At 70.7% G+C, this 175,141-nt stretch carries 166 protein-coding genes, 1 tRNA gene and 1 pseudogene; 67 read left to right on the top strand and 101 right to left on the bottom strand.

Going from position 1 to position 175,141, the window contains the following annotated elements:
• A partial coding sequence (locus ACO1X9_RS04470) for a glycine--tRNA ligase (RefSeq protein ID WP_486349630.1) occupies positions 1–778 on the bottom strand: 778 nt, incomplete at its 3' end.
• Between the two features lie 802 nt (positions 779–1,580).
• On the opposite strand from ACO1X9_RS04470, the gene ACO1X9_RS04465 reads away from it, so the two are divergent.
• The gene (locus ACO1X9_RS04465) at positions 1,581–2,393 is read left to right on the top strand and encodes a hypothetical protein (RefSeq protein ID WP_486349629.1); all 813 of its coding nucleotides are present in this window, start codon (positions 1,581–1,583) and stop codon (positions 2,391–2,393) included.
• On the opposite strand, the gene ACO1X9_RS04460 is transcribed toward ACO1X9_RS04465, so the two are convergent.
• The 4 genes from ACO1X9_RS04460 to recO form a co-directional block, all read right to left on the bottom strand.
• Positions 2,344–3,717 carry a glycosyltransferase gene (locus tag ACO1X9_RS04460; protein WP_486349628.1) on the bottom strand — a complete coding sequence of 458 codons (1,374 nt, stop codon included), beginning with the start codon at positions 3,715–3,717 and terminating at the stop codon, positions 2,344–2,346. The genes ACO1X9_RS04465 and ACO1X9_RS04460 overlap by 50 nt on opposite strands.
• 39 nt (positions 3,718–3,756) lie before the next feature.
• Positions 3,757–4,806: an aminotransferase class V-fold PLP-dependent enzyme gene (locus ACO1X9_RS04455; RefSeq protein ID WP_486349627.1), complete on the bottom strand. Its 1,050-nt coding sequence runs from the start codon at positions 4,804–4,806 to the stop codon at positions 3,757–3,759.
• Positions 4,807–4,858: 52 nt separating this feature from the next.
• Positions 4,859–5,659, bottom strand: a complete 801-nt coding sequence (locus ACO1X9_RS04450; RefSeq protein ID WP_486349626.1) for an isoprenyl transferase — start codon at positions 5,657–5,659, stop codon at positions 4,859–4,861.
• Positions 5,660–5,738: 79 nt separating this feature from the next.
• Entirely contained in the window at positions 5,739–6,467 is a 729-nt protein-coding gene (gene recO, locus ACO1X9_RS04445) for a DNA repair protein RecO (RefSeq protein WP_486349625.1), read from the bottom strand.
• A 49-nt stretch (positions 6,468–6,516) separates the two neighbouring features.
• On the opposite strand from recO, the gene ACO1X9_RS04440 reads away from it, so the two are divergent.
• Genes ACO1X9_RS04440 through ACO1X9_RS04420 form a run of 5 tightly spaced genes read left to right on the top strand, consistent with a single transcriptional unit; the run spans position 6,517 to position 9,925 of the window.
• Positions 6,517–7,386, top strand: a complete 870-nt coding sequence (locus ACO1X9_RS04440) for an RNA polymerase sigma-70 factor (RefSeq protein ID WP_486349624.1) — start codon at positions 6,517–6,519, stop codon at positions 7,384–7,386.
• Between the two features lie 25 nt (positions 7,387–7,411).
• Positions 7,412–8,146, top strand: a complete 735-nt coding sequence (locus ACO1X9_RS04435) for an SDR family oxidoreductase (RefSeq protein WP_486349623.1) — start codon at positions 7,412–7,414, stop codon at positions 8,144–8,146.
• Positions 8,143–8,568, top strand: a complete 426-nt coding sequence (locus ACO1X9_RS04430) for a hypothetical protein (protein ID WP_486349622.1) — start codon at positions 8,143–8,145, stop codon at positions 8,566–8,568. The genes ACO1X9_RS04435 and ACO1X9_RS04430 overlap by 4 nt, the downstream gene beginning before the upstream one ends.
• Positions 8,565–9,218 carry a trimeric intracellular cation channel family protein gene (locus tag ACO1X9_RS04425; RefSeq protein ID WP_486349621.1) on the top strand — a complete coding sequence of 218 codons (654 nt, stop codon included), beginning with the start codon at positions 8,565–8,567 and terminating at the stop codon, positions 9,216–9,218. Before ACO1X9_RS04430 ends, ACO1X9_RS04425 begins: the two co-directional genes overlap by 4 nt.
• The gene (locus tag ACO1X9_RS04420; RefSeq protein ID WP_486349620.1) at positions 9,215–9,925 is read left to right on the top strand and encodes a N5-glutamine methyltransferase family protein; all 711 of its coding nucleotides are present in this window, start codon (positions 9,215–9,217) and stop codon (positions 9,923–9,925) included. The genes ACO1X9_RS04425 and ACO1X9_RS04420 overlap by 4 nt, the downstream gene beginning before the upstream one ends.
• 134 nt (positions 9,926–10,059) lie before the next feature.
• Here the strand turns inward: ACO1X9_RS04420 and leuA are convergent, their stop codons facing one another.
• A complete protein-coding gene (gene leuA, locus ACO1X9_RS04415) occupies positions 10,060–11,820 on the bottom strand; it encodes a 2-isopropylmalate synthase (RefSeq protein ID WP_486349619.1) in 1,761 nt (586 codons plus the stop codon).
• A 269-nt stretch (positions 11,821–12,089) separates the two neighbouring features.
• Between leuA and ACO1X9_RS04410 the strand changes: the two genes are divergently transcribed.
• Positions 12,090–12,791 carry a hypothetical protein gene (locus tag ACO1X9_RS04410; RefSeq protein WP_486349618.1) on the top strand — a complete coding sequence of 234 codons (702 nt, stop codon included), beginning with the start codon at positions 12,090–12,092 and terminating at the stop codon, positions 12,789–12,791.
• 61 nt (positions 12,792–12,852) lie between these two features.
• On the opposite strand, the gene ACO1X9_RS04405 is transcribed toward ACO1X9_RS04410, so the two are convergent.
• Positions 12,853–14,244, bottom strand: a complete 1,392-nt coding sequence (locus ACO1X9_RS04405) for an ABC transporter permease (RefSeq protein ID WP_486349617.1) — start codon at positions 14,242–14,244, stop codon at positions 12,853–12,855.
• Positions 14,241–14,990 carry an ABC transporter ATP-binding protein gene (locus tag ACO1X9_RS04400; RefSeq protein WP_486349616.1) on the bottom strand — a complete coding sequence of 250 codons (750 nt, stop codon included), beginning with the start codon at positions 14,988–14,990 and terminating at the stop codon, positions 14,241–14,243. Before ACO1X9_RS04400 ends, ACO1X9_RS04405 begins: the two co-directional genes overlap by 4 nt.
• Positions 14,991–15,141: 151 nt before the next feature.
• Here ACO1X9_RS04400 and ACO1X9_RS04395 point away from each other — a divergent pair, with 151 nt between their 5' ends.
• Positions 15,142–15,783: a hypothetical protein gene (locus tag ACO1X9_RS04395; protein ID WP_486349615.1), complete on the top strand. Its 642-nt coding sequence runs from the start codon at positions 15,142–15,144 to the stop codon at positions 15,781–15,783.
• A 4-nt stretch (positions 15,784–15,787) separates the two neighbouring features.
• Here ACO1X9_RS04395 and ACO1X9_RS04390 read toward each other — a convergent pair whose 3' ends face one another.
• The 12 genes from ACO1X9_RS04390 to hrcA all read right to left on the bottom strand — a co-directional run bounded on the left by ACO1X9_RS04390 (position 15,788) and on the right by hrcA (position 26,606).
• A complete protein-coding gene (locus ACO1X9_RS04390) occupies positions 15,788–16,450 on the bottom strand; it encodes a response regulator (protein WP_486349614.1) in 663 nt (220 codons plus the stop codon).
• On the bottom strand, positions 16,447–17,658 hold the full coding sequence (locus tag ACO1X9_RS04385) for a sensor histidine kinase (protein ID WP_486349613.1): 1,212 nt from the start codon (positions 17,656–17,658) through the stop codon (positions 16,447–16,449). The genes ACO1X9_RS04390 and ACO1X9_RS04385 overlap by 4 nt, the downstream gene beginning before the upstream one ends.
• 137 nt (positions 17,659–17,795) lie before the next feature.
• Positions 17,796–18,692: a hypothetical protein gene (locus ACO1X9_RS04380; protein ID WP_486349612.1), complete on the bottom strand. Its 897-nt coding sequence runs from the start codon at positions 18,690–18,692 to the stop codon at positions 17,796–17,798.
• A 162-nt stretch (positions 18,693–18,854) separates the two neighbouring features.
• A complete protein-coding gene (gene era, locus ACO1X9_RS04375; protein WP_486349611.1) occupies positions 18,855–19,748 on the bottom strand; it encodes a GTPase Era in 894 nt (297 codons plus the stop codon).
• The gene (locus ACO1X9_RS04370; RefSeq protein WP_486349610.1) at positions 19,745–21,052 is read right to left on the bottom strand and encodes a hemolysin family protein; all 1,308 of its coding nucleotides are present in this window, start codon (positions 21,050–21,052) and stop codon (positions 19,745–19,747) included. The genes era and ACO1X9_RS04370 overlap by 4 nt, the downstream gene beginning before the upstream one ends.
• Positions 21,049–21,510, bottom strand: coding sequence for an rRNA maturation RNase YbeY (ybeY, locus tag ACO1X9_RS04365; RefSeq protein WP_486349609.1), 462 nt, complete (start codon positions 21,508–21,510; stop codon positions 21,049–21,051). The genes ACO1X9_RS04370 and ybeY overlap by 4 nt, the downstream gene beginning before the upstream one ends.
• Before the next feature lie 2 nt (positions 21,511–21,512).
• On the bottom strand, positions 21,513–22,565 hold the full coding sequence (locus ACO1X9_RS04360) for a PhoH family protein (protein ID WP_486349632.1): 1,053 nt from the start codon (positions 22,563–22,565) through the stop codon (positions 21,513–21,515).
• 56 nt (positions 22,566–22,621) lie between these two features.
• Positions 22,622–22,963, bottom strand: coding sequence for an HIT domain-containing protein (locus tag ACO1X9_RS04355; RefSeq protein WP_486349608.1), 342 nt, complete (start codon positions 22,961–22,963; stop codon positions 22,622–22,624).
• Positions 22,964–22,973: 10 nt separating this feature from the next.
• Positions 22,974–23,660, bottom strand: a complete 687-nt coding sequence (locus ACO1X9_RS04350; protein ID WP_486349607.1) for a phosphotransferase — start codon at positions 23,658–23,660, stop codon at positions 22,974–22,976.
• On the bottom strand, positions 23,654–24,382 hold the full coding sequence (locus tag ACO1X9_RS04345; protein WP_486349606.1) for a 16S rRNA (uracil(1498)-N(3))-methyltransferase: 729 nt from the start codon (positions 24,380–24,382) through the stop codon (positions 23,654–23,656). The genes ACO1X9_RS04350 and ACO1X9_RS04345 overlap by 7 nt, the downstream gene beginning before the upstream one ends.
• A gap of 88 nt (positions 24,383–24,470) precedes the next feature.
• Positions 24,471–25,577, bottom strand: a complete 1,107-nt coding sequence (gene dnaJ, locus ACO1X9_RS04340) for a molecular chaperone DnaJ (RefSeq protein WP_486349605.1) — start codon at positions 25,575–25,577, stop codon at positions 24,471–24,473.
• Positions 25,578–26,606, bottom strand: coding sequence for a heat-inducible transcriptional repressor HrcA (gene hrcA, locus ACO1X9_RS04335; RefSeq protein ID WP_486349604.1), 1,029 nt, complete (start codon positions 26,604–26,606; stop codon positions 25,578–25,580).
• Between the two features lie 153 nt (positions 26,607–26,759).
• Between hrcA and ACO1X9_RS04330 the strand changes: the two genes are divergently transcribed.
• On the top strand, positions 26,760–27,278 hold the full coding sequence (locus ACO1X9_RS04330) for a DUF4870 domain-containing protein (RefSeq protein ID WP_486349603.1): 519 nt from the start codon (positions 26,760–26,762) through the stop codon (positions 27,276–27,278).
• A gap of 26 nt (positions 27,279–27,304) precedes the next feature.
• On the top strand, positions 27,305–27,679 hold the full coding sequence (locus ACO1X9_RS04325; RefSeq protein WP_486349602.1) for a DUF4870 domain-containing protein: 375 nt from the start codon (positions 27,305–27,307) through the stop codon (positions 27,677–27,679).
• Positions 27,680–27,737: 58 nt separating this feature from the next.
• Here ACO1X9_RS04325 and hemW read toward each other — a convergent pair whose 3' ends face one another.
• Positions 27,738–28,961 carry a radical SAM family heme chaperone HemW gene (gene hemW / locus ACO1X9_RS04320; RefSeq protein WP_486349601.1) on the bottom strand — a complete coding sequence of 408 codons (1,224 nt, stop codon included), beginning with the start codon at positions 28,959–28,961 and terminating at the stop codon, positions 27,738–27,740.
• A 67-nt stretch (positions 28,962–29,028) separates the two neighbouring features.
• On the opposite strand from hemW, the gene ACO1X9_RS04315 reads away from it, so the two are divergent.
• Complete coding sequence (locus ACO1X9_RS04315) at positions 29,029–29,715, top strand: HAD family hydrolase (protein WP_486349600.1); 687 nt, start codon at positions 29,029–29,031, stop codon at positions 29,713–29,715.
• Here ACO1X9_RS04315 and ACO1X9_RS04310 read toward each other — a convergent pair.
• From ACO1X9_RS04310 to ACO1X9_RS04285, 6 genes are all read right to left on the bottom strand, one after another.
• Positions 29,699–30,205, bottom strand: a complete 507-nt coding sequence (locus tag ACO1X9_RS04310; protein ID WP_486349599.1) for a DUF1990 domain-containing protein — start codon at positions 30,203–30,205, stop codon at positions 29,699–29,701. The genes ACO1X9_RS04315 and ACO1X9_RS04310 overlap by 17 nt on opposite strands.
• Positions 30,206–30,212: 7 nt before the next feature.
• Complete coding sequence (locus ACO1X9_RS04305; protein ID WP_486349598.1) at positions 30,213–30,872, bottom strand: DUF1990 domain-containing protein; 660 nt, start codon at positions 30,870–30,872, stop codon at positions 30,213–30,215.
• Between the two features lie 73 nt (positions 30,873–30,945).
• Positions 30,946–31,344: an MmcQ/YjbR family DNA-binding protein gene (locus tag ACO1X9_RS04300; protein ID WP_486349597.1), complete on the bottom strand. Its 399-nt coding sequence runs from the start codon at positions 31,342–31,344 to the stop codon at positions 30,946–30,948.
• Positions 31,341–32,033: a GNAT family N-acetyltransferase gene (locus tag ACO1X9_RS04295; RefSeq protein WP_486349596.1), complete on the bottom strand. Its 693-nt coding sequence runs from the start codon at positions 32,031–32,033 to the stop codon at positions 31,341–31,343. The genes ACO1X9_RS04300 and ACO1X9_RS04295 overlap by 4 nt, the downstream gene beginning before the upstream one ends.
• Positions 32,034–32,038: 5 nt before the next feature.
• Positions 32,039–33,886, bottom strand: coding sequence for a translation elongation factor 4 (lepA, locus tag ACO1X9_RS04290; protein ID WP_486349595.1), 1,848 nt, complete (start codon positions 33,884–33,886; stop codon positions 32,039–32,041).
• 100 nt (positions 33,887–33,986) lie between these two features.
• A complete protein-coding gene (locus ACO1X9_RS04285; protein WP_486349594.1) occupies positions 33,987–34,304 on the bottom strand; it encodes a hypothetical protein in 318 nt (105 codons plus the stop codon).
• 234 nt (positions 34,305–34,538) lie between these two features.
• Here ACO1X9_RS04285 and rpsT point away from each other — a divergent pair.
• Positions 34,539–34,796, top strand: a pseudogene (gene rpsT, locus ACO1X9_RS04280) (30S ribosomal protein S20); the annotation flags it as partial.
• Positions 34,797–35,007: 211 nt separating this feature from the next.
• Here rpsT and holA read toward each other — a convergent pair.
• The 5 genes from holA to ACO1X9_RS04255 all read right to left on the bottom strand — a co-directional run bounded on the left by holA (position 35,008) and on the right by ACO1X9_RS04255 (position 43,114).
• Positions 35,008–36,048 (bottom strand): DNA polymerase III subunit delta, encoded by a 1,041-nt coding sequence (holA, locus tag ACO1X9_RS04275; RefSeq protein WP_486349593.1) that lies wholly within the window; start codon positions 36,046–36,048, stop codon positions 35,008–35,010.
• Positions 36,049–36,058: 10 nt separating this feature from the next.
• Complete coding sequence (locus tag ACO1X9_RS04270; protein ID WP_486349592.1) at positions 36,059–38,302, bottom strand: ComEC/Rec2 family competence protein; 2,244 nt, start codon at positions 38,300–38,302, stop codon at positions 36,059–36,061.
• Positions 38,299–38,892, bottom strand: coding sequence for a ComEA family DNA-binding protein (locus ACO1X9_RS04265; RefSeq protein ID WP_486349591.1), 594 nt, complete (start codon positions 38,890–38,892; stop codon positions 38,299–38,301). The genes ACO1X9_RS04270 and ACO1X9_RS04265 overlap by 4 nt, the downstream gene beginning before the upstream one ends.
• 148 nt (positions 38,893–39,040) lie before the next feature.
• The gene (leuS, locus tag ACO1X9_RS04260) at positions 39,041–41,602 is read right to left on the bottom strand and encodes a leucine--tRNA ligase (protein WP_486349590.1); all 2,562 of its coding nucleotides are present in this window, start codon (positions 41,600–41,602) and stop codon (positions 39,041–39,043) included.
• Between the two features lie 186 nt (positions 41,603–41,788).
• Positions 41,789–43,114 (bottom strand): anthranilate synthase component I family protein, encoded by a 1,326-nt coding sequence (locus tag ACO1X9_RS04255; RefSeq protein ID WP_486349589.1) that lies wholly within the window; start codon positions 43,112–43,114, stop codon positions 41,789–41,791.
• Positions 43,115–43,125: 11 nt separating this feature from the next.
• Between ACO1X9_RS04255 and ACO1X9_RS04250 the strand changes: the two genes are divergently transcribed.
• Both ACO1X9_RS04250 and ACO1X9_RS04245 read left to right on the top strand, forming a co-directional pair.
• Entirely contained in the window at positions 43,126–43,926 is an 801-nt protein-coding gene (locus ACO1X9_RS04250; protein ID WP_486349588.1) for an aminotransferase class IV, read from the top strand.
• An 8-nt stretch (positions 43,927–43,934) separates the two neighbouring features.
• Positions 43,935–44,606 carry a DedA family protein gene (locus ACO1X9_RS04245; RefSeq protein ID WP_486349631.1) on the top strand — a complete coding sequence of 224 codons (672 nt, stop codon included), beginning with the start codon at positions 43,935–43,937 and terminating at the stop codon, positions 44,604–44,606.
• A gap of 96 nt (positions 44,607–44,702) precedes the next feature.
• Here ACO1X9_RS04245 and ACO1X9_RS04240 read toward each other — a convergent pair whose 3' ends face one another.
• The gene (locus ACO1X9_RS04240; RefSeq protein ID WP_486349587.1) at positions 44,703–45,344 is read right to left on the bottom strand and encodes a TetR/AcrR family transcriptional regulator; all 642 of its coding nucleotides are present in this window, start codon (positions 45,342–45,344) and stop codon (positions 44,703–44,705) included.
• An 88-nt stretch (positions 45,345–45,432) separates the two neighbouring features.
• On the opposite strand from ACO1X9_RS04240, the gene ACO1X9_RS04235 reads away from it, so the two are divergent.
• The 3 genes from ACO1X9_RS04235 (at position 45,433) to ACO1X9_RS04225 (ending at position 48,106) form a co-directional block, all read left to right on the top strand.
• Positions 45,433–46,428, top strand: a complete 996-nt coding sequence (locus ACO1X9_RS04235) for an App1 family protein phosphatidate phosphatase (protein ID WP_486349586.1) — start codon at positions 45,433–45,435, stop codon at positions 46,426–46,428.
• Positions 46,429–46,653: 225 nt separating this feature from the next.
• Positions 46,654–46,980, top strand: a complete 327-nt coding sequence (locus tag ACO1X9_RS04230) for a hypothetical protein (protein WP_486349585.1) — start codon at positions 46,654–46,656, stop codon at positions 46,978–46,980.
• 40 nt (positions 46,981–47,020) lie between these two features.
• Complete coding sequence (locus ACO1X9_RS04225; protein WP_486349584.1) at positions 47,021–48,106, top strand: winged helix DNA-binding domain-containing protein; 1,086 nt, start codon at positions 47,021–47,023, stop codon at positions 48,104–48,106.
• Between the two features lie 8 nt (positions 48,107–48,114).
• Here ACO1X9_RS04225 and ACO1X9_RS04220 read toward each other — a convergent pair whose 3' ends face one another.
• Entirely contained in the window at positions 48,115–49,290 is a 1,176-nt protein-coding gene (locus tag ACO1X9_RS04220) for a glycoside hydrolase family 3 N-terminal domain-containing protein (RefSeq protein ID WP_486349583.1), read from the bottom strand.
• Positions 49,291–49,344: 54 nt separating this feature from the next.
• Between ACO1X9_RS04220 and ACO1X9_RS04215 the strand changes: the two genes are divergently transcribed.
• On the top strand, positions 49,345–50,163 hold the full coding sequence (locus ACO1X9_RS04215; RefSeq protein ID WP_486349582.1) for a UbiA family prenyltransferase: 819 nt from the start codon (positions 49,345–49,347) through the stop codon (positions 50,161–50,163).
• 12 nt (positions 50,164–50,175) lie between these two features.
• On the opposite strand, the gene ACO1X9_RS04210 is transcribed toward ACO1X9_RS04215, so the two are convergent.
• The 3 genes from ACO1X9_RS04210 to ACO1X9_RS04200 are packed head-to-tail and all read right to left on the bottom strand — an operon-like array spanning position 50,176 to position 52,825.
• Positions 50,176–50,853: an esterase/lipase family protein gene (locus tag ACO1X9_RS04210; RefSeq protein WP_486349581.1), complete on the bottom strand. Its 678-nt coding sequence runs from the start codon at positions 50,851–50,853 to the stop codon at positions 50,176–50,178.
• Positions 50,850–51,710, bottom strand: coding sequence for an alpha/beta fold hydrolase (locus tag ACO1X9_RS04205; RefSeq protein WP_486349580.1), 861 nt, complete (start codon positions 51,708–51,710; stop codon positions 50,850–50,852). The genes ACO1X9_RS04210 and ACO1X9_RS04205 overlap by 4 nt, the downstream gene beginning before the upstream one ends.
• 29 nt (positions 51,711–51,739) lie before the next feature.
• A complete protein-coding gene (locus tag ACO1X9_RS04200; protein ID WP_486349579.1) occupies positions 51,740–52,825 on the bottom strand; it encodes an LLM class flavin-dependent oxidoreductase in 1,086 nt (361 codons plus the stop codon).
• A 104-nt stretch (positions 52,826–52,929) separates the two neighbouring features.
• On the opposite strand from ACO1X9_RS04200, the gene ACO1X9_RS04195 reads away from it, so the two are divergent.
• From ACO1X9_RS04195 to ACO1X9_RS04180, 4 genes are all read left to right on the top strand, one after another.
• Complete coding sequence (locus ACO1X9_RS04195) at positions 52,930–53,538, top strand: hypothetical protein (protein WP_486349578.1); 609 nt, start codon at positions 52,930–52,932, stop codon at positions 53,536–53,538.
• A gap of 88 nt (positions 53,539–53,626) precedes the next feature.
• Positions 53,627–54,655, top strand: coding sequence for a 1-phosphofructokinase family hexose kinase (locus ACO1X9_RS04190; protein WP_486349577.1), 1,029 nt, complete (start codon positions 53,627–53,629; stop codon positions 54,653–54,655).
• Positions 54,652–55,488 (top strand): 5'/3'-nucleotidase SurE, encoded by an 837-nt coding sequence (gene surE / locus ACO1X9_RS04185; protein ID WP_486349576.1) that lies wholly within the window; start codon positions 54,652–54,654, stop codon positions 55,486–55,488. Before ACO1X9_RS04190 ends, surE begins: the two co-directional genes overlap by 4 nt.
• Positions 55,489–55,495: 7 nt before the next feature.
• Positions 55,496–55,954, top strand: coding sequence for an NUDIX hydrolase (locus ACO1X9_RS04180; protein ID WP_486349575.1), 459 nt, complete (start codon positions 55,496–55,498; stop codon positions 55,952–55,954).
• A gap of 45 nt (positions 55,955–55,999) precedes the next feature.
• On the opposite strand, the gene cydC is transcribed toward ACO1X9_RS04180, so the two are convergent.
• The 3 genes from cydC to ACO1X9_RS04165 are packed head-to-tail and all read right to left on the bottom strand — an operon-like array spanning position 56,000 to position 61,911.
• Positions 56,000–59,203, bottom strand: a complete 3,204-nt coding sequence (gene cydC / locus ACO1X9_RS04175; RefSeq protein ID WP_486349574.1) for a thiol reductant ABC exporter subunit CydC — start codon at positions 59,201–59,203, stop codon at positions 56,000–56,002.
• 59 nt (positions 59,204–59,262) lie between these two features.
• Complete coding sequence (gene cydB / locus ACO1X9_RS04170; protein WP_486349573.1) at positions 59,263–60,300, bottom strand: cytochrome d ubiquinol oxidase subunit II; 1,038 nt, start codon at positions 60,298–60,300, stop codon at positions 59,263–59,265.
• A 21-nt stretch (positions 60,301–60,321) separates the two neighbouring features.
• A complete protein-coding gene (locus tag ACO1X9_RS04165; protein ID WP_486349572.1) occupies positions 60,322–61,911 on the bottom strand; it encodes a cytochrome ubiquinol oxidase subunit I in 1,590 nt (529 codons plus the stop codon).
• Positions 61,912–62,066: 155 nt separating this feature from the next.
• On the opposite strand from ACO1X9_RS04165, the gene ACO1X9_RS04160 reads away from it, so the two are divergent.
• From ACO1X9_RS04160 to ACO1X9_RS04150, 3 genes are all read left to right on the top strand, one after another.
• Positions 62,067–62,426, top strand: coding sequence for a BlaI/MecI/CopY family transcriptional regulator (locus ACO1X9_RS04160; RefSeq protein WP_486349571.1), 360 nt, complete (start codon positions 62,067–62,069; stop codon positions 62,424–62,426).
• Positions 62,427–62,454: 28 nt separating this feature from the next.
• Positions 62,455–63,243, top strand: coding sequence for a M56 family metallopeptidase (locus ACO1X9_RS04155; RefSeq protein WP_486349570.1), 789 nt, complete (start codon positions 62,455–62,457; stop codon positions 63,241–63,243).
• Between the two features lie 202 nt (positions 63,244–63,445).
• Positions 63,446–64,243 carry a hypothetical protein gene (locus tag ACO1X9_RS04150; RefSeq protein WP_486349569.1) on the top strand — a complete coding sequence of 266 codons (798 nt, stop codon included), beginning with the start codon at positions 63,446–63,448 and terminating at the stop codon, positions 64,241–64,243.
• A gap of 37 nt (positions 64,244–64,280) precedes the next feature.
• On the opposite strand, the gene ACO1X9_RS04145 is transcribed toward ACO1X9_RS04150, so the two are convergent.
• The gene (locus ACO1X9_RS04145) at positions 64,281–65,654 is read right to left on the bottom strand and encodes an aminomethyl transferase family protein (protein WP_486349568.1); all 1,374 of its coding nucleotides are present in this window, start codon (positions 65,652–65,654) and stop codon (positions 64,281–64,283) included.
• Positions 65,655–65,790: 136 nt separating this feature from the next.
• On the opposite strand from ACO1X9_RS04145, the gene ACO1X9_RS04140 reads away from it, so the two are divergent.
• Positions 65,791–66,651, top strand: coding sequence for an IclR family transcriptional regulator (locus ACO1X9_RS04140; protein WP_486349567.1), 861 nt, complete (start codon positions 65,791–65,793; stop codon positions 66,649–66,651).
• Between the two features lie 4 nt (positions 66,652–66,655).
• Here ACO1X9_RS04140 and ACO1X9_RS04135 read toward each other — a convergent pair whose 3' ends face one another.
• The 7 genes from ACO1X9_RS04135 to ACO1X9_RS04105 all read right to left on the bottom strand — a co-directional run bounded on the left by ACO1X9_RS04135 (position 66,656) and on the right by ACO1X9_RS04105 (position 76,827).
• On the bottom strand, positions 66,656–69,292 hold the full coding sequence (locus ACO1X9_RS04135) for a family 78 glycoside hydrolase catalytic domain (RefSeq protein ID WP_486349566.1): 2,637 nt from the start codon (positions 69,290–69,292) through the stop codon (positions 66,656–66,658).
• Positions 69,289–70,236, bottom strand: coding sequence for an alpha/beta hydrolase (locus tag ACO1X9_RS04130; protein WP_486349565.1), 948 nt, complete (start codon positions 70,234–70,236; stop codon positions 69,289–69,291). Before ACO1X9_RS04130 ends, ACO1X9_RS04135 begins: the two co-directional genes overlap by 4 nt.
• 12 nt (positions 70,237–70,248) lie before the next feature.
• Complete coding sequence (locus tag ACO1X9_RS04125) at positions 70,249–71,136, bottom strand: ATP-binding cassette domain-containing protein (protein WP_486349564.1); 888 nt, start codon at positions 71,134–71,136, stop codon at positions 70,249–70,251.
• Entirely contained in the window at positions 71,133–73,121 is a 1,989-nt protein-coding gene (locus ACO1X9_RS04120; RefSeq protein ID WP_486349563.1) for a dipeptide/oligopeptide/nickel ABC transporter permease/ATP-binding protein, read from the bottom strand. Before ACO1X9_RS04120 ends, ACO1X9_RS04125 begins: the two co-directional genes overlap by 4 nt.
• Positions 73,118–74,059, bottom strand: a complete 942-nt coding sequence (locus ACO1X9_RS04115; RefSeq protein ID WP_486349562.1) for an ABC transporter permease — start codon at positions 74,057–74,059, stop codon at positions 73,118–73,120. Before ACO1X9_RS04115 ends, ACO1X9_RS04120 begins: the two co-directional genes overlap by 4 nt.
• 64 nt (positions 74,060–74,123) lie before the next feature.
• The gene (locus ACO1X9_RS04110) at positions 74,124–75,674 is read right to left on the bottom strand and encodes an ABC transporter substrate-binding protein (RefSeq protein WP_486349561.1); all 1,551 of its coding nucleotides are present in this window, start codon (positions 75,672–75,674) and stop codon (positions 74,124–74,126) included.
• A gap of 196 nt (positions 75,675–75,870) precedes the next feature.
• Entirely contained in the window at positions 75,871–76,827 is a 957-nt protein-coding gene (locus tag ACO1X9_RS04105) for a LysR family transcriptional regulator (RefSeq protein ID WP_486349560.1), read from the bottom strand.
• Positions 76,828–76,915: 88 nt separating this feature from the next.
• Between ACO1X9_RS04105 and ACO1X9_RS04100 the strand changes: the two genes are divergently transcribed.
• From ACO1X9_RS04100 to ACO1X9_RS04090, 3 genes are read left to right on the top strand one after another with little or no spacing between them, the layout of a single operon-like run.
• Positions 76,916–77,464 (top strand): quercetin 2,3-dioxygenase, encoded by a 549-nt coding sequence (locus ACO1X9_RS04100; RefSeq protein ID WP_486349559.1) that lies wholly within the window; start codon positions 76,916–76,918, stop codon positions 77,462–77,464.
• Positions 77,461–78,252 (top strand): alpha/beta hydrolase fold domain-containing protein, encoded by a 792-nt coding sequence (locus ACO1X9_RS04095; RefSeq protein ID WP_486349558.1) that lies wholly within the window; start codon positions 77,461–77,463, stop codon positions 78,250–78,252. The genes ACO1X9_RS04100 and ACO1X9_RS04095 overlap by 4 nt, the downstream gene beginning before the upstream one ends.
• Complete coding sequence (locus tag ACO1X9_RS04090; protein ID WP_486349557.1) at positions 78,249–79,064, top strand: nucleoside hydrolase; 816 nt, start codon at positions 78,249–78,251, stop codon at positions 79,062–79,064. Before ACO1X9_RS04095 ends, ACO1X9_RS04090 begins: the two co-directional genes overlap by 4 nt.
• Before the next feature lie 7 nt (positions 79,065–79,071).
• Here the strand turns inward: ACO1X9_RS04090 and ACO1X9_RS04085 are convergent, their stop codons facing one another.
• Genes ACO1X9_RS04085 through ACO1X9_RS04060 form a run of 6 tightly spaced genes read right to left on the bottom strand, consistent with a single transcriptional unit; the run spans position 79,072 to position 84,608 of the window.
• Complete coding sequence (locus tag ACO1X9_RS04085) at positions 79,072–80,049, bottom strand: Gfo/Idh/MocA family protein (protein ID WP_486349556.1); 978 nt, start codon at positions 80,047–80,049, stop codon at positions 79,072–79,074.
• On the bottom strand, positions 80,046–80,852 hold the full coding sequence (locus ACO1X9_RS04080) for a fumarylacetoacetate hydrolase family protein (RefSeq protein WP_486349555.1): 807 nt from the start codon (positions 80,850–80,852) through the stop codon (positions 80,046–80,048). Before ACO1X9_RS04080 ends, ACO1X9_RS04085 begins: the two co-directional genes overlap by 4 nt.
• Before the next feature lie 52 nt (positions 80,853–80,904).
• The gene (locus ACO1X9_RS04075; RefSeq protein WP_486349554.1) at positions 80,905–81,780 is read right to left on the bottom strand and encodes a fumarylacetoacetate hydrolase family protein; all 876 of its coding nucleotides are present in this window, start codon (positions 81,778–81,780) and stop codon (positions 80,905–80,907) included.
• Between the two features lie 22 nt (positions 81,781–81,802).
• Positions 81,803–82,606: an SDR family NAD(P)-dependent oxidoreductase gene (locus ACO1X9_RS04070; RefSeq protein WP_486349553.1), complete on the bottom strand. Its 804-nt coding sequence runs from the start codon at positions 82,604–82,606 to the stop codon at positions 81,803–81,805.
• Positions 82,606–83,361, bottom strand: a complete 756-nt coding sequence (locus ACO1X9_RS04065; protein WP_486349552.1) for an SDR family NAD(P)-dependent oxidoreductase — start codon at positions 83,359–83,361, stop codon at positions 82,606–82,608. Before ACO1X9_RS04065 ends, ACO1X9_RS04070 begins: the two co-directional genes overlap by 1 nt.
• Positions 83,358–84,608, bottom strand: coding sequence for a glycoside hydrolase family 1 protein (locus ACO1X9_RS04060; RefSeq protein WP_486349551.1), 1,251 nt, complete (start codon positions 84,606–84,608; stop codon positions 83,358–83,360). The genes ACO1X9_RS04065 and ACO1X9_RS04060 overlap by 4 nt, the downstream gene beginning before the upstream one ends.
• A 65-nt stretch (positions 84,609–84,673) precedes the next feature.
• On the opposite strand from ACO1X9_RS04060, the gene ACO1X9_RS04055 reads away from it, so the two are divergent.
• Genes ACO1X9_RS04055 through ACO1X9_RS04040 form a run of 4 tightly spaced genes read left to right on the top strand, consistent with a single transcriptional unit; the run spans position 84,674 to position 89,227 of the window.
• Positions 84,674–85,450, top strand: a complete 777-nt coding sequence (locus ACO1X9_RS04055) for an IclR family transcriptional regulator (RefSeq protein ID WP_486349550.1) — start codon at positions 84,674–84,676, stop codon at positions 85,448–85,450.
• On the top strand, positions 85,447–86,001 hold the full coding sequence (locus ACO1X9_RS04050) for a carboxymuconolactone decarboxylase family protein (protein WP_486349549.1): 555 nt from the start codon (positions 85,447–85,449) through the stop codon (positions 85,999–86,001). The genes ACO1X9_RS04055 and ACO1X9_RS04050 overlap by 4 nt, the downstream gene beginning before the upstream one ends.
• Before the next feature lie 17 nt (positions 86,002–86,018).
• Positions 86,019–88,298 carry an alpha-L-rhamnosidase gene (locus ACO1X9_RS04045; RefSeq protein ID WP_486349548.1) on the top strand — a complete coding sequence of 760 codons (2,280 nt, stop codon included), beginning with the start codon at positions 86,019–86,021 and terminating at the stop codon, positions 88,296–88,298.
• Positions 88,295–89,227 carry an alpha/beta fold hydrolase gene (locus ACO1X9_RS04040; RefSeq protein ID WP_486349547.1) on the top strand — a complete coding sequence of 311 codons (933 nt, stop codon included), beginning with the start codon at positions 88,295–88,297 and terminating at the stop codon, positions 89,225–89,227. The genes ACO1X9_RS04045 and ACO1X9_RS04040 overlap by 4 nt, the downstream gene beginning before the upstream one ends.
• Here the strand turns inward: ACO1X9_RS04040 and ACO1X9_RS04035 are convergent.
• The 4 genes from ACO1X9_RS04035 to ACO1X9_RS04020 form a co-directional block, all read right to left on the bottom strand.
• Positions 89,224–90,228 (bottom strand): amidohydrolase family protein, encoded by a 1,005-nt coding sequence (locus tag ACO1X9_RS04035; protein WP_486349546.1) that lies wholly within the window; start codon positions 90,226–90,228, stop codon positions 89,224–89,226. The two genes, ACO1X9_RS04040 and ACO1X9_RS04035, sit on opposite strands and share 4 nt — an antisense overlap.
• Before the next feature lie 187 nt (positions 90,229–90,415).
• Positions 90,416–91,591 (bottom strand): acetyl-CoA C-acyltransferase, encoded by a 1,176-nt coding sequence (locus ACO1X9_RS04030; RefSeq protein ID WP_486349545.1) that lies wholly within the window; start codon positions 91,589–91,591, stop codon positions 90,416–90,418.
• Positions 91,591–92,250 carry a CoA transferase subunit B gene (locus ACO1X9_RS04025; RefSeq protein ID WP_486349544.1) on the bottom strand — a complete coding sequence of 220 codons (660 nt, stop codon included), beginning with the start codon at positions 92,248–92,250 and terminating at the stop codon, positions 91,591–91,593. The genes ACO1X9_RS04030 and ACO1X9_RS04025 overlap by 1 nt, the downstream gene beginning before the upstream one ends.
• 1 nt (position 92,251) lies before the next feature.
• Positions 92,252–92,956: a CoA transferase subunit A gene (locus tag ACO1X9_RS04020; protein ID WP_486349543.1), complete on the bottom strand. Its 705-nt coding sequence runs from the start codon at positions 92,954–92,956 to the stop codon at positions 92,252–92,254.
• 123 nt (positions 92,957–93,079) lie between these two features.
• Here ACO1X9_RS04020 and ACO1X9_RS04015 point away from each other — a divergent pair, with 123 nt between their 5' ends.
• The 3 genes from ACO1X9_RS04015 to ACO1X9_RS04005 all read left to right on the top strand — a co-directional run bounded on the left by ACO1X9_RS04015 (position 93,080) and on the right by ACO1X9_RS04005 (position 96,696).
• Positions 93,080–93,847, top strand: a complete 768-nt coding sequence (locus tag ACO1X9_RS04015; protein ID WP_486349542.1) for an IclR family transcriptional regulator — start codon at positions 93,080–93,082, stop codon at positions 93,845–93,847.
• 136 nt (positions 93,848–93,983) lie between these two features.
• The gene (locus tag ACO1X9_RS04010) at positions 93,984–95,654 is read left to right on the top strand and encodes a thiamine pyrophosphate-binding protein (protein WP_486349541.1); all 1,671 of its coding nucleotides are present in this window, start codon (positions 93,984–93,986) and stop codon (positions 95,652–95,654) included.
• Positions 95,655–95,727: 73 nt separating this feature from the next.
• On the top strand, positions 95,728–96,696 hold the full coding sequence (locus tag ACO1X9_RS04005) for an AraC-like ligand-binding domain-containing protein (protein WP_486349540.1): 969 nt from the start codon (positions 95,728–95,730) through the stop codon (positions 96,694–96,696).
• Between the two features lie 50 nt (positions 96,697–96,746).
• Here the strand turns inward: ACO1X9_RS04005 and ACO1X9_RS04000 are convergent, their stop codons facing one another.
• Positions 96,747–98,156 carry an aldehyde dehydrogenase family protein gene (locus ACO1X9_RS04000; RefSeq protein WP_486349539.1) on the bottom strand — a complete coding sequence of 470 codons (1,410 nt, stop codon included), beginning with the start codon at positions 98,154–98,156 and terminating at the stop codon, positions 96,747–96,749.
• Between the two features lie 166 nt (positions 98,157–98,322).
• Here ACO1X9_RS04000 and ACO1X9_RS03995 point away from each other — a divergent pair, with 166 nt between their 5' ends.
• Both ACO1X9_RS03995 and ACO1X9_RS03990 read left to right on the top strand, forming a co-directional pair.
• On the top strand, positions 98,323–98,913 hold the full coding sequence (locus ACO1X9_RS03995; protein ID WP_486349538.1) for a TetR/AcrR family transcriptional regulator: 591 nt from the start codon (positions 98,323–98,325) through the stop codon (positions 98,911–98,913).
• A gap of 43 nt (positions 98,914–98,956) precedes the next feature.
• Complete coding sequence (locus ACO1X9_RS03990) at positions 98,957–100,930, top strand: primary-amine oxidase (protein WP_486349537.1); 1,974 nt, start codon at positions 98,957–98,959, stop codon at positions 100,928–100,930.
• 19 nt (positions 100,931–100,949) lie between these two features.
• Here the strand turns inward: ACO1X9_RS03990 and ACO1X9_RS03985 are convergent, their stop codons facing one another.
• The 7 genes from ACO1X9_RS03985 to ACO1X9_RS03955 all read right to left on the bottom strand — a co-directional run bounded on the left by ACO1X9_RS03985 (position 100,950) and on the right by ACO1X9_RS03955 (position 110,206).
• Positions 100,950–101,393, bottom strand: a complete 444-nt coding sequence (locus ACO1X9_RS03985; RefSeq protein ID WP_486349536.1) for a DUF3237 domain-containing protein — start codon at positions 101,391–101,393, stop codon at positions 100,950–100,952.
• Positions 101,394–101,421: 28 nt separating this feature from the next.
• Positions 101,422–102,435, bottom strand: a complete 1,014-nt coding sequence (locus ACO1X9_RS03980) for an ABC transporter permease (RefSeq protein ID WP_486349535.1) — start codon at positions 102,433–102,435, stop codon at positions 101,422–101,424.
• Positions 102,436–102,451: 16 nt separating this feature from the next.
• Positions 102,452–103,948, bottom strand: coding sequence for a sugar ABC transporter ATP-binding protein (locus ACO1X9_RS03975; RefSeq protein ID WP_486349534.1), 1,497 nt, complete (start codon positions 103,946–103,948; stop codon positions 102,452–102,454).
• A gap of 58 nt (positions 103,949–104,006) precedes the next feature.
• Positions 104,007–105,002 (bottom strand): sugar ABC transporter substrate-binding protein, encoded by a 996-nt coding sequence (locus ACO1X9_RS03970; RefSeq protein ID WP_486349533.1) that lies wholly within the window; start codon positions 105,000–105,002, stop codon positions 104,007–104,009.
• A gap of 32 nt (positions 105,003–105,034) precedes the next feature.
• On the bottom strand, positions 105,035–106,678 hold the full coding sequence (locus ACO1X9_RS03965; RefSeq protein ID WP_486349532.1) for an amidohydrolase: 1,644 nt from the start codon (positions 106,676–106,678) through the stop codon (positions 105,035–105,037).
• Between the two features lie 142 nt (positions 106,679–106,820).
• Positions 106,821–108,290 carry an NAD-dependent succinate-semialdehyde dehydrogenase gene (locus ACO1X9_RS03960; protein WP_486349531.1) on the bottom strand — a complete coding sequence of 490 codons (1,470 nt, stop codon included), beginning with the start codon at positions 108,288–108,290 and terminating at the stop codon, positions 106,821–106,823.
• Entirely contained in the window at positions 108,287–110,206 is a 1,920-nt protein-coding gene (locus tag ACO1X9_RS03955; RefSeq protein ID WP_486349530.1) for an FAD-dependent monooxygenase, read from the bottom strand. Before ACO1X9_RS03955 ends, ACO1X9_RS03960 begins: the two co-directional genes overlap by 4 nt.
• 109 nt (positions 110,207–110,315) lie before the next feature.
• Here ACO1X9_RS03955 and ACO1X9_RS03950 point away from each other — a divergent pair, with 109 nt between their 5' ends.
• The 9 genes from ACO1X9_RS03950 to ACO1X9_RS03910 all read left to right on the top strand — a co-directional run bounded on the left by ACO1X9_RS03950 (position 110,316) and on the right by ACO1X9_RS03910 (position 118,363).
• Positions 110,316–111,818: a fumarylacetoacetate hydrolase family protein gene (locus tag ACO1X9_RS03950; RefSeq protein ID WP_486349529.1), complete on the top strand. Its 1,503-nt coding sequence runs from the start codon at positions 110,316–110,318 to the stop codon at positions 111,816–111,818.
• Positions 111,800–112,504 carry a GntR family transcriptional regulator gene (locus tag ACO1X9_RS03945; RefSeq protein ID WP_486349528.1) on the top strand — a complete coding sequence of 235 codons (705 nt, stop codon included), beginning with the start codon at positions 111,800–111,802 and terminating at the stop codon, positions 112,502–112,504. Before ACO1X9_RS03950 ends, ACO1X9_RS03945 begins: the two co-directional genes overlap by 19 nt.
• Positions 112,505–112,518: 14 nt before the next feature.
• Positions 112,519–114,036 (top strand): 5-carboxymethyl-2-hydroxymuconate semialdehyde dehydrogenase, encoded by a 1,518-nt coding sequence (hpaE, locus tag ACO1X9_RS03940; protein ID WP_486349527.1) that lies wholly within the window; start codon positions 112,519–112,521, stop codon positions 114,034–114,036.
• A gap of 9 nt (positions 114,037–114,045) precedes the next feature.
• The gene (gene hpaD / locus ACO1X9_RS03935; RefSeq protein ID WP_486349526.1) at positions 114,046–115,203 is read left to right on the top strand and encodes a 3,4-dihydroxyphenylacetate 2,3-dioxygenase; all 1,158 of its coding nucleotides are present in this window, start codon (positions 114,046–114,048) and stop codon (positions 115,201–115,203) included.
• Positions 115,204–115,216: 13 nt separating this feature from the next.
• Positions 115,217–116,002 carry a fumarylacetoacetate hydrolase family protein gene (locus tag ACO1X9_RS03930; RefSeq protein ID WP_486349525.1) on the top strand — a complete coding sequence of 262 codons (786 nt, stop codon included), beginning with the start codon at positions 115,217–115,219 and terminating at the stop codon, positions 116,000–116,002.
• Positions 115,987–116,793, top strand: coding sequence for an HpcH/HpaI aldolase family protein (locus ACO1X9_RS03925; protein WP_486349524.1), 807 nt, complete (start codon positions 115,987–115,989; stop codon positions 116,791–116,793). Before ACO1X9_RS03930 ends, ACO1X9_RS03925 begins: the two co-directional genes overlap by 16 nt.
• Positions 116,794–117,048: 255 nt before the next feature.
• The gene (locus ACO1X9_RS03920; RefSeq protein WP_486349523.1) at positions 117,049–117,252 is read left to right on the top strand and encodes a cold-shock protein; all 204 of its coding nucleotides are present in this window, start codon (positions 117,049–117,051) and stop codon (positions 117,250–117,252) included.
• A gap of 111 nt (positions 117,253–117,363) precedes the next feature.
• A complete protein-coding gene (locus ACO1X9_RS03915; RefSeq protein ID WP_486349522.1) occupies positions 117,364–118,158 on the top strand; it encodes a transglutaminase-like domain-containing protein in 795 nt (264 codons plus the stop codon).
• A gap of 46 nt (positions 118,159–118,204) precedes the next feature.
• Positions 118,205–118,363: a hypothetical protein gene (locus tag ACO1X9_RS03910; protein ID WP_486349521.1), complete on the top strand. Its 159-nt coding sequence runs from the start codon at positions 118,205–118,207 to the stop codon at positions 118,361–118,363.
• Positions 118,364–118,387: 24 nt separating this feature from the next.
• Here the strand turns inward: ACO1X9_RS03910 and ACO1X9_RS03905 are convergent, their stop codons facing one another.
• The 9 genes from ACO1X9_RS03905 to ACO1X9_RS03865 all read right to left on the bottom strand — a co-directional run bounded on the left by ACO1X9_RS03905 (position 118,388) and on the right by ACO1X9_RS03865 (position 125,625).
• A complete protein-coding gene (locus ACO1X9_RS03905) occupies positions 118,388–119,821 on the bottom strand; it encodes an MFS transporter (protein ID WP_486349520.1) in 1,434 nt (477 codons plus the stop codon).
• A 39-nt stretch (positions 119,822–119,860) separates the two neighbouring features.
• Positions 119,861–119,933, bottom strand: a tRNA-Ala gene (locus ACO1X9_RS03900).
• A gap of 64 nt (positions 119,934–119,997) precedes the next feature.
• On the bottom strand, positions 119,998–120,381 hold the full coding sequence (rsfS, locus tag ACO1X9_RS03895) for a ribosome silencing factor (RefSeq protein WP_486349519.1): 384 nt from the start codon (positions 120,379–120,381) through the stop codon (positions 119,998–120,000).
• Between the two features lie 21 nt (positions 120,382–120,402).
• The gene (locus tag ACO1X9_RS03890) at positions 120,403–121,905 is read right to left on the bottom strand and encodes a hypothetical protein (protein WP_486349518.1); all 1,503 of its coding nucleotides are present in this window, start codon (positions 121,903–121,905) and stop codon (positions 120,403–120,405) included.
• The gene (nadD, locus tag ACO1X9_RS03885) at positions 121,902–122,519 is read right to left on the bottom strand and encodes a nicotinate-nucleotide adenylyltransferase (protein ID WP_486349517.1); all 618 of its coding nucleotides are present in this window, start codon (positions 122,517–122,519) and stop codon (positions 121,902–121,904) included. Before nadD ends, ACO1X9_RS03890 begins: the two co-directional genes overlap by 4 nt.
• A 10-nt stretch (positions 122,520–122,529) precedes the next feature.
• Positions 122,530–122,727, bottom strand: coding sequence for a hypothetical protein (locus ACO1X9_RS03880; protein ID WP_486349516.1), 198 nt, complete (start codon positions 122,725–122,727; stop codon positions 122,530–122,532).
• Between the two features lie 10 nt (positions 122,728–122,737).
• Complete coding sequence (locus ACO1X9_RS03875; protein WP_486349515.1) at positions 122,738–124,003, bottom strand: glutamate-5-semialdehyde dehydrogenase; 1,266 nt, start codon at positions 124,001–124,003, stop codon at positions 122,738–122,740.
• A gap of 28 nt (positions 124,004–124,031) precedes the next feature.
• Positions 124,032–125,093: a hypothetical protein gene (locus tag ACO1X9_RS03870; RefSeq protein WP_486349514.1), complete on the bottom strand. Its 1,062-nt coding sequence runs from the start codon at positions 125,091–125,093 to the stop codon at positions 124,032–124,034.
• Positions 125,083–125,625: an RNA polymerase sigma factor gene (locus tag ACO1X9_RS03865; RefSeq protein ID WP_486349513.1), complete on the bottom strand. Its 543-nt coding sequence runs from the start codon at positions 125,623–125,625 to the stop codon at positions 125,083–125,085. The genes ACO1X9_RS03870 and ACO1X9_RS03865 overlap by 11 nt, the downstream gene beginning before the upstream one ends.
• A gap of 62 nt (positions 125,626–125,687) precedes the next feature.
• On the opposite strand from ACO1X9_RS03865, the gene ACO1X9_RS03860 reads away from it, so the two are divergent.
• Positions 125,688–126,881 carry an MFS transporter gene (locus ACO1X9_RS03860; protein WP_486349512.1) on the top strand — a complete coding sequence of 398 codons (1,194 nt, stop codon included), beginning with the start codon at positions 125,688–125,690 and terminating at the stop codon, positions 126,879–126,881.
• 85 nt (positions 126,882–126,966) lie between these two features.
• Here the strand turns inward: ACO1X9_RS03860 and proB are convergent, their stop codons facing one another.
• The 5 genes from proB to ACO1X9_RS03835 form a co-directional block, all read right to left on the bottom strand.
• Entirely contained in the window at positions 126,967–127,737 is a 771-nt protein-coding gene (gene proB / locus ACO1X9_RS03855) for a glutamate 5-kinase (protein ID WP_486349511.1), read from the bottom strand.
• Positions 127,737–129,245, bottom strand: coding sequence for a GTPase ObgE (obgE, locus tag ACO1X9_RS03850; protein WP_486349510.1), 1,509 nt, complete (start codon positions 129,243–129,245; stop codon positions 127,737–127,739). Before obgE ends, proB begins: the two co-directional genes overlap by 1 nt.
• Positions 129,246–129,356: 111 nt before the next feature.
• On the bottom strand, positions 129,357–129,611 hold the full coding sequence (rpmA, locus tag ACO1X9_RS03845) for a 50S ribosomal protein L27 (RefSeq protein ID WP_486349509.1): 255 nt from the start codon (positions 129,609–129,611) through the stop codon (positions 129,357–129,359).
• Between the two features lie 12 nt (positions 129,612–129,623).
• Positions 129,624–129,932, bottom strand: coding sequence for a 50S ribosomal protein L21 (gene rplU, locus ACO1X9_RS03840; RefSeq protein ID WP_486349508.1), 309 nt, complete (start codon positions 129,930–129,932; stop codon positions 129,624–129,626).
• Between the two features lie 109 nt (positions 129,933–130,041).
• Positions 130,042–130,614 carry a hypothetical protein gene (locus ACO1X9_RS03835; RefSeq protein WP_486349507.1) on the bottom strand — a complete coding sequence of 191 codons (573 nt, stop codon included), beginning with the start codon at positions 130,612–130,614 and terminating at the stop codon, positions 130,042–130,044.
• Between the two features lie 18 nt (positions 130,615–130,632).
• Here ACO1X9_RS03835 and ACO1X9_RS03830 point away from each other — a divergent pair, with 18 nt between their 5' ends.
• The gene (locus tag ACO1X9_RS03830; RefSeq protein WP_486349506.1) at positions 130,633–130,920 is read left to right on the top strand and encodes a DUF4031 domain-containing protein; all 288 of its coding nucleotides are present in this window, start codon (positions 130,633–130,635) and stop codon (positions 130,918–130,920) included.
• On the opposite strand, the gene ACO1X9_RS03825 is transcribed toward ACO1X9_RS03830, so the two are convergent.
• Both ACO1X9_RS03825 and ACO1X9_RS03820 read right to left on the bottom strand, forming a co-directional pair.
• Complete coding sequence (locus ACO1X9_RS03825) at positions 130,910–131,560, bottom strand: hypothetical protein (RefSeq protein ID WP_486349505.1); 651 nt, start codon at positions 131,558–131,560, stop codon at positions 130,910–130,912. The genes ACO1X9_RS03830 and ACO1X9_RS03825 overlap by 11 nt on opposite strands.
• A 19-nt stretch (positions 131,561–131,579) precedes the next feature.
• Entirely contained in the window at positions 131,580–133,919 is a 2,340-nt protein-coding gene (locus ACO1X9_RS03820; RefSeq protein ID WP_486349504.1) for an Rne/Rng family ribonuclease, read from the bottom strand.
• 342 nt (positions 133,920–134,261) lie between these two features.
• Here ACO1X9_RS03820 and ACO1X9_RS03815 point away from each other — a divergent pair, with 342 nt between their 5' ends.
• The 3 genes from ACO1X9_RS03815 to ACO1X9_RS03805 all read left to right on the top strand — a co-directional run bounded on the left by ACO1X9_RS03815 (position 134,262) and on the right by ACO1X9_RS03805 (position 136,872).
• Entirely contained in the window at positions 134,262–134,870 is a 609-nt protein-coding gene (locus tag ACO1X9_RS03815; protein ID WP_486349503.1) for a vitamin K epoxide reductase family protein, read from the top strand.
• Positions 134,871–134,925: 55 nt separating this feature from the next.
• Complete coding sequence (locus ACO1X9_RS03810; RefSeq protein WP_486349502.1) at positions 134,926–135,837, top strand: DsbA family protein; 912 nt, start codon at positions 134,926–134,928, stop codon at positions 135,835–135,837.
• 258 nt (positions 135,838–136,095) lie between these two features.
• Entirely contained in the window at positions 136,096–136,872 is a 777-nt protein-coding gene (locus tag ACO1X9_RS03805; protein WP_486349501.1) for a hypothetical protein, read from the top strand.
• A 59-nt stretch (positions 136,873–136,931) separates the two neighbouring features.
• Here ACO1X9_RS03805 and ndk read toward each other — a convergent pair whose 3' ends face one another.
• From ndk to ileS, 4 genes are read right to left on the bottom strand one after another with little or no spacing between them, the layout of a single operon-like run.
• Positions 136,932–137,357 carry a nucleoside-diphosphate kinase gene (gene ndk, locus ACO1X9_RS03800; protein ID WP_486349500.1) on the bottom strand — a complete coding sequence of 142 codons (426 nt, stop codon included), beginning with the start codon at positions 137,355–137,357 and terminating at the stop codon, positions 136,932–136,934.
• Entirely contained in the window at positions 137,354–137,764 is a 411-nt protein-coding gene (locus ACO1X9_RS03795; protein ID WP_486349499.1) for a DUF4233 domain-containing protein, read from the bottom strand. Before ACO1X9_RS03795 ends, ndk begins: the two co-directional genes overlap by 4 nt.
• Positions 137,761–139,176 carry a bifunctional folylpolyglutamate synthase/dihydrofolate synthase gene (locus ACO1X9_RS03790; RefSeq protein ID WP_486349498.1) on the bottom strand — a complete coding sequence of 472 codons (1,416 nt, stop codon included), beginning with the start codon at positions 139,174–139,176 and terminating at the stop codon, positions 137,761–137,763. The genes ACO1X9_RS03795 and ACO1X9_RS03790 overlap by 4 nt, the downstream gene beginning before the upstream one ends.
• Positions 139,173–142,343 carry an isoleucine--tRNA ligase gene (ileS, locus tag ACO1X9_RS03785; RefSeq protein ID WP_486349497.1) on the bottom strand — a complete coding sequence of 1,057 codons (3,171 nt, stop codon included), beginning with the start codon at positions 142,341–142,343 and terminating at the stop codon, positions 139,173–139,175. Before ileS ends, ACO1X9_RS03790 begins: the two co-directional genes overlap by 4 nt.
• A gap of 330 nt (positions 142,344–142,673) precedes the next feature.
• Here ileS and ACO1X9_RS03780 point away from each other — a divergent pair, with 330 nt between their 5' ends.
• Together ACO1X9_RS03780 and ACO1X9_RS03775 are read left to right on the top strand one after the other, a co-directional pair.
• Complete coding sequence (locus tag ACO1X9_RS03780; protein WP_486349496.1) at positions 142,674–143,603, top strand: hypothetical protein; 930 nt, start codon at positions 142,674–142,676, stop codon at positions 143,601–143,603.
• Positions 143,604–143,734: 131 nt separating this feature from the next.
• Positions 143,735–144,775 (top strand): BTAD domain-containing putative transcriptional regulator, encoded by a 1,041-nt coding sequence (locus ACO1X9_RS03775; protein ID WP_486349495.1) that lies wholly within the window; start codon positions 143,735–143,737, stop codon positions 144,773–144,775.
• 29 nt (positions 144,776–144,804) lie between these two features.
• Here ACO1X9_RS03775 and ACO1X9_RS03770 read toward each other — a convergent pair whose 3' ends face one another.
• Positions 144,805–145,344 (bottom strand): TetR/AcrR family transcriptional regulator, encoded by a 540-nt coding sequence (locus ACO1X9_RS03770; protein WP_486349494.1) that lies wholly within the window; start codon positions 145,342–145,344, stop codon positions 144,805–144,807.
• Between the two features lie 69 nt (positions 145,345–145,413).
• On the opposite strand from ACO1X9_RS03770, the gene ACO1X9_RS03765 reads away from it, so the two are divergent.
• Positions 145,414–146,721, top strand: a complete 1,308-nt coding sequence (locus tag ACO1X9_RS03765) for an MFS transporter (RefSeq protein WP_486349493.1) — start codon at positions 145,414–145,416, stop codon at positions 146,719–146,721.
• Here ACO1X9_RS03765 and ACO1X9_RS03760 read toward each other — a convergent pair.
• Both ACO1X9_RS03760 and ACO1X9_RS03755 read right to left on the bottom strand, forming a co-directional pair.
• A complete protein-coding gene (locus tag ACO1X9_RS03760) occupies positions 146,718–147,719 on the bottom strand; it encodes an SdpI family protein (protein WP_486349492.1) in 1,002 nt (333 codons plus the stop codon). The genes ACO1X9_RS03765 and ACO1X9_RS03760 overlap by 4 nt on opposite strands.
• Entirely contained in the window at positions 147,716–148,069 is a 354-nt protein-coding gene (locus ACO1X9_RS03755) for a GntR family transcriptional regulator (protein ID WP_486349491.1), read from the bottom strand. Before ACO1X9_RS03755 ends, ACO1X9_RS03760 begins: the two co-directional genes overlap by 4 nt.
• A 116-nt stretch (positions 148,070–148,185) precedes the next feature.
• Between ACO1X9_RS03755 and ACO1X9_RS03750 the strand changes: the two genes are divergently transcribed.
• From ACO1X9_RS03750 to ACO1X9_RS03720, 7 genes are all read left to right on the top strand, one after another.
• Positions 148,186–148,848, top strand: a complete 663-nt coding sequence (locus tag ACO1X9_RS03750) for a hypothetical protein (protein ID WP_486349490.1) — start codon at positions 148,186–148,188, stop codon at positions 148,846–148,848.
• Positions 148,849–148,866: 18 nt separating this feature from the next.
• Positions 148,867–149,463: a hypothetical protein gene (locus ACO1X9_RS03745; RefSeq protein ID WP_486349489.1), complete on the top strand. Its 597-nt coding sequence runs from the start codon at positions 148,867–148,869 to the stop codon at positions 149,461–149,463.
• A gap of 28 nt (positions 149,464–149,491) precedes the next feature.
• Complete coding sequence (locus ACO1X9_RS03740; RefSeq protein ID WP_486349488.1) at positions 149,492–150,532, top strand: hypothetical protein; 1,041 nt, start codon at positions 149,492–149,494, stop codon at positions 150,530–150,532.
• Between the two features lie 81 nt (positions 150,533–150,613).
• A complete protein-coding gene (gene valS / locus ACO1X9_RS03735; RefSeq protein ID WP_486349487.1) occupies positions 150,614–153,178 on the top strand; it encodes a valine--tRNA ligase in 2,565 nt (854 codons plus the stop codon).
• Positions 153,175–153,618 (top strand): GNAT family N-acetyltransferase, encoded by a 444-nt coding sequence (locus tag ACO1X9_RS03730; RefSeq protein ID WP_486349486.1) that lies wholly within the window; start codon positions 153,175–153,177, stop codon positions 153,616–153,618. The genes valS and ACO1X9_RS03730 overlap by 4 nt, the downstream gene beginning before the upstream one ends.
• Entirely contained in the window at positions 153,619–154,128 is a 510-nt protein-coding gene (locus tag ACO1X9_RS03725; protein ID WP_486349485.1) for a hypothetical protein, read from the top strand.
• A 119-nt stretch (positions 154,129–154,247) separates the two neighbouring features.
• A complete protein-coding gene (locus tag ACO1X9_RS03720; protein ID WP_486349484.1) occupies positions 154,248–154,481 on the top strand; it encodes a hypothetical protein in 234 nt (77 codons plus the stop codon).
• Positions 154,482–154,505: 24 nt separating this feature from the next.
• Here ACO1X9_RS03720 and ACO1X9_RS03715 read toward each other — a convergent pair whose 3' ends face one another.
• The gene (locus ACO1X9_RS03715) at positions 154,506–154,712 is read right to left on the bottom strand and encodes a hypothetical protein (RefSeq protein WP_486349483.1); all 207 of its coding nucleotides are present in this window, start codon (positions 154,710–154,712) and stop codon (positions 154,506–154,508) included.
• Between the two features lie 20 nt (positions 154,713–154,732).
• Entirely contained in the window at positions 154,733–155,368 is a 636-nt protein-coding gene (locus ACO1X9_RS03710; protein WP_486349482.1) for a helix-turn-helix domain-containing protein, read from the bottom strand.
• Between the two features lie 92 nt (positions 155,369–155,460).
• Here ACO1X9_RS03710 and ACO1X9_RS03705 point away from each other — a divergent pair, with 92 nt between their 5' ends.
• Positions 155,461–157,503, top strand: a complete 2,043-nt coding sequence (locus tag ACO1X9_RS03705; protein ID WP_486349481.1) for a M3 family metallopeptidase — start codon at positions 155,461–155,463, stop codon at positions 157,501–157,503.
• A gap of 3 nt (positions 157,504–157,506) precedes the next feature.
• Here ACO1X9_RS03705 and ACO1X9_RS03700 read toward each other — a convergent pair whose 3' ends face one another.
• The 9 genes from ACO1X9_RS03700 to ACO1X9_RS03660 are packed head-to-tail and all read right to left on the bottom strand — an operon-like array spanning position 157,507 to position 166,841.
• Positions 157,507–157,875: a type II toxin-antitoxin system death-on-curing family toxin gene (locus ACO1X9_RS03700; RefSeq protein WP_486349480.1), complete on the bottom strand. Its 369-nt coding sequence runs from the start codon at positions 157,873–157,875 to the stop codon at positions 157,507–157,509.
• Complete coding sequence (locus ACO1X9_RS03695; RefSeq protein WP_486349479.1) at positions 157,872–158,078, bottom strand: ribbon-helix-helix protein, CopG family; 207 nt, start codon at positions 158,076–158,078, stop codon at positions 157,872–157,874. The genes ACO1X9_RS03700 and ACO1X9_RS03695 overlap by 4 nt, the downstream gene beginning before the upstream one ends.
• A gap of 27 nt (positions 158,079–158,105) precedes the next feature.
• Complete coding sequence (locus ACO1X9_RS03690) at positions 158,106–159,302, bottom strand: benzoate/H(+) symporter BenE family transporter (protein WP_486349478.1); 1,197 nt, start codon at positions 159,300–159,302, stop codon at positions 158,106–158,108.
• A 19-nt stretch (positions 159,303–159,321) separates the two neighbouring features.
• Entirely contained in the window at positions 159,322–161,535 is a 2,214-nt protein-coding gene (locus ACO1X9_RS03685) for a glycoside hydrolase family 31 protein (protein WP_486349477.1), read from the bottom strand.
• Positions 161,532–162,644 carry a glycoside hydrolase family 15 protein gene (locus ACO1X9_RS03680; protein ID WP_486349476.1) on the bottom strand — a complete coding sequence of 371 codons (1,113 nt, stop codon included), beginning with the start codon at positions 162,642–162,644 and terminating at the stop codon, positions 161,532–161,534. Before ACO1X9_RS03680 ends, ACO1X9_RS03685 begins: the two co-directional genes overlap by 4 nt.
• Positions 162,644–163,906: an ABC transporter substrate-binding protein gene (locus ACO1X9_RS03675; protein WP_486349475.1), complete on the bottom strand. Its 1,263-nt coding sequence runs from the start codon at positions 163,904–163,906 to the stop codon at positions 162,644–162,646. The genes ACO1X9_RS03680 and ACO1X9_RS03675 overlap by 1 nt, the downstream gene beginning before the upstream one ends.
• A gap of 23 nt (positions 163,907–163,929) precedes the next feature.
• Positions 163,930–164,760: a carbohydrate ABC transporter permease gene (locus ACO1X9_RS03670; RefSeq protein ID WP_486349474.1), complete on the bottom strand. Its 831-nt coding sequence runs from the start codon at positions 164,758–164,760 to the stop codon at positions 163,930–163,932.
• Entirely contained in the window at positions 164,750–165,634 is an 885-nt protein-coding gene (locus tag ACO1X9_RS03665) for a carbohydrate ABC transporter permease (protein ID WP_486349473.1), read from the bottom strand. Before ACO1X9_RS03665 ends, ACO1X9_RS03670 begins: the two co-directional genes overlap by 11 nt.
• Entirely contained in the window at positions 165,624–166,841 is a 1,218-nt protein-coding gene (locus ACO1X9_RS03660) for an ROK family protein (protein ID WP_486349472.1), read from the bottom strand. Before ACO1X9_RS03660 ends, ACO1X9_RS03665 begins: the two co-directional genes overlap by 11 nt.
• Before the next feature lie 179 nt (positions 166,842–167,020).
• Here ACO1X9_RS03660 and ACO1X9_RS03655 point away from each other — a divergent pair, with 179 nt between their 5' ends.
• The 4 genes from ACO1X9_RS03655 to ACO1X9_RS03640 are packed head-to-tail and all read left to right on the top strand — an operon-like array spanning position 167,021 to position 174,366.
• Complete coding sequence (locus ACO1X9_RS03655; RefSeq protein WP_486349471.1) at positions 167,021–170,122, top strand: FtsX-like permease family protein; 3,102 nt, start codon at positions 167,021–167,023, stop codon at positions 170,120–170,122.
• Positions 170,119–172,785, top strand: coding sequence for an FtsX-like permease family protein (locus ACO1X9_RS03650; RefSeq protein WP_486349470.1), 2,667 nt, complete (start codon positions 170,119–170,121; stop codon positions 172,783–172,785). Before ACO1X9_RS03655 ends, ACO1X9_RS03650 begins: the two co-directional genes overlap by 4 nt.
• 10 nt (positions 172,786–172,795) lie before the next feature.
• Complete coding sequence (locus tag ACO1X9_RS03645; protein ID WP_486349469.1) at positions 172,796–173,671, top strand: ABC transporter ATP-binding protein; 876 nt, start codon at positions 172,796–172,798, stop codon at positions 173,669–173,671.
• Positions 173,668–174,366: an ABC transporter ATP-binding protein gene (locus tag ACO1X9_RS03640; RefSeq protein ID WP_486349468.1), complete on the top strand. Its 699-nt coding sequence runs from the start codon at positions 173,668–173,670 to the stop codon at positions 174,364–174,366. Before ACO1X9_RS03645 ends, ACO1X9_RS03640 begins: the two co-directional genes overlap by 4 nt.
• A gap of 21 nt (positions 174,367–174,387) precedes the next feature.
• Here ACO1X9_RS03640 and clpX read toward each other — a convergent pair.
• Positions 174,388–175,141, bottom strand: a 754-nt coding sequence (clpX, locus tag ACO1X9_RS03635) for an ATP-dependent Clp protease ATP-binding subunit ClpX (protein ID WP_486349467.1), incomplete at its 5' end; no start/stop codon positions are given.

Genomic DNA, 175,141 nt, shown 5'->3' with positions numbered 1-175,141 from the left:
GCGAGAGCTTCTCCTGCGGGTGCTCGTAGCGCCGCAGATTCTGCGGGTCGATGCCGAGGCCGAGGAACCACTGCTCGCACTGGTCGATCCAGTAGGTGAACCACTCGTCATCGGTGCCGGGCTTGACGAAGAACTCCATCTCCATCTGTTCGAACTCGCGCGTGCGGAAGATGAAGTTGCCGGGGGTGATCTCGTTGCGGAACGACTTGCCCACCTGGGCGATGCCGAACGGCGGCTTCATACGCGCACTCGCGAGCACGTTGGCGAAGTTGACGAAGATGCCCTGCGCGGTCTCCGGCCGCAGGTAGTGGAGACCCGCCTCGTCGTCGACGGGGCCGAGATACGTCTTCAGCAGGCCGCTGAACTCACGGGGCTCGGTCCACTGACCGCGCGTGCCGCAGTTCTCGCAGACGATGTCGCCCATGCCGTTCTCGGGAACGCGGCCCTTCTTCTCCTCGAACGCCTCGAGCAGGTGGTCTTGCCGATAACGCTTGTGACAGCTCAGACACTCGACGAGCGGGTCCGAGAACACCGCGACGTGACCCGAGGCCTCCCAGACGCGCTTCGGAAGGATGACCGAGGAGTCGATGCCGACGATGTCGTCGCGCGTCTGCACCATGAACTTCCACCACTCGCGCTTGATGTTCTCCTTGAGCGCGGTGCCGAGGGGGCCGTAGTCCCACGCGGAACGGGAACCCCCGTAGATCTCCCCGGACTGGAAGACGAAGCCGCGACGCTTCGCGAGCGAGATGATCGAGTCGAGTGCAGAGGCGGCCATAACCACGCCAGCCTACCGAGCCCGGGAACTCGCGAGCGTCGCCCGTACGACTCAGAACTGAGCGCTGCTAGCCTTCCGCTACCTCGACCCGCCCCGGAGGCATCGTGCGCCGTCTCCTGCTCCCCCTCCTCGCGCTCCTTCTCATCCCGCTCGGCGGCACCGCACCCGCGTACGCCGTCGCCGACGACCCGAACGTCGGCGAGTTGCGATATGAGGGCACGCGCTACGAGACGCTCGAGAACGGCTTCGTGCGGGAGCGGGAGATGGACCTCGACTTCCAGTGCACAGGCGGGGTCTGCGCCGACGACGGGTTCTTCGGCGAGTTCCTCGACGGGGTGATGGTGGTCGACCTCCCGGCGACCGGAACCGGCTGTGACCTCGAGAACGACATGCGTGCTCGTCAGGGACGTGTCGAACTCACGCCGACCGCGGTCACGGGGAACATCGAGTTCCTCGCCCGCGATCTCTCCGGGTGCGGCGACGGGCTCATCCGCACCGAGGGAACGAGCATCCGCTACGACCTCGCCTTCGACCGCGGCGACGTCTGCCTCATCGACGCGACCTGCCTCGGCGCTCCGGTAGAGGAGCCCGCCCCTGTCGACGACTGCTGCGCCCCTCCGGGAGCCCCGCGCCCGTTCGCCGAGCCCACGGTGTACAGCGGACTCGACACCGTCGCGACCGCCGCGACCTCCGGCAACCTGCTCTGGGCGGCGATCGGCACCGTCATCCTCGCGCTGCTCGTCGCGATCCCCACCCACTTCTTCAACTCCGCCGCCGAGACGCTGTCCGACCGGGTCGGCGCGTGGTGGCGTCGGATGCGCACGCGGCCGGAAGCAGGGGAGGCGAAGCGCGGCGGGGGTGGCCGCTCGCAGCGGGCGGTGTCGCCGTCGCCGCCGTCATCGCCGCGTTCGCCGATCCCGAGTTCGGGTTCGACGCCGCCGGCCTGCGCGTGCTCCTGTCGATCCTCGCGGCGTTCGCGGTCGAGGTCGTACTCGGCTGGGTCGCGGTCATCCTCCTCGTGCGGCGCACGCATCCCACCGCCTCCGCCACGTTCAGATTCGCACCGCTCACGCTGCTGGTGGTCGCGGGGGCGGTGCTGCTCACGCGGCTCACCGGCTTCGAGCCTCCCATCGTGTTCGGGCTCGTCGCCGGCGTCGCCTTCGGCGGGCTGCTCGGCACCGCCGAGAAGGCCCGCGTCGCGCTCATCGGGCTCGGCTGGGCCTTCGGCATCGGGATGCTCGCCTGGATCGGGTACAGCGTCCTCGTCGCCGCGGGCGTCGAGGGTGCGGGTGGGGTGTTCGCGCGCGAGCTGCTGTCGGCCGCCGCCATCGCCGGCCTCTCGGCGCTGCCGATCGCTCTCCTCCCCCTGCGCGGGCTCGCGGGTCGCACGGTGTGGGAGGCAAGCCGGCGGGTCTGGATCGCCGCCTACGCGATCGGCCTCTTCGCCTTCCTGCTCGTGCTGCTGCCGTTCCCCGCCTCGTGGGCCGAGGTCGGCTTCGGCCTCTGGGCGTGGATCGGGCTCTACCTGATCTACGCCCTCGCCGCGCTGGGCATCTGGCTCGTGGTCACACGTCCGTGGCGAGCCGCGTCAGCAGACGAGCCCAGCGCCGCGTGATCACCTCGTCGCGATAGCGCGAGGCCGAGCGCCGTGCGGAGATGCGCATGAGCGCGAGGCGCCACGCGGGCATCGTCATCGCCTCACGCACCGCACGGTCGAGCGCCCCCTGATCGCCGGGCGGGACGAGCCAGCCGTCGACCCCGTGGCGGATGACGTCGCGCGGGCCGTAGCGCACGTCCACCGCGATCGGCAGGCATCCCGCGCCCATCGCCTCCTGGAGCACGAGCGGTGAACCCTCGAAGCGACTCGTCAGCAGCAGAACGGACGCTTCCGCGAGCCGCGCACGCGCCTCGGGACGGTGCCCGTGGAAGATCACCGAACCGTGCGGTCGGGTCGACGCGACACTCTCGAGGAACTCCCGCCGGTCGCCCTCGCCGTAGACATCGAGTCGAGAACCCCGGACGCGCCCCGTCGCTCGGATCGCCCGCTGCACCTTCTTGCGTCCTGTGAGCGACGCCACGACGACCGCGTGACGCGGGTCACGTCGCAACGCCCCGCGCGACGGCAGGTCCCGCCCATTGGGGATCACGTGCAGGTTCGGCAGCGGTCCGAGGCGCGCGTCGAGCTCGACCCGCTGCCGCTCGGTGAGCACGACGACCGCATCGAAGGCGTCGAGCTGTGCGAGCACGGGTCGCCGGCGGGGCCGCAGCTCTCCGCCCGGGTCGTCGGGGTCGGCGAGGTGGGAGTTGTGCAGCACGTGCACGAGTGTCGAGCCCCGGCGGCGGTAGCCGAGGAGGTTCGCCGCGCTGACGGTGCTGTCGATGAGGAGATGCGCCGGCCCGTCGCCCGCGAGGACGTCGAGCCATGCCGCGTACAGCGACCGGATCCGCCGCCAGCCGCGCACCGGCATCCCGCGGTCGTCGCAGAGCACGACCGATCGGCCGCCGCCCACGAGGTCGCGGCGGTCGCTCAGCAGGAGCGTGCCGTCGAGGCGGTAGTGGTCGCGTTGCAGCACCGTCTCGCCGTCGGCGGCGTACCGCGTACGCGACATCGGGATGCCGTCCCGCTCCATCGCGACACCGTCGGTGAGCGGGGTCAGCGGCGTCCGGACGGGGTCGAAGCGCCCTCCCGGAAGCGGATGCCCGCGCAGCCACTCGTAGAGGTTGACGAGCCCGACGCCGTCGGTGAGCTCGCCGGCATCCCGCAGCCGTCGTTCGAGGTCGGGGTAGTCGGGTCGCGCGTCGAAGGTGAGCACGTCGACCTCGACGCCGCCGAGCCGCACGAATGCGCGTGATCGGTGCAGGAGCGCGCTCGTCATCCCGCCGTAGCCGTCGGGGATGTGCCAGGCGATCGCGAAGTGCCGACCGGCGGGAAGCTGCATGCGCCGATGGTCTCCGGCGCGGGTCGCCCCGACAAGGGGCTAGCGCACGACGCGCGCGACCGCCTCGACGTCGGACAGGTCGTTCCAGAGGTGGAACGACGCCCGCAGCCGTCCGGCGCGCCCCGAGATCCGGATGCCGGCGTCGAGCAGGCGCCGCAGGTCGTCGCCCGAGGAGTCGGGCCAGGTGATGATCGCCTGGTGCTGCTGCGGGATGCCGACCGCATCGCAGAGGGCGTCGCCGAGGGAACTCGTGAACGACCAGACCTCGGCGATGTCGAGGCCGGCGAACAGCTCGATCGCCGGCTCCGCGCCGACCCAGGCCTGCCAGGCGGGTGAGACGTCGAAGCGTCGGGCGTCGGGGGCGAGGCTCATCGCGGGGCCGTACACGTTCGTCCACGGGTCGTCTCCCGCATACCAGCCCGCCTGCAGCGGCGTGAGCAGCGGGTCGAACCGCGGGCTCAGCGTGAGGAACGCGACGCCGCGCGGCGAGCACAGCCACTTGTAGGTGTGGCACACGGTCACGTCGAACCGGCTCGCGTCGACCGGCGCGACGCCCGCCGCCTGCGTCACGTCGCAGAAGGTGAAGGCCCCGACGCGGGCCGCCGCCTCGAGGATCGCGTCGAGGTCGGCGACCGCACCCGTCGCCGACTGCACGTGCGAGAACGCGACGAGCCAGGTCTGCTCGGTGATCGACTCGGCGAGCGCGGCGAGCGGCACGGCGCGCATCCGGATGCCGGGTCGGGTGAGGAACGGGAACTCGATCGACGAGAAATCGCCCTCCGGGACGAGCACCTCAGCCCCCTCGGGCACCGCGGCGGCGACGAGGGAGGTGAGCACCGAGGTCTGCGACCCGATCGCGATGCGGTCGACCGGCACGTTCACGAGCCGCGCGTACGACGCACGCGTGCGGGCGATGACGGCGTCGTAACCCTGAGGGTCGCGGTCGGCGGCCTCCCACGCGGCGAGATCGGTCCGCAGCGCGGCGACGGCGCTCGACGGGGGGATGCCGATCGAGGCGACGGCGACGTAGCCCCTCGGATCGCGGAACTCGGCGATGGCCGACTGGAGCGCGGCGCTGTGCCCGGTCATGTCCCGAGCCTCCCCCGTCGCGGCGCGCACGGCAAGAGGCCACCCCGCCGGTTCAGGCCTGAGGGGCGTCGACCGCTCCCCCGAACCGGCGCGCCCGCGAGGTGTAGAGGTCGATCGCGTGCCACAGGTCGGTGCGGCGGAAGTCGGGCCACAGGGTGTCGAGGAACACCATCTCGGCGTAGGCCGACTGCCAGAGCATGAAGTTGCTCGTGCGCTGCTCCCCCGACGACCGCACGAACAGGTCGACGTCGGGCAGGTCGGGCACGTAGAGGTGCTTCTGCAGCGTCTTCTCCGAGATGCGGTCCGGCTTCACCCTGCCGGACGCGACGTCCTCCGCGATCTCGCGCACGGCATCCACGAGTTCGACGCGTCCGCCGTAGTTGACGCACATCGTGAGGGTGAGCCCCGTGTTGTGCTTCGTGAGCTCTTCGGCGACCTGCAGCTCGTCGATGACACTGCGCCAGAGCCGGGGACGACGACCCGCCCACTTCACGCGGACGCCCCACTCGTGCAGTTGGTCGCGGCGGCGGCGGATGACGTCGCGGTTGAAGCCCATGAGGAAGCGCACCTCGTCGGGACTGCGCGACCAGTTCTCGGTCGAGAAGGCGTACGCGGAGAGGTGCGTCACCCCGATCTGGATCGCGCCGGCGACGACGTCGAGCAGGCTCGCCTCCCCCGCCTTGTGACCCTCGACCCGCGAGAGCCCGCGCGCGTTCGCCCACCGCCCGTTGCCGTCCATGACGACAGCGACGTGCTTCGGCACCGCACTCGCCGGGAGCTTCGGCGGGTACAGCCCCGTCCAGTCGACGGGCAGTCCGGTGCCGCTGCCGCCGTACTCGTCGGGATGCGTCATGCGGAGCCCCAGTTCATCGATTCGCGTCGAGCGCACGGGATCGCGCACGTGCTCCCGACGCGAATCGATGTACTCGAGCTCATGCGGGGGTCCGATCGACGTGCGGGAGCGACCGCAGGCCGCGCTCGAGGTGGAACTGCGTGTACGCGGCGACGACACCCGACGCCTGCGCCCGCGTGCGCTCGTCGGCGCCCTCCGCCGTGACCCAGTCGCCGGCGAGGAGCGCGGCGAGGGTGCCGAGGGTCGCCGGGTCGAGCCGCGGTGCCCCGGGCGGGGCGACGGCATCCGACACCACGCCGCCGAGCTGCACGACGAAGACGGTGTGGGGCCCGGTCTCGCCCGTGACGGCGCAGTCGACGAACGACGGCGCCCACCCCGCGATCGAGAGCGCCCGCAGCAGGTAGGAGTCGAGGGTGAGTCCCGCGGGATGCTCTCCCTTCGAGAGCGACCGCAGTGCACCGACGAGCAACAGGTAGTGCTGCAGCCCCGCCTCGTGCTCGGTGAGCCGGTCGGCCGCCTCGACCATCGCGGTCGCCGCGGTGAAGCGCGGGTAGTCGCCCGCGATGTCGGCGCCGTACGAGCCGATCGATTCCGCCTGCTGGATGATGTCGAGGCTGCGGCCCTTGTAGAGCTGCAGGTCGGCGACCATGAACGGTTCGAGCCGTGCGCCGAACCGTGACGCCGTGCGGCGCACACCCTTCGCGACGGCGCGGATCTTGCCGTGCTGCCGGCTCAGCATCGTCACGATGCGGTCGGCCTCGCCGAGCTTGTGGGTGCGCAGCACGACGGCTTCGTCGCGATACGTCATCCCGGGCATGTGGGTAAGTCTGCTCCCGTTTGGCTGGGAAGATGTGGACGTGGGAGCGGATGTCTTCGAGGCGGTGCGGCCGCGGCTGTTCGGCATCGCGTACCGGATGCTGGGCGAGGTGGCCCTGTCGGAAGACATCCTGCAAGAGGCCTGGCTGCGCTGGGACAAGACCGATCAGGATGCCGTCGCCGAGCCTGGCGCGTATCTCGCGACGGTCGTGACCCGGCTGGCGATCGCGGAGCTGACGAGTGCACGTTCTCGCCGCGAGCTCTACGTCGGACCCTGGCTGCCCGAGCCGATCGACACGTCAGCCGACCCGCTTCTCGGCGCCGAGCGGGCGGAGGCGCTGTCGCTCGCGGTGCTGCTGCTGCTCGAGCGGCTGTCGCCGGCAGAACGGGCGGCGTTCGTGCTGCACGCGGCATTCGACTACCCGCACTCCCGCGTCGCGGAGGTGCTCGAGACGAGCGAGGCGAACGCGCGGCAGCTGTACTCGCGCGCCCGGAAGCACCTCGACGCCGACCGCGCACGCGACGTCGCCCCCGCGGAGCGGGCCCGGCTGCTCACGGCGTTCCTGGCGGCGGCCGAGGCGGGCGACCTCGAGTCGCTCGAAGGGGGGCTCGCGCGCGACGTCGTGTCGATCTCCGACGGCGGCGGCAAGGTGCTCGCGGCGCGCAAGATCATCGACGGCGCCGAGCGCGTCGCGCACTTCCTGCTCGGCGTGCTCGAGAAGTTCGGGCAGGGGGTGGCCGCGGTGCCGGTCGTCGTCAACGGCGAACCGGCCGTGCTCGGGGTGCGCCCCGACGGCTCGCCGCTCGCGCTCTGGACGGTCGATGCGGGCGACGACGGCATCCGCGGGGTCTACATCGTGCTCAACCCCGACAAGCTGTCACGTTTCGGGAGCGCATCCGCTCTCAGCTAGAGAACCCTCTAGTAAGGAGAGACGGATGACCACCATCCTCGTCACCGGCGGCACCTCCGGCCCCGGGCGACCCACCGTCGAGCGGCTGCGCGCCGCCGGGCACGACGTGCGCGTGCTGAGCCGCACACCCGGCGACGGCCACCTCGTCGGCGACCTGTCGACCGGCGCCGGACTCGAGGCCGCGCTCGCCGGCGTCGAGACGGTCGTGCACCTCGCGACGAATCGGCGAAAGGACCTGCCCGACACCGAACGCCTGCTCGCCGCCGCGCGCCGGGCCGGTGTCACCCACCTCGTCTTCCTCTCGATCGTCGGCGTCGACCGCATCCCCTACGGCTACTACGTCGACAAGGTCGCGAGCGAGAACGCGATCGCAGCGTCGGGCATCCCGTTCACGATCCTGCGGGCGACCCAGTTCCACTCGTTCCCGGGCGAGATCCTGGGGATGTTCGGCAACCGGCTCTTCCTGAAGGGGGTGAGCATCCAGCCCGTGGGGGTCGTGGATGTCGCCGACCGGCTCGTCGAGCTCGCGACCGGCTCCCCTGCGGGACGTGTCGCCGACGTCGGCGGTCCGGAGATCCTCGACGCGACCGACATCCTGCGTCGCCTCCAGGCCGCGGGCCGCGCCCCGCGTCGCGTGCTGTCGATCAAGCTGCCGGGCAAGGCCTTCGCCGCGTTCGCCGCCGGGCACCACCTCGCCGGGCTGCCGGGCGCGGGAACCCAGACCTTCGACGAGTGGCTCGCGTCGGGAGCCGAGAAGTGACCGTCGTGCTGCGGGGCGGGCTCGCGCTGCTCGCCGCCGCCGCCTGGATGATCGGCATCTGGAATCAGTTCTTCCCCGAGCACTTCTACGAGAACTTCCCGGGCGTCGCCCTGACCCCGCCGTTCGCCGAGCATTACGCCCGCGACTTCGGCGGTGCGACGCTCGGGCTCGCGATCGTGCTCTCCGCCGCCGTGATCCTGCCGCGCTCGGTGCTCGTCATCCCGGCACTGCTCGGGATGCTCGCGTTCGCGATCCCGCACGCGTGGTTCCACCTGCACCACCTCGAGCACGCCACGCCCGAGGTCGCGGTGGTGACGCTGCTCATGACGGTCGGCCAGCCGGTCGCGACGCTCGCGCTCCTCGTGCTCGCGCTCGTCCGCTGGCGCCGCGAACGGGTGCCGAGGCCCACAATGGAGGCGTGAACGCCTTCACCATCCCGCTCTGGGCGGACCTGCTCGCCGTCGGGATCGGGTCGCTCCAGGGCGCGACGTTCGCGGCGCAGTTCCGGGATCGCCGCCTCGACCTGCTCGGGGTGGCGATCATCGGCATCGCGACGGGGTTCGGTGGCGGGCTCATCCGCGACCTCCTGCTCGGCGAGGTGCCGCGTGCTCTCGAGAGCAACGCCTACCTCCCGGTCGCGACCGCGGCGGCGCTGCTCGGGATGCTGCTGAACGGCCTCTTCGCGCGACTCTCCGCGGTCATCACCGCCCTCGACGCGCTGACGATCGGGCTGTTCGGGGCGATCGGCACGACGGCCGCCCTCGCCGCGGGACTTCCCGAGGTCCCCGCGATCTTCGTCGGGGTGATCAGCGCCGTCGGCGGCTCGATCCTGCGCGACCTCCTGCTCAACCTGCCGATCGCGCTCATGCACGTGGGCTCGCTCTACGCCGTCGCCGCGCTCGCCGGCGGCATCGTCATCGTCGTGCTCACTCGGGTCGACGTCGATGTCTCCGTCGCGGCGATCGTGGGCGTCGTCGTCACGTTCGTCGTCCGCATCCTCGCGGTGGCGTTCCGCTGGAGCCTCCCCGAGCAGCGCTCCCTGCGTCGACGCCCTCGACCGGGCACGGAGTGACCGACGCGCTCGTCGCGCGCCTGCGCGCCGTCGGCTGCGTCTTCGCCGAGGAGGAGGCCTCCGAGGTCCGGCGCGTGGGTGGCGACCCGGACGCGATCGTCGCGGCTCGTGCTGCGGGGGTGCCGCTCGAACAGGCGCTCGGCGTCGCGGTCTTCGCCGGACTCGACATCGCCGTCGGCCCGGGCGTCTTCGTTCCGCGGCGTCGCGCGGAGGTGCTCGTCGACGCGGCCCTCGACGCCCGCCCCGCCGCCCGTGTCGTCGTCGACCTCGGCTGCGGGTCGGGCGCGATCGCCGCGGCCCTCGCCACCCGTCTACCCGGCGCCGATGCTTACGCCGTAGACATCGATCGGGATGCTCTCGCTTACGCCGTACGCAACGGGGCGCGTTACGGGTTCACCGTGCACGAGGGTGACTGGTGGGATGCCCTCCCCCGCGAACCGCTCGGACACGTCGACCTCGCCGTCGCCTACCTCCCCCATGTGCCGATATCTCGGCTCGATGAGATCCCCGACGACTTCCGCCGCCACGAGCCCGAGCACACCGTCGCCGGCGGTCCCGACGGTCTCGACCCTCTCCGCGCTGTCCTCCGCGACCTCGATGTCGGGCTCTCCCCCGACGGCCTCCTCGTCACCCTCGTCGCCCGCGAGCAACTCCCCGTCGCCCGCGCGCTCGTCGACGGGCGACGTGTCCTCCTCGTCGAGGGTTGAGGAGCGCCGCGCAGAGCGCGACGCGTCTCGAAACCGGGTGCGTCCAACGTGGGGTTTCGAGACGCGTGCCGCTGCGCGGCCCGCTCCTCAACCCGCGAGGGACGCGAACCGTGCCCGGCCCCGCGACCCCCGAGTTACACCGACGTGAGCTCGCGAGACGAAGAGTCAGCGCGCACCGAGCGGTTGACCGCCGACACGACCGCCTTGAGGGATGCCGTCGAGATGTCGCCGTCGATCCCCACCCCCCACAACCGCTTCCCGTCGACCTGCAGTTCGACGTAGGCCGCGGCCTGCGCGTCGCCGCCGGCGGAGAGGGTGTGCTCGACGTAGTCGTACAGCTTGATGTCGTGGCCTTGGGCTTGGAGGATGCCGAGGAATGCCGCGACGGGTCCGTTGCCCTTGCCGGTCTGCGGCTGCACGTCGTCGTCGACGCGGAGGCGCACGTCGAGGTCGACGTCGCCATCCATGTCACTGGCCGTGCGGGTGCCGAGCAGCTCGTAGCGGCCCCACTTGGCGTCGTCGGCCGCGGCGGGCAGGTACTCGTCCTGGAAGATCTCCCAGATCTGCTCGCTCGTCACCTCACCGCCTTCGGAGTCGGTCTTCGCCTGCACGACGGAGCTGAACTCGATCTGCAGGCGACGCGGCAGGTCGAGCGACCGGTCGGCCTTGAGCAGGTAGGCGACGCCGCCCTTGCCCGACTGCGAGTTGACGCGCACGACGGCTTCGTATCCGCGCCCGACGTCTTTCGGGTCGATCGGCAGGTAGGGCACCGACCACTCGATCTCGGAGACGGGGATGCCGGCCGCGGCCGCCTTCGCGTCGAGGGCTTCGAAGCCCTTCTTGATCGCGTCTTGGTGCGAGCGCGCGAAGGCGGTGTAGACGAGGTCGCCCGCCCACGGTGAGCGCTCGTGCACCTTGAGCTGGTTGCAGTACTCGGCGGTGCGCCGGATCTCGTCGAGGTCGCTGAAGTCGATCTCCGGGTCGATGCCCTGCGTGAACAGGTTGAGCCCGAGCGCGACGAGGTCCACATTGCCGGTGCGCTCGCCGTTGCCGAAGAGGCAGCCTTCGATGCGGTCGGCGCCGGCCTGGTAGCCGAGCTCGGCGGCGGCGATCGCGGTGCCCCGGTCGTTGTGCGGATGCAGCGACAGGATGACGTTCTCGCGGTGCACGAGGTGGCGCGACATCCACTCGATCGAGTCGGCGTAAACGTTCGGCGTCGCCATCTCGACGGTCGACGGCAGGTTGACGATGATCTTGCGGTCGGGCGTCGGCTGGAAGTATTCGATCACCGCGTTGCAGATCTCGAGCGCGACGGGCAGCTCGGTGCCGGTGTACGACTCGGGGCTGTACTCGTAGTAGACGGTCGTGCCCGGCACGGTGGCCTCGTACTGTCTGCACCACGCGGCACCCTGCAGCGCGATCTGCTTGACGCCCTCGACGTCGGTGCGGAACACGACGTCGCGCTGCAGCACGCTCGTCGAGTTGTACAGGTGCACGATCGCCTGCTTCGCGCCCTTGATCGACTCGAAGGTGCGGGCGATGAGCTCTTCGCGGGCCTGGGTCAGCACCTGGATGACCACGTCGTCGGGGATGAGCCCGTCCTCGATGAGCAGCCGCACGAAGTCGAAATCGGTCTGGCTGGCCGACGGGAAGCCGACCTCGATCTGCTTGTAGCCCATGCGCACGAGCAGCTCGAACATCTTGCGCTTGCGTTCGGGGCTCATGGGGTCGATGAGCGCCTGGTTGCCGTCGCGGAGGTCGACGGCGCACCACATGGGTGCGCGCTCGATGACCTTCGCGGGCCACGTGCGGTCGGGGAGATCGGTCGCGAAGTCCGACGCGTAGGGGCGGTAGCGGTGGAACGGCATCCCCGAGGGACGCTGCGTGTTCTTCATGGTCTGGCTTCCTGGTCTGGTTCGGTTTCGGGTCGAGCCGACGACGAACTCCGCGACGAGGGAGGCTCTGGGCTAGACCTCGTCGCGGCGGCTAAGAAGGAGCAGGCCGGGACGCACGGTTTCAGGGTAGCACCGGTGTGCGGCGGGGCGATGAGGGCACGTATTGCAACAGCATTGCAACGGCTTCCCGGCCGCCGTTGCGCGGCCCCCGCCCGCCACTATTGTGATCACGTTCTTCTCCGAACCATCAGAGAGCCTTGGAGGCACCAGTGTCCCGTTCCACCCTGCTTCGCGCGGCGCTCGTCGCCGGCACCGCAGCCGCGCTGCTCGCCGGCTGCGTCGCACCGCCGGTCGTCGTCGTCGAGACCGCGAAGCCGGAAGATCCCGACTTCGGCACGATCGGGGGCGGGGAGTCGCCCGTGCCGATCGAGACGGGCGAACCGATCGAGCCGACCGATCCGAGCACCGCGGGCTACACCGCGCTGCTCGACGACCTCGGCGTCGTCACCGTCACGGTGCCGAGCGACTGGGACGACGTCGACGGCGCCCCGTTCACGACCGACGCCGGCCAGGAGTGGGCGTCGATCTTCGCCGCGCCCGACATCCAGGAGTACCAGCAGACGTGGGACGTCTCGGGTATCGAGATCGCGGCGACGGCGGCCCCCGGCGTGACCGACGAGCAGCTGCTCGGGCTGCTCGAGAGCATCTCGAGCCCCTACGGCTCGTGCGAGACGGTCGTCCAGGAGGCGACGCCGTACGACGACGGCTTCTACGTCGGCTTCGAGTCGGCCTGGGAGGGCTGCGGCACCGACACCTCGGCGTTCGCGATCACGGTCGTGAGCAACGCGGGCGATCAGGCCCTGTTCCTTCGTGCGCAGGTCACGGGCGACTACGACGCCAACGAGGTGTACACGCAGATCGTCAACTCGTTCGACACCAAGGTCGGCCGTTCGCAGGTGCGCGGCAACTGACTCGCGGACGCGACGCGGAAGGCCGGTCCCCTCGGGGGCCGGCCTTCCGTCATCTCGGGGCTCAGTCGACGGCGAGCGCCTCCACGGGAGACACCCGCACCGCCATCCGGGCGGGCGCCCACGACGCCGCCGCGGTGAGCGCCGCCCCCGCGAGCACGACGATGCCGAGCACGAGGAACGGCGGTACGGGCACGATGAGACCCGACGCCGAACCCAGCAGCGACTGCGCGCCGATCCAGCCGTACACGGCTCCGAGCACGAGGCCGAGCATCACGGCAGCGAAGGTGAGCTGCGCGCTCTCGGCGAGGATCATCCGACGTACCTGGGGAGCGGTGAAGCCGAGCGCCCGCAGCAGGCCGATCTCACGGCGTCGCTGCAGCACGCTGAGCGACAGGTTGTTGACGAGCCCGACGGCGGCGATGAGCCCGCTGAATCCGACGAGCACCGAGAAGATCGCGGTCGTCGCGGCGAGCATCGTGTCGGTCCCCCCGTACACCTCGGGGTTCTGCTCCTGCGCGGCACGGATCGACGCCTCGAATCCGGCCATCGCGACGGCGAACATCGTCACGAGGGTCACGCCGATGACGAGGCCGATCGTGGCGCGCGACGAGCGCTGTGGATGCCGGATCGCGTTCTCCGCGGCGAGGCGAGCGGGCGCGCTGCGGCCGAGCAGCCGCCCGGTGAGGCGCAGCACAGGCGGCATGACGACATCCGCGCCGAGCACGACACCCGTGAAGGACAGCACGCCGCCGGGCAGTGCGATGAGCATCCCGAGCGGGCTCACCAGCCCGGCGACGAGACCGAGTCCGAGCAGCGCGATGCCGAGGATGACGAGCACGAGCGCGGCGCGGTTGCGCCAGGGACGCGCCTGCGTCTCTTCGCGGCTGAGTTCCTCCGAACGGCCGAGCGCCTCGAGCGGAGTCACGGTCGTGACGCGGCGAGAGCCGACCCATGATGCCGCCCAGGTCGTGAAGACCACGGCGACCACGGGGATGAGCACGACCGGGTCGAGGTACGTGTATCCCGACTCGGGGACGACGTCGGTCGCGACCCCGAGTCGCTCGATCGCCCACGCGGCGGCGGTTCCGACGAGCGCGCCGATGACGGCGCCGATGAGCCCGACGCGGAGTCCCTCGCGGGCGATACGGCCACGCTCGCGGCGGGCCGAGGAGCCGAGCAGCCGCAGCAGGGCGATCTCGCGCACCCGACCCGCGACGATCGTCGAGAAGGTGTTCGCGGTGACCACCGACGCCGTGTAGACGGCGATGACGATGAACACGAACGCGAGGATGCGCAGCATGAGGGCGACCGTGTTGCTCGACCCGGTGACGTCGTCGGCCGCGATGACGGCGGCGAGCGCGCCTGTCACCTGCAGGAGTGCGACACCGAACGCGGCCCCGAGCGCGGCGACGAGGATGCTCGCCCCGCGTCCCGCGCGCCTGGTCGCCGTCACGACGTCACCTCGAGCGAGAGCATGAACGCCGAGATCTCCTCCGCGGTCGAGCGCGGGCGGTCGGCGACGATGCGCCCGTCGCCCAGCACCACGACGCGGTCGGCGTGGCTTGCGGCGATCGGGTCGTGCGTCACCATGACGATCGTCTGCCCGTGACGCTCGCTCGCCTGACGCAGGAGCGCGAGCACATCGCGTCCGGTCTTCGAGTCGAGGTTGCCCGTCGGCTCGTCGGCGAAGACGACCTCGGGTCGCGTGGCGAGGGCGCGCGCGATCGCGACGCGCTGCTGCTGTCCGCCGGACAGCTCGTGCGGACGGTGGGTGAGCCGGTCGCCGAGCCCGAGCGACGAGATGAGTTCGTCGATGAAGCCCTGCTCCTTGATGTCGGGGCGACGCCCGTCGAGCTCGAACGGCAGCAGCAGGTTGCCCCGCACGTCGAGCGTCGGCACGAGATTGAACGACTGGAACACGAAGCCCACCCGTCGACGCCGCACGAGCGTGAGCTGGGCGTCCGGCATCCGCCCGATCTCGAGCGGGCCGAGCCACACCTCGCCGGTGGTCGGGGCGTCGAGCCCCGCGAGGAGGTGCATGAGCGTCGACTTGCCCGAGCCCGACGGGCCCATGATCGCGGTGAACTGCCCGCGGTGGATGTCGAGGTTCACGTCGCGCAGGGCGTGCACCTCGGCTCCCGCGTGGCCGTAGGTCTTCGTGAGGGCGCGCGCGCGGGCGGCCGGGGATTGCGTGTCCATGCCTCCGACGTTACGGAGGCAAGGATGCGCCGGCGTCGGGCCATCGGATGAGCCGCCTCCCCCGCGCGGATGATCGCCTCGCCACCCTGACGAACGACACGCGCGAAACGTTGGATGGTGCGCGCCCGCGCGGCTCGCGACACTGGAGCACATGAGACTTTCGCGCGCCCTCGCGGCCGTGGCCGCCCCGGCCCTGCTGCTCACCGCCTGCGCCACTCCGCTCACTCCGGGTGACGGCGGCGACATCGTCCCCGACGGCCCCGGCGAGCCCACCTCGATCGCCGCCCCCGGCGAGGTCGTCGGTCAGGGCACCGTATTGCAGAAGGACGGTGAAGAGGCCCGGTTCTGCCTCGGCCCGATCATGGAGTCGTACCCGCCCCAGTGCTCCGGACCCGTCATCGTCGGCTGGGAGTGGCCCGACGACGGGATGTACGAGAGCGCGTCGGGCGTCACGTGGGGCACCTACGCCGTGAGCGGCACGTGGGACGGCGTCGAGTTCACCCGCGGCGAGATGGTCATCCCGCTCGCGCTCTACGACCCCATGAAGCAGGACCCCGACCCGCGGTCGCTCCCCGAGAACGCGGCCGACAACTCCGAGGAGCTGCTCACGCGTGTGCAGGACGAGTTGAGCGCGTGGACCGAGGTGCCCGTGCTCATGTCGTACCCCGAGAACGGCTACGTGTGGGCGACGGTCTACTACGACGACGGCACCATCCAGTCCTACCTCGACGAGATCTACGGGCCCGACGTCGTCGCCGTCGTCTCGGCTCTCCGCGACGTGCCGACGACGTGACCGGCTACGCCAGGCGGTTCTCGAAGGCGTAGACGACGAGCTGCACCCGGTCGCGCAGGCCGAGCTTCGCGAGTACGCGCGAGATGTGCGTCTTCACCGTCGCCTCGCTGACGAACTCGGCCTTCGCGATCTCGGAGTTGGAGAGGCCCCGCGCAGCGAGGTGGAAGATCTCCCGCTCCCGGGCACTCAGGTCGCGCAAGAGCACCTCGGGGTCGCCTGCGGTCGGTCCGCGCTCCCCGAAGTGCTGGAAGAGCTCGGTCGTCGCGGACGGTGCGATCACCGCGGTGCCGGAGTGCACCGTGCGGATCGCGGCGAGCAGGAACTCGGGCTCGGCGTCTTTGAGCACGAAACCGCTCGCCCCCGCGCGGATCGCCTTCGCGGCGTTCTCGTCGAGATCGAAGGTCGTGAGCACGAGGATGCGCGGGCCCTCCGCCGCCGAGTCCGCCACGATCCACTCGGTCGCCTGGATGCCATCGGCACGCGGCATCCGGATGTCCATCAGCACGACGTCGGGCTTCGACGTCCGCACCATGTCGCGCGCCTCCACCCCGTCGCCCGCCTCGCCGACGACCTCGAGGTCATCCTGGGAGTCGATGAGCATCCGCAGGCCGCCGCGGAACAGCGGCTGATCGTCGACGAGCGCGACCCGGATGCCGGCGCGGCTCACGCGTTCACCGCCGCGGCATCCCGCGTGAACGGGATGGTCGCGCGCACGCGGAAGCGGCCGTTGGTGCCGTCGCTCGCCTCGAGCTCGCCGCCCGCGAGCGTCGCGCGCTCGCGCATGCCCGGGATGCCGTGGCCGGCCGTGTTGGCGGGCACCGCCGTGCCGCTCGGCAGGCCGTTGGTGACGATGACGGCGAGGCTCGTCGTGCCCCAATCGAAGACGAGCTCGACCGGAGCGGTGCGCTCCCCGTGGCGGAGGGCGTTCGTGAGGGCCTCCTGCACGATGCGGTAGACCGCGAGCGCGGGAGCTTCGGAGAGCTGCGCCGCCGTGCCGTAGCTGTGCCACTCGATCTTCAAGCCGGAGTCGCGGAAGCCGCGCACGAGCGCGTCGAGGTCGTCCATCCCCGGCTGCGGTCCGGCCTCCTGGTTGTGTCGCAGCTCGCCGAGCAGCACCCGCACGTCGGTGAGCGCGGCGCGCGACGTGGCGGCGATGTTCTCGAGCGCCTCGACGACCGGAGCGGGGATCGACTTCGCCGAATAGCGGGCGCCGTCGGCCTGCGCGATGACGACCGCGAGCGAGTGGGCGACGATGTCGTGCACGTCACGCGCGACGCGGTTGCGCTCCTGCTCGAGGGTCACCACCTGCTTCACTTCGCCGAGCTGCACGGTCGCCTGCAACTCTCCCGTCAGTGCGGCGCGACGGCTGCGGTTGACCTGCACGAGCATCCCGGCCACCCAGGCGAGCACGAGCAGCGCGAGCACGAACCAGAAGAGCACGAACGCATAGAGCGACTGCACGTTGATGAACGCGCTCGTCGCGATGCCGAGGGTCGCGATCGGCGTGCCCGCGAGCCCCAACCAGCGCGTCGCGGGGCGACCGTAGGCGGAGGTGCCGAAGAAGACCGCGAGGAGCGGCAGGAAGATGAAGACGGTCGTGCCCCCCGACCAGAAGACTCCGCTGCCCATGATGCCGAGGGTGCCGACGGCCGCGATCGAGAGCGCGATGAGCGGCTGTTGGCGGTAGAGCACGAGCGTCGCCGACAGGATGAGATGCGACAGGATGGCGAGCACGCCGCCGTTGTAGGCGACGCCGCCGACCCCGATCACGAACCACAGGCCCGCCGCGATGCCTTCGAACACCAGGCGGTTCCGGATGAGGCTCTCGCGCGAGAACCACCCCACGAACCGGGTGAGCGCATCGTCGACTGTCATGTCCCCACGGTACGTCGCCCGACCCCACCCGGCATCCGTCGCGGGAGTGATCGCGATCATCCTGCGGAGTGGCTCGCGACGTGCCCGAATTTGCGCACGTCGAGGTTCGCGACAGGGAGAAAGTGGCACGTCGGGCGTCAGGGACGCCAGCCTGCGGCGGACAGCGCGGCGCGCACCCGGCGTGCGGCATCGTGCGCGGAGTGCTCCTTCGCGATCCGCACCACGCGCCACCCGTTCGGGAGGACCTGTTCGAACCTGTCGATGTCGGCGAGATAGACCTCGCGCGACGTCTGATGATGGATGCCCTCGTACTCGACGACGACCTTCCACTCCGGATAGACGAGATCGCCGTAGCGAACAGGTTCACCCGGCAAGGAGATCACCTCGTTGACCCGCGGCTCGGGCAGCCCCGCCGCGATGAGCACGAGGCGAAGCCACGTCTCACGCGCAGAATCTGTGCCCGCCCGAAGCTGGTCGAACGCAGCTCGCAGCTTCGCATTGCCGCGCCTCCCGGCGTTGCGTGCCACTGCGCGCCGGAGTTGCGCCTCGGTCGCGTGCGGACGCGTGCGGCAGAGGAGCCCGTCGCCCGCCACGACGAGCTCCGTCACGGTCAGTGAACCGGCGAGCATGCGCCAGGTCTCGGGCGGCGTGGGGATCCGGAATCCGCGGTACTCGTCCAGTTCGTGCTCCGGACGCTCGACGTGATGACCGATGATCCCGCGCGTGCGCGGAGTACGGGCCGGACGCACGGTGGTCACGTGGAGGTCACGCGCCCGCTCCACCCCGAGCGGCAGCCGGAATCCCCAGAGGATGGCGGCTGTGGCGTGACTGAAGTACCGGTGGTGACCGAGGCGGGTCGCGTACGCGCGACACCGTGTCTCGAAATCATCCACGTCGAAGACGGACGTGCGCACGCCGTGGAAGTCTGCGCGCAGGTCGACCCGCCGCAGACGAGCGGGGGCGACGCCGCCTCGGAGCGCCTCGGCGACGCTGAACGGACCCGACTCGAGGTCTCGTGGAAGCGATCCAGACATCCGAGGATGATGCCCGCCGTCGTGCACCCGAGCGGCCGGTCGCCTTCGGTCCGCGGAGATCTGCGCGACTCATCCCCTGTGGAGGAGGTGCGACGTGCCATTTCTGACGGGTCGCAAGGCCCGACGTGCGCAGATATGGGCACGTCGCGAGCCGAGCGGCGCTCAGAAGCCGAGGCGCCCGAGCTGCTTCGGGTCGCGCTGCCACTCCTTCGCGACCTTCACCCGCAGTGACAGGAAGACCTGCTTGCCGACGAGGGGTTCGATCTGTGCCCGGGCGCGCGCGCCGACATCCTGGAGTCGTTCGCCGCCGTGGCCGATCACGATGCCCTTCTGGCTGTCGCGCTCGACCCAGAGGTTCGCGTAGATCTCGACGAGCTCCTTGTCGTCGCGATCGACCATGTCGTCGATCGTCACCGCGAGCGAGTGCGGCAGCTCGTCGCTGACGCCTTCGAGGGCGGCCTCCCGGATCAGCTCGGAGATGCGCGCCTCGAGTGTCTCGTCGGTGCGCTGCTCGTCGGGATAGAGCGGCGGCGAGACCGGCAGCAACTGAACGAGCTCCTTGAGCAGCACGTCCAACTGGATGCGGCTGGTCGCCGACACCGGCACGATCGCCGCCCAGTCGCGCAGCCCGCTCACCGCGAGCAGCTGCTCGGCCACCGCGGTCTTGCCGGCGGCGTCGATCTTGGTCACGATCGCGACCTTCTTCGCCCGCGGGAATCCGTCGAGGGAGTCGTTGATGAACCGGTCGCCGGGTCCGATCTTCTCGTTCGCCGGGAAGCACATGCCGATGACGTCGACGTCACCGAGGGTCGCCGTCACGACGTCGTTGAGACGCTGCCCGAGCAGCGTGCGGGGGCGATGGATGCCGGGGGTGTCGACGATGATCAGCTGGCCGTCGGCGCCGTGCACGATGCCACGGATGGCGCGGCGCGTGGTCTGCGGCTTCGACGAGGTGATCGCGACCTTCTCGCCGACGAGGGCGTTCGTGAGGGTCGACTTGCCGACATTCGGGCGTCCGACGAAGGACGCGAATCCTGCGCGATGCTGACCGGTCATCCTGCGGCCTCCCGGCGATCGGTGTCGAACGCCGCGGTGGCGTCGAGCAGCGCTTGGTCGGCTTCGACGACGATCGTACGCAGCAGGCGTCGGCGACCCTCGACGCGTTCCGCCCGCAACTTGAGCCCGGAGACCTCGACCACCGACCCGCTCTGCGGCAGGCGTCCGAGTGCCTTGGAGAGCAGCCCGCCCGCGGTGTCGACGTCGTCGTCCTCGAGTTCGATGCCGAACAGGTCGCCGAGCTCGTCGAGTGGCAGCCGCGCACTCACCCGGAACACGCCGCCGCCGAGGTGTGAGACGTCGGGCGTCTCGGTGTCGTACTCGTCGGAGATGTCGCCGACGAGCTCCTCGATGAGGTCCTCGAGCGTCACGAGCCCGGCGATGCCGCCGTACTCGTCGATCACGAGGGCGAGGTCTGTCGCCTCCATCTGCATCTGGCGCAGCGTGTCGTCGGCCTTCTTCGACTCCGGCACGAACACCGCGGGACGCGCGAGATCGCGCGCGTTCGCCGACGCGTCGAGCTGCTCGAAGACGTGCCGGGCGACGTCGCGCAGGTAGAGCACGCCGACGACCTCGTCGGCGTCTTTGCCGATGACCGGGATGCGCGAGTGGCCCGTGCGCAGGAACTCGTGCATCGCCTCGTCGAGTCCCGCGTCGTCGTCGAGCGTGTTCATGTCGGTGCGCGGCACCATGACCTCGCGCACGACCGTGTCGCCCCATTCGAAGATCGAGTGGATGAGCTCGCGGTCGTCCTGTTCGAGCACCTCGAGCTCGGCCGCCTCGTCGACCATGCTGAGCAACTGCTCCTCGCTCGAGAAGGTGACGGCGGCCGGTCGGCCCGGTGTGACGCGGTTGCCGAGGGCGACGAGGGCGTCGGCGAGCGGCCCCAGCATGACGCGCACGAATCGCACGAGGGGCGCGGCGAACGAGATGATCGGGCGCGCGTGGGCGCGTCCGACGCTGCGCGGCGACGAGCCGACGAGCACGAACGTCGCGCCTGTCATCACGAGCACGGCGGCGATGAGCACCCACCACCAGTCGGTGAGGAGACTCGCGAAGATGAGGGTCACGAGCACCGCCGCGGTCGTCTCCGAGAGGATGCGCATGAAGTTGAGCGCGTTGATGTGCGCCCCGGTGTCGGCGGCGATCGCGAGCAGCGACTTCTTCGCACGTCGATGCGTCGCGAGGTCGGCGAGGTCGGTGCGACTGAGCACTCCGAGCGCCGCGTCGGCGGCGGCGAGCAGCCCGCCGAACGCCACGAGCAGGGCCGCGGCGACGACGAACACGCCGATGAGCGCGGTCATCGTTTCCGTTCGGCGAGGGTGAAGCCGACGAGGATCTCGCGTTGGATGCCGAACATCTCGCGCTCCTCGTCCGGCTCGGCGTGGTCGTAGCCGAGCAGGTGCAGGATCCCGTGCGCCGTGAGCAGCTGCATCTCGTCGGACGCCGAGTGGCCGGCATCCGCCGCCTGTGCGATCGCCACCTGCGGGCAGATCACGAGGTCGCCGAGCAGCCCGGGCGGCGTGATCTCGTCTTCGTTGCCGGGACGCAGCTCATCCATCGGGAACGACAGGACGTCGGTCGGCCCGGGCTCGTCCATCCACTGCACGTGCAGCTGCTCCATCGCCGCCTCGTCGACGAGCAGGATGGCGAGCTCGGCATCCCGGTGCACGTGCAGGTGGTCGAGGGCGAAGGTCGCGAGCCGCTGGAGCGCCGACTCGTCGACCTCGACGCCCGACTCGTTGTTGATCTCGATGCTCACGTTCAGCCGTTCCGTCGAGGGCGCTGCGGACGCTGCGCGGGACCGGGCTGCTTGCGGTCTTGGGGCACGTGCCCGCGGCGTTCGGCGCGGTTCGCCCCGCCGGGGTTGACCTCCGCGGGATTCTCGCGCGCGTAACGCCGGGCCTGCTGCTGCGCGTCGTACTCGGTGTAGCGGTCGACGATCTTGCCGACGAGCGAGTGGCGCACGACATCCTCGCTCGTGAGCGTGGCGAAGTGGATGTCGTCCATCTCGTCGAGGATGCGGGACACGAGCTGGAGCCCCGACGCCCCGGTCGGCAGATCGACCTGGGTGATGTCGCCCGTGACGACCATCCTCGTGCCGAAGCCGAGCCGGGTGAGGAACATCTTCATCTGCTCGGGCGTCGTGTTCTGCGCCTCGTCGAGCACGACGAACGCGTTGTTGAGCGTACGGCCGCGCATGTACGCGAGCGGCGCGACCTCGACGGTGCCGGCGGCGAGCAGCTTGGGCACGAGCTCGGGATCCATCATCTCGTTGAGCGCGTCGTAGAGCGGCCGCAGGTACGGGTCGATCTTGTCGTTGAGCGTGCCGGGTAGGAAGCCGAGCCGCTCGCCCGCCTCGATCGCCGGACGGCTCAGGATGATGCGGTCGACCTCCTTGCGCTGGAGGGCCTGCACGGCCTTCGCCATCGCGAGGTAGGTCTTGCCGGTGCCGGCGGGGCCGATGCCGAAGACGATCGTGTGATGGTCGATCGCGTCGACGTAGGCCTTCTGCCCCAGCGTCTTGGGTCGGATGCTCTTGCCGCGGCTGGTCAGGATCGCCTGGCTCAGCACCTCGGCCGGGCTGCCCTGACCGCGCTCGAGGATGCTCGCACCCGCGGTGACATCGGTCTCGCCGAGGTCGACCCCGTTCTTCACCATCGCGATGAGCTCCTGCACGAGCTGCTCGGCCGCGCGCACGTCGGAGTCCGGCCCCTCCAGGGTCACCTGATTACCGCGCACGAGCACGGTGAGGTCGGGGAAGCGCTTCTCGAGCGTCGACAGCAGGCGGTCTTGCGGGCCGAGCAGGCGGACCATGGCGACACCGTCGACCTCGAGCTCCGCCTTGTGCGAGCGAGCCGAGCCGGGATCGGTCACAGGGTGTCCTCCGAGAGCCCGCCGCCGAGCACGTGCGCGTGCACGTGGAACACCGTCTGGCCCGCCTCGGGCCCGGTGTTGAAGACGAGACGGTACTGGCCGCCGACGTGCTCGTCGGCGAGGTGCTGCGCCGCCGCGACGAGCTCGGCGAGCAGACCGGGGTCGCCCGCGGCGAGTTCGGTGACGTTCGCGTACTCGGCGGTCTTCGGGAAGAGCAGCAGGTGCACAGGCGCCTTCGGCGCGATGTCCTGAATGCCGAGCAGCCGCTCGCTCTCGAAGACCTTCGTCGACGGGATGTCTCCCGCGACGATGCGCTCGAAGATGGTGGGCTCGGCCATGTCACCCAGCTTAGGAGAACGCCTCCCAGGTCGCCCGGTAGTAGCTCAGCCGCTCCTCGTCACGCGCGACGCCGTAGGCCGCGAAGAACTCGGGCTCCCATCCCGGGCCGTAGTTCCACTCGAGGCTGAGCGAAGCGATCGCGAGGTCTGCCCAGCGGTCTCCGACGCCGAGGTCGCCGAGGTCGACGTGGCCCGCGAATCGCCCGTGGTCGTCGATCAGGGTGTTGGGCGCACACGCGTCGCCATGCACGACGACGGGTCCGCCGTCGAACGGCGGATGATCCTCGGGTACCCACGGCACGCGAAACGGGCATGCCGCCGCCGGGATGCGGTCGTGAAGGGAGCGGTAGCCCTCGGCGATGGCGCGCACGGCGTCGGCGGGGCGGTCGGGCCACTCGCCGAGGGCCGCGCCGGTTCCGGGCAGCGCGCGGGTCACGAGCAGCTGGCCGCCATCGTCGCGCGCGAGGTCGAGCACCTCGGGGACGCGGTGCCCGACGGCCCGTGCCCACGCGAGCCGGGTGCGTTCGTGCTCGAGGTCGACGCCGTTCCCCGTCGGGTTCCACTTGAGGAACCGGTCGCCCTGGCGGAAGGTGAAGCCGCCGATCTCGTTCTGCCACACGACATCGTCGACCCGCTCCGCAAACGCCCGCACGAGGTCGGGGATGTCGACGGGCCCGGTCGGGGCTCCGGCTACCACCGGCCGAGCCTCGCGTTGAGCACGGCGAGCGCGGCCGGGCCGGCGGTCGAGGTGCGCAGCACCTCGGCGCCGAGCCGCACGAGCGTCGCGCCCGCGTCGCGGAAGAGGTCGAGCTCGCGTGGCGACGTGCCCCCCTCGGGGCCGACGACGAGCGTCACCCGGTCGGCGTCGAGTTCGACCGCGGTGAGCGCCACGGGAGCTTCGGGCACGAGCACGAGCAGCTGTCCGGAGAGTTTCGTGAGCTCTTTCGTCGTGGCGACGGACTCGACGGCCGGCACGAACGGCCGGATCGATTGCTTCGTCGCCTCGCGCACGATGGATGCCCAGCGTTCGCGACCCTTCGCGGCCTTCGGACCCTCCCAGCGGGACACCGAGCGCTCGGCGGCCCACGGGATCACACCCGACACCCCGAGCTCGGTCGCCGCCTGCACGGCGAGCTCGTCGCGGTCTCCCTTCGCGAGCGCTTGGGCGAGCCAGAGCTCCGGCCGGGGTGCTTCGACTCGCACGACGGTCTCCACGGCGAGCGTGAGGTGGTCGCGCTGCACCTCAAGCACCGTGCCGCTCGCCCCCACGCCTGCACCGTCGCCGATCGACAGTCTCTCGCCGATGCGCACCCGGGCGACCGCGATCGCGTGCCGCCCCTCGTCGCCGCCGAGCGTCACGACCGACCCGGCCACGACATCCTGCGCCGTGAGGTCGGCGTCGAGGTACAGCGACGCCATCAGCGGCGACCGCCCCGTCGGACCCCGTCGCGTGTGGTCGGACCCGACTCGTGCTGGGTCCAGGCGCACCTGGCTGGAGCCAAGCGCATCACATACCGCCGAGGAAGCGATCCCGGAGCTTCGCGAACAGCCCCTGCTGGAACTTCGAGAACTCGGGGCGGACCGGGCGACGGCTCGCCGCGAACTGCTCCATGAGCTTCTGCTCGGTGCTGTTGAGCCGCACGGGAGTGACCACCTGGATGCCGACCCGCAGGTCGCCACGGCCCTGACCCCGGCGGTTGGTGATGCCGCGGTCCTTGACGGTGACGACGTCGGCCGACTGCGTGCCGGGCTTGATCTCGATCGTGACGTCGCCGTCGAGCGACGGGAGCGTCACCTCGGTGCCGAGCACCGCATCCACCATCTGCACCTCGAGCGTCGCGAGGAGGTCGTCGGCGTTGCGGCTGAAGACGTCGTGGTGCTTGACCTTGAACTCGAAGACGACGTCGCCGTTCGGGCCGCCCGCGGGTCCCGCCTGACCGCGGCCCTTGAGCTGGAGGCGGTCGCCCGTGTCGACTCCGGCTGGGATGTCGAACGAGAGCGTGCGCTTGGCCCGCACCCGGCCCTGACCCATGCAGGTCGGGCACGGGTTCGGGATGACCGTGCCGTAGCCCTGGCAGGTGCCGCACGGGCTCGACGTCATGACGTTGCCGAGGAGCGAGCGCACGGCGCGCTGGATGTGGCCGCTGCCGCCGCAGATGTCGCACGTGACGACCGTGGTTCCCGGTGCGCAGCACGACCCGGCACACGTCTCGCACGTGATCGCGGTGTCGACCTCGAGGTCGCGGTGCGCGCCGAACACGACGTCGTCGAGCTGGATCTCGAGCCGCACGAGCGAGTCGTCGCCGCGCGCCTTGCGCTGCCGCGGGCCGGAGCGGCCCTGCGAGGCACCGAAGAACGTCTCGAAGATGTCGCCGAAGCCGAAGCCCTGGGCACCACCGCCGAACCCCGCCTGGGGTCCGAGGTCGTAGCGCTGCCGCTGGTCGGGGTCGCTCAGCACGTCGTAGGCGTGCGTGACCGACTTGAAGCGGTCCGCCGCGTCGGCGCTCGGGTTGACGTCGGGATGGAGCTCACGCGCGAGCTTCCGGTACGCCTTCTTGATCTCCTCCGGGCTCGCGTTCTTGTCGACCCCGAGGACCTCGTAATGATCCGCCACTTACCGTTCGTCCTCACCGAGCAGCCGCGTCAGGTACCGCGCCACCGCGCGGACGGCTGCCATGTTGTTCGAGTAGTCCATGCGCGTCGGTCCGAGCACCCCGAGGTGCGCGATCCCGCCGCCGGCCGCCGTGTAACCCGAGGCCACGACGCTCGCCTCTCCGAGACCGGGTGCCTCGTGCTCGCGCCCGATGCTCGTGCGCACACCGTCGATCTCGATCTCCATCTCGCTGAACAGCTTCAGCATGGTGACCTGCTCTTCGAGCGCTTCGAGCACGGGATGGATGCTGCCGCTGAAGTCGCGCTCCGTGCGGGCGAGGTTGGCCGCACCGGCGACCACGATCCTGTCCTGCCGGTTGGCGGCCACCTGGTCGCCGAGGCTCGCGACGATGGCGCCGACGAGGTCGGCCCGCTCGCGCGGGAACGCCGCGGGCAGACCGCTCAGCTTGGCGGCCGCGTCGCCGAGCGCGAGTCCGCCGAGGTCGGCGTTGATGCGACCGCGCACCTCGGCGAGGGTGTCGTCGTCGAGGGTGTGCGGGACGTCGAGCAGGCGCTGGTCGACGCGGCCGGTGTCGGTGATGAGCACCGTCATGAGGCGCGTCGGTCCGAGCGCGACGAGTTCGATGTGGCGGATGCGCGCGCTGCCGAAGGACGGGTACTGAGCGACGGCGACCTGGCTCGTGAACTGCGACAGCAGACGCACCGTGCGGGCGAGCACGTCGTCGAGGTCGACCGACTCGCCGAGGAAGGTCTCGATGGCCTGGCGCTGTCCCGAGCTGAGCGGACGCAGCTCGGTGAGGCGGTCGACGAAGACGCGGTAGCCCTTGTCGGTGGGCACCCGACCGGACGAGGTGTGCGGGGCCGCGATGAGCCCCTCCTCTTCGAGGAGCGCCATGTCGTTGCGGATCGTGGCGGCCGAGACGCCGAACGCGTGGCGCTCGACGATCGCCTTCGATCCGACCGGCTCACGGGAGGCGACGTAGTCCTGCACGACGACGCGGAGCACCTCGAGGCTGCGCTCGGAGACCATCGAAGCCTCCTCTCCACGGGTTAGCACTCGGTTCGATCGACTGCCAATACTAGCGCGACACGCCGTTACCAAGCCGTTGCATCGCGGAATCAGCAAGCGCTAGCTTGTGGGATGCCGGTTCTCGGCATCCGCTCACCGAAAGGCAGTGCCTCCATGACCGACCCCGCCGCTTCGCAGCCCGTTCCGCCGCCGGCCGGTGGTCCCGCGGTTCCGCCGCCCGCCGCCGCTCCGGCTCCCGCCGCCCCGCTCACCGAGGCGGAAGACAAGCAGTGGGCCTCGTTCGCCCACTTCGGCGGCGCGGTCATCGTGCTCGCGCTCGCGTGGCAGTGGCTCGGCCTCCTCGCCATCGTCCCCGCGCTCGTGATCTTCCTCGTGTTCGGCAAGCGCGGCGCGAAGACGCTCGTCGAGTCGAAGGAGGCGCTCAACTTCATGATCACCGCCGTCGCGGCCCTGATCATCTGGGTGATCATCTCGTCGATCATCGGTTACGCGATCGGCTCGTCGCTCGCGTTCGGCTTCAACCTCTCGGCGTACTACATCGTCGGCTTCGTGCTCGCGCTGCCCTCGTGGGCGATCATCATCGCCACGATCATCTTCTCGATCATCGGCGGCGTGAAGGTCAACGGCGGCGGGTCGTACCGCTACCCGTTCGCCCTGCGTCTCATCAAGTAACACCTACCCCTTAGGAGAATCCACACATGACCACGCCTCCTCCCGCGGCCCCGCCGCCCGCCTACCAGCCCCAGCCGGTCTCGCCCTCGGACGAGAAGACCTGGTCGGTCCTCTCGCACGTCGGCGGCATCATCCTCAACTGGGTGGGTCCGCTCATCGTGTTCCTCATCTACAAGGACCGCTCGCAGGTGATCCGCGCGCACTCGGTGGCCGCGCTGAACTTCCAGCTGACGATCCTCATCGGCTACATCGTGGGCGCGATCACGTCGCTGCTCATCATCGGCTTCCTGATCCTGGCCGCGGCGTCGATCCTGTCGATCATCTTCGGCATCATGGCCGCGCTCGCTGCGAACGAGGGTCGCCCCTACAAGTACCCGATCGCGATCAACTTCGTGAAGTAAGTCTCGCGACGCACAGAGCCGGGCCCACGTGGCCCGGCTCTGTGCGTTAACCGCCGACCTACTCGAGCAGCCGGCGCACGACGGCGTCGGCGAGCAGCCGCCCCGGGCGCGTCAGCACGACGCGACCGCGCAGGGCCGCCGCGCCCTCGACGAGCCCGTCGGCGATGAGCCCCGCCACAGCGCGGCGACCGTCGGAAGTGAGCAACTCGATCGGCAGCCCCTCGACGATGCGCGACCGCAGCAGCACGGCCTCGGTGCGGCGGGTCTCCGCCGACAGCGTCTCGCGGCCGGCGGCGGGCGACACCCCGGCGGCGAGCCGGTCGGCGTAGGCCGCGGGGTGCTTGACGTTCCACCAGCGCACGCCGCCGACGTGGCTGTGCGCCCCGGGACCGACGCCCCACCAGTCCTGCCCCGTCCAGTAGGCGAGGTTGTGACGCGACCGGTGGGCGGCATCCGTGGCCCAGTTGCTGACCTCGTACCAGCCGTAGCCGGCCGCGCTCAGGGTCTCGTCGGCGAGGTCGTACATGTCGGCCTCAAGGTCGTCGTCGGGCTGCCCGACGTCGCCGCGAGCGATCTGACGGGCGAGCTTCGTGCCGTCCTCGACGATGAGGGCGTACGCCGACAGGTGATCCGGATGCTGCGCGAGCGCGAGGTCGAGGGAGGTGGCCCAGTCGTCGAGCGACTCGCCCGGGGTGCCGTAGATGAGGTCGAGACTCACCTGGAGCCCCGCGGCGCGGGCCCATTCGACGACGAGGGGGATGCGGGCAGGGTGGTGCGTGCGCTCGAGCACGCTCAGCACGTGCGGCACGGCCGACTGCATCCCGAAGCTCACGCGCGTGAAGCCCGCCTCGGCGAGTGCCGCGAGCGACGCCTCGTCGACGGAGTCGGGGTTCGCCTCGGTCGTCACCTCGGCGCCCGGGGCCACTCCCCACGTGTCGCGCACGGCGGCGAGCATCCCGGCCAGATCGGCGACCGGCAGCAGCGTCGGGGTGCCGCCGCCGAAGAAGACGGTGGATGCCGGCCGGCCCGCCGCACCGGCGGCCTCGAGCACCCGCGCCGCCAGGTCGACCTCGGCGATCGCCTGCGCGGCGTAGTCCGACTGCTTCACGCCGCGGATCTCGGAAGCCGTGTAGGTGTTGAAGTCGCAGTACCCGCACCGCACGCGGCAGAACGGCACATGCACGTAGACCCCGAAGTCGCGCTCCCCCGCACCCTCGGCGACCGAGGCCGGCAGGAGGCCGTCGGCGGGCGCCGGGTCGGCGAGCGGAAGGGCGGAGGGCATCCTGCGATTGTCCCACCCCGCGGGTCGCGAGCGCCGACCCGCGGGGTGGGCTGAGGCACGATGGATCGTGGCCACCTATCTGCTCTGGGACATCGACGGCACGCTCATCGTCAACGACTTCACGGGAGTGAGCATCTACGCGCGCGCCTTCGAGCGCACGACCGGTGCGCCGCCCACCGAGCGTCCGGCGAACCCGCACGGGATGACCGAGGGTCAGCTGCTGCGCGAGCTGCTCGCGATCCACGGTCACGACGTCGGTCTGCACGACACCCTCCGCACCCACCTCGACGAGCTGTCGGTCGAGGAGCACGAGGTCGGACTCGCGCGTGAGCAGTGCCCCGGGGCCGCCGACGCGCTCGCGCGGTTCGCCGAGCAGGGCTGGCACAACGGGCTGCTCACCGGCAACGCCCCGGAGCGCGCGCGGTTCAAGATGCTGCAGGCCGGCTACGGCGAGGAGCCGTTCGACTGGGACCACTCGTACTTCGGCCACCTCTCCGCAGATCGGCACCACCTCACGAGCCTCGCCGCGAACGCGCTCGCGGGCCACCGTGTGGTCATCATCGGCGACACTCCGATGGACGGCGCGGCGGCCGCGTCCGCGGGCTTCCCGTTCCTCGGCGTCGGCACCGGCTCGTTCACGCCCGATGAGTTGCTCGAGGCGGGCGCCTTCGTCGCCGTCGAGTCGTTCGCGACCGGTCTCGTCGCCGCCTCGGCCGCGATCGCCGGCCTGCCGGAGGTCAGCTCCGCCGGATGAGCGCCCGCTCGTAGCGACGCGTGTAGGCCTCCTGGAAGGCCCTCAGCACGGGATACCCGATCCACAGCAGCGGATGCGCGGGTCTCGAGAACGCACGGATCCGCAGCCACACCGAGCCGTCCTCCCGGCGCTCGATCAGGAACGCCTCCTCGCCGCTCTCCGGATGCCCGCGCAGCGTGCCGTAGGCGAAGCCGCGCCGCTGGTGCTCGTCGACGACGTCGACGACTTCGATCGGGATGCGCAGCGGTCCCAGCCGCAGGATCGCGCGCTCACCGACGCTCACCGGGCCCGCCGGGTCGCGCCGGACGGGTCGGAGGCCGGAGCGTCGTTGGATGCCGAGCGCGAGCGTCTCGGCGACGGCCCACTCCCACAACCGGTCGCCCTCGCCGAGCCGCACGACGCGTTCGAGCGGGCGGAACCCCGCGGGCGGGCGGCTCACCAGGTCGTCGCGGCGGGTGGCGCCGACATCCCGATAGGTGAGCCCGTTCATGCCGTGCTCAGCTCAGCGGCTTCGTGAGGGCGTGCTCGTAGCGCGAGAGGAACCACAGCTGCGCGAGCCGCAGCACCGGCAGCACCACCCACCAGATCACGGCGGCGGGCCGCGAGATGGACCGGATGGTGAGCCAGACCGAGTCGTCGTCGCGCCGCTCGACCACGAACGACTCCTCGCCGCTCAGCGGGTGACCGGGCAACGTGCCGTACGAGAACCCGCGCCGGTTCGGTTCGTCGATGACGCTCACGACGCGCACGGGCTCCCGGATGCTGAGCACGCCCCAGCCGAGCAGCAGCACCGCGCTGTCCCCGGCCCGCACGAGACGGGCACCCGTGTCGGCGTACACGTCGTCGGCGTGCAGCGAGGCCGGTTGGACGGGTTCGCCCGTGGCCTCGTCGAACGTGACGGGCGTGTAGGTGTTGGCGACGACCTCGGCGGGCGACTCGATGCGCTTCACCCGGAACCCCGACCGCTCCTTGATGCCCCAGCTCAGCGTCTCGGTCCAGGCGTGGTGCCACCGGTCCTCACCGTGTCCGATGCGCACGCGACGTTCGATCGCACGGAAGCCCTTCGGCGGGTAGCGCGTGAAGTCGTCGTCCTGGGTCGCCCCGATCGCGGCGTACGTCACCGCACGACGCCAGATCGGCTGAGGGTTCCCGGACATCCTTCTATTCTCTCCGATGCGCGCACGTTCGAGTTCGCGGCCCGGGGAGCGGAGCGCCGGGGGTGCCGAGTCGCTACTCGAGGCCGCGGTCCGCGAGGAAGTCGGCGGCGAGTCGCTTCGGGGCGCGGGCGATCCACGCGTCCGTCACGACTTCGCGCAGCCGCTCGGGATCGACGTGGTCCAGCGCGACGAGGATCGCCGGGAACCCGTCGAAGTGCGACGTCGTGAAGAAGGCGCGCGGATCCTCGTCGAGCAGCGCGAGCTTCTCCCCGACGTCGGCGGTCGAGGCGCCGACGATGTCGCCGCGAGGAGCGGCGTCGCCGAGCTCGGCGAGATCTCGCGCACGCAGTGGCCGCACCCAGACGAAGACGTTCTTGCCGACCTTCCACGTCGCGTCGCCGAATCGCACTCCCGGCTCGGCCTGGGGAAGCTCACGCGCGATCGCGCTCACGTCATCCCAGGTCGCACTCACGAGCGTTTCCCGGTGGTGACGATCGCGACGATCTCGACCTCGCGGCGCAGGGTGAAGCCCATCCGCTCGTAGAGCCGGATCGCACCGGCATTCCCCGAGGCGACGTGGAGGAACGGCGTCTCGCCGCGCGCGACGACCCCGGCGGCGATCGTGCGGACGAGCCGCTCGGCGTAGCCGCGCCCCCGGAAGTCGGGGTCGGTGCACACGGCGCTCACCTCGGTGTAGCCGGGCGGGCGCATCCGCTCCCCCGCCATCGCGACGAGTCGGCCGTCGACCCGGAGGCCGACGAAGCGCCCCAACTCGTGGGTTCTCGCCTCGAACGGACCGGGTTCGGTGCGCTTCGCGAGGTCGCGCATCTCGGCCGCGTCGGCGGCGCCGAGTTCGAGCGCCTCCGCATCGGAGACTCCGCTCCAGCCCTCGGCGACGAGTTGCAGCGCGGCGCCGCGGAAGGCGACCCGCACCCCGTCGGGCACGGGCGCGGGCGAGCCCGGCAGCACGGCGCGGCTGCGCTCACCGAGCAGGGCGAGGAGATCGTCCCAGTCCTGGGCGGTATCGCCCTCGGTGCCGGCGAACGGCGACATGTCGGTCGGGTAGGTCGCCGCCGAGCCGAGGCGGCGGGCGATCGCCGCATGCGTCGTCGTCAGCGAGTGCCAGACCGGCCGATCGAGAACATGCCCGGCGGTCGACATCGGCGCTACTTCTTGTCCTTCTTCTCGACGTCGCCCGACAGCGCGGCGATGAACGCCTCCTGGGGGACCTCGACGCGACCGACCATCTTCATGCGCTTCTTGCCCTCCTTCTGCTTCTCGAGCAGCTTGCGCTTGCGGGTGATGTCGCCGCCGTAGCACTTGGCGAGCACGTCTTTGCGCATCGCGCGGATCGACTCGCGCGCGATGATGCGGGCGCCGATGGCCGCCTGGATCGGCACCTCGAACTGCTGGCGCGGGATGAGCTCGCGCAGGCGACCCGTCATGAGCACGCCGTAGGCGTAGGCCTTGTCCTTGTGCACGATCGCGCTGAAGGCATCCACCTGCTCGCCCTGGAGCAGGATGTCGACCTTCACGAGGTCGGCCTCCTGCTCGCCTGCGGGCTCGTAATCGAGCGACGCGTAGCCCTGCGTGCGCGACTTCAGCTGGTCGAAGAAGTCGAACACGATCTCGCCGAGCGGCATCGTGTAGTGCAGCTCGACGCGGTCGGTGCCGATGTAGTCCATGCCGCCGAGGGTGCCGCGACGGGTCTGGCAGAGTTCCATGATCGTGCCGACGTAGTCCTTCGGCGCGAGGATCGACGCCTTCACGATCGGCTCGCGCACGTTCATGATCTTGCCCGTGGGGTACTCGCTCGGGTTGGTCACGGTGACGGTCTTCTTGTCTTCGGTCGTGACCTCGTAGATCACCGAGGGCGCCGTCGTGATGAGGTCGAGGCCGAACTCGCGCTCGAGCCGCTCGGTGACGATCTCGAGGTGCAGCAGCCCGAGAAACCCGCAGCGGAAGCCGAAGCCGAGCGCGACCGAGGTCTCCGGCTCGTAGTTGAGCGCGGCATCCGAGAGCTTCAACTTGTCGAGGGCGTCGCGCAGGTCGGGGTAGTCGCTGCCGTCGATCGGGTAGATGCCGGAGAACACCATCGGCAGCGGTTCGGTGTAGCCGGGCAGCGCCTGGGTCGCGGGCTTCTGCGCCGTCGTGACGGTGTCGCCGACCTTCGACTGCCGCACGTCTTTGACGCCCGTGATGAGGTAGCCGACCTCGCCGACGCCGAGCCCCTGCGACGGGGTCGGCTCGGGGCTCGAGACGCCGATCTCGAGGATCTCGTGCGTCGCCCGCGTCGACATCATCTGGATGCGCTCGCGCGGCTTGAGCGAGCCGTCGACCATGCGGATATAGGTGACCACTCCGCGGTAGGAGTCGTAGACCGAGTCGAAGATCGCTGCGCGCGCCGGGGCGGTGGGATCACCGACGGGAGCGGGCACGCGCTGCACGACGCGGTCGAGCAGGTCTTCGACACCCATGCCGGTCTTGCCGCTCACTCGCATGACCTCGTCGGGGCTGCCGCCGATGAGACCCGCGATCTCGGCCGCGTACTTCTCCGGATCGGCCGCGGGGAGGTCGATCTTGTTGAGCACCGGGATGATCTCGAGGTCGTTGTCGAGCGCGAGGTAGAGGTTGGCGAGGGTCTGCGCCTCGATGCCCTGCGCGGCGTCGACGAGCAGGATCGCGCCCTCGCACGCCGCGAGGCTGCGCGAGACCTCGTAGGTGAAGTCGACGTGCCCGGGGGTGTCGATCATGTTGAGGGCGTACGTCGTGCCGTCGACCTGCCACGGCATCCGCACCGCCTGGCTCTTGATCGTGATGCCGCGCTCGCGCTCGATGTCCATGCGGTCGAGGTACTGCGCGCGCATGTCGCGATCGGCGACGACGCCGGTGATCCCGAGCATGCGGTCGGCGAGCGTCGACTTGCCGTGATCGATGTGCGCGATGATGCAGAAGTTCCGGAGAAGCGACGGGTCGGTCGCGGCCGGCTGCAGGGGCGAAGTGGCGCGGGGCATTTGGGGTCAATTGTCGCAGACCACGCGGCACCGCTCGCGCCGCACGACGAAGACCCCGCGAGCCGTGCCCGCGGGGTCGTCAGTCAGGGATGCCGGACGCTCAGAACCAGCCGAACGCCCAGGCGCCGTAGACGAACGGGAGGGCGAAGCCTGCGGCGACGAGGCCCACCACCATCCAGCCGAACAGCGACACGAAGCCCAGGACGATCGCCCAGATCGACGTGGTGCGCGCGGACGGCTCGTCGCGGTGGCCGATGAAGCCGAGGACGATGCCGACGATCGCGAGCGGCGTCATCGCGAGGATGATCGAGAGGATCGAGAGCACGAGCGCGATGACGCTGAACGTGTTGGTGCGCGCGCCCGCGGTCGCGGGGACAGCCGTCGACTCGACGGGCGGGGTGAGGGTTTCCGTGGTCATGACTCGAAACTACGGAGCGACGGTGCCTCAGACAGTGGGGCGAACCCCCGGATCGTGCCTCCGGCCCGCCGCCCCGATTCGGGCGCGTTGCCCGGGCGTCCGCGATCCGGTAACGTAGACCCTTGGTTTCCGCGTGGTCTTTCCTCCCACGCGATTCACCGGAAGCGCCCCTCTACCGCTCCGGATCTGCCACCAGGTAGAAGAGCAACCTTCCGTTCGAACGAAAGCACAGGCATGGCCAACATCAAGTCGCAGATCAAGCGCATCGGCACCAACAAGAAGGCGCAGGAGCGCAACAAGGCCGTCAAGAGCGAGCTCAAGACCGCCATCCGCTCCACGCGCGAGGCGATCGCCGCGGGCGACACCGCCAAGGCGCAGGCGGCCCTCGCAGTCGCCACCAAGAAGCTCGACAAGGCGACGAGCAAGGGCGTCATCCACGCCAACAACGCCGCCAACCGCAAGTCGGCGATCGCCAAGCAGGTCGCGGCGCTTCCCGCCGGCGGCACGGCGAAGGCCGCCGCCCCGGCGAAGGCCGCTCCGGCCAAGGCCAAGGCCGCGCCTGCCAAGGCCGCCGCCAAGTAACACGCGTCGCACGAAGGCCCTCGTCCTGCGGGACGGGGGCCTTCGTCGTTGCGCGCGACATGCCGAAATCTGCGGGCACGCGCGCGCGACGTGCACAGAAATGGGCACGTCGCGCGTCGAGCTACCGGCGGGCGCGGTCGCTGAGCTGCTCGACGAGGCGCTCGAGGGCGTAGACCGGGTCGCGTCCGCCACCCTTGACCTGCGTGTCGGCCTCGGCGAGGGCTTCGATCGCACGGCCGAGCCCCGCATCCGTCCAGCCCTGAAGGTCGCGCTTCGCGCGGTCGACCTGCCACGGGACGAGTCCGAACCGAGAGGCGAGATCGTTCGACGAGCCGCGCTGCCCGGCCAGCTTCGCCATCGTGCGGATCTTGCTTGCGAACGCCGCCACGATCGGCACCGGGTCGGCGCCCGACGCGAGCGCGTGCCGCAGCAGGCCGAGCGCTTCGCCGTGGTGACCGGCGATGGCCGAGTCGGCGACCGCGAAGGCCGTCGTCTCGACCCGCCCGCCGTAGTACGTCGCGACGATCTCGTCGGAGATGTCGTCGTTCGTGTCGGCGAGCAGCTGCTGACACGCGGCGGCGAGTTCGGCGAGGTCGTCGCTGAACGCGCTCACGAGGGCGCGCAGAGCGCCACCGGTGATCTTGCGGTTCGCGGCCCGGAACTCGGCGGCGACGAAGTCTTGCTTGTCGCTGTCGCGCTTGAGCTCGGCGCAGACGACCTCGATGCCCTCGCCCGTGCCCGCACGGATCGCGTCGAGTAGCTTCTTGCCGCGCGTGCCGCTCGGGTAGCGCAGCACGACATAGGTCTCGTCGGCCGGGGACGCGAGGTAGGCCATCGCCTCGTCGAGGAAGGCATCCGTCATCTTGTCGACGTTCTCGACGCGGATGAGGCGAGGCTCGGCGAACAGACTCGGGCTCGCGAGTGTGAGCAACTCGCCCGGCGCATACGCACCGGCGTCGATGTCGGACACCTCGAGGCTCGGGTCTTCGGCACGGAGGATGTCGCGCAGCAGCCGGATGGCGCGATCGGCGAGCACGGTCTCGGTGCCGGTCACGAGCACGACGGGCGCGGGACGCACCTGATCCCACGGGAGCTGCGGGATCACCGACTTGGAACCCGCGCGGGCTGCGGGAGCGGCGCGGCCGCGGGAAGGAGTCGCCATCCCGCTCAGGTTACCGCGCGGTCCAGACGTCGACCTCGCCGGGCCGCGCACCCGGGGCGAGCAGGATGAGCCCGTGCTCGTCGGTGCGCAGCGGGATGGTGCCGCTCGCCGCGAGCACCCCGAGCAGCGACTCGGTGGGATGACCGTAGTCGTTGTCGGCGCCGACACCGATGAGTCCCACGCCTGCACTCAGCCTCGCGTAGAGATCGGGAGACTGGTCGGCGGAGCCGTGGTGCGACACCTTCACGACGTCGACGGCGGCGATCGGGGTCGCCCCGACGAGCCGCGCCTGCGCCTCCTGCCCGAGGTCGCCGAGCATCACGGCGCTCAGGCACGGGTCGGAGGTCGGGCACGACCAGCGCAGGGCAACGCTCGCCTCGTTGCCGGGTTCCGCGCCGCGGGGAGGAGGCCAGAGCACCTCCCAACCGAGCACGCCGAGCGTTCCGCGGTCTCCGCGGTCGACGTGATCGACGGCCGCTCCCGCCGCCGCGAACGTCGCGAGCAGCAGCTCGTCGGCCTCCTCCGCGGGCGGGCCGGTGAGCACGCGGTCGGCGCGCCCGAGCACGGCGTCCGCGCCGCCGACGTGGTCGAGGTCGAAGTGGGTGAGCACCACGAGATCGAGCCGCGCGATGCCGAGCTCCTCGAGACACGCCCGGAGCGGTGCCGGTTCCGCACCGAGGTCGACCAGGGCCACCGCTCCCGCGCTGCGGACGAGCGTCGCGTCGCCCTGGCCGACGTCGCACATCGCGTACTGCCAGTCGGGCGGACGCGACAGCCGCGTGACGAGCGCGCCGCCGAGCGCCGACATCGCGTAGGCGACGAGGGTGATCGCGCACACCACCCGCGCGACGCGGCGAGAGCGGCCCGCCCCGAGGAGCGCGACGAGCAGCGCGACCTCCACGAGGACGAGCAACGCGACACCGGCGACGCCGACCGGCCACGCCCCGCGCGCACCGGGCAACCCCGCGAACAGCGTCGCGACCGACGCGATCCACGACGACGGCAGCCACGCGACCCACGCCAGCGCGACGCCGAGCGGAGGGGCGGGAGCTCCCACGAGGCAGGCGAGCAGACCGATCACCGTGGCGACGGGCGCCGCCGGGGCGGCGAGCAGGTTGGCGGGCACGCCGTAGAGCGCGAGCGACGGGTCGAGCAGCAGGATCACGGGCTGGCACGCGAGCTGTGCGGCGAGGGGCACGCTCAACACCGCCGCGAGCCCGTCGGGGAGCACGCGCCCCAGTGCGGCCGCGAGCGGCCCCGAGAGCAGCAGCAGTCCGGCGGTCGCGAGCGCCGAGAGTGCGAAGCCGTAGGAACGCGACAGCCAGGGGTCGGCGATCAGCAGCGCGATGACGGCGGCGGCCAGGACGGGCACGCCGAGCGACGGGCGACCCAGGGCGACGGCGCCGAGTGCGAGACCCGCCATCACCGCGGCGCGCAGCACGCTCGGCTCGGGGGTGACGAGTACGACGAAGCCGAGCAGCGCGACGACGGCGACCCCGACCCGCGCTCCCCGGCTCGCCCCGAGGAGCGCCGAGATCGCGAGGGCCGCGCCGACGACGATCGCGCAGTTCGCACCCGACACGGCCGTGAGGTGGCTGAGCGACGACGCCTTCATCGCCGCGTCGAGCGTCTCGGGCACGCGCGTCGTGTCGCCGATCGCGAGCCCCGGCAGCAGCCCGCCGCCCGGTTCGGGTAGCCCGCGCGACGCGTCGAGGAACGACGAACGGATGCCGTGCGCCCACGCGAGCAGTGTTGGCGGCTCCGCGACCAGCTCGATGTCGCCCCGGGGGAAGACGAGGAACGCGACATCCTCCCCCGCAGCAGTCGCCTCGAGTTCGCCGCGGAGTGCGACGGTCGCACCGATGGGCGGTCCCGGTCCGTCACCGAAGACGAGAACGGGAGCGCCCCCGGCCGAGCCGTCGAACCGGCCGTCCACCGTGCGGCCGGTCACGACGACCGCGAGCTCGACCGACCGCCCCTGCGCCGCTGCCTCGGCGAGGAACTCGGGGGTGCGGCCTGGTGACGCGAGGGCGACGGAGCCGGCGACGAGCGTCGCGACCCCGGCCGCGAGCGCCGCCGGCACGAGAACACGCACCCGCAGTGCGGCGATCGTGAGGACGCCCGCCACTGCCGCAGCCAGCCCAGCCGACGCGGGGGCAGCATCCGGAGCACCGATGAGGAACGCGGCGACCAGCCATCCGACGACGACCGCGGGGAGGAGACGCCAGGATGCCGGAATCCGCGACGGCGTCACACCGTCACCAAGTCGCGGAGCGCGTCGAGCTTCGCCTCGCCGATGCCGCCGACGTCGAGAAGGCCTTCGATCGACTCGAAGCGCCCGTGACGCTCGCGCCAGGCGAGGATCTTCGCCGCCGTCGCCGGACCGACGCCGGGGAGGGTGTCGAGCGCCGCCGCGTCGGCCGTGTTGAGGTTCACGCGACCATCCGCGGCCATCCCGGGCAACGTCGAGGTGGGCGCTCCGACCGCGGGGACGACGATCTGTTCGCCGTCGCTCACGAATCGTGCGAGGTTGAGCCCCGCGGCGTCGGCGACAGGGGTGAAGCCGCCCGCCGCGGCGACGGCATCCACCGCCCTGTCACCCTCACGCAACTCGTAGAGCCCCGGCCGGGCGACCTCCCCCAGGATGTGCACGTAGATCGCGGTCGTCGCGACCGGTGCGCCCGTTTCGCCGATTCCGGGCGCGACGACGGTCGAGGCGCCGCGCGGCGTGATCGCCGTCACGAACACCGCGATACCGAGCCCTGTCAGGGCGACGACGAGCGCGACCCCCGCAACCCGTCTCACGCGGGCGCGGCGCGGATCGGGTCCGGGGGTCGCGCTCACGCGACGACGCTACGAATCCCGCCCCCACAGTGTCGTGACCGCACCGAGGATCGTGGACATCCCGAGATACCAGGCGGCGGGGGGGAGCGCGGAAGTCAATCGGGGTAGGGGTCCCCGCTCTTGACTTCCGCGCTCCTCCCCGCTGCCGTCAGGAACGTGTAGCTATGTTCACGATCTTCGGCGCGCGCACGATGACATTCACGATCTCGCGATCGCCGATCGAGCGCTGCACGTTCTCCGACGCGCGAGCGAGCGCCTCGAGATCGCCGGAGTCGATCGTGGGCGCCACCTCGAGCCGGTCGCGCACCTTGCCGTCGACCTGCACGATCGCCGTGACGACGTCTTCGACGAGGAGCGTCGGGTCGGCCTTCCGCAGTCCGGCGAACGCGACGCTTCCCTCGTAGCCGAGGCGCTCCCACATGTCTTCCGCCGTGTAGGGAGCGAAGAGCGACAGGATCACCGCGACCGCTTCGATCGCCTCGCGCACGGCCGGATCGCCGGCACCAGGACCTGAGTCGATCGTCTTGCGGATGACGTTGACGAGCTCCATGAGGCGCGCGACGACGACGTTGAACTTGAACGCCTCGAGCAGCCCGGGGGCGTCGGCCAGCAGGTGGTGGGTCGCGCGTCGCAGCGCCTTGTCGCCACCCTTCCACTCGACGTCCGGGGCGGAGGTGACCTCGCCCGAGATGCGCCAGGCGCGTGCGAGGAACTTCGACGAACCGGTGGGCGAGACGTCGGCCCAGTCGATGTCATCCTCCGGGGGGCCGGCGAACGCCATCGTGAGCCGCAGCGCGTCGGCGCCGTAGGCGCTCAGCTCGCTCGCGAACTCGACGAGGTTGCCCTTCGACTTCGACATCTTGGCGCCATCCATGAGCACCATGCCCTGGTTGAGCACGGCGCTGAACGGCTCGGTGAAGTCGAGGTAGCCCATGTCGAACAGCACCTTGGTGATGAAGCGCGCGTAGAGCAGATGCAGGATGGCGTGTTCGACGCCGCCGACGTACTGGTCGACCGGCGCCCACTTGGCGGCCTCCGCCTGGTCGAACGCCTTGGTCGGGTCGTTCGGGTCGAGGAAGCGCAGGAAGTACCACGACGAGTCGACGAAGGTGTCCATCGTGTCGGGGTCGCGGCGCGCGGGTCGCCCGTCGGGCAGCGTGGTCTCGACCCAGTCCGTCGCGGCGCCGAGCGGCGACGTGCCCTTCGGCGTGAGGTCGAGTCCGTCGGTCGGCGGCAGCACGATCGGCAGCTGGTCCTCCGGCACGGGATGCAGCGAACCGTCGTCGGCGTGCAGGATCGGGATGGGGGTGCCCCAGAAGCGCTGGCGCGAGATGAGCCAGTCGCGCAGGCGGTAGGTCTTGGCCGCCCGGCCGGCTCCGAGTCGCTCGAGCAGTTCGACGGCCTTGCCCTTCGCGTTCGACACGCTCAGCCCGTCGAGTGCGCCGGAGTTGATCAGTCGGCCGTCGCCGTGCAGCGCCGCGCCGGTGGACTTCGGGTCGAGCGCCGGGATCTCGCCCGCCTCGAGCATCTCCGGGGTGATGACCGGGATGGCGCCCGTGACGGGGGCGTTCGTGTCGATGACGACGCGCACCGGCAGGTCGAACTTGATCGCGAAGTCGAGGTCGCGCTGGTCGTGCGCGGGCACGGCCATGATCGCGCCGTGCCCGTAATCGGCGAGCACGTAGTCGGCCGCCCAGATCGGCAGGCGCTCCCCGTTGACCGGGTTGATCGCGAACCGGTCGAGGAAGACGCCGGTCTTCTCGCGGTCGGCATCCTGTCGTTCGATCTCCGTCGCGCGCTGCGCCTGCTCGAGGTAGTCCTGGAACCGCATCCGCACCTCGGCGCTCGAACCCGACGCCAGTTCCGCGGCGAGGTCGGAGTCGGGCGCCACCACCATGTAGGTCGCGCCGAAGATCGTGTCGGGGCGGGTCGTGAAGACCGGCACCTTCTCGGAGCGCCCCTCGACCTCGAACTCGATCTCGGCACCCGTGGAGCGCCCGATCCAGTTGCGCTGCATCGCGATGACCTTGCTCGGCCACGAACCCTCGAGTTGGTTCAGGTCGTCGAGCAGCCGGTCGGCGTAGTCGGTGATCTTGAAGTACCACTGCGTGAGCTTCTTCTTCACGACCATCGCGCCGGAGCGCTCCGACGTGCCGTCCGGCAGCACCTGCTCGTTGGCGAGCACGGTCTGGTCGACCGGGTCCCAGTTGACGTACGACGCCTTGCGGTAGGCGAGGCCCTTCTCGTACAGCTTCAGGAACAGCCACTGGTTCCAGTGGTAGTACTCGGGGTCGCTCGTGTGGAGCTCGCGGCTCCAGTCGAACGACGCGCCGTACTTCACGAACGACGCCTTCTGCTGGGCGATGTTCGCGTAGGTCCACTCGCGCGGGTCGACACCGCGCTTGATCGCGGCGTTCTCGGCGGGGAGGCCGAACGAGTCCCAGCCGATCGGGTGCAGCACGTTGAAGCCCTGCTGCCGCCAGTAGCGCGCGACGATGTCGCCGAACGCGAAGGCCTCGGCGTGACCCATGTGGAGGTCGCCCGAGGGGTACGGGAACATGTCGAGCACGTACTTGCGCGGCTTGGTGTCGGAGACGCCGGCCGTCTCGAACGGCTTCGTCTCCTCCCAGCGGGCGATCCACTTCGCCTGGATGACGGCGAAGTCGTAGTCGTTCTCGTCGCGCTCGTCGCGCGGCTGGGCGTCAGGCATGGCGTTCCCTGCAGTCGGGGTCATGATCGTGCGGCTTCCTCGTCGGGTGGGGACCGGGCGTGCTGTCGGACAGCACAGGAGCGGCTCCGCGACGAGGGGTCCGGCTGGCTAGGCCTCGTCGCGGCGGCGAAGGAGGAGCAGGGATGCGCGCACGGGTTCAGGGTAGCACCGGGCCAGGCGGCCGGGTCAGCCCCGCATCCGCAGCGCGGCGAGGGGCGCACGCGCCTTGAGCCGCATCTCCTCGTACTCCTCCTCGGGGTTCGAGAGCGTCGTGATGCCGCCGCCCGCGCCGACCGACGCACCGGTGGCATCCATCACGATCGTGCGGATGACCATCGCGAGGTCGGCCTGACCGTCGTAGCCGAAGAAGCCGAAGGTACCCGCGTAGGGGCCGCGCGGCCCCGACTCGAGCGTGTCGAGGAGCTGCGTCGCGCGGATCTTCGGCGCTCCCGTCATCGACCCCGCGGGGAAGCACGCGCCGAGGGCGTCGACGGCGGTGAGCCACGGCTTGAGGCGACCCTCGACCTCCGAGACGAGCTGGTGCACCGCGGGGTAGCTCTCCACGGCGAGGAGGCTGGTCACCGCGACCGAGCCGAGCTCGCACACGCGCGACAGGTCGTTGCGCATGAGGTCGACGATCATGACGTTCTCGGCGCGCTCCTTCTCGCTCTCCCACAGTTCGTTGGCGAGCTCCTCGTCGACGATGTGCACGCTCGCCCGGGGTCGGGTGCCCTTGATCGGACGCGTGCGTACGAGCCCCTCGGCATCCACCTCGAGGAAGCGCTCGGGGCTCGCCGACAGCAGGCTCGTGCCGGCGATGCGGAGGAACCCGCCGTGGTGGCTCGAGGAACTCGCGCGCAGGGCGAGGTAGCTGGCGATGTCGTCGAAGGCGCCGTCGACCTCGGCCTGCGTGGTGAGACAGATCTGGTAGGTCTCGCCCTCGCGGATGGCGTCGAGGCAGGCCCGCACGTGCGCGAGGTAGGTGCTCTCGTCGTCGCGCCAGCGCACCGCGGCCTCGCTCGGCACGCCGGGCGCCGGAGGCGGCGGATCGGCCAGCCGCGCCACGAGGTCGTCACGCCAGGCGGCGAGCTCTCCCGTCCACTCGTCGCCGAGCGCGAGGAGGTCGGCGGTGCCCGCTTCGACGTCGATCGCCAGGGCGCGGTCGACCCGCAGGAACGCCGCCTCGGGATGCCGGGAACGGCGCGTGACGGGCACCTGCGTGGTCTCCTCCCGCACCTCGTAGCCGACCCAGCCGACGAGTCCGAGGCGGAAGCCGTCGAACCCCGGGTAGGAGCGGTACAGCTCGATCGGCTCCCGGTCGAGCTCGTCGCGGAGGGTGTCGAGCACCTGCCCGCGTTCGGGCAGGATGCGTGTGCCGGAGCCGAGGACGTGCACGCCGTGCGCCCCGCTGTCGAGCCAGAACAGGTCGTCGTGCGTCGCCGCGAGCGCACGGAACGCCGCCTCGGGATCGAGACCCTGCGCGAGGGAGTGGCGCAGCAGCCGACGACGCATAGCCTGATCCTATGAGCGCGGCGGCCACGACCTTCCGGTGGGAGGGTGGCGTGCTCGAGGCGCGCGACGACTGCGATGTGATGCCGGCGTCGATCGAGGCAGCCGACTCGTGGCTCGTGGCCGACGGCACCGTGCTCGCCCTCGACCTGCACCGTACGCGGTTCCTGACCTCCATCCCACGGGGACTCCTCCCCCGCCTCGAGCCGGACGCGTTCTTCGACGCCGCGATCGCCGCCATTCCGCGCGAGGGCGCCTGGTTCCCTCGCGTGGAGCTGCGCACGCAGCTGCTGAGCCCGCAGCTCCTGTTCCGCCTGCGACCCGCCCCGGAGCTCTCCCGGTCGATCGTGCTCGCGACGCACACCGGCCGCGACCCGCGCACGGAGCCGCGGTTCAAGGGGCCCGACCTCGAGGCGATGACCCGATTGCGCACGTCGGTGCAGTCGAAAGGAGCCGGGGATGCCGTCATCCTCACCCCCGAGGGCTGGGTCGCGGACGGCTCCACGACGTGTCTCGCCTGGTGGCGGGGCGACGCTCTCGCCATCCCCTCAGACGAGATCGCGAGGATCGACAGCGTGACCCTGCGCAGCGTGCTCGCCCTCGCCACGGCGACCGGCGTCGACGTGCTGCGCGAGGAGGCGCGTCCGGAGGATCTCGAAGGGTGTGAGGTGTGGGCGCTCAACGCCCTCCACGGCATCCGCATCGTCACCTCGTGGGTCGACGGCCCCGCGACCGCCGAGCAGCCCGGGCGGCTCGACAGCTGGCGGCGACGATTGGATGCCCTCCGCCGCCCGCTTCCGGAGGTCGCGGCGTGAACGAGTGGATCAACGACGCCCTGATCTGGGTGCTCGACCTCGTGCGCAGCGTCGACCCGATCGCCCGCACCCTCCTCGCCGGGTTCGGCATCTTCCTCGAGACGTCGATCCTCATCGGCCTCGTCGTGCCGGGTGACACGATCGTGCTCGTCGCGGCGACGGCGGTGCAGAACCCCGTGCAGTACATCGGGCTGCTCGTCGCGGTCGTCGTCGGCGCGCTCGGCGGCGAGAGCGTCGGCTTCGCGCTCGGACGCTTCTTCGGGCCGCGCATCCGCGACTCGCGTCTCGGTCGGCGCATCGGGGTCAAGAACTGGGAACGTGCCGCCAACTACGTCGATCGGCGCGGGGGGATCGCCGTGTTCGTGTCGCGCTTCCTGCCGGTACTGCACTCGCTCGTGCCCGTCACCGTCGGCATGAGCAACATGCCGTACCGGCGGTTCATCGCGTGGACGGCTCCCGCGTGCGTGCTCTGGGCGCTGCTCTACGTCACCTTCGGCTCGGTGGCGGCCGTGTCGTATCGCGAGCTCGCGAGCACCGTGCACTTCGCGGGCTACCTCTTCGTGGGCGCGATCGTGCTCTTCGTCGTCGGCATCGTCGTCGTGAAGAAGCTGCTCGAGCGTTCCGAGGCGCGGCACTGGGACCGCCCCGGCGACGGCGACGCCACCACCACGGAGGATTGACCCCTCATCGGTCGTCGAGTAGCGCCGCAAGGCGCGTGTCGAGACGCACGCCGGGTCTCGCCACGCCGCTGCGCGGCTACTCGACCACCGAGATGGTCAGCCCCAATAGGGCTGGAGGAGGGCGGCGGTCGCGGCGCGGCCCGCCGCGAGGAAGCGCTCGTCGCCCGCCGGGTCGAGGCGGAACGCGCGAGCACACAGCGCATCCGACGCGACGACGGAGGCCGCGAAGGCCGCACGGGCCTCGGCGGAGGAGTCGAGGTCGAAGCGCGCGACGAGGGCGTCGAACAGCGCATCCGCGAACGCCTGCAGCGCGGGGGTGCCGCTCGCGGGCCGCAGGTCGATGGCATCCCCGTAGCGGAGTGACGCGAAGCCCGGCTCATCGCGGAACGCGATCATCACGTGGTGGAACGCCGCCGACAGCGCGGTCAGCCAGTCGCGGTGCGCGGAGTTGGAGAGCTCGGCGAGGGCGAGCCCGCTCGTGCGCTCCGCGTTGCGCGCCGCGAGGCTCTGGAGCACGGCGATGCGATCGGGGAAGTAGCGGTAGACGGTGCCGATCGAGGCTCCGGCGCGATCGGCGACCATCGCGGTGGTGAGCCGCTCGTAGCCGATCTCGTGCACGACGTGCGCGGCGGCGTCGAGCAGTGCCGTGAGCCGGGCAGCGCTGCGGGCCTGCACCGGTTCGTTGCGGATGACCGCGGTCCCCTCGACCCGCGGAGCTTCCAGATGCGTCTGTACCATCGGGGTCTCCTCAGCCTGATCCGTCCGTGAGTCTAGACCCGCGAGTGTCGAGGATTCCCTGAAATGTCGTCATGACACACTGGGAGGCATGGCGGGTCCGGTGCTGCGATTCACGCTCCGCATCGGCGACGCGCTGCATCGACTCCGGTCCGGGTGGGCCCGCCGCGCGGGTCGGGTGCCGACCGTCGTGCCCTTCGTCGGCTACGGCGGTGACGGGTGGGTGCGCGTGCTCGGACGCGTCGTGCTCCGCAAGCCCGGGGTCGACCGCTTCACGAGCATCCGCGGCTGGCGCAGCTTCACCTCGGTCCCCGTGCGGGATGCCGAGGTCGCGGTCACCGCCGGCGCGGTGGAGAGCACGGTGCGCACCGATCGCGGGGGTGTGATCGACGCGCGCGTCGAGTCCGACGTCGCCCCCGGCTGGTCGACCGTCCGCCTCTCCTTCCCCGGTCGGGACGCCGTCGACGCGCCCGTGTACGTGGTCGACGAGTCGGCCGAGTTCGGCCTCGTCTCCGACATCGACGACACCGTCATGGTGACCGCCCTCCCGCGCCCGTTCCTGGCCGCCTGGAACACCTTCGTGCTCGACGAGCACGCTCGCACCGCCGTCGCCGGCATGGCGGTGCTCTACGAGCGCATCACGCGCGCGCATCCCGGTGCGCCCGTCGTGTACCTCTCGACGGGGGCCTGGAACGTCGTGCCGACCCTCACGCGCTTCCTCACCCGCAACCTCTACCCGCGCGGACCTCTGCTGCTCACCGACTGGGGACCGGCGCCCGAGCACTGGTTCCGCAGCGGTCGTGTGCACAAGCGGCGGAGCCTCGAACGGCTCGCCGAGGAGTTCCCCCGCATCCGCTGGCTCCTCGTCGGCGACGACGGCCAACACGACGAGAGCATCTACGGCGACTTCGCGACGACGCATCCCGGTCACGTGCGCGCGGTCGCGATCCGACGACTCACCCCCGGAGAGGCGGTGCTCGCGGGAGGACGCTCCACCGAGGGCGACCCGGGTGCGGCGGTGCCCTGGGTGGCGCCCGCCGACGGGGCGGGCCTCAGCGAGAGCCTCACCGCCCTCGGCGTGCTCTGACCCCCGAGGTCGTGTGCCTCGGTCGGGTTGCCCCCGAAGACGGGGGAACGACATCCTTGACCCTCCGCGCCGCGGACGGGTAGTTTCGTCTTCGGTTGCGAGTCCCCCTTTGTGCGGACACGCCGCCACCCGCCTCACCCCCCAGGCTTCACCCGCGCCCGGCTCCCCCGCCGGGCAGGTCCCCCAGACCCGCGGTTCCCTTTCCCCCGAGAGGAACAGCAAGGCATGTCCGCCGCGCTCTTCACCACCGCCGCCGCTTCGGCCGCGCCCGACTCCGGGCTGTTCGCCGCTGTCATCGTCGCCGCCGGCGCCACCGCGCTCGCCGCGCTCGGCATGATGCTCTTCGGGATGCACCGCAGCTCGCGTCTCACGGTACTGCGAGGCCTCGCCACCGCCGGTCTCGGCCTCGGCGTCGTCACGATCGCCGTCGGCGGCGTGCTCGCCGTCTCGCCCGCCTCGGCGCAGGCCACGCCCGACCAGTCCGGCCCCACCTACGTCGTCACCTCCGACGACGACCCCGACATCCAGCTGCCGACCCTCCCCCTCGACTGAGGTTCGCCTCCGCGTCGCACCTCCGCCCGATACTGGACGGGTGACCCGTCCGTTCGACGCCGACCGCCGCCGCCTCACCGCGCTGCGTCTCACCGCGCTCGGGATCGCGGGCGGCCCCGACCTCTCGCCTGCCGCGACGGTGCGTCGACTCCTCGCTCTGCAGGGCCAGGACTACACCGGCGCGCTCTGGTCGATCGGGCTGCGCTCCGCGACGACGGCGGCGACCGTCGAGGCGGCGTTCGCGGCGGGCGAGCTCGTGCGCTCCTGGCCGTTCCGTTCGACCCTGCACGTCGTGGCCGCCGACGACGTCGGCTGGATGATCGCGCTCACCGCGGAACGCGAGCACCGCGCCACCGCCGGGCGCCACCGGCAACTGGGCCTCGACGCGCCGGACTTCGCGCGGGCCGAGAGGATCGCCCGGGAGCGGCTCGCGGGCGCCGGGCGACTCGAACGGCGGGAGCTGCTCGCGGCCTTCGACGCCGACGGGCTCGACGTGTCGGGTCAGCGCGGGGCGCATCTCCTCGTGCGACTCGCGCAGAGCGGCGTCGCCGTGATCGCCGGCAAAGACACCTGGACGCTCCTCGACGATCACGTGCGCGAGCCCCGGCGGCTCGATCGCGACGCCGCGCTCCGCGAGATCGCGCGCCGCTACCTGTACGCCCGCGGCCCGGCCACCGATCGCGACCTCGCGTGGTGGACCGGCCTCACCCTCGGCGACGTCCGGGAGGGGCTCGCCGCGGTCGACGACGAGTTCGAGCGGCTCGAGCTCGACGGGGTCGTCTACCGGATGGCCCCGGGGCTCGCCGAAGCCGTCGCAGGCGTGCACGCGCTCCCGGGGTTCGACGAGTACCTGCTCGGCTACACCGACCGCAGCGCCCCGCTCGCCGGACGACCGCTCTCCGACGTGCTGCCGGGCGGCAACGGCATGTTCCTCCCGACGATCGTCGCGAACGGCGAGATCGTCGGCACCTGGAAGCGCACGGTGCGTGCCGCCGGCGTGGACGTCGCGGTCGCGCCCCTCCGCATCCTCTCCGCCGTCGTGCGACGGGGAGCAGAACGCGCCCTCGAGCGCTACGCCGCCCACCTCGGGTTGCCGCTGCGGTCGATCAGCGGCCTCGCGGGTTGAGAGCCGGCTCAGGAGACGAGGTCGCGGCACTCCGCACCGCAGTAGACGTACGGGCCGGTCTGCGTCGACATCCCGCGGCGTAGTTCGAGCAGCCGCCGCGCGGCGTCGTCGATCGTCGCCACGGGGATGCGCCCGTCGCGCACCGCGGCGGCGATGGCTCCGACGGCACTCGGCACGTCGACGGGTCCGACGTAGAGGAGGAGGGTCGCACCGGCACCGATCGAGGCGACGGCGTTCGCCGCCTGGTCGGCGTAGGCGTCCTCGCCCGAGTTCTGCAGCATCACCATGTCGTCGGTCACGATGATGCCGTCGAAGCCCAACTCGTCGCGGAGGATGCCGACCCACGTCGGGGACAGCGATGCGGGCGCCGAGTCCACGGCGGCGTACCGCAGGTGCCCGAGCATCACGAGTTCCGCCCCCGCGTCGATGCCCGCCGCGAACGGCGGAGCCTGGGTCGCCCGCCACTCGTCGAGACCCATGCCCGTGGTCGGGACACTGGAATGCGAGTCGCCGGGCGCTGCACCGTGACCGGGGAAGTGCTTGAGCGTCGAGAGCGTGAGTCCCTCTTCGCCGGCGACCGCGGCGGCGACGTGGCCGGCCGCGGCACCGGGATCGGGGCCGTAGGTGCGCGCGAAGATGAACGAGCTGCGGTCGGCGGTGACGTCGGCGACGATCCCGAAGTTCATGGTGACGCCGGCGGACGCGACGAGGGCGCCGCGCTGGGCGAACGCCGCCTGGGTGACCGACGGATCCTGTCCCCGCAACGCCCCGGCACCGGGACCGGAGTCGGGGAGCCGACGCACCGTGCCGCCCTCCTGGTCGATGCCGGTGAGCACGGGCAGCCCCGGGTCGGTGCTCAAACCGCTCGTGAGCGCGGCCACCTGCTCGACCGAGACGACGTTGTCGCCCATGAGGATCACGCCGGCGACACCCCACGCCTCGATCACCTGTCGGATCGGCCCCGGCTCGTGCCCCGCGACGTGCACCATGAAGAGGCCGGCGATCTTCTGCTCGAGCGTCATCGCCTCGAGTCGCGTCTCGACGTACTGCGTGAGCGGGTCGATCTCGGTGGTGGTCGCCACGTCCCACGGCTCGGGGGGTGCCGAGTGCGTCGGCTGCGTGGTCGCGCAGCCGGAGAGCGCGAGCACGGCCACGACGGCGACGAGCGCACGACGTCGGGCCATGACGGGATGCTAGAGCACGGTGGTCGCGCGCCGATACGCCCGTACGCTGGGGCGATGCGCACCCCGGCGGCGATCCTCGGCTCGTCCCACCCGGTGCCGGCGACGGGCGTCACACTCATCGTCGTGCTGCTCGGCGTGGCTGTCGGGCTCGAACCCGCGCGACTCGTGCTGCTCGGGCTCGTGCTCGCACTCAACCAGCTCTCGGTCGGACTCTCCAACGACTGGCTCGACGCCGAACGCGATCGCGCGGCCGGGCGCCGCGACAAACCGGTCGCCCGCGGCGACGTCCGTGTCGGCGTCGTGCGGGGCGCGGCCCTCGCGGCGGCGCTCCTCGCGATCGCCCTCTCGCCGCTGCTCGGCATCCCGTTCGCCCTCGTGCATCTCGTCGCGCTCGCGGGCGGCTGGGCCTACAACGCGTGGTTCAAACACGGGATGCTCTCGCCGCTGCCGTACCTCGTGAGCTTCGGCCTGCTGCCGGCGCTCGCGACCACGGCCCTGCCGCAGCCATCGGCTCCGGCGTGGTGGGCGGTCGTCGCGGGGGCGCTGCTCGGCCTCGCCGCGCATGTCGCGAACGTGCTGCCCGACCTCGCCGACGACGCCGCCACCGGGGTGCGCGGGCTCCCCCACCGGATCGGCGCGCGAGCGTCGACCGTGCTCGCGGGCGCGGCGCTCGCGGGCGCGGCGGGTGCGCTCGCCGTCGGGCTCGGCCCCGGCGTCCTCACCGTCGTCGGCCTCGTGCTCTCGCTCGGCGCCTCGGCGGCCGCCGTCGTGCTCGGCCTGCGCGGCAGCCGGTGGGCATTCCGCCTCGTGATCCTCGCCGCGCTCGTCGATGTCGCCCTGCTCGTGCTCGCGGGACCTTCGCTGGTCGAGTAGCCCGCGCAGCCGCTACTCGACCACCGAGTCCTTCTCGACGGCGGCGACCACGGCGTCGAGCGCGGCGGGATCCTCGAGCACCCGGAAGTGCCCGACGACGTCGAGCCGTACGTTGATGGCGCCTTCGAGCACGCTTCCTTCGGGGATGTGCGGGTCGAAGGCGGGGAAGATCGACGTGATGCGGGTGTTGACCTCGCGCTCGGCGACGAGCCGGCGGATGACGGGATTCCGCGGCCGGAACACCCGGAGCGCCGGCACGACCATGAGGTCGGCCATCCGCGAACCGGAGAACGGCGTGGCCACGGCGACCAGCCTGTCGATGCGGCCCCCGGCGTCCTCGAGCATCGCGGCCTTGCCGATGAGGCCGCCCTTGCTGTGGGCGACGAGCGCGACGCCCCGGAGGTCGTGGCGCGTGAGGAAGGCGAGCAGTCGTTCGGCGGTGCGCGGGATGGCGCGGGCGTTGACGCCGAGCTCCGGGACGATGTGCACGGGGTGCCCGGCTTCGGCGAGACTGTCGGCGACGGGCCGCAGGAAGTGCCAGCGCTCGTACACGCCGGGTACGAGTACGACGGGCCGCGCCGTCCCCGCCCCGTACGCGGAGGGCACCCGTGCCGCGAAGCCGAGCCCGCGCATCCGGATCGCGTTCGGGTAGTCGCCGAGCGCGATCCTGGCCTGCCGCACGACGTTCACGGCGCACCGTCCGTGACGAAGGCCGTGATGTGGCGCGCGATCAGCTCGGGCCGGGTGTGCATGATCACGTGCGGTCCGTTCACCTCCCGGAACTCGCCGTCGGGATGCGCGTCGGCGAGGTCCCGCGCCCACCCGGAGCCCACGATCGGGTCGCGGTCGCCGTTGACGACGAGCGTGCGCGCCCGGTGCTCCCCGACACGGTCCTCGGGCCGGTCGGCGATCATGTGCGGCATCTGCCGCAGCAGGTACCGCAGGCCGCAGCGCACGAGGTAGTCGGTCGCGGCGATCCAGAACACCGCGGGAGGCTCGCGCGTCGCATCGTGCAGCAGGCGGGCGATCGCCCGCCACGGGGTGCGGGCGATCGGCTCGAGGGTCGGCGAGAGCAGCACGACCGTGCGCGGCACGTCGGGATGCCGCTCGGCGAGCATCGAGACCACCTGCGCACCCCAGGAGTGGCCGACGATGACGGGATCGGGCACCTCGAGCTGCCGCAGGAAGGCCGCGAGCACCTCGGCGTGGTCGGCGAGCGTCACATCCCGCTTCGGATCCGGAGACTCGCCGTAGCCGGGCAGGTCGACGAGGAAGACCCGTCCGGTGCGCGCGAGCTCGGCCGCGAGCGGGTGGAAGTAGCGCGACGAGACTCCGATCCCGTGCACGAGGACGTAGGTGCGGGCAGTCGGTCCGCCCGAGCCGGGGAAGCGCTCGACGAAGATCGTCAGCTTCTCGTGCTCCTGGCGGCTCGTGTAGTAGATCGCACCTCGCACCCGGCGCTCGCGGTACTCGTCTTCATCCGCGGCTCCGCGCAAGCCGAGCCCCAGTCGCATCCGGAGCCCGGCGAAGCGACTCGGTCGGGACATCCTCCGAGCTTAGGAGCCCCCCTCGACGGTCAGGAGCGCTTCTGACCGGTGAGAGCCTCGATCGGATCCTGCGCGAGCAGCTCGCGCACGCGCGGGATGACGACCTGACCGTAGAGCTCGACCGCGTGCAGCGCGTGCTCGTGCGGCACCGTGCCGGCCGTGTACTTGAGGTCGAAGCGCTGGATGCCGAGGGTGCGCACGGTGTCGGCGATCTTGCGGGCGACCGTCTCGGGCGACCCGGTGTGCTGGGCGCCGTGCGCGATCTCCTCCTCGAAGTGGTCGCGCGTCATCGGACCCCAGCCCCGCTCCTTGCCGATGCGGTCGAACATCTCCTTCTGGTGCGGCCAGAGGAGGTCGGCGGCCTCCTCGTCGGTGTCGGCGATGAAGCCCGGAGAGTGCACCGCGACGGGCAGGTCAGGCGTGCCGAGCTGTGCGAGCGCGCGGTGGTAGAGGTCGACGTAGGGCGCGAAGCGCGCGGGCGCGCCGCCGATGATCGCGAGGGTGAGCGGGAAGCCGTACCGCGCGGCGCGCACGACCGACTCCGGGGAGCCGCCGACGCCGACCCACGCCTTGATGCGACCCGACTCGGTCTTCGGGTAGACGTGCTGGTTGTTCAGTGCGGCCCGCGTCTCGCCCTCCCACGTGACCGGACCCTCCTCGAGCAGCGCGTGGAGCAGGTCGAGCTTCTCCTCGAAGAGCTTCTCGTAGTCGGTGAGCGGGTAGCCGAAGAGCGGGAACGACTCGGTGAACGAGCCGCGGCCGAGGATGATCTCGCCGCGGCCCTTCGAGATGCCGTCGAGCGTCGCGAAGCGCTCGAAGACGCGCACCGGGTCGTCGGAGGAGAGCACCGTGACGGCGGTGCCGAGCTTGATGCGCTCAGTACGCGCGGCGATCGCGGCGAGCACGAGCTCGGGACTCGAGATCGCGAAGTCGTCGCGGTGGTGCTCGCCGACGCCGAAGAAGTCGACGCCGAGCTCGTCGGCGCGCACGCCCTGCTCGACGACGTCGCGGATGACCTGGCCGTACGGCACGCGGTTGCCCGCGAGGTCGACGGTGACGTCGCCGAAGGTGTCGAGGCCGAGTTCGACGGGAGCGGACTCTCCAGAAGTTGTCATGTCAACATCCAACCGGTTCGGGGTGGGGAAGATTCCCAGTCTGGCGCGTGTCGCCCCGTGTCAAGTGGTCCGCGCGTCTCTGAGTTTTTCTCTACGCTCGAGGCATGACTCGTCGTCTCGTCTCCCTGTCCGCTCTCGCCGGCGCCGCCGCGCTCGCCCTCACCCTCGCCGGCTGCGGCGTCGTCGCCCCGCCCACCGGTACCGACACCGGCACCGACACCGGCACCGAGACCGAGAACGGGGCCCCCGAGATCTCGGCGGAGGCCGCGACCGGTGTGCTCATCGAGGGCGACGGGTACAGCTACCACGTCCCCGAGGGCTGGGACGTGCCCGAGAGCTCCGCCGGGTTCGACCCCGACACCCTCGCGGCCGACCTCACCGACACCGACGGCTTCTCCGACAACGTCAACGTGCTGCTCTCCCCGGCCGGGGAGATCAGCCCCGACCAGGTCGAGGAGATCGGCGTGCCGGAGCTCGAGGGTGCGGGAGCGACCGACGTCACCGTGCAGCCGCGCGTCTCGATCGCCGGCTCCGAGTCGGCGCACATCACCGCCAAGTTCACCTCCGAGGGCGTGCTGTACTGGGTCGAGCAGTACTACCCGACCAACGCCGGCCAGACCTACGTCGTGACCTTCTCGTTCAGCGAGTCGCTTGCCGAAGGCGACCGGATCGCGGTCTCCGAGTCGATCCTCGCGAGCTGGCAGTGGGCGTGACCCCGTCCCGCCCCTGAGGCCCTAGCACCCGCCGCGGTGCGGAGAAACCCCCCTGATCCGTCAGGGGGGTTCTCTTTACCCTGGGGCGATGAGCGACGTCGTCATCTTCGCCCCGTCGCCCGTGCTCGAGATCACGGTCGAAGAGCACGACGACGACGGGGACGTCCACGTCCACGCCGGCGGGCAGGGCGTCTGGCAGGCCCGGATGCTGCAGTCGCTCGGCTGCGACGTGAAGCTCTGCTCGGCGCTGTCGGGTGAGACCGGCCGGGTGCTGGGGTTCCTGCTGCAGGAGGAGGGCATCCCGATCGTCGGCTTCCCGCGTCAGGCACGCGGCGGGGTGTTCGTGCACGACCGCCGCACCGCGGGCGAGAAGGTTCCGATCATCGAGTCCGGCGGCGACGCTCTCTCGCGGCACGAGCAGGACGAGCTCTACGGGCTCACCCTCCGCACGGGGCTCGACGCGTCGCTCGTCATCCTCTCGGGGCCGCACGGCTCGGGCATCCTCCCCGCCGACTTCTATCGCCGCCTCGCCGCCGACCTGCGCACGGGCGGTGTGCGCGTCGTCGTCGACCTCGCCGGGGAACGGCTGGATGCGGCGCTCGCGGGAGGCGTGACCGTCGCGAAGGTGAGCGACCAGGAGTTGCTCGACGACGGCCGGATCGCCACGAAGTCCGACATCGATCAGATCGTCACCGCCATGCGCGCCCTGCACGATGCCGGAGCGGAGGTCGTCGTCGTCACGCGCGCCGAGGAGTCGGCGCTGCTGCTGCACCAGGGCGCCGTGCACGAGGTCGTCGCCCCGCGCATGGAGGTCGTCGACTCGGCCGGCGCGGGCGACTCGTTCGTCGGGGCGTTCTGCTCGGTGCTCGCCGGAGGCGGTTCGATCACCGACGCCGCGTTGCTCGGCGCGGCGGCCGGCGCGCAGAACGTCACGCGGCACGGGCTCGGCACCGGCGAGGCCGCCACCATCGAGCGGCTGCGGCAACTCGTGGTCATCCGACCGCTCCCCGGCGGCGGAGCGGTCGCGTCGCCCGAGAGCGGCTCGGTGCGCGAGGTCACCCCCGACCAGCTGGCGGCCGCCGTCGAACAGTCCACCGCCGAGGAGGCCACGGAATGACCCGCGCACTGATCACCAACGACGACGGCATCGCCTCGCCCGGGCTCTACGCCCTCGCCCACGCCGCGATCGACGCCGGACTCGATGTCGTCATCGCCGCCCCCGCCGAGGAGGCGAGCGGATCGAGCGCCGCCATCACCGGCACCAATACGATCGCCGTCACCGGCCACACCGACGCCTCGACGATCAAGGTCGAGAAGCGCGAGCTGTCGGAGGTGCCGGGCATCCCGGCGTTCAGCGTGCGCGCGGCCCCCGGGCTCATCGCCCTGCTCGCCGCGCACGGCGCCTTCGGACCGCCGCCCGACCTCGTGCTCTCCGGCATCAACCGCGGCGCCAACCTCGGTCGGGTCATCCTGCACTCCGGCACCGTCGGCGCGGCGCTCACCGGCGGCGTCAACGATGCCTGCGGACTCGCCGTGTCGCTCGACGTCGGGCTCGCCCCCGACGCGTACCACTGGGAGACCGCCGCCGGGTTCGTGCGCGACCTCATCCCCGTGCTGCTCGAACACCAGCACGGCACGGTGTTCAACCTCAACGTGCCCAACCTCCCCCCGGGCACCGAGATCGAGCTGCGCGAGGCCACCCTCGCCCCGTTCGGTATCGTGCAGACGACGATGACCGAACCGATCGAGGGCGACGTGCGGCTCACCGTGCGCGAACTGCCCGAGGAGCCGATCGAGGGCTCGGATGCCGCCCTCCTCGCCGCCGGTCACGCGACGGTCACGAACGTCGTCGCGGTGCAGGAGTCGGCGACGGCCGTCTTCGTCGGGCGGCGTCGCGACCGCGGCAACCTGCACGTGACGACGTCGGCGATGCCCGTTCTCGACAGCTGAGCCGCCCGTGGCGGAGCGATCGGCGGGAATTCTCCTCTCCCGTGCGGGTGGCGGTGAGGTCTGGCTCGGTCACATGGGCGGGCCGTACTGGGCGCGCAAGCAGGAACGGGCGTGGTCGATCCCGAAAGGGCTCGTCGACCCCGGGGAAGAGCTGCTCGCGGTCGCACGCCGCGAGTTCGCCGAAGAGATCGGGGTGCCTGCGCCCGCGGTTCCCTACGAGCTGCTGGGCGAGTACCGGTACTCGTCGGGGAAGCTGCTGACGGTGTTCCACGGCGACGGGTCGGGCTTCGACCCCGCGGAGGTACGGAGCAACCTCTTCGAGCTCGAATGGCCGCCGCGGTCGGGGCGACGCGAGTCGTTCCCCGAGATCGATCGCGCCGAATGGGTGCCGGTCGCGCGGGCGCGCTCGCTGCTCGTCGCCGGTCAGGTGCCGATGCTCGACGACCTCCCCTCGGTGGTCGAGTAGCGCCGAAGGCGTGTCGAGACCCTCGCGCGCGGTCTCGACACGCCGCTACGCGGCTACTCGACCACCGAGGACGACGACGTGATCCTCCGGGCGGAGGTCGGCGGGCCGGTGGGTGACGATCACGACGATCCGATCGGCGAGAGCCAACCGCAGGTCGGCGAGGAGCGCCTCCGCCGTGGGGGCGTCGAGGTGCGCCGTCGGCTCGTCGAGCAGCACGACGTCGGCGTCGGCGAGCAACGCCCGCGCGACCGCGAGCCGCTGCCTCTCCCCGCCGGACAGCGCGCGGCCCCCGCGACCGACGCGTCCGTCGAGACCCGCGGAGAGCTCCCGCAGCAGCGGAGCGAGCCCCACCCGGTGCAGGGCGTCGCGCATCCGCTGCTCGTCGCCGTCGCGGCGCGCGAGGGCGAGGTTGCCGCGCAGGGTGGAGTCGAACACGTGCGCGTCCTGCGGGCACCACGCGACGCGACGCCGCCAGCCGGCCACATCGAGGGTCGCGAGGTCGACGCCGTTCGCGAGCACCCGACCGCCGGAGGGAGTGATCCCGCCGAGCAGCGCCGTGAGAACCGTCGACTTACCCGCGCCCGACGGTCCCGTGAGCGCCAACCACTCGCCGCGTCCCACTTCGCCGTTGACCCCGGTGACGGCGGCGGCGCTCGCGCCGGGCCAGGTGACGGCGAGGTCGTCGAGCCGCAGCGCGACGAGCGACGGCACGGGACCGTCGCCACCCTCGGGAGCTTCCGGCCGGGCCAGCAGTCGTTCGATGCGCGCGAGCGCGGTGCGCAGCGCCGGCATCCGCTGCACGGCGGAGGCACCGCCGGCGAGGGGGTCGCCCGCGGCGAACACGAGCAGCACGACGACCGCGACGGTCGAGATCGGGATGCCGCCCGCCGCCGCCAGCACGAGACCGGCCGCCGCGGCGGTCAGGCCCGCGAGCGCGGCGCCGACGACCGGCGCGGCCTCGGCCGCCGGGGCGGCCCGGCGTTCGGCCCGCGCGACCTCGGCGGCGACGCGGTCGACCCCCGCCACGGCACGGTCGGCGACACCGTTGGCCCGCAGGTCGCGTGCCGCGGCGCCGAGGAGGGCGACATCCCGCAGCAGTCGACCTCCGCCGGTGATGCGGCGGGCTTCAGAGGCGCGACCGGCGAGGAACGCGACGAGCCCGGGCACGACGAGTGCGGCGAGCAGCCCGGCGGCCACGACCCCTGTCGCCGCCGGCGCGACGAGTTGCACGGTGAGTACGACTCCGCCGACGGTCGCGACCGCCGCGGCGAGAGGCGGGAGCAGCCGGGGCAGCGCGTCGCGCACGGTTCCGACCGTCCCGACGAGGTGGTCGACCGCCCGGCCGCCCTCGAGCAGGTCCCGCGACGCCGCCGACCGCGCGGCGATCGCACGCCAGAGCAGGAGGCGCACGGCATCCGTCGCGCGGAAGGCCGCGCGATGCGTCGCGAGCCGCTCGGCGTAGCGGGCGACCGCGCGGCCGATGCCGAAGAAGCGCACCCCGACGATCGCGACGAGGAGATACATGATCGCGGGCTGCTCGGCGGCCCGCACGATGAGCCAGCCGGAGACGGCCGTGAGCGCGAGCCCCATGCCCGTCGCGACGACGGCGAGGAGGGCCGACAGCGTCCACCACGCGGCGGCGGGCGCGAGGACGAGCCGCACCGTTCCGGCGGCACGGTCGCGGTGCGGCACGCCCCCGGAGGCGAGAGCCGCGGGTGGCAGCGAAGGCTCTTCGGGGACGGGGAACGGGATCGGCTCGCGGTTCGCCGCCGGCGGGGGGCCGAGCAGCACGGCCCGATCGGCGAGCGCCCGCGTGGCGGCGTCGTGGCTCACGAGCACCGTCGCCGCGTACGGGCGGCGGCGCACGATGGCGGCGCGCACGAGCTCGGCCGCGGCGTCGTCGAGGTGCGCGGTCGGTTCGTCGAGCAGCAGCACGCGCGCCCCACCGTCGACCCCGGCGAGCGCTCGGGCCACGGCGAGGCGACGACGCTCCCCCGGGCTGAGCAGTCCGCACGCGCGGTCGGCGAGGTGGGCGAGGTCGAGCTCCGCGAGCAGCTCGTCCCCTCCGCCGTACAGCGCGAGTTCGTCGCGCACGGTGTCGCCGACGGTGCGCGGCTCCTGCGGCGCCCAGGCGACGCGGTAGCCGCCGGCGACCGTTCCGGCTACATGGACGTCCTCGGGCAGCACCCCGGCGATCGCGGCCAGCACCGTCGACTTGCCCGCGCCACTCGGCCCGACCAGCGCGACCATCTCGCCGAGCACGACGTGCAGGTCGGCTCCGCGGATGGGCGTGCGGCGCCCCGCGTAGGTGACCTCGAGGTCGCGAACCCGCACGCCGGGACCGGGCGCGGGGACGACGGGCCGACGCCGGCCCGGAAGCAGCGCGCGCACGCGGTCGAGCGCCGCACGGCCGTCCTCCGCAGCGTGGTGCGCCACCCCGAGCTCCCGCAGCGCCGTGAAGCACTCGGGCGCGAGCAGCAGCACGACGAGCGCGTCGAACAGCGTCACGTCGCCCGTGAGCAGCCGGAGGCCGAGGAACACCGCGACGATCGCGACCGAGATGGTTGCGAGCAGCTCGAGCGCGAGCGCGGAGAGGAACGCCGTCTTCAGCACGGTGCCCGTGCGACGGGTGTGCTCGTCCTGGATGGCGGCGAGACGGCGGGTCTGCTCCGCGTCGCGGCCGAGGCCGACGAGCACCGGCAGGCCCCGCGCGAGCTCGGCGACGTGGTCGGCGAGTCGGGCGAGGGCATCCTGGGCCGACCGCACGCTGTCGCGGCTGTGCATCCCGATGAGCACCATGAACAGCGGCACGAGCGGCAGCGTCACGGCGACGACGATCGCGCTCAGCAGGTCGAGGCTCAGGATGCGCACGCCGAGCCCCAGCGGAACGACGATGGCCGCGATGGCGGCCGGCACGACGCCGGTGAACCACCCGTCGAGGTCGTCGAGCCCGCGCGCGGCGAGAGCCGCGACCGATCCCGCGTCGAGGTCGCGCTCGACGACGCCGCGGGCGAGGTCGCGGCGGTGACCGAGCTTCGCAGCGGCAGCCGCCCGGCGCCCGGTGACACCCGTCGCCCATCCCGCGGCCGCCCGCAGCACGACCCCCGCCGACGCGATCGCCGCGCCCCCGGCATCCCCGAGCACGATGAGGCCCGCGAGCCCGTCGGCGACGAGCAGCAGCGCGACCGCCCGCCCCACCGCCGCCACCCCGAGCGCGACGAGCGTTCTCGGGGGGACGTGGATGGCCATTTGCCCGAAAGCGCCGCTTCCGCGTCGCGTGATGCGGCGCTTTCGGGCAAATGGCGAGGTCACCGCACTCCCGAGCGGACGGCGGGCACGACCGGGTGCGGCGCCGGGAGGTGCTCGACGCGGAGGCGCTTGCGGAACACCCAGTAGCTCCACGCCTGGTAGAGCAGCACGACCGGCAGTCCGACGGCCGCGACGACCGTCATGACGCCGAGGGTGTAGTCGCTCGATGACGCGTTCGACACCGTGAGCGTGAACGCGGGATCGAGGGTCGACGGCAGCACCGCCGGGTAGGCCGCCGTGAAGATCGCCGCCGCCCCCGCGACCAGGAAGGCGGCGAAGCCGAGGAACGCGCGACCCTCCTGCCGCCGCCGCGCGGCGAACCAGCCGAGCACCGCGGCCACCGCGGCCACCACCACGAGTCCCCAGGAGACCGCGGTGCCCGACTGCACCTGCACGAGCACGACCCAGCCGACGATCGGCAGGAGGGCGACGGGTGCCATCCGCACGACGTCTCGGCCGGCTCGTTCGCGCACGGGTCCCTCGGTCTTGAGCGCGAGGAACGTCGCGGCGTGCACGAGGCAGAAGCCGACGACCGCGAGCCCGCCGAGCACGGCGACCGGTGTCAGCCAGACGAACGGTCCGCCGACCCGGTCGCCGTTCGCGTCGATCGGCAGCCCCGTCGTGGTGAGCGCGAGGGCCGCGCCGATGCCGAACGCTGCCAGGAACGAGCCGCCACCGAGGGCGAGATCCCACCCGCGCCGCCAGCGGTCGGAGTGCCCCTTGCCGCGGTACTCGATCGCGACGGCGCGGAAGATGAGGCCGAGGAGCACGAACACGAGGGGAACGTAGAGCGTCGAGAACAGCGACGCGTACCAGAGCGGGAACGCAGCGAACATCGCGGCCCCCGCCGTGATGAGCCACACCTCGTTGCCGTCCCAGACCGGCCCGATCGTGTTGAGCATGAGGCGCTTCTCCTGCTCGCCGCGAGCACGCACGAGCAGGTGCATGCCGACGCCGAAGTCGAAGCCTTCGAGCAGCAGGAAGCCGGTCCAGAGCACCGCGACCGCGATGAACCACACGGTGGGGAGGACATCCATCTCTTCGTCTCCTTCTTCGTCTCAGTAGGCGAACGCGAGCACGTCGTCGCGACGCTGGGGGTGGTCGGGGCCACCGGGATCGGACGGGTCGTCGTGCCGCGGATTCAGCTCGGGCATCGCCCCCGCGACGCCGCTGCGCACGTACCGCACGAGCAGCGTGAGCTCGAAGACGAGCATCACGGCGTAGATGAGGGTGAGCGTGATGACCGAGAACAGGAGCTCGCCCGCGGTCACCCCCGGCGACACGGCCGCGGCGGTGAACATGAAGACACCGTCGATGCCGCTCGGGTCGGGGTTCGGCGCGACGACGAACGGCTGCCGCCCCATCTCGGTGAACACCCAGCCGGCGATGTTGGCGCCGAAGGGGGCGAGGATGCCGAACACGGCGAGTCGCATGAGCCACGGCGAGCGCGGCACCGTGCCCTTCCGGGTGAGCCAGAGTGCGACGGCGGCGGCGAAGGCGGCGATCGCCCCGAAGCCGATCATGATGCGGAATCCCCAGTAGGTGACCTCCATGAGCGGCAGGTACTCGATCGTCTGCCCGGCCCGGTCGCCGTAGCGCGGGTCGTCGGGCAGGGTGAGCCCGTGCTCCTCCTGGTACTGCGGGATGAGGTCGTTGATGCCCGGCAGCTCGGTGGTGAAGTCGCCCTTCGCGAGGAACGACAGCACGCCGGGGATCGCGATGATCGTCGTCACGCTGTCGCAGTCCTGCGCGCCGAGGTCTCCGACGGAGAGGATCGAGAACTCGGTTCCCGTGTGGCACGCCGCCTCGGCCGCCGCCATCTTGAGCGGCTGCTGCTCGTACATGAGCTTCGCCTGCAGGTCGCCGGTGACCGCGACGCCGCCGAAACCGATGATCGCGACCACGGCCCCGATGCGCAGTGACCGCAGCCAGACGCCGTGGTCGGCGCGGTCACGACCCGGGATGTCGAGCGCTTCACCGGGGATCACCCGGCCGCGCGCATCCACGGCGTCGATCCCGTCCTTGCGCCGTCGCCAGAGCTGGTACCACGCGATGCCGAGCAGGAACCCGCCCGCGACCGCGACGGAGCCGAAGATCGTGTGCGTGTAGGCGGCGAGCGCCGTGTTGTTGGTGAGCACCGCCCAGATGTCGGTCATGACGGGTCGGCCGTCGACGAGTTCGACGCCGACGGGATGCTGCATCCACGAGTTGGCGACGATGATGAAGAACGCGCTCACCCACGACCCGATGACGGCGAGCCACAGGGTGGCGAGATGCAGTTTCGCCGGCAGGCGGTTCCACCCGAAGATCCAGAGCCCGAGGAACGTCGACTCGACGAAGAACGCGAGCAGCCCCTCGAGGGCGAGCGGAGCACCGAAGACGTCGCCGACGAACCGCGAGTACTCGCTCCACGCCATCCCGAACTGGAACTCCTGCACGAGGCCGGTGGCGACGCCGACGATGAAGTTGACGAGGTACAACTTGCCCCAGAACTTCGTCATCCGCAGCCAGCGCTCGTCGCGCGAGCGCACCCACTGCGTGTGCATGATCGCGACGGTCATCCCGAGGCCGAGCGTGAGCGGCACCATGAGGAAGTGGTAGACGGTCGTGATCCCGAACTGCCAGCGGGCGATGTCCAGGGGGTCCACAGGTGCTCCTTCCGAGGCGCACGGTGCGCCGCCGTCCAGGGTGTCGGTGCTCCGACCCTGCGAGCAGGGCCGAAAGTCCCGAGACCATCTTCTACGTCATGTAGAAGTATTTCTACACCCTGTCGAACTAGTTCGACGGCATGTAGAATCACTGAGTGGCCAACCTCGGACAGCTGGAGAACGCGGTCATGAGCGCGCTCTGGGATGCTGCGGAGCCGCTGTCGGCGTACGACCTGCTCCCCGGCCTCGAAGGAGCCGACTCCGGCAAGCCGCTCGCCGCGACGACGGTGCTCACCGTGCTCAGTCGGCTCGAGAAGAAGGGCTTCGTGACGGTCGACAAGACCGCACGGCCGCATCGCTACACCGCGACCGCCTCACGTGCGGACCATGTCGCCGAGCTGATGCACGAGGTGCTCGGCGAGTCGGCCGATCGCCGCGCCGTGCTCGAGCGGTTCGTGGGGGGCGTCTCGGCCGACGACGCGGCCTTGCTGCGGAAGCTGCTCGGTCGATCCTGAGTCGCAGGCCGCGCTCTAGCCTGGAGACATGATCGTCGACCCGGGTCCTGCGGCGATCGCGGCTGCTGCGCTCGGCGTCGTCGCCCTCGCGCTCGCGGTGCCCGTGCCCATCCTGCTCGCGCGGGCATCCTGGCCCACCGCGGCACCCGCGCGCGCCCTCGTGCTGTGGCAGGCGATCGCACTCGCCGGCGGCCTGTCGATGATCGGCGCGATCACGGGTGCGGGGATCGCACTCGTCCCGCACCACACCCTCCTCGGCGGCATCGTCCTCGGCGTCGCCGTCGGGCTCGCCGGGCACCTGCTCGGCCACCTCGCGGCGACGGTGCTCTCGGTCGCCCGTTCCCGGTCGCGGCACCGGGCTCTTCTCGACCTGCTCACGTCGCCCGACCCGTCACGGCCGTCGACGGTGATCCTCGACGCCCCGACGCCCGTCGCCTACTGCCTCCCACAGGGCTTCGGGTCGATCACGGTGCTCTCCCGCGGGCTCGTCGAGCGCCTCTCCCCCGACGAGCTCGCCGCGGTCATCGCCCACGAGCGCGCCCACCTGACGCAGCGGCACGACATCGTGCTCGTCGCGTTCCGCGCGTGGCACTCGGCGCTCCCGTGGTTCCCGATCGCCGCCCGCGCCGCCGAAGAAGTCGCGGTGCTCGTCGAGCTGCTCGCCGACGACACCGCCCGCCGGACGACCGCCGACGATGTGCTCGCCCGCGCGATCGTCACTGTCGCCGCCGCCCCGGAGGGTGCGCTGGTGGACGCCGGCTCTCACGTCGCCGCCCCGGCGCGGGCGCGCGAACGCGTACGTCGTTTGTTGAGCTGACCTCGATAAGCCGCGATCGCTTGTCGCGGATCCGGTCAAGGCACTACCGTGCATCAACGGTCGCGCCCCCGGCGGCCCGAGGTCCTTCAGGGAGGACAGCATGCCTGACGTTGCGACGCGCTCCGAGCAGGAGCGCAGGGAAAGCGTTCGCCCGATCGCCGCCATCGTGGCGCTCATCGTCGTGATACTCGCGGGAGTCGTCATGGTGCTCGCCGAACTCGGTCATTTCGGAGGCCTGACCGCCGTCTCTCCGGCGACGACGGTGGAAGTCGAGAAGCCGGATGTGACGGTGACGACAGAGCGTGAAACGGTGCTGGAGAACGGAACCGTGGTTCCCACCAAGGAGGTCGCCGTCACACTCGGCGGTACCGAATCCACGAGCACGACGGCAGCGTCCGACAACTCGCTCCTCGGAGTCGCCTCTCGCAACCCCGCGACCCGCTGGATCCTCGAGGGACTTCTCGCTGTCGTGGCGGGGTTCCTGGCGGGTGCGGCCACGCAACGGATCCTCCTCGGCCGCTACGGCCTGACCCTCGGGTCTCTCACGATCGCGGAGTTGCCCGACGTCACTCAGCCGCGGGCGGCGACTGCGCTCGCGAGCATCGATGCAGCGCGGGTGAAGAAAATCAGGATCAGCAACCTGATCGCGGAACCGCCAAAGTGGTGGCAGCTGGAGACGGCAGTCGTCGCGCCCGACGCAGACGACTTCAAGTTCGGCCGGGTCGCCGTGGAGGCGGCCGCCCGCGATCTCGCTCGCAAGCATGGACTCGCGCAACTCGCGAGCATTCGTGGGGTGCTCGAAACGCTCGCGAAGCTGGGACACATCGACGGGTCGCTTCAGAGCGGCTCATCCGACCTCATCGCGATCGGCGACGAAGTCTTCGCCGGCGCCGAAGTCGCTGCCGATGCGAAAACACCCCTGCACAACGCCTACGTGCGTGCGACGGTGAAGTTCGCCGACCTGCTCAGGGCTCGCCCTGCGACCGATAACGCCAACTGAGCGGACGCGCCGTGACTCGCCCGCCCAGTCCTCACACTCAGTTCGAGCGGTACACGCTCCGCGCGTAGTCGTGGTACGGCGCGGGCGCGACGGTCGCACGGATCTTCACCTGGCGGTGCGACTGGTCGACCTGCGGCTTGCGCGAGATCGGGTCCTCGCCCCAGACGACCTCGACGACCGTGCCCTCGGCGACGTCGTTGTCGAGAGTCGCGAGCGACATGTAGAGCTGGTCGAGGGCGACGTAGCCCGCGTCGGTCGAGATGCCCACCTGCTTCCCGTCGAGCTCGACGACATCCATCTGGTAGAAGCCGTACCGCGCCTTGGGGAAGTCGAGGAACTTCGCCGGGATGCCCGGCTCGACCTGCGACTTGACGATCGCGGCGACGTCGTCGGCGTTCCAGAGCAGCGTCACCTTGCGGCGGGCGGGCGCTGCGGCGATCTTCTCGAGCGCCTCGCGGCCGTGGAAGTCGTGGTCGAACTTGACGGAGCGTCCGAGGCCGAGGTCGAACGGAGTGAACTGGTAGTCGTGCACGTCGGTCGAGTAGAGCGAGCCGCCGATGGAGCCGGCACGGGCCGCGGGAAGCCACTCGCGGTACTCGGCGAAGTCGTCGTCCCAGATGGCCGGGAACGGCGTGGGCACCCATCCGGACTCGAGCGGCGACGACGAGTACGCCTTCGCACCCACCCGGCGGATGCCGTACTCCGCGCCCGCTTCCATCATCGCGTCGATGATCTTCTGCCCGTCGGCGTAGTTGCCGTAGAACTCGAAGCCGGGCTGCCCGGCCATGCCGTGACGCAGCGCCTTCACCGGCACCCCGGCGATCTCGAGGTCGGCGATGTGGAAGAACTTCACCTCGGGAACCGGCCCGCCCCAGAGCTTCTCCATGACGTGATCGGCCTCGGGCCCCTGGATCTCGTAGCGGAAGAACGTCGGGTCGTTGCCGGCGCCGCGCATGTTCGAGTTCGCCTCGAGTCGGTGGTGCACGTCCTTGCCGGCGGCTTCCGCCTTCTCGACGTTGAAGCGCACCCAGTCGATGAGGATGTGGTGGCCGACGAGCACGAGGCCTTCGCGGTCATCCGAGTTGTAGAAGAGGATGCCGTCGCCGATCAGGTAGCCGGCGTGATTGACGGCGATGAGCTGCTTGGCGACGCCCGCGCGGAAGGTGGCGAACGTGTTGGGCGAGATGCCCGACAGGATCTCGATGAGGTCGGAGCCGCCGAGGAAGAGCTGCGTCATGTGGTGCGACTGGTCCATGATCGCGACGCCCGTCGACCACGCGCGCTGCTCGTCGCGCCAGTTGGTGAACTCCGGCTGGATCGGGAAGGTGACCGACGGCCAGTCCTGATTGCGCAGCAGCTCCACGGGGCTGCCGACGCGGGCGACGGCCTGGGCCAGGCTCTCGGAAGTCATCGTCGAATCCTCTCTACGCGCGGCGTCGTCGATGGCGCTCGCGGCTTGGGGCGAGTGTAGGAGCCACCAGATGGAAGGTGCGTGGACGCTCTCTTTGAAAGGAAGTAGGGTGCCGGACACGAGCGAAGGAGCTTCCATGGCACGACAGTCCAACGGCGTCTCGGCGATCAGCCGCGTCGTGCAGGTGCTCGACACGTTCTCGTTCGAAGCCCCGTTCCTCTCCCTCAGCGAGATCGCGGAACGCGCCGGCATCCCGATGTCGTCGGCCCACCGCATCGTCACCGAACTCGTCGAACACGGACTGCTCGAACGGATGCCCGACCGCAGCTACCGGGTCGGCAACCGGCTCTGGGAGATGGGCAGCCGCACCCCCGGCGCGCTCGGCCTGCGTGAGATCGCGCTGCCGTTCCTGCACGCCATCCAGTCGCGCGTGCGCCAGCACACGCAGTTGCTCGTGCGATCGGGACTCGACATCCTCGTCATCGAGCGTCTGTCGTCACGGGATGCCGTCGTCAACGCGTCGATCGTCGGCGGCCGCACACCCATGCAGCTCTCGTCGAGCGGCATCGTGTTCCTCGCCTCCGCGGATGAGGACCTCGTGCCGGCGATCGTCGAGCGCGGCCTCGCGCCGATCACCCCCCACAGCCTCCGCACGGAGGCCGAGTTGCGCTCAGCGGTCGAAGCGGCTCGGCACGACGGTTACGCGGTGTCCCGCGGTTGGATCTTCGAGGAGTCCCGGGGCATCGCGGTGCCGGTGAAGGGCTCGCAGGACGTCGTCGTCGGCACCGTGAGCGTCGTCGGACCCAACGACGACTCCCCCGTCGACGACCTCGTGCGGCTGCTGCGGCTCGCCGCCGACGGGATCTCCGACGCGCTGCTGCGGAGCTACCTGCCCGCGGGCCACCCGCGAGCGCGACCCGGCGGGGTCTACCGCCAGCTCGTGTCGTCGTCGGAGCGGTCGATGGAGTACTTCGAGCATCTGCTCGAGGATCACTGAGCGGTCAGACGTCGAAGGCGTCCCGGTGCACCGCTCCGGGAACGAGGTCGATCCTGCGACCCGCCGCGACGAGCACACCGCGCACCCCGAGCGGCAGGTCCACCTCCATCTCGACGGTGTCGCCCGACCGTCGCCAGCGCGTCGCGATCCGCCCGTAGGGACTGTCGATCACGCCCCGCACCGAGTCGAGTCCGATCGCGAAGTCGGGCTCGATCACGACGTCCCGATATCCGGGCGAAGCCGGACGGATGCCCGCGGCTCGTCGGTAGAGCACGTCGTCGACGCAGCCGAACGCGTAGTGGTTGAGCGACACGGTGCGGGGCGTGCCGTCCTCGGCGACCGCGTCCCAGGACTCCCAGATCGCCGTCGCGCCGCGGTCGACTTCGGCCAGCCAGGACGACGCCCGATCCTGCCAGAGGATCGTCCGCGCGAGGTCTGCGTGCCCGTTCTCCCAGAGCACGTCGAGCAGGTACGGCACCGACAGGAATCCGGTATCGAGCCGATCCCCGCGCGCGTGGATGAGCCGCACGAGGTGGTCGATCAGCAGGGGGCGAAGCTCGGCGGAGACCATGTCGAAGGCGAGCGCGACGACGTACGGCCCCTGCAGGTCGACCGGCAGCCGACCGTCGACATCCACGTACCCCACCTCGAACGCCGCCCGCACGGCGGCGGCCCGCGCGGTCAGTTCCGGACCCTGGGAGCGACCCAGGATGTCGGCCATCGCCGCCACGACATCGAGTGCTCGCGCCTCGAACATCGGCGCCAAGAGGTGCGACGTCAACGCCGGGGCGATGCCGACGCCCTCGTGGAACGGCTTGCCTTCGAGCGTCGACGGGGCGAGCCAGTCACCGAACCCCGGGAGCGGTTCCGACGCGCCGTCGAGGAAATCGACCCAGGCGAGCGCCGCGTCGAAGTTCTCCTCGAGCAGCCGACGATCACCGAAGCGCTCATAGAGCGTCCACGGCACGAAGGCGATGGCGTCGCTCCAGCCCGCCGCAGCGACGATGCCGCCGATGCCCTCGCCGTTCGCCGTCGACTCGGCGTCGTGCGGCGACCACGGGGAGATGATCGGTACCCGGCCGTCGGGCAGCTGATCGGCGCGGAGATTGGCGAGCCAACGGCCGAGAAAGGGAGCGACCATCGCGTTGGAGGCAGCCGCGGGAGCGAACACCTGGGCGTCGCCCGTCCAGCCGGCTCGTTCGCGCTGCGGGCAGTCGGTCGGGATGGACAGGAAGTTGCCGCGTTGGCTCCACACGACGTTCTCATGGAGCCGTTGCAGTCGCGCGTCGGAGAACTCGAGCTCGCCCGTCTCGCGGAGGTCGCTCGCGAGCACGACGCCCACGATGTCCTCCGGACGGGGCGCCGACCGAAGCCCGCGGAGTCGCACGTAGCGGAAGCCGTGGAAGGTGAAGGCCGGCTCCCACGTCTCCACCGTTCGTCCCGCGGCGACGTAGACGTCGGTCTGCTCCTTGTTGATGCCGTCGATGTTGACGAACCAGGCGCCCTCGGCATCCAGGGTCTCGGTGTGCTCGAGCGAGATTTCGTCGCCATCCTCGGCGTCGCGCAGCGTGAGGCGCACTCGACCTGCGATCACCTGGCCGAGATCGATGATCCAGCCACCCCCCGGCTCGGCGGTCACCGAGGCCGCCGGCAGTTCCCGGATGCGACGCACCGGCTCCCCGGCGAACGGCACAAGCATCGACACGTCGTTCCCGGCGACCTTCACCGGAGTCCAGAGCCGCGCATCGCCGGCAGGGGTGCTCCAACTCGTCTCGGCGAGACGGGCATCGAATCGCTCCCCGATGAACAGGTCAGCGTAGCTCCATGGCCCGGGGCGCGAGACGACGGAACGGTCGGAGTGGACGACCAGCGCGCCTGCGTCGGTTTCGACGTGCAGCTGCCACAGCGCCGCCGTGCGGTCGCCGAACTGGGCGCTCGAGCCCGAGAGTCCGATACGTCCCGCCCACCAGCCGTCGGCGAGCGCGACGCCGAGCGCGTTCGCGCCCGGCTGCAGCATGGCGGTGACGTCGTACGCCTGCACCGAGGTGCGGTGGAGGTAGCTATCGAATCCGGGGGCCAACACCTCGTCGCCCACCGGGGCGCCGTTCAGCTCCGCCGTGTAGACGCCGTGCGCCGTCGCGTACAGCCGCGCCCGTAGGGGAACGCCAGGCAGGTCGAACTCTTGCCGCAACAACTGAGGCGGATGCAAGCGCCTCGCGATCGACGCCTCAGGGCGAATCCCTCGGATCCAGTCGAGCAGTGTCCAGCGCTCGGTCACGACCGACGGCGCGATCGGCTCGACCCACGACGCGCTCCAGTCCTCCGGGACGAAGAGCCCGGTACCGAAGGTCGACTCGGCCCACGCACCGGGCACCGGGGACCCCGCTGCCCACAGACGCACCCTCCAGCGGTAGTCAGCTCCCGAGGCGAGGTCGGGATGCGACATCTCGATGAGGTGGCTCTCGTCGCTCTCCACTCGGCCGGAGGCGGCGACGACGGTATCCGAGGCATCCCGAAGCTCGAGTTCGTAGGCGACCTGTTCGACGTCGCGCACCCACGAAAAGCGTGGGCGGCGGGTAGCGATCGCGAGGGGTGCGTCGAGGTACTCGACCCGGAGGTGCGAGGGCCCATCCACGGTCATGCTCGGAGTGCGTCCGCGAAGAAGTCGAGCGTGCGATCGACGGCAGCCAACGCGGGCGTGCGGTTGAGGTGACCGTGCAGCATGCCCTCCGCGAGCTGTAGCTCGACAGGGATGCCGAGGGCTCTCAGCTCATCGGCGAGAAGTTCGCCCGACGGGCGCAGGGTGTCGTACTCGTCGGGTGCGATGAACGCGGCCGGCATCCCGGTGAGGTCGAAGTTGCCCGGAGCATAGCCCGCCGGGATCTCGTCGACAGTTCCCAGATAGTTGAGAAGCATCATCTGCGCGAACTCGCCATCGGAGTGCAGGGGGGCGGGGAAGGTGGACATCTCGAGGAGGGTCGCCTCGCCGAGCGGCGGGACCGGGTGGTGGACCAGCGGGTAGGCGAGCAGCATCGACCGAGGAAGGGTGCCGCCCCCGACCCGCACCCGCATCGTGGCAGCCGTCGCCAGATTGCCCCCCGCACTTGCGCCGCCGATCGAGAGCCGGGCGGGGTCGGCGCCCAGGGCGGCGGCCTCGATGACGAACCACTGCCACGCCGCCTCGACGTCGTCGAGCGGCACCGGGAAGCGCACTCCGTCGCGCGCAAGCCGGTAGTCGACCGTGACCGTGACGGCACCGGCGCGCGCCGCCAGCTCGTGGCAGACGATCCACGACTCCGGCATGTCGATGTCGCCGAACTGGAAGGCACCCCCGTGCATCCAGAGCAATCCCGGGGCGTCGTCGGCGAGCTGTTCGGGGCGGTAGATCCTCACACGAATCGGACCGTGGGGACCGAGAACCGATCGTTCGTCAGTGCTCACGCCACCCGGGGCGACGTAGGGCTCAGCGTCGGACTCGTACCGGGCAAGCGCCGCGCGGCCCTCGGGGTCGGCGAACATCTCCGGAAACGATCGGTAGGGCCGCAGGTTCTCGGCCTGCATCGCGAGGAAGGGATCCAGGGGCATGCGCGGCGGCGTTCAGGCGGATCTCTCGGCGACGTACTCGGCTCGCAAGCGAGCCCACACCGCACGCCGTCGGGCCTGCTCATCGGGGTCCGGCACCGGTGAGGCCGCCATGAGAACGCGGGTGTAGGGGTGCTGCGGGTCTCGGACGACGTCGCGTGTCAGGCCCTCCTCCATGACCTTGCCGCGGTAGAGGACGACGACACGCTGGGCGAGCAACTCGACGACGGCGATGTCGTGCGCGATGAAGAGGTAGCCGAGGTCGAAACGATCCCTCAGGTCGGCGAGCAGGTTGAGGACCTGAGCCTGGGTCGACAGGTCGAGCGCGCTGACCGCTTCGTCGCACACCACCAGACGCGGATCGGTGACCAGTGCCCGCGCGATCGCGATGCGCTGCCGCTGACCGCCCGAGAACTGCCGGGGGAAGCGCTCCCGGGCGTCGCCCGGGAGACCGACCGACTCGAGGGTGGCAACGGTGCGGCGCACCCGTTCGACCTTCGCGACCCCGGCGACTCGGAGCGGCTCCTCGATCGCGTCTCCGATCGGTCGCCTCGGGTTGAGCGACGAGAACGGATCTTGGAAGACCGCGCGGAGATCACCGTGCAGCTCCCGGCGCTGCGCGGGGCTCGCCGCGGTGATGTCCCGGCCCTGGAAGAGGATCTGCCCGCTCGTCACCGGCTGGAGGCCGAGGATCGCCTTGCCGATGGTGGTCTTCCCGGAGCCGGACTCACCCACCAACCCGAGGGTCTCCCCCGGCGCGATGGTGAAGGAGACGCCATCGACGGCGGGCGCGCTCTTGCGACCGTACCTGACCACGAGGTCGCGTACCTCGAGCAAGGGCACCTCGGCGACCGTCGTCGAGCCGGAGCCGGAGACGATGTCCGGGCTGGGGGTGGCGGTCATGATGCGGCTCCCTCGGCCTCGGGCTCGATCCACTCGGCCTGGCGTCCGATGACCTCGTCATGGCGAATGCAGCGAACCTGCCCGACGCCTTCGCGGCGGGGTTCGAGAGGGATCGGCACCGAGCAGGCCGCGATCGCGAACCTGCAGCGCGGCGCGAACCGGCATCCCCGCGGCCAAGAACCCGGAGCCGGGACCTGTCCGGGGATGGAGGCGAGGTGCGTCGAATCGGTGATCTGCATCGCCGCATGCGGATTCGAGGCGAGAAGCGCCATCGTGTATGGCTGCTCCGAGCGGGTCAGCACGTCGCGCACCGACCCCGTCTCGACGAGCTGACCCGCATACATCACGGCGACGTCGTCGCAGATGTCGGCCACCACTCCGAGGTCATGGGTGACGAGCAGGATGGACATGTCGCGACCGCTGACGAGTTCTCGCAGGAGAGCCAGGATCTCCGCCTGAACCGTGACGTCGAGCGCGGTCGTGGGTTCGTCCGCGATGAGCAGCCGCGGCTGGCCCGCGAGCGCGAGCGCGATCGCGACGCGCTGCGCCATTCCTCCCGAGATCTCGTGGGGATAGAGCCGCAGCACGCGGAGGGGGTCGACGATTCCCACGTCGTCCAGCAGCGTGGCGGCGATGTTGCGGGCCTCGGTCCGCCCTACACGTCGGAGTCGACGCACGGTGGCGGCGAGCTGCCAGCCGACGGTGAACATGGGGTCGAGCGCCCGCGTGGGCTCCTGGGAGATGTAGGCGATCTCGTGACCGCGCACCCGGGCGAGGGCGGACTCCTCTGCCGAAGCCAGGTCGACGCCTCCCCAGAGGATGCGCCCCGAGGTGACCGAGAGGCCGGGGCTCAGGAGCCCGAGCACCGCATACGACGTGACGCTCTTGCCGCACCCGGATTCGCCGACGAGGCCCGTGACCCGCCCGGGTGTGATACGCAGCGAGACGCCCGTCACCAGGTCGGGCCCGTCGTCGAGTGAGATCACGAGGTCGTCGATCACGAGCTCTCCCGGCTGACTGTTCGGAACCGCGGAGACGCCTCCGGCTTCCGACGCTGCCGCCGAGACTGCCTGCACGGGGCGACGACGACGCTTGCGCAGCGCGACGAGGGGCGGAGGGGTGGCGTTCCCACCCGACACGATGTCGGCCAACCCGTTCGCCGCGATGAGGGTCAGCGCAAGTACCCCGCCGGTCGGCACCATCAGCCACGGCTGCTGGAAGATGACCTTCGAGGCGGCCTGGATCATGCCGCCCCAGGTAGGTTCCGGTGGCTGGGGGCCGAAGCCGATGAAGGCGAGACCGGCCTGCATCATGATGCCTACGCCGAAAATCAGGACGAACTGCACGACGACCGTGCTGGCCATGTTGGGAACGACGTGGCGCAGGCTGGCCGCGAAGGGCCGCACGCCGTCGACGGCGGCGGCCTCCACGAACAGCTGCTTGTGCAGCGACCGCGCCTGGCCGATGAGAATCCGGTAGAGCCCACCGAACAGCATGACGCCCAGAAGCACCATCACGAGCAGCATCTCGCGACCGACGGCCGCGATGAACGCGAGGATGATGACGGTGCCCGGCAGCGACATCAGGATCTCGCTCACCCGGTTGGCGATCTGCTCGGCGATCGTGCTGCGCGAGGCCACGAGCACGACGGGCAGGGTCACGGCGAGCGCGACGATCGGTGCTACGCAGGCGAGGGCCAGCGTCGAGGCCGCGGCCGTCACGATGCGCGCCAGGATGTCGCGGCCGACCTCGTCGGTGCCCAGCCAGTGCGCAGCGCTCGGCCCTTGGAGCACCGCCGTGAGGTCGTTCTGGATCGGCCCGTACGGCAACCAGAGCGGCGCGCTCAACGAAGCCAGGATCAGGATCACGAGCCAGGCAAGCGCGGCGACGCCGAACGGGGAACGCAGGACACGGCCCGTGGCTCCGGGCGGGACGCGGCGGTCCCGCATCCGTATGCGGGCGATCGACGTGGTGGACGCGCTCATGAGGTACGCAGTTTCGGGTCGAGGAAGCGGTTGAGGAGTTCGAGCGCGAAGTTGATGACGACGACGACGAGCGTCGCGACGAGGACGAGCGCTTGAACGAACGGCAGATCGGCGGAGCCGACGGCGACCTGCATGGCCTGCCCGATGCCGGGGAGCGCGAACAGGGTCTCGATGATGACGGAGCCGCCGAAGAGCAGGATGAACTGGATCGCGATGCTCGCGAGGATCGGGAGGCTCGCACTCCGCAGAGCATGCACGCCGATGATGCGGTGCTGCGGGGTGCCGACGGCTCGCAGGGTGCGGATGTGCTCCTGGGCCAGGGCCTCGGCCATCGACGCGCGCGCTTGACGGGCGATGAACCCAGCGGTGGTGACGGCGATGGTGAGGACGGGAAGCACGAGCGACGCGATCGACCGCCCCGGATCGTTGGCGAAGGGCACGAAACCGGTGGCCGGGAGGAGTCGAAGCTGCACGGCGAAGACGAGGACGAGGAGGATGCCGAACCAGAAGGGAGGCAGGGAGAGCAGCAGGCCGGAGACGGCCGTGATGAGCCGGTCGGGCAACCCGCCCCGGACGGCGGCGAACACGCCGAGCGTGACGCCGATCACGCCGCTGAGCAGCGCTCCCCCGACCGCGAGCGCGGCCGTGACGGGGAGCCGCTTCAGGATGTCGGTGCCGATGTCGCGACCGTCGACGAGCGAATTCCCCAGGTCGCCGGTCACGACCGTGCCGAGCCACCGCAGCAGCTGGATGTGCCACGGGTCGAACCAACCCACGGAGACGTTGTACTGGTAGATGGTCTCCGGCGTGCCGTTCGCGCCGAGTGCCACGCCGCCGGGCGTCGATCCGGACAGGTGCACGAGCACGAAGGCCGCGAGCGACGCGACGACGAGCGTGAGAAGCGCGAACGCGAGTCGGATCAGGAGGAATCGGATCATGGTTCGGGAGTTTCCGGTGAGGGACCGGGGGCGCCGCTGCGTGCTGCGACGCCCCCGGTCGCGGTCAGGACGCCGGCTGGATCGACGGAAGGAGCGGGAACGGCTCCGCGCCGGGGAACGTGGCACCCGAGACCTTCGAGGAGTCGTAGCCCCAGTGCGACTCGCGCTCGTACAGCGGGATGAGCCACGCCGAGTCGACGATCGCCCGGTTCAGGTCCTGGAGTGCGGACTCACGCGACGCGTCATCCTGTGCGCCGAGCAGAGCACCGGTCGCGCCGTTGATCGCGTCGTTCTGAGCGCCGTGGAAGTTCGCGAACCCGAACAGCACGCCGAAGATGTTGCCGGCCGGGTTCGTCCAGGTGAGCACGATCGGTCCACCGAGCGGCGTCGTCCGGACTGCGGCGAAGATCTCTTCGGTCGAGGAGGCGTTGGTCAGCGTCACCTCGACTCCGATCGCCTCCCAGTACGGCTGGATGGCTTCCAGATCGCGCTGGCTGTCGCCGCTCACGACGAACTCGAAGGAGAATCCATCGGGATATCCGGCTTCGGCGAGCAGTTCACGCGCGAGCTCCGGGTCGTAAGCGTACTCGTCCTCGAGCTCCGCAATGTAGCCGGGGCTGTCGAGGGGCAGGGCGCTGGCGGTCGGACGCTCGCCGGGGTAGAGACCCTCCACGAACGCCTCGCGATCGATCGCGATCGAGAGAGCTCGGCGCACGTTCTCGTCGCCGAACGCCGGAACGACGGCGCCCGACTTGTCGAACGGGAGGAGGTTGAAGATGCTGCCGCCGTTGGAGAGGAGCGACTTCCCGCCCGACTCGACCTGTGCGAGTGCGGTGGGCACGACCGACGCAAAGTCGACGTCGCCGGAGATGACGGCATTGACTCGGGCCTGCGGGTCGGTGATCGGCCGGAACTCGTACGCTTCGAAGGGGTACTCGCCCGCATCCGGGTGGTCCGCCTTCTTCGTCAGCAGGTAGGTGTTGCCCTTGACGCTCGCGTCGCCGTCGATCTGAAGCGGACCGGAGCCGTCGGCGGCGGAGTCGAGCCCGTCACGATCGGCGACGCCGGTGGGACCCACGATCGCGCCGGCCGGGAAGACGAGGTTCGCCTCGAAGCCCTCGCTGGCAGTGGGGAAGACGAGCGTCACGGTGTCCTCGTCGACGACGACGACCTCGCCGATCGGGGTCTCGCCACCCTCGGCGAACCCGTTGTACGCCGAGAGGTCGGGGTCCCCACGGAAGTCGAGGTTCTGCTTGACGAGCTCGGCGGAGAGCGTCGAGCCGTCGGCGAACGTCGCTGACGTGTCGAGCTCGAGCGTGAGCTCTGTCTTGTCCTCGTTGTAGGCGAACTCCGTCACGAGGTCGGGAACGACCTGCGCGTCCGCGTCGAGAGTGAAGAGCGAGTCGTAGACCCCCTCGAAGAACATGCGCTGACCACTGCCGTAACGCAGCGGGTCGTACCCGAACGCGGCCTGGTCGGAGTCGAGGGCGATGACGAGACGCGAGTCGTTGCTCGCGGCGCCCGTGCAGCCGGTGAGGGCGAGGGCGGTCGCGGCGACGGCCGCCATCGCGAGCGCGCCGCGCGCGGCGCGGGTGATGCGGGGTGTGGGTGCCATGTGGGGTGATGCCTCCATACAGTCATTGGACAGGGCAGTGGCTGATGCGGCTCGTGGCGAAGTCGACCATCGGTCACCGCCCTCCGGACGTGCTGGAGGACGTTCAGGCTGACGCCGTCGTGAGCTGCATTCCCATGGTCACCGGGCGCGGGCCCCCGTGGCCAGTTCGAACTCCCTATTGACCGTTAGGCGACGACTAACGTGACGTGGCCCGGGCCTCGCTCGTCATCGACCACGAGGGCGCCGTGGCGAGGGCGAGTTCGAAGAACGCGTCCACGGCGGGGCGTGCCGGACGCGCGAGCGAACAGAGCAGGATCGTCGTCGGCTCGATGTCGACGATGCGCACGAACGCGATGTTGTCCCGGCGATAGTGCAGCGCTGCCGACGCCGACGCGATGTTGACACCGACCCCCGTCGCGACGAGTTCGAGGATGCCGTCGAAGTCGTCGGCCGTCGGGCCGCGCCGGGGACTCGAGCCGTCGGGCCGCGGGTTGACCATCCACCAGTCGAGCGTCTGTTGCGCGCCCTGCCGTCCGTTGCCCGAGGCGCCGACGAACACCTCGTCGCCGAGCTCCGAGATGCTCACCTCGCTGCGCTCGGCGAGGCGGTGATCGCTGCGCATGACGAGCACGCGCGGCTCCCGCCAGAGCGGATGCGTCCGGATGCGATCGTCGGGCTCCATGGGAGCAGGCGAGAACGAGACATCCACCGTGCCGGCGAGAAGCTCGTCGCGGGTGTCGAAGAAGCCCAGGCGCCGCATCTCGAGACGCACCCTCGGCATCCGCTGCATCGCGTTGGACAGGATCGAGGTGGTGAGTGACCCCGCGCCGGCCGCGACGACGCCGATCCTGAGCAGCGTGTCGTCGCCGCCGGTACGTGTCCGTGCCCAACGGAGCACGTCCTCGTGGTCGTCGCGCACCCGGCGCGCGAGCGGCAGCAGCTCGGCGCCCGCGGCGGTCAGCTCGACCTTTCGCGGGGATCGCTCGAAGAGCTTCACGCCGATGGTCTGCTCGAGCTTGCTGATCTGCTGGCTCAGCGACGGTGCCGAGATGCTGAGCGCTGCAGCCGCGCGGCCGAAGTGGAGTTCGTCGGCCAGTGCGCAGAAGTAGCGCAGCACGTGCAGCGGGATGTCCATGCCCTGCATTTTAGGCATGGCCTAACGCTCGGTAGGAAGTTCGAACTGGCGTGATGCGCGGACACGAGCGCAAGATCGGCCTTGCTTGCTTACAAGGAGGTACAGCGTGTCCAGCACCCAGCCCGTCACCGGGAACCCCAACGACCCGTTCGCGGGGATCCTGCCGGGGAAGCCCACCCCGTTCTATCTCGCCAACGGCGAGGGCGAGAAGTCGGTCGTGTTCGACCAGCTCTTCACGATCCTGCTGAGCGCCGACGAGACCGAGGGCAACTACGGCGCCTTCACGTGCGAGGCGCCCAAGGGCGACATGATCCCGCCGCACCTGCACAAGACCGCGCACGAGATCTTCTACGTCGTCGACGGCTCCATCACGGTGTGGATGAACGACCAAAAGGGCTTCGAGGGCAAGCGCACCCTGAAGACCGGCGATTTCGGATTCGTACCGATCGACACCGTGCACGCATTCCGGATGGAGGCGCCGACGAAGGTCTTCGGCGTGAACTCGGGCGCGTTCGAGCGTTTCTTCCACGCGATGGGCACCCCCACGCAGGAGACCGGCATTCCGCAGGTGCCCTACATCACGCCGATCGAGCAGATGATCGCGGCCGGCCAGAAGTTCGGCACCGTGTTCATGCCGGACTTCAAGTTCGAATGACACGCGAGGTCGTTCGAGACCTCCCGTTCGCGGAGTACCCCGGATTCCGCCCCGTCACCCTCGATCTGCACCGGCCGGCGGGTGACGGGCCGCATCCCGTCGTGTTGCAACTTCACGGCGGTGGATGGCGTGGCGGCACCCGCGCGCGGTTCAGCCCGCTCGCGTCGGAAGCCGACTCCTTCGGCCGCATCGCCGAGGCGGGTTTCGCGATCATCGCGGCTGACTACCGGCTGAGCGGCGAGGCCGTGTTCCCTGCCCAGGTCGACGACGTCGAAAGCGCGCTCACCTGGATCCGCGAGCACGCGAGCGAGTACGACCTGGATGCCGATCGCGTCGTGCTGTGGGGCGGCTCGGCCGGCGGCACACTCGCCGCACTCGTCGGTCTGACCTCGCCCCCGGGTGTACGCGGCGTGATCGATTGGTACGGTCCGTCGGACCTGAGCGAGATGGCGCGGTTCTCCGCGGAGCACGGCGAACAGGAGCCGACGCGCGAAGACCTGTGGCTCGGCGCCCCGGTACTCTCGGTGCCCGAACTGGCCGCGTCCGCGAGTCCCGTCCGTCAGGTGCGGGCCGGCGCGCCCCCGTTCCACCTCGCTCACGGCACCGATGACGAGAGCGTCTCGCCCGAGCAGAGCACGGCGCTCGCGGCAGCGCTGACCGTCGCCGGCGTCCCGGTCGAGCTGCACCTCGAGCCCGGGGTCGGTCACTTCTGGCAGCACGCGAGTGCGGAGACCTCCGCTGCCCTCTTCGACCGGGCGATCGCCTTCGCCCAGCGCGTGACGGCATGAGCGCCGAGGGCTGGAAGCTCGTTCCGCGCCGCCGCGTGATCGTCGACAATGACTGGGCCGGCGATCCGGACGGGCTGCTCGCGCTCGCCCATCACCTGCTCTCCCCGACCGACGACGTGCGGCTCGTCACGAGTTCGTTCATCCCGCCGCTCTTCCCCGGCTCGGCCGACGGAGCGGCGCGCGGCCTGGCTCTCGCCGCAGACCTGGCCGCACTCACCGGCGCGAGGGTGACGATGGCGGCAGGATCGGAGTCCCCCGATCCTCAGGCAGCGGACGCGGCGGATGCGGCGCGCGCGATCGTCGACGAGGCGCGGCGCGCCGAGGACCTCCCGCTCGTGCTGGTGTGCGCGGGCCCACTCACGAACGTCGCCGCGGCGGTGCGGCGGATGCCGAGCCTCGGCGAGAGCACCCGCCTGGTCTGGGTAGGCGGATCGAGGGCCGAGACGTTCGAGTACAACCGCGACATGGATCCCGACGCCGCCGCGGACGTGTTCGCCACGCCCGGCCTTCAGATCGACCAGATCCCCCTCGAGACCTACCGGTCCGTGCGGTGCTCGGTCGCCGAGCTCCGCACACGCCTCGAGGACTCCGGCCGCCTCGGACAGTGGATCTGGCGCCGCTTCGCGGAGCTCGACATCCCGCCCGGTTTCCCACTCGGCGAGACGTGGGCGCTGGGCGACAGCCTGCCGCTCCTCGCGGCGGCGCTCGAGAACGACGATGTCGCGTGGGAGAGCCCCTCACCTGGAGTGCGGCTGCTCGTCCGGGCCGATGCCCGGATGCTCATCGAAGACTTCTTCGCGAAGCTCCGCTGACAACGAGTCAGCCGTTCAAGATCTGCGCGCGGACGGCATCCATCGTGCGCGCGACGCTCAGCGTCGCCTCGCGCCCGTGGTGCGGATGCTCGAGCAGGCCCGCCTCGATCGCGGCGACCACCTCGCGCAGCATCGGTTCGAAGCCGTTGCCCTGTCGGGGCAGTTCGACGCGCTCGGGCGGAGCGAAGAGCACCCCGGGAATGCCCGCCGTGAAGACGGTCGCGGCGTTCGTCGCCCAGAACATGGTGTCGAGGGTCGCCCAGCCGTTGGCCCCGGAGACGGCGGCCGACGGGTCGATGTACTCGACGATCGAGACCGCGAGCTGCGCGAACCGGTCGTCGTCGAAGGCCAGGTCGATGAGCGCGTGCACGTCGCCCCCGTCTCGCACCCGCCCCCGTGCGGTGACCGTCGTCGGCTCGCCGAGGAGCCACTGCGCCAGCGTGATCGGGTAGATGCCCTGGTCGAGAACGGTGCTGCCGCCCAGTTCGGCGCTCCACCGCGAGCCCCCGGCGGGCGCGGGCGATCCGAACCCCGCGCGGACGCTGCGTGGCTCCCCCAGATCACCACCCACGAAGCGGTCCACCAGTTGTCGATGCAGCGGATTGAACTTCATCCACATCGCCTCCATGACGAACCGCCCGGCGCGCGCGGCGGCGTCGAAGAGCAGGGCGACTCCATCGGCATCGATCGCCATCGGCTTCTCGATGAGCACGTGCTTCCCCGCCTCGATCGCCTGCAGCGCGAACGAGAGGTGGGTCGAGATCGGCGTGGCCAGATAGACGGCATCGACATCGTCACGACGCAGCAGGGCGGCGTAGTCCGTCGAGGCGTGCGGGATGCCATGCTCCGCCGCGAACGCGCGGACGGCTTCGTCGCGACGGCCCCACACCGCGCACACCGAGTTGCCCGGCACGCGCTGCAGGTCGGGGACGAATCGCTGCGAGATGCCCCCTGTTCCGATCGCCGCCCAGCGAAGGCCGGTCATCCGGGGTGCGCAGTGAAGCGCGTCTCCAGCACGCCGACACCCTCGATCGCGCTCACCAGAACCTCGTGCGGCTGGATGAACCGTTTCGGCGTGCGCTGGTTGCCGACGCCCGCGGGCGTGCCGGTGAAGATCAGGTCGCCGGGCAGCAGGATCACGACGGCGGAGAGTTGCTCGACGAGCTGCGGCACGGTGGAGATCATCTGTGCTGTGCGGCACTCCTGGAGGGTCTCGCCGCCGAGGGCGCACGACAGCGCGAGGTCGTCGCGATCGGGCAGCTCGTCGGGGGTGACGAGCCACGGTCCGGTGGGGCCGAACCCCGGGAACGACTTGCCGAGGCTGAACTGCGGCTTCGTGCCCACCATCTGCACGACGCGCTCCGACAGGTCTTGCCCGATCGTCACGCCTGCGATGTGGTCCCACGCGTCGGCGGCGGTCACTCGGTGAGTGCGTCGGGAGATCACGGCGACGAGCTCGACCTCCCAGTCGACCCGGTCGCTCGGGAGCTCGACGACGTGACCGGGGCCGACGATCGACGACGGGAACTTCGTGAACGTCACGGGAACCGAGTCAGGCGGGTAGCCCGCCTCCGCGGCGTGCTCGGTGTAGTTCACGCCGATGGCGAAGACCTGGGCGGGGCGGGGCACCGGGGCGCCGAGCTCCGTGCTCGTGAACGGCTCGCCCTCCCCCGTCGCCGTGCGCGCCCAGGCGACCACGGCATCCCAGTCGTCGAAGAGCGACTGCGGGTCGGGGCCGAACCTTCCCCCGCTCGCCTCGAAGACGTCGAGCGCGCGACCCTCAGCCACTACAAGGGCCGCGCGCCCGAACCTGTTGATCAACCTCATGAGGTGCGGTGCCTCACCAGTCGACGCGCTGGGGGGCGGGCTCGCCGTAGCGGTCCTCCCACGAGATGACCCGGTTGCGCAGCACGCCGAGGCCCTCGATCTCGGCCTCGACGACGTCGCCGGGGTTGAGGTAGAAGTCGAACGGGTTCTTCTGCACGGCCGCGACGCCCGAGATGGTGCCGGTCGTGAGCAGGTCGCCGGCGGAGTAGATCTGCGGCGAGTGGTACGCCACGAGGTGCGGCCACTGGATGCGGGTCGCGTTCGTGTTGCCCTGCTGACGCACCTCGCCGTTGACCCTCAGCTGCATCGCCAGGTTGTGCGCATCCGGGATCTCGTCTTTCGTGACGATCCACGGACCGATCGGGCAGAAGGTGTCGATGCCCTTACTGAACGAGAAGACGCCCGACTCCATCTCCTTGCGCTGGATGTCGCGCGCGGTGATGTCGTTGAAGATCGTGTAGCCGGCGATGTAGTCATCGGCCTCGTCGGGGGTGAAGAACTTGCCCGACTTGCCGATCACGATCGCCATCTCGAGCTCGTAGTCGAGCTCCTTCGTGAGCCCCTCGGGGTAGACGATGTCGTCGTCCGGGCCGATGATCGCGTCGAGGTTCTGGAAGAACACGATGCCCTTGTGCACGGGGTGCGACCAGTCGACGGCGGTGAGCTCGTTGTGGTGGTCGATGAAGTTGCCGGCGGTGTGGAAGAACTTCTTGGGGCGGATGGGCGCCTCGAGCTTCACGTCGGCGTAGTTCAGGCGTTCGCCCGTCTCGCGCACGTCGCCGCCGCGCTCGAAGTACTCGCGCGTGCTCGGCACGTCGAGCTCGAGGACGGTGCCTTCCTCGAGTTCCAGTCGGCCCACGCGGCCGCCGTCGAAGGTGATGAGTTTCATTCTGAGTCCTCTCGGGTGGCGCCTACGCGCCGACCATGTTAAATCCGCCGTCGGCCAGGAGGTAGCCGCCGGTGAGATGAGCCGCTTCGTCGGTCGCGAGCCACAGGCACGTCCCCGCGACGAACGACGGGGGCGGGATGACCCCCATCGGCGTCTGGGCGATGAGCTGCTCGCGGCGGCCGGCCTTCCAGTCGGCGCGGTTCAGCAGCATCTCGGTCTCCATGAACCCGGGAGCGAAAGTGTTCACGCGCACCTTCGGCGCGAAGACCTTCGCGTACGACTTGGTGATGCCGACGATCGCGTACTTCGCCGCGGCGTACTGCGGAGCGCGGGGCGAGCCGCGCACGATGACGGTCGAACCGACGTTGACGATGTTGCCGCCGTTCGGCTGCTCGAGCATCCGACCGCCGAACTCGTGGGTCATCAGCAGGGTGCCCTTGACGTCGACATCCACGACAGCGTCGAGCGCCTCCTGCGTGAGCTCGGTCCACGACATCTGGTCGCTCGATACGTCGCCCACGTTGTTGACGAGCACATCGAGTGACCCGAAAGCCGCCCACACCTCGTCGGCCATCCGCTTGATCTCGGCCCACGAGCCGATGTCGCCCTGCACGAGGATCGCCTCGCTGCCGACGCTCTCGATCTTCGCCTTCGTCGCCTCCGCGCCCGCCTTCGAGGAGCGGTAGTGGACGGCGACCTTGGCGCCCTCCTGGGCGGCGCGCACGGCGATCTCGTGGCCGAAGCCGGTGCCGGCTCCCGTCACCATCACGGTCTTCCCCGCGAAGCGCGGGAAGATCTGCGGTTCGGTCATGTCGTTGTCTCCCATCAGACGAGCGTGCGCCCGCCGTCGACGTACTGGATGTGGCCGGTGATGAATGCGGCGTGTTTCGACGCGAGGAACAGCGCGGGGCCGGTGAGTTCCTCGGGAGAGCCGAGGCGACCGGCCGGCCCGAGACTCTCGAGCTCGGCGCGCTTGTTGCCGTGCGACAAGTGCTCGGCGGTGAGCGGGGTCTCGATGTAGCCCGGCGCCAGCGCATTCACGGTGACGCCGAACGGCGCCCACTCGCGCGCCATGACGCGCAGCAGCTGATTGATGCCACCCTTCGAGGCGGCGTAGGGGCCGTGCGAGTGGTGCGCGAGCAAACCGGAGACGCTCGAGAGGGCCAGGATGCGGCCGGAGCCGGCGTCGACCATGTGTCGCCCCGCGGCCTGGGCGAGTCCGAAGAGGGAGAACAGGTTGACCCGCAGGATGTGCTCCCACTCGTCTTCGGTGAAGTCGAGGATCGGGCGGCGGTCGTTGACTCCGACGGCGTGGAGCAGCACGTCGAGACCGCCGAGCGTCTCGAGGGCCTCGGCGACGACGCGTGCGCCGGCGCCCTTCTCGGTGAGGTCCGCCTGAATGGTGGCGACGGCGGCGTCCTCACCGCTCGCGATCTCGGCGAGCGCTGCAGCATCCCGATCGACGACGACGACCGTCGCGCCGACTCCCGCGAACGCCCGAGCGCACGTTCCGCCGATCCCACCGGCGCCGGCGACGAGCACGCGCGCGCCCTCGAGACCGAGCCAGGTCACGTCGGTCACGACACGCCTCGGTGTTGCGCGACGACGGCGGCGTAGACGGCGGCGCTCGGTTTGGCCGTGCGCTCGAAGGTCTCGAAGTCGACCTCGTGAAGGCCGAGCTGGCGGGTGTAGCCGAAGATCCACTCGAAGTTGTCGAGCAGCGACCAGTGGAAGTAGCCGAGCACCGGAGTCCCGGCGGCGATCGCGTCGACCAGGCCGGCGATCGACGGCGGGATGAAGGCCGCGCGCAGGGTGTCGTCGTCGGTGGAGATGCCGTGCTCGGTGACGAGCACCGGCACGCCGCTGACCTGGTGGGCGTACTCCACGGAGCCGCGGAGCGACCCGGGCTCGATCGCGGTTCCCATCTCGTTGACCGCTTCGCCCTCGGCCGGGGGCATCTGCCCGTCAGGACCGTAGATCACGCGCTCGTAGTTCTGCACGCCGATGAAGTCGTCATCGGCCGCGAGGCGCAGCCAGTGGTCGTAGACCTCGGCGCGCTTGCGGTCGCGCAGCTCTTCGCCGCCGGGGATCGCCACGTCGTCGCAGATCGCGATCGACAGGCCGACCGGCAGGTCGGGTCGCACCGCCTTGATCGCCGCCCGGGCCGCGAGGTGACCCGCGGTCATCCCGGCGCGCATCCCGGCGAAGTCCTCGGCGAGCATGACGTTGCCCGCTCGGTACTTCTCGACGCCGGCCGCCGCACTCGCCGCGGCGAGGGTCGCGCGCTCGAGGTCGTGCACGAACTCTGGCAGGTCGACCCACGACAGCATCTCGGGGAGGTCGGGTTCGTTGAACGTGACGGCGACGGCGATGCGGTCGCCGAACCTCGCCATCACCTTCTCGCAATAGCGCACGAAGAGGGCGGGCGCTTCGGGGTCGAGCCAGGCGCTGCGCTTCGCGAACCAGTGCGGCGACGTGAAGTGGTTGAAGGTGACGACGGGGGCCAGGCCGCGGGAGAGGCATCCGTCGACCATCTGCTCGTAGCGGTCGAGCGCCGCCTCGTCGAAGACGCCCTCCTCGGGCTCGATCCGCGCCCACTCGATCGAGAACCGGTAGGCGGTGAGGCCGAGCCCCGCGGCGAGGTCGAGGTCGGTCTCCCAGAGCTCCCACGAGTTGCAGGCCTTGCCCGACGGCGCCTGGAAGATCGTCGGCGTCACGTGCTCGAGGAACCACGTGTCGCTCGTCGTGTTGTCGCCCTCGATCTGATGGCCCGCGGTGGCGGCACCCCAGAGAAAGCCGGCTGGGAGCGTCGACGTCGACGATTGCATTCCGGAGGTCCTGTCGCTAGAATTTCACATCGTGAAAGTGCCTTTCACAGATTGAAGAGTAACCCATGAGCAACCCGGACGGCCAGTACCGCATCGAAGCCCTCGCCAAGGGACTCGCCGTGCTGCGCCTCTTCGACGAGAACATCGTCGAACTGCGGTTGCGCGAGATCTGCGACCGCACCGGCATGCCGATGCCGACGGCGTTCCGTGTCGTCGCGACGCTCGAGGCCGACGGGTTCCTCGAGAAGACTCCCGAGGGCGCCGTGCGCCCCGGGCTCGCGTCGCTCGCCCTCGGTTCGGCCGCCCTCCGCGGCTCGGGGCTCGTCCAGGCGAGCGAACTTCCGCTGCGCCGCCTCGCCGACGACACCGGTGAGACCGTCAATCTCGGCGTGCTCATGGGCGACCAGGTGCTGTACGTCGCGCGCATCCGGAACGCCGATCTCGTGACTGCCAACATCCAGGTCGGCTCGACGCTCCCGGCGATCTACACCTCGATGGGAAAGCTGCTCCTGGCCCATCTCCCGGCCGACGAACTCGCCGTGCGCATCACCGAGGCATCCTTCTCCGCGCCCGGAGGGCCGAACGCGAAGCGCTCGCTCCCCGACCTGCATGCCGAGCTCGACCGCATCCGCGCCGCCGGGTTCGCCCTCCAGGACGAGGAACTCGCCCGCGGACTCCGCTCCGTCGCGGTCGCCGTGCGCGGCGCCGACGGGAAGGTCGTGGCGGCGATCAACGTCGCGGTGTCGTCGGCGCGCCACGACGTCGCCGACCTCCGCGGCCCGCTGCTCGAGCGGGTGCGTGCGGCCGCCACCGACATCTCCACCCGCCTGGGAGCCAGATGAGCCGCCTGCCGGGCCTGCGACCCGACGAGCTCGACGACGCCCGACGTGCGATCTACGACGACATCACGATGGGGCCACGCGCACAGGGGCCGCAGCACTTCGCGCTGACGCACCCCGACGGTTCGCTCGCCGGCCCGTTCAATGCTCTCCTGTTCTCCCCCGTGCTGGGCGGAGCCGTGCAGTCGCTCGGCGCCGCCGTCCGCTACGCGACCGACCTCACCGCGCGCGAACGCGAGCTCGCGATCCTCGTCGTCGCGGCGCACTGGAACAGCACGTTCGAGCGCCACGCGCACGAAGCCGTGGGGCGCGCCGTCGGCCTGAGCGACGACGAACTCACCGCGGTGCGCGACGGCGGGGTCCCCGCACTCGCCGACCCGCGCGAGGCCGCGATCGTCCGGCTCGCCCACGCGATGACGCGCGGCGACGTCGACGACGCGCTCTGGGCATCCTCGCGCGCCGTGCTCGACCTCTCCACGACCGTCGAGCTCTCCACACTCGTCGGCTACTACGCCCTGCTCGCCCTCCAACTGCGGATCTTCCGCGTCGACTGACCCGAGAGAGAACCCCCGTGACCGACGTGCTCGATGCCCCGGCGACCTGGATCGCTCCCGCCGCTCCGACCGAGGCGGCACCGTTGCTTCGCGTCGACTTCGACCTCGACGCCGACCATGGCGGGGTCGCCCGCGCGACGCTCGGACTCAGCGCGCAAGGTGTCGTGGAGGCCTGGATCAACGGCACGCCGACCTCCGACGAGCTGCTCGCACCCGGCTGGACCAGCTACGAGTGGCGCCTGCGGGTGGTCGAGCACGACGTCACCCCGCTTCTCGCCGAGCGGTCGACCCTCGGGCTGCGGCTCGGCAACGGCTGGTTCCGCGGCTACCTCGGATTCACCGGAGCGCGTGCGCTCTACGGCGACGAACGCGCCGCATGGGCCGCGCTGAAGATCGAGTTCGCCGACGGCCACGTGCAGTGGGTCATGACCGATGCGAGCTGGGAGTCATCCTCCGGGTCGGTGCTGGTCGACGACCTCTACAACGGCCAGACCGTGGACGCACGGCTTGAGCCCGTCGGCTGGAGCACGCCCGGGTTCGACGGCGGGGGCTGGGAGCCCGTCCGCGAGGTGCCCTCACCCGACGCGAAGCTCGTCGCCCGCACGTCGCCACCGGTGCGCCGCGTCGCGGAGGGTCCCGTGCGGGAGGTGATCACGTCGCCGAGCGGGGCGATGCTGCTCGACTTCGGGCAGAACCTCGTCGGGTTCCTGCGCATCGCGGTGAGAGGGCCGGCCGGCAGCGAGATCGCCGTGCGTCACGCCGAGGTGCTCGAGCACGGCGAACTCGGCACCCGTCCGCTGCGCGCGGCGAAGGCGACCGACACCTTCATCTTGAGCGGAGGCGATGACCTCTTCGAGCCGACGCTCACCTTCCACGGCTTCCGCTATGCCGAGGTCACCGGCTGGCCCGGCGAGTTCGACCCCTCCGCGATCACCGCGCTCGTCGTCGCCTCCGACGTGACGCCGATCGGCGAGTTCGAGTGCTCCGACCCGCTGCTCGAGCAACTCCATCGCAACGTCGAATGGGGCATGCGCGGCAACTTCCTCAGCGTGCCGACCGACTGTCCGCAGCGCGACGAGCGGCTCGGCTGGACGGGCGATCTCGCGGTCTTCGCCCCCACCGCGGTCTTCCTCGGCGACGCGGAGTCGTTCCTCGCCGACTGGCTCGTCGACGTCGAACTCGAGCGACGGGCGAACGCGGGCAACGTGCCCGTCATCGCCCCCGACGCGATCAAGTTCCTCGACACCGGCTTCCCGGCGCCCGGTGCGACCGCGATCTGGGGGGATGCGGCGGTCTGGGTGCCGTGGGCGCTCTGGCGCGCCTACGGGCACGAGTCTGCACTCCGCGACAATTGGTCGCTCATGACCGGCCACGGACGCGGAGTCGCTGCCGCTCTGTCCGCCGACGGCGTCTGGGATACGGGCTTCCAGTTCGGCGACTGGCTCGACCCCGACGCCCCGGTCGACGATCCGGGCAAGTCGAAGGCCGACACCGGAGTCGTCGCGACGGCCTGCGCCTACCGCACCGCCGGGATCCTGGCGGAGGCGGCGGAGATCCTCGGTGAGAACGCAGACGCCGTCGAGTTCGCCGCGCTGCGCGACCGGGTGCGCGCCGGCTTCTCGGCTCGGTACGTCGACGGCGGCCGCGTGTTCAGCGACTGCGTGACCGTCTACGCCCTCGCGATCACGTTCGGGCTGCTCGACGACGATCAGCAGCTGGCGGCGGGCGAGCGGCTCGCCGAACTCGTTCGCGCGTCGGACTATCGCATCAGCACCGGCTTCGCCGGCACCCCCTACGTGTGCGACGCGCTCACCCTCACCGGACATCTCGACGAGGCGTATGGCCTGCTGCTGCAGCGCGAGGCACCGTCGTGGTTGTACGCCGTGACGATGGGAGCCACCACGATCTGGGAGCGTTGGGACTCGATGCTGCCCGACGGCACGATCAACCCGGGCGGGATGACATCCTTCAACCACTACGCGCTCGGCGCCGTCGCCGACTGGATGCATCGCACCGTCGGCGGCCTCGCTCCCGCGGAGCCCGGCTACCGCGCCCTGCGCATCGCACCGCGTCCGGGCGGCGGCCTGACCTCGGCGCGCGCGGCCGTGCGCACCCCGCTCGGCCCGGCATCCGTCGACTGGCGGATCGACAGCGATGAGCTGCACGTCACCGCGGTCGTGCCACTCGGCTCCCGCGGGATCGTCGACCTGCCCGGCTGGGGCGGCGACGACCTTCCGCCGGGCTCGCACGACATCCGCGTACCCCTGCCCACGTCGAATAACGGAGCCCCCGCATGACCGAACCGAACGCCCCCGTCGCGTACACGCCCCCGCCGTACACGCCGCCCGGGTTCCGCGACGCGCACCGCCCCGCGGGAGCCAGGGCCTTCGAAGCGCTCAGCTACTCGGTGCTCGAGGGGTACCGCGAGCTGCAGCTCGACGTCTTCGTGCCGACCCACGCCGACGGTCCCGTGCCGTGTGTCGTCTGGATCCACGGCGGTGCGTGGTTCATCGGCACCCGCAGCTGGCCGCCGCTCGCGTGGCCCGCCGGACGGCTGTTCCAGTCGATCATCGATGCGGGCTTCGCGGTCGCCTCGATCGACTACCGGCACTCGCGAGAAGCGCCGTTCCCCGCGCAGCTGCACGACGGGTTCGCCGCCATCCGCTACCTGCGGCGCTTCGCCCGAGAACTCGGCATCGACGGTGCCCGGCTCGCGCTCTGGGGCGAGTCGGCGGGCGGACACCTCGCCTCGCTGCTCGCCCTCGTCGACGATCCCGCCCTCGTCGGCACCGACGGGGTGGGCGAGGGCGACACCGCCGTGCGCGCCGTCGTCGACTACTACGGGGTGTCGGACATCGCCGCGATGCCCGCGTTCTTCGACCGGATGCCGCCGCACATCCTCGAAGCGATCCGCGCGGCCGGCCACCTGCGCGAGGCGCCGTTCGACGTGCTCTTCCGCGGGTCGCCGTACCCGCGCGCGGAGGCGGAGCGCCTCGCGTCGCCGACGAGCCACGCCCGACCCGACGCCCCGCCGTTTCTGCTCATCCACGGCGAGTCCGATGGTGGGGTGCCGATCGGCCAGAGCGAGCTGCTGCAGACGGCACTCCGGGATGCGGGTGCCGAGGCCGAGCTCGTGCGGGTCCCGGGCGCCGACCACGTGTTCCTCGGCACCGACCCCGAACCGCAGTTCGTGCGCGCGCTCGAGTTCTTGAAAGCCCGGGTCTAGCTCAGGTAGGCCTCGAGCCGCGGATACACCGCGCGCACATTGCCCTCGTAGACGGCGGTGCGCTGCTCGGGCGTGATGCGCGCGGCCTCGAGGTACTTGCCGGTGTCGTCCCATCCCGACCCCGTTCCGGGGTTGTCGCCGCGCACGGCGCCGAGCATCTCCGAGCCGAACAGCACGCGCTCGGTCGGCACGACGTCGAGCAGCAGGTCGATGCCCGGCTGGTGGTACACGCACGTGTCGAAGTAGATGCGCTCGGTCGCGCCCTCGAAGTCCCAGCCCTCGCGCACGCTCATCCCCTGGAACCGTCCCCAGTGGAACGGGATGGCGCCGCCCCCGTGCGGGATGACGAGGCGGAGGTGCTCCTGCTCCTGGAGGAAGCCGGTCGCGAGCGCCTGCACGAAGAACGTCGTGTCGGCCGACAGGTAGTACGAGCCGGTGGTCTGGAAGAAGGGGTTCTCCGCCTGGCTCACGTGCAGCATCCCGGGCACGTCGAGTTCCTGCATCGCCTCCCACAGCGGCCACCAGTAGCGGTCGCCGAGGTCGGGCCCCGACCAGTACCCGCCCGTCGGGTCGGGGTTGACGTTCGCGGCGACGAAGCCGAGCTCGTCGACGCAGCGGCGCAGCTCGGCGACGGAGGCGTCGATCGACGCACCCGGAGACTGCGGGAGCTGGGCGCCGGGCACGAAGCGTCCCGGGAAGAGGTCGCACACGCGCTTCACGAGGTCGTTCTGCCGCACCGTCCAGTCGAGCGAGGTGCGCTGGTCGCCGACGTGCTGCCCCATCCAGGATGCCCGTGGCGAGAACAGCGTCACGTCGATGCCGCGCTCTTTCTGCACGCGCAACTGGCCGCCCTCGATCGACTCGCGGATCTCATCGTCGGTGACGGGGTAGTCGGCGTCGATCGGCGCGGGGCCACTCTCGAGCGCCGCGACCTGGGCCTCGCGCCAGGCACCGACGTTCGGCGGGGTCGTCGTGTAGTGGCCGTGGCAGTCGATGATCACGGTTCGAATGTAGCCAATTTCGTCGACAATCTGAACGCCATCCGTGTCGCGGGAGTTGCAGATTGCGCCCGGAATACGGGGCAATGTGCAACTAACCCGACAGAAGTACTGCCTCCCGCCGCCGACACAAGGTCTGCGGGCCACCACAGCCGAACCGACGGCCGGCGGCGGGAGGACGATCGGGGCGCTAGATCGCGCGCAGGATGACGGCCGAGCCCTGGCCGCCGCCGCCGCAGATGCCCGCGGCACCGAGCGAGCCGGAGCCCACGTCGGCGAGCTGGCGCGCGAGGGTGCCGACGATGCGCGCGCCCGAGGCTCCGACGGGGTGCCCGAGTGCGATCGCGCCGCCGTGGGCGTTGACGATGTCGCCCGAGATGCCGAGCTTCTCGACCGACGCCACCGACACCGCCGCGAACGCCTCGTTGATCTCGACCCGCGCGAGGTCGGCGGGCGTGACTCCCCCGCCGAGTCGCGACAGGGCGAGCAGGATGGCGTTGGCCGGCTGGGCGTGCAGACGCGTGTCGGGACCGGCGACCGCCGCGTGCGTCTCGATGCGGGCGAGCGGCACGATGCCGCGCGCGGCGGCCGTCTCTTCCGACATGAGCACGAGTGCGGCGGCGCCGTCGGTGATCTGCGACGAGTTGCCCGCCGTGATGCCGCCGTCGGCGGAGAACGCGGGACGCAGCTTGCCGAGCGTCTCGACGGTCGTGTCGGCACGCACACCGTCGTCCTCCGACACGACGACCTCGCCCGCGCGGGTCGTGAGCGTGTAGGGCGCGATCTCGCCGGCGAGGAACTCCGCCGACGCGGCCGCACGCTGGTGCGACCCGGCCGACCAGGCATCCTGATTCTCGCGGGTCACGCCGTAGTCGGCGTTGCCCTCCTCGGTCGAGGCACCCATCGACTGCCCCGCGAAGGCATCGAGCAGCGCGTCGTGCTCGAGGGTGTCGACGACCTCCATCGCGCCGTACTTCTGGCCGGCGCGACCGCGGAACGCGTGCGGCGCGCGCGACATCGACTCCATGCCGACGGCGACGACGATCGAGTGCTCGCCCGCCTCGACGTTCCGGGCGGCCGCGATGACGGCCTCCATCCCGGAGAGGCACACGGCGTTGATCGTCATCGCGGGCGTCGACAGCGGGATGCCGGCGGCGACCTGTGCCTGGCGGATCGGCCCCTGGCCGCCCATGCCGGGCAGCACCTGGCCGCCCCAGACCCGCTCGACCTCCTCGGGAGCGACGGAAGCCCGCGACAGCGCGGCCGTGATCGCGTGCGCGGCGAGCGCGTGCGCCGGGATGTCGGCGAAGCGCCCCGTGAAGCGCGAGAACGGTGTGCGGGCGTACCCCGCGATGACGACGCCCATCAGGCGACTCCCTCCGATACGGATCCTGCGAGATCGACGGTGAACGGCGCTCCGGTGAGCGTCCGCAACTCCTCCACGGTCTCACCCGGCGCGAGTTCGCGCAGCACGATTCCGCCGTCGACGATGTCGAAGACCGCCCGATCGCTGACGATCCGGTCGACGACGCCGACGCCCGTGAGGGGCAGGTCGCACGCCTCGACGATCTTCGGCGAGCCGTCTTTCGCGACGTGCTCGGTGACGACGATGACGTACGGCGTGCCCGCGACGAGATCCATCGCGCCGCCCATCCCCTTCACGAGCTTGCCCGGGATGGTCCAGTTGGCGAGGTCGCCGTTGCCCGCGACCTGCAGAGCTCCGAGGATCGCGGTCGCGACATGCCCGCCGCGGATCATGCCGAACGACGTCGCCGAGTCGAACACCGCGGCGCCCGGCAGCAGCGTGACCGTCTGCTTGCCCGCGTTGATGAGGTCGGCATCCTCGTCGCCCTCGAACGGGAACGGCCCCATGCCGAGGATGCCGTTCTCGCTCTGCAGGGTCACGGAGACCCCGGCGGGGAGGTTGTTCGCGACGAGGGTCGGGATGCCGATCCCGAGGTTCACGTAGTCGCCGTCTTTCAGGTCGCGGGCCGCGATCGCGGCCATCTCGTCACGCGTCCACATCTCAGGCACCTTCTCTCGGGCGGGTCGTGCGCTGCTCGATCTCCTTGGTGAGGTCGTCCGCCTGCACGAGTCGCTGCACGTAGATGCCGGGCGTCGACACGTCGTCGGGGCCGATCGCTTCGACGATCTCCTCCGCCTCGGCGATCGTGATCTTGCCGGCGGTCGCGACGAGCGGGTTGAAGTTGCGCGCCGTGAGGCGGTAGCGGAGGTTGCCGTAGCGGTCGGCCCAACGCGCCCGCACGAGCGCGACGTCGGCGACGATGCCGCGCTCGAGGATGTATCGGCGGCCGTCGAACTCCGCCTCGGGCTTGCCCTCGGCGATCGGCGTGCCGACGCCGGTCGCGGTGTAGAAGCCCGGGATGCCCGCGCCGCCCGCGCGGAGCCGCTCGGCGAGGGTGCCCTGAGGGGCGAACTCGACCTCGAGCTCGCCGGACAGGTACTGCTCGGCGAAGAGCTTGTTCTCGCCGACGTACGACGCGACGACCTTGACGACCTGCTTGTTCTCGAGCAGCAGCCCGAGTCCCTTGCCGTCGACCCCCATGTTGTTGGAGACGATCGTGAGGTTCTTCGCCCCGGTGTCGCGGAGGGCCCGGATGAGGTTCGTCGGGTTGCCGCTCAGGCCGAATCCGCCGACCGCGATCGTCATGCCGTCGTCGCCGACGCCGGCGAGCGCCTCGGCTGCTGAGGGCCAGATCTTCTCCGCCATGCCACTCCTTCGTGTCCACGCTCTGCTTGTCCACATCGTGGTCCTGCTCAGCGTAGATAGGTAAAAGGATGCTGTCGAAGATCGGTCGGGATGTGGCCATCCAGCCGCCTTGCTGTCCATAATATGGACGTGACGGTTCCGGGGACCCAGGTGATCGGTCGCGCCGCCGCCGTGCTGCGTGCCGTGAGCGGTGCGATGCCGCGCGGGCTGGGCACCACGGCGCTCGCGACCTCGACGGGCCTGTCGCGCCCCACCGCGCACCGTCTGCTCACCTCGCTCGCGGCCGAGGGGTTCGTCGACCGCGATGCCCTCTCTGGACGGTGGGTGCCCGGACCCGAGCTGTATCTGCTCGGCGCGGTCGCCGCGGAGCGCTACGACATCACCGCCCTCGCCCGCCCGATCGTGCGCTCGCTCTCGGACGCCACGGGCGAGAGCGCGTTCCTCTCCGCGCGCCGCGGCGACGAGACCGTCTGCGTGCTGCGCGAGGACGGCGCCTTCCCTCTGCGCTCGCACGTGCTGTACGAGGGCATCCGCTTCCCCCTCGGCGTCGCGTCGGCGGGCCTCGCCATCCTCGCCTTCCTGCCCGACGCGACCGTGGAGCGCTACCTCGCCGACGCCGACCTCGGGGCATACGGCGACTCGCACTCACCCCGACGACTGCGCACCCGTCTCGCCGAGACGCGGGCGACGGGATGGTCGCTCAACCCCGGGCTCCTCGTCGAGGGCAGCTTCGGCATGGGCGCGGCGGTCTTCGACGCCTCCGAGCAGCCCGCGTGGGCGCTCAGCCTCACGGGAGTCGAGGCCCGGTTCTCGCGCGAGCGCCGGCCCGAGCTCGGGCGACTGCTGCTCGAGCACGCCCACCGGTTGTCGAAGGCCCTCGGCGGCCGCTGACCCCTCGTCACGGGCGCGCCGCGCGGTTATCATCGACCCGTCCGGCCCTTCGGCGGCCGGTGCTCGCAAAAGGGGCACGAAGCGCGCGGCGCGAGACACACACGGAATCGATCCGTCGTCTCGAGAGGTCATCGCCATGCCCACCGTCTCCGCGCACGTCGCCGCCGCCCTGTCCCGCCACCTGTCGGCGGTCTTCGGCGTGATGGGCAACGGCAACGCGCACTTCCTCGACGCCCTCGAGACATCGACCGACATGCGATTCGTGGCCGTGCGCCACGAGGCCGCCGGAGTCGTCGCCGCGGATGCCCACCACCGCGCGGGGGGCGGACTCGCCGCGGCGACCGCCACCTACGGCGCCGGCTTCACCAACACCCTCACGGCACTCGCGGAGTCGGTGCTCGCACGCGTGCCGCTCGTGCTCGTGGTCGGCGACGAGCCGACCTCCGGCCCGCGCCCCTGGGATGTCGACCAGATCGCCCTCGCCTCGGCCGTCGGCGCCCGCACGTACACGGCGGGGCGCGACGACGCCGCAGCCACCGCCGTGATCGCGGTCGAGCACGCCCTCGCCTATCGAGTGCCCACCGTGCTGGCCCTGCCCCACGACGTCGCGTCACGCGCGGCGGGACCGGTGCCGACCCTGGCGTCACCCGAGCTGCCCGCCCCGCTCGCACCGTCGGAGTTCACCCGCCGGGGCATCGCCGAACTCGCCGAGCGGCTGCGGCAGGCCGAACGCCCCCTGCTGCTCGCCGGCCGCGGCGCGTGGCTCGCGGGAGTGGGTGACCTCCTCGACGAGCTCGCCGCCGCGACGGGCGCGCTGACGACGACGACCGCGCTCGGGCGCGGCCTGTTCGGTGACGCCGAAGGCGATCTCGGTGTCGCCGGCGGCTTCGGCGCGGAGGGCGCGATGCAACTCGTGCGCCAGGCGGACGTGGCGGTCGTCGTCGGGGCCTCGCTCAACCAGTTCACGATGCGCTTCGGGGAGCTCTTCGCACCCGGCACCCACGTCGTGCAGATCGACACCGCACCGACGGCGACCCACCCGCACGTCGGCGCCTACCTGCGCGGTGACGCGCGTCTCGTGCTCGAGGTACTCCTCGAGGAGTTGCACGTGCGGCACGCCCCGCCCGCGGCATGGAGGGCGGGCGTCGACCTCGCGGCTGCACGCCGCCGAGACCCGGGCGCGGGTCTGGCCGCCGACGGCCGCCTCGATCCGAGGTCGGCGGCGGTGCGGATCGGCGAACTCCTCCCCGAGGACCGCGTCGTCGTCTCCGACGGCGGGCACTTCATCGGGTGGGCGAACATGTACTGGCCCGTGGCGGCTCCCGACCAGATGATGATGATCGGCACGGCCTACCAGGCGATCGGACTCGGCTTCCCGAGCGTCGCCGGCGCGGCCGTGGCCAAGCCCGACGCCACGATCGTGCTCACGACGGGGGACGGCGGCGGCCTCATGGCACTCGCCGATCTCGAGACGGCGGTGCGCGTCGCCGGCGGTCGCGGGCTCGCCGTCGTGTGGAATGACGCCGCCTACGGCGCCGAACTCGCCGTCTACGGGGTGCAAGGACTCGCCCAGGAACCGATGCGCATCCCCGAGGTCGACTTCGCTGCCCTCGCGCGAGCGGTGGGCGCCGAGGGCGTCGTCGTGCGGCATCCCGACGACCTCGATCTGCTCGCGGCCTGGGCCGCCCGGCCTGCCCACGAGCGACCGTTCCTGCTGCTCGATCTGCGCGTCTCGGAGACGATCATCGCGCCCTATCAGACCGAGATCCTCGCGGCGAACCGCACGGGGAGGCCGCCGGGCGCCTGACTTCCCTCCCGGGCGGGCTGGCACCGGTCGCACGGATCGTATATGGTTTGGGTCACTCGATGAGGAGGATGGGATGGCGACGCTCTCGACGGTCCCCGCGGTCACCGACACATCAACGATGGACTTCTCCGCGTTCCGCGCGGCCGCAAGCCAGTCCTTCGTGCCGCTGAACTTCCATGCCGACGAGCCGGATGCCTTCTCGGGCCGCATGCGCGGAGTCGACCTCCCCGACATCCACGTGTCCGAGATCGCCGCGACGCCGCACGTCGTCGAGCGCACGCCCGAACTCGTGGCCCGAGGCGAGCGCCCCCAGCTCAAGGTCAGCCTCCAGCTGGCCGGCACCGGTCTGCTGATCCAAGACGACCGAGAGGCGCTGCTCCGCCCGGGCGACATCGCGCTCTACGACACCGCGCGGCCCTACTCGCTCGTCTTCGAGGGCGACATGCGCATGATGGTCATCATGTTCCCGCGGGAGCAACTCGAACTCGCGGCCGACGCGATCGGCCAACTCACGGCCGTGCGATTCTCGCGCGACTCGACGCTCACCCCGCTCGTGTCCTCGTTCCTCGAGCGTCTCACCGCCGGACTCACCGCGACCGACGGGGCGATCGGTCTGCGACTCGCACGCAATGCCATCGACGTCGTCGAGACGATGCTCGCGCAAGAGCTCGGCAGCCACGTCGAGTCGGGACACCGCGGGCAACTCCTCGCCCGCATCCGCTCCTACATCGACGATCACCTCGGCGATCCCACCCTCGACCCGGCGCGCATCGCGAGCGCGCACTACATCTCGACCCGTCTGCTCCACGCGCTCTTCCACGCACAGGGGACGACGGTTTCGGCGTGGGTGCGTTCCCGGCGCCTCGAGCACTGCCGCCGCGAGCTCACCGACGTCGTGTTCGCCGACCACCCGGTGAGCGCGATCGCGGCCCGCTGGGGCCTCGTCGACGCGGCCCACTTCTCACGCCTGTTCAAGGCGACCTACGGCTCGTCGCCGCGTGACCTCCGTGCCGAGACCCTCGGGACCGCCCGGGCGCAGTGACGTGAGCCCCCGCCTCCGAGGAGGACGAGGGCTCACGCCGGCCGAACGGATCAGCCGTTGATGATCTGCGGGACCGCGACCGCTTTGAGTCCTTCGACGCCGAACTCGAGGCCGTAGCCCGACCCCTTGACGCCGCCGAACGGGATCATCGGGTGCACGCCGCCGTGCGAGTTGATCCAGACGGTGCCGGCCTCGATGCGTTCGGCGACGGCCCGGTTCTGCGCCGGATCGGGGCCCCACACCGACGCGCCTAGTCCGACGTCGAGTCGGTTCGCGCTGCGGACGGCGTCGTCGACGTCGGTGTACTTCACGATCGGCAGCACGGGTCCGAACTGCTCCTCGTCCACCAGCGCGACGCCGTCCTCGACGTCGGCCACGAGCGTGATCGGGAAGAAGTTCTCGCCGAGTTCGGTGGCGGGCTCGCCGCCCGTGACCACGCGGCCGCCGTGCGCCTTGGCATCGTCGACGAGCCGCTTCACGATGTCGAACTGCTGGGGGTTCTGCAGCGGCCCGAGCACGTTGGCCTCGTCCAGGCCGTTCCCCATGGGCACCGCGCGCGCCACGGCGGCGAGCGCCTCGACGACGTCGTCATAGATGGAGTCGTGCACGTAGAGCCGCTTCAGCGCGGCGCAGGTCTGGCCGGTGTTGATGAACGCACCCCAGAACAGGCCCTCAGCGATCGCCGCCGGGTCGCTCCCCGGGAGCACGATACCGGCATCGTTCCCGCCGAGCTCGAGCGTGAGCCGTGCGAGGTTGCCCGCCGAGCTCTCGATGATCTTGCGGCCCGTCGAGGTCGAGCCGGTGAACATGACCTTGTCGATGTCGGGATGCGCCGCGAGCCGTGCCCCGACCTCGCGTCCACCCGACACCCCGATGAGCACATCGGGGGGCAGTACTTCGTTGAGCACCGAGATGAGGGCGAGGACACTCAGCGGGGTGTACTCGGAGGGCTTCACGACGACCGTGTTGCCCATGCGGAGTGCGGGCGCGACCTGCCAGATGGCGATCATCATCGGCCAGTTCCAGGGGCCGATGGCGCCGACGACTCCGAGAGCCTTGTAGATGAGCTCGGCGCGCGACTCGCCGTCGTCGATGACGACCTGCGGTTCGAGCGGGGTCGCCGCCGTAGCTCGCAGCCACGCGGAACACGCCCCGACCTCGAAGCGCGCATTCGGCCCGTTGAGCGGCTTGCCCTGCTCGCGGGAGAGCAGGGTGGCGAGCGCTTCGGCGTGGGCGTCGACGCGGTCGGCCGCGGCGTTCAGCAGTTCGATGCGGGCCGCGTGCCCCAGCGCGTTCCAGGCGGGCTGAGCGGCCTTCGCCCGGCCGACGGCGTCGTCGAGCTCCGCGACGGTCGCGTCCGGCGCGCGCCCGATGATCTCCCGCGTGGCGGCATCGGGGATGTCGCGTCCGGAGCCCTCGGGGGCGCCGACGCGCGCGATGAGGTCCGAGTAGTCGGTCATGGCGGTCTCCTCAGGGGATGGTCGATGGTCTCAGCCTCGCCGCTGCAGGACGCGGGGATTTGCCGCTCCGTGCAGGGACTTAGGCGCGCAGCGCAAGACAACCGCTCCGAGACGGCGGCTACGATCGACGGGCGCCGCCCGCCGCGGCCCACACCGGGAGGATGCCGTGCCCAAAGTCGTCGATCACGACGCACGTCGCCGCGCGATCGTCGATGCGGTCATCCGCGTCACGGCGCGGGACGGTCTGGCGCAGGTCACCTCGCGCTCCGTCGCGGGCGAGCTCGCGGTGTCGGTGGGGTCGCTCTGGCACTACTTCGACAACTTCGACGCGGTCGTCGACGAGGCGGGCCACGAGGTCGCGCGACGCACGATGGCCCGCATCCGAGCGGCCGCGGCCGACCGACGCGGCCTCGATCGGGTCGCGGCGATCGTCGAGGAGCTGCTCCCGCTGCGCGCCGACACCCGCGACGAGGCGTTCCTCATCGTGGGCCTCTGGGGGCGGGTCGCGCTCGGGAACTCCGCGCAGGCCCCTCGCGACCGCGAGCTGTGGACCCCCGAGGTCGCGGCCGCGCTCGCGGAAGCGGTCGAAGACGGCGCCTTGCTTCCCGAGACACCCGTCTCGGCGGTCGCGGAGCTCTTCCAGGCACTGATACTCGGCCAGCAGGTGGTCGAGGTCGTGGACGACGTCGCGTCGGCCGATCATCGCCGCGTCGTGGAGACCTGGCTGCTCCCCTGGCTTGCGCCGCGGTCCTCCTGAATTTATATTGAGCGCAGGCTCAAAATAAATTCAGGAGATGGCGATGACGCATCACCACCACGACGTCGGCACCGGCGCGACCGCCGCCGAACATCCGCTCGATCCTCTGACACCCGACGAGATCGCCGCCGCCCGCGCGATCCTCGTCGACGCGGGACTGCTCGGCGACACCGTACGGGTGCCGATGCTCCTGCCCGTCGAGCCGACGAAAGACGAGCTCGCCGCCTGGCCCGCACGCCCCCTCGAGCGCCGCGTCGACGTGACCCTGCTCGACGTCCTCTCGGGTGCCGTCGTCGAGGCCATCGTCTCGGTCACGCGCGGAGTCGTGCTCGACCAGCGGACACTCGACCTCACACAGCCCCCGTACGGTCAGCCGCAGTATCTCTTCGAGGAGTACGACCGCGCCGCCGAGATCGTCAAGGCGTCACCCGAGTGGCAGGCGGCGATGGCGAGGCGGGGCCTCGACGACCGCCGCGAGCTCGCCTTCTGCGCCCCCCTCGCGCCCGGTTTCGTCGGACGGGCCGCCGAGGTCGGCCGACGCGTCATCAGATCGCTCACGTTCCTGCGCGACACCCCGCAGGACTCCCCGTGGGCTCACCCGGTCGAGGGCCTCATCGTGCACGTCGACCTCATCGAGAACCGCGTCATCGGGATCGAAGACGAGGGCGACGTGCCCGTTCCCGCAGACGGTGGCAACTACTCGGCCTCCGCCGTCGGACCCGCGCGCACGACCCTCAAGCCGATCGAGATCACCCAGCCCGAAGGGCCGAGCTTCGACGTCGACGGCTCGCTCGTCACGTGGGAGAAGTGGTCGATGCGCGTCGGGTTCAACGCGCGCGAGGGACTCGTACTCAACCAGGTCACGTTCGACGGGCGGTCGGTGCTGCACCGCGCGAGCGTGCCCGAGATGGTCGTCCCCTACGGCGACACCTCCCCCACGCGGTTCTGGATCAGCTACTTCGACGCGGGCGAGTACCTGCTCGGCAAGAACGCGAACCACCTCGAACTCGGGTGCGACTGCCTCGGGGTCATCCACTATTTCGATGGTCACGTCGCCGATGACCACGGCAACCCGGTGCGCATCCCCAACGCCGTCTGCATGCACGAGGAGGACTACGGCATCCTCTGGAAGCACCGTGACCTCGACGGCGAGTCGGAGGTCCGCCGCTCCCGGCGCCTCGTCGTGTCGTACTTCACGACGATCGGCAACTACGACTACGGCTTCTTCTGGTACTTCTATCTCGACGGCTCCATCCAGGTCGAGGCCAAGGCGACCGGCATCGTGTTCGTCGGCGCCGGCATCCCCGGATCGACCCAGCGCCACGCGGCCGAGATCGCGCCCGGCGTCTTCGCACCCGTCCACCAGCATCTCTTCAGCGCTCGGCTCGACGTCGCGATCGACGGCGCGGACAACTCGCTCGTCGAGATCGACGCGGAGCGCATCGCGATGGGCCCGGAGAACCCGTTCGGCAACGCCTTCGGCTGGACGGAGACCCCCCTCGCCACCGAACTCGCCGCGCAACGCGAGGCCGACACCTCGGTCGCCCGCGTGTGGGAGGTGCGTTCGGCCTCCCATCGCAATCGGCTGGGGAAGCCCACGGCCTATCACCTCATCCCGCAGCCGACGGCGCTCCTCATGGCCGACCCGGCATCCTCGGTGGCGGCCCGCGCCGCCTTCGCGACGAAGCACCTCTGGGGCACCGCCTACGACCCGCACGAGCTGTGGCCGGCCGGTCGCTACCCGAACGCGCACCAGGGCGGATCAGGGCTCCCCGCCTACGCCGCCGACGACAGGTCGCTCGACGGCACCGACATCGTGCTCTGGCACACGTTCGGGCTCACCCACATCCCGCGCCCCGAGGACTGGCCGATCATGCCGGTCGACTACGCGGGGTTCTGGTTCAAGCCCTACGGCTTCCTCGACGTCAACCCCGCGCTCGACATCCCCGAGGCGTCAACACCTCACCGGGGGCACGCGGGCTGCGCGTGCGGGCCGGAGGGGTGCGCCTGTCACTGACCCGCGTTCCGTGCGCGTCTCAGAGCACCTCGAAGACGTCGATCACCGACCGGGTGACGATCGTGCGTGCGCTCGCGACGAAGACGGAGCGAGTGAGCCACTGCAACCGCGGCGCCACGGTGCGGAACCGCGGGGTGCATCGGAAGTAGTTCATCTGCTCCATTCCGCCGCCCTCGCCCTCGCGGTGCCGCAGGTAGGCGAGGTTCACGACGTCGACCACCTCCCCCTCGTCGGTGCGGAACAGGTACCTCGCCTCGAGCGCGAAGGTGCCGTCGGCGCGCGTGCGCGCCCAGTCGGCGCCGCCCGGGAGGAGCACACCCGAGAGCTCGCCCTCCACCGTCCCCCCGACGATCGGCAGATACACGAGTTCCTCGGCGTCGCGCTTCTCGAGCGGGACGGGAGGATCGACCTCCGCCGTGATGCGGAAGCTGTAACGCAGCTCGGGAGGGAAAGGTCGCGTCATCGGAGGTCTCCCGGTTCGGCGCGGGGGCTCACGCGGGAACGTGATCGTCGGCGAGATCGAGCAGGCGGGCGGCACGAGCGTCGAGCGCTCGGCGCACGCGCTGGACGAGCACGCTGAGGGCGATGGCCACGATGAGTGCCAGACCGCTCGCCACGCTCTGCCAGAAGCTCGAGACCCCCACCAACACGAGCGAGTTGTTGAGGATGCCGAGGAACAGCACCCCCGTCGCGATTCCGAAGACGGTCCCCTCGCCGCCGGTCAACGCCACTCCGCCGAGGAGCACCGCGGTGAGCACCGCCAGCTCGAACCCCACTCCGAGCTGACCCGACGGGGCGGAGTTCAGTCGCGCGACGACGATCGTGCCCGCGAGCCCCGCCGCGGCGCCCGAGAGGATGTAGAGCACGAACGGGATGCGCCGGATGCTGACGCCGGAGAGGTACGCGGCTTCCCGGTTGACACCGATGGCGTAGACGTGCCGTCCCGCGGGTGTGAGCACGAGGAAGAGTGCGGCGACGACGAAGATCACGACCGCGATCCACACCGAGGTCGGGATACCGGCGAGCGTCCCGACTCCCAGGAAGCCGAACTCCGAGCCGAACGAGTTCCGGGGCAGGGGGCTCATCAACTGGGCGACTCCGCGCACGGCGGTGAGCGTCCCGAGCGTGGTGATGAAGGAGCTGAAACCGAGGACACAGGTCAGTACGGCGTTGAAGAGGCCGACGATCGCCCCGGCAGCGACCGCGAGAAGCACCGCGACAGCGGGTGACCCGCCGCCGCCGTTCATGACGATGCCGGCGACCACGCCCCCGAGTGCCAGTGAGCTGCCGACCGAGAGGTCGATGAATCCGGCGATGATGAGCATTCCCACCGGCACGGCGACGATGGCGATGATCGCGCCGTCGATGAGCACGGAGCGCAGATTCGACCACTGGAGAAGGTCGCCGGTTGCGACCTGCACGACGACGACGATGACGACGAGCAGGGCCAGCAACGGGTTCTTGAGCAGGAAGTCGGTAAGCCGGGCGGTGAGCGGCAGGTTCATGTCGGTCTCTTCGGGGTCAGTCGGAGTCGGAGTGGATCGCGTGGAGCAGTTCTTCGGGAGACGTCGTGGCGACGTCGATCTGGTCGACGATGCGCCCCTGCGCCATCACGACGCAGCGGTGTGCGAGCGCCACGACCTCCTCGGGCTCGTTCGTCGCGACGAGCACTGCGAGCCCCTGGGTGCGCGCGAGCTCGATCACGACGCGGTAGATCTCGTGCCGTGCCCCGATGTCGACACCCTGCGTCGGGTCGTCGAGCAACAGCACCCGCACGCCCGAGAGATCGTTGACCCAGCGGGCGAGCAGGATCTTCTGCTGGTTGCCACCGGAGAAGCGACCCGCCGCGAGCTGCGGAGCGTCAGGGCGGAGCGCGAGCAAGCCGGTCGCGCGGTGGAACGTCGCCCGCTCGTCGTCTCCGCGCCGCAGGCCGAACCGGGTCAACCTCCGCATCGCGGAGATGAGCACGTTCTCGACCGCCGGCAGGGAGAGGAACAGCCCTTCGCGGAGCCTGTCTCCGGGCACGAGCGCGATTCCGGCCCTGAGCGCCGCCGCGGGCGAGCTCACGTCGGCTGCGGTGCCGTCGATGCGCACGATGCCGGCGGCTCGTCCGGTGCGACCGAAGAGCGCGTTGAGCATGCGCGTGCGACCGGACCCGATGAGGCCGTACAACGCGACGACCTCACCTTCCCGCACCTCGAGTTGCGCCGGAGCGAGTCCGACCGGGTGGTAGTCCTCGATCCGGAGGCGCACGCCCGCGCCCTCCGGCACGGCGGCGGGCCGCGCGTCGAGGTTGTCGGCGCCGTCGCTGATGACCGAGACGAGGGTTCGGCGGTCGGCCGTCCTCGACCAGGGCGACGAGTAGACGGAGCGTCCGTTGCGGAGCACCGTCACCTGATCGGCGAGCTTGTCGACCTCGCCCAGGAGGTGGGTCACGTAGAGGATCGCCATCCCGGTCGCGCGGAGCTCGAGCAGCAGCTCGCCCAGGCGCGCGGCCTCGGCGACGCTGAGCGCTGCCGTGGGCTCGTCGAGGATGAGCAGCCGCGCGTCGCGCTGCAGGGCCTTCGCGATCTCGACGAGCTGACGCTGGCCGATCGGCAACTCGCGCACGAGCACGTCCGGATCGACCGACGATCCCACGCGGTCCAGCACCTCGCGGGCCTTCACGCGTTGACGCGCGGCATCGACGAACGCTCTACCGACGCGCAGCTCCTGCCCGAGGAAGAGGTTCTCGGCGACCGAGAGCCCGTCGATCAGGCTCAAGTGCTGGTAGATCGTCGCGATACCCCTGGCGATCGACTCGCGCGGTTCGAAGCGTTCGAGCGGCGCGCCCTCGATGGCGATCGACCCGCTGGTCGGCTCGACGGCCCCGCCCAGGCACCGGATGACCGTGGACTTGCCGGCGCCGTTGTGCCCGAGCAACGCGTGGATGCTGCCCGACTCGATCTCGAGCGAGACGTCATCGAGCGCGAGCGTGGCTCCGTAGCGCTTCGTGAGATGGTCGATCCGGACGGTCACCCGGGTTCCTTTCAGACAGGCGAGGTGCCGCGCGACGGGCGCGGCACCTCGCACACGATCAGCCGCCGAGTTGGGCGATGTACTGGTCGAGCTGCGTCGAGTCCTGCGTGACGAGTTCCACCGGGATATCGACGCTCGCGTCCTCGACTCCTTCGCCGAGCGCGATGGGGATGTCGATGATGTTGTCCAGGAGGACGAACAGGTCGAAGTAGATGATGCCGCGCACGAAGTCGCCGTCGCGCATCGCCTTGAACAGCGTGATGTTGGGGTCGAGACCGCCGAGGAAGGTGTGGGGATCCTTGGCGTCGCGACCGGCTGCGAGGAGGGCCTGATAGGCGCCCTGCCCGCCGTCGCCCGTTGCCGAGAGCACGATGTCGACGTCCGGGTGCTGGGCGAGCACGGCGGCGGTGACGGTGAGCGCCTCATCCGGCGTGACCGACTGCTGCTGCGCCACGATCTCGTAGTCGGCGCCCGAGTCCTTGAGTCCGTCGAGCAGACCCTCCGTGCGCTCACGTCCGATCTGGATCGTCTGATCCTCCAGGATGAGTACCTTGGCGGAGCGTCCGAGCGTCTCGGTCGCCCACTCCCCCGCGTACATGCCCAGTTGGTAGCCGGAGTCGTAGAACGAGAACTGGAGCGTCGCGTCCTGGTTCTCGAGGTCACCGCCGTAGGTCACCCAGTACTTCCCGGCGGCGCGGTAGGCGGCCGCGATGGACTCGAGACTCGCCGGGTCGGCGGGGAATGAGACGACCGCGTCGACGTCGCTCGAGAGGTAGGTGTTGAGGTTGGTGACCTGCTTCGCCAGATCCATGTCGTCGTTCGTGAACTCGACGACGATGCCGCGTTCCTCGGCCCGCGCCTCGAGCGCCGGGACCATGATCGAGTAGACCGGGAGGGCCGTGAAGGGGTAGTCGAACAGGATCTTGTCGACCGGTCCCCGATCTTCCGCGGGTCCGGCGTCGGTGTCGGCGGTGGTCGTGCCGCAGGCGCTCAGGACGAGCGCGCCGGCGAGGACGCCGGCGACCGCCGCGAGGCGAGTGGTGATGCGTGACATGGTGCTCCTTCGAGGTGGGATGCCGGAGGGTGTCATCGGCTGTAGACCTGGGTTCCGGCGAACCAGGTCTCGAGAACCCGGGTCCGTGCGAGCCGGGACGGCTCGACGGAGTAGGGGTCCTGGTCGACCACGATGAGGTCGGCGGACTTGCCGACCTCGAGCGAGCCCGTGACCTCGTCGACGCCCATCGCGCGCGCCCCGTTGATCGTGAAGATCTCGAGTGCCTCCGCAACGGTGACCGCCTGCTCGGCCCACAGCGTCCCCGTCCGGGCACCCGTGGGGTCGGCGCGCGTGACCAGCCCCTGGATGCCGATCCACGGATCGGGCACCTCGGAGACGGGCCAGTCGGATCCGCCGGCGACGAGCACCCCGTGATCGAGCAGTTCGCGGTTGGGCTGCATGCGTTCGGCGCGCCCGCGCGGCAGCACTTCGGCGATCGAGTCGAAGATGATGCCGGGGAACCAGAGGTAGGGAGAGATGTCGGCACTCACGTCGAGGTCGGCCAGGCGACGCCGGTCCTCAGGCGCGATGAACTGTCCGTGCGCGACCTGGAACTTCGTGTCCCGGTAGCCGTCGGCACGCATCCGTTCGATCGTGTCGAGGTAGAGGCGCACGCTCGCGTCGCCCGTGCAGTGCACCTTGGCAGAGAGGCCGCGATCCGCAGCGCGGCGCAGCCAGGTGTCGAGCTCGTCGGCCGGGAGAGCCGGCGTGCCGTGGAAATGGGCGCCGTGTTCGTCGTCCGCGAGGTACGGCTCGAGGAACGCCGCCGTGCGCGTCGGCGGCACGCCGTCGAGGAAGATCTTGATGAAGTCGGGCCGGTGATGCTCGGTGCGGTACTGCTCGGCGACGGACCACAGCTCGTCGCCGACGACCGCGGAGCCGAAGATGGGGTCGCGCAGGAACATCGACGTCACGACCCAGGCGGGAAGATCGCCGACGCGGTCGAGGTCGCGCAGTGCGGCGAGCGCGGCGACCGACACTCCGGCGTCCTGGAAGGCCGTCACGCCGTAGGAGTGCAGGATCTCGATCGCTCGCCGGGACGCACGCTGGTACTGCGCGGTCGTCAACACCCGGTCCCGGGCGAGCGCCTCGGCAACGCTCAGCCCGCCCGTCTCGAGGAGCAGGCCCGTCGCACGCCGCGACACCGCGTCGCGCACGATCGCCCCGCCGACCGGGTCGGGGGTCGAGTCGTCGATCCCGGCGAGCTCGAGCGCGCGCGAATTGACCCACTTGTTGTGGTGGCTGTCGTCGGTCAGCGACACCGGATGGCCCGCCGAGGCCGCGTCGAGACGTGCCAGCGCGTCGCCGTGCGTCAGCTGGGGCAGCATCGTCGACGCCCAGCTTCCCCCGGTGATCCACTCGCCGTCGGGGGCGAGCGCGGCGTGCGCGGCGACGCGTGCGAGCACCTCGTCGAGGGTGAGCGTCGGCGGGAACGCGAGCTCGAACAGGTCGGTCACTCCGGCGGCGAGGTGGTGATTGTGGACGTCGACGAAGCCGGGCATGATCGTCGCGCCACCGACGTCGTGGATGCGTGTGCCGGCGTCGGCCTCCGCGTGGAGTCGCTCCGACGTCCCGAGCGCGACGATCCGGCCGTCGGCCACCGCGATCGCGTCGGTCCCGGGTGCGGGCCACGGGGTCAGCACGGTCGCGCCGACGAGGAGAGTGTCGATCTTCACAGGGGGCCTCCGGGCCATCGAGAGGTGGCGGATACACCACCGAGTCTCGACGCGAGACCGGGTCTCGCGGTTGTCCACGTGCGAAGAGCCCTAGTCGCTGAGCGCAGCAGTGCCGTCACCGCGCAGCAGCGCACCCCTCCGGTCAGAACGGGCTGGGCGTGAGGGTGTACTTCGTCTGCAGATACTCGTGGATGCCTTCGGCGCCGCCCTCGCGACCGAGCCCCGACATCTTCCAGCCGCCGAAGGGCGCCGCCGCGTTCGACACGACGCCGACGTTGAGCCCCATCATCCCGGTCTCGATGCGCTCGACGAGACGTTGGGCACGGGCGAGGTCCCGGGTGAAGGCGTACGAGACGAGACCGTACTCGGTGTCGTTGGCGAGGCGGATCGCCTCCTCCTCGTCGTCGAAGGCGGTGATGGCGAGCACCGGGCCGAAGATCTCCTCGCGCAGGATGGCGCTACCCGGAGCAACCCCCGCCACGACCGTGGGCTCGAAGAACGTCCCGGGTCCGGGGATCGCCGATCCTCCCGTCGTCACCCGCGCGCCCCGGCCGACCGCGTCCGCGACGAGCGAGGCCGCCTTCGCGACGGCCCGGTCGTCGATGAGCGGACCGATCGCGACGCCGTCCTCGGTGCCGCGGCCGACCCGCAGCGCCGCGACCCGTTCCGTGATTCGGAGGGAGAACTCGTCGACGACGTCGCGATGCACGAGGAAACGGTTCGCGGCGGTGCAGGCCTGACCGATGTTGCGGAACTTCGCGAGCATCGCGCCGTCGACGGCTCGGTCGAGGTCGGCGTCGTCGAACACCAGGAACGGCGCGTTGCCGCCGAGCTCCATCGATGTGCGCAGCACGCCCTGCGCCGCCTGTTCGAGCAGACGCTGACCCACCGGAGTCGAGCCCGTGAAGGAGAGCTTCCGCAGCCGCGGGTCGCGGATGATCGGCTCGCAGACCGACCCGGACGCGGTTGTCGTGATCACGTTGACGACACCGGCGGGAAGGCCCACCTCTTCGAGTAGGCGCACGAAGTGCAGCGTCGTGAGGGGCGTGAGCTCGGGTGGTTTGATGACGACCGTGCAGCCCGCGGCGAGGGCCGGCGCGATCTTGCGGGTGGCCATCGCGAGCGGGAAGTTCCACGGCGTGATGAGCAGGCACGGGCCCACCGGATGCTGCGACACGACCATCCGACCCGTGCCCTCGGGATTGGCGCCGTATCGTCCCTGCACGCGCGTCGTCTCCTCGCTGAACCAGCGGAGGAACTCGGCACCGTAGGCGACCTCCCCCCGGGCATCGGCGAGCGGCTTGCCCATCTCGACCGTCATGAGCAGAGCGAACTCCTCCGCGCGTTCCCGGAGCAGGTCGAAGGCGCGACGCAGAAGCTCCGCGCGCTCGCGCGCCGGGGTGATCGCCCAGGCGGGGAAGGCGTCGACGGCCGCGTCGAGGGCGGCGATCCCGTCGGCGGGCGTCGAGTCCGCGATCTCGCGCACGACCGCACCCGTCGCGGGATCCCGCACGGCGAAGGTCCCACCGTCTGCGGATGGGCGCCACACACCCCCGACGAGGAGTTCGCGCGGCACGCGAGCGAGGAGTGCGGCTTCTCGGTCGGCGGTCACGTCGCCGCGTCCCGCGCGGGGCGGTCCACCGGTGCGAGAAGCACTCCCTCGAGGAAGCCCTCGAGGTCCTCGGTCGCCGCGAGCGGCAGCACCGCGGCGACGTACTGGTCGGGACGGACGACGACGACGGCGCCCTCCCTGCTGATCTCGCGTTCGGCGAAGATGTCGGCCGGGTTCCATGTCGAAGGACCTGCGGCGTACACCTTCTCCCAGTCGGTCAGGCCGAGCGGACCCGACTCGGGCAGGAAGAGCCGCGGGACACGGGAGATGTCGACCGCGTCGTGCGGCTGCTGATAGACGACCTTGATGTCGAACACCGCGTCGGGGTCGGCATCCCCGGGGGTGAACCGCGCCACCGGGCCACGGGTCGACGACATCCACCCGGCCCACCGCTCGAGGGCCGACGACTCCCCCGCGGCGGGTGCGTCGGCGAAGGCGTAGATCCGCCAGCGTCCGTCGGCGCGTGCGTGGTGCCCGAGGTGGATCACGTTGCCGTCGCACACCCTCGACACCGGCACCGACTTGAAACGCTTCCCGATCGGGAAGCCGGGAGCGAGCGAGGCGTGCGCGTCGCCGAGTACCGCGAGCGATGCGGGGTACTGGGTCATGAACCCGGAGGGGAACTCGGCCGTCGCGAGGTAGTAGGTGGCGAGGTCCTGAGGGTCGGAGATCTCCTCGGGCTTACGCGCCATGAGCGACGACCACTCGCGGTCGAAGTCGATGAGTTGCTGCGCGACGGGCTGGCGTTCCGCGGAGTAGGTCGCCAGTAGCGACTCGGGGCTGCGCCCGGTCAGCACCGAGCCGAGCTTCCAGCCGAGGTTGAAGCCGTCCTGCATCGAGACGTTCATGCCCTGGCCGGCCTTGGCGCTGTGGGTGTGGCACGCGTCGCCCGCGAGGAAGACGCGCGGCGTCCGTTCCGAGTCCTCCGGCACGTCGTCGAACTTGTCGGTGACGCGATGCCCGACCTCGTACACGCTGTGCCAGGCGACGCTTCTCACATCGAGCGAGTAGGGATGGAGGATCTCGTTCGCCCTGCGGATGATGTCGTCGACCGGGGTCGCCCGCACGTCGCGGTTCGCGCCCTCGGGAACCTCGCCGAGGTCGACGTAGACCCGGCTCAGGTAGCCGCCCTCCCGCGGGATGTGCAGGATGTTGCCCGCCCGCGCGTTGATCGCGCACTTGGTGCGCCAGTCGGGGAAGTCGGTGTTGACGAGCACGTCCATGACGCCCCACGCGTGCGCGGCGAACTGTCCGACGTGCGTGCGGCCGATCGCCTCCCGCACGCCGCTGCGCGCCCCGTCGCAACCCACGACGTAGCGCGCACGCACCGTGCGCTCCTCGCCCGCCCGCGGCCCTGCGGTGTACCGCACTCGCACCTCGACGGGGTATTCCTCCTCCTCGTGCGTCGTGAGTCCGACGAACTCGATGCCGTAGTCGGGCGCGATGCGTCCGGGTCCGTTCGCGGCGGCCTCCGCGAAGTAGTCGAGCACGCGCGCCTGGTTGACGATGAGGTGCGGGAACTCGCTGATCTTGAACGCGTAGTCCTCGGTGCGAGCGGTGCGCACGATGCGGCTCGGGTCGGCCGGGTCGGGTCCCCAGAAGTTCATGTACGCGATGTTGTAGGCCTCGGCGACGATCCGCTCGGCGAACCCGAAGGCTTGGAAGGTCTCCACGCTGCGCGGCTGGATGCCGTCCGCCTGTCCGAGCACGAGGCGGCCGTCGCGCCGCTCGATGACGCGCGCGGTGATCGACGGGAACCAGGAGAACTGCGCCGCGAGCAGCATGCCCGCAGGGCCCGAGCCGACGACGAGCACGTCCATCGCGTCCGGCAGCTCCGACGGTCGCGCGACGCCCGCGCCGCTCGCCTCGACCACCCTCGGGTCGCCCGAGACATAGCCGTGGTGGTGGAACTGCATGACTCTCCTCTGGTCGCACGGCGGACGACTCCGTCGGGCCGGTGCCTCGTTGCCCCGTCCCTTCCAGATGATATACGATTTGCGATACGTCGCAAGAACGAGGGAACCCATGACCACGCCAGCCGAGAGCGCCACGCCGTCCGAGGCGCGCTTCGACGCCCTCCCCGAGCGCCCAGGGAAGATCGTCGCCGTCCACCTCTCCTACGCCTCGCGGGCGGCTCAGCGCGGTCGCCGACCCGCGCATCCCTCCTACTTCCTCAAGCCGTCCAGCTCGGTCGCCGCGACAGGCTCGACGGTCGAGCGGCCCGCCGGCGCGGAGCTCCTCGCGTTCGAAGGCGAGATCGCGCTCGTCGTCGGCTCGCCCGCGTACCGCGTGACCGCGGAGGCGGCGTGGGACCACATCGCCTGGGTGACCGCCGCGAACGACTTCGGCCTCTACGACCTCCGCGCGAACGACAACGGTTCGAACGTCCGGTCGAAAGGCCGGGACGGGTACACGCCACTCGGACCCCGACTGCTCGACGCCCGGTCGGTCGCGCCCGACGCCCTCCGCGTGCGCACGTGGGTCAACGGCACCCTCGTCCAGGACGACACGACCGATCAGCTGATCTTCCCGTTCCCCCAGCTCATCGCCGACATCTCGCAGCACCTCACGCTCGAGCCCGGCGACGTGATCCTCACCGGCACCCCGGCCGGCTCCTCCGTCGTCGGGCCCGGAGATGTCGTGGAGGTCGAGGTGGATGCCCCGGCGATGCCCGCGGCAGGCTCCTCCGGTCGCCTCGTGACCACGGTCACCGCGGGCGACGCTCCGTTCGACGCCTCGCTCGGGTCGCTCCCGGCAGCCGACGACCTCCAGCGGGCGGAGGCGTGGGGCTCTCGCGAAGCGGCGGGCCTTCCGCCCGCCCAGACGGGCCCGCGTCTCGACCCGGAGCTGCGCGCGAAACTCGAGCGCACCCCCGTGGCCGCGCTCTCCCAGCAGCTCCGTGCACGCGGCCTGAACGACGTCACGATCGACGGCGTGCGCCCGCTGCACCCCGACCGCAGGCTGGTCGGCCTGGCTCGCACCCTGCGCTTCGTGCCGTACCGCACCGACCTCTTCACGGCGCACGGCGGCGGCTACAACGCGCAGAAGCGCGTCTTCGACTCGGTCGACGAGGGCGAGGTGATCGTGATCGAGGCCCGCGGCGAGACGGGCTCGGGCACGCTCGGCGACATCCTGGCGATCCGGGCTCACGTGCGCGGGGCGGCCGGGATCGTCACCGACGGCGGAGTCCGCGACGCCGCCGCCGTCGCTGCGGTCGGCATCCCCGTCTACAGCGCGGGGGCGCATCCCGCGGTGCTCGGCCGCAAGCACGTGCCCTGGGACGTCGATGTCGCGATCGCCTGCGGGGGTGCCACGGTGCTGCCGGGCGACATCATCGTCGGGGACGCCGACGGGGTGCTCGTGCTCCCACCGGCGCTTGCCGAAGAGGTCGCGGATGCCGCGCTCGCCCAAGAGGTCGAAGACGCCTGGATCGCCGAGAGGGTCGCGGAGGGCGAGCCCGTCGACGGGCTCTTCCCGATGAACGACGAGTGGAAGGCCAGGTATCGCGCATGGCGCGAGCAGAGCTGACCGACGCGGAGCGCGGCGAACTCAGCAAGTCGCAGCAGGCCTACCACTGGGTCAAAGAGCGCATCGCGCGGCAAGAGTTCACCCCGGGATACCGCCTCGTGCTCGGCGGCATCGCCGGCGAGCTCGACATGAGCGTCGTGCCGGTGCGCGAGGCGATCCGCCAACTCGAAGCCGAAGGCCTCGTGACCTTCGAACGCAACGTCGGGGCGCGCGTCTCGATGGTCGACGACACGCAGTACCGGTTCAGCATGCAGGCGCTGTCGATCCTCGAAGGCGCGGCCACGGCGCTCGCCGCCCGCCGCATCACGACCGACGACATCCGCCGCGCCCGCGACATCAACGCCCGCATGATCACCTCGCTCGAGAACTTCGATCCCCGCACCTTCACGCGGCTCAACCAGGACTTCCACGCCACCATCTACAGCAGGTGCGCCAACCCGCGACTCCTCGACCTCGTCGAGTCGGAGTGGATCCGGCTGGGCAACCTCCGCGACTCGACGTTCAGCTTCGTGCCGGGCCGCGCGCAGGAGTCGGTGCGCGAGCACGAGAACATCGTCGACCTCATCGAGAACGGCGCCCCGCTCGGCGAGATCGAGAAGGCTGCTCGGCGCCACCGCGCAGCGACGCTCGACGCCTACATGGTCCACGAGCACCCCGACGAGACCCTCGGTCTCCCCGCGTTCTGACCCAAGGAGACACCATGACCGACGCACGGGCCGACGGCACGGCGGGATACCTCCCCGCCGATCTGCCGACGACCATTCAGCACTACATCGACGGGGAGTTCGTCGACTCCACCGACGGGGGCACCTTCGACGTGCTCGAGCCCGTCACGAACGAGGTCTACGCGCAGGCGGCCGCCGGCCAGAAGGCCGACATCGACCGCGCCGTCGCGGCGGCTCTCCGGGCGTTCACCGACGGCCCGTGGCCGCGCATGCTGCCCCGCGAGCGCTCGCGGGTGCTGCACCGCATCGCCGACCTCGTCGAGTCGCGCGACGCGCGGCTCGCCGAACTCGAGTCGTACGACTCGGGGCTGCCCATCACGCAGGCCCTCGGTCAGGCGCGTCGCGCCGCCGAGAACTTCCGCTTCTTCGCCGACTTGATCGTCGCCCAGGCCGACGATGTCTTCAAGGTGCCCGGCCGACAGGTGAACTACGTGAACCGCAAGCCGATCGGCGTCGCGGGGCTCATCACGCCCTGGAACACGCCCTTCATGCTCGAGTCGTGGAAGCTCGCACCGGCCCTCGCGACCGGCAACACCGTCGTGCTCAAGCCCGCCGAGTTCACTCCGCTCTCCGCCTCCCTCTGGGCCGGGATCTTCGAGGAGGCCGGCCTCCCGAAGGGGGTCTTCAACCTCGTCAACGGTCTCGGCGAGGAAGCCGGCGACGCGCTCGTGAAGCATCCGGACGTGCCGCTCATCTCGTTCACGGGCGAGAGCCGCACGGGGCAGCTCATCTTCGGCAACGCCGCGCCCTTCCTCAAGGGGCTCTCGATGGAGCTCGGTGGCAAGAGTCCCGCGGTCGTCTTCGCCGACGCCGACCTCGAGGCCGCCATCGACGCGACGATCTTCGGGGTGTTCTCGCTCAACGGCGAGCGCTGCACGGCCGGTTCGCGCATCCTCGTGCAGCGCGAGGTGTACGACGAGTTCGTCGAGCGCTACGCCGCGCAGGCCTCCCGTGTCGTCGTCGGGTCTCCGCACGATCCCGCGACCGAGGTGGGCACGCTCGTGCATCCCGAGCACTTCGAGAAGGTCATGTCGTACATCGAACTCGGGAAGGCCGAGGGGCGACTCGTCGCCGGCGGCGGGCGACCCGAGGGGTTCCCGACGGGCAACTTCGTCGCCCCGACTGTCTTCGCCGACGTCCCGCCCGACGCCCGCATCTTCCAGGAGGAGATCTTCGGGCCCGTCGTCGCGATCACACCGTTCGACAGCGACGAGGAGGCGCTCGAGCTCGCCAACGGCGTCAAGTACGGCCTCGCCGCCTACATCTGGACGAACGACCTCACGCGTGCCCACAACTTCGCGCACGGCATCGACGCGGGGATGGTGTGGCTCAACTCGAACAACGTGCGCGACCTGCGCACGCCGTTCGGCGGCGTCAAGGCATCGGGGCTCGGCCACGAGGGCGGCTACCGCTCGATCGACTTCTACACCCACCAGCAGGCCGTGCACATCACGCTCGGCGAGGTCCACAACCCCACCTTCGGCAAGCGATAAGGACGCCCGATGACCGACCGCACGCGCACCTCCTCCGGGTTCTTCGTCAGCCAGGAGGCGCCCATCCACAGCGACAACCCCGTCCCGACCCCGAGCTCGCCGCCGCCGGACATCCTGCGCTGTGCGTACATGGAGCTGGTCGTCACCGACCTCGCGGCGTCGCGCACGTTCTACGTCGACGTGCTCGGGCTGCACGTCACCGAGGAGGACGGCGACGCCGTCTACCTGCGTTCGACCGAGGAGTTCATCCACCACAACCTCGTGCTGCGGCAGGGGTCGGTCGCGGCCGTCGCCGTGTTCTCCTACCGGGTGCGGTCGTCGGAGGACCTCGACAAGGCGGTCGCGTTCTACTTCGAGCTCGGCTGCCGCGTCGAGCGTCGCGCGGAGGGCTTCACGAAGGGCATCGGCGACTCCGTGCGCGTCATCGACCCGCTCGGTTTCCCGTACGAGTTCTTCTTCCAGACCGAGCATGTCGAGCGACTCTCGTGGCGCTACGACCTGCATACGCCGGGCGAGCTCGTGCGCCTCGACCACTTCAACCAGATCACGCCCGACGTACCGCGTGCCGTGAACTTCATGCAGAGCCTCGGCTTCCGTGTGACGGAGGACATCCAGGACGAGCAGGGCACGGTGTACGCCGCGTGGATGCGTCGCAAGCCGACCGTGCACGACACGGCGATGACCGGCGGCGACGGACCGCGCATGCACCACGTCGCCTTCGCGACCCACGAGAAGCACAACATCCTCGCCATCTGCGACAAGCTCGGCGCACTGCGGCGATCGGATGCCATCGAGCGCGGACCGGGACGTCACGGCGTCTCCAACGCGTTCTACCTCTATCTGCGCGATCCCGACGGGCACCGCGTCGAGATCTACACGCAGGACTACTACACGGGCGACCCGGACAACCCGGTCGTCACGTGGGACGTGCACGACAACCAGCGCCGCGACTGGTGGGGCAACCCTGTCGTGCCCTCCTGGTACACCGAGGGCTCGCTCGTGCTCGACCTCGACGGCAACCCCCAGCCGGTGGTCGCCCGCACCGACACGTCGGAGATGGCGGTCACGATCGGCGCCGACGGGTTCTCGTACACACGGCCCGACGACGACGCCGACGCGCTGCCGTCGTGGAAGCAGGGCGAGTACAAGCTCGGGCATCAGCTGTGATCGGGGACACGGGATGCTGAGTCCCGAGACGATCGCGGAACTCGCGGCCGAGCTCGCCGCCGCCGACCGCGATCGCACGCTCATGCCGCGCATCACCGCGCGCTACCCCGACGCGACCGTCGAGGACTCGTACGCCATCCAGGGCGTGTGGCGCGACAGCCGCCTCGCCGCCGGCCGCCGGCTCGTCGGGCGCAAGATCGGCCTCACCTCGAAGGCGATGCAGGCGGCGACCGGCATCACCGAGCCCGACTACGGCGTCATGTTCGACGACACGGTGTGGCACGACGGCGACACGATCCCGTTCGACGCCTTCAGCAACGTGCGCGTCGAGGTCGAACTCGCGTTCGTGTTGTCGGCGCCGCTCGAAGGCCCCGACTGCACGCTCGACGACGTGCTCGCGGCCACCGAGTACGTGACCCCCGCGCTCGAGGTGCTCAACTCGCACATCGAGCTCGAGGGGCGCACGATCGTCGACACGATCTCCGACAACGCGGCCTACGGCGGCATGGTGCTCGGCGGCATCCCGACCCCGCCCGGCGACATCGACGTGCGCTGGGTCGCCGCCCTGCTCCACCGCAACGACGAGATCGAGGAGACCGGAGTCGCCGCGGGCGTGCTCGGTCACCCCGGCCGCGGCGTCGCATGGCTCGCGAACAAGCTGCACCAGCACGGCGCGCGACTCGAGGCGGGTGAGATCATCCTCGCGGGATCGTTCACCCGCCCGGTGTGGATCTCGCGCGGCGACGTCGTGCGCTGCGACTACGGACCGATGGGAGTCATCACATGCCGCTTCGACTGACCCCCACGTTCCGCGATCGGCTCGCCGACGCGACCCGGCCGCTCGCGGGGATGTGGGCGTGCACGGGTTCGCCGCTCGTCGCCGAGATCTGCGCAGGGTCCGGGCTCGACTGGCTCCTGATCGACATGGAGCACGCGCCGAACGGCCTCGAGTCGGTGCTCGCGCAGCTCCATGCCGTGTCGTCGTACCCGATCACCCCGGTCGTGCGGGTTCCGTGGAACGACCCCGTCGTGGTCAAGCAGGTGCTCGACCTCGGCGCGCAGAACGTCATGGTGCCGATGATCTCCAGCGCGGACGAGGCTCGGGATGCCGTCGCCGCGGTGCGCTACCCGCCACGTGGCCGACGCGGGGTCGGCAGCGCCCTCGCGCGCTCCGCGCGCTGGAACCGTGTGCCGGGCTACCTCGACGACGCCGACGCCCACGTGTCGCTTCTCGTGCAGATCGAGACGGTCGCCGGCGCCGACGCCGCGGGCGAGATCGTCGCGGTCGACGGCGTCGACGGGGTCTTCGTCGGCCCGAGCGACCTCGCGGCGTCGATGGGGCTGATCGGGCAGCAGACGCATCCCGACGTCGTCGCGGCGGTGGGGCGCGTGCTCACCTCGGCGGCCGCGGCCGGAGTGCCGTGCGGCGTCAACGCGTTCGACCCCGAGATCGCCGACGGCTACCTCGCCGCCGGGGCCTCGTTCGTGCTGGTCGGGGCGGATGTCGCCCTGCTCGCCCGAGGGTCGGAGGCACTCGCGGCACGATTCGCCGGCGACCCGTCCGGCGACGATCAGGTAACGAGTTACTGATACCGCGGTCCGAATCGTCGGCCGACCGACTACAGTGAGCACAAGCGATCGGTATTCTGCCTTTGGCTTCACATAGGCCTCCTCATCGAGGATCGGCCGCCGATCGATCGGATCTCAGTATCCCGAGCTTCGCAGCTCCCCGGGTCGTCACGACCCCCACCCCCTTCGGACGCGGTATCCACCGCCGTCCGGGACGGCCGTCCGCGGCCGGAACCCGCTCAGTTCGAGCGGGTCAGTAGAAGAAGGATAGAAAACATGGCAACCGGAACCGTCAAGTGGTTCAACGCCGACAAGGGCTTCGGCTTCATCGCGCCCGACGACAACACCCCGGACGTGTTCGCGCACTTCAGCGCGATCGCGGGCACCGGACGTCGCGACCTGGTCGAGGGCGAGAAGGTCACGTACGACGTCACGCAGGGCCAGAAGGGCCCGCAGGCGTCGAACATCCAGCAGGGCTAAGAGCCCTTCTCAGCGGAGCCCCGTTCACCTCAGGTGGACGGGGCTCTTCGCTGTGCGCGGACCGCTCGCGATCACCCGGCGTCGGTCGGCTGCGGGGTGCGAAGATGCAGGATGCGACGCGACGTCTCCGTAGGGCTCACCCTCGAATCCCTGGGGTCGGCTCGCCTGGTGCTCGCGATCGCGGCAGCGGCAGGTGGACGCACGACCGAACGCTTCTCAGCCGAGCAGGCGGGACGCGAGCTCGTACCCACGGTGCTCGACGACATCCACGGTGGGCGGCTCCACGTGCTCGAGGTCGACGCCGGTGACGTGCGGATCGAGTACTCGGCGTCCGTCGAGGGGCGGGCCGCGCCGGCGGAGGTCGACGCGCTGCAGGAGATCCGCTTCCTCCGGCCGAGTCGCTACTGCGAGTCGGACACGCTGCGGCCGATCGCGGTCGCAGAATTCTCGGGCCTGCGCGGTGTCGAGCTGCTGAGCGCGGTGTCGAGCTGGGTGGGTACGCGGATCGCCTACGTCCCCGGATCGAGCCTGCCGACGGATGGGGCGGTGAGCACGCTGCTGTCGCGGCGCGGTGTGTGTCGCGACTTCGCCCACCTCGTGGTGGCCTTCCTGCGTGCGCTCGACGTTCCGGCGCGCGTCGTCGCCGTCTACGCCCCGGGTCTCACCCCGATGGACTTCCACGCCGTCGCCGAGGCGTCGATCGACGGGGTCTGGCACGTCGTCGACGCGACCGCCCTCGCTCCCCGGCAGACGCTGCTCAGGATCGCGACGGGGCGCGACGCCGCCGACACGGCGTTCCTCTCGGCGCGCGGCGACCGGCCGGTGCGGATCGGCGACCTCCAAGTGACGGCCATCGTCGACGAGCTCCCGCGCGACGACCTCGACCTGCCTGCCGTGCTCGGCTGACCCCGCACCTGGGAGCGCACCCAGCCGACGAGGCTACCGTGACCGGATGATCCCCCCGCTCACGACCCGCCAGCTGCAGGCGGCCATCGAGTCGAAGCGGCGGTCGGAGGCCGCAGAGCGCTGGCGTCGCGTGTTGAGCCCGCTGCGCGCGCCGGCAGGCCCGAGCCGCCGTGACATCCCGGTGGCACGTCCTCACGACCGCTGAGGTCCCCGCCTCGTCGAGAGGCGCCTACCGTGTCGAGACCGACTCCGTGTCGAGGTCTCCCCCGTCGACCGCCTCAGTTGCGGCAACCTCGGCCGGCATCACCGACTCCTTCTGACCCGCGAAGGTCGCCGACAGCGTGCGATACGACTTCGTGAGGAAGGCGGCGGCGCCGGCGACGACCATGATGAGCCCCGCGACGACGAAGACGAGCGCGATCCCTCGCGCCTCGCCGTCTCCGAGCAACCAACCCCAGGTCGCGCGACCCGCGCTCGACTCCATGTAGGGGATGATCGCGAACTCGGCGATGGGGGCGATGAGGAACGCCGTGATCGGGGCGGCGGCCGCTTCGAACGCCTGCGCGAACCCGAAGACGCGACCCTGGGTGCGGAACGGCACGACCTTCTGGATGATCGTCTGCTCGGCCGCCTCCATGACGGGGATGAGCATCATGTACAGCCAGATGCCGAGGGCGTAGAGCCACCAGAACTCGCGGATCGTGAAGAAGGCGCCGAGGAAGCCCATCACGATCACGAACAGCAGGAGGGTGCGGATCGGGTTCTTGCCGAGCCCGAACTTGGCGATGAGCGCCCCGCCGATGATGAACCCCGTCGAGGTGACACCGAGCACGACACCCCACCACTCGACGGGGAAGAGCTCGAGACCGTAGGGATCCATGAGCGCCATGTAGACGCCGCCGATGAGGTTGTTGAACGTCGAGAAGATGAGCAGCGCGAAGAGCCCCGGCACGAGCCGCACCGCCGCGACGGCACCGCGGATGTCGATGAACGGCTGCGACTCCTCGACGTGCGGCTTCTCTTCGGGGATGCGCAGGAACAGCAGGTGCACGAACGCGACCCCGGTGAACACGATCGCGATGAGCAGCGTCGTGCCCATGCCGAGCAGCCCGATCGACAGGCCGGAGAACACGCTCGTCACCATGAACGCGAGCCCCTGCACGGTGCCGACGAGACCGTTGGCGTTCGCGTGACGCTCGACCGGCACGAGCAGGGTGACGGTGGTCGAGAGCGCGATGTTGCGCATGTTCTCGACGACGGCTCCGAGCAGGATGATGCCCGAGAACATCCAGAACCACGGCCCGCCGATGTTCAACAGTTGGCGCTCGTCGAGCAGCAACCACAGCACTCCCGCGATGCCGAAGCAGATGAACGTGGCGATGCTCGCGAACATCATGACCTGGTGCTTGCGGTAGCGGTCGACGATCGAGCCGAAGATCATGCCGAAGAACGCGACGAGCAGCATGTAGGCGCCGCCGATGACGCCCGTGGCGAGCACCGACTTCGTCTCGAGGTAGACCCAGAAGGTGAGCCCGAACCAGAGGTAGCTCGTGGTGACGTTCGCGAGCGCGGTGTTGACGATCACGTTGAGGAACGTGCGCATGCCGTTCGGCGGCGGCACGTGGTCGACGCTCGAAGTGGCCGCGGCGGAGGGCTCGGTCATGAGGACGAGCCTAGAGCCGAGGTGAGACATCGAAAGGTGTGGATCTGAGGGGACTCGAACCCCTGACCCCCTGCATGCCATGCAGGTGCGCTACCAGCTGCGCCACAGACCCGTAACCCCGAAGGGCAACTAGGACAGATTACACCACCCGGGAGGGGCGGCGTTCACCCGGAGGGTCAGTCGGCCGACGCAGCGGCGGGCGAGGGCAGGTCGAGCGGGATGACCGGGCAGTCTTTCCACAGGCGCTCGAGCGAGTAGTACATCCGGTCCTCCTCGTGGAAGACGTGCACGACGAGGTCGCCGAAGTCGAGCAGCACCCAGCGCCCTTCGGCCCGTCCCTCGCGCCGCAGCGGCTTCGCGCCGGCCTGGATGAGCTTGTCTTCGATCTCGCCGGCGATCGCGAGCACGTTGCGTTCGTTGCGCCCGGTGGCGAGCAGGAAGATGTCGGTGAGCGGCAGAGGTCCCGACACGTCGAGCGCGACGAGGTCCTCCGCCTGCTTGTCATCGGCGGCGAGCGCGGCGACGTGCAGCAGCTCGCGGGCGCGGTCAGTGGCGGCCACGGTGTCCTTCGGGGTTCAGAATCAGAGCCCGCCGTTGACGAGGGCGACGACGAGGAGCGTCACGACGACGACGACCATGCCGGATGCCGACACGATGAGGGCGGTGAGGGCACGATTGCCCCGGTGCGGCTTCGCGGCCGCGAGCACCTGATTGCGGGAGTTGGTGTGGCTCGAGACGGCCCGGATCGCCCGGATCGGCACGGAGTCGGTGTTGACCGCCTGGTGGTCGCCCGGGTCGAGCAGGTGGTCGAGGTCGGACTCGTCGATCGAGTGGTGCGCCCCCGTCGCGGAGAGGCTCGCCGGCAGCGAGACGGAACCCGTGAGCATGACCTCGCCGGTCGTCATGTCGTGGCCCGGGATCGACGGGAGCACGAGTGCGCTCGTCGTGATGGCGCCGGAGCCGACGGTGCGCGAGATGGTCGACGGATTCACCTGGATGCGGTCGTCGAGGTCGGACTGGTTGGTCCAGTGGCCGACGGGACGCTCGCCGGTGGTCGGTGCGACGGGCTCCACCGCGGCCGGTGCGGCGGGCGGCGCGAACTGCGCGGGCGCCATCGGTGCCGGCTCCGGCGGGGCGACGAACGCCGGCGCCTGCGGTGCGGGGACGGGCACGCTCTCGGAGACGTACTGCTGCGGCTGGGGCGCCTGCGGTGCAGGTACCGGAACGCTCTCGGACACGTAGTGCTGCGCGGGGACCGGCACGCTCTCCGACACGTACTGCTGCGGCTGGGGCGCCTGCGGTGCAGGTACCGGAACGCTCTCGGACACGTATTGCTGCGGCGCGGGCTCCGGGGTGACGGGCTCCGGGGCGGCGCGACGTGCCGCGCGGCGCGACAGGGCCTCCTCGGTCGTGCGACCGGCGAGGGCGTCGAACTCGGCCATCGCGGAGTCGAGCTGCGTCGAGGGAGCGGGGGTCGGCGGCGCCGATGCGGCGGGCGGCTCGACGAGTGGCGGCGCAGGGGCGGGCGCGACAGGCTGCGGCGCGGCGGCGAGCGGGACGACGGGACCCGTCTCCTGCGCGGTGATGCCCGCCTCCTCGCGGAGGGCGCGCAGCTCGCGGCGCGACAGCGTCTGCTCCTCCGGCGGCGCACCGGCGAGCGACGCGGCGAGGGAGGCCGCGGGCGGCGGTGGCGGCACGACATTCGCCCGTGCCTGCGTGTGGTACTCGACGATGCCGCTCTCGCGGTCGTGCTCGGGCGACCAGGCCGGAGGGGCGGTGCGCGCCTCGGGGCTGAAGTCGCGCGGACGGAACGACTGCTGGGGGTCGGCCGAGGGCGACCCGGTCGGCTCGGCAGCACGTCGGCCGCGATGCGCCGACGCGTCGGTCGGAGCGGCGGTGGAGGTCTCGTACCCGGGCAGCGGCGGACGGTTCTGCGTGACGTAGCTCAGCGGCTCGCCGGCACCCGCGGCCGTGCGCGGAACCTGCGGCGGAGCGAACGGCGACGAGGGCTGCTGCGCCTCGGGGCGCTCACCCTGCCGGACCGCACGCCGCGACTGCAGCGGCGGATCCTGGTATGTCGTCATTCGCTAGCTCCGGTGGAGGTGCTCCGGTAGAGGTGGTGCTTGGAGATGTACTGGACGACACCATCGGGGACCAAGTACCACACGGGAAACCCCCGGTCTACTCGCTCCCGGCAATCGGTGGATGAAATCGCCAGTGCGGGTACCTCGAGCGAGTTTACGCGCTGCTCCGGCAATCCGCGAATGTTCAGCGAATGCCCAGGACGCGAGACGGCGACGAATCGGGCGAGTTCCCAGAGCTCCTCGACATCCTTCCACTCGAGGATCTGCGCGACGGCGTCGGCCCCCGAGATGAAGAACAGCTCAGCATCCGGTCGCTGTCGGCGGATGTCACGCAGGGTATCGATCGTGTACGTGGGGCCGCCGCGCTCGATGTCGACCCGACTCACCGTGAATCGTGGGTTCGACGCCGTCGCGATGACCGTCATCTCGTAGCGCCGCTCCGCCGAGGAGACGGCATCCTTCATCCAGGGCTGTCCGGTCGGCACGAAGACGACCTCGTCGAGGTCGAACGACTGCTGCACCTCGCTGGCAGCGACCAGGTGGCCGTGGTGGATCGGGTCGAAGGTGCCGCCCATGACGCCGATGCGCGGTCGGCGCACCGCGCCCTCGGTCATCCCCGGGGCCTCAGTGGTGAGCGTCTTGGTGCGAGCTCGCGTCGGCCGTCTTGTCGCCGTGACGGTGGTACACGTCGCGGTAGCTCCAGGTGATCGCGGCGAGCAGGATGAACACGCCCGCGGCGATCGCCGGGAAGGCCCAGATCGGCAGCACGAGCTCGACGAGTTCGTGGTGCGTCTCGACGGGGAGCGACGGCAGGAACGACATAGCGACCATGTTAGCGGCGCACCTGCCCGGCGCCGCGCACGAGCCACTTGGTGCTCGTGAGCTCCGGGAGGCCCATCGGCCCACGCGCGTGGAGCTTCTGCGTCGAGATGCCGACCTCGGCCCCGAACCCGAACTCGCCGCCGTCGGTGAACCGCGTGGACGCGTTGACCATGACGACCGCCGAGTCGACCTCGGCGAGGAACCGCTCCGCCCGGCCGATGTCGTTCGTGACGATCGACTCGGTGTGGTGCGTCGAGTACTGCCGGATGTGCGCGAGCGCCGCGTCGAGGTCGTCGACGACGGCGACGTTGAGGTCGAGGCTCATGTGCTCGGTCGACCAGTCGTCGTCGGTGGCCGGCACGGCGTCGGCGAAGATCGCCTGGGCGCGCTCGTCGGCGTGCAGCGTGACCCCCTGTGCGCGCAGCGCAGCGAGCACCGGCGGAAGCAGCCGTTCGGCAGAGCGCGTGTCGACGAGGAGCGTCTCAAGAGCGTTGCACACACTCGGCCGCTGCACCTTGGCGTTCACCGCGATCTCGACGGCCATCGCCTCGTCGGCCGACTCGTCGAGGAACAGGTGCACGACCCCGGCGCCCGTCTCGATGACCGGCACTTTCGACTCGCGCACGACCGCGTCGATGAGCTGCGCCGACCCGCGCGGGATGAGGACATCCACGTAGCCGCGGGCCTGCATGAGCTGAGTCGCACCGTCGCGACCGAACTCGTCGATCGTCTGCACCGCGTCGCCCGGCAACCCGACGCTCACGAGCGCCTCCTGCAGCAACTCGACGAGCACGCGGTTGGTGTTCTCGGCCGCCGATCCGCCGCGCAGCACGACGGCGTTGCCGCTCTTGAGCGCGAGGGCGGCGATGTCGATCGTCACGTTCGGCCGCGCCTCGTAGATCGCGCCGACGACACCGAAGGGCACGCGTACCTGGCTGAGCTGCACGCCGTTCGGAAGAGTCGAGCCCCGCAGCACCTCCCCCACCGGGTCGGGCAGCGCGACGATGTCGCGCACCGCCTGCGCGAGCCCCGCGAGGCGCGACTCGTCGAGCCGGAGACGATCCTGCAGCCCCGTGGAAAGCCCGTTCTCGCGTCCGTTCGCGAGGTCGAGCTCGTTGGCCGGGAGGATGCGCGCCGCCCCGCTCTCGACCGCCTGCGCGATCGCCTCGAGGCCGGCATTCTTCACCCCGGATGCCGTGGTCGCGAGGGAGCGCGCGGCGGTCTTCGCGCGTTCGAGTTTGTCCACGAGCGAGGTCGCGAGAGAGGTGTCCGACATGCGCGCGAGTCTACCGACGCGCGCGAAGTCACTCCTCGTTGGCGGCCCGCCAGGCCAGGTCGACGTCGAAGAACTCGAAGCGGTAGCAGCGACTCACGTCGCTCGACGGTGCCGCACCGGCGTTGACCGTGACGTCGAGCACGTCGGCCTCGCGATCGGCGACCTCGACGCTCGCTCCCAGCAGCACCATGCACGTCGCGTAGCGATCGAAGGCGGCGAGGTACTCGGCCCGTGTCACGATGCCGTCGACGATCGCCGCTGTCTGCTCCTCCGAGCGCTGCGGATGCGCGGCCTGCCACTCCATGTCGAGTTGCTGGAACTCGGCCAGATAGCACCGGTGGTCGGCTCCCGACGATACGGCCTGGGAACTCTGGGAATAGGAGATGATCTCGCCGTCACGGTTCCCGGCGACCGGGAAGCCGGCTTCGGCCATGCACGCGGCGAAACGATCGAACCCCGCGACGTACTCGTCGCGGGTGACCTGACCGTCGGCGAGTGCCGCGGCCTGCTCTGCGGACGCCTCGGGGTCGGCCGGCTTCGCCACCCAGGCGAGCCACACGGCGTAGTCGCCTCCTGCGGAGACCGAGATCTTCACGCTGGTCGTTCCGTCGGCGGGGAATGGGATGTAGCCGCCCGCCACCCCGTTGATCACGCGTGCGTCCTCGTCGCACGTGAGCGGTTCATACAGCGGCGGTACGCCCTCAAGCGCCGTCGCGGAGTAGGTGCCCGCGGCGTAGCACCGCAGCATCATCGCCAGCTCAGTCGCGCCGCTCGGCGCCACGCCAAGGCCGATGGTCTGCGACCCGGTCGACCTGAACTGCACGGGGTCGCCAAGGATCGTGGCGTCGTCGTAAATGAACTCGGGCGTTCCGAAGACGACATCGGGATCGGGCACGGCGGGTTGCGCATCGACGGGACCGCGGAACGCGGTGGCACCGATCGCAACCCCGCCCAGCAGCGCCACGACGGCCACTGTGCCCACGATGGCCGGCCACGGCATCCGCGTCGGTCGGGGGCGCTCCGCCTGCGCGACGAGGAGACGCCGCAGCGCAGCGTCGCGGTCACGGGCCTCGAGGGTGTCACGGGACATCGGGAACTCCTTCCGGGAGCACGACGTGCGCGAGCCGGCGGCGGGCGCGAGAGAGACGGGATTTCACGGTGCCGGGCGGAACTCCGAGCGCCTCCGCGGCCTCGTGCTCGGAGAAGCCCTCGAGGACGCACAGCACAAGAACCTGGCGATCGACGAGCGGCAACTCGCCGAGCCGCGCGACGACACCGAGCTCGTCGCGCTGCGCATGATCGGGGACGGTGGATGTCGGGGGCAGCTTCGCGAGGAGGGCGCGGTGGCGGCGGGCGGCTCGGCGCTGATTGCGGGCGACGTTCGAGGCTGTGACGAGCAGCCACGGGAGCACCGAGCCGTCGACGACCCGCACGTGCGCGCGACGACGCCAGGCCTCGAGGAAGGTCAGGGCGACGAGATCCTCGACCTCGTCGATCGTCGGGGCGAGCCGGTAGCCGTGGCGACGCACCCGGTCGCGGTGACGGTCGAAGATGCGCCCGAAGGCCTCCCCGTCGCCCGCGAGGGCGCGGGTCCAGTCGGCGGCGTCGGCATCCTGCTCCACACCCTGTAGTGTCCGGCACACGCGATTCGGTTCCCTCGTGGAGCAGGGCCAAGATGAGAGGGATGTCGACGCGCACCCCGAGACCCTGGCTCATGCTCGTCGTCGGCGGCGGGTCGCAGACGGCGACGGCGCTGCTCATCTCGACGCCCGCCTACCTCATCCCGCTGCTGCACACCGAGCGCGGACTCTCGCTCGGCGAAGCCGGGCTCATCGCGACGGCACCCAACGTCGGTGTGCTGCTGACGCTCATCCTCTGGGGTGCCGCGACCGATCGCTGGGGTGAGCGTGTCATCCTCGTGTCGGGGCTCGGGGTGGCCGTCGCCGGAGCGCTCGCGTCGATCCTCGCGGCGGCCGGCGGAGACTACGTGCTGCTCGCGCTCGCCTTCGCGCTCTGCGGGATCGGAGCCGCGTCGACGAGCGCCACGAGCGGTCGGATCGTGATCGGCTGGTTCCCGCCCGAGCGTCGCGGACTCGCGATGGGGCTGCGGCAGATGGCGCTCCCGCTCGGCACCGGCATCGGGGCGCTCGTCGTCCCCCCGCTGAGCGCCGACGGGGAGCTCTGGCCCGCGATCCTCGTGAGCGGCGCGGTCGTGGTCGTCGCTGCCGCGGCGAGCGCGCTGTTCATCGTCAACCCGCCCCGCCCCGTGCGGGCGGTGGATGCCGAGGGTCGCCCCGCGAATCCGTACCGCGGCGACGCGACGCTCCTCCGCATCCATCTCGTCTCGGCGCTGCTCGTCGTGCCGCAGTACGCGCTCGCGACGTTCGGACTCGTGTGGCTCATCGCCGACCAAGGCTGGGACCCCGTCGCGGCGGGCGTCGTCGTCGCGGCCTCGCAGTTGCTCGGCGCGGGCGGACGCGTCGCGATCGGCGTCTGGAGCGACCGGCTCGGCAGCCGCCTGCGTCCGCTGCGCGGGATCGCGCTCGCCGGCATCCCGCTGCTGCTGCTCACCGCGCTCGCCGGCGAGCTGCACTGGGCGCCCGCCGTCGCCGTGTTCTACGTGCTCGCGTCATGCGTGAGCGTCGCCGACAACGGACTCGCGTTCACCGCCGTCGCCGAGATCGCCGGGGCGCACTGGTCAGGCCGGGCGCTCGGGGCGCAGAACACGGGCCAGTTCCTCGCCGCGGCGATCGTCGCGCCCGCCGTGGGGGTGCTCATCGGCGTGACGGGATACTCGATCGCGTTCGCGCTGCTCGCCCTCGCCCCCGCCGCGTCGATCCCCCTGATCCCGCGCGACCGGCCATCGGTCGTCGAGTAGCGCCCGCAGGGCGCGTGTCGAGACGCAGGCCCGACATGAGGTCTCGACACGCCGCTGTGCGGCTACTCGACCACCGAGGAGGCACTCAAGGGCGAGCGTCGAACCACGTGCCCGTGTCGTCGCCGGCGAGGGCACGCGCGACGTTGGGCGTCGACGTGAGCAGCACGGGCGTGCCGATGCCGGCGGCGTACTTCGCGGCGGCGATCTTGGTGCCCGCTCCCCCGGTGCCGACGCCGGCCGCGCCGATGTCGCCGAGCTCGACGCCCGCGAGGTCGTCGTCGAACGCGACGTGGTGGATGGGGCGCGCGCCGGGTTCCGACGGCGGACGCGTGTAGAGCGCGTCGATGTCCGAGAGCAGCACGAGCAGGTCGGCGCCGATGAGTTCCGCGACGAGCGAGGCGAGCCTGTCGTTGTCGCCGAACCGGATCTCCTGGGTGGCGACCGTGTCGTTCTCGTTCACGATCGGCAGGATGCGCAGGTCGAGCAGCCGCTCCATCGCGCGCTGGGCGTTGCTGCGGTGCGTCGGGTTCTCGAGGTCGCCGGCGGTCAGCAGCACCTGACCGGCGAGGATGCCGTAGCGGTCGAGCGACGTCTGGTAGCGCCACATGAGCACGTTCTGCCCCACCGCGGCGGCGGCCTGCTGCGTCGCGAGGTCCTGGGGGCGGCCGCCGAGGTCGAGCAGCGGGATCGCGCTCGCGATGGCGCCCGACGACACGAGCACGACCTCGACACCGCGACGGTACGTCGCCACGAGGGCATCCACGAGCGGCTCGATCTGCCCGGCGTTGTCACCGGAGACGCTCGACGAACCGACCTTCACCACGATGCGCTTCGCCTCGAGCACCGCATCTCGCATCAGTCGTCGTCCTCCTCGGGACCGAGCGCTGCACGGCGCTCCTGCTCGAACTCCTCACGCAGCGCAGCGCGGGCATCCATACGCTCGTGGTACTCCTCGCGACGCTCCGCCGTCGTGCGGCGACGGTTGTCGTCGAAGCGCGGGTCGGTGCCGCGGGGGCTCTGGATGAGCTCGGCCGCCGAGGTGAGGGTCGGCTCCCAGTCGAAGACGCGACCGTCGCCCTCGCCGATGACGACGGGTGCACCCGGCTCGGCGCCCGCGGCGAAGAGCGCCTCGTCGATACCGAGCTTCGCGAGCCTGTCGGCGAGGAAGCCGACGGCCTCCTCGTTGTTGAAGTCGGTCTGCTGCACCCAGCGCTCGGGCTTCGGGCCGAGCACACGGTAGAGACCCTCGGTGCCGCCGTCGAAGCGGATCGTGAAGTCCTTCTCGTCGACCGCCTTCGGACGCAGCACGATGCGCGGCTTGATCGCGGCGGCGGCGAGCCGGGCGGCACGATCGGCATCCACGAGCTCGGCGAGCGCGAACGACAGCTCGCGCAGCCCCTCGCGGCTCACGGCGGAGATCTCGAAGACGCGATAGCCGCGTTCCTCGAGAGTCGGCCGCACGAGGGCCGCCATGTCGCGCCCGTCGGGCACGTCGACCTTGTTGAGAGCGATGAGCTGAGCGCGCTCGAGCAGCGGCGTCTGCCCCTCGGGCACCGGGTACGCGGCGAGCTCGGCGAGGATCACGTCGAGGTCGGAGATCGGATCCCGGTCGGCCTCGGGGGTCGCGCAGTCGAGCACGTGCAGGAGTGCCGAGCAACGCTCGACGTGGCGCAGGAACTCGAGCCCGAGCCCGCGTCCCTCGCTCGCACCTTCGATGAGCCCGGGTACGTCGGCGACCGTGTAGCGCGACGATCCGGCCTCGACGACACCGAGGTTCGGGTGCAGCGTCGTGAACGGGTAGTCGGCGATCTTCGGGCGGGCGGCGGAGAGTGCCGCGATGAGCGACGACTTGCCCGCGCTCGGGTAGCCGACGAGCGCGACGTCGGCGACGGTCTTGAGCTCGAGGGCGACGTCGCCCTCCCAGCCCGGCGTGCCGAGCAGCGCGAAGCCCGGAGCCTTGCGCTTGGTGGTCGCGAGGGAGGCGTTGCCGAGACCGCCCTGACCGCCCGCGGCGACGACGAGTCGCATCCCCGGCTCGTCGAGGTCGGCGAGCAGCTCGCCGTCGGGAGTGGAGACGACCGTGCCGACCGGAACGGGAAGCTCGAGAGGCTCCCCGTGTGCGCCGGAGCGGTTGTCGCCCATGCCCGGGGCGCCGTTGCCGCTCGAACGGTGCGGGCCGCGGTGGTACGAGAGCAGCGTGGTGACCTGCGGGTCGGCGACGAGGGTGATGTCGCCGCCGTGGCCTCCGTTGCCGCCGTCGGGGCCTGCGAGGGGCTTGAACTTCTCGCGGCGCACCGAGACGCAGCCGTGGCCGCCGTTCCCGGCGCGCAGGTGGAGAGTCACCCGGTCGACGAACGTGGTCATCCGGTCACTCTCCTTACGCTGGAAATGACGAAGGGCGGACCGCAGTCCGCCCTTCGATCAGAATCGGTGATCGAGTAGCCCGCACAGCGGGCGTGTCGAGATCGGCGGGTGTTACGCCGCCGGGACGATGTTGACGACCTTGCGGCCGCCCTTGGTACCGAACTCGACGGCACCCGCCGAGAGCGCGAACAGCGTGTCGTCGCCACCGCGGCCGACGTTGGCGCCCGGGTGGAACTTCGTGCCGCGCTGGCGGATGAGGATCTCGCCGGCCTTGACGACCTGGCCGCCGAAGCGCTTGACGCCGAGGTACTGCGCGTTCGAGTCGCGGCCGTTCTTGGAGGAGCTAGCGCCCTTCTTATGTGCCATCGGGGGCGCTCCTTACTTGATTCCGGTGATCTTGACGCGGGTGAGGTCGGCGCGGAAACCCTGGCGCTTCTTGTACCCGGTCTTGTTCTTGAACTTCTGGATGACGATCTTCGGGCCGCGCTCGTCGCCGACGACCTCGGCCGTCACGGTGACCTTCGCGAGCGCCTTGGCGTCGTGGGTGATCGTGTCACCGTCGACGAGCAGCACGGGGACGAGCTGGATGTTGCCATCCTTGTCGGCGGCGGTGCGGTCGAGCACGACGGCCGTGCCCACTTCCACCTTCTCCTGACGCCCACCGGCGCGCACGATTGCGTAAACCACTCACGGATCCTTTGTTAGGGAAGAGATTCGGGTGCCGCTCTGACTTGCAGCAGAGTCCGGGAACCGGGCGCACACCGAAGGTCGAGTCTAGCCCACGACGGGCACTTCCTCAAACCTCGTCGAGGGAGCCCTTCGCGACCACCTTCGGGGGATGCCGCTGGAGCCATCCCCAGAGCAGCACGGCCCCCAGCACGACGAGCGGCAGCACGCCCACGAGCACGCCGAGCGTACGGAACAGCAAGACGAGCGGCGACTCCGTGAGCGGGGTGACCGACGAGAGTCCGCCCTGGTCGAATGCTCCCGCGAGCCCCAGCAGCCAGAGCCCGAATGCGAGCGCAAGGCCCAGCACGAAGAGCAGTACGGCGCCCGCGAGCGCCGCCAGGAGCGCCCGCGTCACCACGTGCGCGAGTCGCAGGCTCGGCGCGATCGGCGCGACCTGCCAGAAGCACACGAAGACGCCGATCGCGACCGGCACCGGTCCGGTGAGCGCGACCGCGAGTTGGGCCGCCCAGATCTGCGCGAAGAACTCACCGCCGACGCCGGCCGCCGTCACCGTCGAGAGGGCACCGAAAGTCGCCTGCAAGAAGCCCAGCACCACGAGGCCGACCAGGATGCCGAGCGCCGTCACGAACGCGGGCACGACTCCGGGGCGCTGGAGCGCACGAGCGAGATCGTCGGTCATGCCGTCAGACTAGCCAGCGTGATCCTCATCGACGAGCCGAGCTGGCCCGCACACGGCACGCTCTGGGCGCACCTGGTGAGCGACACCTCCCTCGACGAGCTGCATGCCTTCGCGGAGGCGGCCGGCATCCCCCCGCGGGGCTTCGACCACGACCACTACGACGTGCCGCAGCGCAGCTGGGACGACCTGGTCGCCCGCGGCGCGGTGCCCGTCACGGCGCGTGAACTGCTGCGTCGGCTCCAGGCGGCCGGGCTGCGGGTGCGACAGCGCGACAAGCGCTACCGCGCCGAAGACGTCAGTCGGTGAGCCCGAGCCCGTAGATCACCGACGACACGACGGCGTAGGCGACGAGCAACGCCGGGACGGCGAGGGCCACGATCGCGAGCACGTTGTTGCGCGACGTGCCGCCACGACGGAACGCATGGGCGCCGAAGATCACGGCGAGCACCCACAGGAAGCCGCCGTAGAACAGCCCTCCTGCGGCGTACATGTAGCGTCCGCGGTCGGGCGGGATGAGCTCGATGAGCGACCCGACCCCGCCGAAGAGCACCCATGCCGCCACCGCCGCCGCGGCGAACACGACCGCGACGACCGCGATGGGCGTGCTCGAACGCAACGGGTAGCCGCGGCGGGAGATCGCGGCACCGATGCCGCACACGACGGCGATCGCGAGGAAGTCGACGCCGATGCCGAGCGCGTAGATGCCTTCGACCGGAGCGTTGCTCGGGAACCCTGCGAGCCCGATCGAGTTCACGACGAGACCGACGACCGCGGCGATCGCGACGACGAGCAGCAGCACGGGGCTGCGGGTCGCCGACCCGGCCGGGATCGAACCGTAGGGCGGCGGACCCGACGGGGGCGTCCCCGCGGGCCTGGTACCGGCGGGGATGAAGACCGGTTCGGGGTAGAGCGGTTCGGCGGGAGGGGGCGGTGGGGCGTCGGTCACCCCACCATCCTCCCCCGGCTCACTCGGCCGCGGGAGACGACTCGGCGGTTCCGGCGCTCGGCGCGCGACGCGAGCCACGACGACCGCGTCCGGCGGGCTTCGGCTCGGGCAGCGCCTGAAGTACTGAGCCGAGGATGTTCTCGGCATCCTTCGTGCTGACGCGACGGGCCCCGCGCGACGACTTCGGCACCGGGATGTCGAGGATCTCGACGGCGGTCTCGGCCGCCGCGACGGCGACCTTCTCGGCCGACGAGATCTCGGGCGACGAACCGTCCGACGGGGCAGCCTCACCCTCGGTGTGCACGGTGCTCTTGGCGATCTGGGCGAGCGCGTTCTTGACGTCTTCGGTGATCGCGTGGGTGCCGGCGCCGCCCACCCCGTTCTTCACGCCGGAGCCCGCGGGGGTGTTCCCTCCGCCGCTGCCGCCACGGCCACGACGGCTGCGGGACGAGCCGCCCGACGCCGGGCCGTTGCTCGACGATGCCTCGTTCGGCGTGCGGTGCTTGAACACGGGCTCGTGGTGCACGATGATGCCGCGGCCCGCGCAGTGCTCGCAGTTCTCGCTGAACGACTCGATGAGCCCGAGACCGAGCTTCTTGCGGGTCATCTGCACGAGGCCGAGGCTCGTGACCTCCGCCACCTGGTGCTTCGTGCGGTCGCGCGACAGGCACTCGACGAGGCGGCGCAGCACGAGGTCGCGGTTCGACTCGAGCACCATGTCGATGAAGTCGACGACGATGATGCCGCCGATGTCACGCAGCCGGAGCTGACGCACGATCTCCTCCGCGGCCTCGAGGTTGTTGCGGGTGACCGTCTCCTCGAGGTTGCCGCCGGAGCCGACGAACTTGCCGGTGTTGACATCCACGACGGTCATCGCCTCGGTGCGGTCGATCACGAGCGAGCCGCCCGACGGCAGCCACACCTTGCGCTCGAGCGCCTTGTCGATCTGCTCGCTCACGCGGAACTCGTCGAACGAGTCTCGGTCGCTCACGTGCTTCTCGACACGCTCCACGAGATCGGGGGCGACGGCGTTGAGGTAGCCCGAGATCGTCTCGAGGGCGTCGTCGCCTTCGATGACCAGCTTGTGGAAGTCCTCATTGAAGACATCCCGCACGATCTTCAGCAGCAGGTCGGGCTCGCTGTGCAGGAGCGCCGGCGCGGGCTGCGTCTCGACGGCGCGCTCGATCTCCGCCCACTGCGAGAGCAGACGCTGCACGTCGAGGGTGAGCTGCTCCTCCGTGGCGCCCTCCGCGGCGGTGCGCACGATGACGCCGTTCTCGTCGGGCAGCACCTCCTTGAGGATCTTCTTCAGGCGCGCGCGCTCGGTATCGGGGAGCTTGCGGCTGATGCCGTTCATCGAGCCGTTGGGCACGTACACGAGGTAGCGCCCCGGCAGGCTCACCTGACTCGTCAGACGCGCGCCCTTGTGACCGACCGGGTCTTTCGTGACCTGCACGAGCACCTTGTCGCCCGGCTTGAGCGCGAGCTCGATCTTGCGGGCCTGGTTCTTGTTGCCGTCGCTCTCCGCGGCGGCCGCGGCGGCCTCCCAGTCGACCTCGCCGGCGTAGAGCACGGCGTTGCGTCCGCGCCCGATGTCGACGAACGCGGCCTCCATCGAGGGCAGCACGTTCTGCACGCGACCGAGGTAGACGTTGCCGATGAGGCTCGCGTCCTGTGCCCGCGCGACGTAGTGCTCGACGAGCACGCCGTCTTCGAGCACGGCGATCTGGATGCGCCCGAACTTGCTGCGCACCACCATGACACGGTCGACCGATTCACGACGCGCGAGGAACTCGGCCTCCGTGATGACGGGACGACGTCGACCCGCGTCGCGGCCGTCGCGGCGACGCTGCTTCTTCGCCTCGAGACGCGTCGAGCCCTTGATGCGCTGCGGCTCGGTGATGACCGGCGCCTGACGCGGCTGACGCACGCGCACCGTCGTGTTGGGGGCGTCGTCGCCGTCGCGCGGCGCCTCGCCCGAGCGGCGACGCGTGCGACGACGCGAGGATGCCGTGGGCGCCTCGGAGTCGGAGTCGTCGGGTCCGTCGGAGATCACCGGGGTCGGGATGGGCGGCGCCTGGAACAGCAGCGAGAACGGGCTCGCCGCCGGGGCGTCGGGCGTGGTCGCGTCGGCGGCGTCCGCCGGAGCGTCGCTCTCACCCCGCTTCTTCCGGGCCGGCGACTTCTTCTTCTCGGCCGCGGGAGCGGCATCCTGGCTCTCGTCGCTCTTCTTCGAGCGCGACCGCTTCGGCTTCGACGACGCCTCGATCTCGGCCTCGGGAATCACCAGGCCCGACTCGGATTCGGCTGAGACGTGCGACACAGCGCTCTTGGGCTGGATGTCCGACTTCTTCACCATCGCTGGTGCTCCTTGCCCGGGAGGGAGCCGCGCTGCCCGCCGGGAAATCTCGTGCGGGCCGCCTCGGCGGTGCCGCGAACTCTTCTGGATGGTGGCCGCCGTTCCCCTGAACGGTGCGGTGTGCCCACCTGCGCACTGTCACTGCGCGACTCGGAACTGGCATCCGACACGGTGCTCGAACTAGCTCGGCACTCGTGGCCCGGGATTGTTGCCCGGAAAGCTTCATCTGGTGCGACCGGGCGCGGCCCGGTCGGCTTGCGGTCCAGTATCGCACGCGCGTGCTTCATCCCACTCATCGACGTGCCGGGCACTCCTGCGGGCGGCGTGGCCGATAATCGAGTCGTGCCCGACACCGAGACCCCGCGCCGACCGCTCGCCCTCGCGATCTTCCTGATCGTCGCCGGCGCGCTGGGGTGGTACGCGGCCTTCGCCTTGACCGTCGACAAGATCCTGCTGCTCGAGAACCCCGAGGCCGACCTCGACTGCAACTTCAGCCTTCTCGTGCAGTGCGGCGAGAACCTCTCGTCGTGGCAGGGCGAGGTGTTCGGGTTCCCCAACCCGCTGCTCGGGCTCGGCGGGTTCGTGGCGCCGATCGCGGTCGGGGTGGGCCTGCTCGCGGGTGCGCGCTTCGCCCGCTGGTTCTGGGCGCTCTTCAACGTCGGAGTGCTCGGCGCGCTCGTGTTCGTCATCTGGCTGATCTCGCAGAGCCTCTACGACCTCCGCACGCTGTGCCCGTGGTGCATGCTCGTCTGGTCGGTCACCATCCCGCTCTTCTGGGTGCTGACGTCGCGCAACCTCGCCGAGGGGGTGTTCGGGTCGCGCCTCGTCGGATTCGGGCGCCTGCTGCGCTCATGGGTGATCCCGGTCATCATCGTGAGCTACGCGGTGGTCGTGCTCCTCGCGCAGTTGCAGCTCGACATCCTCAGCCGCCTCGCCGTCGGCACGCTCTGAGCCAAACCCTCGCTCTGAGCCAATCCATAGAACTCACCCGATAAGGTCGTCCACCGTGGCCCAGGAACGTCTCACCAAGGATCAGAAGCGAGAGATCGCGCGCGAGATGGCGCGCGCCGAGCGCGAGAAGAGGCTCAAGGCGCAAGCCCGCAACCGCATCCTGATCCGCGTCGGCGCGACCGTCGGCGTCGTCGCGCTGCTCGGCGCGATCGGCGGCGGAATCTGGCTCGCGACGCGACCCGAAGGGCCCGGGCCGGTCAACATGGCGTCGGACGGCGTGCTGTTCCGCGGCTCCGACGGCGAGGTCGCGGTCGTCGAGACCCCGGCCCTCGACGCCGACGACGAGCCCGTCGCCACCGATCCGGATGCCTACGACGCCCCGGTGCGGATCGTCACCTACATCGACTTCGGCTGCCCGTTCTGCGCCCTCTTCGAGACGGCCAATGCCGCGCAGATCGAAGAGCTCGTCGCCTCGGGTGAAGCCACCCTCGAGGTGCACCCGATCGACCTGCTCGATCGCGCCTTCCTCGGCGACCGGTACTCGGCTCGCTCGGCCAACGCGGCGGCGTGCGTCGCCGCCTACGAGCCCGAGCGTTTCCTCGACGTGAGTGCGGCGTTCTTCGCGCAGCAGCCCGCCGAGACGGGCAACGGCCTCACCAACGGCGAGATCGTCGAGCTCGTGAAGGGCGCGGGCGTCACCTCCGACCGCGTCGAGCCGTGCATCAACAACGAGGAGTTCAAGGGCTGGGTCGCCGCCGCCACCGACCGCGCACTCGCGGGCCCGCTGCCGAACACCGACGAGGAGCGCGTCACCGGCACCCCGACGATCCTCGTCAACGGCGTCAAGTACCAGCCCGCCGACCTCTCCTCCACGGCCGAGTTCGCCGCGTTCGTGCAGTCGGTGCGGGAGGGCTCGGGTTCGGACGGCGACGCCGACCCGACCCCGACGCCCACACCGACGCCGTAATTCTCGGAGCGAGTTCTCGCTATTCGCCCGAAAGCGCCCCATTCCTCCACAGGATGGGGCGCTTTCGGGCAATCAGCAGCCGCCTCGACCGCGCCGCTACCCGCGCGAGCGCCGCGACAGTCTGTCGGGATGCCTCATCCATCCACGCCACTCCCTCCCGAACTCCGGGCCGCACCGTTCACGACCAGGGAAGCTGACCACCACGGGGTGACGCGGAAGCGGCTTCGATCTCGGGACCTCGACGCACGGATCCACGGCGTGCGCGCGGAGGCCGGCTCGCTCGCCGAACTTCGAGCCCGCTGCCTCGCGTTCGCGGCGAGGTTGACCCCCGAAGCCTTCTTCAGCCACTCGACCGCCGCGCTACTACTGGGCGCGCCCCTCCCCAAACGGCTGGAGCAGTTGGCGACTGTCCACGTGACCGTCGAGGCGCCGCGGCGAGCGCCGCACGCACGCGGGCTCATAGGACACAGCCGTCGCGTCGCGCCGACCGACATCATCGAGTTCGCGGAACTCCGGATCAGCTCCCCCGCGCGCACGTGGTGCGAGATGGCTCGCGCGCTCGACCTTCGCGACCATGTCGCTCTCACGGACTACCTGACCCATCACGCACGTCCGCTGACAACCCGCGACGAACTTGCAGAGCGGAGGTTATTCGGCGACCGGATCAGCCGCCACAGGCACCTCCCGCTCGCCCTCGCTTACAGCGATGACCGTGCTGAGTCGCGCCCGGAGTCGCATCTGAGACTCGCGTGCGTGTGGGCAGGTCTGCCATCCCCAGCCGTCAACCATGAGCTCGTCGACCTCGAAACCGGGCGCGGCTATCGGCTGGATCTCGCGTGGCCGGAGCTTCGCTTCGCCATCGAGTACCAGGGGGACGGCCACCGGACGACAGCTCAGTGGCGCCGCGACATGAGTCGCCGCGAGCGCCTCCGGATCGCCGGATGGACGATTCTCGAGCTCAACGCCGACGATCTGCGCGATCAGGCGAGTCTCGTGGCGCTCATCCGCGCGGGGATGGCGCGCGCACAGAGCTGATTGCCCGAAATGGCCCCTTCGCGAAGCGGGAAGGGGCCATTTCGGGCAAATAGCGACCTCTACTCCGCGGAGGGGAACCAGAGGTCGAGCTCGCGGGCGGCGGACTCGGGCGAGTCGGAGCCGTGCACGAGGTTCTGCTGCACCTTGAGACCCCAGTCGCGGCCGAGGTCGCCCCGGATGGTGCCGGGGGCGGCGGTCGTCGGGTCGGTCGTGCCGGCGAGGGCACGGAAGCCTTCGATGACGCGGTTGCCGGCGACCCGGAACGCGACGATCGGACCCGACTCCATGAACTCGACGAGCGGCTCGTAGAACGGCTTTCCCTCGTGCTCGGCGTAGTGCTGGGCGAGCAGTTCCCGCGACGCCTGCACGAGCCGCACGTCGACGAGCTGGTAGCCCTTCGCCTCGATGCGGCGCAGGATCTCGCCGGTCAGGTTGCGGGCCACGCCGTCCGGCTTGACCAGTACGAGGGTTTCTTCGACGCTCATCCGCCGACTCCTTCCGCGGCTCCACGCCGCAACGATTCGATGCGCCGTGCGCGCACCAGACACCACACCCATAGCCCCGCGAACACGGCGCCGATGACGAACATGAACGCGTGCAGGAACCCGGTCGCGATCAGGACGACCTGCAGGATGCCGCCGAGCACGATGCCCCACGTCCACCTCTGCAACTGCGAGACCAGCAGGTACATCGCGACGGCCCACCCGGTGCCGCCGAGGATCATCCACAACGGGTACTCGGAGAGCCCGATGAGGGTGAGTCCGGCGAAGATCAGGATGACGGCCTCGAGCACGAGCACGACGGAGAGCAGCGTCTCGGTCACCCCACGCTCGCGGCGCACGCGTCGCCGCGCCGGACGGCCCGTGGCGGGCGACGTCTCGTCGGTGCTCACGACGCGTCCTCACGGCCGGCGGCAGGTTTCCATCCCCCGGCGTCGGCGAGCGCGATCGCCTCGCCGACGAGGGTGATCGACCCCGTGATGAGCACCGCGCGGCTCGGACCCTGCTGCGCCCACTCGCGCGCCGCCTCGACGGCGTCCTCGAACTCGTCGTACGGGTACACGGCGTCCTCGTGCGACACCGAGAGGGCGATCTGCGCGAGCTCGTCGACCTCCATCGCCCGCTCGGACTGCGATCGCGTGACGTGGAAGCGCTCGGCGATCGGGGCGAGCTCGGCGAAGACGCCGTGGGCGTCCTTGTCGCCGAGCACCGCGATGACGACGGCGATCTCCTGGAAGTCGAAGTACTCCGTCATCGCGCCCGCGAGCGCCTTCGCCCCGTGCGGGTTGTGCGCGGCGTCGACGAAGACGGTCGGCTCGATGCCGATGAGCTGGAGGCGTCCCGGCGAGGTCGCGTTCGCGAGCCCTTCGGCGATGACGTCGGGTCCGAGCGGCAGGGTGCCGTCGCCCAGGAACGACTCGACCGCGGCGATCGCGAGCGCGGCGTTCTGGCCCTGGTAGTCGCCGTACAGCGGGAGGAAGAGGTCGGAGTAGGTCGCCGCGCGACCGCGCACCGTGATCACCTGTCCGCCGACCGCGACGGTCGTCGACTCGAGCGCGAAGTCGAGGAGCTCGATCACCATCGTCGCCTCATCGTGCGCGGCGGCTGCCCGCAGCTCGTCCATCGCCTCAAGCTGTTGGATGGCAGTCACCACGGTGGCGGCGGGCTTGATGATGCCGCCCTTCGTCTTCGCGATCTCGCCGACCGTGTTGCCGAGGCGCGCCTGGTGGTCGAGGGCGATCGGGGTGAAGACGGCGACCTGACCGTCGGCGACGTTCGTGGAGTCCCACTCGCCGCCCATGCCGACCTCGAGCACCATGACATCCACCGGGGCGTCGGCGAAGACGGCGAACGCGAGCACCGTGAGAGCCTCGAAGTACGACAGGGCCTCCTCGCCGTTCGCGACGAGCTCGGCATCGACGATCGCGAGGTACGGGGCGATGTCGCGCCAGTTGCGCACGAGCGCCTCGTTCGAGACCGGGATGCCGTCGATGACGATGCGCTCGTTGACCCGCACCAGGTGCGGCGAGGTGAGCAGGCCCGTGCGGAGGCCGGCAGCGCGCAGGATCGCCTCGATCATCCGCGAGGTCGACGTCTTGCCGTTGGTGCCGGTGATGTGCACGACGGGCGCGGACCGCTGCGGGTCGCCGAGCAGCTCGCATGCCTTGCGGGTGGGCTCGAGCCGCGGCTGCGGAACGGCCTCCCCGATGCGCACGAGCAGTTCGGCGTAGACCGCGTCGGCGGCCTGCTGGTAGTCGGCGTCGTCGTCGACGACGAAGTCGTCCGAGGTGTCGTCGTCGCTCATGCGCGCTCCAGCTCGATCGTCACCGCGGAACCGGCGCCCACGGAGGTGGCTCCATTCTCCCCGGTCTTCGCGGTGAGCGTCGTCGCGAGGGTCTCCCCCGCGATGAGGTCGCGATGGATGCCGACAGCCGCCACCGCGGCCGGGTCACCGATGAGGGTGAGCGCGATGCGATCACTGACGTCGAGCCCGGCATCCTTGCGCGCCTGCTGCACCGCGCGGATGACGTCGCGGGCGAGACCCTCGGCTTCGAGCGCCGGCGTCACGGCGGTGTCGAGCACGACGAAGCCGCCGTCGGAGAGGAAGGCGACTGCGGCATCCGGATCGGCCGACGCGAGCACGAGGTCGTATTCCCCGGGCTGCAGTTCGACGTCGCCCACGCGAACGAACGGATCGGCGCTCCAGTTGCCGGCCTTCGCCTCGCGGATGACGTCCTGCACCTGCTTGCCGAGCCGCGGACCGAGGGCACGGGCGTTGACGGTGAGCCGCCGCTCGATGCCGTGCTGGTCGAGGCTCTCGGGCATGAACGGCTCGAGCACGACGTGCTTGACGTTGAGCTCGTCCTCGAGCACCGAGCGGAACGGCTCGAGTGCCGCGGCTCCGGGTGTCACGATCGTGAGCGTCGCGAGCGGCAGCCGCACCCGCAGCTTCTGCGCCTTGCGCAGCGCGAGCGCCGACGAAGCGACTTCGCGCACGCCGTCCATCGCGGCCACGAGCGCGGGATCCGCGGGGAACTCGTCGACGGCAGGCCAGTCGGTCAGGTGCACCGAACGGCCGCCGGTGAGGCCCTTCCAGACCTCCTCCGCGACGAGCGGGAGCAGCGGCGCCGCCATGCGGGTGAGCGTCTCGAGCACGGTGTACAGGGTGTCGAAGGCATCCCGATCGGTGCCGTCCCAGAACCTGTCGCGCGACCGGCGCACGTACCAGTTGGTGAGCACGTCGCCGAAGTCGCGCAGCGCCTGCGCGGCGAACGGGCTGTCGAGCTCGTCGAGGTGGCCGGTGACGACCTCGAGCACCTCGCGGGTCTTGGCGAGGATGTAGCGGTCGAGCACGTGGGTCGAATCGGTGCGCCGGGTCGCGGTGACGCCGGCGCTGTTCGCGTAGAGGGTGAAGAAGTAGTACGTCGACCACAGCGGCAGCAGCAGCTCGCGCACTCCCCCGCGGATGCCCTCCTCGGTGACGACGAGGTTGCCGCCGCGGATCACCGACGACGACATGAGGAACCAGCGCATCGCGTCGGCGCCGTCGCGGTCGAACACCTCGTTCACGTCGGGGTAGTTGCGCAGCGACTTCGACATCTTCTGCCCGTCGTTTCCGAGCACGATGCCGTGGCTGATGACGTTGCGGAACGCGGGACGGTCGAAGAGCGCCGTCGACAGCACGTGCATGACGTAGAACCAGCCGCGCGTCTGCCCGATGTACTCGACGATGAAGTCGGCGGGGTTGTGCGACTCGAACCACTCGGCGTTCTCGAACGGGTAGTGCACCTGCGCGAACGGCATCGAGCCCGAGTCGAACCACACGTCGAGAACATCCGGGATGCGGCGCATCGTCGAGTTGCCCGTGGGGTCGTCGGGGTTCGGCCTCGTGAGGTCGTCGATGTACGGCCGGTGCAGGTCGACCTCGCCGTCGGGGTTCGTCGGCAGGCGACCGAAGTCGGCCTCGAGCTCGGCGAGCGACCCGTAGACGTCCACGCGCGGAAAGGCGGGATCATCCGACTTCCACACCGGGATGGGCGAACCCCAGTAGCGGTTGCGCGAGATCGACCAGTCGCGCGCGTTCGCGACCCACTTGCCGAACTGGCCGTCCTTGACGTTGTCGGGCACCCAGGTGATCTCCTGGTTGAGCACGCCCGCGCGGTCCTTGATGTCGGTGACGCGCACGAACCACGACGAGACCGCCTTGTAGATCAGGGGGTTCCGGCACCGCCAGCAGTGCGGGTACGAGTGCTCGTACGACTTCAGCTGGAACAGCCGACCGTCGTCGCGCAGCTTCTTGACGAGCAGCGGGTTCGCCTCGAACACCTGCAGCCCCGCGACATCCTCGACGACGGGAAGGAAGCGCCCCGCGTCGTCGACCGAGAGCACGACCGGGATGCCGGCCGCTCCGGTCGTGAGCTGGTCGTCTTCGCCGTACGCCGGCGCCTGGTGCACGATGCCGGTGCCGTCGCCGGTCGCGACGTAGTCGGCGACGAGGATCCGGTACGCGTTCGGGCCGTACTCGTCGCTGAAGAAGTCCCACAGCCGCTCGTAGTGCACGCCGTCGAGCTGGCTGCCGACGACGGTCGTGCGGATGTTGTCCCACGCGTCGTCGTCGGGTCCGTACCCGAGTTCCTTCTTGTACGCGTCGACCGTGTCGGTCGCGAGGAGGTACTCGGACGCACCGTCGGCGGAGCGCACGACCGCGTAGCCGATGTCGGGCCCGACGGCGAGCGCCGCGTTCGTCGGGAGCGTCCACGGCGTCGTCGTCCAGGCGAGCGCCTGCACTCCGGTGAGCCCGAGCGCCTCCGCCTTCTCCCCGACGAGCGGGAAGGTGACGGTGACCGACTGGTCCTGGCGCATCTTGTAGACGTCGTCGTCCATGCGCAGCTCGTGGTTGCTGAGCGGGGTCTGGTCGCGCCAGCAGTAGGGCAGCACGCGGTAGCCCTCGTACGCGAGGCCCTTCTTGTAGAGCTCCGAGAACGCCCAGACGACGCTCTCCATGAAGGTCACGTCGAGCGTCTTGTAGTCGTTCTCGAAGTCGACCCAGCGCGCCTGGCGGGTGACGTACTCCTCCCACTCCTTGGTGTAGGTGAGCACCGACTTCTTGGCGGCCGCGTTGAACGCGGCGATGCCCATCTGCTCGATCTGGCTCTTGTCGGTGATGCCGAGCTGGCGCTCCGCCTCGAGTTCGGCGGGGAGCCCGTGGGTGTCCCACCCGAAGCGGCGGTGCACCTGCTTGCCGCGCATCGTCTGGTAGCGCGGGAACAGGTCTTTCGCGTAGCCGGTGAGCAGGTGGCCGTAGTGCGGCAGACCGTTGGCGAACGGCGGTCCGTCGTAGAAGACCCACTCCTCGCAGCCGTCGCGATTCTCGACCGACGCGCGGAACGTGTCGTCCTTCTTCCAGAACGCCAGGATGCCGCGCTCGATCTCCGGGAAGTCGGGAGACGCGGGGATCTGGGGATAGGGCATGAGGTTCCTCGAGTGTCGGTCTCTGACACGAGGACGACTGCTGCTCAGGGAAAGCAGGGCTGCCGCGGTACCACCTCGCTTGCGCATCCCGCGGATGCGCCGCTCTAGCCAGGCTGTGACGGGCCCGCCCGCCCGGTTCTACTGAGCCCCGAGGGGCCGTTCTTCCGGAGACTCCCCGGTGATGGCCGGATCGACGTCGTTGCCCCGAGTTTAGGCGATTCACGTCGCGCGCGCGGACCCCTCGGCGTTCGCTTCCCGCACAGGCCCGGCGCACCGTCACGGCGCCGTCACACCGGCGCGCGCACGCTGGCGAGAACAAGGGGGAATCACATGGAACACATCATCACCAGGCCGACGGGGGTGGGCCACACGCATCGGGGGATGCGCCGCGCTCTCGCGATCCTCGCCACGGCGGGCCTCGCGCTCGTCATGACGGGCTTCGGCATGACGGGCGTCGGTCCGACGGCACCGGCCGCACAGGCCGCGCCGTACGGGCACTGCGACAGCGTCTTCAACACGCCCGCCCTCGGCATGGACTGCACCGTGACCGTGGTCAACAACCTCGACCTCGCCACGGGCGTCACGAGCTCGACGACCACGTACACGCGCTGCAGCGGCGACGCGAACACCGCACTCACCTGCGAGGGTCCGACGACCGTGTCGTCGACCGAACTGGTCACGAGCGTGTCGCAGTGCAACTCGTCGCTCGACGGAGGCGGAGCCTCGATGCACTGCTCGGTGGATGTCACCAACAACATCGTCGGCGACGCCACGGCCGTTCCGGCCACCGTCAACCAGTGCAACGACTCACTCGGCGGTGGCGGCATCGTGCTGCGCGCCTGCTCACCCGACCCCGCGTCGACGAGCGGCGCGGCGATCGACCAGTGCAACAACTCCGACAACGGGGGTGGCTCGTCGCTCACCTGCATCGTGACGCCTGGATCGACGACAAGCGCCGCGCTGTACGTGACGGTGTCGCAGTGCAACTACTCCGCGAACGGCGGCGGCTCGCTCATCGTCTGCGCCACGGCGATGCGGACGAGCATCACACCGGCCGCTGTCGAGGCGGACGAGGAAGAAGACGCAGTTCTTCCGGGGAGCGAGCGTCGCGTCGCCGTGCACCCGGATGAGCTCGCGGAGACCGGGGATGACCCGAGCGCCGCGATCACGGCGGCTCTGATCGTGTCGATCGGGGTGCTGATGCTCGCGAGCTCCGCCGCCGGCCGACGGCTGCGCGGGCTGCCCACCACGCGCGCATGAACCTCGCCGGGCGCCGACCTCGGGGGAGGTCGACGCCTGGCGAAGGGGGGAACAGGGGCACGGTCGTCCGGGGGGACGGCCGTGTTCCGGCGTATGCTGTGAGTTCCACACCCGTCAGGGGGTGTCACGGCATGCTGCAATTCGAAAGGTGGAGCCTCCCCGTCATCGGCGAGGCGCTCCTGCGGGGTACGACGCGCCGCGAAGAGTTCTTGTCGTTCCTCGGGATCGCGCCCGACCTCTTGGATTCGCGGCTCGGCGCGCTCGTGGCCGCCGGCATCCTGTCGTCCGAGACGGACCTCCAGGGTGAGGAGCACTTCGTCCCCACTCAGAAGGGCCGGGGACTCGAGGTGGCGCTGCGCGCCCTCGACGAGTGGAGTCGCGAATGGGATCCGCTGTCGACCGGCGAGATGCTGGACGTCGTGGACGTCGTCGCGGCGAGCTCGAAGAATCAGGATGCTCCCCCGGTGTCGCCCGAGGTCCGGATGTCGGTCTTGGACACCTTCGAGCTGCTCGTCGACGGGCTGCGGGTCGAACTCTCCCCCGGTTCGCAGCGGCTGCTCGTGTTCCTCGCCCTGCGCGACCGAGCCATCGCCCGCATCTCGCTCGCCGGGACGATGTGGCCCGACGTCTCCGACGGCCATGCCGGCGACAGCCTGCGGTCGGCGATCGCGAGGCTCGAGCCCGAGGCGCGAGCCTCGCTCAGTTCGTCGTCGACGGGGCTGAGGTTGGCTGACTCGGTCGAGGTCGACCTGCGTGAGGCTCAGTCGCTCGCCCACCGCCTGATCAACGCGGGCCCTGCCGGGGATGAGGACGTCACCTCGGCGGCGATCGCCACGCTCTCGCGCGAACTCCTGCCGAACTGGTACGACGATTGGATTCTCGCGGAGGCGGAGGACTGGCGGTATCTGCGCATGAACGCGCTCGAGGCACTCGCCCAACGCCTTCTCGACGCGGACTCGTTCGGGGAGGCGGCGCGAGCCGCCCGCGCCGCGATGCGCATCGACCCGCTGCGGGAGAGCCCCCACGTCGCCCTCGCTCGCGTGCAGCTCGCGATGGGCAACCGGGGCGCCGCCGTCGAGATCCTCGAACGCTACAGCGTGCTCCTGCAGGCCGCGCTCGGGCTCGCTCCCACGAAGGAGTTCGCCGCTCTCGTCGCCGGCGGCGATCGCTGAGAGCCGGTGCCGCACGCGACGGAACCCGGTCAGGACACCTCGTCGCCGCGGTGCGCGAGAGCGCGTTGGAGCGTGTCGGCGAGGGCCCCGCGACCGATCCCCGCCGACGCCCACGACATCCACGCCACGGCGGTGACCGCCGTGAGGGATGCCGCCTCGACGCGCGCCTCGAGACCCGAGCCGGTGCGCAGCAGCCGCTCGAGCCGCACGAGGCGGGGCATCGCCGAGAGCTCGAGCTCCGCGCGGACGCCCAGCACGTCGGCTTGCGTCACGGCGAGAGGAACCCGGTCGGCGCCGATCCGGCGAGCGGTCGCGAGCAGTGCGGGCAGCACCGGGGTGCCCCGGCCGCGCTCGCCCTCGAGGTCGTCGAGGGCAGCGTCGGCGTCGAACCAGAGCAGGTCGGACTTGGCCGTGACGTAGGAGAACACCGTCGCGCGACCGACGCCGGCGCGACGCGCGATGTCGTCGATCGACGTGCCGCCGTAGCCGTTCTCGAGGAACAGCTCGAGCGCCGCCTCCTCGATCGTGCGGCGCGACGACGCGCGGGGGCGACCCGGGCCTGCGGCCATCCTGTCTCTCCCCTATGCTGTCGTCGCCACCGAGATATCCATACTCAGTCTACTAATTAGAGAGAGACCGTGACCACCACAGCCCCCGCCGCGCCCCCGAGCGCCGCGCCCCGCACCGATCGCCGCGTCGCCTGGGCGGCCCTCGTCGGGACGTCGCTCGAGTCGTACGACTTCTACGTCTTCGCCTACTTCTCGGCGTTCTTCGTCGGCCCGCTCTTCTTCGAGCCGCTCGGGCCGGTCGGGGGAACCCTCGCCGCGTTCCTCGGCATCGCGATCGGCTTCGTCGTCCGCCCCCTCGGCGCGATCATCTTCGGCCACCTCGGCGACCGCATCGGACGGCGCAGCACGCTCCTCTGGACGATCGGCATCATGGGCGTCGCGACGGGCCTCATCGGCCTCCTGCCCCCGTACGCCGTCGCCGGCTGGGTCGGCGCCATCCTGCTCATCGTGCTGCGTCTCGTGCAAGGCCTCTCGCTCGGCGGCGAGTGGGGCGGCGCCGTGCTGCTCGCGACCGAGCACGCCACCCCGAAGCGCCACGCGTTCGCGGCGGCCTTCCCGCAGCTCGGCTCGCCGATCGGCTCCATCCTCGCCGCCGCGCTCTTCCTGCTCATGACCGCCGTCGTGAGCCCGGCCGAGATGGTCGAGTGGGGCTGGCGCATCCCGTTCCTCACGGCCGTGCCGCTGCTGCTCGTCTCGCTCTACCTGCGGTGGTCGATCGACGAGACCCCGGTCTTCAAGGCCGCCGCCGCGGCGCAGGCACTCCCCCGGGTGCCGCTCGCCCAGGTGTTCGCGAAGGCGCCGATGGCACTCGTCATCGCCATCGGCGGGGCGCTGCTCGGCATCGGGTCGTACTCGCTCATGAACACCTACACGGTGAACTACGGCGTCAGCGTGCTCGGGTTCTCGTACCAGGATCTGCTCATCGCGACGACGATCGGCGGACTGCTGCAGCTCGTCACGATCCCGCTCTTCGGTTGGTGGGCGACGCGCATCGGCTCGGCGCGCCTCGTGGCGATCGGGGCCGTCGGCACGCTCCTGATCGCGTTCCCGATGTACTTCCTGCTGCAGTTCGCGACGTTCCCGATCCTCGTCGGCACGATGATCATCGGCGGCATCCTGCCGACGATGGCGTGGGCGGGGCTCGGCGGGATGCTCGCCGACCTGTTCCCAGGTCGCTTCCGCTACTCGGCGATCTCCTTCGCCTACTCGCTCGCGGCGGTCATCTCCGGGTTCGTGCCGGCGCTCACGCTCATCCTCGGTGAGGCGAGCGGGTTCGCGTGGTGGCATCCGGGCGTCGTGCTCACCGTGATGTCGCTCGTCACGGCCGTCGCGGCCTTCGCGGCGACCCGCTTCGTGCGTCCGATCGACGAGGTCTAGCGACCGCCCGTCGTCGCGGCTCGCTCCGCGACGGCACCCAGCAGCCCCGCGGCCGTGCCCGCGTCGTCCACCGTGACGACGAGGGCACGGCCGTCGCGGTTCTGGGCCTCGAGCGCGGCGCCCGAACGCATCACGATCCCGAGGCGGCGCCCGCGACCCGTGCGGATGCCCCAGCCGCCGAACTCGCCGAGCGCCTGCACCTCGGTCGTGCCCGCCGAGGCGACCTGAGCCGAAGCCATCCGGAATCGCGGCCAGCCCGCCGCGCTGCGCACCTCGAGCCCGGAGTCGTCGATGCGCACGGTCCAGCTCGAGGTCAGCAGGAGCAGCGCGGTGATCACGAGCGGCACCACGAGCACGGCTCCGACGCGACCCTCGGTGAGGATGATCGCGACGATCGACGCGGCGAGGGAGACGAGGATCGCGGCGACGATCGCGACGATCCCTGCCGTCGCGAGGCGGGTGCGTCCCACCCAGACGGCGCGTTCCCCGGCGGCGAGGGCGATCGGGGCGACGGCGTGGCCGCTCGGGTCGACCGCCACGGCAGGCGGGGTGAGCCAGCCGGCGAGCAGCGCGAACGCCAGCCCCGTGGCGGCGGCGAGCAGCAGCCCGGTCCACACCGGCGGTGCGCTCTCCGCGCCGGCGCGCTGCCCGATCAGGATCCAGAGGCCGAGCACGGTGAGGAACGCGGCGAGCCAGACGCCCACACCGGCGAGGAACTTCTGGAGCCGCGACGGCCCTTCGCGCCGCGTCGCGATGAGCAACAGCCCGAAGGTGAGCGGCGCGACGAAGGCGAGTACGGCCATCCCGGCGACCACGGTCCACGCGGGGGCGAAGCCGTCGGGGGTGCCGTCGATCGCCCAGTGGACGACGACCTCCCCGCCCGGGGCGACGAGAAGCGCGATCACCACCCCGGCGAGCGAGATCAGCGCCGGGATCAGGATGCCCGCGACGGGCAGCGGCACACGCGGGCGGCGGCGAGAGGCGAGGGGTGCGTTCATGAGGGATAGGCCTCCTTGATCATGGCGATGAGGGTGGCGGGAGCCACGCCGAGGCGTCGAGCCTCGGCGGTGAGCGCACCCACGGCGTCGAGCAGTTCGGCCGACGGCGCGGCGTGCTCGGTGACGACAGCCCCCCGACCGCGGCGCAGGTCGATGAGGCCCTCGTCGCGCAGGTCTTGGTAGACCCGGAGAACGGTGTGGATGTTGACGTCGAGGGACGCCGCGAGCTCGCGCGCGGACGGCAGTCGATCACCGGGGCGCAGCACACCGCGGCCGATCTCGGCGCGGACGGAGGCGGCGAGTTGGCTGAAGATCGTCTCGTTCGAGGCGGGATCGATCCGGATCAGCATGACCTCATCTTATTGTTCTAACTTCACTAGAACAAGTTTGCATTGCCGTCGACCGATCTGTACCCCTATGCTGTGACCCGTCCGGGGGACAGCACCGGCGACAGGTGAGGATCGGCATGAGCGACGACACCCCGACACAGCGGCTCCCCGAGACCGGCGGAACCGACGCGGAGCTCGTCGAAGAGCGCAGGAAGTTCCGCACCCTCCTCTTCGTCCTCCTCGGCGTCGGCGCGGCCCTCCTCGTCGCGATCACCGTGCTCGTCACCGTGTTGGTGCTGCAGCCGCGGCCCGGGACGGTGCCGCAGGCCGACACCACCCCGCCGCCGAACGCGGAGCCCACGCCGACCGAGAGCCTCACCCCGACTCCCACTCCGACGCCGACCACGGCGCCGCCCGCCACCCCGGTCGAGACGCAGGCACCGCCACCCCCGCCGCCGGACACGTCGCCCGGATTCGCGGCATTCTCGGCACCCAACGTGCAATGCCCCGAACCCGTCGACTCGGGTGAGGAACCCGGCCCGCCCGCGATCATCAAGTTCAGCTACACCGCCAAGAACGCGCAGTCCGTCTGGTTCATCTTCGGCACCGACGACGCCGCCGATCAGGGCATCTTCGAGATGCCCCTCCAGGGCAACCAGACGCACATCTACGACAACGACGATCCGATCTACTTCCCGTGCAACGCAGCGTCCTCGACGATGACCCTCACCGTGGTCGGCAACAACGGCGCCCACGTCAACAAGACGTTCACGATCACCAACACCGGCTACCGCAACTGATCAGAAGGGGGACGACGGATGACCACGATGCCTCTGCCCGCGCCGGGTGACGCGGGCGCCCCTCCCCCGCCGGCCGGTCGGCAGAACCGCGTCATCCTGATCCTCGCGATCGTGGCCGGGCTGCTGCTGCTCGCGGTCGTCGCCATCACGTTCCTGCTCATCGGGCAGAGCTCCGCGAACCCGAACGCCGGCGACAGCCCGACACCCACCCCGACCGCGACGACGACCGAGACCCCCACGCCCACGCCGACCGCGGTCGAGACGGAGGCGGCCCCGCCGCCCGTCGACAACTCGACGCGCTTCACGAGCTTCGATGCCGACCTCACCGTCGAGTGCGACCCGACCGGCGAGCAGGACAAGCCCGAGATCACATTCTCGTGGCGGGCCGCGAACGCCGTGGAGGCCTGGTACACGCCGAGCGATGAGGATGCCAAAGACGACAACTACCTGCGATTCCCGAACGCGGATGCGGGTACGCAGAACGACCTGACCGACGAACATCTGTTCCCGTGCAACCACGACCAGTACCTCGATGTCACCATCACCCTCGTCGGGCCCGGCGGCGAGCACGTCAGCCGCACGGTCACCTACGAGGACGTGAACTGGGGTTCCTGAGCACGACTCGACGCTTAGGGTCGAGGGTATGAGGCGCCCTCTCGTTCTCGTGCTCGTCGTCGCGGCCGTGCTGATCGCGGCCGCGGTCGTCGGCGGCATCCTCATCGCCCAGGCCGTCGCGCGCGGTGATGCCCTCGCGCAGAACAGCGCCGCGGAAGACGACCTCCGCGCGGTGCTGCAGGCAGCCGAAACGACTCGTGCCGAGGCCGACGAGGTGCTGGCCCTCGCCGCCGATCCGCTCCTCCCTGCCGACGCCCTCGCCGCGGTGACCGAGAGCCATGAACTGCTCGAGGCCACCGTCACGGAGGCCGACGATTCCCTCGCCGTCGACGTCGAGAGCCTCGGCACCGAGGAGATCCACGGGAACGCCGACGGACTGCGCTCGACCGCGACACAGATCGTGACGGACGATTCCGAAGTCGACGCGGCACTCACCGAGCTCCGCGACGCACTGGCGGCCGCGGCACCCACCGTCGAGGCGACCAACTTCGACGGGAACAACGCCCCGCGTATCGCCTTCCGAGGCGCGGTCGACGCGCTCGACGGCGCCGCGCCCGACCAGATCGGCGAATCGGTCGCGGCCTACGTCGACACCGCGCATGCTCTCGAGGCGTCGCACGCCGCGGAGCTCGCGGAGAAGGCCGGCCCCCTCTTCGACGCGCGGATGGCGGTGCAGGAGTTCGCACGGTCGCTGTCGGGCGGCGTCATGCTCGAGTTCGACTGGGCCGTCACGGTGAACGGCTACGGCACGGGCGGCAGCTACGGCGGCACGAGCTACTGGCGGACGGCCGACGGCGGGCAGGCGACCGTCACCCTCTCCGACAGCGTCGCGGCGCAGTGGCCGGGCGCGGGCGTGCAGGCGCTCGTCGTGCACGAGGTCGGCCACGCCATCCTCGCCCGCGAAGACTGCAACGTGCTCTTCTTCGAATCCGACCTCTACCCCGGCGAGGAGGAATCGTGGGCGACAGCGTGGGCGATCGGCCGGGGGTACACCGCCGACGGCAGCGGGGAGTCGGTCTACGGTCGCCCCTCGGATGCGCTCATCGCGCTGTCGCAGGAGTGCCGCTGACGTTTCGCGCGTAGAATCGCGGCACACAACCAGGCACCTCACCATCGACTCGGTGCCGCGCATATCGAACCGGAGCACCCCATGACGTCTGCCATCCCCACCCCGGGCATCCCTGAGAAGCCCGCCCTCGAGGGGCTCGAGCCCACCTGGTCACAGCGCTGGGAGTCGCAGGGCACCTACCGGTTCGATCGCGCCGCGGCCCTCGCCGCCGGCAGTGTCTTCAGCGTCGACACCCCTCCCCCGACCGCGTCGGGTTCGCTCCACATCGGGCATGTGTTCTCCTACACGCACATGGACCTCGCGGCCCGTTTCCACCGCATGCGCGGGGAGCACATCTTCTACCCGATGGGCTGGGACGACAACGGCCTGCCCACCGAGCGTCGCGTGCAGAACTACTACGGCGTGCGCTGCGACCCGTCGCTCCCCTACGACGCGCAGTTCACCCCGCCGTTCGACGGCGACGCGCCCTCGAACGCCCCTCAGGTGCCGATCTCGCGGCGCAACTTCATCGAGCTCTGCGAACGGCTGACGGTCGAAGACGAGAAGCAGTTCGAAGACCTCTGGCGCGGCATGGGCCTGAGCGTCGACTGGTCGCTCACCTACCGCACGATCGGGGCCGAGGCGCAGACGGTGGCCCAGCGTGCGTTCCTGCGCAACCTCGCGCGCGGCGAGGCGTACCAGGCCGAGGCGCCGACCCTGTGGGACATCACGTTCCGCACCGCCGTCGCCCAGGCCGAGCTCGAGGACAAAGACCAGCCCGCGGCCTACCACGACATCACGTTCCACGCCCCGGACGGCGGCGCCGTGATGATCTCGACCACCCGCCCCGAACTGCTGCCGGCCTGTGTGGCGCTCGTCGCGCATCCCGACGACGAGCGCTACCAGCACCTGTTCGGCACGACGGTCACGACGCCCGTCTTCGGTGTCGAGGTGCCCGTGCTCGCGCACCACCTCGCCCAGCAGGACAAGGGCACCGGCATCGCGATGATCTGCACGTTCGGCGACCAGACGGATGTCGTGTGGTGGCGCGAACTCGACCTGCCGACCCGCACGGTCATGGGCCGCGACGGTCGGCTGCTCTCCGAGGCGCCCGCCGCCGACCTGTTCACGGACGCCGGCCGCGAGGCGTATGCGCAACTCGCCGGCAAGACCGCGTTCAGTGCGAAGGCCGCGATGGTCGAACTGCTGAAGGAGTCGGGCGACCTCATCGGCGACCCCAAGCCGACGACCCACTCGGTGAAGTTCTTCGAGAAGGGCGACAAGCCGCTTGAGATCGTCTCCACGCGCCAGTGGTACATCTCGAACGGAGCGCGCGACGAGGCGCTCAAGCAGCGGCTGCTGGATGCCGGCAAGGAGATCGCCTTCCACCCCGACTTCATGCGCGTGCGCTACGAGAACTGGGTCGGCGGCCTCACGGGCGACTGGCTCATCTCGCGCCAGCGCTTCTTCGGCGTACCGATCCCGGTCTGGTACGAGCTGGATGCCGACGGCGAGCGCGGTCGCGTGATCGTGCCGAGCGAGGACCAGCTGCCCGTCGACCCGTCGAGCGACGTGCCCCCGGGCTTCACCGAAGACCAGCGCGGCACCGCCTTCGAGGGCGAGTTCGACATCATGGACACCTGGGCGACCTCGTCGCTCACCCCGCAGATCGCGGCCGGCTGGGGCACCGACGACGAGCTCTTCTCCCTCGTCTTCCCCTACTCCCTGCGCAGTCAGGGGCAGGACATCATCCGCACCTGGCTGTTCTCGACGGTGCTGCGGGCCCAGCTCGAGCACGGCGGCATCCCGTGGGCGAACGCCGGCATCTCGGGCTTCATCGTCGACCCCGATCGCAAGAAGATGTCGAAGTCGAAGGGCAACGTCGTCACCCCCGGCGCGATCCTCGAGGAGCACGGCGCGGATGCGGTGCGCTACTGGGCGGCGTCGTCGCGTCTCGGCACGGATGCGGCCTTCGATCCGCAGAACCCGAAGCAGATGAAGATCGGTCGCCGCCTCGCGATCAAGGTGCTCAACGCCGCCAAGTTCGTCTACTCCTTCGAGGCCGACCTCGGTGGTCGAGCAGCGCCGGAGGCGCGTGTCGAGACCTCGATCACGAACCCGCTGGATGTCGACATGCTCGCCACCCTCGCGGATGTCGTCCGCCAGGCGACGCAGGCCTACGAGTCCTACGACCACGCGCGCGCCCTCGAGGTGACCGAGCAGTTCTTCTGGACGTTCTGCGACGACTACCTCGAGCTCGTCAAGGAACGCGCGTACGCGGGCGACGGCTCGTCGGTGGCGGCCCTCCGCGAGGCGATCGACGTGCTGCTCCGCCTGCTCGCGCCCGTACTGCCGTTCGCGACCGAGGAGGTGTGGAGCTGGACCCATTCCGGCTCCGTGCACACCGCGGCGTGGCCGTCGCTGTCCGCCGACGCCCCCCGCGGACTGCTGCCTGCGGTGAGCGCCGCGCTCATCGGCATCCGCCGGGCGAAGACCGAGGCGCAAGCGTCGCAGAAGACCCCCGTGGTGAGCGCGACCCTCGCCGGTCCGGCGATCCTCGCCGAGGCCGCGGACGACCTCCGGGCCGTCGGCCGCATCGAGACGCTCGAGCTCGTCGTGGCCGAGGAGATCGCGGTGAGCGACGTCGTGCTGGCGGAGGAGTCGTGAGCATCACGGTCCGAGCGATCGACCCGGCCGACGAGCAGGTGTGGCGGCGGCTGTTCCGCGACTACGGCACCTTCTACGAGACCTCGTTCGACGACGCCCAGCTCGACCACGTCTGGGGGCTGTTGCTCGACCCCGCCGGTCGGGTGGATGCCCTCGTCGCCGAGCAGGACGGCGTCGTCGTGGGGATGGCGCACTACCGCTCGCATCCCGACACGTTCAGCACCGGCACCGACTGGTACCTCGACGACCTGTTCACCACCCCCGAGGCACGTGGCGCGGGGGTCGGCACGGCGCTCATCGAGCACCTGACCGCCCTCGGGAAGGCTGCTGGGCCGGGCACGCTGCGCTGGATCACCGCCGACGACAACGTCACCGCGCAGCGGGTGTACGACAAACTCGCGAAGAAGACCAGCTGGGTCACCTACGAGGTGCGCCTCTAGATGCGGCGAGGCGCGGTGGTGCTCGCGGCGGCGTTGCTGCTCGCGGGGTGCACGACGGCTCCGCATCCTCCGTCCGATCCGCGGCCGGAGTGGGACGGCATCCCGATCACTCACCCGCACGCGCTGCTCGCCTGCCCCGCGCTCATCCCCGCCCACCTCGACGCGCTGCCCACCGGCGTTGTCGAGGTGCGGCGCTGCACCGCCGATTTCCACGAGGTGCAGGGCGTGCTCAACAAGGTGCAGTACGTGCAGCGCCTCACCTCCGACTCCGACGCCGTCCTCGACGCCTACGTCACGGCCGACGAGCCGGTGTCGGCCGAACCCTGCGGCCAGCCCCTGCTCGACCCCGGGGTGCTGTGGCTCGAGTTCGACTCCGGCGACGTGGTCGCCGTGCGCGCTCCCGTCGACGCGTGCGGGCTGCCGCTCCGCGTCGCGAGCGACGCGTACGGCGCCGCCGAATTCGAGACGATCCTCGTGGCCCGCGAGGTCGCGTCGACGCTCGCCGACTGAGTCGCTTCCCGTTTTCAGGAGGATGTGGTGCGGAAGTCGACGGATGTCATGTCCGTTTCCTCACGAGGTGACACCAGCCACGTGATCTCCTGAAAACGGAGAGCGACTAGCGTCGGAGGATGCAACTCGGAACCCGGTGGGAGGTCGGCGCGGAGCCGCCCTCGAAGCTGCCCGCCGCCGTCGTCGCCGCGATCGCGGCGGGCGAGGTCGAACTCGCGGGCGTCGACACGACCGGGTGGCGGTGGACGCTGACGTGGCTGGAGGGCCGCCCCGTCGTCGAACTCGACGATGGGACGACCCTCCGTTACGACCCGATCGCGGATGCGGTGACCGTCGAGAGTCCGCTCGACTGATCGACCCGCGACCGTCAGGTCGCCTTACGGGTGCTGACGGGCGAGGCTCTCATTGCGCAACATCCGCGCCTCGTTCGCCAGCATCCGCTCACGGTCGCGACGCAGAGCCTCGCGATCGGTCGGCGGGGCCGCGCGCCGGCCCCAGTTCTCAAGCGCCCGCCCGAGGCGCACGGCGATGCCGGGCACCCCGCTGATGCGTTGCGGGCATTCCATGAACGCGTCGTACGTCATGGCGACATTCCCTTCGTTCATCACTCGTCATCCTTCTGCTGACCACCGACACCCGGACCGCCTTGGATGGCCCCGTCCACCAGGGGGAAGACGTCGATGTGGATCTGGACGGGCCGAGCTCCGGCGACCCGTTGATTGCGGTATCGGACGGCGTACTCGGTGAGCACCGTGTCGAGGCGAGCGGTGAGTTCCGCCATCTGCTCGAGCGTGAGCTGGAGGTTGGAGGTGGAGATTCCGCTGTTCGTGATCCACTCCGCCCCGAGCCGCTCCATGCCGAGGGCGAGGAACTGCTGGAGTCGCTCCTGCCGGGTGCGCTGCCACTCGATGACGACGATCTCGCTCGCCATGCGCTCCGCCGAGTCCGGCGCGAACGAGGTCGAGTCGAGTGAGATGGGACGCGGGACGCGCATCCACCACCGCTCGCGACCCACGCCGCGCTCCGCGTCCTCCCGCACGAGCCCGTGCTTCTCGAGCTGCCGCAGGTGGTAGCTCATCGCCCCGCTCGACTCGCTGAAGCGCTCGGCGAGCATGCTCGCGGTGGCCGGCCCGTAGCCGGAGAGCGCATCGAGGATCTGGGCGCGCAGCGGGTGCCCCAGTGCCTTGAGGGCAGCCAGGTCGAGGACGATCTGGTCGTCCGCGTGCGCCTTGTTTCCCATGGTTGCAAAGATACCCTTGCAAAGACTTCTTTGCAACTACTCCTTTGCAACCGATTCTTTGCACTCGCGTCAGACCGACCTAGGGTGGACGCATGACCAATCCCTTCTTCGCGAAGAGCACCCTCCCCTACCAGCTGCCGCCGTTCGCCGACATCGCCGACGAGCACTACGAGGAGGCCTTCGAGAAGGGGATGGCGGAGCAGCTCGCCGAGATCTCCGCGATCACGCGCAAGCGCGACGCCCCGATGTTCGACAACACCTTCCCCGCCCTCGAGTCGAGCGGACAGACGCTCGCCCGGGTCGCCCACGTGTTCTTCAACAAGTCGTCGGCCGACTCGACCGACTTCACGAACGAGCTCGAGGAGCGCATCGCCCCGAAGCTCGCGGCGCACCAGGACGCCATCCTGCTCGACTCGTTCCTCTACCAGCGGGTCCGAACCGTCTACGAGTCGCTCGACCAGCCCGAGGCCCAGGACGAGTCGGCCCTGACGCCCGAAGACCGCTATCTCGTGAAGCGCTGGTACCTCGAGATGACCCTCGCCGGCGCCGGACTCGACGACGCCGAGAAGGAGCGTCTCAAGGAGCTCAACCAGCAGCTCGCGACACTCACGACCCGCTTCGAGAAGAACCTCCTCGCCGACACCAACGACCTCGCCGTGCACCTCACCGACGTGAGCGACCTCGACGGCCTCGAGCCGGGCGAGATCTCCGCCGCGCGGCAGGCCGCCGCCGACCGCGGACTCGAGGGCTACCTCGTGACGCTCGTGCTGCCGACGGGTCACCCGTTCCTCGCCGAGCTCACCAAGCCGGACGTGCGTGCGAAGGTGATGGCGGCATCCCGGGCCCGCGGTTCACGCGGGGGTGCGCACGACAACACCGCCGTGCTGCTCGAGATCGTGCGGCTGCGTGCCGAGCGTGCCGAGCTGCTCGGGTTCGAGAACCACGCCGCGTACGTCACGAAGGACGAGACCGCCGGCAGTCCGGATGCCGTGGCCGCGATGCTCGGCAAGCTCGCCCCCGTCGCCGCGAAGAACGCGCGCGAGGAACAGGCCGAGCTCGAGAAGCTCGCCGGCCACCCCGTCACGGCCGCCGACTGGGCGTACTACACGGAGAAGGTGCGTCAGGCGACCTACGACGTCGACACGGCGTCGCTCCGTCCGTGGTTCGAGGCCGAGCGGGTGCTCAAGCTCGGCGTCTTCGGCGCCGCGAACGCGCTCTACGGCGTCACGTTCACGGAGCGCACCGACCTCGTCGGGTACCACCCCGACGTGCGCATCTTCGAGGTGAAGAACGACGACGGCTCCCCCGTCGGCCTCTACCTGCTCGACCTCTACACGCGCGACTCGAAGCGCGGCGGTGCCTGGATGAACGACCTCGTCGCGCAGAACACGCTGCTCGACCAGCCGGTCGTGGTCGTCAACAACCTCAACGTGCCCAAGCCCGCCGCGGGCGAGCCGACGCTGCTCACCTTCGATGAGGTGAGCACGTTCTTCCACGAGTTCGGCCACGCGCTGCACGGACTCTTCGCCCGCGTGACGTACCCGAAGCTCGCCGGCACGAACGTCTTCCGCGACTTCGTCGAGTTCCCCAGCCAGGTGAACGAGATGTGGATGCTGTGGCCCGAGGTGCTCGACGCCTACGCGATCCACTACGAGACGGGCGAGCCGATCGACGCGGGCGTCGTGCAGCGCATCCGCGACTCGGAGACGTTCAACGAGGGCTTCGCGACGAGCGAGTATCTCGCGGCAGCTCTGCTCGACCAGGCCTGGCACACCCTCAGCCGCGCCGAGGCGGAGGCCGTGACCGACGTGGCCGCGTTCGAGGCCGCCGCGCTCGCGAAGATCGGGCTCGACAACCCCGCCGTGCCGACGCGCTACTCGAGCGCCTACTTCGCCCACACCTTCGCGGGCGGCTACGACGCGGGCTACTACTCGTACATCTGGAGCGAGGTGCTCGACGCCGACACGGTCGAGTGGTTCAAGTCGAACGGCGGGCTGACTCGCGCCAACGGCGACCGTTTCCGCTCGCTGCTGCTCGGGGTGGGCGGGTCGAAGGATCCCCTCGACGCCTACCGCGAGTTCCGCGGGCGGGACGCCGTGATCGAGCCGCTGCTCAAGCGTCGCGGTCTCGACTGACGCTCAGCGCGCCACGAGGTGGGTGCGCAGCATGCCCGCAGCCTGGGCGAGCTCCACCTCGCCGCGGGCGACCCCGAGCACGAGGTCGAACGCCGTGTCGGTCGGCATCTCGTGGCGGTACCCGTTGATCCAGAGGAACAGCACTGTCATCGTCCACGCGAGACGCTTGTTTCCGTCGACGAGCGGGTGATTGCGCGCGACCGACTCCAGAAGCGCGGCCGCCTTCAGCTCGAAGGTCGCGTAGGCATCACGTCCGAACAGCGTGGTGGCGGGTCGCGCGAGTGCCGATGCGAGGAGGCCGGCGTCGCGGAGGTGAAAGCCGAGTCGTGTGACCGCCTGGAGTGCGTCGTCGAGCTCGAGATACTGCGTCACGCGTCTTCGAGCCGACGAAGCAGCTCGGCATCATGGCTCAGAACGAAATCGAGGCCGGCATCCACCTCCGACCGCCGCGCGTGACGCTCGACGACCCACGAGGCTCCCTGCAGCAGCAGCGCGCTCTTGGAGGTGTGCTGCTGCTTGGCGACCTCGTCGAGGCGAGCATCGAGTTCGTCGGGAATGCGGATGGTGATGGCCATGGGAGTGAATATACCAGATTGGTACCATCAGACGTCTGGCGCATCCTCCGCGAGCTGACGGCGGCGCCGCCACGGCCGCATCCAGAGCATCACGATCCCGCCGACGAGCAGGGCCCAGAACGCCGACCCGATGCCGGCGATCGAGACGCCCGACACGGCGACGAGGAAGGTCAGGATCGCGACGATGCGGTGTGCGGGCTCCTCGAGCGCCGTGGTCACCGCGGTGATGAGCGCGCCGAGCAGGGCGAGACCCGCGACCGTCGTGATGAGCACGGGCGGGCTCACGACGACGAGCACCGTCGCGACCCCGGAGAGCAGGCCGAGCACCGCGAGGGTCGCTCCACCGGTGACGCCCGCGATCCAGCGGCGGTCGCGGTCGGGATGCGCGTCGGGGCCGGCGACCATCGCCGCCGTCATCGCGGCGAGGTTGAGCGCGATGCCGCCGAACGGTGCCGCGAGCAGGTTGCCCGCCCCGGTGCTCAAGAAGATCGCGCGCGCCGGGGGATGCTCGAAGCCGAAGGTGCGCAGCACGGCGAAGCCCGGCACGTTCTGCCCGGCCATGGTCACGAGGTAGATCGGAACTCCGAGCCCGATCACGATGGCGGGGTCGAAGCCGGGCAGCACCGGGGCGAGCACCGGCAGGATGCGCGCCCCCGAGAGGTCGGCGCCGCTGCTCGAGACCGCGACGACGATCACCGTGACGACGACGGCACCGGGCACCGCCCAGCGGGGGGCGAACTTGAGGAGCACGAGCCAGGTGAGCACGATCGGCAGCGCGAGCCAGGGCAGCTCGAAGCTCGCGGTGACCGGGGCGAGGCAGATCGGGAACAGGATGCCGGCGAGCATCGCGCTCGCGATCGGTTTCGGGATGCGCGTGACCGTGCGCGCGAGCCACGGCCACAGGCCGGTGACGACGAGCAGGAGACCGCACAGCAGGAACGCGCCGACCGCGCTCGCGTAGTCGTCGGTCCCGGCCGACGCGAGCACGAGCGCCGCGGCCGGGGTCGACCAGACGACCGAGATCGGGATGCGGGTGACGAGGCTCAGCACGATCGTGATGACGCCCGGGATCAGGCACAGCATCAGCAGCCCCGACGCCGCCTGCTCGTCGCTCGCGCCGACGTTGTGCAGCCCCGCGATGAGCAGCGGGAACCCGCTCGCGAAACCGGTGACCCCGGCGACGACGCCCGCGGAGATCGGCTGGGCGATCGAGGTGGCGCGCATCCCGCCAGCCTAGGGTCGCTCAGCCCTCGAAGACGTCGCGCAGTCCCGCCCAGCGGTCGGCCCGCACGTACACCGGGATCTCGTCGAGAGGCACCGCCCGCTCGATGACCCGGCCGCCCTCGAACTCCTCCCCCGTCCACGCGTCTACCCAGCGACCGGCCGGCAGGTAGGTGCTCCAGCGCGTGGCGCCCTCCTCCACGACGGGGGCCACGAGCAGCGCCGATCCGAGCAGGTACTGGAACGGGAAGTCCCAGATGCGCTCGTCGTCGGGCAGGTCGAAGAAGAGCGGTCGCATGAGCGGTGTCGACGTCTCGATCGCTCGTTGCCCCTCCTCGACCAGATACGGTGCGAGGCGCGTGCGGATGTCGGTGAAGTGCTTGTAGAGCGAGAGCGCCCGAGGGTCTCCCGACTGCTCGGCGACATTCCATGGCGTACGATCGCGCGACGGGACGCGGTGGGCGTTGAACTCGGCGTGGTACTGCATGATCGGGCTGAACACCGCCATCGCCGCCGTGCGGAGGTAGAGCTCCACGGTCGGCAGCTCGCCCGAGAACCCTCCGTGGTCCCAACTCCAGGAGAAGACGCCGCTCACGCCCGCGGTGAGGCCGGCCGTCACGGACGCGCGGTAGGCGGGCCACGTCGAGCGTTCGTCGCCGGCCCAGTGCGCGGGGAAGGATCCCGCTCCGGCGTGGCCCGCGCGTGAGAACGTCACGCCGTCGACGCCGGCCGAGTCGAGCAGCTCGTGGAAGGCCTGCGCGTACAAGTTCGGGTAGCGGTTGTTGGAAACATCCCCTCGGGTGCCGTCGCCGAACCGCAGCTCGTCGCCCCACGTGTGCTCGCCGCCGTCGGTCTTGAAGCCCGCGACGCCCATCTCCTCGACGAGGTAACGGCGCTTGTCGGTCCACCACCGGCGCACCTCGGCGCGAGTGAAGTCGGGGAGGAGGGCACGGGGGAACCACCAGCCGCGGTTGCGATACGGGCGCCCGTCCTCCTCCATCACGGCGTACCCGCGGTCGACGAGGGCGACCCGGTCGGCGATGAGCTGCTCGTCGTCTTCGAGGTCGTGGTCGGGGACGACGGGGATCTGCCAGAGGATGGTGCGCACCCCCTGCGCGCGGAGCCTCTCGATCATGCCCTTCGGGTCAGGCCAGGCGCCATCGTCGGGGAAGCTGAAGTCGTCATAGCGCAGCGGCTCGCCGTCGTGGCGCGGTGTGTACCGCGCGTCGCGCCAGATGTGGATCGTGCCCTCGTCGCTCCACGCCTCGATGACGATCGCCCCGACGGCGACGCCCTCCGCGAGACTCCGGGCCACCTCGGCCTCCACGCGTGCCTGCGTGTTCCATTCGTTCGAACTGATCCAGGGCTGATACGCCCAATCCGGGATCGCCTTGGGGCGACCGACGACTCCGAAGAACCCGTCGAGCACCTCGGCGGGTGTGCCCGACCAGGTATGCACGGCGAGGAAGGGATCGGCCGGATCCAGCTGCACCTCGACCCACAGCATCCCGGGTTCGCGCGAAGCGACGTCGAACCAGACGCGCCGGGTCGTGTCGACGTGGAAGCCCCAGCCGGAGCCGCCGACGACGTGGGCGAAGGGGACAGGGAGATACGTCCGCTCGCCCTGGTCGCAGTACTGCTCGAAGACCGTCGCATCGACGGCGCGGCCGACCTGATCGAGCGCGTGGAATCGCTCGCCCAGCCCGACGACGTGCTCCGAGGCAGCCAGGCGCAAGGCGAACCGCACGCGCGTGGGTCCGGCGCCGTCAGCGGCGAGCCACTCGACGCTGCTGGGCACGACGAGGTCCGCCGCGCCGCCATCGATGTCGAGCCGGCCACCCTCGGCCGACCAGGCCGACACGGGGAGTTCGAACCAGGCGGTCGTCGTCCTGGCGTCCCCGGAGCGCAGCCGGTAGCGCACGGACTCGTCCGCCGAGAAGGGACCGATCGAGGCCGACCAGGGGTCGAGGCCGCCCGTGTCCTCCCCCGCCTCCGCCGCGGCGGCGAGGTGCCCGTCGGCGTCGGCGAGGCCGCGTCCCGAGCCGATCGAGTCGATCGCGGTCGCGGCGACCGTCGAGAGGATGCCGTCTCGCTCGACCTCGACGTGGACGGCGAGCCCCGGGGCTGCGAGTGCCCCGACGGTGACCTCCTCGCCCGTGGTCGGCAGCACCGGGTGACGCTGGTCGAGGCTCGCGCGGTACTTGTGACCGCGTCCGATCGGGGTGTGGCGGATCATGGGGTCCTCTGCGAGGTCAGGCCGAGGGCGTGGGCGAGGGTCAGGTACATGGCGTGGGACCAGAGGAGGGGTCGCGCGCTCGGCCCCCATCTCTGCACCCACTCCTCGATGCGGTCGGGGAACAGCGCGTTGCCGTCGACCTGCTCGGGAAGATGGAGCTCGGCATCCGCCTGGCGCGCGATCCACTCGAGCCGGGCGAGCGCGGCATCCCGATCCCCCTGCTCGGCGTCGTGCCAGCCGAGGAACGCGGCGAGCAGCACCCACTCCCCGCCGCCGTAGAAGGTATCGGCGAGGTAGCGGTAGACGCCGCCGGGGGCGAGTTCGTGCCGCACGCGTTCGACGGTGGCGACGGCGATCGGGTCGGTGGGGTCGACGAGGCGGAACGGCGTCACGCACGCGACGAGGCTGGCGTCGACGTCGGTCGATCCGAGGTGCTTGACCAGGTGCCCGTCGACGACGGCCTCGCGCAGCACGAACGCGCGGATCTCCTCCGCGACCGTCGCCGCCCTGTCGCGCAGGGGTCGCGGCACCTCCGGCCACGACGACGCCGCGACGAGGCCGGCGCGCACGGCGGCGAGGCTCGAGGGATGCCGAAGGTCGCCGTTCTCCTCCCACCAGTCGTAGAACGGGCTTGACCAGAACGCGCACAGGTAGGCGACGGTGAGCTCGATGCCCGCGAGATAGCGATCGATGTCGGCTCCGTGGCGCTCGCGATGCTCGCCGAGCGCCCACAACCAGGTGCCGTAGCCGTCGAGTTGGAAGTTCTCCCACTCCACCGGCGACTCCGTGCCGTCGGTGCGATATCGCGTGTGGAGGTGGTCGGTGAGCGCGACGTCCTCCACGCCGCGCTCACCCCGCTCGACCAGGTTCAGGACCTGGTCGCGGCGGTCTGTCAGGATCTTGGCGCACCAGCCGAAGAACGCCTCCGCGCTGTCCGCCTCACCCACCCGGCTCATCGCATCGGCGATGAACGCCCCGTCCCGGAACCAGGAGTACTGGTACGTGGGGAAGGTGGGAGACGCGAGGTACGCTCCCGTGGCCGCCTGACCGCCCCGGATGACCTCGATGCTACGAGGCACGAGACGGGCGTGAATCGGGTCGATTTTCATCAGAGCAGTGCGTCGACTTCCGCCTTGGCCTGGTTGAGGGCCTCCTCGACCGACAGTTCGCCGATGACCGCCTTCTGCAGGTAGAGCGTGACGATGTCCTGCAGTTCCTGCTGGCGCTCGATCACGGGCGGTACGACGACGCCCTCGAGCGCGTCGAACACGGCCTGACGGTTCGCCGGCGGGCTCTGCTCGAGGTAGGGCGCGAGCAGGGTGTCGTCGAACACGGCGGGCAGTTCCCAGTTGCCGTTGAGACGCTCGTCCACCGTGACCTCGCTGGCGGCGAGGAACTGCAGCCACTTGGCGGCAGCTTCGGGGTGCTCCGTGGTGGCCGACGCGACCGCGGCGTTGGCGAAGAAGTGCGACGCGCGCTGGGCGTTCCCCGGCTCGACGGCGATGTCCCAGTTGCCGGACATCCCGTCCGCGAGCAGCCCGAACATCCAGATCCCGGTGTGCCACATGCCGACCTTGCCGTCCATGAACAGCAGGTCGTCGCCGCGACCGTCGCGCTGCGCGTCGGTGGGCATCGTGGTGCCGACCTTCTCGACGAGCCACTCTGCCGCCTCGACACCCTCCGGGCTGTTGAAGGTCGCCTCGGTCAGGTCGGCGTTGAAGAACTCGCCACCGTTCTGGGCGAGCACCTTGTAGAACTCGAAGAACTGCACCGGCTGATAGACGCCGTAGATGTCGTCGCCGAGGGCGCGGATGGCCTCGGCGGCCTCCTGCTCGTCGTCCCAGGTCCACTCCTCGGTGGGGTACTCGACACCCGCCTGGTCGAAGAGGTCCTTGTTGTAGTAGAGGACGACGACGGAGAAGCTCTCCGGAAGCCCGTACTGGATGCCGTCGTATGTGAACGCGTCGTACGCCTTCGGGTAGAACGCGGCGGGGTCGATGCCGCCGTCGCCGATCTGCGCCTCGAGATCGAGGAGCGCACCCGAGGCCGCGAACGACACGAAGTTCTCGTAGTTGAGCTCGAACGTGTCGGGCGCGGTGTTGCCGGCGATCTGCGTCTTCAACTGGGTGAAGTAGTCCTCGAAGGCCGCGTTGGAGACCTTGACGGTGATGTCGGGGTTCTCATCCTCGAACGCCGCGACGATCCGCTCGAGCTTGTCTTCGTGGTCGGCACCGGCCGTGAAGTTGAAGTACTCGATCTCGACGGGGCCGCCGTCGTCGGAGGAGCCGGTGCATCCGGCGAGGGCCAGGCTCGCGATCGCGGCCGCCCCGAGGGCGATCGCGGCGCGCGAGCGTCGGAATGTGAGTGACATGGAATTTCCTCTCGTGAGCGGACTCAGCCTTTGAGCCCGGACATGGCAACGCCTTGGAGGATGTAGCGCTGCGCGAACAGAAAGACGGCGACGATCGGAAGGACCGAGAGAGTCGCCCCCGCCAGCAACAGGTTCCAGTCGGTGACAAAGCGACTGGACAGGCTGGAGAGTCCGAGGGGGAGCGTCATGAGCTCCGGGTTGTTGATGACGACGAGCGGCCAGAGGAAGTTGTTCCACGACCCCATGAACGAGAAGACGGCGACGGTGGCGAGCGCGGGCTTCGACATCGGCAGGATGATGCGGGTGAAGACCCGGATGTGGCCCGCGCCGTCGACGAAGGCCGCCTCCTCGTAGTCGCGCGGGATCGTGAGGAACGCCTGGCGCAGCAGGAAGACACCGAACGGCATCGCGATCTCGGGGATGATGAGGCCGGCGTAGCTGTCGAGCAGCCCCAGGTAGCGCAGCTCGATGAAGAGCGGCACCACCATCACCTGGAACGGCACCATGAGCGTCGCGAGGAACAGCACGAAGAGCGCATTGCGTCCGCGGAACTGGAAGCGCGTGAAGGCGTACGCCGCCATCGCACTCGTCAGCACCTGCAGCAGCATCACGGCGAGCGAGACCCCGAGGCTGTTGAGGATCCAGCGACCGAGCGGGATCTCGCCGCTGAAGAGCCGCTCGTAAGCCGATGTGTCGACGGGGTTCGGGATGATCGACGGCGGCGTCTTGAACAGCTCGCTGTCGGTCGTGAGGGAGGTCGCGACCATCCACACGAACGGGAAGAGGAAGATGACGGCGCCGCCTGCGATGACGGCGATGCGCAGGGCCGAGACCCACGGGCGCTCAATTCCCATAGTGCACCCACTTCCGTTGGAACCTCAGCTGCAGGACGGTGAAGGTCAGGATGATCGCGAAGAGGATCCAGCTCATCGCCGACGCCTCGCCCATCCGGCCGTACCGGAAGGCGTTCTGCACGACCTGCTCCATGACGACGGTCGTCGCGCCTCCCGGGCCGCCTTCGGTCATGACCCAGACCTGGTCGAATACCTGGAACGCCCCGATCATGGCGAGGATCATCACGAAGAGGATCGACGGGGTCAGGAGGGGGAGCGTGATCGAGCGGATGCGCCGCCACACCCCCGCGCCGTCGATGCGCGCCGCCTCGTACAGCTCCTCCGGGATGTTCTGCAACCCGGCGAGCAGGATCAGCATGTTGAAGCCGAGGTCCTTCCAGACCGAGGCGATGATGATGGCCGGCATCGCCCAGTCCGGGTCGGTCCACCAGCCAGGGCCCTCGATGCCGACGAGGCTCAGCAGGTAGTTGACCATCCCGCCTTGCGGGCTGAGCAGCCACTTCCAGAGCAGCGCGACGACGACCCAGCTCGTGACGACCGGCAAGAAGTAGATGCTGCGGAAGAACGCCAGTCCATTGAGCCGGGAGTTGAGCAGCAGCGCGACGGCGAGTGCGCCGACGAGCACGAGCGGCAGGTACCCGACCATGTAGTAGAGGGTGTTGCCGAGCGCCTTGTGGAAGCGCGGGTCGCCCAGCACCTCGGTGTAGTTCGCGATCCCGACGAAGACGGGAGGCCGCAGCAGATTCCATTCCACGAGGCTCACCCAGACCGACGCGACCATCGGGAACAGCCGGAACGCGACGAGCGGGATGAGCGCCGGCAGCAGGAAGAGCAGGATGAGCAGGAGCTTTTTCGCTCCGCGTTCACCGACCATCGGATTCCTCCTGAAGAGTCGAGAGGTCGTTGAGCCGCGAGCGCACGAGGCGGCCCTGCTCGCCGGCGAGGCCGCCCGAGTCGAACGGCGTGGAGAGCACCAGGGCGGCAGCGCCCTGCGCCCAGCTCTCGTCGGTCCAGTTCTCAACGACGACAGGCACGCCGCGCCGGGCGGGAAGGAGCGCGCGGCGGAACTCGGGCTCGAAGCCGTACGACCAGTGGGACCAGGCCGCCGTTCCCTCTCCGAGCACGACGACGACCTCGGGGTCGAAGATCTGCACGACGCCCGCGACCACCCGCGCCAGGTCGTGACCGGCGCGACCGAAGATCCGCTGCGCCTCGGCGTCACCGTCGTCTGCCGCACGCGTGAGGGCGGTGATCCCTGCAGCCGGCGAGATCACACCGGCTTCTCGGGCCGCACTCTCGAGCGCCGCCTCGCCGACGATCGACTCGAGGCACCCGGAGTTGCCGCACGTGCAGGAGGCTCCACCCTCTACGACGGGAACGTGGCCGATCTCGCCCGCGCCTCCCGAGCCGCCGCGCACGACGACGCCATCGACGACGATCGCCGCACCGACGCCGGAGCCGATGGTGAGCACGAGATAGTTGCGGTGCTGGCGCCCGAGCCCGAAGAGCTGCTCGGCCATCGCGAGGGCGTTCACGTTGTTCTCGACGAGCACGGGGAGGCCCAGTGCTCGTCGTAGCGCCGAGCCGAGCGGAATCTTCGCCCACCCGAGTTGGTGCGAGTCGGTGAGACCGTTTCCCTGCTCGTCGACAGCACCCGGAACGCCGACGCCGATGCCGAGCACGGGCAGCGCACCACCGTCGATGAACCGTTCGAGAGCCTTCACGAGTTCATCGAGCATCGTCGGGGTCGTCGGATCGAAAGGCTCGTGCGCGGAGCGCACCACCGCACCATCGAGGCCGACGTCCACGAACGCGAGGTGGTCGGGCGCAACCTTCACGCCCACGGCGCGTCCGGCCGCGGTGGCGAGCCCGAGCAGGCGGGCGGGACGTCCTCCTGAGCGCTGTTCGTCGCGCTCCTCTACGAGGCCGTCGGCGAGCAGACCCTTCACGAGTTGCGTCATGAGTGCCGGTGAGAGGTCGAGAGCGCGAGCGAGGTCGGCGCGCGACGCGGCCCCCTGCGCGCCCAGATGGGCGAGGATCGCGGACCGACTCAGGTCGGTGCGCGCAGTCGGATGGTTCACCATCGAGGTCCTCGGCTGTGTCGGGTCGGTCACATCGGCGTGACTTAGTTCAGGAGTTAATAAAGCAGGGAATGAAGTACAGGTCAAGTCCGCGACGTGACGGATCGGACTGTGGGCCGGAGAGACGCCCGACGCATAGACTTCCGGCAACTTCCCAACGCGAGTGAGGTCCTCAAGACGTGCCGTCCCCGCTCACCCGCCTGCGGGAGCACGCTGGCTGGTTCGTGGCGCTGCTCATCACCTCCACCCTCGTCGTCGGGCTCGCGGCCGGGATCGCCGGGTATCTCGACCGTCAAGCAGCGGCCGGCGTGCGTGCGGGCTTCGCGGAGCGCTCGGGCGCGTACCTCGCACTCCGGCTCGGTCTGCCGCTCGCCGCCGACGCGACCCGGCAGGACGCCGACGTGCGGGGGATGATCGACCGCCGCTTCGCGACCGTCGACGTGCCGATCGCCGTCGACCGGAGCCTCCAGGCCGAGGCCGCCGCCGCCGACGGTGACGGTGTCACGCGGCGCGTCGTCGTCCTGAGCCTGGACGACGACGAGCAGCGGCTGTCGCTCGTCTCCGGGGACTACGCCGACGACGACGAGGTGCTCGTGCAAGCCGACGCCGCGGCCGAACTCGGGCTCGCTCCGGGCGACCCGCTCACGATCGAGGGCACGGCCTTCACCGTCGCCGGCACCTGGCGCGCCACCGACAGGCTCGACCCGCGCTGGCTCGGTGACCCGCTCATCGAGACCGGGCGCTTGTCGACGGCGATCGGACCCGTCATCGTGCCGGAGTCGGCCTGGAGCGCGTGGGAGGAGGTGCGCCCGCAGGCGCGCTGGACCCTCGTCCCGTCGCTCGCCGCGGTCGACGTCGACGAGCTGGACCGGCTCGCGAGTGCCTGGCGCACCCTCCACCGCGGCTGGGAGGGCGAGGACGGCGGACTTCGCGGCCTCGCCAAGAGCGGCAGGCTTCTGCAGACGGTGAACGACCTCGATGCCGGAATCGCGGGATTCCGAGCCGTTCAGCCCGTCGCCCTGCTGCTGCTCGGCGCGATCGCACTCGTCACGTTCGCCGAACTCGCCCGCCTGCTCACGGCGCTCCGCGCGGCCGAGACCGCATTGCTCTGGTCGCGCGGGGCTTCCGCCCTCGGCATCGCGACCCGCTCCGCGGCCGAGGTGGCGGTCGTCGCCGCACTCGGCGCGCTTCTCGGCGTCGGGGCCGCCCTCGGCATCCTGGCTCTCCTCCCCGGGGTGGGAGCCGTCTCCCTGCCCTCGCTCGCCCTCCCGGTGATCGCGACGGTGGTGGCCGCGACGACGACGGTCGCCGTGAGCACCGCGCGCTCGGCGCTGCGACAGACCGTGCGCGACCCCTCGGATGCCACCGGCCGCCGCCGTCGGCTGACCGGCGGCGGCGTACTCGCGCTCGCGGTCGCCGCGGCGGCGCTCTCGGTCTGGCAGTTGAACCTCTACGGGTCGCCCGTCACTCCGACCGCGAACGGCGGCAGCGCTGTCGACCCCGTGGCGGTTCCGGCCCCCGCGCTCACCCTCGTCGCCGTCGCGCTCGGGGCGCTCGCGATCTTCCCGTTCGTCGCGCGCCTCGACGAACGACTCGCAACGCGCGGCGGGGTGCGTCGGCTGCTGTCGAGCCGCACGGTGTCGCGTCGTCCCGCCCTCGCCGCCGCCCCGCTCCTCGTCGTCGCGCTCGGCGTCGGCAGCATCGTCACGGCGGCCGGCTACCAGGCGACCTGGACGGCGACCTTCGACCTCGCGGGCGAGCTGCGCGCAGGGTCCGACCTGCATGTCTCTGCCAACTCCCCCGGCATCCCGGCCGAGGCCGTCGACCGACTCCAGGAGGTCCCGGGCGTCGAAGGGATCGCGCCGCTCGAACTCGACGACCTGCAGCTCGGCACCGGCTCGGGCACGATCGTGTCGGTCGCGCCCGACGCCCTCGCCTCCGTCGCCGCGTCGTTCCCCGGCGCCTTCGACCCGGTCGCTGCAGCGGATGCGCTGCGTATCGCGCCCCCCGGGCCGGTGGTACCGGCCGGCACAACGGAGCTCCGCCTCACCGTGCGCACCGAGTTCTTCGAGGTGCCGCCGCAGGTCACGGCGATCGTGCGCGACTCCTACGGCGTGCAGCGTCTCGTGCCCCTCGCGGTCGTCACGACGAGTGCCGATCCGACCGCCCCGACCGATCCGGTGCGAGCCGAGACCCTCTACTCGGGTGAGCTGCCCGCGGTGCTCGACCGCGTCGCCGCGGCGCTGCGCCTCGTCGCGTTCGACGTGGACATCCCCGACGCGTCGGTGACCGGAGTCTCGCCGGGCACCCTGCGGCTGGGCAGCCTGACCGCGACGAGCGGCGGGGCGGCGGAAGAGCTGCCGCTCGAGGGCGTGTGGTTCCCCGACTCGCCGGTGGCGACCTCGTACCCGCCGACCCCGACCGACGACGGTCTCGGCTTCCGCGCGGTGACGTCGACCGAGCGCGCCCGCCTGACCGCGACGCTCGACGGCGGGTTCAGCGACGACGTGAAGCCCCCGGTCGTCGTCTCGCAGGCGCTCGCCGACGCGTACAGCGTCGACGTCGGCGATGACCTCACCTTCTCGGTCGGCAGCGTCACGCAGCAGCTCGTCGTCGACGTCATCGGCATCGTCCCGGTGGTGCCGACATCCCCGACCGCCGTGGCGCTCCTGCTCGACCTCACGGTCGTGCAGCACTACGGGTTGCGACTCACCGACCGGCAACCGGGATCGACCGACCTCTGGATCTCGACCGACGATCCCGCCGCGACCCTCCCCGACGTGCGCGAACTGCTGCCCGCGAACAGCCGCATCGACTCCGCGGGGGATCCCGCCGGGCGCGAGCTGCTCGGCTCCGCCGTCCTCGCGCTGTGGCTCGCCGCCGCCGGGTGCGCCGTGCTCGCCGTCGCCGGGGTGGTGGCCGCGGGGCGGTCGCTCCGCCGAGAGCGTCGGAGCGGCATCGCCATCCTGCGTGCGCTCGGCCTCTCGCCCGCCGACCAGGCCGCCATCCGAGGGCGCGAGCTCGGCGCGGTGGTCGGCTACGGCGCACTCGCGGGGCTCCTCGCCGGGGCGGCCGTCGTGGTCCTCACCGTCCCTCCGGTCGCGCGCGCCGCGGTCCCGGGCCTCGACCCGCAGATCGCGACGTCGGCCGCCGTCGCCGTCGTGCCGCTCGTGCTCGCGCTCGGCGCCCTCGTCGTCGCGCTCCTCGCCGTCGTCATCGTCGCCCGCGCCGACCTCGCCCGCGCCGCCCGCACCGCCTCGCCGTCGGAGGAGTCGCGATGAGCGGGCTGAGCAGCCCCGCGCTCGTCGTGCGGCATCTGCGCTCCGGCGTCACGGGGTCGGTGCTCGTCGGGATTCTCGTCGGGCTCGCGGTGCTCGCGACCGCGCTCGCCCCGCGTGCCCTCGCCGCCGTCGGTACGGAAGAACTACGGTTCCAGCTGACCTCGGCCTCCCCCGTGCTCATCGACCTGAGCGCGAGCGGCCGCGTCGGATTCGCACAGACCACTCCGGAGGGTGACCTCGACCGATTGCTCGGCGCGATGGACAGCGCGATCGTGCACACGCCCGAGCGGCTGACCGATCCGCTCGCGAGCGCGACCCTCACCCCGCAGTGGGTCGCGCGCACGGTCGCCGACGACGCGTCGCCACCGGGGGTGCGCCGTCTGCGGCTCATCGTCGACCTCGCGCTCGATCTGCGCGTCGCCGACCGCATCCGGGTGCTCGAGGGGGAGCTACCGGAACCGTGGCGGCCCGACCTCGACCCCGACGCCCCGATCGACGTCGCGCTCTCCGCCGCGGTCGCCGATGCCGCAGGACTCGAGATCGGCGACGTGCTCGGATACCTCCCCGCCGACCTGCGCGTCGCCGCCGTCTACGAGCCGGTCGACGCCGACGACACTTACTGGCAGCACCAGTCGAGTCTGCTCGCGCCGATCGTCGAAGCCGAGCCCGGGGTGCTGCCGACGATCCGCACGAGCGTCTACGTCGCTCCCGAGACGGCGATCCCGCTGCAGGACCCGCTGCAGAACGGGCGGCTCGAGGCCTGGGTGCCGATCGATCCGGCGAGGATCGCCCTCGCCGACGCCGAGGTCGTCGCGGCGCAGGTGCGCGAGCTCGCGTCGACGGCGACGTTCCTACCCCGGGGCGGCAGCCTCGAGTTCCGCAGCGGTCTGCCCGACGCCCTCGACCGGGTGCAGGAGCGCGTGACCGCGGTGTCGGCGCTGCTCGCCCTGAGCCTCTCCGGTCTGCTCGGAGTGCTGCTCGCGGTCGTCGCCCTCGGCATCCGCTCGGTCATCGCCCGCCGCACGTCCGCGCTCTCGCTCCTCGCCGCCCGGGGGGCGAGCGGCCTCCAGGTGCGCGGCATGATGGCACTCGAGGGACTGCTCGTCGCCGTCCCCCCGGCGGCGATCGGGATGGTGCTCGCCGCCGTGCTGCTCCCCGGAGATCCGGGGCTCGCGGGTGGGATCGCTCCGGTTCTGCTCGCGCTCGCGCCGATCGTGCTGTTCGCCGCGCTGACCTCGCCGCGTGGCCTCCGTCCACCCCGCAACGACCTTCGGATGCGGGGCACCTCACGCGCGCGGATCGTCGTCGAGCTCGGGATCGTCGGACTCGCCGCCGTCGCGCTCTGGCTGCTCTCGCGGCGGGGACTCGTGCCGTCCGCCGCCGCGGTGGGTGTCGATCCGCTGCTGTCGGCGACCCCGCTGCTGCTCGCGCTCGCGGTGTGCGTCATCGCCCTGCGGCTCTACCCGGCTCCCCCGCTCGCGCTTCAGCGACTCCTTCGCGCGCGCGACGGTGCGGTGGGTCTGCTCGGTTCGGCTCGGGCGGTGCGCGATCCCGCCCTCGGCTTCGCGACCGCGCTCGCGCTCATCGTCGGGGTCTCGATCGTCGTCTTCTCGACCGTCTTCGTCACGACGGTGCGCCACGGTCTCGAGGTGGGGGCTCGGGATGCCGTCGGCGCCGATCTGCAGGTGCGCGCCTTCGTGCTCGACTCCGGGGCCGTCGACGCGGCGCGCGCGGTGCCCGGTGTCAGCGACGCCGCCACGCTCACCCGAGCGGTCGGGGTGCCGTTCGTCGACGGCGCCTCCGAGAGCGACGTCTTCCTCGTGGTCGCCGACACCGCGACCCTCCACCGCATCCGGCCCGATCTGCCCGAGCTCACGCCCACCGCGGGCGGCCCCGTGCCGATGCTCGTCTCCTCCGACTGGGCCGACCGCATCGGCAGCGACGACCCCGAGCTCGGGGATGCCGTCGTACGAGTCGCGGGAACCGTGCCGCCGACCGCACTGCCCGGCATGACCCGGCACTGGGTGCTCGTCGACGCCGCCTCCGCCGATGAGCTCGGCCTCGGGCTGCCGGCCCCCGAGCGGCTGCTCGTCTCGCTCGACCCCGCGGCAGAGCCTGCCACCGTCGCCGCCGACCTCGACGCCGCCGTCGCGGCGGCGCAGCCGCAGAGCGTGCGCGGGCTCGTCGTCGTGCTCGACACCGCGTCGAGCCTGCGGGAGGCGCGCTCCCCCGTCATCCAGGGGGTCGAGGGCGCGCTGCTGCTCGCCGCGGCCGCCTCCCTGCTGCTCATCGTGCTCACCGTCGTACTGGCCTCGGTGAGCGCTGCGGCGGCACGCAACCGCCTGCTCGGTGTGCTGCGCATCCTCGGGATGTCGACCCCCCAACTGCGCGGAGTGCTCGCCTGGGAGCTGGGGCCACTCGCGCTCGCGGCGCTCGTCGTCGGCTCGGGGCTCGGGATCGCGCTCGCCGGGATCGTGACGTCGGTGCTCGACCTGCGGCCCTTCGTCGGCGGTCTCAGCCAGCCCGGCCCGCTCATCGACCCGCTCGCGGTCGCCGCCGCGCTCCTCGTGTTCCTCCTCACCGTGGTCGCCGCCGGCGCGATCGCGGTGGCACTCGGGCGACGACTCGCCCCCGCCGGCGCCCTGAAGGTGGGCGACGCATGATGGGAGACGGATGAACCCGCAGATCGAGTGCACCGACCTGGTGCGCATCTTCTCGGCCGAAGGCGTCGAGGTGCAGGCCCTTCAAGGGCTCACCCTCGAGGTCGCCGACGGCGAGCTCACCGCCATCGTCGGCGCGTCGGGGTCGGGCAAATCGACGCTGCTGTCGATCCTGTCCGGCCTCGACGTACCGACAGCGGGGAAGGCGCGCGTCGACGGCCACGACCTGCTCACCATGAGCCGTCGCGCCCGCACGCGCTATCGCCGGCACAGCGTCGGGTTCATCTGGCAGCAGACCTCCCGCAACCTCCTCCCCTACCTCTCGGCCGCCGAGAACGTCGCGACCCCGCTGTCGATCGCACGCGTGCCGGTCCGCCGCCGGGCGGCACGGGTGGACGAGCTGCTCGACCTTCTCGGGATCGGTGCTCTGCGCGACCGTCGACCCGCGCAGTTGTCGGGCGGGCAGCAGCAGCGGGTGGCGATCGCCGTCGCCCTCGCCAACTCACCACGTGTGCTGTTCGCCGACGAGCCCACGGGTGAGCTCGACGAGGCCAACTCGCAGCTCGTCTTCGACGCCCTCCGCGACGTCAACGAGAGGCTCGGCGTCACCGTGCTGATCGTCACGCACGACCAGGGCGTGTCGACGCAGGTGCGCCGCACGGTGCAGATCCGCGACGGCCGCACCTCCACCGAGGTGCTCCGACGGACCGCCGTCGACGAGCACGGCGTGGAGAGCCTGCACGCGCGCGAGTACGCCGTGCTCGATCGCGTCGGGCGGATGCAGTTGCCGCAGGACTACCTGACTCGGCTCGACATGCGCGACCGCGTGCGACTCGAGCTCGAGACCGACCACGTGCAGGTGCACCCCACCACGGAGGAGGAGCGATGAGCACGACGGTACCTGTGCTGCGAGCATCCGGCCTGACCCGCACCTACGGGTCGGGCCCGACGGAGGTGCACGCCGTCGCAGGCGTCGATCTCGAGCTGCACGCGGGCGAACTCGTCATCCTGCGCGGCGCCTCGGGCTCTGGCAAGACGACCCTGCTCAACCTGCTCGGCGGACTCGACACCCCGACCTCCGGCACCGTCACCCTCGGCGACCGCGTCGTCACCGGGGCGAGCGAAGCGGAGCTCGTCGACCTGCGGCGCGGCGAACTCGGGTTCATCTTCCAGGGTTTCGCGCTGCTGCCCGTGCTGTCGGCGGCCGAGAACGTCGAGCTGCCGATGCGCATCGCCGGGATGCCCGCCGCCGATCGGGAGCGCCGCACCGCCGAGCTGCTCGCCGCGGTGGGGCTCACGGGGCACGAGAATCAGCGACCTGACGAACTCTCCGGCGGTCAACAGCAACGTCTCGGGATCGCCCGCGCCCTCGCCAACTCGCCACGCCTGCTCATCGCCGACGAGCCGACCGGTCAGCTCGACAGCGTCAACGCCGAGGCGATGATGTCGCTCATCGCGCGTCTCGTGCACGATCGCGGCGTCGCGGCGATCGTCTCCACGCACGACCCGCGGATGGCGGCGCACGCCGACCGCATCCTCGAGATCAAGGACGGCCACCTCGTCGCGCCCTCGGCGGTCGAGTAGCGCGCAGGCGCGTGTCGAGACCTAGGCGGACTTCTCGCGGCGCTGCTCGGTGCGCGGCACGATCGTCGGCGCCGCGTTCTCGAGCACGGCGGCCTTCGTGACGACCACGCGGGCGACGTCGTCGTCGGAGGGCACGTCGAACATGATCGGGCCGAGCACCTCTTCGAGGATGGCGCGGAGCCCGCGAGCGCCGGTCTGGCGCAGCTTCGCGAGATCCGCGATCGCTTCGAGGGCATCCGTCTCGAACTCGAGCTCGACGCCGTCGATCTCGAACATGCGCTGGTACTGGCGCACGAGCGCGTTCTTCGGCTCGGTGAGGATCTGCATGAGCGCGTCTTGGTCGAGCGGCGACACGGTCGTCACGACGGGCAGACGACCGATGAACTCGGGGATGAGCCCGAACTTGTGGAGATCTTCCGGCAGCACCTCGCTGAACAGCTCCGACTCGTCGCGCTTGCTGTGCAGCGGGGCGCCGAAGCCGATGCCGCGCTTGCCGACGCGTGCTGAGATGATGTCTTCCAGCCCCGCGAACGCACCGGCCACGATGAACAGCACGTTCGTCGTGTCGATCTGGATGAACTCCTGATGCGGGTGCTTGCGACCGCCCTGCGGCGGCACCGAGGCCGTCGTGCCCTCGAGGATCTTCAGCAGCGCCTGCTGCACGCCCTCGCCCGAGACGTCGCGGGTGATCGAGGGGTTGTCGGACTTGCGCGAAATCTTGTCGATCTCGTCGATGTAGACGATGCCGCGCTGCGCCCGCTCGACGTTGTAGTCG

It is taken from the genome of Pseudolysinimonas sp. (assembly GCF_057350545.1).
This window is presented reverse-complemented; position numbering and strand designations above follow the sequence as displayed.

What these genes read in the sequence shown, in the direction of transcription:
- ACO1X9_RS03670 (WP_486349474.1), bottom strand. Translation starts at nt 164,760, where the DNA reads ATGGGAATTGAGCGCCCGTGGGTCTCGGCCCTGCGCATCGCCGTCATC.
- ACO1X9_RS03870 (WP_486349514.1), bottom strand. Translation starts at nt 125,093, where the DNA reads ATGTCCCGTGACACCCTCGAGGCCCGTGACCGCGACGCTGCGCTGCGG.
- ACO1X9_RS03675 (WP_486349475.1), bottom strand. Translation starts at nt 163,906, where the DNA reads ATGTCACTCACATTCCGACGCTCGCGCGCCGCGATCGCCCTCGGGGCG.
- ACO1X9_RS04450 (WP_486349626.1), bottom strand. Translation starts at nt 5,659, where the DNA reads ATGACGCATCCCGACGAGTACGGCGGCAGCGGCACCGGACTGCCCGTC.
- ACO1X9_RS03945 (WP_486349528.1), top strand. Translation starts at nt 111,800, where the DNA reads ATGGCGCGAGCAGAGCTGACCGACGCGGAGCGCGGCGAACTCAGCAAG.
- leuA (WP_486349619.1), bottom strand. Translation starts at nt 11,820, where the DNA reads ATGAAGAACACGCAGCGTCCCTCGGGGATGCCGTTCCACCGCTACCGC.
- ACO1X9_RS04020 (WP_486349543.1), bottom strand. Translation starts at nt 92,956, where the DNA reads ATGGCGGAGAAGATCTGGCCCTCAGCAGCCGAGGCGCTCGCCGGCGTC.
- ACO1X9_RS03950 (WP_486349529.1), top strand. Translation starts at nt 110,316, where the DNA reads ATGACCACGCCAGCCGAGAGCGCCACGCCGTCCGAGGCGCGCTTCGAC.
- recO (WP_486349625.1), bottom strand. Translation starts at nt 6,467, where the DNA reads ATGACGTATCGCGACGAAGCCGTCGTGCTGCGCACCCACAAGCTCGGC.
- ACO1X9_RS03750 (WP_486349490.1), top strand. Translation starts at nt 148,186, where the DNA reads ATGAGCGACGACACCCCGACACAGCGGCTCCCCGAGACCGGCGGAACC.
- ACO1X9_RS03720 (WP_486349484.1), top strand. Translation starts at nt 154,248, where the DNA reads ATGCAACTCGGAACCCGGTGGGAGGTCGGCGCGGAGCCGCCCTCGAAG.
- rpmA (WP_486349509.1), bottom strand. Translation starts at nt 129,611, where the DNA reads ATGGCACATAAGAAGGGCGCTAGCTCCTCCAAGAACGGCCGCGACTCG.
- lepA (WP_486349595.1), bottom strand. Translation starts at nt 33,886, where the DNA reads ATGCCCCGCGCCACTTCGCCCCTGCAGCCGGCCGCGACCGACCCGTCG.
- ACO1X9_RS03820 (WP_486349504.1), bottom strand. Translation starts at nt 133,919, where the DNA reads ATGGTGAAGAAGTCGGACATCCAGCCCAAGAGCGCTGTGTCGCACGTC.
- ACO1X9_RS03770 (WP_486349494.1), bottom strand. Translation starts at nt 145,344, where the DNA reads ATGGCCGCAGGCCCGGGTCGCCCCCGCGCGTCGTCGCGCCGCACGATC.
- ACO1X9_RS04095 (WP_486349558.1), top strand. Translation starts at nt 77,461, where the DNA reads ATGACACGCGAGGTCGTTCGAGACCTCCCGTTCGCGGAGTACCCCGGA.
- ACO1X9_RS03990 (WP_486349537.1), top strand. Translation starts at nt 98,957, where the DNA reads ATGACGCATCACCACCACGACGTCGGCACCGGCGCGACCGCCGCCGAA.
- ACO1X9_RS04385 (WP_486349613.1), bottom strand. Translation starts at nt 17,658, where the DNA reads ATGACAGTCGACGATGCGCTCACCCGGTTCGTGGGGTGGTTCTCGCGC.
- ACO1X9_RS03790 (WP_486349498.1), bottom strand. Translation starts at nt 139,176, where the DNA reads ATGAGCGACGACGACACCTCGGACGACTTCGTCGTCGACGACGACGCC.
- ACO1X9_RS04325 (WP_486349602.1), top strand. Translation starts at nt 27,305, where the DNA reads ATGACCACGCCTCCTCCCGCGGCCCCGCCGCCCGCCTACCAGCCCCAG.
- ACO1X9_RS03710 (WP_486349482.1), bottom strand. Translation starts at nt 155,368, where the DNA reads ATGGGAAACAAGGCGCACGCGGACGACCAGATCGTCCTCGACCTGGCT.
- ACO1X9_RS04200 (WP_486349579.1), bottom strand. Translation starts at nt 52,825, where the DNA reads ATGACAACTTCTGGAGAGTCCGCTCCCGTCGAACTCGGCCTCGACACC.
- ndk (WP_486349500.1), bottom strand. Translation starts at nt 137,357, where the DNA reads ATGAGCGTCGAAGAAACCCTCGTACTGGTCAAGCCGGACGGCGTGGCC.
- ACO1X9_RS03890 (WP_486349518.1), bottom strand. Translation starts at nt 121,905, where the DNA reads ATGACGACATACCAGGATCCGCCGCTGCAGTCGCGGCGTGCGGTCCGG.
- ACO1X9_RS03695 (WP_486349479.1), bottom strand. Translation starts at nt 158,078, where the DNA reads ATGGCCATCACCATCCGCATTCCCGACGAACTCGATGCTCGCCTCGAC.
- ACO1X9_RS04120 (WP_486349563.1), bottom strand. Translation starts at nt 73,121, where the DNA reads ATGAGCGCGTCCACCACGTCGATCGCCCGCATACGGATGCGGGACCGC.
- ACO1X9_RS04135 (WP_486349566.1), bottom strand. Translation starts at nt 69,292, where the DNA reads ATGACCGTGGATGGGCCCTCGCACCTCCGGGTCGAGTACCTCGACGCA.
- ACO1X9_RS04285 (WP_486349594.1), bottom strand. Translation starts at nt 34,304, where the DNA reads ATGACCACGGAAACCCTCACCCCGCCCGTCGAGTCGACGGCTGTCCCC.
- ACO1X9_RS03930 (WP_486349525.1), top strand. Translation starts at nt 115,217, where the DNA reads ATGCTGAGTCCCGAGACGATCGCGGAACTCGCGGCCGAGCTCGCCGCC.
- ACO1X9_RS03925 (WP_486349524.1), top strand. Translation starts at nt 115,987, where the DNA reads ATGCCGCTTCGACTGACCCCCACGTTCCGCGATCGGCTCGCCGACGCG.
- ACO1X9_RS04090 (WP_486349557.1), top strand. Translation starts at nt 78,249, where the DNA reads ATGAGCGCCGAGGGCTGGAAGCTCGTTCCGCGCCGCCGCGTGATCGTC.
- ACO1X9_RS04125 (WP_486349564.1), bottom strand. Translation starts at nt 71,136, where the DNA reads ATGACCGCCACCCCCAGCCCGGACATCGTCTCCGGCTCCGGCTCGACG.
- ACO1X9_RS04030 (WP_486349545.1), bottom strand. Translation starts at nt 91,591, where the DNA reads ATGGGCGTCGTCATCGCGGGGTACGCCCGCACACCGTTCTCGCGCTTC.
- ACO1X9_RS03745 (WP_486349489.1), top strand. Translation starts at nt 148,867, where the DNA reads ATGACCACGATGCCTCTGCCCGCGCCGGGTGACGCGGGCGCCCCTCCC.
- ACO1X9_RS04250 (WP_486349588.1), top strand. Translation starts at nt 43,126, where the DNA reads ATGAGCGCGGCGGCCACGACCTTCCGGTGGGAGGGTGGCGTGCTCGAG.
- ACO1X9_RS04075 (WP_486349554.1), bottom strand. Translation starts at nt 81,780, where the DNA reads ATGAAACTCATCACCTTCGACGGCGGCCGCGTGGGCCGACTGGAACTC.
- ACO1X9_RS04040 (WP_486349547.1), top strand. Translation starts at nt 88,295, where the DNA reads ATGACCGAACCGAACGCCCCCGTCGCGTACACGCCCCCGCCGTACACG.
- ACO1X9_RS03835 (WP_486349507.1), bottom strand. Translation starts at nt 130,614, where the DNA reads ATGACCGACGATCTCGCTCGTGCGCTCCAGCGCCCCGGAGTCGTGCCC.
- ACO1X9_RS03685 (WP_486349477.1), bottom strand. Translation starts at nt 161,535, where the DNA reads ATGATCCGCCACACCCCGATCGGACGCGGTCACAAGTACCGCGCGAGC.
- ACO1X9_RS04370 (WP_486349610.1), bottom strand. Translation starts at nt 21,052, where the DNA reads ATGACCGCGCTCATCGGCGTGTTCGTCGTCGCCGCGGCCCTGCTCGTG.
- ACO1X9_RS04025 (WP_486349544.1), bottom strand. Translation starts at nt 92,250, where the DNA reads ATGTGGACGCGTGACGAGATGGCCGCGATCGCGGCCCGCGACCTGAAA.
- ACO1X9_RS04050 (WP_486349549.1), top strand. Translation starts at nt 85,447, where the DNA reads ATGAGCCGCCTGCCGGGCCTGCGACCCGACGAGCTCGACGACGCCCGA.
- ACO1X9_RS04235 (WP_486349586.1), top strand. Translation starts at nt 45,433, where the DNA reads ATGGCGGGTCCGGTGCTGCGATTCACGCTCCGCATCGGCGACGCGCTG.
- ACO1X9_RS04400 (WP_486349616.1), bottom strand. Translation starts at nt 14,990, where the DNA reads ATGGACACGCAATCCCCGGCCGCCCGCGCGCGCGCCCTCACGAAGACC.
- ACO1X9_RS04190 (WP_486349577.1), top strand. Translation starts at nt 53,627, where the DNA reads ATGAGCGACGTCGTCATCTTCGCCCCGTCGCCCGTGCTCGAGATCACG.
- ACO1X9_RS04005 (WP_486349540.1), top strand. Translation starts at nt 95,728, where the DNA reads ATGGCGACGCTCTCGACGGTCCCCGCGGTCACCGACACATCAACGATG.
- ACO1X9_RS04230 (WP_486349585.1), top strand. Translation starts at nt 46,654, where the DNA reads ATGTCCGCCGCGCTCTTCACCACCGCCGCCGCTTCGGCCGCGCCCGAC.
- ACO1X9_RS03725 (WP_486349485.1), top strand. Translation starts at nt 153,619, where the DNA reads ATGCGGCGAGGCGCGGTGGTGCTCGCGGCGGCGTTGCTGCTCGCGGGG.
- ACO1X9_RS04015 (WP_486349542.1), top strand. Translation starts at nt 93,080, where the DNA reads ATGGACGTGACGGTTCCGGGGACCCAGGTGATCGGTCGCGCCGCCGCC.
- ACO1X9_RS04150 (WP_486349569.1), top strand. Translation starts at nt 63,446, where the DNA reads ATGGTGCTCGCCGAACTCGGTCATTTCGGAGGCCTGACCGCCGTCTCT.
- ACO1X9_RS03645 (WP_486349469.1), top strand. Translation starts at nt 172,796, where the DNA reads ATGAACCCGCAGATCGAGTGCACCGACCTGGTGCGCATCTTCTCGGCC.
- ACO1X9_RS03650 (WP_486349470.1), top strand. Translation starts at nt 170,119, where the DNA reads ATGAGCGGGCTGAGCAGCCCCGCGCTCGTCGTGCGGCATCTGCGCTCC.
- proB (WP_486349511.1), bottom strand. Translation starts at nt 127,737, where the DNA reads ATGCGAGATGCGGTGCTCGAGGCGAAGCGCATCGTGGTGAAGGTCGGT.
- ACO1X9_RS04255 (WP_486349589.1), bottom strand. Translation starts at nt 43,114, where the DNA reads ATGCGTCGTCGGCTGCTGCGCCACTCCCTCGCGCAGGGTCTCGATCCC.
- ACO1X9_RS03780 (WP_486349496.1), top strand. Translation starts at nt 142,674, where the DNA reads ATGGAACACATCATCACCAGGCCGACGGGGGTGGGCCACACGCATCGG.
- valS (WP_486349487.1), top strand. Translation starts at nt 150,614, where the DNA reads ATGACGTCTGCCATCCCCACCCCGGGCATCCCTGAGAAGCCCGCCCTC.
- hrcA (WP_486349604.1), bottom strand. Translation starts at nt 26,606, where the DNA reads ATGGTCTCCGAGCGCAGCCTCGAGGTGCTCCGCGTCGTCGTGCAGGAC.
- ACO1X9_RS04140 (WP_486349567.1), top strand. Translation starts at nt 65,791, where the DNA reads ATGGCACGACAGTCCAACGGCGTCTCGGCGATCAGCCGCGTCGTGCAG.
- ACO1X9_RS03970 (WP_486349533.1), bottom strand. Translation starts at nt 105,002, where the DNA reads ATGTCACGCATCACCACTCGCCTCGCGGCGGTCGCCGGCGTCCTCGCC.
- ACO1X9_RS04085 (WP_486349556.1), bottom strand. Translation starts at nt 80,049, where the DNA reads ATGACCGGCCTTCGCTGGGCGGCGATCGGAACAGGGGGCATCTCGCAG.
- ACO1X9_RS03775 (WP_486349495.1), top strand. Translation starts at nt 143,735, where the DNA reads ATGCTGCAATTCGAAAGGTGGAGCCTCCCCGTCATCGGCGAGGCGCTC.
- ACO1X9_RS04460 (WP_486349628.1), bottom strand. Translation starts at nt 3,717, where the DNA reads ATGCAGCTTCCCGCCGGTCGGCACTTCGCGATCGCCTGGCACATCCCC.
- ACO1X9_RS03905 (WP_486349520.1), bottom strand. Translation starts at nt 119,821, where the DNA reads ATGACCGAGCCCTCCGCCGCGGCCACTTCGAGCGTCGACCACGTGCCG.
- ACO1X9_RS03920 (WP_486349523.1), top strand. Translation starts at nt 117,049, where the DNA reads ATGGCAACCGGAACCGTCAAGTGGTTCAACGCCGACAAGGGCTTCGGC.
- ACO1X9_RS03915 (WP_486349522.1), top strand. Translation starts at nt 117,364, where the DNA reads ATGCGACGCGACGTCTCCGTAGGGCTCACCCTCGAATCCCTGGGGTCG.
- ACO1X9_RS04360 (WP_486349632.1), bottom strand. Translation starts at nt 22,565, where the DNA reads ATGGTCCGCCTGCTCGGCCCGCAAGACCGCCTGCTGTCGACGCTCGAG.
- ileS (WP_486349497.1), bottom strand. Translation starts at nt 142,343, where the DNA reads ATGCCCTATCCCCAGATCCCCGCGTCTCCCGACTTCCCGGAGATCGAG.
- ACO1X9_RS03910 (WP_486349521.1), top strand. Translation starts at nt 118,205, where the DNA reads ATGATCCCCCCGCTCACGACCCGCCAGCTGCAGGCGGCCATCGAGTCG.
- ACO1X9_RS03985 (WP_486349536.1), bottom strand. Translation starts at nt 101,393, where the DNA reads ATGACGCGACCTTTCCCTCCCGAGCTGCGTTACAGCTTCCGCATCACG.
- ACO1X9_RS04310 (WP_486349599.1), bottom strand. Translation starts at nt 30,205, where the DNA reads ATGAACGGGCTCACCTATCGGGATGTCGGCGCCACCCGCCGCGACGAC.
- ACO1X9_RS04295 (WP_486349596.1), bottom strand. Translation starts at nt 32,033, where the DNA reads ATGTCGACCGCCGGGCATGTTCTCGATCGGCCGGTCTGGCACTCGCTG.
- ACO1X9_RS04010 (WP_486349541.1), top strand. Translation starts at nt 93,984, where the DNA reads ATGCCCACCGTCTCCGCGCACGTCGCCGCCGCCCTGTCCCGCCACCTG.
- ACO1X9_RS04355 (WP_486349608.1), bottom strand. Translation starts at nt 22,963, where the DNA reads ATGGCCGAGCCCACCATCTTCGAGCGCATCGTCGCGGGAGACATCCCG.
- hemW (WP_486349601.1), bottom strand. Translation starts at nt 28,961, where the DNA reads ATGCCCTCCGCCCTTCCGCTCGCCGACCCGGCGCCCGCCGACGGCCTC.
- ACO1X9_RS03665 (WP_486349473.1), bottom strand. Translation starts at nt 165,634, where the DNA reads ATGGTCGGTGAACGCGGAGCGAAAAAGCTCCTGCTCATCCTGCTCTTC.
- ACO1X9_RS04195 (WP_486349578.1), top strand. Translation starts at nt 52,930, where the DNA reads ATGACTCGTCGTCTCGTCTCCCTGTCCGCTCTCGCCGGCGCCGCCGCG.
- hpaE (WP_486349527.1), top strand. Translation starts at nt 112,519, where the DNA reads ATGACCGACGCACGGGCCGACGGCACGGCGGGATACCTCCCCGCCGAT.
- ACO1X9_RS04055 (WP_486349550.1), top strand. Translation starts at nt 84,674, where the DNA reads ATGAGCAACCCGGACGGCCAGTACCGCATCGAAGCCCTCGCCAAGGGA.
- surE (WP_486349576.1), top strand. Translation starts at nt 54,652, where the DNA reads ATGACCCGCGCACTGATCACCAACGACGACGGCATCGCCTCGCCCGGG.
- ACO1X9_RS04435 (WP_486349623.1), top strand. Translation starts at nt 7,412, where the DNA reads ATGACCACCATCCTCGTCACCGGCGGCACCTCCGGCCCCGGGCGACCC.
- ACO1X9_RS04240 (WP_486349587.1), bottom strand. Translation starts at nt 45,344, where the DNA reads ATGGTACAGACGCATCTGGAAGCTCCGCGGGTCGAGGGGACCGCGGTC.
- hpaD (WP_486349526.1), top strand. Translation starts at nt 114,046, where the DNA reads ATGACCGACCGCACGCGCACCTCCTCCGGGTTCTTCGTCAGCCAGGAG.
- ACO1X9_RS04105 (WP_486349560.1), bottom strand. Translation starts at nt 76,827, where the DNA reads ATGCCTAAAATGCAGGGCATGGACATCCCGCTGCACGTGCTGCGCTAC.
- ACO1X9_RS03690 (WP_486349478.1), bottom strand. Translation starts at nt 159,302, where the DNA reads ATGCGCGCCACCTCGATCGCCCAGCCGATCTCCGCGGGCGTCGTCGCC.
- ACO1X9_RS04155 (WP_486349570.1), top strand. Translation starts at nt 62,455, where the DNA reads ATGATCGTCGACCCGGGTCCTGCGGCGATCGCGGCTGCTGCGCTCGGC.
- ACO1X9_RS04000 (WP_486349539.1), bottom strand. Translation starts at nt 98,156, where the DNA reads ATGACCGACTACTCGGACCTCATCGCGCGCGTCGGCGCCCCCGAGGGC.
- ACO1X9_RS03860 (WP_486349512.1), top strand. Translation starts at nt 125,688, where the DNA reads ATGTCGACGCGCACCCCGAGACCCTGGCTCATGCTCGTCGTCGGCGGC.
- ACO1X9_RS03715 (WP_486349483.1), bottom strand. Translation starts at nt 154,712, where the DNA reads ATGACGTACGACGCGTTCATGGAATGCCCGCAACGCATCAGCGGGGTG.
- ACO1X9_RS04205 (WP_486349580.1), bottom strand. Translation starts at nt 51,710, where the DNA reads ATGTCCCGACCGAGTCGCTTCGCCGGGCTCCGGATGCGACTGGGGCTC.
- ACO1X9_RS04115 (WP_486349562.1), bottom strand. Translation starts at nt 74,059, where the DNA reads ATGATCCGATTCCTCCTGATCCGACTCGCGTTCGCGCTTCTCACGCTC.
- ACO1X9_RS03740 (WP_486349488.1), top strand. Translation starts at nt 149,492, where the DNA reads ATGAGGCGCCCTCTCGTTCTCGTGCTCGTCGTCGCGGCCGTGCTGATC.
- nadD (WP_486349517.1), bottom strand. Translation starts at nt 122,519, where the DNA reads ATGACCGAGGGCGCGGTGCGCCGACCGCGCATCGGCGTCATGGGCGGC.
- ACO1X9_RS04145 (WP_486349568.1), bottom strand. Translation starts at nt 65,654, where the DNA reads ATGACTTCCGAGAGCCTGGCCCAGGCCGTCGCCCGCGTCGGCAGCCCC.
- ACO1X9_RS04330 (WP_486349603.1), top strand. Translation starts at nt 26,760, where the DNA reads ATGACCGACCCCGCCGCTTCGCAGCCCGTTCCGCCGCCGGCCGGTGGT.
- ACO1X9_RS03755 (WP_486349491.1), bottom strand. Translation starts at nt 148,069, where the DNA reads ATGCTGATCCGGATCGATCCCGCCTCGAACGAGACGATCTTCAGCCAA.
- ACO1X9_RS04110 (WP_486349561.1), bottom strand. Translation starts at nt 75,674, where the DNA reads ATGGCACCCACACCCCGCATCACCCGCGCCGCGCGCGGCGCGCTCGCG.
- ACO1X9_RS03875 (WP_486349515.1), bottom strand. Translation starts at nt 124,003, where the DNA reads ATGTCGGACACCTCTCTCGCGACCTCGCTCGTGGACAAACTCGAACGC.
- ACO1X9_RS04215 (WP_486349582.1), top strand. Translation starts at nt 49,345, where the DNA reads ATGCGCACCCCGGCGGCGATCCTCGGCTCGTCCCACCCGGTGCCGGCG.
- obgE (WP_486349510.1), bottom strand. Translation starts at nt 129,245, where the DNA reads ATGACCACGTTCGTCGACCGGGTGACTCTCCACCTGCGCGCCGGGAAC.
- cydB (WP_486349573.1), bottom strand. Translation starts at nt 60,300, where the DNA reads ATGGATGTCCTCCCCACCGTGTGGTTCATCGCGGTCGCGGTGCTCTGG.
- holA (WP_486349593.1), bottom strand. Translation starts at nt 36,048, where the DNA reads ATGGCGACTCCTTCCCGCGGCCGCGCCGCTCCCGCAGCCCGCGCGGGT.
- ACO1X9_RS04070 (WP_486349553.1), bottom strand. Translation starts at nt 82,606, where the DNA reads ATGGGAGACAACGACATGACCGAACCGCAGATCTTCCCGCGCTTCGCG.
- ACO1X9_RS03640 (WP_486349468.1), top strand. Translation starts at nt 173,668, where the DNA reads ATGAGCACGACGGTACCTGTGCTGCGAGCATCCGGCCTGACCCGCACC.
- ACO1X9_RS03705 (WP_486349481.1), top strand. Translation starts at nt 155,461, where the DNA reads ATGACCAATCCCTTCTTCGCGAAGAGCACCCTCCCCTACCAGCTGCCG.
- ACO1X9_RS04345 (WP_486349606.1), bottom strand. Translation starts at nt 24,382, where the DNA reads ATGGCGTCGCTGTACCTCGACGCCGACCTCACGGCGCAGGATGTCGTG.
- ACO1X9_RS04220 (WP_486349583.1), bottom strand. Translation starts at nt 49,290, where the DNA reads ATGGCCCGACGTCGTGCGCTCGTCGCCGTCGTGGCCGTGCTCGCGCTC.
- ACO1X9_RS03880 (WP_486349516.1), bottom strand. Translation starts at nt 122,727, where the DNA reads ATGTCGTTCCTGCCGTCGCTCCCCGTCGAGACGCACCACGAACTCGTC.
- ACO1X9_RS04305 (WP_486349598.1), bottom strand. Translation starts at nt 30,872, where the DNA reads ATGTCCGGGAACCCTCAGCCGATCTGGCGTCGTGCGGTGACGTACGCC.
- ACO1X9_RS03955 (WP_486349530.1), bottom strand. Translation starts at nt 110,206, where the DNA reads ATGCAGTTCCACCACCACGGCTATGTCTCGGGCGACCCGAGGGTGGTC.
- ACO1X9_RS03760 (WP_486349492.1), bottom strand. Translation starts at nt 147,719, where the DNA reads ATGAACGCACCCCTCGCCTCTCGCCGCCGCCCGCGTGTGCCGCTGCCC.
- ACO1X9_RS04130 (WP_486349565.1), bottom strand. Translation starts at nt 70,236, where the DNA reads ATGCCCCTGGATCCCTTCCTCGCGATGCAGGCCGAGAACCTGCGGCCC.
- ACO1X9_RS04060 (WP_486349551.1), bottom strand. Translation starts at nt 84,608, where the DNA reads ATGCAATCGTCGACGTCGACGCTCCCAGCCGGCTTTCTCTGGGGTGCC.
- cydC (WP_486349574.1), bottom strand. Translation starts at nt 59,203, where the DNA reads ATGGCCATCCACGTCCCCCCGAGAACGCTCGTCGCGCTCGGGGTGGCG.
- era (WP_486349611.1), bottom strand. Translation starts at nt 19,748, where the DNA reads ATGACCGGTCAGCATCGCGCAGGATTCGCGTCCTTCGTCGGACGCCCG.
- ACO1X9_RS03680 (WP_486349476.1), bottom strand. Translation starts at nt 162,644, where the DNA reads ATGAAAATCGACCCGATTCACGCCCGTCTCGTGCCTCGTAGCATCGAG.
- ACO1X9_RS04380 (WP_486349612.1), bottom strand. Translation starts at nt 18,692, where the DNA reads ATGTCTGGATCGCTTCCACGAGACCTCGAGTCGGGTCCGTTCAGCGTC.
- ACO1X9_RS04395 (WP_486349615.1), top strand. Translation starts at nt 15,142, where the DNA reads ATGAGACTTTCGCGCGCCCTCGCGGCCGTGGCCGCCCCGGCCCTGCTG.
- ACO1X9_RS03980 (WP_486349535.1), bottom strand. Translation starts at nt 102,435, where the DNA reads ATGAACCTGCCGCTCACCGCCCGGCTTACCGACTTCCTGCTCAAGAAC.
- ACO1X9_RS04455 (WP_486349627.1), bottom strand. Translation starts at nt 4,806, where the DNA reads ATGACCGGGCACAGCGCCGCGCTCCAGTCGGCCATCGCCGAGTTCCGC.
- leuS (WP_486349590.1), bottom strand. Translation starts at nt 41,602, where the DNA reads ATGCCTGACGCCCAGCCGCGCGACGAGCGCGACGAGAACGACTACGAC.